Origin of the sequence: Caulobacter sp. Root487D2Y (assembly GCF_001427165.1) — a bacterium.
Classification (GTDB): Bacteria; Pseudomonadota; Alphaproteobacteria; order Caulobacterales; family Caulobacteraceae; genus Caulobacter.
This window is the reverse complement of the sequence record NZ_LMFD01000001.1, coordinates 393,367-596,664: the sequence shown is the minus strand read 5'-3', so window position 1 is coordinate 596,664 and position 203,298 is coordinate 393,367. Positions and strand designations below refer to the sequence as shown.

The window sequence follows — 203,298 nt, the reverse complement described above, 5'->3', positions numbered from 1 at the left end:
CCTGCCGCGTCCGTCGATCCCCCGCCGCCTGGGTTTCGTCCTGTGTTGCAAGGAACCTGCCCAGGACCGTCGCGAAGGCTGTCACTGAAGACCACCGACAAGCGCTTCCCGCTCGACCACCCCCGAAAGCCGCAGCGGTCGCCGTACGTGCGCCCTCCCCGTGCTTTCAGGTGGGAGCATTATGCGGGCGGTTTGGAAGGTGAGGACCAAATCGGGTCGAGAAAGTTCAGGGCGTTGAAATCGCTGGGGTTTGTCGGCTATGCGCAGAGCATCAACATCGCGGAACCCTCTCCCATGGGGAGAGGGGCGGGGCCCGCCGCGTAGCGGTGGGAGGGTGAGGGGGTTCTGAGCCAACCGGCGTGCCGGCAGGGCGCTAAAAACGCGGCGATGTGTGAAACCGGACAGGGCGTCACCCCTCTCCCTCCCACGCCTGCGGCGCGGGTCCCTCCCTCTCCCCTCCGGGAGAGAGTTCAAGAAAAGCCCGCAGCGGCGAGGCCGCGCCTTGAAACCTTGATGGCGAGCCTGCTCTGTCGTCTGGCCGTGTCAATGACCGCCTCTGGCGGCCGCGACGCGGCGACGCTCCGCTCCGATCCACCAAGGCTTTAAGGCGCGGCCCCATCCGGGGCGGATGCGGGCTTGCGCCAAGCGGACGTTCCAAACGTCCGAGAAGGGTGGTTAGCTGTCTTTAGGTGGCCCGGCGGCTGTCTGGCCATCGACGAAGGCGAAGTCCGATTCGAACTTCTCTCTCACTAAGTCTTTGTTCAGTCTCTCGCGACCAAAGCGGAGCGTATGCATCGGCCAATGTTTAGCCGTTTTATGGATAGCGGTAGCGATGGCCCAATGCATATGGCCTAAGGAATCTTCGTCAGGCGTCCCGTAGTGTTTTACCATGACCTCGTCCGAGAAATCTACGACGCCACGTACAATGTGTCGGTCACGGCTGAGACGCTGAATGCGGAATGCAAGGATGGCGGGCCACTCCGCGATGGCTCTTTGATATAAACTATCGAAACGGTCCATACTCGCACGTTATTGAAACGGCGAATGTCGCACTAGGGTCGAAAGCGGCCAAAGCTTTCCGCCGCGAACCGCTCCTGACCGCCCTCAGGCGACGCCGAGGGCTCGCACGATCAGCCAGAGGACGCCGCAGATCACCGCCCAGCCGGTGGCGATGCCGAGTTCCGGGTGGTTCTGCCACCATTGGCGCTGAGCGCCCAAGGTCTTGAGTCGCATGTGCCCCCTCCCCAGGGTTTTGTTACCGCTATTCATCACCGACGCCGCGAGTCGCGCAAGCAACCTGCGGTGTCACGATATCGTCGCGTGACGGCTTCCCAGCCCTTGCCGACCTCCCCGCGCGTGCTAGCCTCCGTTTCATAAGAAAACGGGAGGAAGCGCGTGGCGAGAGTGAACTACATGACGGTGGGGTCCAACAAACTGGAGGCGGCCAAGGTCTTCTACGACGCCCTGCTGGGATCGATCGGCATGACGGGGGTCTACGAGCATCCGTCGGGCGGGCGGCTGTATCGCGGCAAGGGCACGGGGCTGTTCGGGGTGCTGGGTCCCCATGACGGCCAGCCGGCCTGCGTCGGCAACGGCATGATGGGCGGCTTCGACTTCGAAAGCCGCGAAGAGGTCGACGCCTTCCACGCCAAGGCCATGGAACTGGGCGGGACCTGCGAGGGTCCTCCGGGCGAGCGGATGCCCGGCGCCTATTTCGCCTATTTCCGCGATCTGGATGGCAACAAACTCTGCGGCTACAAGTTCGGCTGAGGCGTCCCCATATCCTCGCCGGACGCGATCGGCGCCGGCGAGGAGATTTCCCATGAGCACGGACATGAACGGCCGCGTGGCCCTGGTCACCGGGGCGTCGTCGGGTTTCGGCGAGGCCGTGGCCCTGGGCCTGGCGCGCGCCGGCGCCAAGGTCGCCCTGGCCGCCCGGCGCGAGGATCGCCTGCGCGACCTGGCCCGGCGCATCACCGCCGAGGGCGGCGAGGCCCACGTCATCGTCGCCGACTTCACCGACGAGCACGCCGCCCAGCGGGCGGTCCGCGAGACCGAGGCGGCGTTCGGCCGGCTGGACATCCTGATCAACAACGCCGGCGTCATGTATCTGGAGCCGGTGGCCACCGCCGATCTGGGCCGCTGGCGGTCGATGCTGGAGCTGAACCTGCTGGGCCTGATCGCCGCCACCCAGGCCGCCCTGCCCGGCATGACCGCCCGCAAGGACGGCCACATCGTCAACATCGCCTCGACCGCCGGCCACGTCTCCAACCCGCTGGCGGCGGCCTATTCGGCCACCAAGTTCGGGGTGGTGGGCTTCTCGGAGTCGCTGCGCAAGGAGGTCCACAAGGACAATATCCGCGTCACGGTGATCTCGCCCGGCATGGCGGCCACCGAACTGCGCGACCACATCGCCGTCGAGGCCATCCAGACCACGCTCAACAAGAACGCCGCCGCCATGCGCCAGCTGACCGCCGAGGACGTCGCCGACGCCATCCTCTACGCCGTCTCGCGCCCGCCCCACGTGACGATCAACGAAATCCTGATGCGCTCGACCGACCAGGAGCGGTGAGGGGCAGCGACCTCGGCGCCCCACATGGTTGTCATCCCGGAAAGCGCGCAGCGCTTGTCCGGGACCCAGGTGAACCGCACCGTTTTCGCCCAGTCCCCTGGGTCCCGGACAGCCTCCGCGAGGCTTCCGGGATGACAACGGCTTGGGCTGAGGTGCAGATCGACGTCCGAACTTAGACCTGGCCCGCGAATAGGCTAGAACCCCCCGGTGAGCCGCGCCGCCCTGCTTTCCCTGACCCTGACCGACTTCCGCTCGTACGAGCGCGCGATCCTGCGTCCGGAGGGCGCCAGCGTCTATCTGTTCGGGGCCAACGGGGCGGGCAAGACCAACCTGCTGGAGGCCATCAGTCTGCTGTCGCCGGGCAAGGGCCTGCGCGGGGCCAGCCTGACCGAGGTGGGTCGTCGCCAGCCGGGCGAGACGACCGGCCGCGCCTGGGCCGTGGCCGCCGAGGCTCAATCCCCTTCAAGCATGGGCGCCGATGACGAGCCGATCCGGCTGGGCACGGGCGTCGAACTGGCCGGGGCGGCCCGCCGTATCGTCCGCATCGAGGGCGAGACCGTCCCGCCCGGACGCCTGGCCGACCACCTTCGCCCGATCTGGCTGACCCCGGCCCAGGACCGCCTGTTCCTCGAGGCGGCCGGCGAGCGCCGCAAGTTCTTCGACCGCCTGGTGTTCGCCGGCGAGCCCGACCACGCCCGCCACGCCAACGCCTACGACAAGGCCCAGCGCGAGCGCATGCGCCTGCTGACCGACGCCGCCGAGAGCGGCCAGCCGGCCGACACCGTGTGGCTGACCGCGCTGGAGGCCCAGCTGGGCCAGGCCGGCGCCCTGATGTCCGGGGCCCGGGCCCGCACCCTGACGGTTCTGCAGGCCGAGATCGACAGCCGCGGCGACCGCCCCTTCCCGCGCGCCCGCCTGGCCCTGACCGGCGAGTGGGAGAAGATGGCGCTGGAGGGGGTCGAGGCCGCCGAGATCGAGGCCCGGCTCGCCACCGCCCTGGCCGCCGCCCGGCTCCGTGACGGGGCCGCCGGACGGGCCCTGACCGGTCCGCACCGGGGCGATCTGGCCATCCATCACGTCGACAAGGACCGTCCCGCCGCGGAATGTTCGACCGGCGAGCAGAAAGCGCTGATTCTGAACCTGGTTTTGGCCCAGGCGGCGCGACTTTCGCGTGCGAAAGACGCGCCGAATCCTATATTGTTGCTCGACGAAGTCGCCGCGCATCTCGACCTGAAAAGGCGAGCCGCCTTGGCCGACGAAATCACGGCGCTCGGACTCCAGGCCTTTCTCACGGGCACGGACCAGTCGCTGTTCGACCACCTGAAAGGTCGGGCTCTCGGCGTTCGCGTCAGCGAACTCGGCCTGACCGCATTGGAAGACGTATGACCGAAGAGACCAAGGGCCCCGAGGCCGACAACACCGGCGATCGCCTGACCACCGCGGACGGCTCGGAAATGTCGGCGCCTGAAGTGATGCAGGGCGAGTACAGCGCCGACTCGATCAAGGTGCTCAAGGGCCTGGACGCGGTGCGCAAGCGCCCCGGCATGTACATCGGCGACACGGATGACGGCTCGGGCCTGCACCACATGGTCTACGAGGTGGTCGACAACGCCATCGACGAGGCCCTGGCCGGCCACGCCACCAAGGTCGAGGTGATCCTCAACGCCGACGGCTCGGTGACGGTCACCGACGACGGGCGCGGCATCCCGGTCGACATCCACGAGGGCGAGGGCGTCAGCGCGGCCGAGGTCATCATGACCCAGCTGCACGCGGGCGGTAAGTTCGACCAGAACAGCTACAAGGTCTCGGGCGGCCTGCACGGCGTGGGCGTCTCGGTGGTCAACGCGCTCAGCGACTGGCTGGAGCTGAAGATCCACCGCAACGGCCACAGCTACCAGATGCGCTTCGAGCGCGGCGACGCGGTGACTTCGCTGGCCCAGACCGGCGATTCGCCCGTCCGCGCCGACGGTCCCAAGGCCGGCGAGACCCTGACCGGCACGGAAGTGACCTTCTTCCCGTCGCTGGAAACCTTCGCCTTCATCGAATTCGACCGGAAAACGCTCGAGCACCGGCTGCGCGAGCTGGCCTTCCTGAACTCGGGCGTGACGATCTATTTCCGCGATCTGCGCGACGCCGAGCCGTGGGAGGAAAAGCTGCACTACGAGGGCGGCATCGAGGCCTTCGTGCGCCACCTCGACAAGGCCAAGACCCCGCTCCTGAAAACCCCGATCGTCATCCGCGGCAAGAAGGACAAGGTCGAGGTCGACCTGGCCCTGTGGTGGAACGACAGCTACCACGAGCACATGCTGTGCTTCACCAACAACATCCCGCAGCGGGATGGCGGCACGCACTTGTCGGCCTTCCGCGGCGCCCTGACCCGGATCATCACCAACTACGCCGAGAGCTCGGGCATCACGAAGAAGGAAAAGGTCAATGTCGGGGGCGAGGACGCCCGCGAAGGCCTGACCTGCGTGCTGTCGGTCAAGGTGCCGGATCCCAAGTTCAGCTCACAGACCAAGGACAAGCTGGTTTCGTCCGAAGTCCGCCCGGCCGTCGAGGGCCTGGTCCAGGAAGGCCTGGCCACCTGGTTCGAGGAGCACCCGAACGAGGCGAAAGCCATCGTCTCCAAGATCGCCGAGGCCGCCGCCGCCCGTGAGGCCGCCCGCAAAGCCCGCGAACTGACCCGCCGCAAGAGCGCGCTCGACATCACCTCGTTGCCGGGCAAGCTCGCCGACTGCTCCGAGCGTGACCCGGCCAAGTCCGAGATCTTCATCGTCGAGGGCGACTCGGCCGGCGGCTCGGCCAAGCAGGCCCGCAACCGCGACAACCAGGCCGTCCTGCCCCTGCGCGGCAAGATCCTCAACGTCGAGCGGGCGCGGTTCGACAAGATGCTGTCGTCCGACCAGATCGGCACGCTGATCACCGCCCTGGGGGCCGGCATCGGCCGCGACGACTTCAACCCGGACAAGGTGCGCTACCACAAGATCGTGCTGATGACCGACGCCGACGTCGACGGCGCCCACATCCGCACCCTGCTGCTGACCTTCTTCTATCGTCAGATGCCGGAGCTGATCGAGCGCGGCTACATCTACATCGCCCAGCCGCCGCTCTACAAAGCCGCCAAGGGCAAGTCGTCGCGCTACCTGAAGGACGACTTCGAGATGGACGCCTTCCTGGTCGACGAGGGCGTCGAGGGCGCCGAACTCGACCTGCCGTCGGGCGAGCGCCGCACCGGCCAGGACCTGCTGGCCCTGGTCCAGCTGTGCCGCCAGGCCAAGGGCAACATCGACCGCCTGGCCCAGCGCGCGCCGGCCTTCGCCATCGAACAGGGGGCCCTGGCCGGCCTGTTCGGCGAAAACCCCGACATCGCCGCCGCCGCCAAGCGTCTTGATCTGTATGCGGAAGAAGGCGACGGCCCGTGGTCGGGCGAGCGCGGCGACACCGCCTATGTGTTCAAGCGCATCCGCCGCGGCGTCACCGAGAGCGTGGTGCTGGACGACGGCCTGCTGCACGCCGCCGACGCCCGCCGCCTGGCCGAACGGGCCGGCGCCCTGGCCGACGTGTTCTCCGGCGCGGCGATCTTCCGCCGCAAGGACAAGTCGACCACCGTGCGCGGTCCGCTCGACCTGCTGGGCGCGGTGCTCGACGCCGGCCGCAAGGGCCTGTCGATCCAGCGCTACAAGGGCCTGGGCGAGATGAACCCCGACCAGCTGTGGGAGACCACCCTGGACGTGGAAGCCCGCACCCTGCTGCAGGTGCGCGTCAACCACGCCGACGACGCCGACGACATGTTCAGCCGCCTGATGGGCGACCTGGTCGAACCCCGCCGCGAGTTCATCCAGGAAAACGCCCTGGACGCCGAGGTGGACGTTTAACGTTCCTTTTTGATCCGCTCATCCCGGCGAAGGCCGGGACCCAGATGGAATGGCTTTGAGGCTGACGCCAAGAACTCAGAGTCCTTCCAGCCGACCACACCGCTATGGGATCTGGGTCCCGGCCTTCGCCGGGATGAGCGGATTTTATGATCAGTCATCCGTGAAATAGTCGGCGATCGCCGCGTCCACGGACTCCAGCTCGAAGTTCGGCGAGCCGGCGCGTTCCAGGGCGTGGCGGATCTGCCAGGCGCTGCGGCCGACATGGATGCCCATGCCGCGCAGCTCCTCGACGATCGCCGCGCGGGTGGCGTCGTCGACCGACTTGTTGTTCTCCAGCCGCGCCTGGTCCAGCCGCCAGCCGAAATAGCTGTCGGGCGTCAGCTCGATCACCGCGCCCGGGGCCGGCAGCCATTCGTAGATCGCGCAGCGGCGGTCCACGGCCGCGTCGACATAGTTGGCCAGGCAGTTGCGGTAGCGCCGCGCGGCGTCGCGGATCGCCGCCACGCTCTCCAGCGGCCGCAGACGCTCCGTCCCCGGATGGGGCGGCTTGGGCAGTTCGCGGCGGAAGTCGTCGGCCACCAGGTTGAACAGCGTCTTGGCGTTCGGGGCGCGGGTCCAGACGGCGATCCGCTGGGCCAGGACCGCCTCCGGCAGGCGGCGGGCGAGCAGGGCGTGCGCCTCGGCCAGCAGCTTGGCCTGGGCGGCGCTGACCCGCACGGCGACCCCGCCGGCGTCGCGCAGCGGACGCGGCAGGGCGCCCAGGGTCCGCACCTGCAGCGGGTCGATCTGGGCCGCGTGACGCAGGGTCTTGGCCGGCTTGGGATCGGCCAGCAGGGCGACCAGGACGCGATAGTCCTCGGGCGTCCAGGCGATCTCGCCCAGCCGCTCCAACGCCCGGGCCAGACCTTCCGGGGCCGGATCCAGCACCAGCCGCACGGCCTTGCGCAGCGGCGCCTCCAGCAGCAGATCGACGTCGACCGCGGCGTGACGATCGGTTTCCATCGCCAGCATCAGGCAGATCAGGTGCCGCCGCGCGGTCGGGGCGGTGACGAACGGGGTGTGCGGCGCGGGCCACAGGGCGGCCAGCACGTCCGCATAGGCGGGCGCGATCAGGCGCAGCAGGGGCGAGGCGGACTCGGTCGCCTTGGCCAGAACGAGGGTGGTCATCGATAGCTCCCGGCGACAGCCGGGGCGGGCCGTCGCTAGCGGTTGTGTTGGAGACGAAGCGGGCGCGGCTCGCACGACGCGCGCCATCGCACCGGGATCGGTGGCTTGTATGGCTGGGCGGCGTTCAAGGTCATGCGGCGGCGGCTTCTTCCGGAGCGTGGATCGGGAGACGCTGATCTCATGATCCCCCGCCGTCGACAAGGTCGTCGCGACCCGGGAGACGACTTGGCGGCGACCTTGTTGCCGTCACGACACGGTTCGGCGAACGCCGTACGCGCTCAGGCCATGGCCACGAACATCGCCGCCGCGGCGATCGCCATCACCGCCGTGGCCAGCCAGCCGAACAGCTTCAGGGCCGGGCCGGCGACGAAGCGGCCCATCTGGTCGCGGCGCGAGGCGACCAGCATCATCACCACCATCATCGGCACGGCGATCACGCCGTTGATCACCGCGCTCCAGAACAGGGCCTGGATCGGATCGATCTTCATCAGGTCCAGACCGACGCCCAGCAGGGTGGCCGCGCCGATCACCGCGTAGAAGCCGACCGCCTCCCAGGGCTTGTTGTCGAGACCGCAGGTCCAGCCCCGGCTCTCGCCCACCGCATAGGCGGCGGATCCGGCCAGGACCGGGATCGACAGCAGGCCGGTGCCGACAATGCCCAGGGTGAACAGCAGGAAGGCGAACCGGCCCGCCGCCGGCTCCAGGGCCTTGGCCGCGTCGGCGGCCGTGGCGATCTCGGTCTTGCCGGCGGCGTGCAGGGTGGCGGCGGTGGCGATCATGATGGCCAGGGCGATCAGGTTCGAGACCGCCATGCCGACGAAGGTGTCCATCCGTATGCGGCGCATCTCGCGCTTGGCCTGCTCGGGCGCCTCGGTCAGGGGGCGGGCCTGGTCGTCGTGATCGACCTCCTCGACCTCCTGGGCGGTCTGCCAGAAGAACAGGTAGGGGCTGATCGTCGTGCCGAAAACGGCGACGATGGTGGTGATCGCCTCCTTGGAGCCCAGCAGCTTCGGGTCCGGCAGGAACAGGCCCCGCGCGACCTGCCCCCAGTCGAGCTTCACGACCAGGACCACGGCGACATAGGCGAACAGCACCAGGGTCAGCCATTTGAGGAAGCGGACATAGCGCTTGTACGGAACGAACATCTGCAGCAGCAGCGACACGACCGCGAAGCCGATCGTGAACAGATGCGCGCCGCCGCCCGCCAGCAGCCGAGCGGCCGCCCCCATGGCGGCCAGGTCGGCGCCGATATTGACGGTGTTGGCCGCGAACAGAAGGACGACCAGACCCGTCACGGCGCCGCTGGGGATCACCTCGCCCATGTTGCGAGCCAAGCCCTTGCCGGTAACCCGGCCGATCTCGCCGCTGACCAGCTGGATGGCGCTCATCAACGGATAGGTCAGCAGCAGAGTCCACAGCAGGCCGTAGCCGAACCGCGCCCCGGTCTGGGAATAGGTGGCGATGCCGGACGGATCGTCGTCGGCCGCGCCGGTGACCAGGCCGGGCCCCAACTGCTCGAACAGGGCGATTGACCGGACGCGACGGAGCAACGAGGTCATGGTGCGTCTCTTGCCCATTCACCGGCCTTGGGAGTGGGCTGAAACACCGGCCGAGGCGCTTGGTTCCTGTGTCGCCTGTGGGACGAAGCCCAAAATTCCAGCTTGCCAAACCAGATACATAGCTATGTATATATCTCGACATGTTTGTGATCCCCGAGAGCTCGATCATGACCCCCGACACCCTCGCCGACCTGGGCGTGACCTTCCTGGGCAGCCGAATGAAGCGCTTGGCCGACCGGCTGCAGACCGACGCCGCCGCCACGCTCCAGGCCATGAACCTGCCGATCCAGCCGGCCCAGCAACAGTTCCTGGCCGTGCTGCGGCAACAGGGCCCGCAGACCGTGGGCGGCGTCGCCCAGCATCTGCGGATCAGCCAGCCGACCGCCACCCGCGCCGTCCAGGCCTTGATGGAGCAGGGTCTGATCGACGCCAGCCGCGAGGGTCGCGACCAGCGCCAGAAGCTTTTGTCGCTGAGCGCGGCCGGCGAAGCCTTGATGGACCGACTGGAGCGCGACCTGTGGCCCAAGGTCGAGGCCGCCGCCGTGTCGCTGTGCGGCGGCCGCCACGCCGCCCTGCTGGAAGAGATCACGATGATCGAGACCGAACTTGACCGCCGCTCGCTGGTGGACCGGATCATGGCCCCCGCCGCGGCGCCGGCGATGACCATCCGCGACTTCTCCGACGACCTGGCGCGGGCGTTCCACGACATCAACGCCGCCTGGATCGCGCAGATGTTCGCCCTCGAGGAGAACGACATCACGCTGCTGGAGAACCCGCGCGAACTGATCGTCGACAAGGGCGGGGCGGTGCTGTTCGCGCAGACGCCGGACCTGGGGGTGGTGGGGACCTGCGCCATCATGCGGATGAAGGACGGCTGGTTCGAGCTGACCAAGATGGGCGTCCTGGAGGCCGCGCGCGGCCGCAAGGTCGGCGAGTTCCTGCTGGCGGCGGCGCTGGAGCGGGCCAAGGCCATGGGCGTCGCCGACCGGCTCTACCTGCTGACCAACAGGAAGTGCGGGCCGGCCATCCATCTCTACGAGAAGCTGGGCTTCCAGCACGACGCCGAGATCATGGCGCTGTTCGGGGCTCGGTATGAGCGCTGCGACGTGGCGATGCGGTATCGGGGTTAGGCCGAAACCTGAGCCGCGACCGCCTTCAGCACCTCGCGCGCCGCGTTCGGGTCCAACCGCACCTGCAAGCCCCGCTGGCCGCCGTTGATGTAGACGTGGACGTGCGCCAGGGCGTCGGCCTCGATCACCGCCGGCAGCGGCTTGCGCTGGCCGAACGGGCTGATGCCGCCGACCTTGTAGCCGCTGATCCGCTCGGCGTCGGCGGGCTTCATCATCTGGGCCGACTTGCCGCCGACCGCCGCCGCCAGCTTCTTCATCGCCACCTCGCGGTCGGAGGGCGCGATGACCAGAACCGGCTTGCCGTCGACCAGCGCCATCAGGGTCTTGAGCACCCGGCCGGGATCCTCGCCCAGGGCCGCGGCGGCGGCCAGGCCGATGCTGTCGGCGTCCGGATCGTAGTCGTAGGCGTGGACCGTGAAATCGACCCCGGCCTTGGTCAGGGCGAGGGTGGCGGGCGTGGTGCGGGACATGGCGTCACTATAGCCAAGCCCGCCCGAAAACCTCGCCCTTCGACAGGCTCAGGATGAGGTTTTCTTCTCTTCGGCCTGCGGAATGGTCCTCATCCTGAGCTTGTCGAAGGACGAGGACCACGCACTGGGCTGATCGACCTATTTCGGGCAGATCGCGTCGCCCTCGTTCGAGGCCAGCCGCACCTCGGTCAGCGACAGCGAGAACGGCCCGCTGGTGCTGACCACGAACGGCGCGGTGACATGGTCCATCTTCGCCCCGGCCGTCTGGAAGCAGGATAGCTTGATCTTGGTGCTGCTCCACTCGCCGGGCTTGGCGTCCTTCAGCAGGCCCGAGACATCCACCGCGCCGCCGCACGAGGCGTCGTCGCTGCAGCCGATGCTCATCGTCACCGGGGCGGTCGGGGCGGCGTCGATCCGATAGCGGACCATCACCGCCATGTCGCCGGTGGTCTGGCGCGACAGGTCGACCGGCGGCCCGTGGATGGCCAGCATGCCCTGGCCGGTCCAGGCCGCCTGGCGGGCGTTCTCCTGGGCCCCGGCGTCGATCGACTTGACCGAGCCCGCCCCCAGGAAGTCCATCCGCCACGGCGCGGGCAGGCGGCCTTCCACGAAATAGCGGTCGACGCTGCCGGCGGCGGCGGCCTGGCCGGGGTCTTCCGGCAGGCTCCCGACCGTGGCCGGCTTGGCGTAGGACAGGCCGTAGCCATAGGCGAATTGCGGATCATAGCCCGGCTGGCCGCGGTTCAGCGGGCCCTGGTCGGCGCGCTTGGGCCAGGAGAAGCCCAGCTTGCCCTGGAAGTCGCGCTTGGACTTGCCGTCCTTGCCCGCCACCAGCACGTCGGCGACGCCGCCGCCCTCGCTGCCCGGCAGCCAGGCCGCCACGAAGGCGTCCGAGGCGTTGATCTCCGGGTTCACCCACAGGGGGCGGCCCGACAGGAACACCGACACCACCGGGATGCCTTGGGCCTTCAGTTTCTTGAGCAGGGCCAGGTCGGTCTTGTCGCCCAGCTGGTAGCCGAGGTTGGCGACGTCGCCCTGGAACTCGGCATAGGGGTCCTCGCCGAACACCACGATGGCCACGTCGGGCTTGGTCTTGAACTGGCCGCCGGGCGCCAGTTCGGCTTGGCCGCCGGCCGCCTTCACCGCCTGCTCGATCCCGCCCCAGATCGACTGGCCGTGCGGGAAGTCGCTGTTCTTGTTGCCGGTGCCCTGCCAGGTCAGGGTCCAGCCGCCCGAGGCCTTGCCGATGTCGTCGGCCGCGCCGGCCACCAGCACCCTGGCGCCCGGCTTGACCGGCAGCACGCCGTCGTTCTTCAGCAGCACCAGCGACTTGGCCACCGCCTCGCGGGCGATCGCGCGGTGCTCCTCCGCGCCCAGCCGCTCGAGCTGTCCCTGGACGGACGGGGCGACGCGCTCGAACAGTCCGGCCTTGACCTTGACCCGCAGGATGCGCCGCACGGCGTCGTCCAGCCGCGCCATCGGGATCTCGCCCGCCTTCACCTGGGCCAGGGTGTTGTTGTAGAGCGGCTTCCAGCTGTCGGGCGCCATGTACATGTCGAGCCCGGCGTTCATCGCCTGCGGGCAGCTGGCGTTGGTGCAGCCGGCGACCTGCCCGTGAGCGTTCCAATCGCTGACCACGAAGCCCTGGAAGCCCATCCGGCCCTTCAGCACGTCGGTCAGCAGGGTCTTGTTGCCGGTCATCTTCTGGCCGTTCCAGCTGGAGAACGAGACCATCACCGTCAGGATGCCGGCGTCGATGCTGGGCGGGTAGCCCTGGGCGTGGATCGCGACCAGTTCGGCCTCGGAGATCCTGGCGTCGCCCTGGTCCTTGCCGTCCTCGGTGCCGCCGTCGGCCAGGAAGTGCTTGGCCGAGCCGGCGATATGGCCGACGCCAAGGCTCGCGCCGGGCTTGAGCTCGCCCTGCAGGCCTAGGGTCATGGGTCCCGAATAGGATTTCACGACCTCGGGATCCTCGGCATAGCCCTCGTAGCTGCGGCCCCAGCGGTCGTCGCGGGGCACGGCCACGGTGGGACCGAAGGTCCAGTCGCCGCCGACCGCCGCCACCTCTTCGGCGGTGGCCTGGCCGATGCGGCGGATCAGGGCCGGGTCGCGCATGGCGCCCAGACCGACATTGTGCGGGAAGATCGTCGCCCCGACGATGTTGTTGTGGCCGTGCACGGCGTCGATGCCGAACATGATCGGGATCGGCGTGTGGCCCGGCCGCGCGGCCAGGGCCTGCTTGCGGTAGGCGTCGACCAGGTCGATCCAGGCCTTGGGCGGAGCGCGGTCATCGCCGCCCGGCGCCGAGTTGCCGCCGGCCAGGATCGAGCCCAGCGGATATTTCTCCAGATCGGCCGGGGTCATCGAGGCGATGTCGCCCTGGATGGTCTGACCGACCTTCTCTTCCACGCTCATCTTGGCCATCAGCTGGGTGATGAAGGCTTCGGTCTTGACGTCGGTGATCGCCGCCGGGCTGGCCGCCGCGGGCCATTGGGCCGGATGGGCGATGGCCGATTGCGCCGACGCGGCCGGGTCTGATTGGGCGAAGGCCGGCGCGCCCGGCAGACCCGTCGAGGCGATGCCGGTCGAGGCGACGAGGGCCGAAATCAGAAGGCGACGGGAGCGGACGGTCATTCAACACCTTCAAGAAGCGGCCCAGGCGACAGAGGCGCGGGCGGTCATTGCGCGGCAAAAAACCGGCGCGACGGGGAGAACATCGTCGCGCCGGAGTTTGGAGAGCCCCCGATGAAGGGGATCCAGTCACGCCGCCGTCGGAGGGGTCTGACGAAGGCGCGTCGTCCCCGCCGACGAATCGGCGCTGGAACGGGACGGATAGGAATTTCGTGGACGCCGCTCGCCTCTATCGGGCGCGCGGGCGCGGTGTGGGTGTTCCCTTCCCTGAAGCGGGGGCTGGCGCCCCTCTTGACGGTCCTGACTGCACCATGAATTGACAGCGCTGTCCAGAGACTTGATAGCGGTACCTTGCTGAACCTCCATGGATGTCGGGGAGAGGCCGGGCGCCGCGGGGCGTCAGGCCACCATGGCCTCCGCGGCCCACATGCCGTGGCGTTTCATGTAGTCGGCGTGGCCGGGCATGGCGTCGACCCGACGGGCGATCAACGCCTTCATGTTCCGGAAGCCGTCGGCGATCGCCCGGCTGTCCTGGTCCGCCACCAGCGGCGAGTAGCCCTGGGGCTGCACGCCCTGTCCCAGCAGCACGGCCAGCCAGGAGGTGGGGGTGAACATCTCGTCGGGATGGATGACCAGCTGGCCGCGCTCGTGGAACAGCTCGATCCGGTCGGCCAGCGAGTCCGGGATCGGCATCTGGCGCACATAGGACCACAGGGCCGCGTCGTCGCGGGTGGTGGATTTGTAGTGCAGGATCAGGAAGTCGCGGATCGTCTCCATGTCGACCGCGATGCGCCGATTATAGGCCTCGCGGTTGGCGGGCGAGAACCGGCGGTCGGGGAAGTGTTGCAGCAGCTTGTTGATGCTGGCCTGGATCAGATGGATGCTGGTGGACTCCAGGGGCTCCATGAACCCGCTGGACAGGCCGATGGCGACGACGTTCTTGTCCCACATCTTCCGGCGGCGGCCGGTGGCGAACCGCAGCAGGCGCGCGTCGGCCAGAGGCTCGGTCTCGAGATTGCCCATCAGCGTCGAAACGGCGTCTTCGTCCGAGATGAAGCGGCTGGAATAGACATAGCCGTTGCCGACCCGGTGCTGCAGCGGGATGCGCCATTGCCAGCCGGCCTCGCGGGCCGTCGAGGTGGTGTACGGCGACAGGGGGCCGCGCAGGGCGCAGGGCACGGCGGCCGCCCGGTCCATCGGCAGGTAGGCCGACCAGTCCTCGTAGCCGGCCTTGAGCGTCTGCTCGATCAGCAGGCCCTTGAAGCCCGAACAGTCGATGAACAGGTCGCCCTCGACGCTGGCGCCGGATTTCAGCCGCAGGGCGGTGACGAAGCCGGTTTCGGAATCCTGGTCGACCTGGACGACCTCGCCCTCGATCCGCGCGACGCCCAGGCCCTGGGCGAAGCGGCGCAGGTACTGGCCGTAGAGAATGGTGTCGAAATGATAGGCGAAGCCGAAGGTCGACATCGGATCGCGCGGGTCGTCGCTCTGGCGGTCGAACCGGCCGGCCTTGGCCGCCTGGGCGCACAGCGAATAGTCGGCCAGGGCGAGGCTTCCCCCCTCGTGGTTCAGCTTCAGCCAGTACTGGAAGAAATGTCCCATCTCGGCGTTGAGGCCGTAGACGCCGAACGGGTGGAAATAGGATTGGCCCAGGCCGCCCCAGTCGCGGAACTCGATGCCTAGCTTGTAGGTCGCCCGGGTCTCGCGCATGAACTCGGCCTCGTCCAGGCCCAGCATGGCGTTGAACAGCCGGATCGGCGGGATCGTCGCCTCGCCGACGCCGACCACCCCGATGTCCTGGGATTCGACCACCTGGATCCGGTAGCGGCGATCAAGACCGCGCGCCAGGGCCGCGGCGGTCATCCATCCGGCGCTTCCGCCGCCGACGATGACGATGTTCTGGATCCAAGTTCCGTCCGACATGTCGCCGTTCCTTCCCGGCCTGGTGACGCCTCGCCGCCCAGGGATCGTGCGTCCGATCCTCCGCCTGACGACGGCGACGCTCAAGAAAAATGGCCATGGCTCGCCAGGAGCCATGGCCATCCCGTGCCTAGGCCCTAGCGGCCGAAGCGGTAGCGCAGACCGAACGAGACGCGCCGGTCGCCCGACACGAAACGCAGGGGCAGTTCGGAGAACTGCAGGTAGGCCTTGTTGTCTTCCTTGGTCAGGTTGGAAGCCTCCAGCGTCACCTTCAGATCCTGGGTGATGTCGTAGGCCACCTGGCCGTCCAGCTGGCCGTAGGCTTCGTTGTAGATGCCCAGGTTGTGGACGTCGGCGCCGGAGCCGAAGCCGTAGTTGCCCTGGTAGGCCTTGTCACGCCAGGCATAGGACAGGCGGGTCGAGAACGGACCGCTCTCGAAATAGCCCTGGACGTTGAAGGCGTGCTTGGACACGCCCGGGATCGGCAGGTTGTCGGAGAAGTCGTTGGCGTAGGGCGACTTGGAGTCCGAGTAGGTGTAGTTGGCCGTGAAGCCCAGGCCGTTCTCGAACGCGTACTGCGCCTGAGCCTCCAGACCCTTGATCTCGCCGCCCTCGCCGTTGACCACCGAGGTGAACGTCCCGGTCGAAGCGCCGGCCACCGACTGGTCCTTCACCGTCACCGGGAAGGTGTTCTGGACGATGAACGAGTCGACGGTCTTGTAGAACACGCCGGCCGAGATCAGGCCCTGGCTGCCGAAATAGTGCTCCCAGGCCAGGTCGAACTGCGACGCGCGGAACGGGTCGAGGTTGGGGTTGCCGCCGCTGCCGTTGGTGTAGAGGAACTTGTCGAAGTTCGGCCCCGGGGTCGACGAGCGGGTGAAGTTGTACGACGCGCCCTGACCCAGGTCGAACAGGTTCTGGGCGGCGACGACGCGGGCGCCGGTCGCCCGGACCTTGTCCTGTTCGGTGACGTTGAACACCGCGTTGATGCTGGGCAGGACGTCGGTGTATTCGCGCACCGTGCGGGCCGAATCCGGGTTCTTCAGGATCCCGTTCCAGCTGTCGGTGCCCCACCACAGCGGGGTCACCGGCGTGTTGGACGAGTCGATGGTCAGCTTGGTGTGCACCACGCGGACGCCGGCGTTGATGTGGTAACCCTCGTCTCCCAGGTCGGCCATCACGTAGCCCGAGGTCGTGGCGTCCTTGATTTTGAAGGACTCGATCGGGTCGCGGTAGAAGGCGAACTTGGTCGACGGATACAGGGCCTGGATCCAGTTCACCGGGTTCTTCATCTGCCCGTAGTCCTGGAAGATCGCGTTCACGCCGTGAACGTTGTCGGTGACCGCGCGGCTGGGGGCCGAGGCGGCGGTCTGGTAGGGCGTGACCACCGCGGGCGAATTGCCGAAGCGGCCGCAGCCGTAGAAGGCGATGTCGCACTTCTTCAGGCCGATCGCGCCGTCCTGGAAGTAGCCCAGCGGGGTCCAGTCGACGAACACGCCGTGGTCGGTCGTGCCCTGGGCGCTGGCCGGCAGTTCGCCCTTGGCCGAGTAGTCGGCCAGGTAGCGGCCATAGTCCGAGGTGACCTTGTTTTCCGAGTAACGCAGGCCGCCCGTGAGCACCATGTTGGCGCCCTCGCCGAACTCGGGGCGATAGCTGAGATCCCCGGTGATGGCCTTGTCGTCCAGCTTGGACTTGTCGCCGAACGCCCAGTGCGACTTGAAGAACACCGAGCTGGGCGTGGTCATGGCGGTGGCCAGGTTGGCCGCCGGCGTGAACATCGGGTAGTCGCCGTTGGTGAAGCCGTAGGTCGCCGTCAGCGGGGCGGTGGCGTTCGGGGCGAAGCCCGCGCCGCCGTCACGCACCGTGTACTGGGTGTAGCGCGTGTCGACCTGGCCCGAGGTCGAGGCGTAGTCGGTCTTGGACCAGGCGGCGCGGACCTTGCCGCTCAGGCGCTCCGTGCCGTTCCAGTCGAGGGCGAACTGCACGTTGTCGGTCTTGGCCTTGGCGTTCTTGGCGAAGGTGTCGCCTTCCGACGAGTTGGCGGTGACCATGCCCGACTGCAGGACGTCGTTGCTGCTCTTGGCCAGGCCCTGCGAATTGTACATCGCGTTTTCGTTGGCGTAGGCCCACTTCAGCGAGTGCTCGCCGGTGAAGATCTTCAGGTCGGAGTGGAACCAGTCCGCCCGCAGGGTCACCGTGTCCGAGACGTCCCAGTCGGCGTTCAGCGAGAAGGCGGTGCGCTTGCGCTCCTGGTGGCGGTTGTTGCTGTAGCGATATTCCGGCGACCAGAGGTTGGTCGTGCCCGTCTGGACCTGGTTGTTGCCGGTCGCGGTGGGCCGGTTCAGGTAGGCCCAGCCGCCGCGGTTCTCGCCGCTGAGCACCTCGGTGTCGATCCAGTTTTCGTCGTAGGTGAAACTGCCCAGCAGGCCGAAGTTGTCGGTGAACTTGTAGCCGACCACCGCCGAGAGATTCGGCTTCAGCTTGCCGTCGGTCGAGCCCTGGTTGCCGGCGACGTCGAGCGCCAGGGTCAGGTCGTTGGTCATGTCCAGCGCGTTGCGGGTCTTCAGGTTGACGGTGCCGCCCAGGGCGCCTTCGATCTGGTCGGCCTGCGGCGACTTGATGACGTCCACGCCCGCCAGCAGGTTGGAGGGGATGCCCTCCAGCGAGTTGGTCTGCTTGGCGTTGCCTTCGCCCAGGCGGAAGGCTTCCAGGCCCGACAAGAAGGTGTCGCTGTTGAGCAGGGTGACGTTCTGGTCGAGGCCGCGGATGCGGACCTTGGTGCCCTGGCCGTTCTCCCGGTCGATCTGCACGCCCGGCAGGCGCTGCAGCGACTCGGCGATGTTCTGGTCGGGGAACTTGCCCATGTCCTCGGCGGTGATCGACTCGATGATCTGGTCCGAGTTCTTCTTCAGGCTGAGGGCGTTGGCGAGCGAAGCGCGGAAGCCGGTGACGACGACTTCATCAACCTGGGATGGTTGGTCGTTTTGAGCCGGCGCGGCCTGGGCGATGGCCTGGCTGGCGCTCAGCAGCACCATGGCCGAGGCGGCGCCGAGCAGAGCCGTGCGTGATCGATAAGACGTTGTGGTCATTATGCATTCCCCTGATGTGCGGCAGCAGTTCTCAGTCTCGATCAGCGGAGCCGAACGAGCCAAGACGCGGAAGTTTGAGGGATGCGTGCGCATCCTCCCGTGGAGTTCCGGCTTTTTTTGGAGTGCCGGTAGGTTCAACCTATGGAGAACCGACAGCGCTGTCAACTTTGGACAGGATATTTCGAAAACGATTTTGGTTATGCGACTTTCAAGTCACGTCCGGGCCAGGGCCAGGCCGATCGCCGCCAGGGCCACGGGCTCCATGACGGCATAGCCTTCGCGGGTCGGATGGACGCCGTCGTAGGCCAGACCCGGCCTCATGCCGCCCGCCCCGTCGTCCAGCACCCCGGTGTAGTCGGCCAGCGCCGCGCCGCGCTCGGCCGCCCAGGTCCGCAGCCAGGCGTTCAGCGCCGCCACCTTGGCGGTGGGACCCAGGCCCGGCCTCCAGGGAAACTCGGCGACCGGGGTGATCGTGGCCAGGATCACGGCGATCCCGCTGGCCTGGGCCAGCACGGTCATGGCCTGGAGGTCGGCCCGGGTGGCGGCCGGGTCGTAGGGGCCGGCGTTCTGGGCGATGTCATTGACCCCGGCCAGGATGTGCACGGCCGCCGGCTTCAGCGCGACCACGTCGGGCCAGAACCGCACCAGCATCTGGGCCGTCACCTGGCCGCCGATCCCCCGTCCCAGCAGGCCGTTGTCGGCGAAGAACGCCGGATGGAAGTCGCGCCAGCCCTGGGTGATCGAGTCGCCTATGAACACCACCCGGCGACGTTCGGGCGGGAGCTCGCGGTCGACCGCGTTCTCGGCGGCGTAGCGCTGCAGGAACGGCCAGTCGGCGCGCAGCCGCTCCTCCTCCGAGGGCCATTGCGGCGAGGCGGCGGTCTGGGCCAGGGCGAGGCCCGGGACGGCCCATCCCGACGAGGCAAGCCCGGCCGTCAGCAGGGCGCGACGATCCAGCATCAGCGCACCTCCGTCTTGGCCGGAACCACGTTCCAGCCCCGCAGCTCGACCTTGGCGCCGGCCCTCGCCTCGCCCGGATAGCGGATCTCGACGGTCCGTCGCTCGCCGGGCAGCAGCGAGACATAGTTGTCGGCGTAGTAGGCCGGCAGGATCCGCGCGCCCTTGGCGTCGACCAGGGTCAGCTTGCCGTTCAGGGCGGGGGCCGAGCCGGTGTTGGCTAGGGTCACCGTGACCACCGTTTCAGCGCCGGCGGCGGTCGAAGCGGCCGCGATCGACACCGGCTGGGCCGCCATGGCCGACAGCTTGCGCTCGCCCTCGGCGTCGCGCGCCACCCAGTAGAGGTTGCTCGACAAAGGCGCGCCGTCGGCGGCGGCCAGGTCCAGGCGGACCACCACCGCGCCCTGCGTCAGCGGACCGGACAGGTCCAGCGTCTCGCCCAGCGCCGTGCTGTCGGCGGCCGCGTCGATCCGCGAGGTCCGGTCGGCCAGCACCGCGCCGTCCAGTCCCACGACACGAGCCCGCAGGCTCGCGCCGGTGATCGGCGTCAGGCCGTTGTTGACCAGGGCCAGCCGGTGGTCGGGCTGGCTCATCTGCACGTGGACGATCTCCGAGCCCTTCTGGGTCCCGTAGTACGAGGCGTGGGTGTCGTAGTCGTGGCTGAGGATCTGCCACATGGTCGAGGGCCAGGCGGGCTGGGTCATCCACAGCAGGCGGCCCGACGACCTGGTCCACAGCTCCTGGTTCATGCCCTCGAAGATCGCCCGGTGCGTCTCGTAGTTCATCAGCTGGGCCTTGCGCTCGAAGTCCTCAAGGCTGGTCGGCGCGCCCAGCTTGGCGGTCATGGCGTCGATGAAGGTCTTGGTCGCGCCGTTCCCGGTCGGATGCCAGTCGTGATAGGCCCAGACGTCGCTGATCGGCCAGCGGTCGGGGGCCGGCACGGCCGCCTCGAACGCCTCCAGGGTCGGGAACGACGGCGTGCCCACCTCGACCGAGAAGCCCTTGGCGTGCTCGGTGAAATAGGTCTCGGGCTCGCGATAGTTATAGGGCCCGCTGTTCTGCAGGTTCACCCGGTTGGAGCTGCCGGTGTACCAGCGCGTGCCGTCCAGGTCGTGGACCAGCGCCTCCAGCCCCTCGTTGAGGATCGGCTGCGGGACGCCCTCGTTGCGGCCGAACCACAGGGCGATCGAGGGGTGGTTGCGATAGCGGCCGATCACGTCGGCGGCGTTCTTCAGGAACAGCGGCACGTCCTGCGGCTCCAGCTGGTAGTCCTGGGTCGACGCCCAGAAGTCGTTCAGCACCAGCAGGCCGTACTCGTCGGCCAGGTCGTAGAAGACGTCCTCGGTGTTCTGCCCCACCCAGTTGCGGATGGTGTTGAGGTGGGCGTCCCTGTGCAGGCGGAAATAGGGCTCCAGCCGCTCGCGCGACACGCGCTTGCGCCAGTCGTCCGTGCCCCAGTTGCCGCCGCGCGCGGCGATCTTCACGCCGTTGACCTTGATGACCAGATAGGGCGTCAGGCCGGTGTCGGGCACGTCTTTCACCGCCGGCGAAGTCTCGCCCGCCTTGGTCAGCGAGGTGGCCCAGCCGTCGGCGACCTTGCGGACGCCCTCGTGGCTGCCGTCGGTGACGTCCTGGCCCAACTGGCGGGCCTTGGAATAGTCGACCTCGACCCGCCGCAGCTCGCCCTTGGAATCCATCAGCGACAGCTCGTAGGTCATCTGGCGCAGGCCGATGCGGCTGTCCTTCTGGTCGGACGGCTTGCCGTCGACCGAGGCCAACAGGCGCAGGCCATACAGGGTCTGGGCGCCGTAGCCGTTGGGCCACCACAGCTTGGGATTCTTGACCGACAGCTGCGGGAAGTCGGCCGGGCTGAACACCACCCTGCCCTTGCCGGGGGCGAGGATGACGGTCGTCTCGACGGCGACGTCATCGAAGGCGGCGCGCACGGTCGTCTTGACCGCCGCGCCCGTCAGGTTCTCGACCGGAACGGTGATCTCGACGTCGGCGACGCTGTTGTCCGGCTGGCCAGCCACTTGGGGAAGCGTGGTGACCACATGGCTGTCGCCGATCCGCACCGGCCCGGTCGAGCGCAGCACCACGTCCTGCCAAAGGCCGGTGTTGCGGTCGCGGACGCTGGGGATCCAGTCCCAGCCCTCGCTGGCGATGAAGGTCGGGCCGTCCAGGGCCTGCATCCCGCCGTTCTCGCCGACCCCGGCGGTCAGGGACTCCTCATGGGCCAGGCCCGGATGCGGCGGCGGCGAGACCTTGACCGCGACGGCGTTGGCGACGCCGGGCTTCAGCCTGCCGGTCACGTCGAACTGGCCGCGGATGAAGGCGCCCTTCAGATCGCCAAGCTTCTCGCCGTTCAGCCAGATCTCGGCGGCGTAGTTGATCCCCTTGAAGACCAATTGCTGATGGCGGCCGTCCTGGCCGGTCGGCGCGACGAACTCGGCGCGATACCAGTAGTCCTGCTTGTTCAGGCTCTCGGGGATGGCGGTGTTGTTGAGCCCGAAGTCCGGATCGGGATAGACGCCGCGATCGACCAGGGTGGTCAGAACCGTGCCGGGCACGGTGGCCGCATACCAGGCCTTGGCGTCGTAGCCGGGCCTCGACAGCGCTGTCCCGCCATCACTGATTTTCGGCGCCTCGACCAGCGACCAGCGCTTCAGGGTCCAGGCGTCGGCGCCTTCGGTGAGGGGGGCGGCGACCAGGGCCGGGCCGGCATAGGGCGCGACGGCGATCGCCTTGGAGAACGACGCCTTGCTCCTGGGCCGCGTCCAGGCGTCCTGCGGCGTGACCTGGCCGTACATCTGGCGCACCTGCACCGGCCAGGTCGGGCTGCCGGGTTCGTACACCGTCAGGGCGGGGTCGGGCTTGGTCGAGGCCAGGGCCTTGAGTTCGGCGGGCGTCAGCGCCGCCGCCTGGGCCGTGAAGCCGGCGATCCTGCCGCCGAACGGCGCGGTTCCGGCCGGTTTGCGCGGACCCAGCTGCAGGGTCGAGGCCGAGGCGACCGGCGACGCCGCCCCCTCCCCGACCTTGGCCCCGTCGACATACAGCGTGACCTTCGCCCCGTCCGACACCGCCGCCACATGGGTCCAGGCGCCGGGCTTCAGCGCGCCCGGGCCCTTCACGGTCGTCGAGCCGATCGAGACCGCCGGCGCGCCGTCCTCGAGCACGATGAAGCGGCCGCCGCCGACGGGGTCGCCCACCCCGGCCACGACCACGCGCCCGGCCGACACGGTCGTCGGCGAAATCCAACCCTGCAGCGACCAGGGCCCCTGGGCCGGCAGGGGATTTCCCGCCAGCGGCTTGGCCAGGCCGTCGCCGCCGCGCGGCAGGTCGGCGTTGTAGGGCCCTTGGACGGACGATGTCTGGGCGCCGGCCGAGGCCGCGACCAACAGGGCGCAGGAGGCCAGCAGCGACAGGCGCGAAATCCGGCGGATCTGGTGGCTCATCATGTTTCCTCCTCGGTGGGACGGCCTCTGCGGGCCGCTTCATCAGTGTCAGGTCGACGTCAGGGTCGCGGCAGCAGGCGGCAGAGCGCCTCGTGGCCGCCTCGGGCCGGGACAGGGCCCGACGGGGTGAAATCCAGCGCGCGCCCCGTCGCGTCGGCGGTCGGCCATGGCGTCAGTCCCGCGCCGTTCGGATCGCCGGTGCGCGCGAAATTGGCCCAATAGGCTTGAAGGCGCGGCCAGGCCGCCTGGCTGGATCCCGCGGGCGACGTGTCGAAGACGAAGGGCAGTTCCGAACCGTGGCGCACGGGTCCCGATCCCGGCGCGGCCACGCCGAGCTCGTAGCGCCAGACGCCCGCGCCGGTCTCGACCTGGCGCGCGGCGACCCAGATCGCCGGGCAGCGGAAGCCGGTGTCGGCGGCGATCTGGCCGGCGGTCCGATCGGAGACCGGGGCCTCGCCCTCGATCTCGTAGAACGCCAGGGCGCGGCCGGCGCCGCCGCCGTAGTTGGTGGTGATCCAATTGCGGGCGTTGGCCGCCCCGCCGTACAGGGACAATTCGCTGGCGCTGTTACCGACGATCAGAAGAACCCGAGCCTGACGGCCGGCGGCCAGGGTCTTGGCCGGGGCCTCGCGGACCACCGCCCCGTCGACCACCGCCTGCAGCCAGATGAAGCCGTCGTCGGGGATCGGCGGCTTCAGGCGATCGGCGGCGTCGAGCAAAGCCGGGCCGGAGGCGGCGCGCAGTCCCGCCAGGTCCGGAGCGCCGACCGCGCGGGCCAGGTCCTCGCCGAGCTTCTCGTTCTGGGCCAGCGACCGCGGCGGCAGGCCGAAGCCCGCCGTGCCGCTCTGCTCGATCGCCTTGCGGAACAGGCCGCGGGCCTCCGGGGCCAGCATCAGCAGGCCCACGTCCTGGCCGCCGGCCGAGTGGCCGAAGATCGTCACATTGCCCGGGTCGCCGCCGAACCGGGCGATGTTGCCCTTCACCCAGCGCAGGGCGGCGATCTGGTCCATCAGGGCGTAATTGCCCGATGCTCCGCCGCCCTCGACGGTCAGGCCGGGATGCGACAGGAAGCCGAAGGCGCCCAGCCGATACTGGATCGACACTAGCACCACGCCCTGCTCGACCAGGCTCGACTCGACCGTGCCTCGGGCCGAGCCGGCGCGGTTGGCCCCGCCGTGGATCCAGACCATCACCGGCAGGGGCGCGGCGGGCTTCAGGGCCGGGGTGCGGATGTCGAGATAGAGGCAGTCCTCGCGGCTGTCGGCGGCGTCCTTGGCGTTCCAGCCGTAGGACCGCTGCAGGCAGGGCGCGCCCGAGACGCTGGCGTCGCGGGTTCCGTTCCAGGGCTGGATCGGCCCCGGCGGCGTCCAGCGCCGCTCGCCGACCGGCGGCGCGGCGAAGGGCACGCCGCGAAACACCGCCCCGGCGCCGCGCGCCTCGCCCCGGATCGCGCCGCCGCTGACCGCGACGGTGACGGGCGGACCGTCATCGGCGAAGGCGGCTCCCGCGGCCCCGAAGGCCAGCGAGGCGGCCCAGAGGACCATGGGGACGAGGGCGCGGCGGTCAGGCCGCGGCATGGCCGGCGGCCTCGGCCGGGGTCCACAGGCGCGCAGCGCCGCGCACCCCCGAGGAGTCGCCCCACTGGGCCGGGGCCAGCCGCGCCCGCCAGCCGTCGGAGAACACGTGCGGCTCGATGAAGGCCGGCAGGCGCTCGTAGAGCTCGGCGACGTTCGACAGCCCGCCGCCGAACACGAAGGCGTCCGGGTCGACGATGTCGCAGATCACCGCCAGGCCTCGGCCCAGGCGGTCGAGATAGCGGTCGAAGCTGGCTTGAGCCTCGGCGTCGCCGGCCCGGGCGGCGGCGATGATCGCCTCGCCGGCCAGGGCCTGGCCGGTGCGTTCGGCGTGGTCGCGGCGAAAGCCCGTGCCGGAAATCCAGGTCTCCAGGCAGCCATGCCGGCCGCACCAGCAGGCCGGGCCCGGCGATTCTTCCGGCCTGGGCCAGGGCAGGGGCGTGTGGCCCCATTCGCCGGCCACGCCGTTGGCGCCCTCGACCAGCTTGCCGTCGATCGCCAGGCCGCCGCCGCAGCCGGTGCCGATGATCACCGCGAAGACCCCGGCCAGCCCCGCCGCCGCGCCGTCGACGGCCTCGGACAGGGCCAGGCAGTTGGCGTCGTTGGCAAGCCGCACGGGCCGGCCCAGGCCCGCTTCCAGGTCCTCGCGGAACCGGCGGCCGTTCAGCCAGGTGGAGTTGGCGTTGCGCATCACGCCCGTGCGCGGCGACACCGAACCGGGCGCGCCGACGCCGATCGAGCCGCGACCGCCGGCCTGCTGTTCGGCCTGGGCGATCAGGTCGCGGACCGTGGCGATGGCGGCGTCGTAGGATCCCGGATTGGGCGCGCGTACACGGGCCAGGAACCGTCCGTCCGGCGCCAGGGCGGCGGCCTCGATCTTCGTGCCGCCAAAATCCACGCCCACTTGCATCAAGCCCGCTTTCCTCCAGCCGCCCGTTCGCTGCTTGTCGGCGCGCGCTTCGGCGCGCCTCCAGCTGCCTCAATAGTCAGCAAGCCAGAATAAAGAAAGCAATTTAAGTAATTCGCGGACGACGGCGGCGCTCTCGCCACCACCCGCGCCACGGTGCTACTAGGGCGTCTGGTCGAAGGTTATCGAATGCCGTCCTTGGAAGTCCCGCGCAAATCGAACCGGAAGCGCACCGCCGGCGCCAGCCTGTCGGGCGCCAATCTCGAGCGGGTCGGCGACCACAATCAGCGGGTCATCCTGCAGGCCATCCGGGTGGGCGGCCCGATCACCCGCGTGATTCTGGCCCAGATCACCGGCCTGACGCCGCCGGCCGTGGCCAACATCACCAAGCGCCTGCTGGACGACGGCCTGATCCTGGAGGCTGGCCGCGTGCAGGGCGCGCGCGGCCAGCCGGCCATGAACCTGACCATCAATCCCGACGGCTGCCTGTCGATCGGCGTCAATATCGACCGCGACCACATCACGATCGTCATGCTCGACCTGCTGGGCGCGGTGCGGGCCCGGGCCAGCCAGGAGATCGACTTCCCGCTGCCCGCCGACGTCGCCAAATTCTGCAAGGTCCAGATCCGCAAAATGCTGGGCGCGTGGAAGGGCGAGCCGCCGCGCCTGTCGGGCATCGGCGTCGCCCTGCCCGACGACCTGGGCCGGGTGGACTTGCCGCATCGGCCCGAGAACTACGACGTCTGGAGCACGGCCGACATCGGCAAGCTGATGGCCGACATCCTGCCCCTGCCGGTGTTCCTGGAAAATGACGCCGCCGCCGCCGCCCTGGGCGAGCTGCAGTTCGGCCATGGCCTGCGCCGGCCCAGCTTCTTCTATGTCCTGGTGTCGTCGGGCCTGGGCGGCGGCCTGGTGATCGAGGGCGACTATTTCCGCGGGGCCCAGGGGCGCAGCGGCGAGATCGGCTTCCTGCCGGTCAACTCGTCCAGGACCCAGGCCCGCTCGCTGCAGGAGATCGTCTCGCTGTCGGCGCTCTACGCCCATCTCGAGGCGGGCGGGATCGTGGTGACCCGCCCCGACCAGCTGAGCGACCTGTCGCCCGAGGGCCAGGCCCTGGTCGAGGACTGGATCGCCCTGGCGGCCAAGCTGCTGGTCCAGCCGTTCGTGTCGATCAGCTGCCTGGTCAATCCGGAAGCCATCTATGTGGGCGGACGGCTGCCCACCGCGCTGCTGGATCGCCTGGTCGCGGCGGTCAACGCCCACCTGGCGCGGATCGAGGACGTGCCGGCCCTGGCCCGGGTCGAGCGGGCCGCCACCTCGGCCGACGGACCGGCGGTCGGCGCGGCTTTGCTGCCCTTCATGGCCCAGGTGCTGCCGTCCCGCGCCGCCCTGATGAAGACGGGCGCGAGATAGCCGTCAGTCCACGGATCAGATGATCCGCTGAGCCGTCACCGCCTGACCCTTGCGGTGCTGGGCGTCGAGCATGACGATGGCGCGGTGGGCGGCGCGGATCGCCCCCTCCTGCCAGGCGCCGACATGGCTGAGATATTCGCCGGCGAAGTGGATCGGTCCGTCAGGCTGGCCCAGCAGGTGATAGTCCGGCTCGTCGTCGCTGGCCCAGCCCACCCCGATGCCGAGATTGTAGGGCACGGCGGCCCACTGCACCTGCAGGGGCTTTTCCAGCAGCTTGCCGCAGCCGGGATGCATGGCCTCGATGACCTTGCGGGTGTGCTCGATCTGGTCGGCGCGGGACATCCTGGCCAGCTGGTCCGCCGCCCGGCCGCCGGCATAGGCCCCCAGGATCACCCCGGTCTTCGAATGCAGGCCGTAGCTGGGGTACCAGACCATGTTGCTGGGTCCCTTCACGAACGAGAGGCCGCCATAGATCTGGTACTTTGGCCCCTCCCAGAAACGCGGGGCCTGCCAGGCGATCTTGATGCTGTCGCGATAGGGCGTGCGGGTGATCGCCGCCTTGTAGGCCGGGCTGAAATCGGCGTCGATCCTGGCCAGCACCGGCAGCGGGATGGTCGAGATGCAGTAGTCGGCCTCGATCGCCAGGTCCTTGTTCGCGACCTTGTCGTGGTAGGCGATCCTCACGCCCTTGCCCGTCTTGCGGATCTGGCGGACCTCGCACTGGCGCTTGATGATCCTGGGGCCCAGGGCCTTGGCGAACGCGTGCGGGATGGCGTCCATGCCGCCCTTGGGCTGGAACATGGTGGCCTGCATGTCGATGGTCTCCTCGAACAGCACGCCGTTCCAGAGATCTTCGTCGAGCAGGGCTTTCAGGCTGATCGGGTCGTAGGGCGTGGCCCGTTCGTCGCCCGCGCCCGGCTCGATCTTGAGGCCGGCCCGCTGCGAGCCCTTGTAGAAGAGGTCCGGCGACAGGTCGCCATAGGTCTTCAGGAAGGCGACCATCCGCGCCTTGTCCTCGGCCGTCAGGTCCGCGTCGAGCGCGCCCTTGTTGATCGCCTTGGCCAGCAGCTCGGAGACATGGCCGCGGGTGTCGTTGATCGCCGTGCGCATCTGGATCGGCTTGCCGCCGTTGGCCTCGGGATTGAGCAGCAGGGCGCTGCGGCTGGTGTTGACCTCGACCTCCAGCTCCACGCCCAGCTCGCGGCAATAGCCCAGCACGATCTGGTGGTGGCTGGGCAGGCGCGCGGCGCCGGCGTTCATGTACTGGCCTTCGTCGAAGTCGCAGACCTGGCGCGAGCCGTCGGTCATCTCGATCCTGTCGCCCCGGCGCACCGTCCAGACCCGGCCGCCGGTGCGGGCCCGGGCCTCCAGGATCGTGCAGTCGTAGCCGGCCTTGCCCAGCTCCCACGCCGCCGCCATGCCCGCCACGCCGGCGCCGAGGATCACCACCTTGGCGCCCTTGCCGCCCCCGCCCTGGGCCAGGTCCGGCGGGGCGCCGGCGAACGCCGTGGACGGGGCCAGCAGGCCCAGGGCCTGCATGGCGGTGAAGGCGGCGCCGTAGCCGCCGGCCGCGCCGATGGCGAGAATGAAATGACGACGACTGACCGGCATGCCTGCCCCCCTTGCACAATGACCCCTGGGACCCCTGGCTCAGGGGTTCGAGGGCTATGCGAGACGGCCGCTTCCGACGGGTCAATCAAACACGACGGCGCCGCGCGTTTGCCCGCGCGGCGCCGCTGGAGCTTGCGGACGGCGCCGCATTTCGCGGCGCTGGACGCGCGTCCATCCATGCTCGCGCCCGCATTGGAACGCGTACGGACAAACGACTCGAATCTCAGACCGGCGGCGGATTGACCATCTTGAAGCCGCCTTCGCGCCAGTAGGGATAGTGCGGATAGGCCGGGGTCACGGCGCTGGCGGCGTCCAGGCGGGCCACCTGCTCGGGCGTCAGGCTCCAGCCGACCGCGCCGAGGTTCTGGCGCAGCTGCGCCTCGTCGCGGGCCCCGACGATCACGCTGGACACCGTCGGCCGGCGCAGCAGCCAGTTGATGGCGATCTGCGGCAGGGTCTTGCCGGTTTCGGCGGCGACCTCGTCCAGGGCGTCGACCACCGCATAGAGCCGTTCGTCGTCGACCGGCGGGCCGGAGTCGGCGGTCTCGTGCAGACGGCTGACCGCCGGCAGCGGCTGGCCGCGACGGATCTTGCCGGTCAGCCGGCCCCAGCCCAGCGGACTCCAGACCATGGCCCCGACGCCCTGATCGATCCCGAGCGGCATCAGCTCGTGCTCGTAGTCACGGCCGATCAGCGAGTAGTAGGTCTGGTTGGCGACGTAGCGCGGCCAGCCGTGCCGGTCGGCGATCGCCAGCGACTTCATCAGCTGCCAGCCGGAGAAGTTGGAGGCGCCGACATGCAGCACCTTGCCGGCCCGCACCAGGTCGTCCAGGGCCGACAGCACCTCCTCGATCGGCGTGAAGGCGTCGAACGCGTGCAGCTGCAGCAGGTCGATGCGGTCGGTGCGCAGGCGCTTGAGCGCCGCCTCGACGCCCCGAACCAGCCGCGGGCGCGAGGTCCCGCGGTCAAGCGGGCCGTCGCCCGTCGGCAGGCCGATCTTGGTCGAGATCAGCGCCCGGTCACGCAACCCCTCGAGGGCCGCGCCGAGGATCTCTTCCGAGGCGCCGTTCGAATAGACGTCGGCGGTGTCGAACAGGGTCACCCCCGCTTCCAGGCAGATCTCGATGATGCGGCGGGCCTGGGCGGCGTCGGTGTCGCCCCAGGCGCTGAACAGCGGCCCCTGGCCGCCGAAGGTGCCGGCGCCGAAGCTGAGGGCCGGAACCTTCAGGGTCGATTTTCCGAGTTGGCGGTATTCCATGATCCGACGTCCTTGCGGTCAGAGGGCGGCGACGCGCAGGGCGCGACGCTCAAGAGAGAGACTGAAGGCGGCCAGGGCAAGGGCCGACAAAGGCACGGCGGCGGCGATCAGGGGAACCGAAGCCAGACCCGGGCCGTGGGCGATCACCGCCCCGCCCAGCCAGGCGCCGAACGCGTTGCCCAGGTTGAAGGCGGCGATGTTCAGGCTGGAGGCCAGGCCCTGGCCCGCGCCGCCGGCCTGCGACAGCACCCGCATCTGCAGCGGCGCGACGGTGGCGAAGGCGGCGGCGCCCAGGCCGAAGGCGGCGACCACCGCCCCGATCCGGTCATGGAAGCCGAACGCCGAGGCGACCAGCACCAGGGTCAGGACAGCCAGGCTGCCCAGCAGGGCCGGGGCCAGGGCCTTGTCGGCCCAGCGGCCGCCGACCAGGTTGCCGCCGACCAGGCCCGCGCCGAACACCAGCAGGATCGGCGAGACGGCCGCCTTCGAATAGCCGGCCAGTTCGGTCAGGATCGGCTGGATGTAGGTGAACACCGCGAACACCCCGCCGAAGCCCAGCACGGTCATGGCCAAGCCCATCTGCACCTGCGGCCGGGCCAGGACGGCGAACTCCTCGCGCAGCGGGGCCAGGTCGGCGGCCTGCTTTTCGCGGGGGACCAGGGCGGCCAGCACCGCGAAGGCGACCAGGCCGATCGCACCGACGGCCCAGAACGTCGAGCGCCAGCCGAAGGCCAGGCCCAGCCACGCGCCGAACGGCACGCCCAGCAGGGTGGCCAGGGTCAGGCCTGTGAACATGATGGCGATGGCCGAGGCCTTGCGTTGCGGCGGAACCAGGCTGACGGCGACCAATGAGCCGACGCCGAAGAAGGTTCCGTGGGCCAGGGCGGTGACGATCCGCGCGGCCATCAGCAGGCCGTAGGTCGGGGCCAGGGCGGCGGCGGCATTGCCGATCGTGAAGATGGCCATCAGCACCAGCAGGGTGGTCTTGCGCGGCAGGCGGCGGGTGGCGATCGTCAGGATCGGCGCGCCGACGAACACGCCCAGGGCGTAGCCGGTCATCAGCAGGCCGGCCCGCGGGATGGTGACCCCCAGATCGGCCGAGACCTGCATCAGCAGGCCCATGATGACGAATTCGGTGACGCCGATCCCGAAGGCGCCGACGGTCAGGGCATAGAGGGCGAGAGGCACGGTCAGGGGCTCCGAAACGATTTCGAGCCGCTGAGGTAGTCCCTCTCCGTCCTATGAATTAGACTGCCGGAAAGACAGACATCTGTGAGTTCAAGTCAAAGATGGCCAGACTGGAGATCAACCGCTCGGGCGAGATGGAGGTGTTCGCCCGGGCCGTGGAGCTGGGCGGCTTCTCGCCGGCGGCGCGCGCGCTGAGGATGACGCCCTCGGCGGTCAGCAAGCTGATCAGCCGGATGGAGGCGCGGCTGGGCGCGCGGCTGATCAACCGCTCGACCCGCAAGCTGACCCTGACCGCCGAGGGCCAGCTGTTCCACGAACGCACCCTGCGGGTGCTGGCCGATCTGGACGAGGCCGAGAGCGCCGTGGCCGCCAGCATCAGCCCGCGCGGCCGGGTGCGGATCAATTCCAACGTGCCGTTCGGCCTGCATCATCTGTTGCCCCTGGTTCCGCGGTTCTCGGCGCTTTATCCGAAGGTGATCCTCGACATCGTGCTGAACGACACCGTCGTCGACCTGATGGACGCCCGCACCGACGTCGCCATCCGCACCGGGCCCATGCGGGCCTCGCAGCTGATGGCCCGCAAGCTGGGCGAGAGCCCGATGGCCGTGGTGGCCTCGCCCGCCTATCTGGCCCGCCACGGCGTCCCCAAGACGCCGGGCGACCTGGCCGCCCACAACTGCATCGGCTTCAACTTCACCCGCCATTGCGACAAGTGGCCGTTCGTCGACGGCGGCGAGCGGGTGTGGCTGCCGATCCACGGCGACGCCACGTCCGGCGACGGCGAGACCTCGCGCCAGCTGGCCCTGGTCGGCCAGGGCCTGGCCCGGCTGGCCCATTTCCACATCGGCGCCGACCTGGCCGCCGGGCGGCTGGTTCCGGTGCTGGAAGCCTACAATCCCGGCGACCTTGAGGAGCTGCACGCCGTCTATGTCGGCCACGGCGGCCAATTGCCTAGCCGGGTGCGGGCGCTGATCGATTTCCTGGTCGCGGAGGTCGATCTGCGCTCCGCCCCCGAGCCTAGGGCTTGGGTTTAGGCGCGTCCGCCGGATCGACATAGACCGTGTCGGTCGGGCCCTGGCCGAAGATGTAGACCACCACCGGCTCGTCCCGCGTCAGGGCGAAGTGATGATCGCCCGCCGGCTCGGTGTAGACGCTGCCCGGCGGCAGGGCCTTGACCCCGGCCTCGTCGGTCTTGTCGCCATAGCCGAAGAACCAGGTCCCCGAGATCACCACCGCCGTGCGTTCGTCGCGGTGGCCGTGGGCGGCGATGCGGGTGTTGGCCGGGGCCTGCAGCCGGATCGTGTAGGGCCCGGCCTTGGTCGGATCGCCGGCCAGGACCGAGGTCTGGATTCCGGCGACGCCGGACGATCCCGGACCGGCCCCGCCCTGGGCCAGGGCCGCGATCTCTGCAGGGGTCAGGCGCAGTTCGGCGCTGGGCGCGGCGGCGACGCCCGACGCCGCCAGCAGGACCGCGACGAGGCCGAGGACGGCGCCTTTCACAGGGGCCCTCACAGGGGCTTGTCCAGGAACGGACGCACCAGGGCGATCGTGCCCTTGGGGTTCTCTTCCATGATCCAGTGGCCCGAGGCGGGGACCACGCCCTCGGTGACGTTGTCGGCGGCGGCGCGCATGACGGTGGCCATCATCGGGCCAAACGACTTTTCGCCGCCCAGGGCCAGCACAGACAGGGTCAACTTGCCGTACTGGGCCAGGAAGGCCTTGTTGTCGACGGCGTCCTGGTCGAAGGCGTGGAACTGCTCGAACCCGGCGTGCATGGCCCCCGGCTGGGCGTAGAGCTTGGCGTAGTGCTCGCGCGACGCCTCGTCGAACTTCTTCGGATCGGCCGAGAACTCGTTCCAGAAGCGGTCCAGATAGATGCGCTCGCGGCCGGCGACCAGGCGCTCCATGTCGGGCCCGCCGAACCGGAAGTGCCACAGCAGCGGGTTCTTCAGGATCTCGTCCCAAGGGCCGATCCCGGGCACGGGGGCGTCGATCAGCACCAGGCGGGTCACGCGCTTCTGGTTCTGCACCGCGAAGGCGTAGGCGACCATGTTGCCGATGTCGTGGGCGACCACGTCGGTCTTGTCGATCTTCAAGGCGTCGAGAACCCCGGCCACGTCCTTGGCCTGGTTCTTCTTGTCGTAGCCGCCGGCCGCCGGCTTGCTCGACAGGCCCATGCCGCGCAGGTCGGGGACCACCACGGTGTGGTCGCGGGCCAGGTCGGCGGCCATCGGCGCCCACATGTCGCCGGTCTCGCCGTAGCCGTGCAGCAGCACGACGGCCGGGCCCTGGCCGCCGACCCGGACGTGGATCGTCGTGCCGTTGACGGCGATCTCCTGGGTCTTGAACGCGGCGGGGAAGGCGGGGATTTCGGCATGGGCGGCGCCGGCCAGCGAAAGCAGCGCGACGGCCCAAAGGAAAAGACGGTGCATGACGAACCTCCTGATCGGAGCGTCAGCCTGACCTCGAGACGCCGCCTCGGCTTGGAGAATCCCGCCGCGACTAGCCGATTTCCGTCATTTGACCGGAGCGCCGCGGGTGATCGCGTCTAGGCGCCGCCGACCGCGCCGATATAGCCCAGCGTCGCCGCCCGGTGGACGGTCTGGGAGCGGCCGGCCACGCCCAGCTTGTCGGCGGCGTTGATCATGTGGAAGCGGACGGTCGGGGTGGCGATCTGGACGATGGCCGCGATCTCGCCGTCGGTCTTGCCCGCCGCGGCCCATTTCAGGCACTGGATCTCGCGCCGGGTCAGGCGCGCCATATCCCTGCGCTGGCCCAGCGCCGCCTCCTGGTAGGCGCCGGTCAGACGCAGGGCCAGCAGGTGGAACTCGCCGGCCCGGGTCGCGAAGATCTCGGCCACGTCGACGTCCGCGTCCGGCGAGGCCCAGACGACCGCCCCGATCACGCCGCGCGGCTGATAGGCCGGAGCCACGATCGCGGTGGCCACGCCGAACATGTCGCCCGGGTCGATCGCCCCCATCGCCTGGGTCCAGCCGGTGCGCCGCCAGGTCTGCAGCCGGCCGTCCTGGAAGAAGAACGGCTCGGACGTCAGGCGGGTGGCGAAGACGAACGGCGCGCGCAGGGCGAAGGCCCGGTCGCGCCAGTATTCCAGCGTCGGGTCGATCCAGCGGAACAGAGTCTCGGCCAGGGGTTGGCCGTCCATGCCGACCATGGGCCTGGGACTTGAGATATCGGCGCTGACGGCGATGAACGGCAGGCCGACCTCGCGGCCCAGCGCGTCGATCTCGCGCGCCAGCCGCTCGACCAGCTCCAGATCCGCGGCCGCGGGCGCGCGCTCGGCGCTCATCGTCCCACCCCTGCTCATCGCAACCCGCGGACGATGATCCGGCTTGGCGGGGGGCGCAACGATCCCCCTAGGGAAGGTCCCTATCAGTTCCGATAGCTTGCGTCCGCGAGCGCCCTTGGCGAGCTTGCGGGCGGGCGATAGTGGCGCCCCGCGTGGCGAGGTGATGTGGGTGGAGCTTGAACTGTCGGCCGAGGACCTGGCCTTTCGCGACGAGGTCCGCGCCTTCCTCGCCGCCCGCCTGACGCCGGAGCTGGCCCAGGCCGGGCGGCGGATGACCAGCGTCTTCTGCGACAAGATCCACAGCCTGGCCTGGCAGAGAATCCTTCACGCCCAGGGCTGGGCCGCGCCGTCCTGGCCGGTGGAATACGGCGGCCCGGGCTGGACCGAGATGCAGCGCCACGTCTTCGCCGCCGAATGCGCCCGGGCCGGCGCGCCCGGCCTGGCGCCGATGGGCCTGAGGATGGTGGCGCCGGCGATCATGGCGTTCGGCGCGCCGGCCCAGAAGGCCCATTACCTGCCCCGCATCCTGTCGGGCGAGGACTACTGGTGCCAGGGCTATTCCGAGCCCGGCGCGGGGTCCGACCTGGCCGCCCTGTCGCTGCGCGCGGAGCGGGACGGCGACGACTACGTGCTGACCGGCTCGAAGATCTGGACCACCCACGCCCACTGGGCCAACCGGATGTTCTGCCTGGTCCGCACCGCGACGCAGGGCCGTCCCCAGGCCGGGATCACCTTCCTGCTGATCGACATGGACAATCCCCGCATCAGCATCAAGCCGATCGTCACCCTGGCCGGCGAGCACGAGGTCAACCAGGTGTTCTTCGACGAAGCCCGCACCCCGGTCGTCGACCGGCTGGGCGAGGAGAACCAGGGCTGGGCCGTGGCCAAGCACCTGCTGACCTTCGAGCGCGGCGGCGGCTACGCGCCTGGACTCGAGGCGGCGCTGGAGCGCCTGCGGACCTCGGCCGGGCTGGAAGCCGGCGACGAGACCGAGCGCCTGCTCGACGATCCGCATCATCGCCGCCGCCTGGCCGAAGCGCAGATCGCGACCCTGGCCATCGACATCTCCGAGCGGCGGGTGCTCAGCGCCCTGGCCGCCGGCGGCGGTCCCGGCCCGGCCTCGTCCCTGCTCAAGCTGCAGGGCTCTGAAGCCCTGCAGCGCCTCGACGAGCTGGCGACCGATACGCTGGGCCCCTATGTCGCCCCGCATCAGCCCCAGGCGCGGGCGGCGGGCTCGAACCTGTCGCCGATCGGTCCCGAACACGGCCTGACCACCATGGCTCGCTACCTGAACAATCGCGCGGCCTCGATCTATGGCGGCTCCAGCGAGATCCAGCGCGACATCATCGCCCGCCAGATCCTGGGGCTTTAGGGCGCTGCCCCTTGGCTGCTTGGCCAAAAATAGTTCTGTCATCCCGGACGTAGCGCGCAGCGCGAAGATCCGGGACCGACGCGTGAACTCAGCGCTTCTGGCGGTCCCGGATCTGCGGCCCTACGGGGCCTTGTCCGGGATGACAGACGCGGAGGGGGCGCCGCCCCCGACCGCCCCCTATCATTTCCGATAGCTTGTTCGCCCAACGCCGGACCCGCACGCTCCTCCCAAAGCCAGCGTCCCATGAAGGCGCGGCGATCAGGGAGGAAGAAGGATGTCCGGACCATCGCGTTTGGCGCTGACGCTCGGTGCGTCGGCGCTGGCCCTGCTGGCGGCCGCGCCCGCCTGGGCGCAGAGCAAAGCCCAAGGTCAAACCCAGGGCCAGAAGACCGACCCCTTCACGATCGAGACCCTGGTGGTCACCGCGCAGCGGCGCGAGGAGTCCGCCAACAGCGTCGGCATGCCGATCCAGGCCTTCAGCGGCGAAACCCTGCAGCAGCTGCGGGTCACCGACCCCAAGGACCTGTCGGCCATCGCCCCCAGCTTCACGGTCTCGCAGAGCTACCAGGGCGTGCCGACCTATACGCTGCGCGGCATCGGCTTCAACACGATCAACCTGTCGGCCACCTCGACGGTCGGCACCTATGTCGACGAGGTCGCCTACGCCTATCCGTTCATGAACACCGGCCCGATGTTCGACCTGGAGCGCGTCGAGGTGCTGAAGGGGCCGCAGGGCACGCTCTACGGCCGCAACACCACCGCCGGCCTGATCGACTTCGTGACCAACAAGCCCAGCGAGACCTTCGAGGGCTCGGCCACCGCCGAGGTCGGCAACTACCAGACCCACAATTTCGAGGGCTATGTCGGCGGTCCGATCGGCAAGGGCTTGCAGGGCCGCGTGGCCTTCCGCTCCGAGGACAGCGACGAGGGCTGGCAGATCAGCAACACGCGCGGCGAGCGGCAGGGCGAGAACCACCGCCTGGGCTGGCGCGGCGCCCTGGCCTTCCAGCCCAGCGACACGGTCGAGATCGACCTGTCCTATTCCGGCTGGACCAACACGTCCGACACCGTGGCCGGCCAGGGGATCGGCTTCACGCCGGCCACGGCGGCCAGTCCGTTCAACGCCCCGGGCCTGGTCGCCTACGTCAACGCCCACGCGCCGACCAAGGCCAGCCAGGCCGACTGGGCCTCGCCGACCGCTCGTGGCGCGGACATCGGCACGGGCCTGGGCATCGGCGGCCCGGCTCGCGAGGACGACCGGATGGACGCCGGCAAGCTGAAGGTGGTCTGGGACCTGACCGACTCGGTGCGGCTGGTCTCGCTGACCAGCTACAACAAGCTGACCCGCGACGCGGTGTTCGACTGGAGCGGCGCGCCCTACGAGGTCCTGGTCCAGAAAGCCCATGGCGAGATCGAGTCCTCGGCCGAGGAGCTGCATTTCGAGGGCAAGACCAGCAAGGGCGCCTGGCTCGTCGGCGGCTACATCGCCCACGACGAGATCCTGGACAGCAACCGCACCCTGCTGGGCCAGAACGCCAATGTCGGCCTGGTGCGCTTCTATGGCTCGACCCTGCTGGCCACGCCGTTCAACAGCGGCGGCTACACCGCTCTGCAGATGAGCCAGGCGTTCCGCACCTATCAGGACATCGGCGACATCGAGACCGACACCTGGAGCCTGTTCGCCAATGTCGACCACCAGCTGACCAGCGACCTGAAGCTGACCCTGGGCGTGCGCTACAGCCAGGACAAGCAGGACTACGCCGGCTGCTCGCGCGACTTCAACGGCAACATGCTGCCCAACGTCAATGTCGTGAACCGCGCCCTGTTCTTCGCCGCCTACGGCTTGGTCGCGCCGATCAGCCAGGGCCAGTGCAACACCTTCGACCCGGTCAAGAAGAGCTTCGGCCTGGTCACCTCGACGCTCGACGAGGACAACCTGGCCTGGCGGGTGGCCCTGGACTGGGCGGCGTCGGAAGACGTCCTGCTGTTTGGTTCGATCTCACGCGGGGCCAAGGCCGGCGTCACGCCGATCAACGCGGCCAACATCTCGACCCAGAACGCGCCGGCCAACCAGGAGCTGCTGACCGCCTACGAGGTCGGCATGAAGGCGGGCCTGCTGGACCACAGGCTCCAGGCCAATATCAGCGCCTTCTACTACGACTACACGGACAAGCAGCTGAGCGTCTATTTCGCCGACCCGATCTACACGGCCCTGGCGCGCCTGGCCAACGTGCCGGACTCCATGGCCTACGGCCTGGACGGCGACATCACCTGGCGGCCGCTGCGCGACCTGACCCTGATCGCCTCGGCCACCTGGCTGCACACCGAGGTGCAGGGCTATACGGGCATCAACGCCGCCGGCCAGTCGCAGAGCTTCGACGGTCGCCCGTTCCTCTACAGCCCCAAGTTCCAGGGCGGACTGACCGCGCTGTTCGATCACGACCTGGAGAGCGGGCTGAAGCTGCAGGCGGCGTTGAACGGCCGCTGGCAGGGCAAGTCCTCGGCCGACCTGGAGGGCAATCCGCTGTTCGCGATCGACGGCTACGGCCTGCTGAACGCCAGCGTCGGCGTCTCGGACCCGGCCAAGGGCTGGGAGCTGTCGCTGTGGGGCCGCAACCTGACCGACGAATATTACTGGAGCGCGGTCAGCAGCAACGCCAACGTCGTGGTCCGCTTCCCCGGCAAGCCCACCACCTACGGCGCCTCGCTCACCGTCAAGTTCTGACCGAAATGATCGCTTCGGCGTGATGGCCGCCGAGCCGACCTCCCGCTCGCCATCGACCTCGGATCCTGGAGCGTGGCGCCTTTCCTGGCGCCACGCTCCTCTTTTTGGATCGTCAGGCCAGGGCCTTCTTGTAGAGCGCCAGCAGTTCGGTCCAGGCCTTCTCGGCGGCGGGCTCGTTGTAGACCTGGCTGCCCTTGACGGTCCAACCGTGGGCCGCGCCTTCATAGACCTCGACCTTGGCCGGGCGCTTGGCCTCGGCGAAGGCGGCCTTCAGCTTGTCCTTCACGGTCGGGTCCTGCTTGTCGTCGTTGTCGGCGACGCAGACCAGATACTCGGCGTGGGTCTTGGGGATCAGCAGGTGCGGGCTGGTCGGCTGCCCGGTGACCAGGCCGCCGCCATGGAAGGTGGCCACCGCCCCGATCCGGCCCGGCGCCGCCGCGGCGGCGCGGAACGACAGGGGGCCGCCCATGCAATAGCCCTGGACGCCGACCTTCCTGGCCTTGTCGGTCTGGGCCTGGGCGTCGAGGAAGGCGACATAGGCGACGGCGTCGCGGTCGGTGCCCTCCGGCGTCACCGTGGCCCGCATCGGATCCAGCTTGGCGCGGTCGTCGGGCTTGGAGAAGTCGAAGGTCTGCTCGATCACCGGCGCCTTCTTGGCCCGGTAGTAGAGGTTGGGGACCAGCACCACATAGCCGGCCGCGGCCAGTCGCTTGCCCATGTCGCGGAACACCGGCCGCAGGCTCAGCACGTCCGGCCAGACCAGCACCGCCGGCCATTTCCCCTTGCCTTCCGGGTAGAACAGGGCGGCGTCGGCCACGCCGTCGGCCGTCTTGATCTCGACGTCCTTCTCGACCACCGGGCTCTGGGCCCGGACGGCGGTCGCGGCGACGCCGCCCAGCGCGGCGGCGGCCAGACCGAAGGTCCGGCGCGACAGGCGGGGATCGTGAACCAGACCGGGGTGGATATCGTCGTCACACATGCGAGCATTCTCCGTCGGAGCGCCAAAGACGCCGAGAGTGGGGCGGCCAGCGCGCGCCGCCCTTGTGGTGAACGCATTACCGCATGACCCAAGCCCGGGAATGTTTCAACGGAGAAACACCGCGGACGCTCGTCGACGCCTGGCGGTCGTTGGCAGAACACAACGGCGGCGAGCGGCGGCGACGGCGATTTCACCAGCGCAGTTTCAGACCCGCCTGGAGCCCATAGCTGTGCTGCCGGCCCTCGAAGTCGGTTTCGTAGCGGACGTTGGCGTGCAGCGAGAGCCTGCTGTTGACCTCGGCCGTGACCCCGCCGTCGAACTCGACCCACTCGCCGCCGAGGTCGGCATGCAGCGGGACGAAGCCTTTCGCCGACGAGAACGCCGCCTTGGTGTCGCCCTGGAACTCGTACCAGAGGCTCGTCCGGCCCCACAGCGAGACGGCGTCTTCGCCGCCCCGATCCCAGGTCTTGGCGACGCGCGCGCCGAGCCTGCCGGTCAGGGCGTTCATGTCCTGGAAGTGAACGCGAGCGGCCATGTCGGTCACGTCGTCCAGCGAAACCGACTGGAACATCAGCTGGGCCTGCGGTTCGACCGTGACGGCGCCCGTCCGCAGCGCGCGGCCGCCCTCGATCGAAGCGGCGAAACCGGACCCGTTCGTCTTCACCGTCCCCAGGCGCGCCGACTGCGCCTTCATGTCGTACTGAGTGGCCTGGACGACCCCGTCGACGTACCAGCCCGTCGGATCAAAACGGGTCCAATAGGCGCCCAGCGTGTAGGCGTTGAACTTGTCCTTGCCGGCCCGCGCCTGGGTGAAGTGCTGAACCTCGCCGTCGCCGGAGCCGTAGGCCGCGTAGAGACCGGCGAACTGGCCGCTGTTCTCGCCGCTCTCGTGCACGAGGTCGACGCCCATCTGGGCCGCGTAGTAGTCGTAGTCATAGCGGGGCCCCTGCCCCAGGATCCCGTTCTTGCCTTCGCGCTCGCCGTCGCGAAGGAGGACGCGGCTCCACACGGCCCGATCATCGTCGCGATGGGGCCCCAGGCGGTCCATGTCGCCCATCCGCTCGTGCAGCGTGCCGACCAGCGACCGGCCATAGGTGAGGGCCAGCGCCGGCAGCGCGGCGTAGAGCGAGGTTTCCGGCCGGTAGGACGGGGTCTCCCCGCCCGCCTCGGTCGTCGAGCGCAGGAACCAGTCGTCGGAGGCGGTGGAGGCGCCGCCGCCGCGCACCAGCAGGTATTCGTATGGGCCGGCCAGGACGGGCGCTGACAGCTTGAACGCATCGGCGGTCGTGGTTCCGCCGTTCGCCGCGTCGACGACCAGGATGCCGTCGCCCGTGGTCAGGGCGCCCGCCCCGCCCAGATTGAGCACATGCACCGTCGTCGAGCCGGTCGCGGCCCCGCCCGCGATGACCAGCCGATCGCTGGGCGAGTCGTCGCCGCCGAGCAGGGTCTCGATCTCGAGCGCGCCGCCGTCGCCCGCATAGTCGCCGCTTACCGTGAGCGTGCCGATCGAATTGCCGGGCGCGACGCGGCCGCGGTTGACGACCTTGGCGAAGATCACGCCCACGCCGCTCAAGGTTCCGTCCGGCCCCACCGTCGTGGCCGAGCGGATCGAGCCGTTGATCGAAAGCTCGCCCATCACGATCGATGTCTGGCCGGCGTAGTCGCTGTGGCCGGCCAGGGTGAGGCGACCGGCGCCGAGCTTGGCCAGTCCCCCCGGACCGCCGACGCCCTGGCTGATCGTGCTGTCGAAGCCGTTGGTGTCGAAGCGCCCGCCGCCCGCGCCCAGCGTGATCGGTCGCGTCGCGGCCAGATCGAAGCCCGCCGCCCAGCGCAGGGTCCCGGAATCGAGCGTCAGCGCGCTGGTCGCGCCGCCGATATTGGCGTCTCGCGCGATCTGCAGCACGCCGGCGCGCACGGCCGTGCCGCCGGAATAGCTGTTGGCGCCCGTCAGGGCCAGGAGGCCGGAGCCGCCCTGCTCCACCGCTCCGAGACCGCTGATCACCCCGGCGAAAGTCACGCTGTCCGATCGATCGAAGACCAGGCGGCCGTCGTTGGCGACATCGCCGCCGATCCCGCCGCTGGCTCCGCCGGCCCCGATCTGGAGCGTTCCCTCGCGGATCGTCGTGCCCTCCGAATAACTGTTGTTCCCCGTCAGGATCAGGGTTCCCGCATCCGACTTGGTGAGCCCCGCCGTCCCGGCGATCACGGCGGCGATCTCCGCCGTGGCCGCCGGATCGACACGCACCAGACCGCCGACGCCCGAGGCGTGGGACAGGAAGGTCAGGACATGTCCCGCGCCCTGAACGCGGTAGCCGTCGCCGACGAACTGGAGCGCGACGGCCTCAATGTCCCCGCCCAGCGTGACGTCGCCGCCGGGCCCGGCGAAGACGGCCATGCCCGAGATCCATTGCTGGTTGATGGCGCCGTTCGGCGTCGTCCAATTGGTTCCGGCGAGGCTCCATGCGCCGCCGCCGCCGTCGATCCGTCCGTCGCCGAGGCTGTCGCCGCCGTCCCAGAACTGGATGGCCAGCCCGTCACGAACCGCGACCAGGTTGACCTGGCCGGGAATGGCCGTCTGCACCTGGCTGGCCGCGAAACGATCGGGCAGCGCCCCCAAGGCAAGCCCCTGGTCGGTGAGCGCGCCGCCGTAGTCGATCAGCCGATAACTGCCAGGCAGCGTCGCGAAGTCCGAGGTCGGGGCGATGTCGAGCCTGCCGTCCAGCGTCAGATCGCCGGCGACCTCCACCAGGTCATTCAGGCGCCCGCCGACGACATTGGGACGCCCCAGCCGCCAGGTCAGCCGCGCGCCCGGCGCCAGGGCGAGCGCTCCGACCGAAAGGCTGCCCGGCGCGGCGAGCGGGCCAGGAGCGAGGCGCGCGCCGGCGCTTATGCTTACAGATCCCGCGATGGAGCCGCCGCCCGACAAGGTCGCGCCGGACACGACGGTGACGGCCGTGGCGCCGAGCGACCCCGCCGCCTCCAGCCGCCCCCGGACAATGGTCGTCGGGCCGGTATAGCGCATGGCGCCGCTCAAGGTCAGCGTGCCGCCGCCTTCCTGGCGCAACGCGCCGGCCCCGCTGATCGCGCCGGTGAACGTCACATCGTCCGAGCGATTGAAGGCCAGCGTTCCATCGTCGACGACTTCGCCGGTGATCGCGCCGCCGGTTCCGCCATTGCCGATCTGCAGGGTTCCCGCGCTGATCAGCGTGCCGCCGGCGTAGTTGTTGGCGCCCGTCAGGACGGTCTTGCCGGTTCCGGCCTGGGTCAGCGATCCGGCGCCGCTGATCGCGCCGGCGAAGGCGGTCTGGTCCGCTCGATCGAAGACCAGGACGCCGTTGTCGACGACGTCGCCAGCAAGGCTGCCGGTCGTTCCGCCGTTGCCGATCCGCAGCGCGCCCGCGCTGATCGTCGTGCCGCCGCTGTAACTGTTGTCGCCGACGAGGATCAGGGCGCCGCCGCCCTGCTTGGTCAGCGCGCCCGTGCCGGCGATGCCCTGCGCGAAGGTCGAGGTGTAGCCGCCGGTGTCTATCGCGCCGCCAAGGCCGAGCAGGTCGACGGGCCGCGTCGCGGCGGGATCGAAGCTGGCGCCCAGGCGCAGCGTGCCGCCGTCGAGAACGAGGGGGGCGGCCGCCGCGCCCAGATTGCCGTCGCTGGACACGACAAGAGTCCCCGCCTCGACGATCGTGCCGCCGGCATGGCTGTTGAGTCCGGTCAGGACGAGCGTTCCCTCGCCGGTCTTGCCGAGCTGGCCGGCGCCGGTGATCACGCCGTCGAGCGTCAGCTGCGCGCCGGCGCCGATCGAGAAGGCGCCGCCGTTCTCGCCAAGCGCCACGCCGCGCGCGGAAGCGAAGCTCGCCGTGGTCTCCAGCGTGCCGAAATCGAGCGCGAGCCCGCCGGAGGCCGCGCCGAGATTGGCGTCGGCGCCGATCCGGATCGCGCCGCCGTTGATCGCCGTGCCGCCGGCATAGCTGTTGGCCCCGCCCAGGACGAGCACCCCGCCGCCGCTCTTGGTGAGCGTCGCCGCCCCGGTGATCGACGCGTTGATCGTCGCCGTCGTCGACGGATCGACCCGGATGATCGTGACGCCCCCGGCGGTCAGACCAAAACCGCCGCCCTCGATGCGGTAACCGCCGGTGCGAAACTGCATGCCCTCGAAGGCGATCGGTTCGCCCAGGGTCACCACGCCGGCCGCGCCCTGGAAGATCGCGAAGCCGCCCTTCCAGGCGGTGTTGACGCCGCCGTTGGCGACCGTCCAGTTGGTCGCCGTCGCGCTCCAGATCGCCGCGCCGCCGTCGACGACGCCGTTGCCGGCGGTGTTGGGACCATCCCAGAACTGCAGGCCCGCGCCGCCGCTGCTGACGATCAGGTTGACCTCGCCCGGCGTCGCCGTCGAAATCACCAGGTTCGGGGCGGAGAAGCCGCTCGGCGCCGCGCCCAGCACAAGGCCGTTGTCGGTCAGCGCGCCGCCATAGCCGATGAGCCGATAGACGCCCAGACCCAGCCCGCCCGCGTTGGCGACGTTCAGGGTCCCGTCCAGGGTGAGGGCGCCGCCCACGATGGTCAGGTCGTTGACGCCTTGGTGGACGATGTCGGGCAGGCCGAGCTCGTAGTCGAGCTGCGAGCCGGCGCCGAGCACCAGAGACCCCACCGTCAGCACGCCGGGACCGTCGCCCGGCGCCAGACGTCCGCCGTCCGCGATGGTCACGGCGCCGCCGATGCCGCCCACCCCGCCCAGCCGCGCGCCGCTGGCCACGGCGACGGCGCCGCCGATCGTCCCGTCGACGAGGAGGCGGCCGTTGTTGACGCTGGTCGGCCCGGCATAGCTGCTGGCGGCGGTCAGCGTGGTCGTGCCGGACCCCTGCTGGACCACCGCGCCGGTTCCGCTGATCACCCCGTCGAACACCAGGGCGTTGGAGCGATCGAACACCAGCGTTCCTTCATTGGCGACATCGCCGACGATGACGCCGGTGGTCGCGCCGTCGCCGAGCCGCAGCGCGCCAGCCATGATCGTCGTGCCGCCCGCATGATTGTTGTCGGTGGTCAGCGTCACCGTGCCGACGCCCGTCACGCTCAAGGCGCCGGGACCGGTGATCGGTCCGGAGAACAGGTCGGCGAAGCCGCCGTTGTCAATCGTTCCGCCGCCGACGCTCAGCAGGATGGACCGCTGGCTCGCGAGCCCGGCCGTGGTCAGCAGGCGCCCGCCGTCCAGGGTCAGCGTCGCGCCCGCCCCGCCAAGATTGAGATCGCTGGCGACCGCGAGGGTTCCGGCGCTGACGGTTGTTCCCCCGGTATGGGAATTGGCCCCCGAAAGCGTCAGCGTGCCCGCGCCGATCTGGTTGAGCGCGCCCGCGCCGCTGACCACGCCGGCGAACGTCACCGCGTCGGCCCGGTTGAACGCCAGCGCGCCATTGTCGGCGACGTCGCCGGTGAGGCTTCCAGCCGTCCCGCCGTCGCCGATCTCGAGGACGCCGGCGCTGATCGTGGTCCCGCCCGTGAAGGTGTTGGCGCCGGTGAGGATCGTCGTCCCGGCGCCGGCCTGCAGAACCGCGCCGGCGCCGCTGATCGCGCCGCCGAGGACCAGCGTGTCGGAACGGTCGAAGACCAGCAGGCCGTTGTCGACGACATCGCCGGCGATGTCGCCGCTGGTCCCGCCGTCGCCGATCCGCAGCGCGCCGGCGCTGATCGTGGTGCCTCCTGTATAGCTGTTCGACGCCGTGAGGACCGTCGCGCCCGTCCCGGCCTGCACCACGGATCCGCCGCCGCTGACCATGCCGTCGAAGAACACCAGGTTCGAGCGCGCGAAGGTCAGGACGCCGTTGTTGACGACATCGCCGGCGATGTCGCCGGTGGTCCCGCCGTCGCCGAGGCGGAGCGTGCCGGCGCCGATCGTGGTTCCGCCCGCATAGGCGTTCTCGGCCGTCAGCGTGACCGTCCCGACGCCGGTCAAGGTCAAGGCGCCGGGACCGGCGATCTGGCCGGCGAACAGGTCGGAGACGCCGCCGTTGTCGATCGTCCCGCCCCCCGTGGCCAAGCCGATGGGACGCGTGCTGCTGATCGCGGCCGTGGTCAGCAGGGCCGCGCCGTCGAGCGTCAGACCCGCGAGGGACGCGCCGAGATTGAGGTCGCTGGACACCGCGATCGTTCCCGAACGGGCGATCGTGCCGCCCGAATAGGTGTTGGCGCCGCCGAGCGTCAGCGTGCCGGCGCCGGTCTGGCTGACCGTTCCAGAGCCGCTGATCGCGCCGGCGAACGTCACGGCGTCGCCGCGATTGAACACCAGGGCGGCGTTGTCGACGATGTCGCCGGCGAGGCCGCCGCGGGCGGCGCCGTCGCCGACCCGCAAGGTCCCCGCGCTGATCGTGGTCCCGCCGGCATAGGTGTTGGCGCCGATCAGCGTCAGCGTTCCCGCGCCGAGCTTGGTCAGCGCGCCGCCGCCGCTGATCAGCCCGCCGAAGGTCACCGCGTCCGACCGATTGAAGATCAGGCCGGCGTTGTTGGCGACGTCGCCAAGGACGCCGCCCGTCGCCCCGCCGTTTCCGATCTGCAGCGCACCGGCCTGGATCGTCGTGCCGCCGGAATAGCCATTGTCGCCGGCGAGGGTCAGCGTGCCCGCCCCGATCTTGACCAGCGCGCCGGCCCCGACGACGCCCTGCGCCAAGGCGACGTCATGGCCATTGGTGTCGATCGCGCCCCCCGACGGGGCAAGGGTCATGGAGCGGCTGGCGGCGGGATTGAAGCCGGCGTCGAAGCGCAGCGTCCCGCCGTCCAGGTCCAGCGCGCCGGTGGCGGCGCCGAGATTGGCGTCGGCCGTCACGGCCAGCACGCCCGCGCCGATGACCGTGCCGCCGGCATAGGTGTTGGCCCCCGAAAGGACGAGCGTGCCGGCTCCCGACTTGCGGAGCGCTCCCACCCCGCCGATCACGCCGCTCAGCGTCAGCTGGGTCGCGCCGTCCGGCGAGACCACGCCGCCATCCTCGCCCAGGGTGACGGCGCGACCGGAGCCGAAGCTGGCCGTCGTCGCCAGGCTGGCCCCGTTCAGGCTCAGCGCGCCGCTCGCGGCCCCGAGATTGGCGTCGGCGCTGATCCGCAACGCGCCGGCGTCGACGACCGTGCCGCCGCTGTAGGTGTTCGAGCCGCCAAGACTCAGGGAACCGGGTCCGATCACGGTGAGCCGCGCCGGGCCGCCGGCCCCGTCGGCGATCGGCGCATCGACCGCCGCCGTCACCGAGGCGTCGACCCGGATGATCGTGTCGGGCCCCGCGGCGAGGCCGAAGCCGCCGCCCGCGATCGCATAGCCGTCGGTGCGGAACTGCAGGCCCTCGAAGGCGATCGGCTCGCCCAGGGTCACAACGCCTGACGCGCCTTGGAAAACCGCGAATCCGCCCTGCCACGGCGCGTTGACCACGCCGTCGTTGGCGGTCCAATTGGTCGTGGCGTTGTTCCAGGTCGCCGTGCCGCCGTCGACAACGGCGTCGCCGGCGGTGTCGGGGCCATCCCAGAACTGGAGGCCGAAGCCGCCGGCGTTGACGATCAGGTCGACCTGGCCGGCGGTCGCGGTCGAGACCAGCATGTCGCCGGGGACGAACCGGGTCGGCAGGCCCGCGACCGCCAGACCATTGTCGGTCAGCACGCCGCCATAGTTGATCAGTCGGTAGACACCCCGGCCGAACCCGCCCGCGTCGGCGATGTTGAGCGTACCGTCCAGCGTGAGATCGCCGGTGACGATGGTCAGGTCGTTGGTCCCGCCGCCGACGATGTCCGGCAGGCCAAGCTGGTAGTTCAGCACCGATCCGGAGCGGAGCAGCAGCCCGCCGACCGTCAACGTGCCGACGCTCTCGCCCGGCTCGAGGAACGCCCCGTCGGCCAGGGTCACCGCGCCGGCGAAGCTGCCCGAACCCGCCAGCCGCGCTCCGCCGGCGATCTCGGCCGGTCCGGTCACGGAGCCGTCGATCAGCAACCGCCCGCTCAGAACGATCGTTCCGCCCGTATAGGTGTGGGCCCCGACCGCGATCAGCGTGCCGGGTCCCGTCTGGACGACGGCGCCGGCCCCGCTGATCGTGCCGCCGAACGCCGTCCGACTGCCGGGGCCGGCGACGTTTCCGAAGAACACTGGACCCGCGCGATCGAAGACGAGCCTGGCGCCCGCCGCGATCACGACGTCGCCGTTGAGCGTTCCCGCGTCCAGGCCGGCTCCGAGCTGAAGCGCCCCCGCGTTGATGATCGCGCCGCCGGTCTGGCTGTTGGTATTGGTGAGGACCAGGGTTCCCAAGCCGTCCTTGACCATCGGAACCGCTCCGAAAACCACGCCCTCGGCGGTGATCGTGCCTGGCCCCGAGTCGATCGTCACCGGTGCGGCGCCGGTGAATTCAATCCTGCGCGTGATGCTGAACGTTTTGGTGAGAGCAAGCTTGCCGCCATCCTCCAGGTAGATGGTCCCGGTCGAATTGCCCAGATTGGCGCTCGCCTCCGCGACGAGCGTCGTGGCCAGCGGCGTCGGGCTCGAAACGCCGATAATCCGCAAGTCACCCACGAAGGGGTTGTTTCCGGTCACCGTCGCGACGCCGCCGTTCCGGAACGTCACATCGCCAACGCCGGAGATATTGTTGGTGACCGAATAGGTGTCGCTGCGGCCGAAGGCGAGACCGCCCTGGTTGATGATGGCGCCAAAGACGCCGCCCGTCGTCCCGCCGAGGTCGCCGATCTGCAGCACGCCGCTCTTGATCTCGACGCCCCCGGTAAAGGTGTTGTTGCCGGTCAGCAGGATCGTGGCGCCGGGGCCGCCCATGCTGGTGAACCGGCCAGGCCCCGATATGACGCCCGTGAAGGCCGCGTTCGAGCCGTTGAGATTGAGCGTCCCGCCGCCAATCCCGAGCGTCACCCCCCGCGCCGAGCTGAACCCGTCGCCGACGTTGAGCGTGCTGTCGTCGAGCGTCAGTCCGCCGCCAGCCTCGCCCAGAAGATTGTCGGCGGCGACCGTCAGGGCGCCCGCCTTGACGAATACGCCGCCGGCGAAGCTGTTGCCCGCGCCCTGCAGCACCAGCTCGCCAAGGCCGGCCTTGGTGAGCGCGCCTGGGCCGGAAATGACGCCGGAGAAGGTGGCCAGCGCCCCGAGGGTCGTGATCGTCCCGCCGCCCGCGTCGAGCGTCACGGCCCGCGCGGTGGCGAAGCCCTCTCCCACGTGCAGGGCGCCGCCGTCGAGGGCCAGCCCGCCCGTCGCCGCGCCCAGGTTGGCGTCGACGTCGACGCTGAGCACGCCTTCGTCGATCCTGGTCCCGCCGGTGTAGCTGTTGGCGCCGTTAAGAAGGACCAGCGCGCCGGCGCCGGCCTTGCGAAGCCGCCCGGCGCCGTCGATCAGTCCGGACATCGTCGTGATGGTCGTCTCGCCGATCGTGTCGAAGGTCTGGGTGGTGTCCTGGATCGTGAACGGTATGACGAAGCTGAACGAGCTGGTCAGCGCCAGCGTGCTGTCCAGGGCCATGAAGACGGCGCCCGTTCCCGGCATCCCCATGGTCTCGCGGAAGTCGGCGATGAGCGTGCTGCCGACGGTCTGGCCGGCGACGCCCGTGATCCGGGTGTCGCCCTTGTAGGCGTTCCTCGACAGCAGGTGCGCGACGCCGCCGCCGGTGATCTCGATCCCGCCGGTTCCGTCGATCTGGTTGGCGACCTGATAGGCGCCGCCGCGGTTGAAGATCAGCATGCCGTTGTCGAGCACGTCGCCGACGATGCTCCCCGTCGCGCCGCCGGCGCCGAGCTGCAGAACGCCGCCGCTGATCGTGGCGCCGCCGGTGAAAGTGTTGTCCCCGGTCAGGACGATGGTGTTCGCCGAGGCGCCCTTGGTGAGCCGGCCCGCCCCCGAGATGACGCCGCTGAAGGTCGCGCTGGCGCCGCTGGTGTCCAGCGTGCCGCCGCCGTCCTCCAGGGTCAGGGCGCGCGCCGAGCTGAACCCGCCGCCGACGGTCAGCGCGCCGCCGTCGAACGTGACGTCCTGGGTGGGGTCGCCGAGCAGGCTGTCGGTCGCGGCGGTCAGCACGCCGGCCATGATGACGGTCCCGCCCTCATAGCTGTTGGCCGTTCCTCCGAGCACCAGATTGCCCACGCCGGTCTTGAACAGCGCGCCCTCGCCATGGATCAGGCCGGTGAAGGTGGCGGTCCCGCCGGTCGTATCGATGATCCCGCTCTCGAATTCGAGATGCACGGTTCGCGCCGTGGTGAAGCCATCGCCCACGCGCAGGGTGGCGCCGTCGAACGTCAGGCCGCCCGTCGCCGCGCCCAGATTGGCGTCGGTCGCGACGCTCAGCGTGCCCTGGTCGAGATTGACGCCGCCGGCGAAGGTGTTGATCCCGCCGAGGATCAGCGTCCCGTTGCCTTCCTTCTTCAGTTCCGTCAGGGCGCCCAGTCCGTTGGTGATCGGCGCCTCGATCCTGGCCGTCATCCCCGGATCGACGGTGATGATGGTCTCCGGCTCATGGGCCAGCGAGAAGCCGCCGCCCTGGACGACATAGCCGTCGGTGCGGAACTGCATCCCCGCGAAACCCATGTTCCCGCCGAGCGTGACCGTGCCGGCGGCGCCCTGGAACACCGCGAAGCCCCCTTGCCACGGAGCGTTGACGCTGCCGTCGTCCGCCGTCCAGTTGGAGCCCGACGGGCTCCAGATTCCCGATCCGCCATCGACGATGCTGTTCCCGGCGGTTCCGGCGCCGTCCCAGAATTGCAGGCCGAAGCCGCCGGCGCTGACGATTAGATTGACCTCGTTGGGGGTCGCGGTGGAAACGAGGATGTTTCCTGTCTCGCGAAAGCGTTCCGGCAGCGCGCCAAGATCCAGTCCGTTGTTGGTGAGCGCTCCGTCATAGTGGATCAGCTGGTAGACGCCCTGGCTGAAGCCGCCCTCGTCCGAGATGTTGAGCAGGCCGTCGAGCGTGAGCCCGCCGGTGACGATGATATGGTCGTTGGACGCGCCGCCGACGATGTTGGGAAGGCCCAGCTCATAGTCGAGCAGCGAACCGGGGTTCAGCACCAGCGATCCCATCGTCAGCGTGCCGAAGCTCGCGCCCGGCGCCACCTGTCCGCCCGCGAGAACCGTAACCGCGCCCCCAATGCTGCCCCCGCTGCCGCCCAGCGTGCCGCCGGCCGCCACCTGCACGGCCCCGGCGACCGAACCGGAGATGTCCAGCCGCCCCGCGTTGACGCTGGTCAGGCCGGAATAGGTGTTGATCCCGGCCAGGGTGGTCGTGCCAGCGCCCTGCTGGATCAGCGCGCCCGAGCCGCTGATGGCGGCGATCTGCGTCAGGTTGTCGGAACGATCCAGGATCAGGGTGGCGTTGTTGACGATGCGGCCGGCGATCGTGCCCCGATCGCCGCCGTCGCCTTGCCGCAGCGCGCCGCCGCTGATGGAGACCTCGCCGGTGAGGGCCAGTTCGCCCAGCAGCGTAAGCGTTCCGCCGCCTTGCTTGTCGAACGTGCCGGACCCGACGATCCCCCCGCCATAGGTCAGATCGGTCGCTCGGTTGAACGCGACCGCGCCCTCGTTGTCGACGTTGCCGACGAGGATGCCCGTCGATCCGCCGTCGCCGATCGTCAGCGTCGCCCCGGGAGCGACGGTGGTGAGACCCTCGCCGCTGGTTTGGAGCGTGCCTGTCACCGCCAGCACGCCGGAGCGAACCTCGACGGCGGAACCGCGCACCCCGGTCGAAGCGACGGTCCCGCTCAAGGTCAGCCTGTTGCCGCCCTCCTTGATGATCGCCCCGCCGCCCGAGATCGATCCCGCGAACACCAGGTCCGTGGCGCGGTTGAAGGTCAGGACGCCGGCGTTGCTCACGTCGCCGGCGATCGTGCCCGTGGTTCCGCCGGCGCCGAGCCGCACGTTGCCGGCGTCGATCGTCAGGGTCCCCGTGTAGTTGGGGCTGTCGGCCGCCAGGACCAGAAGGCCCGTGCCCTTCTTGTGAAGCGGGTAGGCGCCCAGCAGATTGCCCGTGAAGGTGGCGCTCGGGCTCGCCACATCGATGGTCCCGCCAGCCACCGAGACCGTCGTCGCCCGCCCGGTGGTGAACGGATCGCCGACCCGAAGCGTCCCCCCGTCGAAGGTCAGGCTTCCGGTCGCGCTGCCCAGGTTGACGTTGCTCGACACGTTGAGCACGCCGTCCTCGATCCGCGTGCCGCCGGAATAGCTGTTCGCCGCGATCACCGTCATCCGGCCTGCGCCGCGCTTCACCACCGAGCCGGAGCCGACGATGGTGCTGGTGAAGATCACGTCGTCCGACCGACTGAGCGTCAGGACGCCGTGGTCGACGATGTCGCCCTCGAGGCTGCCGGTGACGCCACCTGCCCCGATCGACAGTCCGGCGCCGCTCGCGATCATCGCACCGCCGCCAAGTCCCGGGCGAAGCGTGCCGGTCACGGTCAGGGTTCCGCGCTGCACGTTGATCGTGTTGGGAGCATCATCCGTCAGGCTGACCGTACCGCCCAGCGTCCAGGCCTCGCCGTCCATGGTCAGGTTGGTGAACCCGCTCATCGGGCTGCTTTCGGAGCCCGAGCCGTGGAGTCGCAGGAAGTTGTTGGCTCCGAAGCTGGTCGCGGCGCCGTGGAGTATCGAGCCCGTGTCGAGCGTGAGGAGGTTGTCGTTGCTTCCGAAGTTGATCGCGGTGCCCGTTTCGGAGGAGATCGTGCCGCGGTTAGTGACCTGCGCCCCGCCGTCCGTGATCTCGACACCCATGCGGTGCCCGTCGATCAGCCCTTCATTGATGATGACATGATCGCCCGACCGGATGACGATGGCGCTGGGCGACACGCCGATCCCGGACCGGATCGAGGCGCCCGCATGGTTGTTGATCGAGACCGTTCCCAACGTGTCGATAAAGATGGCGATGCCGCTGTTGCCGTCGCTGCCGCCATCGCCGCCGTGGTGCAACGGATCGGCGAACAGGCCGATGTCGCCGCTGTTGATCGTTCCGAAATTGTCGACCGCGCCGCTGGTGTTGTGGGCGAAGGCGATCGCGGGGCCTTCCCCGGCGCTGATGTCGCCAAGGTTGGTGATCGCGAGATTGACGTGCGTGAAGCTTCCATCGACGGCCACGCTGCGGTCGTCGCCGAGGATCAGGCCGGTCGGCTGGTTTATCAGGCTGCCGTCGTCGCGGAAGCGAATGGCCGAGGCGGAGTCGAAGTTCCGTTCGCCGGTGAAACGCCTGTCGTTCGTTATGACGCCGGCGTTGGTGAACGTGGCGGGCGGGATGCCGTCGACGATGATCGCGTCCTTGTTCCGCGCGGAAGCCGTCGTGCCTTGATTGAGAATGTAGGCCGTGTCGCTGTTCAGCCGCTGGGTGTTGAAGCTGGACCGGACCTCGGTCTGGGCGTGGCCGACGCCATGGGCGACGCCGATCGCCAGCGCCGCCGCCAGCGCGATCGATGACGCGGAGGAGCAGTGCGCCGCACGCGACGAACGCCGGGCGCCCCCGCGTTGCGACATAGCAAACTCCTGCGACTGGCGGACCGTCCCTTTTCGGCGACGATCGTACACAGGAGGTCGACGGCGTCAGTCGGGGTAAACCCCGAGATTGGCGGGGTTTTTACGACTGTCGGCGTGCGGGGATCGTCGGTGATCAGCCATACCGGCCGGGGACGAGATCAAGCCGCGAACCGATAGCCGACGCCGGGTTCGGTCAGGATGATCTTCGGCGACGCGGGATCGTCTTCCAGCTTCTGGCGCAGCTGGCCGACGAAGACGCGCAGATACTGGGTATCGTGGGCGTGGGCCGCGCCCCAGACGGCGACCAGGAGCTCCTTGTGGGTCAGCACCTTGCCGGCCCCGATCGCCAGGCGGGCCAGGAGGTCGTATTCCTTGGGCGACAATTTCACGGCCGCGCCGTCGCGGGTGACCAGCCGCATTTCCAGGTCGATCTCGACATCGCCCGCGCGGATCGGTCCCGAGGGCGTCGGGGCGCGAGCGGAATGGCGGATGGCGGCGCGGAGCCGAGCCAGCAGTTCGCCGACCCCGAAGGGCTTTTCGACATAGTCGTTGGCGCCCCGGTCCAGGGCCTCGATCTTCTCGATCTCGCGGTCGCGAGCCGAGAGGATCAGGATCGGGCCGTCATAAAAGGCGCGAGCCTTGGTCAGCACCTCCTTGCCGTCCATGTCGGGCAGGCCCAGGTCCAGCACCACGGCGTCGGGCGACCACAGGGCGATGCCGCGCAGGCCCTCCTGGCCGCTGTCGGCGCGCAGGGGCTCATAGCCGGCCGCGTCGAGGGCGGGGCCCAGGAACCGGTGGATCTGGGGCTCGTCGTCGATGACGAGGATGCGATGGCGAAGCGCGGTCACGAGACCGTCATAGCAGATGATGGGGCGTGGCGACCGACTTTGGCAGGCTGATCAGCACCCGGGTGCCCTTGCCGTCGTGGATCGGGCTGGCGGCGGCGATCCGTCCGCCCATGGCGTCGATGAAGCCCTTGGCGATCGACAGGCCCAGGCCCACGCCCTGACTGCGGTCGCTCGGCTCGTCCATGCGACGGAACTTCTCGAAGATGTGCTCCAGTTCGGCGGGCGGAATCCCGCGCCCCTCGTCCTCGATGCTGATCACCAGGTTGGAGCGGTCCTCATAGGCCGCCATCTCGATCCGCGCCTCGGGCGGGCTGTAGGCTATGGCGTTCTCCAGGACATTGACCACGACCTGTTCCAGCAGGCCGGCGTCGGCCTGGACCAGGGTGAGCTCGACCGGGAAGTCCCGGGTCAGATCCCGGCCGCCCAGGCGACGCGAGACGCGGTCGGCGGCGGCGTTGAGGACCTCCCGTACGTCGATCCATTCGGTCCGCAAGCGTAGGGCCCCGCCTTCGATGCGGGTCATGTCCAGCAGGTTGGCGACATAGCGGTTCAGGCGCTCGGCCTCCTCGCGGATGCTGACCACCAGGTCGTCGCGCACCGGCTTGGTCAGCTTGTCGCCAAAGTCGATCAAGGTGGTCGAGGCGCCGAGCACCGTCGACAGCGGCGTGCGCAGGTCGTGGCTGACCGAGTTCATCAGGGCCGATCGGAAGCGGTCGGCGCGGCGCAGGGTCTCGGCCTCCAGGGCCTCGGCGGCCAGCTGCGAGCGCTCCAGCGCCACGGCGCCCTGTTCCAGCAGGGCCAGGACGAGGCGCTCGTCGTCCGAGCCGGGCGGCACGGCGCCGGCCTCGATCCCGGCGACCCCGGTCCGCCCGCGCACGCCCTCCAGCGGCCAGAAGGTCCAGCGGGCTTGCGGCAAGGTGCCGGTGCCGGCCCCGGCCGGCTCGCCGCGCTGCCAGGCCCAGCGGGCGGCGGCCATCGGCGCGGTGTCGAGCGACTCGATGTCCGGCGAGCCGGCGACCGGGGCGATCTCGCCTTCGATCGGCAGCAGGACCAGGGTCCGCGCGCCGGCCGCGGCGGCGACCTGCTCCGCCAGCGCCCGGGCGACCGCCTCGCGGCCGGCCCCGGCCGAAAGCGTGCGGCTCGCGGCCAGCAAGGTGGCCACGGCGGCGGTGCGGCGCTGCGAGCCCAGGGCCTGGTCGCGGACCCGTCCGGCCAAGCCGCCCGAAGCCAGCGCCACCAACCAGAACACCAGCAGGGTGAGGAAGTCGGTCGGGGCGCCGACGGCCAGGCTGTAGCGCGGTTCCAGGAACAGGTAATTGTAGACGAGGAACGCCACGGTCGCCGCCGCCAGGGCCGGCCGCAGCCCGTGCAGCACGCCGGCCGCCAGAACGGCGGCCAGGAAGATCATCCCCAGGTCCACCCGGTCGAAGGCGACGTCCAGGCCCCAGGCCGCCAGGGTCGCGGCCCCCACGAACAGGGCGCCGACGACATAGCCGCGCCAGGACCCCAGGCTCGGGCGTCGGACCGGCGGCGGCTCGCGCTCGTGTCCGGCCTCGGTGACCACGTGGATCGCCGCGCCCCTGGCCTCGCGCAGCAGGGCCGCCGCCAGGGATCGGCCGAGAAGCTCCCGCCAACGACTGTCGGTCGACTTGCCGATGACGATCTGGGTGACATTGTTGCGCCGGGCGTAGGCCATCACGGCGGTCACGATGTCGCCGCCGGTCAGGGCGAGCGTCGCGCCGCCCAGTTGTTCGGCCAGGCGGAAGGCTTCGCGCAGGCGCACGGAGCCCTCGGCCCCGACCGCCGGCCGATCCGTCCGCTCGACATGGGCCACGGTCCAGGGCGCGTTCATCATCATGTCCGACAGCCGCCGGCCGGCGCGGACCAGACCGCCGGCCATGGCGTCGCCGCCGACCAGCACCAGGATGCGTTCGCCCGCCGCCCACGGTCCGTCGACGCCCTTCTCCCGCATGGTCGCGACGAGCTGGTCGTCGACCGTCTGGGCCGCGCGACGCAGGGCCAGTTCGCGCAGGGCCGTGAGGTTCTCGACCTTGAAGAAGTTCTCCGACGCCAGACGCGCGGTCTCCGGCACATAGACCTTGCCGGCCGTCATCCGTTCGCGAAGCTCGTCGGGCGTGATGTCGACGACCTCGATGTCGTCGGCCCGCGACAGGGCGCTGTCGGGCACGGTCTCGCGCTGGCGCACGCCGGTGATGCGCTGGACGACGTCCACCAGGCTTTCCAGATGCTGGACGTTCAGCGTCGTCCAGACGTCGATGCCGGCGGCCAGCAGTTCCTCGACATCCTGCCAGCGCTTGGGGTGGCGCGAACCCGGCGCGTTCGAATGGGCGTATTCGTCGACCAGGAGCACCTTGGGCCGGCGGGCCAGGGCCGCGTCCAGGTCGAACTCCATCAGCACCCGGCCGCGATGGTCGATCGGCTGGCGGGGGAGAACCTCCATGCCGCGCAGCAGGCTCTCGGTCTCGCGGCGGCCGTGGGTCTCGACGACCCCGACCAGGACGTCCTGGCCCTCGGCCTTGCGGCGACGGGCGGCGCGCAGCATCTCGTAGGTCTTGCCGACCCCCGGGGCCATGCCCAGAAACACCTTCAGGCGCCCCCGGCCAGCCTTGTTGGCGGCGGCCAGGAGCGCCTCGGGATCAGGACGGCCCTTTTCAGTTTGTCTGGGATCGTGGGCCGGCAACTATCCGCCTTTCGCGAAACGGGCGTCGAGCGCGCGGTTGGCGGCCAGCACGTTGACGCGCGGCTGGCCGATGAAGCCGAGCAGCGGCGGCTTCACCTGGCTCTCGACCACGGCCAGGACGGCGGCCTTCGACACCCCCCGCGCCTTGGCCACGCGCGCGGCCTGCAGCCGGGCGTAGGCCGGCGAGATGTCGGGATCGAGCCCCGAGGCGGAGGTCGTCACCGCGTCGGCCGGGATCGCGGCGCCGGGGGTTTCGGCGCGCAGGACGTCGGCCTGCGCCTTCTCGCGTTCGATCAGCTTGGCGTTCAGCGGGCCCATGTTGGAGCCGCTGGAGGCCGAGGCGTCGTAGCCGTTTCCGGCCGCCGACGGACGCGGATGCAGATACTCGGCCCGGGCGAAAGGCTGGCCGATCAGGGCCGAGCCGACGACCGCGCCCTTGACGTCGCGCAGCAGCGAGCCGTTGGCCTGGGCCGGAAAGACCGCCTGTCCGACGCCGGTGACGGCCAGCGGATAGGCCAGGCCGAGCAGCAGCGTGAACAGGCCCATCGAGACGAAGGCGGGGCGAAGGTGGGAAAGCATGACGGATGAATCTCCGATGAGCCGAGCTTAGGCGAGACCGAGGGCCGAGACCACGAGGTCGATCAGCTTGATGCCGACAAAGGGGGCCACGAGGCCGCCCAGACCGTAGAGGGCGAGGTTGCGCGACAGCAGCTTGCCGGCCCCGACGGCGCGATACTTCACGCCCCTGAGCGCCAGGGGGATCAGGGCGACGATGACCAGGGCGTTGAAGATCACCGCCGACAGGATCGCGCTTTGCGGGCTATGCAGCTTCATGACGTTCATGGCGCCGAGGGCGGGCAGGGCGACCACGAACATGGCGGGGATGATCGCGAAGTACTTGGCCACGTCGTTGGCGATCGAGAAGGTCGTCAGGGCGCCGCGGGTGATCAGCATCTGTTTGCCGACCTCGACGATCTCGATGACCTTGGTCGGGTCGCTGTCGAGATCGACCATGTTGCCGGCCTCGCGCGCGGCCTGGGCGCCGGTCTGCATGGCGACGCCGACGTCGGCCTGGGCCAGGGCGGGAGCATCGTTGGCCCCGTCGCCGCACATGGCGACCAGGCGGCCCTTGCCCTGTTCCTCGCGGATCAGCCGCAGCTTGTCCTCGGGCGTGGCTTCGGCCAGGAAATCGTCGACCCCGGCCTCAGAGGCGATGGCGGCGGCGGTCACCGGGTTGTCGCCGGTGATCATCACCGTGCGCAGGCCCATGCGGCGCAGGTCGGCGAAGCGTTCCTTGACCCCCGGCTTGACCACGTCCTTGAGGTGGATGACGCCGACCAGGACGCCGTCCTCGCTGACGGCCAGCGGCGTGCCGCCCGAGCGGGCGATGCGGTCGACGGCGGCGGCGACCTCGGCCGGCACGCGCTTCGGATCGATGGCCAGCGAGCGGTAGACCGCGTCCACCGCGCCCTTGCGCCAGGAGCGCCCACCGGCGTCGAGGCCGGACTGTCGGGTCTGGGCGGTGAACGGGATCGACAGGGCGCCGACCGGCGGTTCGACGGCCAGGCCCTGGCCACGAGCCAGTTCGATGATCGATCGGCCCTCGGGCGTTTCGTCGGCCAGCGAGGCCATCAGGGCCGCGCGCAGGGCCTGGTCGGCCCGCACGCCGGGAGCGGGGATCACCTCGACCGCCATGCGGTTGCCGAAGGTGATGGTGCCGGTCTTGTCCAGCAGCAAGGTGTCGACGTCGCCGGCGGCCTCGACCGCTCTGCCGGAGGTCGCCAGAACGTTGACCTTCAGCAGGCGGTCCATGCCGGCGATGCCGACCGCGCTGAGCAGCCCGCCGATCGTCGTGGGAATGAGGGTGATGAACAGGGCGCCCAGCACCAGCGGATCGAGCGCCACGCCCGAGAACTTGCCCAGGCCCAGCAGGGTGACCACCGCGATCAGGAAGATCAGGGTCAGGCCGGCCAGCAGGACGGCCAGGGCGATCTCGTTGGGTGTCTTGCGACGATCAGCGCCCTCGACCATGGCGATCATGCGGTCCAGGAAGGTCGAGCCGGCCTCGGCCGTGACCCGCACCTTGATCCAGTCCGAGACCACGGTGGTGCCGCCGGTGACGGCCGAGCGGTCGCCGCCGCTTTCGCGGATCACCGGCGCGCTCTCGCCGGTGATCGCAGCCTCGTTGACGCTGGCCATGCCCTCGACGATTTCGCCGTCGGTCGGCACCACGTCGCCGGCCTCGACAAGGATCACCTCGCCGACGGCCAGCTTGTGGGCCGGGGTGGGGATCCAGGCGTCGTTCTCGGGGTTAATGATCAGCTTGGCCTGGGTGGTCACCCGCGTGGCCCGCAGGCTGTCGGCGGCCGCCTTGCCCCGCCCTTCGGCGACGCTCTCGGCGAGGTTGGCGAACAGCACCGTGGCCCACAGCCACAGCGAGACCTGGATCGCGAAGCCGGCGGCCTGGTGGGCGGCCACCGCCGCGACGGCGGAGACCGTCGACAGCAGGGCCACGATCCAGGTCGCGAAGATCACCGGGTTGCCGGTCAGCCGGCGCGGATCGAGCTTGACGAAGGCGTCGCGGGCGGCGCGGGCCAGGACCGGGCCGGTGAGGCTGCTCGCCAGGGCGGCGGCCTTGCGGCGGCCTTCGCCGGCGTGGGTGTCTAAGGAGGTCATGGGGTCACCCATCAGTGGAGGGCGGCGACCGCGGCGAGCGCCTGGAAGTGCTCGACGATCGGTCCCAGCGCCATCGCGGGGAAGAATTGCAAGCCGCCCAGGATCAGGATCACCCCGATCAGGAGGCCGATGAACAGGCCGCCGTCGGTCGGCAGCGTGCCGGCGGTCGGGGCCAGCTTGGGCTTGGCGGCCAGGGCGCCGGCGATGGCCAGGACGGCGATCATGGGAACAAAGCGGCCCAGCATCATCGCCACGCCCAGGGTGGTGTTCCACCAGGGCGCGTTGGCGCTCAGCCCGCCGAAGGCCGAGCCGTTGTTGGCCGTGCCCGAGACGTAGGCGTAGAGGATCTCCGACAGGCCATGCGGCCCGGAATGCATCAGGCCCTTCAGCGCCTCGGGCAGGACGGCGGCCACGCCCGAGAAGCCCAGCATCGACAGCGGGACGATCAGCACGGCCAGCATGGACAGCTGGATCTCGCGCGCCTCGACCTTCTTGCCCAGATATTCCGGCGTGCGCCCGACCATCAGCCCGGCCACGAACACCGCCAGCAGGGCCATGACGACCATGATGGCGATCCCCGAGCCGATGCCGCCGGGCAGGATCTCGCCCAGCTGCATCAGGAACATCGCCACCGCGCCGCCCAGGGGCATCAGGCTGGAATGCATGCCGTTGACCGAGCCGTTGGAGGCCCCGGTGGTCATGGCCGCCCAGGCGGCGGTCGAGGGGGCGCCGAAGCGGACCTCCTTGCCCTCCATGTTGACCGAGGCGTCGACGTGGGCGGCCACCTGGGCCGGCGCCGGACGCGTCTCGGCGGCGTAGACTCCCGCCGCGCCGGCGGCCAGCAGCAGGACGCCGGCGACGACCAGGGCCCGGATGTCCTTTCGCGCCATGGCCGAGCGGCCGAAGGCGAAGAAGGCGGCCCAGCCGAGCACATTGATCGACACCGCCGTGATCAGGTTGGTCAGCGGGCTCGGGTTCTCGAACGGGTGGGCGGAATTGACGTTGAAGATCCCGCCGCCGTTGATGCCCAACTGCTTGATCGCCAACTGGCTGGCGGTGGCGAACAGCGAGATCTTCTGCTCGCCGCCCTCCAGGGTGTGGGCCGTGACGCCGGCCGCCAGGGTCTGGGGCACGCCCAGGGCGACGAGAACGATCGCCATGACCAGGCACAGCGGCAGCAGCACATAGAGGGTGGTGCGGACCAGATCGGACCAGAAATTGCCGACGCCCTCGCCGCGATTGGCGACGAACGCCCGGGCCAGGGCCGCGGCGATGGTCGCGCCGGTCGCGGCCGAGACGAAGTTCTGCACCGTCAGCGCCAGCATCTGGCTGAGCGTCGACATGGTCGTCTCGCCGCCATAGCTCTGCCAGTTGGTGTTGGTCACGAAGCTGGCGGCGGTGTTGAAGGCCAGGTGCGGCGAGACGCCGGCGAAGCCTTGCGGGTTCAACGGCAGCACGCCTTGCAGCCGCAGCACCGCATAGACGAACAGGAAGCCGACGGCGTTGAAGGCCAGCAGGGCGCCGGCATAGCCGAACCAGGTCTGGCTCTTGTTCGGATCGACGCCGCAGGCCCCGTGGAAGGCCTTCTCGACCGGTCGAAGCACCGGGTCGAGCCAGGTGCGCTCGCCGTTCCAGACGCGCGACATGTACACGCCCAACGGCCAGCCGACGCCGACCGCCAGGCCGAGGGTCAGGGCGATCTCCGCCCATCCTTGCCAGGTCATGGAAATAGGTCCGTCAAAACTTGTCGGGCCGCAGCATCGCCGCGACCATGTAGCCGGCGACGACGATCGCCCCGGCCGCCCAGAGCACGCTGACCAACATGGTCAGACGCGCCTCAGCCCCGCCGCGAACGCGGCGAAGACGGCGAAGAGCCCAAGGCCCAGCGCCAGATAGATCAGGTCAGCCATGCGCCGCCTCCATTCCTATGGACGGCTTGAAGACCACGAGCGCGCGTAAGGCCTCCATGCGGAAAGAGGCGACGGGCATAAGGGGAGCATAAGGATTGGGGGCGCCGATCTAGTCCGCGTCCAACAGCGCCTGGGCGACAGCCTTGCCGCAGCCGACGGTGTCGAGCGGTCCGCCCAGGTCACGGGTGCGCAGCTGGGGTTGCGCCAGCACGGTTTCGATGGCCGCGACGACGGCCGCCGCGGCCCGCGGCTCGCTCAGGTGGTCCAGCATCAGGGCCGCCGACCAGATCTGTCCCACCGGGTTGGCGATCCCCTGGCCGGCGATGTCCGGCGCGGAGCCATGCACGGGTTCGAACAGGGACGGGAAGGCGCGCTCGGGATTGATGTTGCCGGCCGGGGCGATGCCGATGGTGCCGGTGCAGGCCGGGCCCAGGTCCGACAGGATGTCGCCGAACAGGTTGGAGGCCACCACGACGTCGAACCAGTCGGGATGCTGCACGAAGTGCGCGGTCAGGATGTCGATATGGTACTTGTCCCAGCGCACGTCGGGATAGGTCGGGGCCATCGCTTCGACCCGCTCGTCCCAGTAGGGCATGGTGATGGCGATGCCGTTGGACTTGGTCGCCGAGGTCAGGTGCTTCTTCTCGCGGCGCCGGGCCAGCTCGAAGGCGAACTTGAGGATGCGGTCGACGCCGATCCGCGTCATCACCGTTTCCTGCATCACCACCTCGCGTTCGGTGCCCGGAAAGATCCGCCCGCCGATCGAGGAGTATTCGCCCTCGGTGTTCTCGCGCACGACATAGAAGTCGATCTCGCCGGGCGACCGGTTGGCCAGGGGGCTGGGCACGCCGGGCATCAGCCGGACCGGGCGCAGGTTGACGTACTGGTCGAACTCGCGCCGGAACTGGATCAGCGAACCCCAGAGCGAGACGTGATCTGGCACCGTCTCCGGCCAGCCGACGGCGCCGAAGAAGATCGCGTCATGGCCGCCGATCCGGACCTTCCAGTCGTCCGGCATCATCTGGCCGTGCTTCAGGTAATAGTCGCAGGAGGCGAAGTCGAAATGGTCGAACGCGAAGGTGCAGCCGAAGCGCGCCGAGACGGCCTCCAGCACCCTCAGCCCCTCGGGGACGACTTCCTTGCCGATCCCGTCGCCCGGAATGACGGCGATCCGGTAGTGGCGCGCTTGGCTCATTGAAACACCCTCGGACGACACGCCCCATGCCCCGTCGGCATCACCGGCCGGGTTAGGCCAGGGGCCGAGAACAGGGCAAATGCGAAATTCGTATGAAACGATGCCGCGACGGTCGTCCGTTCGGAAAGCGGGGTCGGAGCACCGATAGCCGCCGTCGACACGCGCTCATTCTGGCGTGTCTAAAAATGGATGCAATTGCTAACGTTCTTGGATGTCGTTATGGCTGGACCCAGAGACTGATGATCGATCAGCGGCGGGTGGCGATCGCGTGAAGACGGCGTTTCGTAGCGAGAACATGATCGGTCATGACGCGGCCCGCCTCGGCGCTGTCCTGGCGTCGGATGGCGTCCAGCAGCCGTTCATGGTCGCCCTGCGACGACAGCAGGTGCTCCGGCGTGGTCGCGGCCACCTGTCTGAGACGCAACGGGACGGCCGCCGCCACGCTGGGGCACAGCCGGGCCGGGTCGCCGAACACCGGATAGATCAGGGTCATCCGGATAGCGTTGCGCAGGACCTTGTTCTGCGACGCATGATGGATCGAGCGGTGGAAGGCGTGGTTGAGCTCGTACCACTCGATCTCGGCCTTCTCCGACCATTCGCCCCGATCCAGTATGGCTCGGCCCTGGCGGACCAGGTCGGCCAGCCGATCCAGCGCCGGGGCCTCCCAGCCCAGATCCACCGACATCCGCGCGGCCTGGCCCTCGAGGCCGGCCCGGACCTCGATCGAGTCGAACACGTCGCCGATGGTCACGGCCCGGACGGTGTAGCCGCGGTTGATCCCGTAATCGACCAGGCCCTCGGCCGACAGCACCGCCAGGGCGCTGCGGATGGGGGTGCGCGACACGGCCAGCTCGGTCGCCAGGCCTTCGGCCCGCAGCCGGGTTTCGGGCGGGATCTGTCCGGTGACGATCATCTCGCGCAGGCGCATCAGGACCGTGTGGGTCGCCGGTTCCGTCCGCGGCGGGTCGGCCAGGGGCGTGCTCGGGTCTGCGCTTTGGCCTGCCGGTTTCGTCGCCATACGTTCGGTGTCTCCCGAAGCCGGTTCGAGTCCGGCCCGCTATCCCTTCCTTACACCGCTACCTCGTTGGACGCGCAAGACTTCGGCCGAGCCTTGACCTCAACTCACCTGCAAAGGCGGCCGCCGGCCGGCCCGGAGATCGTCGCGTGACCGACCTGCTGCTTCAACCCGCCGCGCTTGGTCTGGCGATGGTGGTCACCTTCATGATCCTGATCATGACCAAGCGGATGTCGGCGATCGCCGCGCTTCTGGTCGTGCCGATCGGGTTCGGACTGCTGGCCGGCGCCGGGGCCGGTCTCGGCGAGATGATCCTCCAGGGGGTGGGTCAGGTGGCGCCGACCGCGCTGATGCTGTCTTTCGCGGTGCTCTACTTCGCCATCATGATGGACGCGGGGCTGTTCGATCCGCTGGTCAACAAGGTGCTGGCGATCGTCGGGGAGGATCCGCTGCGGATCAGCCTGGGCACGGCCATCCTGGCCATGCTGGTCTCGATCGACGGCGACGGCACGACCACGGCGCTAATCGTGATCACCGCCTTCCTGCCGGTGTACCGCCGGGTGGGGATGAACCCGCTGATCCTGGCGACCCTGCTGGGCCTGGCCAACGCGCTGATGAACTACGTCCCCTGGGGCGGCCCCTCGGCCCGGGCCGCCGCCGCGGTCCATGTTGACCTGGCCGACGTCGTGGGGCCGCTGCTGCCGGCCATGGGCGTGGGTCTGCTGGGCATACTGGGCCTGGCCTTGCTCTTCGGGAAATCGGAGCGCGAGCGCCTGGCTTTCGCCCCGGCGGCCAGGAGCGACCCGGGCGGGGCGATCACGCCCTTGCCTCCGGTCGCCGACGCCGAGCGCGCCGCCATCCGCCGGCCGAAGCTCTTCTGGTTCAACCTGGTGCTCACCGTCGGCCTGATCCTGGGCATGATCCTGGGCCTGGCGCCGCTGCCGGTGCTGATGATGGGGGCCTTCGCGGTGGCCGCGACGGTCAACTATCCCAAAGTCTCCGACCAGAAGGCCCGGCTGGCCGCCCACGCCGACAATGTCGTCAATGTCGTCGTGCTGCTGTTCGCGGCCGGCGCCTTCACCGGCATCCTCAACGGCACGGGCATGTCCGGCGCCATGGCCAACGCCGCCCTGGCGGTCATCCCGCCCCAGATCGGTCCCTTCCTGGCGCCGATCACCGCCTTGATCAGCATGCCCCTGACCTTCGTGATGTCCAACGACGCCTATTATTTCGGCGTGGTTCCGGTGATCGCCAACGCCGCCGCCGGCTTCGGGATCGAGCCGGCCGCCATCGCCCGCGCCTCGCTGATCGGCCAGCCCGTCCACTCGATGAGCCCGCTGCTGGCCCCGATCTATCTGGCCTGCGGCCTGCTGGGCGTCGACGTGGCCGACGCTCAGAGGTTCGCGCTGAAATGGGCCGTGCTGATCAGCCTGCTGGTGCTGGGCGCCGCCATGCTGACGGGCGCGATCCCGGTGGTCGGCTGATCGAAGACGCGTATCGAACCCCGCGCCTCAGGCCGTCGCCCGGCCTCGGCTTCCCGCGGGCGCGCCGTCACCCGGTGCGCCCGGCGCCTTTCGGGAGGGCTCGGCCCGTTCGCCGGGATCGGCTTCGGCGCGAGCCTTGAGCAGGGCCCAGAAGGCCTCGGCCGCCATGGTCTGGCGGGCGCGGGGGCGATAGAGGCGGATGTCGATGGGGATATCCCAGCGCTCGTCGCCGGCCCGAGCCAGCACGCCCAGGTCAAGGTCGCGCGCGATCAGGCTCATCGGCATCCAGGCCACGCCGCGCCCGGCCCGCGCCATCTCGGCCAGCACGGTGGCCACATGGGCCGTGAAGACCGGCTTCAACCACACCGAGGGTCCCTCCAGCGCATGGGTCGAGGCCAGGATGCGGCCCATCCCGGAGACGTCGCTGAAGGCCAGATAGGGAGCCGGCGCGCCCAGGTCCCCCGGCAGCACGAAGCGGGGGCGACGCGGGTCGTCCAAGGCCGGGGCGCTGACCGGAACCAGGGTGTCGGTCCCCAGGTCGACCGAGACGAAATAGTTCGGCTTGAACGACACCGGCGTCGAGGGGTGGTGGTGGCACAGCAGGAACTGGGCCTGGCCCTGCAGCATCATCCGCTCGCAGCCGGCCATGTTGTCGGTCACCAGGCTGACCGTGGAGCCCAGGGGGCGCTCGGCCTCGATCTCCTCCAGCCATCGGGGAAAGAAGGTGATCGACAGGGCGTGGGTCGAGGCGAAGCGCAGGGTGGTGGTCGACCCCTCGGCGATCGCCCGGGTCTGCTCGCGTCCCAGATAGAGCCGGCGCAGCAGATCCTCGGCCGAGGGGCGCCATTGCTCGCCGGCGAGGGTCAAGGCGACGCGGTGGGTGTCGCGGTTGAACAGGGGCGCGCCCAGCCAGGCTTCCAGGAGACGGATGCGGCGGCTGAACGCCGGCTGCGAGACGTTGCGCGCCTCGGCCGCGCGCCCGAAATGCTGGTGCTTGACCAGGGTGAGAAAGTCTTCGAGCCAGTCGAGCTCCATGAGCGTGCTCCGCCTAGCGGCCTTCGCGACCGTCGGCGACGACACATTCGGGGGCGCCGTCGTCTCCGTCGAGGACCGCGACGACGGCGCGCGCCGCCACCATGTTGGTCCGGTCCAGGCCCTCGCGCGACGAGGCCGCGGCGTGCGGCGTGCCGATCACGTTGGGCAGGTCCAGAAGCGCCTGGGACACCGGCGCGTAGGCGGGGTCGCTCTCGCTGACATAGACGTCCAGGCCCGCGCCGGCCAGGCGGCCCGCCCGCAGCGCGTCCAGCAGGTGGGCGTCCTCGACCAGGCCGCCGCGCGCGGTGTTGATCAGGATCGCCGTGGGCTTCATGGCGTCGATCGCCGCCTCGTCGATCAGGAAGCGGGTCTCCGGGGTCAGGGGCGCGTGCAGGCTGACATAGTCGCCGCGGGCCAGCAGTTGCGGCAGGTCGACGAATTGGACCCCGGACGCCCGGGCGTAGTCGGCGTCCGGGCGCGGGGTGTGGACCAGGACCTTGCAGTCGAAGCCAGACAGGCGCTTGACGACGCTCTTGCCGATCCGACCCAGACCTATGAGACCGACCGTCTTTTCACACAGGTCCGAGCCCTTCAGGATCGACCAGTCGCCGTCGATCATCCGCTGCTGGGACTCGCGCAGCCGCCGGCCGACGGCCAGCATCAGGCCGATCGTGTGGTCCGCCACCGAGGCGTCGTTGCCGCCAGCCGCGATGGTCACGACCCGGCCCAGCTCGCGGGCCGCGGCCAGGTCGACGCGCTCGTGGCCGACTCCCCGGCGCGAGACGATCCGTAGGTCAGGCAAGGCGGCGAGCAGCTCGCGGGTCACCCGCGCGTGGCCGACGATCCAGCCCGCCGCGCCGGCCAGGATCTCGACGAGGGCGTCGTGCGACAGGTCGCCGTCGGCCTTTCCCGCCGGCAGGGACGCGATCGTCACCTCGCAGCCGTGAGACCGCAGGTAGGCGTGGGCGCGGTCGTCGAAGAAGCGCTGGGTGACAACGACCTTGCGGGCGCCAAGCATGCCTTGTCTCCAAACTCGAAAAGGTCGCCGCAGGGGAAGCGCCCGGGTGTTTCCGCGCCAGATCGCGGCGCGCATCATTCGATCCAAGTTTCGCAACACGGGCCCTGGGGGGCGCGGATCGCCTGGGCGGCCGCCTTTCCCGAAGTGGGCCTTTTCACATCGCTAGCGAAGTGTTGGATAATTTGCATCCAAAAACTTGACACATTGCATCCCATAACGCTAGTGGCTTTCGACGGCCGGTCAGGGCCGGCCTTTGTCGGGTGGGAAGCGCATGTTCGAAGGCCCTATCAAGATCATCGTCCCCGTGGGCTCGCTCGGCGCCGGCGTGGTCGAGGCGGAGGTCCGCCGCGGCGTCGCCCTGGGCGCTCACGCCATCGCCACCGACGCGGGCTCGACCGACAGCGGAGCGGCCTACCTGGCTCTGGGCATGTCCAAGAACAATCGCGGCTCGGTGAAGCGCGATCTGACCATCCTGATGAAGGCCGGCGCGGAGGCGGGGATTCCCGTCATCGTCGGCACCAGCGGCCAGGCCGGCGGCGACAAGAACGTCGACTGGACCCGCGACATCGCCGTCGAGATCGCCCGCGAGCTGGGCCTGTCGCCCCGGATCGCGCTGCTCTATTCCGAGCAGGACAAGGACGTCCTCAAGGCCCGGAACGCCGCCGGCAAGATCACGCCCCTGGCCCCGCTGGGCCCGCTCGACGACGCCGCCATCGACGCTTGCGACCACATCGTCGCCGCCATGGGGCCCGAGCCCTACATGGCCGCGCTGCGGGCGGGCGCCGACCTGATCCTTGGCGGCCGCACCACCGACACGGCGGTCATCGCCTGTTTCGCCCTCCTGCACGGCGCGCCGGCGGGCGCGGCCTGGCACGCGGGCAAGGTCTCGGAATGCGGTTCGCAATGCGCCGTCTACCGGGATCGCGGCTCCGGCGTCCTGCTGTCGATCGGCCAGGACGGCTTCGAGGTCGAACCGCTGGCGCCGGACAATCGCTGCGACCCCCACAGCGTCTCGGCCCACATGCTGTACGAGAACAGCGACCCCTTCCGCCTGACCGAGCCCGGCGGCGTCCTCGACGTGACCGACGCGGTCTATGCCGAGGTCGACGACCGCACCGTCAAGGTCACCGGATCGGTCTGGGAGCCCCAGCCCTACACCATGAAGCTGGAGGGCGCGGCCGGCGGCCGCTACCAGACCCTGATGCTGGTCGGCATCCAGGACCCCGACGTCCTGGGCCGCGTCGACGAGTTCCACGACAAGATGCTGGCCGCCCTCTACGACCGCGCGCGCAAGTCAACCGGCCTGGACGACGCGGCCTTTCACATCTCGCTGCGGATGTATGGCTGGAACGCGGTGTCCGGCGACAGGCCGCCGCCCGGAACGCCGGCGCCGCGCGAGATCGGCGTGCTGTTCGTCGCCACCGCCGACACCCAGGAGCTGGCCACCCAGATCGCCAAGGCCTGCAACGCGTACTTCTTCCACTACCCGATCTCGATGGACAAGGAGCTGCCCAGCTACGGCTTCGCCTTCACCCCGGCCGACGTCGAACGCGGCCAGGTCTACGAGTTCAAGCTCAACCACGTGGTCCAGGTCGACGATCCCCTGGAACTGGTCCGCACCGCCTGGATCGACCTGCGCAAAGAGGAGGCCGCGTAATGGCGACCGTCGGCGATGTCTGCCGCCATGTGCGCTCCAAGAACGCCGGGCCCTACTGGGTGACCTTCGACCTGTTCTTCGACGGGGCGGAGAACTTCGCCAAATACAGCCAGAGCCCGGCCCTGGGACCCGACCTGCTGCACCGGCTGTTCGGCGCCGATCCGGCGCAGGTGAAGCGCTTTTCGGTGCCCAGCCTGAACGTGGTCAAGATCTCCTACGCCCGGACCACGCCGCAGGGCGGCGAGGTCGAACGCGACATGCACCGCGGTCAGCAATTCGTGCGGCTGCTCGAGGTTCAACTCGACTGAGGACGGACGGCCATGAACGCCCACGCCGTGGACACGCCGCCCGCCCAGGCCGACGATCCGGAAACCGCGATCCAGATCGGCCTGGCCGTCGCCTATCGGCTGGCGGCGCTGTTCGGCTGAGACGACCTGGTCTTCACCCCGCATCTCGGCCCGCGCGCCGGGGCCGGAGCACCACTTCCTGATCAATCCATACGGCTGGATGTTCGAGGAGATCACGGCCTCGTCGCTGGTCAAGGTCGACCTGCACGGCAAGGTGGTCGGTCCGACCAAGGCGATGGTCCATCCCGCCGGCTTCACCATCCATTCAGCGATGCACGCCGCGCGAACTGGTCTGGCCGGGCCTGCTGCGGCGCCCGGATCGCCAGAACCCCGGCTGCGCCGCCTGATCCGGCCGACGGAGTCGACTCCGTCCTGATCATCGCCGCCTCGACGCCGGGGGGTCCACCGTTCATCCTGTCGGCCAGGTCGGCCGCGCCCTCTCGACGCGTCGGACTTGAAAATCCGTTCGGCGACCCGCGCCGGCAGTCTTGGAGGGAAGTCCGTGGCCTACGGCGACTATCAGAACGAGATCTATTTCAAGGGTCTGCACGGCGTGAAGCCGACCTGGCCCGTGGATTTCGCCACGCTGGAGCAGAGAGCCGTCGCGGCCTTGCCGCCGTCGGTGCTGTCCTATGTGCAGGGCGGCTGCGGCGACGAGTTCACCCAGAACCACAACGCCCACGCGTTCCGGCGCTGGGGCCTGATCCCCCGCATGATGGTCGACTGCACGCGCCGGGATCTGTCGGTGAACCTGTTCGGACTGACGCTGCCGACGCCGCTGTTCATGGCGCCGATCGGCGTGATCGGCCTGTGCGCCCAGGACGGCCATGGCGACATCGCCACCGCCCAGGCGGCGGCCGCCACCGGCGTGCCGATGGTCGCCTCGACCCTGACCAACGATCCGATGGAAGCGGTCGCCGCCGCGATGGGCGACACGCCCGGCTTCTTCCAGCTCTACACGCCCAAGGACAAGGGCGTGGCCGAAAGCCTGGTGCGCCGGGCCGAGGCGGCGGGTTTCAAGGGCGTCGTCGTGACGCTGGACACCTGGATCACGGGCTGGCGGCCGCGCGACCTCAACGACGCCAACTTCCCGCAGCTGCGCGGCCACGCCCTGGCCAACTACTTCTCGGATCCGGCCTTCCGCGCCCTGTTGGCCAAGCCGCCGGAAGAAGATCTGCCCAGCGCCGTGATGACCTGGGCCCAGACCTTCGGCAAGCCGCTGACCTGGGCCGACCTGCCGTGGTTGCGCTCGCTGACCAAGCTGCCGCTGATCCTCAAGGGCGTCTGCCACCCGGACGACGCCCGCCGAGCCATCGACGGCGGCGTCGACGGGATCTACTGCTCCAACCACGGCGGACGCCAGGCCAATGGCGGCGTGGCGGCGATCGACCTGCTGCCGGCGGTGGTCGAGGCCAGCGGCGACGTGCCGGTGCTGTTCGACTCCGGGGTCCGTTCGGGCAGCGACGTGGTCAAGGCGCTGGCCCTGGGCGCGACGGCTGTCGGGGTCGGGCGGCCCTATGCCTACGGCGCGGCGCTCGGCGGCGCGGCGGGCGTCGCCCATGTCCTGCGCAGCCTGTTGGCCGAGGCCGACCTGCTGATGGCGGTCGACGGCTATCCGACCATCGCCGACCTCAAGGCCGCCGGGCTGGTCCGCGCGGACTGAGGTCGTCGTCGCCTTATATCATCCAACGCATCAATTAATTGCATCCAATTAATTGACCGTCGTGATCCAATTCTCCTATGGTTTGATGCCCGGGTCCGCCCGAGGACAAAACAAAAACGGGGAGGATGCGTGATGACGACCAGTCGAAGGATTCTGGCGTGCGGCGCCGCGGCGGCCGCTCTGGCCGGCGCCGGCCAGGCGATGGCCCAGACCGCGCAAGTCGCGCGGGCGGGGGCGCCGGAAGCCGTTTCGCTCGACGAAATCGTCGTCACCGCGCAACGGCGCAGCGAGCGCCTGCAGGACGTGCCGGTGACGGTGACGGCCTTCGGCGCGGAGGAGGTGCGTCAGGCGCGGATCCGGGAGATCGACGATGTCGCCACCCGGACGCCCGGTCTGAACTTCGACGCCTTTCCGGCCTCGCAGCCGCGCATCGCCATTCGCGGCATCGGCTCGTCCGATCGCGGCGCGGCGGGCGATCCCAGCTCGGCGGTGTTCCTGGACGAGATCTATCTGGGCCGTCCGGCCGCCGTGGCTTTCGACGCCTTCGACGTCTCGCGCATCGAGGTGTTGAAGGGGCCGCAGGGCACGCTCTATGGCCGCAACGTCGTGGGCGGCGCGATCAACGTCGTCACCAACCGTCCCGATTTCGACCGGGTCGAGGCCGCGGGCGAAGTGACGGCCGGCAACTACGAGCGTCAGGAAGGCGCCGGTTACGTCAACGCGCCGTTCGCCGACGGCAAGGCCGCGTTCCGGGCCAGCGGCAGCTGGCGAACCCATGACGGCTACGTCAAGAACACCTTCACCGGCGGCCGGGTCGAGGACCAGGACACCCGCAGCGGCCGTCTGCAGCTGGCCGTCCAGCCGAAGGAAGCCCTCCGCCTGCTGGTGACCGTCGACGGCACGCGCGACCGCGGCGCCGGACCCGGCCAGCACGTGCTTGATCTCGACGAGACCGATCCGCTGTCGGCGTTCTGGACCGTCGACCGTGACCGCAAGCACACCGCCGGCTCGACGGACGGCTATCAGAACCGCGACACCTGGGGCGTGCGCGGCCAGATGGACTGGGACCTGTCGTTCGCCACCCTGACCTATCTGGGGGCCTACCGGGATCTCGACTATCACGTCGCCTATGACTTCGACGGCGGCAATCCGAGCACCAACTTCATCGACATCTCGGGCGGCAATGACGAGGACAGCCGCTTCTCCAGCCACGAAGTGCGGCTGAGCGCCTTGCCCGACAGCCGCGTCCAGTGGGTCGCCGGCGTCTACAAGTACGACAGCAAGACCCTGCGCGACGACATCTTGCGGTTGGACATCGGCGGCCAGGGCACGGAGATCTACGCCCAGGACGCCAGGCTCGACAGCTACGCGGTGTTCGGCGACATCACCGTTCCGGTCGCCGACACGGTCTCGCTGATCGGCGGCCTGCGCTATTCGAAGGACAAGAAGGACTATCGGGTCTCCAACACCGAGGGCGACTCGGTGTTCCGCGCCGGGGAGGTCTTCGACGTCAGCGTTTCGGGAACCTATGACGCGGTGACCTATCGCGCCGGGGCCAACTATCAGCCGGCCGAGGATCGGCTCTACTACGTGATGGTCTCGAAGGGCTTCAAGAGCGGCGGGTTCCAGGACACGCCCAGCTCGGCCGAGGACGCCGCCGACGGCTTCGAGCCGGAATACGCCACCCAGTACGAGGTGGGGCAGAAGAGCACGTTCCTGAACGGCGCCCTGACCTGGAACAACACGATCTACGTGCTGAAATACAGCGACCTGCAGACGCGGCGCACCGTGGGCTTCGCCACGATCACCGACAACGCCGGCAAGGCCACGATCAAGGGCTACGAGACCTATCTGCTGGCGGCCGTTCGCCCACGCCCGCCTCGTGGCCAGCTACGGCTACACCGACGCGCGCTTCGACGCGTTCATGCCCGAGCCCGGGGTGGACTATGCCGGCAACCGCATCTCTCGCACGCCCAAGCACAAGGTGGTGCTGTCGCCGTCCTACGATCTGCCCCTGGGCGATCGCGGCGAGCTGCGGTTCGCCGTCGACTACCGCTACGAGAGCCACATCTACGACGACAATTCCAACACCGGTCCCGAGCAGCGCCCGGCGACCAACTTCCTCGACGGCCGCATCGTCTACAGCGCGCCTTCGGACAAGCTGGCCCTGTCGCTGTGGGGCAAGAACCTGACCGACGAACTGACCCGCACCTATCAGGGCACGTTCCTGGGGGCCAATTTCGGCGCCTACAATCCTCCTCGAACCTTCGGCCTCACCCTGAGTCTGAAGATGTAGGCGCTTGGGCGGCCGGCGCCGGGCCCGTCGGCCGCTCGCTTTTCAACATGATCATGAGCCGCCGAGCTTGGGGAGCCGATGTCGCCAGGCGCTGAGCACGCGCCGCCGTCGGCCCGGATCGCGGCGTTGCGGTTGTTCTCCGCCGACCGGTCGCGTGAAGGGCGGCCAGCGCATTCGGCGATAAGTATTCGCCGGCATTTGCGCCGCAGCAATTCCTTGCAGGGGACGTTGCGCGCCATCCCGATCCGATGATCGCGGCGCGAAGCGCTTTCCGTCAGTCAACGCCAGATCGACGCGCGACAGCGCGGCCGATTACCATGAAAGGTCAAATTTGACCGATCTAGTCCAATAATCGCGCCGTCGGATGTACTTTGGTGTGATTATGGGTCACGTAAATAAAGCAAAAATTGGGCGAATATAGGTATACTGTCCTATTTTTATGCCACATTATGCACGAATATGCCGATATTTGCTGAAGATATTGTAATATATAAGGAATTTCCGATACTAGCAGTCAAGCTAATTCTATAGCCCAGCTTGTCGCTGCTCTGCAAAATCGCGAGCCATGCTTCAGGTGCGCGGATCGACGAATTGCCGCGCTTATAGGTATGCAAAATCAACTACTTGCTGATCTAGCGTTGCTTGCGAGAGGATTTCAATTTTCGTCCGAGAAATGATTTCGTGTCGGCTAGGGCACATTTTTTCGTTCTGCCAAGCTTGTTTCCCGCGACGACATGGCGCCTTGTATTCGCACAACAGGCTGAAATTCGAAGGCTCTTGCATGGCGACGCTTGCTGAAGCTGTATGGGTATGTGCTTCATATGAACTATGGATTACTTGACTATACGGCGTCTCAGAACGTCATGTGCATAACGTAAGGTTGCGACATCTTACCGGATTCGATCCGACGATCAAAAACAACGGTCAGTAAGAGTCGATTGCGACCACGCGCGGGGAGACGCAGGGAGAGCGCAGGGTGACGTGGCGAAAATGCTGCGTTGCGATAGTCCAAGACTATAGCATCTCTCAATTCTCATAAAATACTTAGGGTGGGCTCAGATTATTTAGAAATCATCAAAGCGATTTGATGATTTCTTGCGTATCGGAGGTCGCGCGGTGAATATTGGCATGACTCAAGTCGTATCAGTGAACACGAGTTTGCCTCGGATCAGCGAGGTGGTTTCTCGATGTCTCGACATTGCCGTGGCGTTGCTGGCGCTGATTTTCATCGTTCCGCTGCTGGCGACGATCGCGGTCGCCATCAAGCTCGCCGACGGGGGCCCCGTGCTGTTCAGCCATCGGCGGATCGGGCGCGACGGCCAGCCGTTCGGTTGCCTGAAGTTCCGCAGCATGGTCGTGGACGCCGAGGAACGCCTGGCCAGGCTGCTGGCGGTCGATGAGTTGGCGCGCCAGGAATGGCTCAAGGACCACAAGCTGCGGGATGATCCGCGCGTCACGCCCCTGGGATCCTTCCTACGCCGATCCAGCCTCGACGAGCTGCCGCAGCTGTTCAACGTGCTGCGCGGCGAGATGAGCATCGTCGGACCGCGCCCGATCGTCCAGGCCGAGGTCGCGCGCTACGGCCGCCGCTTCGCCTCGTACTGCGCGGTGCGTCCGGGGATCACCGGCTTGTGGCAGGTCAGCGGCCGCAACGACGTCTCCTACCGCCGCCGGGTCGCGTGCGACGTCGTCTATGCGCGGCGCAAGTCGCTGGGCCGGGATGTCTTCATCATCGTCTGGACCGTGCCCGCCGTCCTCAAGGGCCAGGGCTCCTATTGAGGCCCGGTTCGCGGCGGCTTCGACCGGCCGCGCCCCACCCCCTGCTTCACTCCGCTTGGAAGGATCATGACCATGCGAGTTGCGATGATCGGCGCCGGCTATGTCGGCTTGGTGTCCGGGGCCTGTTTCGCCGATTTCGGCCATGAGGTCGTTTGCGTGGATCGCGACGCGGACAGGATCCGGCGGTTGACGGCGGGCGACATGCCCATCTTCGAGCCGGGTCTCGACGAACTGGCGATGCGCAATGTCCGCGAAGGACGGCTCGGCTTCGCCAGCGATCCGGCCGAGGCCGTCGGCCAGGCCGACGCGGTGTTCATCGCGGTCGGCACTCCGTCGCGGCGCGGCGACGGCCATGCCGACCTGTCCTATGTCTACGCCGCCGCCGAGGAGATCGCCGGCCTGATCGACGGCTTCACCGTCGTGGTCATGAAGTCGACCGTGCCGGTCGGCACCGGCGACGAGGTCGAGGCCATCATCCGGCGGGCGCGGCCCGAGGCGGACTTCGCGGTGGTGTCCAACCCGGAGTTCCTGCGCGAAGGCGCGGCCATCGAGGACTTCAAGCGTCCCGACCGGGTGGTGGTCGGCTGCGACGACCGTCGCGCCGAGGATCTGATGCGCGAGCTCTATCGCCCGCTGTTCCTCAACGAGACGCCGGTGGTCTTCACGGGCCGCCGGACCAGCGAGTTGATCAAGTACGCGGCCAACGCCTTCCTGGCCATGAAGATCACCTTCATCAACGAGATGGCCGACCTGTGCGAAAAGGTCGGGGCCGACGTCCAGCAGAAGCGGATCGGCGGCAAGTTCCTCAACGCCGGTCCCGGCTACGGCGGCTCGTGCTTCCCAAAAGACACCGTCGCCCTGGCCCGCACCGCCAGCGATCATGGCGCGCCGATCCGGCTGATCGAGACCACGGTGGCGGTCAACGACGCGCGCAAGAAGGCCATGGTCGACAAGGTCGTCCGCGCGCTCGGCGGCGAGATGCGCGGCCGGACGATCGCCCTGCTGGGACTGACCTTCAAGCCCAACACCGACGACATGCGCGACGCGCCGGCCCTGGAGATCATCACCGGTCTCCAGGCCCTGGGCGCGCGGGTCCAGGGCTATGATCCGGAAGGCATGCGCGAGGCCGGCCGGCTGGTCGCCGGCGTCGATTTCCGTCCGGGGCCCTACGAGGCCGTCGAAGGGGCCGACGCGGTGGTGATCGTCACCGAATGGGATCAGTTCCGGGCGCTCGACCTGGAACGGGTCAAGGGATTGCTGCGGCGGCCCGTGGTGGTCGACCTGCGCAACATCTACCGCCCCGAGGACATGGCCGAACAGGGCTTCGCCTATGTCGGGGTGGGACGACCCCAGGGCCGGGGCCCGGAGGAGGTCGCGACCATCGCGGCGGTGGCCTAGATGACGCGCCTCACGCCCCTGCCCGAGGCTGGCGTCTGCGTGATCGTCGCCGCCTACAACGCCCAGGCGACGATCGGCCGGGCGGTTCGGTCGGCCTTGCGGCAACAGGGGGTTTCCGAGGTCTACGTCATCGACGACGCCTCGGACGACGAGACGATCGCGACAGCGGCCGCCTGCGACGACGGCGGCGGCCGCCTTGTGATCCTGCGTCAGCCCTCCAACCAGGGTCCGGCCGCCGCGCGCAATCTGGCACTGAGCCTGACCACGGCCGACTGGGTCTGCGTGCTGGACGCCGACGACTATTTCCTCCCCGGGCGCATCGCCCGGCTGCTGGCCGACGCCGGCGAGGCGGACCTGGTGGCGGACGAACTGATCCGGACCCGGGAAACCTCGCCGGCCACGATCACCCATCTCTCCACGCCCGCCGGCGACCCGCGGCGGATCGACTTCGAGGCCTTCGTGTCGGGCAATGTCAGCCGCGAGGGCCGACCGCGCCAGGAGCTAGGCTTCATCAAGCCGCTGACGCGCACGGCGTTCCTGCGCCGGCACGGTCTTGTCTATGACGAGCGGTTGAGGCTGGGCGAGGACTACGAGTTCTACGCCCGCGCCCTGGCCCGGGGCGCGCGGATGGTTCTGTCGCCGCCGCGCGGCTATGTCGCCGTGGAGCGCGCCGGCTCGCTGAGCGGGCGCCATTCCGAGGAAGATCTGCGCCGTCTGCGCGATTGCGACCAAGGGCTGGCGGCCCTCAGGCCCCTGAGCGCGGGCGAGCGCCAGGCGCTTCGTCGGCACGCCGCCAGCGTCGACAGCCGGCTTCAGTGGCGGCTGATGATCAACGCGGTGAAGGCGCGCGACGTGGTCGCCGCCTTGCGCACCTTCACCTCGTGGAAGGTTGGCTCCTACCTTGTCGCGCGCCTCGCCGAACAGGCCTGGCTCCGCTCCGTCGGGCGCCTGGGGGCGAAATCCGGCACGGCGCGGCCGACATCGCCTCGGCCAGCCGCCCCCCGTCTGAATCAAACCATCGCGAAGTGAACGCCATGACGATCGCCACTCACAGCCCGTCCTTCACCGCTCTACCCCCCCCGCGCAGCGGCGCGGCCCATGAGGCGCCCAAGACGGTTTCCGAGGTCATGGATCCGCGCAAGGCGTGGCGGATGTTTCAGCGCCGGCTGCGAACGTTCATCGCCGTGGCCGCGATCGTGCTGCTGGCCGCCCTCATCCTGACCCTGACCGCGCCGCGCCTGTTCACCGCCAAGTCGCGGATCATGTTCAATCCGAGTCCCGAGCAGGTCGTCGCCTCCCAGTCCGTGGTGCCCGATCCGCCGGCGGTGTCGACGGTGATCGACACCGAGGTCGAGGTCCTGCAGTCGCGCGAACTGGCCCAGCGGGTCACCGACCAGCTGCAACTGCAGAAGGATCCGGAGTTCAACCCCTTCCTGCGCGAGCCCTCCGCGCTGGACCGCTGGCTCGCCGGCCTCGGGCCGCGCAAGCCGCCCGAGCCGCCCGCCAGCCGCGAACAGCTGGAGGCTCGGGGCCGAGGCGCGGCCACCGGCGCCGTGCAGCGCGGACTGAACATCCGGCGGTCGGGCCTGACCTACATCGTCGATGTGGGCTTCACCTCGCGCGATCCCCAGAAGGCCGCCCTGATCGCCAACGCCCTCGCCGAGGAATATCTGAACTCGCGATCCGAGGCGAAGATGTCGACCACCACCAAAGCCAACCAGTGGCTGCAGCGGCGGTTGGCCAAGCTCGAACCGGAACTGGCCGCCAAGGAGGCCGCCGTCGCCGCCTATCGCGCGCGCAACAACCTGCTCAGCGCCTCGGGCGCGACCTTGGCCGAGCAGGAGATCTCCAGCTACAACCAGCAACTGGCCGCGGCGCGGGCCGAGGAGGCCACCGAACAGGCGCGCCTCGACACCGCGCGCAGCCAGCTGGCCCGCGGTTCGCGGGGCGACGACGTGGGCGAGGCCCTGGATTCCCAGGTCATCCAGAAGCTGCGCGAGCAGCGGGCGGCGGTCAGCGCGGCCGTCGCCGATCTTCAGGGCCGTTATGGTCCCCGCCACCCCGACCTGCTCAAGGCGCAGCGGGAGCTGGGCGACATCGACCGGCAGATCGAGGAAGAAATCCACCGGGTGATGTCGAACCTCGAGGCCAAGACCCAGGTGGCGCGGCAGCGGACGAGCTCGCTCGCGGGCAGCCTGGGCGCGGCGCGCGGCGGCCTGGCCGGCGTCAACGCCGCCAGCGTGTCGCTCAACCGGCTCGAACGCGACGCCCAGGTGGCGCGCACGGACTATGAGTCGTTGCTGGCCCGCTATCGCGAAACCTCGTCTCAGGCGGCGCTGCAGGATTCCGACGCCGAACTGGTCTCGCGGGCGCGGACGTCGAACGCGCCCAGCTCGCCCAACGTGCCGATCAATATCTCGCTGGGCGTGGTGCTGGCCCTGGTCCTGGGAATCGGCGCGGTCCTGCTGGCCGAGGCGATGGACGACAGCCTGGCCACGGCGGCCGATGTCGAACGCAAGCTGAACCTGACGGCGCTCGGCTCGGTGCCGCTGCTGCGGTCGGTGTCGAGTCGCCGCGACCGCGACATGGCGCCGGCCGGGCATGTGCTGGCCAGACCCCTGTCGGTGTTCGCCGAATCCTTCCGCACGCTGCGCGCGGTCCTGCTGCACGGCGAGTTCGGCGGCGTGCGGATCGTCGCCGTGACCTCTTCCCTGCCGGGGGAGGGCAAGACCACGGTCAGCGTCTGCATGGCGCGCAGCGCGGCCCAGGCCGGACTGAAAGTCGTGCTCGTCGATTGCGACCTTCGCCGCCGCAGCCTCAATCAGCTGCTGGGCCGTGAACCCGATGTCGGGCTGCTCGAGGTGCTGTCGGGCGCCTGCGGACTCGACCAGGCCCTGCTGCCGGACGTCTCGGGCGCCATGCTGCTGCCCACCGCCCACCGTCAGACGGTCCACCAGGACGTGTTTTCACAGCCGGCCATGGACCGGTTGCTGTCGGCGCTGTCGGCCCGCTTCGATCTGGTCCTGCTCGATACGGCGCCTGTCCTGGCCGTGGCGGACACGCGCGTGCTGGCGGCGAAGGCGGAGGTCGTCCTGCACGTGGCGCGGTGGCGCAAGACATCCGCCAACGCCGTGGACGAGGGGTTGCGCCATCTGGAGCAGTCGGGCGCGACGATCGCCGGCCTGGCCTTGACCCAGGTGGATTTCCGCAAGCAGCAGCGGTTCGGCTACGGCGACCCGGCCTTCTACTACGGCCAGTTCAAGGGGTATTACGCCAATGGCTAGGCTTTGGACCCGCCGCGCCGACCGTGGCTCAATGGGGCCTGAACACCACCCACGCCGCAGTCCAGCCCACGACGTTGAAGGCGATGATGAACGCCAGGGTCTGGCGCTTCGACCAGCGCGGCTTGGGCTTCTCCCTGGCGGCGGGAGCGGCGTCGGAGCGCTGCGCCACGACCGGACCCGGGCCCGTGTAGTTCGGTATCTTCCGCCTCAAGCCCATGATCCCGGCTTCCCATTTCGGTCCGCCCTTGGACGCCTGGCTCAACCCACGGCTCCACAGATCGGATGCCTGAATGTCTAATCCACAAAGTCGTTACGCGGAAGGACCCGGCGCCGTTCCCCTGAAGCGGCAAAGGCGCGCAGGTCGCGCCGGGAGCCTGAAGCGGTGATCGACCTCGTCGAAGAGGCCCGGCTCGGCGCCGCGGGGGCGGCCCCGCCGCGCGCGCCGCGCGTCAGCGTCCTGATGGCCAACCACAACGGCTCGGCGTTCATCGCCGACGCCCTGGCCTCGATCCAGCGCCAGACCCTGAGGGACCTGGAGGTCATCGTCGTCGATGACGGCTCACGCGACGACAGCGTGGCCATCGTTCGGCGCTTGGCCGCCCTGGATCCCCGGATCCGCCTTCTGGAGCGCGACCGCAGCGCCGGGCCGGGCGCGGCGCGCAACGCGGCCCTGGCTGTCGCCCGGGGGGACTGGGTGGCGGTGGTCGACAGCGACGACCTGATCCATCCCGAACGCTTGAAGACCCTGCTGACCAAGGCCCAGGCCGACGGCGCGGACATCGCGGTCGATGACCTGCTGATCTTTTCCGAGGACGAAACGGCGCCGCCGCGCGCCCTGCTGTCTCGGATGCTGGGCGGCGCGCCGCGCTGGATCGACCTGCCCGCCTTCGTCCGATCCAACCGATTGTTCGGACGCGAGCCGGTCCTGGGCTTCACCAAGCCGCTGATCCGGCGCGAGGCGCTGCGGCTCGCGGCGGTCGCCTACGACGAGGCGCTGCCCGTCGGCGAGGACTACGACCTGCTGGCGCGGGCGATGGCCAGGGGGCTGCGCCTGAGGGCCTATCCGGACCTGACCTATTTCTACCGCAAGCACCGCGTGTCGATCTCGCACCGGCTGGACGAGGCGCGGCTGGAGGCGATGGCCGCCAACGCCGCGCGCTATCGCGCCGAGGTCGAGGTCTCGCCGACGCTGGACGCCGCCCTGTCCGTCCGTGAACGGAGCATCACGGCCGCGCGGGGCTTTGTCCGGATCGTGGCCGATCTGAAGCGCGGCGCGATCCTGAAGGCCCTGCGGACCGGCCTGCGCTCGCCAACCAGCGCGGCGTTGCTGACCATCGTGGTCGGCGACCGTTTGACGGCGCTGGCGCGAGGTCCCGCGACGCCGCGCCGGACCTCGGCGGCCGGGCGGGTGGTGGTGTTGTCGCGCCAGAGGGTGATCGGGTCCACCAATGGCAGCTCGACCTACCTGCTGAGCTTATGCCGGGCGCTGAAGGCGCGCGGACTGTCCCTGGAGTTCCTGGGGCCCAGCCCCGGGACGTTCGGGCGCTGGCCCTGGATGCGGCTGACGCCGGAAATGGCCGTGTTCGATCGGGTGCGGGTGCGCGGCGGATGGCGGGTCGGCGACCTGCTGATCGCCCAGGACCCGGCCGTCCTGGGCTCGGCGTTGCTGACGGGGCTGGAGCGCCTGCTGGCCAAGCTGAAGCTGAAGTCCAGCGGGTGGGTCAAGCCCGCGCCCTACGCCGTCAGCGCGGCGGCCGCCGATGTCGACCGGCTCTACGTCGCCGAACGGGCGCGCGGCGCGGGGGCCATCGTGGCCGACTACGCCTTCCTGACGCCGCTGGCCCCCTACGCCCTGACGCCGGGCGCGCCCTGCTTCGTGGTCATGCACGATCTGTTCTCCAGCCGGACGGCGTCGTTCGCCGCCGTGGGGGCCACGGACTCGGTCGCCACGCTGGACCCGGAACGCGAATTCGAACTGTTGTCCCAGGCCGACGCCGTGGTCGCCATCCAGGAGACCGAAGCGGCGGCGGTCAGCGCCGCCAATCCCAACCAGAAGGTGATCGTCGCGCCGCTGGCCGCCACGCCCGTCGCCGCCGCCAGCCCCGGCGAGGGGCCGCTCCTGCTGTTCGTCGGCAGCAACACCGCGCCCAATGTCGTCGGCTTGAGATGGTTCTTCGACCAGGTCTGGCCGACCGTGAGGGCGGCGCAACCCGAAGCGGTCCTGACGGTCGCGGGCAATGTCAGCCGGGCCTTCGCCACCGTTCCGCCCGGCGTGCGGATGCTGGGACCGGTGCCGGACCTCGATCCGCTCTACGCCCGCGCCGCGGTCGTGGTCTCGCCGCTGACGACGGGTTCGGGACTGAAGATCAAGGTGATCGAGGCGCTGGGGCGCGGCAAGGCCATGGTCGCGACCTCGGTCAGCCTGCAGGGGGTGGAGGAGCTGCTGCGGTCCTGCGTCCTCCGGGCCGACGATCCCGACCTGTTCGCCGCCCATGTGGTCGGGCTGCTCGCCAGCGCCGACCGGCGCGTCGCCCAGGGCGAAGCCGCGCTCGATCGCGTTCGCCGCAGCTTCTCGCCCGACGCCTGCTACGGCGAATTCGTCGAAGCCATCGCCGGCGATGCGTCATGAGCGAGGTCATGCTGGATCAGGCACCGCCCGCCACGCGCGCGGTCGCGACCGTCGAGCGCGACCGCATCCAGGTCATGCGCGGCCTGGCCTGCCTGCTGCTGGTCCTGTTCCACGTCATCGGCGGCAACGCCCATGACGGCCTGCGGGTCTCCGACGACGGATGGATCCGCAAGGGGCTGGACCTGCTGCTCTACATCCGCATGCCGATCTTCGGCTTCCTGTCGGGCTATGTCTACGCGCTGCGGCCGACGGAGCGCGGCCGGCTGCTCCCGTTCCTGAGGGGCAAGGCGCGGCGATTGCTGCTGCCCCTGGCGACGACCTCCACCCTGTTCTTCCTGACCTGGAACGCCCTGGACGGCGCGCTCGTCCAGCGGCTGCCGGAGATCTGGCGGATCTATGTCTTCTCCTACGAGATCTTCTGGTTCCTGCAGGCGATGGCCTTGATCTTCGTCGGCATCGCCGCGCTCGAGGGGCTGGAACTGCTGCGTCGTCCGGCGGGCGTCGTCGCGGCGGCGGTGACCGCCTATCTGCTGGCCACCCAGTTCGAGATTGTCTCTTTTCTGTCGATCGGCGGGGCCCTTTATCTGGCGCCCTATTTCCTGCTCGGCCTCGCCGCCTGCCGCTTCAAGCCGATGGAGGCGCGCGGCGTTCCGTGGGTGGTCGCCGCGATCCTGATCTGCGCCTTCGCGCTCCACGCCTGGAAAGTGCTGACCCTGCCGCACCTCCAAAGCGTCGGCCGCGTTCACCTGCTCTCCCCGCTGGTGGGCGGCGGCGCGTCCTTGCTGCTGCTGCGATACATTCCCACCGACTGGCCCGGCAGCGGCTGGCTGGCCCGCGTCGGCGATTCCTCGTTCGCGATCTTCCTCTTTCACATCTTCTTCGCGACCGCTTCGCGCCTGGCGCTGACGAAGCTGGGCGTGACGGATCTGGCGACGCTGGTCGGGGTCGGCATGGCGCTGGCGGTCGCCGGCCCGATGGCGCTGGAAGCGCTGCTGAAGCGCCACGCCGTCACGCGTCGTGTGTTTCTCGGGCTGAATTGATCCGAGGCGCGGGGGGCCTGGCGACGATCACGATCGCGGCGCCGGCCGCGCGGCCGGCCGCCTCCCTGGCCGCCCCGTCCCGCGATCGAGGATCGCCGGCGTTCGCCGAACCGGACGCGGTCGTGAGCCAGGGGCGGGCTCAAGGTCGGCTTCCGGTTCGATCGCGGCGCTCTCGCGCCAGCCCAGCCATGCGGAGAACGTCAGAAGGAACAGTTGCACCGTCATCGGGGCGAAGGGCAGGAAGACGTTCTCGACCTTGGCCCGGATGGTCAGGATCAGGAACATGGTCGCCAGGAAGGCTGCGGGGGCCGACGGCGCGACGACGGCCCGCGCGACGGACTTGACCCCGGCCAGGGCGAACAAGGCGCAGAACAGCGCCGCGCCGATCAGGCCGAAGTCCACCGCCCATTCGCGATAGGTGTCGTGGAAGTGGAAACCCTTGCCGTCGGCGACGCCCGCCCATCGCAGCAGGCCGATATTGTCCGCGCCGCCGCCCAGCCAGGCCGAGCGGAAACCATGGCCGAGCCACGGGCGTTCGGCGATCATGCGGTCGGCATGGGCCCAGAGATAGTCGCGGCCCGTGAGCCCCGGGTCCTTGTGCAGCACCGTCGTCGAAAAGTGCTGGGCCCCCTCCAAAAGGAGCGAGGAGCCGATCGCCAGCGGGATCATGGCGGCGACCAGCGCGAAAATGGCCAGGGCGCGCCAGCGAACGTTCAGCACGGCGAACGCGGACAGGCTGGCGAAGAGCAGCACGCCGAGCGCCGCGGTGATCAGGCCGCCGGCCGACTCGCCTCTCAACAGCACGAAGCTGGCGACGGACGCGCCCAGCAGACCCAGCAGGCGCACCGGCGCGGGCTGCTCGCGGTCGACCACGGCGGCGATGGCCCCGGCCAGGAGCAGCTGGGCCAGGACGGCCATGGCGTTCTTGGAGCCCAGTATGCCGATCAGCACGGGCCCGGTCGCCGAAACGCCGCGCCGTCCGTCGGCGATGCAGACCAGGCAGATGAACAGCGCGCTGAGAAAGATGATCCGCACCAGGGCCCGGGTCGACAGCGCGCCGACCACCGACATGGCGATCAGCGCCGTCAGCAGCATCTGGACGCCGTAGCGCAGGCTGACCTCGGGGGCCGTCGACCAGATGACGGAAAGGCAGGTGACCAGCGGAATGACCAGCAGCGGCCAGGCGCGCGCCAGGGTCGTCGCCAGGGTCAGCGGCCGGATGCAGATCAGCAGGGCCAGGACGCCCAGCTGCAGGATGATGTTGATCGGGCCGAGGATCGCCGTCCAGGTCAGGACCAGGGCGAGCAGGCTCAAGGCTTCGGCGGCCCAGGGCGCGTCGAGCGGGTTGCGAGCCGAGAGTTCGGAACGGATGCGGCTGATCAGGGCCATGTCGCCTCGGTCCAGGAGAGCGGTTTCACACGCGCGAAGGAGCACGCGGCCGATCGCCAGCATCACTCCGCTCATCGTTGGCGATCAAGAGCTGATTCGCCGCCGGAAAGCTTAGCTATATGTATATGTCATGATCGTAAGTACATCATGTGATAATGTGAGCAGTAAGAGATGATATAATCATCACTTCATCGCTTTGTCGGGCGCAAACGTGGCGATATTGTGAAACGCGCGGAGGCCTTTGGATATTTCGCGTGATTTTCCATTGTCGTTGATGGAGGATCTTTTTGGGCGGGGCGCCCTATCTTAAGCATTGGAGCGCCAATGAGCTCAGCCCCCAGACGAATGCGCGCCGTCGGCATGGCCGTGGTGGTCCTGGCCGGCGCGGCCTCGGCGCTCGCCGCCTGGCCTCAGGAGTCGGTCGGCGGACCGCCCGCGGGTTTCTCCCTGACGCCCAGCTTCAACGAGGAATTCGATGGCGCGGCTCTCGACACGACCCGCTGGCGCACGGCCTATCGGACCGACGGCGTGACGCCGCCCACGGTGGCCAATCGATCGCTCTACGGCAATCGCGAGCGTGAGCTCTATTTCGATCCGGCGTTCCTGGGATTGGGCGTGCAGCCCTTCTCCGTCGCCGACGGCGCCTTGACCATCACCGCGGCGCCCATGTCGCCGTCGGCGCGCGAGGCGGTGGCCGCGGCGGTGGCTCAGCAGCCTGAGTCGATCCGCAACAGCCCGCTCAAGGACGTCAGCTACAGCTCGGGGCTGATCACCACCAAGGGAAGCTTCTCCCAGCTCTACGGATATTTCGAGATCCGGGCGCGCTGGACCGGCGGAAAGGGACTTTGGCCGGCCTTCTGGGCGTTGCCGGCCGACGGCGGCTGGCCGCCCGAGCTCGACGTCATGGAGGCGCTGGGCCATGAGCCGACCACCGTCTATCAGAGCGTCCACTCCAAGCAGACCGGCGCGGCGGTGGGCGACACCACCCGCGTGGCCGTGGACGCGGGCACCTCGGCGTTCCACACCTACGGCATGTTGTGGACCAAGGACGAAATCCGCTTCTATCTCGACGGGCGGCAGACGGCGGCCAGGCCGACCCCGACCGACGCCCACAAGCCGATGTATCTGATGGCCAATCTCGCGGTCGGCGGCTACTGGCCCGGCGATCCGACCGCGACGACGCCCTTCCCGGCGACCATGACCATCGACTACGTGCGGGCCTGGAAGCTGGCCGAATAGAGCGCGTCGGGCCTTCGCCCGGCTCAGGCGAGCTTCCGGCGGCCCAGACGCTGGCCGGCCATCGCCACCAGGCCCAGGCTTTCCTTCAGGATGGCGCGCCCGGTCGACGAGACGAACAACGCGCTCGCCACGCCGAGGTACGAGACGGCGGCGGCGATCGCCAGATCCAGCAGCGGCCACCCTGTCGAGGTCAGGCGCAGGGCGGCCAGCGGGATCGCGGCGACCGCGCCGGCCGCCGCGAACGGCGCGGCCAGGGCCCAGATCTGCCGCGTGCGGACCGGCCCCTCGCGGCCGGCGTACCACCACAGGGCCGGCAATCTCAGAAAGACGTCGCTGAGCGCATAGGCGGCCGCCACGCCGATCGCGCCCCAGGGCAGGCCCGCGACGAAGGCCGCGATGCTGGTCACGGCGTTGAACAGGCCCCAGCGGGCGAACTGGCCCGTGCGCTGCTGGCTGACGAACAGCCAGCCCAGGGTGTTGCTCAGCGGCTGGGGCAGCGCCGCCAGGCCCAGCCAGGCGAAGATCGGCGCGGCCCCGGCCCATTCATGGCCCATGAGCACCGGAATCAGCGTGTCGGCGGTGAAGATCAGGAACAGCACGCCGGGCACGGTGATCAGCAGGATCTGCTGGGCGGTGCGGCCATAGGCGTGGCGATAGCGCTCCGGCTCATCGACCAACCGGGACAGGATGGGGACCATGACCCGGCCGATCGGGTTGTTGATCTGTTGCAGCGGCAGCAGGAGCAGCTTGTAGGCCCGGTCGTAGAGGCCCAGCTCGGCGGCCCCCGCCACGCGGCCGATCAGCACGTTGTCGAGATTGCGGGCGAAGAAGTTGGAGATGTTGAAGGTGGTGACTCCCCCGCCCAGCCTCAGCATGGCGCGCACCTCGGCGAACGGCGCGGGTCGGCCCGGACGCCAACCGGTGAACAGCCAGGCGCCGACCATGCCCGCCGACATCGAGGCCGTCGTCGCCGCGAACAGAGCCCAGACGCTGGGCCGCCACCAGGCGATCAGCACGCCCGTGGCCAGACCGATGACGGCCGAGGCGCTGTCGATCATCGCCAGGGGCTTGAAGCGCATGTCCCGGGCCAGCAGGGCGAAGTGCTGCGAGCCCAGTCCGGCGATCACCACGGTCGCCGCCAAGGCCACGGTGAGGCCGACGACCTTGGACTCGCCGTAGAACAGGCCCAGCAGGGGGGCGCTCGCGGCCAGCAGCAGGCCCAGCAGCGCCGCGACTCCCAGATTGATCCAGAACAGGCCGCTCATCTGTTCGCGCGTGATCTCGCGCGAGGTGATCACCGCCTGGGACAGACCCAGGTCCTGGAACACCATGACGAAGGCGGTCAGGGGCATGACCATCGCGAACACCCCGAAATCCCCGGGGCTCAACAGCCTCGCCAGCACCACGACGGAGACGAACTGGACGACGACCTTCACGGCTTGAGCGGCCCCGGTGACCGCCGCGCCGCCGACCGCGCGCGATTTCAAGGCGCCGACCGGGGGGGCTGCGCGCTCGGCTTCATCATCGCGCCTTGAAGGGGCCATCTTCGCTCGCTTTTCCTTGCGGGCGCTACCCACGCCACCTCGAACCGGCTATGTTCGCAGTTGCAGCATAGGCCGCTATGGCCGTGACGCGTCAAGTGAGGCGCCAATGCATTATCGATCCATCGCGGACTTGAACGCCACGATCACCCGTAACCTAAGGAAGATACCCCCCGATATCGACCTTATTGTAGGCATACCGCGTAGCGGCCTTATTCCGGCCAACATGCTAAGCTTGGCCTTGAACTTGCCATTGGCCGATTTGGACGGATTCCTGCAGGGACGAATACTGGCCAAGGGTCGGACTCGCCCGTTACAAAGCTTGACCGGCGATGGAGGCGAATATCGCCGGATCCTGGTCGTCGACGACAGCATCAACTCCGGCGGATCGATGCTGGAGGCGCGGCGAAGGCTGGCCGAGGCGGGCCTTTCGGACAGGGTTCTATTCTGCGCGGCCTACGGCCTGGGGGCCGAACATCCCGAGGCGGACATCGTCCTGGAGACGGCGCCCCGGCCCCGGATGTTCCAGTGGAACGTCATGCATCACAAGTTCCTCGCCGACGCCTGTCTCGACATCGACGGGGTGCTCTGCTGCGATCCGAGCGAGGTGGAAAACGACGACGGCCCCCGTTACGAGGCCTTCCTGCGCGACGCCCGGCCGTTCCTGCGACCGACCCAGAAGGTCGGCCATCTGGTGACCAGCCGGCTGGAGAAGCACCGGGCCGCGACCGAGGCCTGGCTGGCCGAGGCGGGGATCGCGTACGGCAAGCTGTGGATGCTGGACCTGCCCAGCGCCGAGGAGCGCCGCCGGCTCGGCGCCCACGGCGGCTTCAAGGCCAAGGTCTATGCCGGGCTCGACGCCACCCTGTTCATCGAGAGCGAGGAACGCCAGGCCGTCGAGATCGCGCGCCTGTCGCGCAAGCCGGTGCTGAGCATCGAAACCCAGACCATCCTCTATCCGGACCGGCTGGAGGACCAGATGCGCATGCGCGAACGGCTGGCCGCCCGCGACCGCCTGCGCGGCGCGGTCGAGACTCCGCCCCCGCGCACGGCGCTCAAGCGCGTGGCCCGGCGACTGCTGGGCCCGTCGCTGTACGGCGCCCTGGGGCGGGCGGCGCGCCCGGTCGACCGCGCGGCCGCGGCCAACCGACGGGAGGTCTGAAGCCACGCCACGAACGTGGAAGTCGTCACCGGGGGGGCGCTCGGTTTCGCACCAACGCCTTGGGAGCTCGACTTGGTTTCGCCAACCCACAGCTCGACCGCGCCGCTGCCGGTCAGCATCATCGTACCCACCTTCAACCGCGCCCGCCTGCTGGGCGAGGCGTTGAACAGCCTGGTGGCCCAGAGCCGCCCCGCCGCCGAGATCCTGGTGGTGGACGACGGCTCCGACGACGACACCGCCACGGTCGTCGAACGCTTCGGTCCCGCCGTCACCTATCTGCGGCAGGACAACAGCGGCAAGGCCGCGGCCCTCAATCTGGGCCTGTCGCTGGCCAGCCAGGACGCCGTCTGGATCTTCGACGACGACGACATCGCCGCGCCCGAAGCGCTGGAGCGGCTTTATGCGCCCCTGGCCGCCGACCCCGGCCTCGATTTCACCTACGGCCTTTGCGACAAGTTCGAGGGCGAATGGCCGTCGCCGCTGAGCGAGCCGAACACCTCCTACGAATCCGGCGATCGCGCTGCCCTCTATGTGCGGCTGATGGAGGACTTCTTCATCTGGCAAGGCTCGATGCTGGTGCGCCGGCGGTGCTACGCGGCCGTCGGCCCCTTCGACATCCGGCTGACGCGCTCGCAGGACTATGAAATGAACCTGCGGCTGGCCCGGCGCTTTCAGGGGCGAGGCCAGCCGTTCGTGGTCTTCCACCAGCGGCATCATGCCGGCGTGCGAGGCCCGCGCGCGGCCAGCGTCGGGGCCGACAAGGTGGAGGCCGCCTGGCGAAGGTTCAACCAGATCATCTTCCGCGACCTGCACGCCAGCCATGATCTGATGGAGTTCTATGTCGAGGCCGATCCCGCCGTCGATCCCCGACGCAAGCGCCTCACCGCCCTGTTGCAGCGCGCCTGCATCATGGCGCGCAAGGGTCTGTGGGATCTGGCGGCGGTCGACATGGTCGAGGCGGCGGAGCTAAGCGCCCGACTGCGGGTCGCGACGCTGAACGAACAGGAGACCGCGGCCCTGCGGCGGGTGTTCCAGAGCGGCGCCCGCTCGACCTTTTCCAACGCGGACGAGGCGTCGACCTTCTTCGGCACGATCAAGCTGTTCGCCAGTCGCCGGCAGGCCTCGCAGATCGCGGGCAACCTGCTGCTGCCGGTTTCGCACCGGCTTCGCAAGCTGCTGACCCAGAAGGCGAGCCGGGACGAGGCCGGACAGGTTCTGCTGCTGCTTTCGCACCTGCTGCGACCCGGCTATCTGGCCGAATACTGGAAGGCGCGGGGCCGGCGATTGTTCATGTACCGGGTCACGCCGCTGGGCTGCGAGGCGCCCGCGTGAAGGTCGCTTATTTCGTCCACGATCTCGAGGACGCGGCGGTGCGTCGTCGGGTGCGCATGCTGCGCGCCGGCGGCTGCGAGGTGGCTGTGCTCGGGTTTCGCCGCGCCGCCGCGCCCGTCGACCAGGTCGAGGGCGTCCCCGCCACGGACCTTGGCCGGACCCACAACGCTCGGCTCGCCCAGCGCGCGGCGGCGGTGGCGGTCAATCTCCTCAAGGCCGGCCGCCTGAAGGCCCAGGTGGCGGGCGCGGACGTCGTTCTGGCGCGTAATCTGGAATGCCTGGCCCTCGCCGCCTGGGCTCGCGAGCTCCACGCGCCGGGCGCGAGCCTGGTCTATGAATGCCTCGACATCCATCGGACCCTGTTGGGCGCCGGGCTCGCGTCGAGAGCCTTGCGCGCCGTCGAACGGGGCCTGCTGGCTCGCTGCGCCCAGGTGATCGTCAGTTCTCCGGCCTTCGTCGAGCGCTATTTCGCGCCTCGGCAGGATTGTCGCGCCCCCGTCCTGCTGATCGAGAACAAGGTGCTGGCGGACGTGGCCGCCCCCGCGCGACCGGACCCGGACGCCGCGTCGTCCGGGCCGCCTTGGCGCATCGGATGGTTTGGCATGATCCGCTGCCGCAAGAGCCTGGACCTGCTGACCCGGCTGGTTGAACGCGGCGACGGGCTGATCGAGGTGGTGATCCGCGGGCGGCCGTCCTACGACGTCCTGAGCGACTTCGACGCGGTGATCGCCCGAACGCCGGGCCTGCGGTTTGGCGGACCCTATCGGCCCGAGGCGCTTCCGGACCTCTATCGCGGGGTGCATTTCACCTGGGCGGTCGACTATTTCGAGGAGGGGCTCAACTCCTCGTGGCTGCTGCCCAATCGCCTCTATGAGGGCGGCCTGAACGGCGTGCCGGCCATCGCGCTGGACGAGGTCGAGACCGGCCGCTGGCTGGCGCGGCGCGGCGCCGGGGTGCTGATTTCCGATCCGGAGCGGGAGCTGCCGGCCTTCTTCGAGGGGCTGACCGAGCCCGACTATGTCCGTCGACGACGCGCGACCTGCGCCATTCCGCTCTCCGACCTGGTGGCCGATCGGGCCGATTGCCGCCGCCTGGCGACCAGCCTGGGAGGCGCGCGCTGATGGCCGTCGACGGACGCGACGTGCTGGTCGTGGTCCCCTGCCTCAACGAGGCGGCGAACCTGGCGGGTCTCCTGGACCACCTGCTGGCGGACACGGCCGTCCGCGAGGCGCTGATCGTCGTGGCCGACGGCGGCAGCACGGACGCCAGCGTGTCGATCGTCGAGGCGATCGCCGCCCGGGAGCCGCGCGTGCGCCTGCTGGCCAATCCGGACCGCATCCAGAGCGCGGCGATCAACCTGGCCGTCGCGCGGTTCGGCGGGGACCGCCGCTGGCTGGCCCGCATCGACGCCCATGCCGGCTATCCGCCGGCCTATGTGTCACGCCTGGTCGTCGCGGCCGAGGCGACGGGCGCGGTCTCGGTGGTGACGCCCATGCGCACGGTGGGTCGCGGCTGCTTCCAGAAGGCCGCCGCCGCCGCCCAGAACTCCAGGCTCGGAACCGGCGGCGCCGCCCACCGCGGCGGCGCGGGCGGCGGCTGGGTGGATCACGGCCACCACGCCCTGATGGCGATCGAGGCTTTCCAAGGCGCCGGGGGCTATGACGAGGGCTTCAGCCATAACGAGGACGCCGAACTGGACTTGCGGCTGGCCCAAGGCGGCGGGCGGATCTGGATGGCGGCCGACCTGGCCATCGACTACCACCCCCGCTCGGACCCGGGGTCGCTGTTTCGGCAGTACCTCAACTACGGCCAGGGCCGGGCGAAGACCGTGGCGCGTCATCGGACCCCGCTGAAGATCCGCCAATTGGCTCCGCTGGCGGTCGCGCCCGCCGTATTGGGCGCGGTTCTGGCCGCGCCCCTGGCGGCGCTGACGCCGTGGGCGCTGGCGGCGGCGCTGCCGGCCCTGGCCTGGGCCGCCCCATGCCTGGCGGGCGGCGCGCTGGTCGGCTGGCGGACCAGGGAGCCCTGCGCTTTCGGCTCGGGCCTGGCGGCGATGATCATGCACCTGGGCTGGTCCGTCGGCTATTGGCGATGGCGGATCACGGGTCGGACCCCGCCGCGTCGGCTGCCTTTCGCGCAAGTCGATGTCGCTGGCTGAACCGATTTGCCGCCGGCGCAAGAGCCGCGCGTTTTGCAGCATTCCAGTGGACCATGGCTTCATGCTGCATCGCGTCCCGGCGTCCGTGGGGCGGACGATGGCGCATGAGATCCGGCGCGTCCTCAAGCCGGAGGGGCGCGCCTTGCTGGTGGACTTCGGTCCGCCCAAGGCCTCCGAGCGCGACGTGTTCCTCCCCGGCTCTCCATCGGGCGTCGTGACCAACGAGGGCAACTCGTGGAACTACGCCGCCTCGGCCCCCTCCAACGGCAACCTGCCGATCGGGACCAAGGTATGGAACACTGCGGTTGTAGCCGGCGGCGCTCCGGGCTGGGTGAGGGTGTCCGGAGCTTGGAAGGCTATGGCGAACGTCGCCGCTTAGTGCTTCGTCGCCCTGTAGGTGAAGTCCTGGCGGAAAGCCTTGGCTTCACCACACAGGGCATAGTCAGACGTCACGGCGCATAGGGCCTCGGCCATGATCACCGCTCGCTCCTGGCCGTAGTCGGCCATCGCGGGAAAGTCGCGGGAGTAGCCGAAGTAGCCCTCGGGCCGACGCTGCAGCGGGAGCCAATGCGCCATTGTGGTGATCCCGGCCTCAATCGGGACGTCGTACCGGTTCGACTTGGTGATTCGACGATACTCCAGCATGGCGAACAGCGCCCCCATGTGGCCGTTGTAGACCCCCAGGGCCTTGGTGCCAGCGATGATCTCCTCGAACCACAGGTAGCCCCCTGAATCGACCGTGAAAAGCCTCTGGCTCCCGCTGGTGTCGGTGATCCCGTCCAGCATCTTCTGCGCCTTCAGCAGATAGGCGGGCTTCTGCGTCATCTCGTAGAAGTGCATGTAGCCAATCGCCGTCATGGCGTTGGCGAACGCACCTCGGAACCCCGGCGGCATGGAGATCTCATCTCCGACGTCATAGCCGAACTTGTGGACGATCTGAGTGGCTCCCGATGGCAGGGTCTCGGTCCGCTCCGCGGCGACGGCGTCGAGGTTGAGCGCCATCCGCTCATAGACCGGTAGGACGCCCTTGCGGTGGCTCTCGCCCAGAATAACCCCTGCGTTCAGGGCGAAGGTGTACGGATTGAAGGACTGCCCCCTCTTCACCCAATCAGCCGGCCAGGGCACCGGGTAGTCGGTCGGACTCTGAGGGGTCCAGCCGTCGTTGGTCGAGGGGGCTAGGCTGATGGGCCCCGCTGCGTCAAAGCCAAGCTGCAAGGTGTAGTCGTAGCAATTGACCTTCACGCCGCCGACGAGGGTCACAGGACCGGCCGCAGCTGGGACGGCCACTACCAAGGCCAGAATAAACACAAACGCGCGCAAACGATCGTTTCCAAAATTACCAGGTTGACGAGACGCCGATCGGGGCGGTGTAAAACTGGACTGTGATTTGACCCAGCCTCGCTTCGGCGGGGCTGGGCTTTTCGCGTTTCACCCGCTCGTTCTGGATGGGGTGCGCCGCCGTATGCCGGACCTGTTCGTGTTAGGACTATCCACCCAACCCCTCCCGCGTCTCCATCTGCGAGGGCACCCGGGCGAGTATGAGGTCGACAGCTACCGAACGCGGGGTAGACGGCTGCGATCCCAACACTGCTGGCGTTCGAGCAAGATGGTAGACCGCCGCTCTCCGAAAAGTCGAGCTCCAATCAGGTGATCGATCACTGGCTGAATATGTCTCTTGGCTCGGGAAGTCGCGCACGAGCGCCCCTGGGTCGTCGACGGCGCCATCAGCCCCCGACCGGTGGTGACCATTACAATCGCCGCCGATCATCGCGTGAGCGACGGTCATCGGGGTGGGCTGTTCCTCGCTGAGATCGGCCGGATATCCCCGATACCGACGCCGCCGAGTTGGCGACGATCAATGGCGCGGTTGCCTACTTGACGCGCAAGCGCGGCGCTACGCTCTCAGGCTGAGGCGGCGGCAAGGCGCCGACCAGCCTCTGTTCGATTGATGAAGGACACGGGGACACCTCCTGAAGGCGGTGCGCAGTCCTGGTCCAGGCACGCCTTGAAGGCGATCAAAATCTCGCGGGACCGGCTGAGCCGAGCTCAGAGCGGCTTTGGCCGAAACCGCCGCCAAAGCTCGAGGCTTCCCAGCAGGTCCTGCAGGGCTACGACGCCGACCACCGATCCAAGATGCACCACCGGCATGCGCTGGACGCAAGGGACCAGGCGGTGAACAGCGCCATGATCACCCAGCTCATGTGGATCCGGGCCTGCATGCCGAGCAGGGAGAACGGCGCGGGCGGCTTGGCGCGGGCCTTGGGCATGGGGTCAGGTTCCGACGGCTTTGGCGATCGAAGGACCTGGTGATGCGACGATCGAAACGGAATTTTCCGCATCGAACGCCACCGCGAGCGTTCGCGGCAGGCTCTGCGGATTGACGCTGATGGAATCGATGCCCAGGCCGATCAGGAAGGCCGCAACCTCTGGATAGGTGGCCGGCGCCTCCCCGCAGATGCCGACGTGGCGGCCGTTTCTGTGCGCGCCCACCACCGCCTGCCGAAGCATCTCCATGACACCGGGATCGCGTTCGTCGAAGTCGAAGGCGACGGTCTCGGAATCCCGGTCCACGCCGAGCACCAGCTGGGTCAGGTCGTTCGAACCAATGGAGAAGCCGTCGAACAGTTCAGCGAAGGCGTCGATCTCGATGACATTGTTGGGGATCTCGCACATGACGTAGACTTCCAACCCGTCCTCGCCGCGTTTCAGACCGTTCACGGCCATCGCGCCGAGCACCCCGCGGGCCTCGTCCGTGCGCCGGCAGAAAGGAACCATGACCTTCAGGTTGGTCAGCCCCATCTCCGCGCGGACCCGCCGCAGCGCCTCGCACTCCAGCGCGAACCCCTCCGCGTACAGCGGATGGGCGTACCGCGCGGCGCCCCGAAAGCCCAGCATCGGGTTCTCCTCCACGGGCTCGAAGGCCTTGCCGCCCAACAGCCGGGCGTACTCGTTCGTCTTGAAGTCCGAGAGTCGAACGATCACCGGCCGCGGGTGGAAAGCGGCGGCGATGACGCCAACGCCTTCCGCAAGCCTTTCCACGAAGTAATGCCTTGGCGAGGCGTAGCCCTTGCTCAGTCGACTGACAGCCGCGCGCTCGCGCGCCGAGACGACGCGATCCGGATGCGCCGCCGCCATCGGGTGCAGCCGGATCTGCTCGCCGATGATGAACTCCAGGCGCGCGAGACCGACGCCGGCGCTCGGCAATTGGGCGAACCGAAACGCCAGGTCCGGCTGCGCCAAGTTCAGCATGACAGGGGTCTTGGGCTGCTTGAAGTCCGAGGCCTTCAGACGCTGCACCTCGAAGGGCACGTCGCCCTGATAGACCCGGCCGGTGTCGCCCTCGGCGCAGGAAACGGTCACGCGAGCGCCGTCGACCAGACGTCCGGTGGCGTCGCCTGTTCCAACCACCGCCGGAACGCCCCGCTCACGCGCAACGATGGCGGCATGGCAGGTCCGCCCGCCGCGATCGGTCACCACGGCGCTCGCGCGCTTCATCACCGGCTCCCAGTCCGGGCTGGTGGCGGCCGCCACCAACACCTCGCCCGGCTGAAAGGCGACCAGATCGGCCGGACCTCGAATGACCCGGATCACGCCGCTGGCGATCCGCTCTCCGACCGCCTTGCCGGAGGCCAGCACGACGCCGGAGCCCGTGAGCCGAAAGGTCTCCAGGCCCGCGCCGCGCTGCGAGGCCACCGTCTCCGGTCGCGCCTGCACGATGTAGAGCCGGCCATCGCCCTCGTCCTTGGCCCATTCGATGTCCATGGGCGTTGGTCGCCCGGCGCGCTGCGAGTAATGGTCCTCGATACGGATCGCGACGTCAGTGAGCGCCAGGACCTCCGCGTCGCTCAGGCAATAACGATCGCGCAGACGCCGCGCGACCGGGAGCGTCAACAGGCCCGCGCCGTCACCCTTCGGATCACAGACCATGCGGCTCTGCTTGGCCCCGAGGCTGCGGCGCAGAACGGCACGGAATCCCTGCCGAAAGGTGGGCTTGTGGACATAGAACTCGTCGGGATCGACGCGCCCCTGGACGACGCTCTCCCCCAGGCCATAGGCGCCGGTGACGAACACCACGTCGCGGAAGCCGCTCTCGGTATCGAGGGTGAAGATCACGCCGCTCGCCGCATGATCGGACCGGACCATCCGCATCACCGCCACCGAGAGGAAGACCTTGAAATGGTCGAAGCCGTTGTTCACGCGATAGACAATCGCGCGGTCGGTGAAAATCGAGGCGAAGCAGCGGCGGCAGGCCTCCACAAGCGCGTCCTCGTCACGGATGTGCAGGAAACTCTCATGCTGGCCCGCGAAGCTGGCGGTCGGCAGGTCCTCGGCGGTGGCCGAGCTGCGCACGGCGACGCTGAGGTGGGGACCGGCGGCCTGCCGCAAGAGACGGTAGGCGGCGATGATCTGAGCTCGCAGGGCCTGTCCGCCCGTGGCCTGGTAGACGATTTCGCGGGCCTGCGCCGCACGCCGGCCGAGCTCGGCCACGTCCTCGATGTCAAAGGCCAGCAGCGCCTGGAGTTTCGGCCAGGCGTGCGCCTCCGACAGCGCATCGCGATAGGCGGCGGCGGTGATCGCAAAGCCGTCCGGAACCCGAACTTCCCCGTCCCGGAGCAACTGGCAGAGTTCGCCCAACGAAGCCGTCTTGCCGCCTACGCGAGAGACGTCGCTCAGCGTGAGAGCGTCGAACGGCGCGATGTAGTCGGCACGAGGCATGTCCGTCTCCAGACTTGATCTGACGCCGCAGGATGGGCTTGGGAAATGCTCTCGCCTTGAGCAGGATCAACGCCGAACGGACCATCGCGCCATGACCTCGAGATCAACGGCGGGCCGGCGCCCGCGCGCGGTCGGGGCGCGGGATCACCTTTGGGGCCTATGGGGCGCCGCGGACCCAAAGCATCCGCCGGAGAGTATCGTCGCGGTTCAGCAGCAGGTGCTTGAGCGCACCGGCCACATGCAGGACGATAAGCGGCCAGAAGAGCTTGGTCACCGCGCCGTGGATTTCCTCGGCGGCTTCGTGCAACCCGTCTAGACGGGTTGCGAACGGGCTCGGGATCGCGAAGAGGTCGAACACCTCGATCGGCCGGCCGGCGGACCAGATCACCAGCGGGCCGGTGATTAGCAGCGCCGCGATCATCAGCAGGAACAGCCCCTGGACCACCTTGGCGGCGAGCCGCAGCGCCCGTTGGCGCTCCAGAGGGCGGGGCGCAGGTTGCGAGGCGCTCCACAAGAGCCGCGCCAGAAGGAAGGTGAACAACAGGACCGCCACCGAGACATGCAGGTGCTGCGCCTGGAGCTTCTCCGCCCGTCCCGCCGCGGCCTCCATCCGTTCGCCCAGGAGGTAGAGGCCGACGACGCCGACGGCGCTGATCCAGTGCAGGGCGATGGCGATCCAGCCGTAGGCGACGCGGGTGTTACGAATCTGCATGGGCGGCCTCCTGGCTCCGCGCCGAAGCGGATCACGGCTTCGCCACCGGAGCCTTGATCTGGCGCAAGCTGGAGCTTCAGGGTGTCCGCTGGCGCACGCGGACGCCGTCCGCGACCTTATCGGAGGGGAAGACCACCAGCCGTTCGTCGCCGCGGAGCCCCTTGCGGATCTCCGCCTCGCGGTCCGTCATCGCGCCGACCTCCACAGGCGTCAGGCGCGCCCGGCCATCGGCGACGCGGAATACGGCCCAGCCGCCGTCCGACCGTACGAGCGCGCCGAGCGGCGCCTTCACGGCGCTGGCTTCCCGGCGCAGGATCACACGTCCCCACAGGCGGTAGCCCGGCCCCAGCCGTGACCATCCGGCGGGCGGGCCTTCGAACCGCAACAGCACCAGCACCCGCTGCTCCTCTACGCCCAGGGCGGATACCTTGGTGAACCCTTGGGGCTCCACACGTCGAACGATCGCCGGAAGACTCCCCTCGCCGCCCCAGTCGAACACCTCCGCCCGCATTCCCTCGCGGATGCGCACCGCATCCTGGCTCAGGAACTCGACCGCGGCCTCCAACCCACTTTGATCGCCGATCTCGACGAGCGGCGTGCCCACCGCCATCGTGCGCTCACTTTCCTGCAGCACGCGGGTGACATAACCGGAAGCCGGGGCGAGCACGGGAACGGCCCGAGCGCGCTCGGCTTCTGGTCCCATCAAGGCCGACCGGGCGGCGGCCAGCTCTGATTGGCGCACGCTCAGTTGCGCGGTCGCCGCGCGCACCGCGGCCCGGGCGGCGCGCGCGCGGGCTTCCGCGGCGTCGAGAGCCTGTTGGGCGGCGAAGCCCTGGGCGGCCAGGGCCTGCGCGCGGGCAAGCTCGCCGTCGGCGCGGTGGCCTTCGGCCGCATAACGATCCAGATCGGCCCGCGCCGCGCCGACGGCCGCCTGAGCGGCCGAGACGCCCGCCTGCGCCTGGGCGCGTGATTTGGGATCCAGGAGGTCCGGGCTCGCCGGCTGGATGCGCGCCACCACCGTCGCGCCCGCCGTCACGCGGTCGCCGACGTGCAGGTCGACCCGCTCCAGCCGTCCCGAGACCGGCGCGGCGACCACATAGGCTTCGAGCACCCGCGCCGCGCCCTGATCCGCGATGCTGTCGGCGATCGGACCTAGGCGGACGGTCTCGATGTCGACGGCGACAGGCCGGGGGGCAAGCAGGAGCCCGAGCATCGCCGCGACGACGACCGCGACCGCCGCGCCCAGGCCCCACCGCACCCACTTGATCCTGGACATCGTCAGTCCCTCGTCTTCAGCACGGATACGAGGTCGAAACTCCAGATTCGACGCGCCACCAGGACGCCGGCCCCTGTGACGGCGGTCAGATAGGCCAGGAGCGAGATGCCGTAGCTGCGGGCGCCGATGATCGGCGGCAACCGCACCTCGTCGCGCGAATAGGCCGCCACCAACCCGTGGGCGAGCGCCTGGCCGCCCAGCAGGCCGAGCGGGATCGCGACAAGCGCCAGCACCGCCAGTTCGCCAACCAGGATGTAGGCGCACTCACCCTGGCCGAAGCCTAGCACCCGAAGGGTGGCCAGGTCGCGCGCGCGCTCGGAGAGCGCGATGCGGCCGGTGTTGTAGGCAACCCCGAAGGCGATAGCGCCGGCGAAGCCCACATAGAAGCTGACGGTGACGCGGAACGCCTCGGCCATGGCCCGCCGCCAGTTCGCCACCGTCTCGTCTCGGGAGGACGAACCCACGATCTGCGGCGTCCGCGCGATGGCGCGGTAGAAGTCGGCGCGACGATCCTCCGCCACCTGCAGGTGCGCGCCGCTGGCCAGATCACCCTCACCCATCAGGTCGTTCAATCGCCGGCGGTCCATATAGGCGGAGAAGCCGCTGTAGTCTCGCGCCAGGCCGGTGATCGGCAGCACCGCCGCCGGGCCGCGTCCGTCGATCACCTCCACGCGGACAGAATCGCCGGGGCGCAGGCCGAGCCGGTCGGCGAGCGCCTCGCTCACGACCAGCCCACGGCCCTTGAACGGCGCCCGTCGGTCGTGGTCGTCCAGGGGCCGGTCAAGAACTCCGTCGGGTTCGAGACCGACGACGCGGGTGAGTTCCGCTCGGCCGTTAGCCTTCAATCGGGCGGCCACGACACGGACGGGTTCAGCCGCGAAAGCCCCCGGCAGGCGGGAGATCTCGCCGAGCGCCACGATGCTCCGCGCCTCCGCGAAGCTGATTGATTCACTCCAGCGCTGGGTGCGGTAGTAAGCTTGGTCGACCACCTTATCGAGGCTATCGAAGAGGAACTGGGTGCCCACCAGCAGGTTCAGACTCGCCGCCAAGCCGAGGGTCGCCAGCAGGCCGCGCACCGGGAAACGCTCAAGATTGCGGATAATCACTCGCGTCGCCTGGTCGACTGCTGGACCTCGGATCAGCCGGTCCAGGGGCCCCGCCCGGTAGGTCGCCGGCCGCAGGGGTTGCATGGCCACGGCGGGGGAGAGCGCGGCCGCGCGCCGCACGGCCGCGAGCGACCCGGCGAGCGTCGCCATCACGCCCACGGCCGACGCGCCGGCGAAAGCCAGCCCGTGAAAGCGCACAGCCAGGACCGGGAAGCGGAAGTACTCGCGATACTGGTCGACGATGGCCGCCCCCAGCGCCCCCCCGACCAGGCCGCCGGCGAGAGCGCCTAGCAGGCCGATCGCCACCGCCATCCGCAAATAGGGCGCCGCGGCCTCTCCATCGCGATAGCCGAACGCCTTGAGCAGACCGATCTGCTCGCGTTCGGCGTCGACCAGCCGCGACACCGTCAGGTGAACGAGACCCGCGGCGATGATCAGAAAGATCGGCGGCAGGATGGAGGCGGAGGTCGAGAGCTCCTTGAGCTCGGCGGCCAGAAAGGCATGGGAAGCCTGGTCCTCGCGTGCGTAGGCCGCCCGACCGCCGTAGGGCGCCAGGATCCGGTCCACGTCCGCCAGCACAGCCGGGACCGAGGCGCCGGGCGCAAGCTTCAGCGCCACGGTGTTGAATGCGCCGTCCATGCCCGCCGCCCGTTCGACCGCCGGCCGGGGCGCCCACAGGACCGCTTGGTGAGCGTCGTCCGGCATGAACGACTCCGGTGCGGGGACGTAGACGTATTCTGGCGACAAGACCGCGCCGACGACGGTGAAGGTGAAGGCGCGGCCCTGCACTACGGCGGTGAGCCGGTCGCCCAGCTTCACTCCGGCGGCGTCCATGAAGGCCTTGAGGGCGACCGCCTCGTCGATTCGCCGCGGCTCCGGCATCCGGCCGCGGGTCAGGCGGACGCGGTTGAGGGCATGGTCCTCGTTCTCCGGGAGGGAGATGAGGCGCGCCACCACCGGCCGCGAAAGCCCTGGGACATTCATGAGCCCGGCTTCAAGGATGCGGACGTCCGCCGCCGTGACACCGTCGATCCCGGTCAAGTCCCGGAGGCGGGAGATCGGCGCGCGCTTGGTCTGAGCGAAGGCGTCGGCAAATCGGGTGTCCGAATAGAAGGCCGCCTGTGCGTCCATGAGCGCTCGTTGGGCGGAGAACGACATCACCGCCACCGAGACGCCGCAGGCGATCAGCAGCGCGATGGCCATCATCTGCCACTTGAGGCGCCACAGATCGCGCAAGAGCTTGCGGTCGAGCGGCTTCACCAGGTCATCTCCCGCGGAGCGCGCTTGTTTCTGTTGCGCTCGACCTCGGTGATCCGCCCGTCGCGGAAGCGGATCACGCGATCGGCCATGCCGGCGATGTCGGCGTTGTGGGAGACGATCATGGTCGTTGCGCCCACGTCCCGGGTCACCTCGGCGATCGCCTCCAGCACCCGCACCCCGCTCTCGCTGTCGAGCGACCCGGTGGGCTCGTCGCACAGCAGGAGCCGCGGCCGCTTGGCGATGGCGCGCGCCACCGCCACGCGCTGCTGTTGGCCGCCCGAGAGCTGTGCCGGGAAATGGTCGAGCCGGTCCGACAGCCCGACGCGCGCCAGGGCGTCCTCGGGGGTCATGGGATCGCGGGCGATCTCGGTGATCAGCGCCACGTTCTCCCGCGCGGTCAGGCTCGGCACGAGGTTGAAGAATTGGAAGATGAAGCCGACCGACGCGCGCCGGTAGCGGGTCAGCTCGCGATCACTGGCCTGGGTCAGCTCCAGGTCCTGAAAGCGTGCCGAGCCCGAGCTCGCGCGATCTAGGCCGCCCAGGATGTTCAGAAGCGTCGACTTGCCCGATCCCGACGGCCCCAGCAGGACGAGCGTCTCGCCGTGGACGATTTTGAGGTCGACACCCCGCAAGGCGTGTACATCGCCGGCCGAGGTCGAATAGACCTTCGCCAGATCGCGCACGTCGAGAGCAGCTTCGGTCATGCGGACACGGTCTCCGGAGCAGGGCGGCTGCCCCTGATCGCTACAGACCCGCCCTGGACCTGCCTTGACCTGACGCAAGTTCGACATCGGGGCCGTCGCGCAGCTCGCCCTTCATCAAGGAGCACCCCGCGCCCGCCGAGATTTGTCGGCATTGCGCCCCGCCATGCGGGACGGGCTCGTCGGCCAGGGCGCCGAAGGTCTCAAGGACCGCATCAGGGAGTTAGAGGCGATCAAGGTGGAGGCCAAGGCCGACGCCGATCGCGCCGAGGCCGCGATCGAGAAGCTCGGACCCATGATCACGCCCAAGAGCATCGAGCGCATGGCGACAGCGGCCCGCGAGGGCCTACGAGACGCGGACGGCAAGTATCGCCGCGCCCACGTGCGCTCGGCGCGTAGAGGCGACCACGCCAGCGACCACGCGGGCGAGGATTGGGCCTGCTAGCCGCGCCTTGACGCCCACTCATCGACCAAGTCTCGCAGCGCTTGGGCGGCGACGTCCGCCGGCTGTCTGCGCCCTTTCGGCGCACGCTTCGAGCCGAACGCGCTGGTGACGCACACGTCCTTGCCCTCCACTTCCCAGGTCCCACGCCACTTCTGACCACGGGCGTCAACGCTAAAGGTGTATCCGTGAGGTGTGAGCATGCCGGGGCAACGTGCCGCCGAGCGAGAACGCTCCGACTCAGGTACCTTAACCAAAAAATGGGGGATTCATGGCCGCGAATGAATTCATTGAACTAACATTTACAAATCACGATCCAAACGATCATGGAGTGATATTTGCGAGGCTTGTTTCAGTAACGAACATCGTCTCGCGTTCAATCCAAGAAATTGCTGCAGAAATTGGAAATATACCAGCTGTAGATCAGCCGCCGGAAACCACCCTCATCCTTGACGCCAGCCCTAGTGTCGGCAGTCTGAAGCTGCGATTTCGCGTCGACATCGCGGGTGAGATCTTCGTCCGGGATCCCAAGTCGCCTACAACGAGGGCTGGCCAGTTTTTGACGGTGGATCGTGGTTTAAACTTTGCTGCGGTCGTTATTGCACTGTTCCTCAGCGATTGGGGAACCCTCTCAAAGAATTTCGAAATGCTCGGGAAGCCTGCGGTATCTGAGCAAGAAAAGGCGATCGATACGCTGGCCAGCTCGCTTCAGGGACACACTCTTCCTCGTGCGCAGGAGCTTGCGGTTGCGGCGCAACAGACTGGTTGCGCCTCCGTCACCATACAATTCGCCGACTACCCGCCGATTGAATTGGCCCAGGGGGCACGGACGAGCGCGGCTCTGATTTCGAAGAGAGCTGGAGGGGCCAGACTGGAATTTCCTCACGAAATTTCCGGCGCATTGATCGCGCCGTTCCCGGTCAAATTCCAGGGCCGAGAAGCCTTGGCCTATGTAGGTCAAGTCAAGGGGCCTCACGGCATGGTCAGAGCAACAATCATCTGGCTTTCGAGTAACCCACCGCCACGCGACAGCGAGCGGATGAACGTCCAAGGCGAGGTCGTCAACGACTGGAAGACCTCGGTCGTACCGATGGACGGGGTACCCTTCGAACACGAAGAGACAGCAGGGGTGATTGTTGTGCGACAGTCCGCCCATCCATACCGTTAGTCCCTCGCAATTTCGTGCTAGTTGGAGTCAAACTTTCAATTCTGCGCAACGGTCAGGGCTATCCGACGGATATGTCCGATCATTGTCGAAAGCAGAACGCGGGCAGGCACCAACAGGCGACCTACATTCGAGCATCGGTGTCGATCCAGCCTTCGCATCCTCGCGCCCCACAATGACTGCACCGCAGTTTGTTCCGTATCGTGTGGGGCTGGGTGTGGCCGCCGAGATTGATGATCGCCTTCTCGCGCGGCCATACCTTGTGGTTGCCGCAGCGTCGGCAAGTGATCGTCAGCGGCGATTTGATCCGCTGGAGGGTGGGCCAGATGACTGCCACGCGTCACGACTTCGGCGGGTCGGGCGCGGCGCCGCCCGTCGTCATGAAGCTGTGTCGCGAAGGGCTGTGCTGGCGCATCCGCTCGGCGGACTCCTTGCCGTACAGGATGACGTTCGTCTGGTGCTTGTGGCGCTCCATAGCGTCGTAATAATCGTTGGTGCAGCCCCGCACGTCGATCTGCCTATCCCGACCCCGCGCGCCGCACGCCTCGCACCGCAGGCGGCGGCGGAGAGCGGCGAAGGTGGTGTCAGCGCCATAACGCGCGACGGCGTCTTCCGGGCTGAGGTACAGCGGCGCGCGCGAACATTTGTAGCAGCTGATCACCAGGCGCTGAGGGACCTCTAGAAGCGACGACAGGGTGAGGAGGCGAACGGCGTTCGTCATGACGGCCTCATGAACAAGGCCAGAACATTATCCGGGACTATTCCGCGACTTCGAGTCCCGGAGAATGATTCTGTTCGCTCGCCGTTCCCATTCCATAGGCGGGCCGCAGTCGATAAAATCGACCTTAAGTCATTGATTTTCTATGGAGATTTTGGCGCACCCGACACGATTCGAACGTGTGACCTTTGCCTTCGGAGGGCAACGCTCTATCCAGCTGAGCTACGGGTGCTTCCGCCTTGCGGAAGCGCGGTCTTAGCCGAAAGGCCGCGCCTGCGCAAACGGGTCTTTATCAGCCTTTCGCCAGATAGACGAAGCGGACGACGAACAGCACCGCCAGGATCAGCAGCAGCCAATCGCCCTTGCCGATCTTGCCGGTCAGCAGGCGCAGGACCGCGTAGCTGGTGATGCCGAACGCCAGGCCGTTGGCGATCGAGAAGGTCAGCGGAATGGTGATCAGGGTCAGGAAGGCCGGGATCGCCACGGTCGGGTCGGCCCAGTCGACGTCGACCAGGGCCCCGACCATCATCGCCCCGACCAGGATCAGGGCCGGCGCCGTGGCGGCGGCCGGAATGGCCTGGACCAGGGGCGCGAAGAACAGGGTGACCAGGAACAGAACCCCGACCACCACCGCCGTCAGGCCGGTGCGGCCGCCCGCCGTGACGCCCGCGGCGCTCTCGATATAGCTGGTCACCGTTGAGGTGCCCGCCGCCGCGCCGATCATGGTCGCCGCCGAGTCCGCGATCAGGATGCGGTTCAGGCGCGGGATCGAGCCGTCGGGGGCCTGCAGGCCGGCCTTCTTGGTCACCGCCACCAGGGTGCCGACATTGTCGAACAGGTCGACGAACAGGAAGACGAAGATGATCTCCAGCAGGGCCAGGCCGACCCCGCCCCGCAGATTGAAGGCGCCGACCACGTCCATCTTGAAGGCCGTGGCGGTCAGGTCGGCCAGGCTGGAGGTGGCCGGGGCGATCTTGGCCAGGCCGAGGGCCCAGCCGGCGGCGGTGGTCAAAAGTATCCCGATCAGGATCGCCCCCTTGACCCGCCAGGCCTGCAGCACGGCGATCAGCACCAGGCCCATGATGGCCACGGCGGCGGTCGGGGTGGTCAGGTCGCCCAGGGCCACGGTGGTGGCCGGGTTGGCGACGATGATCCCCGCCTCCTTCAGGCCGATGAAGGCGATGAACAGCCCCACCCCGGCGGCGACGGCCGAGAACAGCGGCTTGGGGATGGCCGCGACGATCATCTGGCGCACGCCGACCAGGGTCAGGATCAGGAAGGCCACGCCCGACAGGAAGACGCAGCCCAGGGCCGTCTCCCACGGCACGCCCATGCCCTTGACCACGGTGTAGGTGAAATAGGCGTTCAGCCCCATGCCCGGCGCCAGGGCCAGCGGGTAGTTGGCGATCAGCCCCATCAGGATCGAGCCGAAGCCGGCGGCCAGGCAGGTGGCGGCGGCCACGGCGGCCACCGGCAGGCCGGCCTCGCCCAGGATCGCCGGATTGACCACGACGATATAGGCCATGGTCATGAAGGTGGTGACGCCGGCCAGCAGCTCGGTGCGGACGTCGGTTCCCTGGGCCTTGAGGCCGAAGAGGCGTTCGAGCATGGCTTAGCGGCTCCGGCCGGACTGGGGAGAAGAGGCGGCGGTGGGGATTTCAGACGCGTAGCGGTCCCAGTGAGCGGTCAGTTCGCGGACCACGACGCCGCCCACCCGGAACGCGGAGTCGAAGCTCGCCTTCAGACCGTCCTCATGGAACACGTGAGGCAGGCTGGTCTGGCCCAGCGGCGCGCGCGAATAGTTGCTGCCGGTGCGCAGCACCAGGACCCGCCGGCGGTCGATCTTTCCGGACGCGGCGTGGGCGTCGAGCACGTCGAGAATTCCCTGGTCTTCGCAGTCGGTCATGGTGAAGGTTCCGGCCCCGTCGGTCCAGAGCTTGACCCAGTCCTCCGCCCACTGGGTGCGCCGCGCGCCGTGCCAGAAACGCACCGTGCCCAGGGCGTCGCCCCGCAGCACGAACGGCGGCCTTTGGCCCTCGGGGTCGCCCGCATAGGGCGCGCGCATCGCCCGCAGGCCCGGCGAGTCGGGCAGCTTGACGTCGCGGGTCAGGCCGTAGGCCCAGTCGACCAGGCCCCGGTCCAGCGTCCAGACCATGGCGCTGGAGCCCTCGGCCTTGCCCTTCACGTTGGGGCGCTCGGCGTCGTTCGAATAGAGGCCGTAGGGCCAGTCGGCCGGCATGTCGCGCTCGTCGACCTCGTAGATCGGGTCGGCGTCGACCACGTAGCGGGCCCAGGCGGCGCTGCCGACCGAGGCCGCCTTGGGATCGACCCCGGCGATGCCGCTGACGATCCAGTAGGCCTTGGAGAGGTCGAACTGGTCCGACAGGATCAGGGCCGCGACGCTCTCGCGGGTCCGGCCGCGCATGTCGCTGACGATGGCCAGCACGCCGTCGTCGGAATAGCGGGCCACGTGGCGGACGCCGGGGATGGCGATCTCGTGCGTCAGCGGCCAGCCCTCGACCCAGGGCTGGAACTCGCCGGCGAAGTCGCCGGTGTCGGCCCCGATCTCGAAGGTGGTGACGACGACGACCTTGATCGGCAGGCGATCCGCCGCCTGGGCGGAGGCCAGGCCCATGCCGAGCGCGATGGCCAGAGCCAGGACGATTCGAAACCACAAAGCACGCATGCGACGCCCCACCAGAAATCCGGCGGTGAACCTCCACCGATGCGGCCGGCGATGCAATCGGGGATCGGCGGGAGGGCTGGACCCGACTTCCGCTGCGCCTGAGCGAGGCGGCGGCGCCACGGCGGCGAACACTTCCCCCCTACGGACCGCTTCGCGGTCGTCTTCCCCCACAGGGGGAAGAGGGGCGTTGCGGCGCGTCCTCCGCCCCCTCGCCGCGACAGGCGGCGAAGCCGCCAGGTCGGGGCAAGTTCAGGTCCGCCCCTCAGGCCTTCAACGGATCCTTGGCGCTCGGATCGCCATAGGTCAGCGACACGAACACGTCCTCCAGGTCCGGGTCCTCGGTGGCGATGTCCTTGATCTTCAGGCCCTCGGCGCGGACCGCCGCCAGCACCTGCTCCACGCTGGACTGGCCGGTGCGGTAGGAGACCGAGAAGGCCCCGGCCCCGCGCAGCTTGGTCTCGAAGCCCGGCAGCAGCGGGGCGACGGTCACCGGCTCCTCCGGCGTGACCACGACGTTGCGGATGTCCATCCGGCGCAGCAGGGTCGCCGTGGGCTCGCAGACCACCACCTCGCCGCGGTTGACGATGGCGATCTGGTCGCACAGCTCCTGGGCCTCTTCCAGATAGTGGGTGGTCAGCACGATGGTCACGCCCAGCTGGTTCAGCCCGGTCACATAGCTCCACAGCTGCCGGCGCAGCTCGACGTCGACGCCGGCGGTCGGCTCGTCGAGGATCAACACCGGGGGCTGGTGGACCATGGCCTTGGCCACCATCAGCCGGCGCTTCATGCCGCCCGACAGCTGGCGGACATAGGCATTGGCCTTGTCGCCCAGGCCCAGGGCGTTGAGCAGTTCGTCGGTGCGGCGCTCGTTCTTGGGCACGCCGTAGAAGCCGGCCTGCACCTCCAGCGACTCGCGCGGGGTGAAGAACACGTCGGCGGCCAGCTCCTGCGGCACCACGCCGATGGCGGCGCGGGCGTCGCGCGGGCGCTCGTCGATGTCGCGGCCCCAGATCCGCACCGTGCCGCTGGTCTTGCGGGTCAGGCCGGCCAGGATGTTGATGAAGGTCGACTTGCCCGCGCCGTTCGGGCCCAGCAGGCCGAAGATCGAGCCGCGCGGCACCTTCAGGTCGATGCCGTTGAGCGCCCGCTTTTCCGGCGAGGTCTTGGAGGCGGGATAGGTCTTGAACAGGCCTTCGGCTTCGATCGCGTACGCGGGCAGGTCCATGGAACGTCCAGATGGGCAAAAGGAACACGCCGCGCGAATTGACGGCGCCGCGACAGGTCGCATAGGTATGCCTGCATCGCCGCCACGCCAAGGCCGCGTCTGGATTTCAAGGGTTTTACGAACATGGCGCGCAAGGCCAAGACCACCGCTCCCACCGCCATGGAGCCGACTGTCGTCGCGGTCGGCGCCGGTCCCGCGCCCGAAACCATCATGGTCCGCTCGCACCGCATCGCCTGCGACGGCGTCGGCGGCGCCCTGGGCCACCCGCGCGTCTGGCTGGAGATGGGCGCGGCCGGCTTCGTCGACTGCCCCTATTGCGACCGCCGCTTCGTGGCCTCGACCGCCGCCGGCCACGACGAGGACGAGCGTCTGGCCCCGGGGGTCTACGAAGGCTCCGGCGGCCACTAGGCTCCGCGCAGCGTGAGCGATCCCACGACCCAGCGCGCCGAATCCCTGGCCAAGGCCTGGGAGGCCGCCGAGTGGCCGCACGAGGCCCCGGTGCTGCGGGCCATCGCCATGCCGTCCGACACCAATCCCGAAGGCGACATCTTCGGCGGCTGGCTGCTGTCGCAGATGGACCTGGCGGCGGCCTCGATCGCCTTCCACCGCGCGGCCGGCCGCTGCGCCACCATCGCCATCGACGGCATGACCTTCATCAGCCCGGTGTTCGTCGGCGACGAGGTCAGCCTGTTCGCCAAGGTCGTCCACGTGGGCCGCACCTCGCTGAAGGTGCAGGTCGAAGCCTGGCGCCGCCGCCGCGACGGCGAGCAGGCCCACAAGGTGACCCAGGGCGTGTTCACCTTCGTGGCCATCGGCGAGGACCGGAAGCCGCGGCCGCTGCCTTAGGCGGCCCTCCGCCCCCTGTGGGGGCGGACAGACCGCGAAGCGGTCAGGTGGGGGCAAGTGTTCACCGGCACGGCGTTGCAAGCTCACGCGATCTCTCGCTGAGGAGTTGGAAAGGGTCGCGGAGCGCCGGACACCGTCCGGAGTGTTTGCAGTTGTTACCGTTTCGACGAAGCCCGATCGCTCCGCGCCATCGTTATCCGGAAGCCCGCGACGCTGAGCCTTTGTTAGGGCCTCGCCGCCTTGAAGCCTCCGACGGGCGGGCCTGGTCAACGAAACCCGGTCCCGGACCGCGAGCGCATCACCGCCCGCCTGCTGCAAAGCCGGCCCTCACGCCACGCCGTTTCTGTGTTCCATGCCCGGCCGGCCCTGGAGACGTGAGGTTTGATGCTGTCCCTACGCACGCGGACAACACCGCCGACAGAGCTTCCCGCTCGATCGCCCCCGACGAGGTGAGACAAGGATACGGGCGGTTTGGAGGGTGAGGACCAAATCGGGTCGAGAAAGTTCGGGGCGTTGAAATCGCGGGGGTTTGGTGGCTATGCGCCGAGCGTAAGTGCCTTCCCTCCCCCTCGCGGGGAGGGTGGCCCTGGCAGCGCCAGGGTCGGGTGGGGGGCAGCTGAGTCAGCAGAACAACCCCCGTCCGACACCCTGCACCGATCCCCCACCCGTCGGCTTCGCCGCCACCCTCCCCGCAAGGGGGAGGGACTGGGTCCTTTCCGGCAAACGCCCCTGACGTCATCCGCCAGCGGCGAGGCCGCGCCTTGAAACCTTGATGGCGAGCCTGCTCTGGCGTCTGGCCGTGTCAAGGACCGGCCTCCGGCCGGCCGCGCCGCGGTCGCCCCTGCGGGGCGATCCTTGACACGGCCAGACGCCAGAGCTCCGATCCACCAAGGCTTTAAGGCGTGGCCCCATCCGGAGCGGATGGGGGCCTGCGCCAAGCCGCCGTTTCAGAGGTCCGAGATGGGTGGGTGGCGGACGCTAGCGTTCGTAGCAGAATGACGGGCCAAGCCGCTTAGCGGAGATCGGTCTCTGCACAGTCACCTTTGAACGCCATAGTCCCATGTGTCCCGCACCGCCAAAGCGTTTCGCGCTGTAAAGCGGATAGTGCGTTCTGCGGCCGGAAAAAGTGACCAAGAATGGCTGCACAGTGTAGCAGCTCCCGTTGCCCCGGCTCGCTTCCATGAGGGCTTCTAGGCGGGGCCAATCGCGCCACTCCAGATAGTCTGTCTTCGCGGGGTCTGGACGTTCCGCCGGGACCTCGGTCGCGCCATCGACAAAGGTCGATCCTTCGAACTCATGGAGCCAGACGCCGGAAAACTGCCGGGTGCGCCCGTTGAAGCCGCCGTCCGAACAAGACGAAAGCGCCAGGCCAAGTGCGACGAGGCTGATCCATCTGAAGCTCATGGCTAAGCTGACCATGTCTGCGAATGTCTGGCTAGGGTCGCAAGCCGACATCAGCGTCTGACCCCCAAACCGGACACCACTCCGCAAACCGCCGCCCCTAGACACCACCGCCCCCCGCGCGCCATATCCGCCCATGCGCGACCACGACGCCGACGTCATCATCGCCGGAGCCGGCATGGCCGGAACCACCCTGGCGCTCGCCCTGGCCTCGGCCGGGGTCAAGGCCCTGCTGGTCGATCCCCAGCCGTTCGACGCCCAGCTGGCCGAGAGCTTCGACGGGCGCTCGTCGGCCATCGCCTATTCGTCGTTCCGCCAGTGGCGGGCGATCGGGGCCGGCGAGGCCCTGGCGCCCAACGCCCAGCGGATCGAGCAGATCCTGGTCACCGACGGCAAGACGCCGGGCCCGGCCTCGGGCGGACCCTCGCCGTTCTTCCTGCGCTTTGACAGCAGCGAGATCGCCGACCGGTCCGAGGGCGAGCCCCTGGGCTATCTGATCGAGAACCGCCAGATCCGCGCGGCCCTGGCCCGGACCGTGATCGACAAGGGGATCACCGTGCTGGCCCCGGTCGGCGCCCAGGCCCTGGACGTCACCCCGGCCGGCGCGACCCTGACGCTCACGGACGGCCGCACGCTGTCGGCCCCGCTGGTGGTCAGCGCCGAGGGCCGGGGCAGCGTGCTGCGCAAGGCCGCCGGCATCGGCGACATCGGCTGGAGCTACGGCCAGAGCGGGGTGGTGGCCACCGTCCGGATGGAGCATCCGCACCAGGGCGTGGCCCACGAATACTTCCTGCCCAGCGGGCCGTTCGCCATTCTTCCGCTGACGGATAATCGCGCCAGCCTGGTCTGGACCGAGAGCACCGACCGGGCCGAGGCCCTGCGCCACGCCTCGCCGGAAGCCTTCCACAGCCATTTGATGCGGCGGTTCGGCGAGTTCCTGGGCACGGTCGAGATGGCTGGCCCGACCTTCGTCTATCCGCTGTCGCTGTCGCTGGCCGAGCGGCTGGTCGCCCCGCGCCTGGCCCTGATCGGCGACGCCGCCCACGGGGTGCACCCGATCGCCGGCCAGGGGCTGAACCTGGGCCTGAAGGACGCCGCGGCCCTGGCCGAGGTGGTGGTCGAGGCCTTGCGCAACGGCGAGGACATCGGGGCCGAGGCGACCCTGGAGCGCTACGCCCGCTGGCGGCGGTTCGACAACGTCTCCAACGCCCTGGCCTTCGACGGCTTCGTGCGGCTGTTCTCCAACGACAATCCGCTGCTGCGCCTGGCGCGCGGGGTGGGCATGGCGGCGGTCAACCGCATCGCCCCGGCCCGGCGGTTCTTCATGCACGAGGCCGGCGGCGGGGTGGGCGACCTGCCGAAGTTGTTGCGGGGCGAGGGGATTTAGGAGCCGAAACCTTCCCTCCCCTTCATGGGGAGGGTGGCCCTGGCAGCGCCAGGGTCGGGTGGGGCTTGCTGAGCCAGCCGCCCTGCACCGATCCCCCACCCGTCGGCTTCGCCGACACCCTCCCCACAAGGGGGAGGGAAGAGATTTCACCTAGACCTTCACCACCCACCCGCGCTTGCGCATGTAGGCCACGACCATCCAGATCAGGCCGACGAAGATCGCCACCGGGATCAGGGCCGCCGCCCTGTCGCCGACGAAAGGCGTGGCCCAGACGTAGGGGATCTTCAGCAGGTGGGCGGTCAGCATGATCGAGGCCAGCATGTGCAGGCTGTAGGCGAAGATCGCGTTGATCCCGAAGTCGGTCAGGAAGCCTGATCCCGGAAGCCGCCGGCCCTCGACGTCCAGCGCCTGGTGCAGGCCGGCCAGCAGGACCAGGGCGACGCCGGTCGACAGCAGCACGAAGCTTGAGGTCCACAGTTCCTTGGAGATCGGGAACGCCAGGCCCCAGACCAGGCCGCCGGCGATGCAAGCCGTGCCCGCGATCAACAGGCCCAACGCGCCACGCCCATTTCTCGATTGGGGGGCCATGAGCCATTCGCCGGCCGCCACCCCGAGCAGGGCCTGGGCGACGGCCGGCAGGGTCGAGAGCAGGCCCTCGGGGTCATAGCCCAGCGGGCCGGGCACGTAGACGTGGGCGCCCAGCACCAGGCGGTCGAACCAGCCGACGAAGTTGGCGCCGGGCCCCCGCAGGTCGGTCGCGCCGTCCGGGAACGGCATGAGGGTCAGGGGCCAGTAGAGCGCCAGGATCGCCACGGCCAGGATCAGCCGGGCGCGGGGCCCGAGGGTCTTGTAAAGGACGGCGGCGGCCAGGAAGCACAGGGCCAGGCGCTGCAGCACGCCCATCGGCCGGAACGGCACGCTCTCGGGCGTCGCCATCCAGTAGAGGTTGGACAGGATCAGGCCCAGCAGGAACAGGCGTCCGGACCTGACCAGCAGCCGGCGCAGGGTCGGTCCGTCGAGACCGCCGATTCCCTGTTCAGGCGCGCCGCGCGCGGCCAGGGCCAGGGGGATCGACGCCCCGGTCATGAACACGAAGGCCGGGAACACCGCGTCGGCGAGCGTGAAGCCACGCCAGGCGGCATGCTCCAGGCCGGCGAACTGGGCGTAGCCGCTGACATAATGCAGGTAGGAGGCGCTGTTGACGACGATCATGCCGACGATCGTCAGTCCACGGAGCACGTCCAGTGAAGCCAGACGGGGCGGCCGCTGATCCACCGCCTAGTCGTCCAGGCCGCGGGCTTCCTCGGGCAGCATGATCGGCACGCCGTCGCGGATCGGATAGGCCAGCTTGGCGGCGTTGCTGACCAGCTCGCCCCGGGCGCGGTCGTAGAACAGCGGCGCGCGCGTGACGGGACAGACCAGCACCTCCAGCAGGCGCGGGTCGAGATCGGCGGGCGGGGGAGGCGGTTGGGCGGTCATGGGCGGAGTTGTAGGGGGTTTTCCAACTGATGAGAACTCCCTCCCCTTCATGGGGAGGGTGGCGGCGAAGCCGACGGGTGGGGCTCGCTGAGTCATCAAACCCCACCCGACCCGCCACGCGGGCCACCCTCCCCGCAAGGGGGAGGGAAAGACTGTCACTGAATCATCGTGGGGTCTTCGTCGTCCCCCGCCGCGTCGATCTCCAGCAGGGCCACCAGGGTCTCGCGGCGTTCGACCAGGGTCGGGGCCTCGAGCAGGGCCTGCTTCTCGACCGGCTCGAACGGCAGGGCCATGGCCAGGCTGTTGATCAGGGCGTCGGACGGGGCGGCCTCGGCGCTGCTCCAGTCGATGGCCAGGCCGCGATGGTCGAGATAGCGGCGCAGGGCGTCCAGCAACGGCGAGGCGTCGCTCCCCGTGGCCGTGTGCGGCGAGGCTTCCCGCAGGTCGTCCTCGAAGGTGGTGAAATCGGCGCGCACCTGGCGGTAGGGCGAGCGGGTGGGAAGCTCGTCGCCGACCCGGAACCGGCAGACCCCGGTCAGGGTGACGAGGTAGCGGCCGTCGCTGGTCTCGGCGAAGCTGGTCACCCGGCCCGCGCACCCCACCGGCGCCAGGTTGGGCCGCTCGTGATCGCCGCCCGGCCGGGTCTGGACCATGCCGATGATCCGCTCGCCCGACATGGCGTCGTCGAACATGTTCAGATAGCGCGGCTCGAAGATGTTCAGCGGCAGCTGGCCGCCGGGCAGCAGCAGGGCGCCGTCCAGCGGGAACACCGGGATCACCAGCGGCAGGTCGTCCGCCCTTCGATAGGATCCCGGCATGCGACGCTCCTCTTGAAGCCTAACTGAACAGGATGGCGGACAGCCGCTTGCGGCCGGCCTTGGCCACCTCGGACGCATAGCCGGCGGCCTCGAACACGGTCAGCAACTGCTTGCGGGCGGCCTCGTCGTTCCAGGCACGGTCGCGTTCGATGATGGTCAGAAGATGGTCCGACGCGGCCTGGAGATGACCGGCGCCGGCCAGGGCCTTGGCCAGCTCGAGGCGGGCCTCGTGGTCGTCGGCGTCGGCGGCCAGGCGCCTTTCGAACGGCGCGGTCTCGGACGGGGCGTCTTCGGCGAGCGCGAGCGCGGCGCGGACGCTGTCCAGGTCCGGGTCCTTGGCGCCGGCCGGGGCCGTGGCCGCGACTTCCGCCGCGCCTTCCAGGTCGCCGCCGGCCAGGTAGCATTTGGCCAGGCCGCCGATGGCCTTCACGTTGACCGGATCCATCTGCAGCGCCTGGGCGAAGGCCTGGGCCGCGCCGCCGATGTCGCCCAGCTCGACCGACTCCTTGGCCAGGGCCAGCAGGGCGTCGATGTCGCTCTCGGGCGGCGGTCCGGCCAGGCGGTCGATGAACTGCTTGATCTGACTCTCGGGCACCGCGCCCTGGAAGCCGTCGACCGGCTGGCCGTTGACGAAGGCGTAGACGGTCGGAATCGACTGCACGCGCAGCTGGCCCGAATAGCCGGGGTTCTTGTCGACGTCGATCTTGACCAGCTTGACCGCGCCGCCGGCGGCGTTGACCGCCTTTTCCAGGGCCGGGGTCAGCTGGCGGCACGGGCCGCACCAGGTGGCCCAGAAGTCGACGATCACCGGCTGGACCTTGGAGGCCTCGATCACGTCGGCCATGAAGCTGGCGTCCGTGCCGTCCTTGATGTGCTCGCTCTTGGCGCCCCCTTGGCTATTGGGGCCGCCGGCTCGAATGGGAGGGGGAGTGTCGCCAATCAGGGCCATGGGGTCTCTCTAAATACGCGGGTCTTGAACGCTCGAAGCGCCGAAGGGATCGGCGGGGGAGGACTGGAGCGTCCGTCTTGGCGGCCAAGATGGTCTCTCGGCGCGCGGTTCGCAATCGGGCGAAGCGCTTATTGAACAACCCGCATGGCGGCGAAATCGACGATCATCGGCGTGATTTCCAGCGCCGCCAGGAACCGCCGAAGACCCTCCTGCGACACCGCCGTGGTGGCGTCGTTGGCCAGCGGGTGGAAATTGACCGGATCGGCTTTCGCCAGGTCCGCGTCGAGCACGAAGCGCACGCGATGCGTCGTGTCGTTGATCAGGCCGAAGGCGGTGACCGAGCCCGGGGTCACGCCCAGGGTCTGGGCCATCAGCTCGGCGCTGCCGAACGACAGCCGGGCCGAGCCTATCACCGTGTGCAGGCGCTTGAGGTCGATCGCCGTCTCGCCCAGGGCCGAGATCAGCCACAGCTGGCCCTTGGCGTCCTTGAGGAACAGGTTCTTGGTGTGGCCGCCGGGCAGGGCGGCCTTGATCTCCAGCCCCTCCTCCACCCGGAACACCGGCGGGTGGTCGAGCGTGGAATGGGCGACGCCGTGGGCGTCGAGGAAGGAAAGCAGGTCGGCGCGGCTCTTCATGGGGGACTTCCTAGCCGAGCCGTGGCCCGCTAGACCAGACTCAAGACCAGCTAGGGAAGAAGAGAGCCGGCATGGAACTGGAGTGCTACCCCACCGAGAACCGGCCGCCCGAGATCGTGCCAGGACGGCCGCAGCGGGCGTGGATGGACCACTTCGCCGACCGCCACCCCTATCGCTGCCTGCCCCTGACCATGGCCAACACCACCGGCTGGGAGATCCTGTGCCCGGTCGGCTTCACGGCCACCTGGGACGGCGGGGCGCACCAGAACTGCATCACCTTCAAGGCCGACCATCCGCATCCGGGCTTCGACGACTTCGTCAAGTCGCACTTTTCGCGCGGCACGGTGACCTTCCACACCGGCTACCTGTTCCGCACGCCGCCGGGCTGGTCGATCTGGACCATGGGTCCGCCCAACCACATCAAGGACGGCATCCAGCCGCTGGCCGGCCTGGTCGAGACCGACTGGCTGCCCTTCCCGTTCACGATGAACTGGCTGTTCACCCGCCCCGGCACGGTCCGCTTCGAGAAGGGCGAGCCGTTCTGCTTCTTCATGATGATCCAGGACAAGCCGCTGGAGCAGGTGCAGCCGGTGATCCGGTCGTTGAATTCCAATCCCGACCTGCGCAAGCAGTACGACGCCTGGGCCGCCCAGCGCGGCGAGTTCAACGCCCGGATCTTCAAGCGCGAGCCCGAGGCGATGAAGGAGGCGTGGCAGCGCTTCTACTTCAAGGGCGAGTATCCCGAGGAGGTCGAGGCCCCCGCCCCGGCGGCGCATGTGAACAAACGGCGGCTGAAGGCGCCGAAGGTCGGGTAGCCGGGGCCTATGAAGCTGCAACGCCATGGCCTGTTGGCGCTCGGGGTTCTCGCCTTCGCCGCCATGGCGCTGCTGGCTTTTACGCCGATCGCGTGGATGCGAGCTGGACGGCCGGACGAAAGCTATCCGGAGATTCTGTATGTGAGCCTGGGTCTCCCCGCGGCGCTGATTGCCATCCTCGCCGGATACATGTTTGCGAAATTCTTCGCGCTCAGACCCCGGCCGGCATTGATCCCGCTACAGGCGACCACGTTATTGGCCACCTTGGTGTGCGGCTGGCTGGTCGTAGTCGGGCTGGGTCCCAACAGCAGGGCGTTCGACGCCTTCGCCGGCCCCAGCCTGACCGCGCTTTTCGCGTTTGGCTTGCCCGCCCTGGTCGTCGCCTTGATCCTGTCGGTGCTTATCGCGACCCGGTCGCCAGCGGCCGCCCCAAACGCACCACGTTCCTAACAGTTGTCATCCCGGAAGCCTCGCAGAGGCTGTCCGGGACCCAGGCGACTGGGCTGATGCTTTGCGGTTCACCTGGGTCCCGGACAAGCGCTACGCGCTTTCCGGGATGACAACTGATTTGAGCCGCCCGTCCTACTTCAACGCGTACGCGATCACCTGGTCCCCGATCGGGGTCTCCATGAAGTGGTGGCCGCCGGTCATGATGACCACGTACTGCTTGCCGCCGACCGCGTAGGTCATCGGCGTGGCCTGGCCGCCGGCCGGGAGCACGTCCTGCCAGACGGTCTTGCCGGTCTTCAGGTCGATGGCGCGGATCAGGTTGTCGGTGGCGGCCGCCACGAACACCAGCCCGCCGGCCGTGACCACCGCTCCGCCGTTGTTGGGCGTGCCGATGTTCAGCGGCAGGTGCGAGGGAACGCCGAACGGGCCGTTGGTGCGGGCCGTGCCCAGCGGGCGGTCCCACAGCGTCTTGCCGGTGCGCAGGTCGATGGCCCGGATGCCGCCGTAGGGGGGCTGCTTGCACAGCAGGCCCGTCAGCGGCAGGCGCCAGCCGGCGTTGACGTCGATGGCGTAGGGCGTGCCGACCTGCGGGTCGCCCGCCCCTTCCGCGCCCTTCTTCATCGAGCCGCCGCGGGCGTCGCCGCGCGGGGTCCAGCCCTTGGCGTCGGCCACCGCGCGGGGCACCAGGCGGTTGTAGTTGGGCATGTCGTTGTAGTTGGCGACGATCACGCCGCGGCTGGAGTCAACGGCCACGCCGCCCCAGTCGGAGCCGCCGTTGTAGCCGGGATATTCGACATAGCGGCGATCGGCGACCGGCGGGGTGAAGAAGCCGTCGTACTTGGCCCGCTTGAACTGGATTCTGCAGATCATCTGGTCGATCGGCGACATGCCCCACATCTGCTTCTCGGTCAGGTCGGGCTTGCGCAGGGAGTGGTACAGCGAGAACGGCTGGGTGGGCGCGCGCTGCTGCGGCTCCAGGCCGCCTTGCGGCACGGCCCGCTCCTGCACGCCGGTCAGCGGCCGGCCCGTGCGCCGGTCCAGAATGAAGATGTCGCCGCGCTTGCTGGGCAGGACCACGGCCGGGACGGGACCGCCGGCGGTGGGGAAGTCGACCAGGGTCGCTTGCGAGCCCAGGTCGTAGTCCCAGACGTCGTTGCGCACGGTCTGGAAGCTCCAGCGGGGCTTGCCGGTGGTCACGTCCAGGGCGACCAGCGAGGTCGAATACTGCTTCTCCAGCGGCGAGCGGCTGGAGCTCCAGTAGTCGGCGGCGGAAACGCCCAGGGGCAGATAGACCAGGCCCAGGGCCTCGTCGCCGGTGGCCGTGGTCCACATGTTGGGCGTGCCCTTGGTGTAGGTCTGGCCCTGCGGCGGCAGGGTGGTGATGTCCGGACGGGCCATGTCCCAGGCCCAGCGCAGGGCGCCGGTGACGGCGTCAAAGCCCTGGATCGTCCCCGACGGCGCGTCGCGCCGCTGGCCGTCCAGCACCTGGTGGCCGGTGACGATCACCCCGCGCACGATGGTCGGGGCCGAGGTGATCGACAGCATGCCGGCGGCCGATGGGCCCATGCCGACGGCGGTCGAGACCTGGCCGTTGGTCCCGAAGTCGGCGCAGGGGACGCCGGTCGTGGCGTCCACGGCGATCAGACGGGCGTCCAGCGTGCCCTCGATGATCCGGGCCGCGCAGGCCTTGGCCGGATCGGCGCCGGGCGCGGCGTAGTAGGACACGCCCCGGCAGGCGGCGGTGTAGGGAATGGCCTCGTCCGGCACCTTGGGGTCGTAGCGCCAGCGGGTCTGGCCGGTGGCCGGGTCGATGGCGATCATGATGTTCTTGGGCGTGCAGACGTAGAGGGTGTTTCCCACCTTCAGCGGCGTGTTCTCGGCCCCGTACTTGCCCTCGGCGGCCGCGCTGGGCATGTCGCCGGTGCGGATCATCCAGACCCGGGCCAGGTTCCTGACATTGCCGGCGTTCAGCTGGGTCAGGGGCGAATAGCGCTGGCCGGCATAGGTGCCGCCATAGGCCGGCCAGTCGGCGCCGACCCGCATCAGCGAGGGGTCGTTGTCGGTCATGGCGGCGACGGCGGGCAGAGGCCCGTCGACCCTGGCCTTGTTGGCCCCGGCCACCACCACGCCGCCGACCAGCAGGAACACCGCCAGGGCCGCGAAGCCGATCAGCGACTTGCGCCGGCCCGGCGGACCGGGATCGACCACCGGCAGGGCGGCCAGCACCAAGACCAGAAGCACCGTCGGCGCGATCACGCGAGGGACCAGCGCCCAGCCGTTCAGCCCGACCTCCCACAGCGCCCACAGGACGGTCAGCATGAAGACGGCGATATAGATCCAGGCGCCCAGCGGCCGTCGCTGGACCAGCAGGACACCAGAGACCAGCAGGCCCAGACCGGCGAGCACGTAATAGGCTGAGCCCCCCAATGCGGCCAGCCAGGCGCCGCCAATGGTCAAGGTCAGGCCGATCAGGGCCAGGACGAGGCCGAGCAGCATGACGGCCCAGCCGCCCACGCCCTTTCGGGAAGATGCCAGGGACGCCATCGCCGAGCTCCGAACTGAACTGTCGTACGCGGACTGAACCTGTTCGGCGATCGAACGGTTCCTCGCCGCCGAGCGCAAACCGGAGGAACCGCGTACGGTCGCAAGATACTCTGCTTGACAGAGTGAATGAATGTATTACTCTGAATGACAGAGCGCTCTGGGCGCTTAATTCATGGAGGGTGCGATGGGCATTTCCAAGAGCGAGGCGGCGTCCGCGCTGACCGATATCGAGAGCACGGCCGGCCGCAGCCGGCTGCTGAAGGGCTATCACGTGGCCGGGCCGATCCTGATGGTCTGGGGCGTGATCTGGGCCCTGGGCTATTCGGGCATGGGCCTGCTGCCCTCCGAGCAATGGGGCCTGATCTGGCTGGTGCTGGACGTGGCCGGCGTCGTGGCGACGATCCTGCTCAGCCGGGGCGGCAAGGGCGCGGCCAAGGCCGGACAGGGCTGGAAGATCGTCGCCGGCGTCCTGGCCATCCTGGCCTTCTACGCCGCCACCCTGACGCTCTTTCAACCGATCTCCATCGACGCCACGATCGCCTATCCGGGCGTGGTGACCGGCCTGGTCTATGCCGGGATCGGCATCGCCTTCGCCCCGCGCTACCTGTGGATCGGCGGGGCGGTGTTCGCCGCCAGCCTGGTCGGCTATTTCTTCTTCCAGCCCTGGCTGACCTTCTGGATGGCCGCGGTCGGCGGCGGCGGGCTGTTCGTGGCCGGCCTCTGGCTGCGGAGGGCGTGAGCGTGGCCGAGCTGGACGAGCTGATCCACCAGCCCCTGCGGCTGAAGATCATGGCCGCGCTGCACGCCGAGCGCGACGCCGACCCGCTGGAGTTCTCGCGCCTCAAGGCCGTGACCCAGGCGACCGACGGCAATCTGGGCAGCCACCTGACCACCCTGGAAAAGGCCGGCTACGTCGAGATCGCCAAGGACTTCGTCGGCAAGAAGCCCCGCACCCGCGTGGCCCTGACCCCGACCGGCCGCAAGGCCTTCCGCCGCCACGTCGACTATCTGCGCGCGGTGGTCGAGGGGGTGGACGGGGACTGACGGTAAGGGGGTACGCAAACCCCCTTAGCGCGGAACCCCTTAGGGGCGGGCCCCGAATATTCGCCCGCCCCGGGCGGGGCTATTGAAACGGTCAGTCGAACCCGTTCCCGCGCCAGGCGGGCCTCGGGACTTCAGGACCAAGACGATGACCCAACAGCCCATCGACCTCACCGTTCACCACCAGCCCAAGGGCGTGTCCGACGCCGTCGCCTACGGTTTCGTCAAGGCCTTGCGGTTCTGCGCCGACACCTTCTTCGCCAAACGCTACGGCCACCGCGCGGTGGTGTTGGAAACCGTCGCCGCCGTGCCGGGCATGGTCGGCGCCACCCTGACCCACCTGAAGTGCCTGCGCCGGATGGAAAGCGACAAGGGTTGGATCAAGACCCTGATGGACGAGGCCGAGAACGAGCGCATGCACCTGATGACCTTCATCGAGGTCGCCAAGCCCACGCTGTTCGAACGCTTCGTGGTCGTCGCCGCCCAGTGGGTGTTCTACCTGTTCTTCTTCGGCCTCTATCTCGTCTCGTCCAAGACCGCCCACCGCGTGGTCGGCTATTTCGAGGAAGAGGCGGTGATCAGCTACACCCACTATCTGGCCGAGATCGACGAGGGCCGTTCCGAGAACGTGCCGGCGCCGCGGATCGCGCTGGACTACTGGAGCCTGCCCGCCGGCGCGACGCTGCGTGACGTGGTCGAGGTGGTCCGCGCCGACGAGGCCCACCACCGCGACGTCAACCACGGCTTCGCCAACGAACTGCGCGGCCTGCCGCAAGGCGCGATCGCCCCTTGCCCGCCGCACGTGGTGCTGGAGCCGAACTGGAAAGCGGCGGCCTGACGCCGCCACCCCGCTCAGGCCCGCACGCGCCCCGAGGTCCCCTCCTCGGGGCGTTGTGCTGTCAGACGAGGTCGACGGGGGCGGCCAGCATTCTGGATGCGTCCTCGTCCTTCGACAGGCTCAGGATGAGGACGAATTTCGCGGCCGTTCAGTAGAGATCCTCATCCTGAGCTTGTCGAAGGACGGGGATCTCTTCCCGCCGCCGTTTCGACCACCAGAATTCGAATGCCCCTAACGGGCAGCAAAAGCCGCCGCCCTCAGACCGCCTTCACCGCCGAGACGATCGACTTGACCACCTTCCTGACCAGGGCCGGGTCGTCGCCCTCGGCCATGATGCGGATCAGGGGCTCGGTGCCGGACGGGCGGACCACGATGCGGCCCGAGCCGTTCAGCTGGCTCTCGCCGTCGGCGATGGCCTCCATGACGGTCTTGTGCTCCAGCGGCTTGCCGCCGGCGAAGCGGACGTTTTCCAGCAGTTGCGGCACCGGCTCGAACTGCCGACCCAGGGCGCTCATCGGCTTGCCGGTCTGGATCATCACCGCCAGCACCTGCAGGGCCGCGATCAGGCCGTCGCCGGTGGTCGAGAAGTCCGACAGAATCACGTGGCCCGACTGCTCGCCGCCGATGTTGAAGCCGCCCTCGCGCATGCGGGCCATCACGTAGCGGTCGCCGACGCTGGTGCGCTCCAGGGTCAGACCGTTGTCGGTCATCAGCCGTTCCAGGCCGAGGTTGGACATCACGGTGGCGACCACGCCGCCGGATTTCAGGGTTCCGGCCTTGGCGAAGGCCAGGGCGACGATGGCCATGATCTGGTCGCCGTCGACCACCACGCCCTTCTCGTCGCAGATCACCAGCCGGTCGGCGTCGCCGTCGAGGGCGATGCCGATGTCGGCGCGGTATTCGCGCACCAGCTTGGCCATGGTCTCGGGATGGGTCGAACCGCACTCGGCGTTGATGTTGGTGCCGTTGGGCTCGACGCCGATCGGGAAAACCTCGGCGCCCAGCTCGTAGAGGGCCTCGGGCGCGACCCTGTAGGCCGCGCCGTGGGCGCAATCGATGACGATGCGCAGGCCGGCAAGGCTCAGGTGACGCGGGAAGGTCGCCTTGACGATCTCGACATAGCGAGCCTGAGCGTCGTCGATGCGCTTGACCCGGCCCAACTCGCGCGGCTCGGCCAGGCGTTGCTGCAGGCCCTCGTCCATGAGGGCCTCGATCTTCAACTCCTGCTCGTCCGACAGCTTGTAGCCGTCCGGACCGAACAGCTTGATGCCGTTATCGGCGAAGTCGTTGTGGCTGGCGCTGATCATCACGCCCAGGTCGGCGCGCATCGAGCGGGTCATCATCGCCACGGCGGGGGTCGGCAGCGGGCCGAACAGGCGCACGTCCATGCCGACGCTGGTGAAGCCGGCGACCAGGGCGGGCTCGATCATGTAGCCAGACAGACGGGTGTCCTTGCCGATCACCACCAGGTGGCGGCGGTCGTCTTGGGAGCGGAACAGCTTGCCGGCCGCCAGGCCGACGCGCAGGGCGACCTCGGCGGTCATCGGGTGCTTGTTGGCCTGGCCGCGGATGCCGTCAGTGCCGAAATAGGCGCGCTTGCTCATGGTCGTCTTCTGGTCTCGTCTGTGAGCCTTTCGAATCACGCAACGATCCGAAATGCAGATTTACACAAAGAGGCTGATGCGAGTGCTAAAGCCCCGCCTCTACACACCTTGCGCCGGTAGCAATAGCCGCCGCCGCGATGTTCTTCAAAGGATCTCGGCCCATGTGCGGCATCATTGGCATCGTTGGAACCCAGTCGGTCTCGGAACGGCTGGTCGACAGCCTCAAGCGGCTTGAATACCGGGGCTATGATTCCGCGGGCGTCGCCGCCGTGGTCGGAGGCAAGGTCGAGCGTCGCCGCGCTCAGGGCAAGATCAAGAACCTGGAAGCCGTCCTGGCCGACGAACCCCTGGACGCCCAGAACGGCATCGGCCACGTACGCTGGGCCACGCACGGCGCCCCAAACGTCAAGAATGCTCACCCCCACACCGCCGGTCGCGTCACCCTGGTGCACAACGGCATCATCGAGAACTTCGCCGAACTGAAGGTCGAGCTGGCCGCCACGGGCCGCGTCTTCGAGAGCGACACCGACACCGAGGTCATCGCCCAGTTGATCGACGCCGAACTGGCCACCGGCCTTCCGCCGCTGGAGGCGTTCAAGGCCACGCTGGACCGCCTGACCGGGGCCTTCGCCCTGGCGGTGCTGATCGAGGGCGCCGACAACCTGATCCTGGGCGCCCGGCGCGGCAGCCCGTTGGTGGTCGGCGAGGGCCAGGGCGAGATGTTTCTGGGCTCCGACGCCCTGGCCGTCGGCCCGTTCACCAACCGGGTGATCTATCTGGAGGAGGGCGACTATGTCGCCATCGACCACGACAGCGCCCGGATCTTCGACGTCGCGGGCGCGCCGGTCGTCCGCCCCGTCAAGGTGGTCCCCGCCTCGGTGGTGATGATGGAGAAGGGCAACTACCGGCACTTCATGGAGAAGGAGATCCACGACCAGCCGGAAGGCTGCCAGCGCACGATCTCGGCCTATGTCGACGCCCTGACCGCCCGCGCGGCCATGCCGGGCGACCTGGACTTCAAGGCGCTGGAGCGCATCCAGATCGTCGCCTGCGGCACCTCTTACATCGCCGGGGTGATCGGCAAGTACCTGATCGAGCAGCTGGCCGACCTGCCGGTCGACGTCGAGATCGCTTCGGAGTTCCGCTACCGCCAGCCGGCCCTGCGCCCCGGCTCGCTGGTCATCGCCATGTCGCAGTCGGGCGAGACCGCTGACACCCTGGCCGCCCTGCGCTACTGCAAGGCCAAGGGCATGAAGAGCGCCGTGGTGGTCAACGCCCAGGAATCGACGATGGCCCGCGAGGTCGACGTGGTCTGGCCGATCCATTGCGGGCCCGAGATCGGCGTGGCCTCGACCAAGGCCTTCACCGCCCAGGTCAGCGTGATGATCGCCCTGGCCGTCGCCGCCGCCAAGGCGCGCGGAATGATCGACGCCGCCGAGGAGCAGCGGATGGTCAAGGTCATGCTGGAGGCGCCGCGCCTGATCGCCGAGGCCATCGGCCTGGAGGATGCCCTCAAGGACATCGCCGTCGACATCGCCAAGGCCCGCGACGTGCTGTTCCTGGGTCGCGGCCCGATGTCGGCCCTGGCCCTGGAAGGCGCGCTGAAGCTGAAGGAGATCAGCTACATCCACGCCGAGGGCTACGCCGCCGGCGAGCTGAAGCACGGACCGATCGCCCTGGTCGACGACCAGACCCCGATCATCATCCTGGCCCCGTATGACAGCTATTTCGAGAAGTCGGCCTCGAACATGAGCGAGGTGATGGCGCGCGGCGGCCAGGTGGTGTTCATCACCGACCCGCAGGGCGCCAAGCACGCCCCGGCCGGCGCCCGGGTGGTGGTCACCGCCCCGGCCAGCGACCCGCTGGTCTCGACCCTGGTGATGGCGGCCCCGATCCAGCTGTTGGCCTACCACGTCGCCGTGGTGAAGGGGGCGGACGTGGATCAGCCGCGGAATTTGGCCAAGTCGGTGACGGTGGAGTAGGGGGCCCGGACGCCCCCTCCGTCGGGCTTCGCCCGCCACCTCCCCCGCTTCGCAGGGGAGGAGAAGACCCGCGCTTACTCCTCACCCGCATCGCGGGGGAGGTGGCGCGATGCGAATACGCATCGTGACGGAGCGGGCGTTTCGCTGCTTACGTCGCCAGCTTCGAATTGCGCGCCGAATAGCCGAAGTACAGCACGCACGCCGCCGCCGCCCAGACCGCGAACAGGATCCAAGTGTCCAGCGGCAGGCCGACGATCAGGTAGCCGCAGAAGGCCACGCTGAGCAGCGGCACCACCGGATACAGCGGCACGCGGTAGCCGCGCGGCAGGTCCGGCTGGGTCCGCCGCAGGATGATCACGCCCAGCGAGACGATGGCGAAGGCGATCAGCGTGCCCATGCTGGTCAGGTTGACCAGGGTGTCCAGCGGCACGAAGGCGGCCAGCAGGGCGATGAAGGCCGCGACGATCCAGGTGTTGAGGTCCGGGCTCTGGGTCCTGGGGTTCACCCGTTGGAACAGCTTGGGCAGCAGGCCGTCGCGGCTCATGGCGTAGAGGATGCGGGTCTGGCCGTACATGACCACCAGGGTGATCGAGAAGATCGAGACGATGGCCCCGACGCAGAGGATCAGCGAGGTCCAGGCCTGGCCGGTCAGGTTGCGCAGGATCACCGCCAGCCCCGCCTCCTGGCCCGCGAAGGCCGTCCAGGGCTGGGCGCCGACGGCGGCCAGGGCCACCAGGATATAGACGCCGGTGACGATCAGCAGGGACAGGATGATGCCCAGAGGCAGGGTGCGGCGCGGGTCCTTGACCTCGTCGCCGGCCGTCGAGACCGCGTCGATGCCGATATAGGAGAAGAAGATCGACGAGGCCGCCGCCCCGATGCCGGCCATGCCCATCGGCGCGAACGGCGTCAGGTTGCCGGTGTGGAAGCCGCTGAAGGCGACGACCACGAAGAACAGCAGCACCAGGAGCTTCAGCACCACCAGCACGGCGTTGACCGTCACCGACTCCTTCACGCCGCGCAGCAGCAGGATCAGGCAGGCGCCGACCAGCACCACCGCCGGCAGGTTGAACACCCCGCCCGCCCCCGGGGCCTTGGCGATGGCGTCGGGCATGCGCCAGCCGATCAGGTCGGAGAACATCTCGTTCAGGTACTGCCCCCAGCCCACGGCGATGGCCGAGGCCGAGACGGCGTATTCCAGCAGCAGGCACGCCCCGACGATGAAGGCCACGAACTCGCCTAGGGTGGCGTAGGCGTAGGAATAGGACGAGCCCGACACCGGAATGGTCGAGGCGAGCTCGGCGTAGCACAGGGCCGTCAGGGCCGCGGTGATCCCGGCGATCACGAACGAGACCACGACGGCCGGCCCGGCGGCCGGCACGGCCGTGGTCAGGGCCACGAAGATGCCGGTGCCGATCGTGGCCCCGACCCCCAGCATGGTCAGCTGGAACAGGCCGATGGTGCGGTGCAGGCCCCCAATGGCGTGATCTTCCGGCAGGTGCTCGCCGCCCTCGGCGATGACCCGGCCCACGGGCTTGCGCCGAAACAGATCGGCGGCGCGAAACTGACCCATGGACATCCTCGAGGTCTGGCGGCCCTCCCCCCATGGGGGAGGTGTCGGCGAAGCCGACGGAGGGGGGAGTGCTCGGGCGCTGGTCGCACAGGCCCGACGGCCTGACAACTCCCTCCACCGATCGCCGCGCGATCGCCTCCCCCACGGGGGGGAGGGCCGCTAGCCCGACCTAGGCGCCTCGCTCGCCGTCGAACATGTAGTCCCGGGTGATCGGCAGGGCGCCGACCTTCTTGGCCACCTGGATCTGGAAGACCATGTGGCCGCCGTAGCGGAAGCCCAGCTCGGCCCCGCACAGGTAGAACTCCCACATCCGCCGGAACCGTTCGTCGAACATCGCCGGGATGTCCGGATCGGCCAGGAAGCGCAGGCGCCAGTGCTTGCAGGTCTCGGCGTAGTGCAGGCGCAGGATCTCGATGTCGGTGATCCACAGGCCCGCCGCCTCGACGGCCCTGACGATCTCCGACAGGCCCGGAATATAGCCCCCCGGGAAGATGTATTTGGCCGTGAAGGCGTTGGTCGCGCCGGGGCCGCTCATCCGGCCGATCGCGTGGATCACCGCGCTGCCGTCGTCGGCCAGCAGGCGTTTGACGGTGTCGAAATAGGTCTGGAAGTTCGGGGCGCCGACGTGCTCGAGCATGCCGACCGAAACGATGCGGTCGAAGGTCTCGTCCAGGTCGCGATAGTCGGTCAGGCGGAACTCGACCCGGTCGGACAGGCCCGCCTTGTCGGCGCGTTCCCTGGCCAGGGCCAGCTGCTCGGTCGACAGGGTGACCCCGGTCATCCTGGCCCCGTGGTCGGCCGCCAGGGTCAGGGCCATGCCGCCCCAGCCCGAGCCGATGTCCAGCACCTTCATGCCCGGCGTGATGTTCAGCTTGGCGCCGATATGGGCCTTCTTGGCGGCCTGGGCCTCCTCCAGCGTCATGTCGGGCCGCGCGAAATAGGCGCAGCTGTACTGCATGTCCTTGTCGAGGAAGCGCTCATAGAGCGCGTTCGACACGTCGTAGTGGTGGGCCACGTTGCGGCGCGCGGCGATGCGGTCGTTGACCGACTGCACCGTGCGCTTGATCGCCTTCTGGGCCCGCTTCAGCGGCGTGCCGCGCTTGGGCGTGCGCCCGCCGCTCTTGCCGACGATCTCCAGCAGATCCCACAGGGTCCCCTGCTCGATCTTCAGGTCGCCTTCCATATAGGCCTCGCCGAGGCCGAGGCTGGGATTGGCGACCAGGCGGCGCAGGCCGCGGCCGTTGACGCGCATCGTCACCGGCGGACCCGAGCCGTCGCCGGCCTTGGTGGTCGAGCCGTTGGGCAGGTGGATGGTCAGGTCGCCGACCTTGACCATCTTTTTCAGCAGAGCTTCGATCATGACCGCGAAGCTAAACCCAGCTTCGCGGCCTTTGACAGACCGAAATTTTCATCCGCCCACCCTTGAAAACCGGGCCGGAAAACCGGGGTGGGCCGAACCGGTCAGCGCTCGCTGTCGAGATGGGCCATCTGGGCTTCGGCGTAGCGCGCGCCGGCCGCCGCGCCCTTGGGCGCCGCCCGCTCGATCGCGGCCAGGTCGTCGGCCGACAGGGTGACGTCCAGGGATCCCAGCGATTCCGCGAGGCGGGCGCGGGTGCGGGCCCCGACCAGCGGCACGATGTCCGGCCCTTGCGCCGCCACCCAGGCGATGGCGATCTGGGCGACGCTGACGCCCTTGGCTTCGGCGACCTTCCGCAGCGCCTCGACCAGGGCCAGGTTCTTGTCGACATTGTCGCCCTGGAAGCGTGGGGAATAGGCGCGGAAGTCGCCCTTGGCCTTGCCCTGATCCTTGTCCCAGTGGCCGCTGATCAGGCCGCGCGACAGCACGCCATAGGCGGTCATGCCGATCCCCAGTTCGCGCAGGACCGGCAGGATCCTGTCCTCGACCCCGCGCGTGATCAGCGCGTATTCGATCTGCAGGTCGACGATCGGATGGACGGCGTGGGCCCTGCGGATCGTTTCGACGCCCACCTCCGACAGCCCGATGTGACGCACATAACCGGCCTGGACCAGCTCGGCGATGGCCCCGACCGTGTCCTCGATCGGCACGTTGGGGTCCAGGCGCGCGGGCCGGTAGATGTCGATGTGGTCGACGCCCAGGCGCTGCAGCGTATAGGCCAGGGCGGTCTTCACCGCCGCCGGGCGGCCGTCGAAGCCGATCCAGCCGCCGGCCGGGTCGCGCTGGGCGCCGAACTTGACGCTGATGACCGCCTTGTCCCGCTTGGGCCCCTTCAAGGCCTCGCCGATCAGCATCTCGTTGTGGCCCATGCCGTAAAAGTCGCCGGTGTCGATCAGGGTGATCCCGGCCTCCAGGGCGGCGTCGATCGTGGCCAGGCTCTCGGCCCGATCGGAGGGGCCGTACATGCCCGACATGCCCATGGCGCCCAGGCCCAGGGCCGAGACGACGGGACCGGTCTTGCCGAGTTGACGGGTTTGCATGGGGAGTCTCCGAAAGCGTGCGTGTTCGATGGGGCGGACTATGCGCCGCCGCTTCGCGTGCGATAATCCGCTCATCACCGCACGAGCTGTTTGGATATCCGCACAATGGCCCAGCCCGATCTCGCCGATCTCGACGCCTTCACCGCCGTGGCCCGGACCCGCAGCTTCCGCGGCGCGGCGGCCTTGCGCGGGGTCTCGGCCTCGTCGCTGTCGGAAGCCCTGCGCCGGCTGGAGGCGGACCTGGGCGTGCGGCTGCTCAACCGCACCACCCGCAGCGTCACCCCCACCGAGGCCGGCGAGCGGCTGCTGGCCCGCCTGACCCCGGCCCTGGCCGACGTGACCCTGGCCCTGGACGAGATCAACGCCTTCCGCGACAGCCCGACCGGCGTCCTGAAGCTGAACGTGCCGGGCGCGGTGACGCAGATGGTCTTCCCCGACCTGATCCCGCGCTTCCTGGCCGCCCATCCCGGCGTGCGGGTCGAGGTCACGGCCGACGACTCCTTCGTCGACGTGCTGGCCGCCGGCTACGACGCGGGCGTGCGCTATGACGAGCGGCTGGAGAAGGACATGATCGCCGTGCCCCTGGCCGGGCCGCAGCGGTTCGTGGTGGTGGGATCACCAGCCTATTTCGCCCGGCACGGCCGACCGACCCACCCGCGCGAGGTGCTGAACCATCCCTGCATCCGCCACCGCTTCGCCAGCGGGACCAGCTACGCCTGGGAGTTCGAGAAGGACGGCGAGGTGATCCGCGTCCAACCCGAGGGCCCCCTGATCACCAACAGCGGCGAGCTGGAGATCGCCGCCGCCGAGGCGGGGTTGGGCCTGCTGGCCAAGTTCGAGGGGATGGTCGCCTCGGCCATCGCCGCCGGCCGGCTGGAGACCGTGCTCGACGACTGGCTGCCGCCGTTCAGCGGGCCGTACCTCTATTATCCCAGCCGCAGGCACATGCCGGCGCCGCTGCGGGCGTTCGTGGATTTCGTGAAGGCGGAGCGGAAGTAGACTCTGCCGTGACGCCCCTTCCGTCACGATGCGTATCCGCTCGCGCCACCTCCCCCGCGATGCGGGTGAGGAGGATGCGAATCCGACCTTCTCCTCCCCCGTGCAACGGGGGAGGTGGCGCGTCGCGTAGCGACGTGACGGAGGGGGCGTCACGCCGCTTCGTGCAGATCCCATCCAGTCCGGGTGAAATCTTCCCCCGACGCCTTGCGCTAAGCGTCGCATTAGAAAGCCTGTTCTTGCTTCCGGGCCTTACCGGGCGTAACGGGTCCGCTCCCGCCGTCGATGGGCGGGCTCAAGACATGAATTGGAGGCTGCGATGGGTTACCGGGTCGCCGTGGTCGGCGCCACGGGCAATGTGGGCCGTGAGATGTTCAATATCCTCGAGGAACTGAAGTTCCCCGTGGACAAGATGCATGCCATCGCCTCGCGTAAATCCATCGGCGTGGAAGTCTCGTTCGGCAGCCAGATTCTGCACTGCGAGGACCTGGAGCAGTTCGACTTCTCCAAGGTCGACATCGTGCTGATGAGCGCCGGCGGCGCCATCTCCAAGGCCTGGGGCGAGAAGATCGGCGCGGCCGGTCCGATCGTTATCGACAATTCCAGCCACTTCCGGATGGATCCGGACGTGCCGCTGGTGGTGCCGGAAGTGAACCCGGACGCCGTCAACAAGCTGCCCAAGAACATCATCGCCAACCCCAACTGCTCCACGGCGCAGCTGGTGGTGGTGCTGGCCCCCCTGCACGCCGAAGCCAAGATCAAGCGGGTGGTCGTCTCGACCTACCAGTCGGTCTCGGGCGCGGGCAAGGAAGGCATGGACGAGCTGTGGGAGCAGACCAAGGGCGTGTTCGTCCTGGGCGCCCCGGCCCCCAAGAAGTTCACCAAGCAGATCGCCTTCAACGTCATCCCCCACATCGACGTCTTCATGGAAGACGGCTTCACCAAGGAAGAGTGGAAGATGATGATGGAGACCAAGAAGATCCTGGATCCGTCGATCAAGCTGACCGCCACCTGCGTGCGCGTGCCGGTCATGGTCGGCCACGCCGAGTCGGTGAACATCGAGTTCGAGACCCCGCTGGACGAGGACGACGTCCGCGAGATCCTGCGCGACGCCGACGGCGTGCAAGTCGTCGATAAGCGCGAGGACGGCGGCTACATGACGCCCAAGGAATCGGCCGGCGAGTTCCCGGTCTATGTCTCGCGCATCCGCACCGACCCCACGGTCGAGAACGGCATCGCGCTCTGGTGCGTGGCCGACAACCTCCGCAAGGGGGCGGCCCTGAACGCCGTGCAGATCGCCCAGCTGCTGCATGAAAAGGGCCTGATCAAGCAAAAGGCCCTGGCTTAAGACGACCCCATCGTCCCCCGCCAGAGGCGGGGGACGATGAAATTTCCACCTTCGGGACCGGATTTCGCGCCCTCCGCAAGAAGCGGATCGACGACGCGATTCCCATCTGTCACGTGATCCCGAAAGGTGACGCTCCATGGTTTCCAGTTCCGAGACGGCCAGTTCCTCGGCGGACAGCAAGTCCGCCTATATCGCCGGCGTGGCCTGTTACGGCCTGTGGGGCTTCCTGCCGCTCTATTTCCACCTGTTGCACCAGATGGGCGTCGGGTCGTGGGAGATGATCGCCCACCGCACGATGTGGTCGGTGCTGTGGGCCGGCGGCCTGGTGCTGCTGAGCAAGCAGGGCGGACAGGTGGCGGCGGTGCTGCGCCAGCCCCGCACCCTGGGCGTGCTGCTGCTGTCGACCGTGGCGATCTTCAGCAACTGGGCGATCTACATCTTCGCGATCAACGCCGGCCACCTGATCGAGGCCAGCCTCGGCTACTACATCAACCCGCTGATGAACATGGCCGCCGGGACGCTGTTGTTCCGTGAACGGATGAGCATCGAGGGCAAGGTCGCCATCGGCCTGGCCGCGGTCGGAGTGGCGATCCAGACCCTGGCCCTGGGCCACCTGCCGATCGTCTCGCTGAGCCTGGCCCTGACCTTCTGCCTGTACGCCATTCTGCGGAAGCAGGTGAAGGCCGACGCCCAGACCGGCCTGTTCATCGAGTGCGCCTATCTGTCCGTTCCAGGCCTGCTGTATGTCTGGCATCTGCAGGCGTCCGGCGTGGGGCACTTCGGCGCCAACGCCCCGGTCAGCCTGCTGCTGATGCTGGCCGGACCGGCCACGGTCGTCCCCCTGGCTCTGTTCGCCTGGTCGGCCCGCCGCCTGCCGCTCAGCGCGGTCGGCTTCCTGCAGTTCATCGCCCCGACGATCCAGTTCCTGCTGGGCGTGGCGCTGGGCGAGGCCTTCACGCCGATGCGGGCCGCGTCGTTCGTGTTCATCTGGCTGGGCGTGGCCGCCTTCGCCTATGGGGCCTGGAAGCGGACGCGGGTGATCGCGGCGGTCTGATTTCCCTTCAAATCCGCTCATCCCGGCATTCGCCGGGATGAGCGGTTGAAATGGGATTGGCGACCCGGCTGCATTCACGCCATCCTCCCCGCCATGACCGGACCGGTGCATCCCCCCTGCGACGAAGGCGTGATCCGGGCCGGCCGCTCGGACACGCCCGCGCCCCGCAAGCGCCTGGCCCTGGCCGCCACGGTGCTCGGTTCGAGCATGGCCTTCATCGACGGCTCGGTGGTCAATGTCGCCCTGCCGGCCATGCGGACCGCCCTGAAGGCCGACGCCGCCCAGGTGCAGTGGATCGTCAACGCCTACCTGCTGCTGCTGGGCGCCCTGGTGCTGATCGGCGGCTCGGCCGGCGACCGCTACGGGCGGCGCAAGGTGTTCGTGATCGGCGTGTCGCTGTTCGCGGCGGCGTCCCTGGGCTGCGCCCTGGCCCCGGACGCCGATTGGCTGATCGCCGCCCGCGCCGTGCAGGGGATCGCCGCGGCCCTGCTGGTCCCGGCCAGCCTGGCCATCCTGGGCTCGACCTTCGACGACGACGAGCGCGGCGCGGCGATCGGGGCCTGGGCCGGGTTCGGGGCGGTGACCACGGCGATCGGCCCGGTGCTGGGCGGCTGGCTGGTCGACCATGTCTCGTGGCGCGCCATCTTCCTGATCAACCTGCCCTTGGCGCTGGCCACCGTCTGGCTGGCCCTGGCGGCGGTGCGCGAGAGCCGCGATCCCGAGGTCGAGCACCTGGACTGGCGCGGGGCGGTCCTGGCCGCCGCCGGCCTGGGCGCGGTGACCTGGGGCCTGACGGCGGCCGGCCAGCGCGGCTGGGCCAGCCCGGCGGTCTGGACGGCCCTGGGCGTCGGCGCGGCCCTGCTGGCCGGCTTCCTGGTCAGCCAGGCCCGCGAGAAGCATCCGATGATGCCGCTGACGCTCTATCGCTCCCGGACCTTCAGCGGCGCCAACCTGCTGACCCTGGCGCTCTATTTCGGCCTGACCGGCGCCCTGTTCTTCCTGCCTTACGAGCTGATCGCCCGCCACGGCTATTCGGCCGCCAAGGCCGGAGCGACCCTGCTGCCGTTCTCGCTGATCATGGGGACGCTGTCGGGCGTGACGGGCAAGCTGGCCGACCGGTTCGGAGCCCGGCCGATGCTGACCCTCGGGCCGATCCTGGCCGGGATCGGCTTCGGCCTGCTGGGCGCGCCCTGGATCGGTTCGGGCTTCTGGACCGGCGTGCTGCCCGGCGTTCTGGTGGTCGCCCTGGGCATGACGGTCGCGGTCGCGCCCCTGACCAACACGGTGATGAGCGCGGTGGCCGCCAGCCACGCCGGCGTCGCCTCGGGCGTCAACAACGCCGTCGCCCGGATCGCCGGCCTGCTGGCCGTGGCGGTGCTGGGCCTGATCTATTTCGCGCCCGGACCCCAGGGCTATCCCTGGGTCATGGGGATCAGCGCGGCGGCGGCGGTGGCGGCGGGGATCGTCGGGGCGGTGATGATCGAGGCAAAGCCGCGCGCCAAGGCCTAACCCCGGATTTTATTGGGACCTAGAACCGCTTGGCCACGCCCACCGCCAGTTCGAGGTCCGGCGTGTCGCGGTTCAGCCCGACATAGGCCGAGACGTCCAGCTGCAGGTCCTTGATCGAGGCCGGCGTCCAGGCGGCCGTCAGGTCGAGGCTGGCGGCGGTGACGGCGCCGGACGGATCCTCGTCGCGGTCGGCCCAGAGCTCCAGGCCCAGCGCCACCGGACCGACCGAGCGTCCCACGCCGACGGCGCCGCCGAAACCGAGGTGGCGGCCCGAGCCGTCGGCGTCCGGCCGCGCGCTCAGCTCGGGCGACAAGGCCAGCGACCAGTCGGCGTTCAGGGGCGCGGAGATCGGCGCGATCATCCCGCCCAGCCACATCCCGTCGCCGATCCCGCCGGACCCCGCGGGCGCGGACACGAAGGGCTGCAGGGCGACCGAGACCCCGTCGCCGCCGGGGCTTCGCAGCGACCAGCGCAGGCTGAAGGTCACGTCGCCCGACCCCTCCGTCGTGGAGACCACGCCCGCCGCCCGATCCTCGTCGCGCACCCGCTCCCGGGCAGTCCACGCCACCTGCCCCTCGACGGTCGAGGTCAGGCCCAGCCGCAGCTCCAGTTCGCCGAAGGCCATATCGTCGGTCGAGACCCCGCCGCCCCGGCTCCAGGCGCCGTCGGCCACGCCCAGCTCGGCCTGGAAGCGTCCGGCGTCGAGCACGCAGGGCGGCGAGCCCTTGCCGGGGCGGTCGGCGCAGAAATCGCGAGCGGCGTCCTGGGCGTGGGCGGCGGAGACCCAGGCCAGGGCGGCCAGGCCGGCGCTCGCGATCCCGGCCTTGCTCATCTCCGCCTCCGAAGGTCGCTAGAGCGCCGAATAGGCCGCCTGGATCAAGCGCACGGCGCGCGGGTCGCCGATCAGCTCGGTCCCCTGCTTGTTCATCACATAGGCCCCCGACACGCCGCGCGACGGGTCGGCGAAGGCGCACGAACCGCCCCAGCCGCTGTGGCCGAAGGCTTCGGGCGTGGGGCCGTAGAAGAAGTTGGGCGTGTTGCGCATGAAGCCCGCGCCCCAGCTGATCACGAAGGGCAGGACCAGGTCCTGGCCGACGATCCGCTCGGCGCTGGCCTCGGCGATCAGGGCGGGCGACAGCACCTGGACGCCGTCCAGCGCGCCGCCCGAGGCCAGGGCCCCCATCAGACGGGCCAGGGCGGGGGCGGTGGCGTGACCGTTGGCCGACGGGATCTCGACCCGTCGCCAGTCGGCCGTGCCGCGTCCGCCCGGCGCGGCCCACCGGGTCATGAAAGCGGCCTTCACCGCCGCGTTCATCGCGCCGAACTTGGGCACGGCGCTCGGCCGCATCAGCTCGGCGCAGCGGGCGTGTTCGCTGTCGGGCAGGCCGATCCAGAGGTCCAGGCCCAGCGGCCGCGCCAGGTCCTCGCGCAGGGCCGCGCCCATCGTCCGGCCGTCGACCCGGCGGAAGATCTCGCCGGCGGTGAAGCCGAAGGTGATCGGGTGGTAGCCGCTGGCCGAGCCGATCGGCCACAGCGGGGCCATGGCCGCCAGCTTGGCGGTCGTGGCCTCCCAGTCGAACCAGATGGCCGGATCGGTCTCGTCGGGAAAGCCCGACAGGCCGTCCTGGTGCGACATCACCTGGCCGACCGTGACGTCCTGCTTGCCGGCTTGCGCGAACTCGGGCCAGACCGAGGCCACGGTCTGGTCGTAGGTCAGCCTGCCCTGGTCGACGAGCCGGGCGATCAGCAGGGCGGCCACGACCTTGGTGGTCGAGAACAGCGGGGTCAGGGTGTCGGGCCCGAACGCGACCTCGTGCTTGCGGTCCGCGTAGCCGCCCATCAGGTCGACGACGACCTCGCCGTGGACGGCCAGGCTGAAGCGCGCGCCCAGCTCGCCGCCCCCCCCAGAAGAATCGGCCTCGAAATTGGCGGCGAAGGCCTCACGCACGGCGGAGAAGCGGTCGGGGCAGAAGCCGGTGATGTCGACGGTCATGCGATTTCGTCTAGCCCAGGCCGGCCGGGTTTGCCATCCGAAGGATATCGTCGCGCCGCCGACCGGAGTCCGCCCATGACCATCGACCTCCTGCAGCTGCAGTCGTTCTCGCAAGACCTCGAGGCGGCGCTGGACGCCCGTTACCGGGTCCACCGTCCGCACCGCGCCGTCGATCCCGAGGCCCTGGTGGCGGCGGTCGGCCCGAGGGTGCGCGGGATCGTGACCAGCGGTGGAACCGGCGTGCCCGCCGCCCTCTGGTCCCGCCTGCCGGCGCTGGAGATCGTGGCCGTGAACGGCGTGGGCCTGGACGCCGTGGATCTCGACATCGCCGCCGCGCGCGGGGTGTCCGTGACGACGACGCCCGGCGTGCTCACCGACGATGTCGCCGACCTGGCCGTCGGCCTCTGGCTGGCCCTGGCGCGGCGGATGCTGGTCGGCGACCGCTTCGTGCGCGCGGGCCGCTGGGAGCCGGGAACGGCCCCGCCCCTGGTCCCACGCGCCAGCGGCAAGCGCGTGGGCGTGCTGGGACTGGGCCAGATCGGCCGCGCCATCGCCGCGCGCGTCGCGCCCTTCGCCGCCCAGGTCGTCTATCACAGCCGCCGGCCCGTGGACGACGCGCCCTACGCCTACGCCGCCAGTCCCCTGGACCTGGCCCGGGAGGTGGAGGTGCTGTTCGTCGCCACGGCGGGCGGGGCGGGCACGCGGACCCTCGTCGACGCCGCCGTGCTCGAGGCGCTCGGCCCGCGCGGCCTGCTGATCAACGTCTCCCGGGGTTCGGTGGTCGACGAGACGGCCCTGATCGCGGCGCTGGAAGCCGGCGTCGTCGCCGGGGCGGGCCTGGACGTCTTCGCGGACGAACCCAACGTGCCCGCCGCCTTGCTCGATCGCGACGACGTGGTGCTGCAACCCCACTGCGGCAGCGCCACGGTCGAGGCCCGCGCGGCCATGGCCGACCTGGTTCTAGCAAGCCTGGCGGCGCACTTCGGCGGCTAGAGCACGCTCGTTTCCTACGGAATCGATCGAGCTCTAGATGTATCTATTTTACGCATTTTCTTCACGCGAACCGGTAGCCACTTCGCTCGAAAATGCTCTAGGCCAGCCGCTCGATCCGCACGGTCGGCGAGGTCTGCTTGATGCGCGCGGCCATGGCCACGATCGGCAGTTCCGGGGCGTTCCAGATGTTGGCGGCCGTCACCGTCTCGGCCACGCCGCCGACGGCGCGGGCCAGGCCGTACGAGATGGTCTGGCCTTCCAGGATCGAGGCGGCGTAGAGGGCGGTCAGCAGGTCGCCGGTGCCGCTGGGCGAGCGCTCGGCCTTGGCGTGGGCCGCCAGCCAGGCTTCCTTGCGGTCGACATAGACGACGCCGATCTCGCTTCCTCTTTGCACGGATGAAACCAGGGTCGGCTTGTTCAGCAGCCGGCCGGCGCGCACCGCCGCCTGGGGATCGCGGGAGTCCGTGCCGGTCAGGCGCTGCAGCTCCCAGGCGTTGCAGGCCACGACGTCGGCGCGCGGGATCAGCTCGCTGGCGATGGCTTCGGCGACTTCGGCGGGCACGTACAGCCCCTTGCCGGCGTCGCCCATGGTCGGGTCGATGATCACGGTCGGCTTGCGCGCCGGCGCGCCCGGGGTCGCGCCCTCGCGCGGCGCGGCGCGGACGGCGTCGATGGTGCGGGCGGCGGCGCGCACCTGGGCGGCGCTGGCGAAATAGCCGGTGATGACCACGTCGGTCTGGCCGAACAGGCCGTTGGCCTCGATGCCGTCGAGCATGCCCTCCATCACCTCGATGGGGGCCGGCGCCCCGCCGGGAATGCCCCAGCCGGGATGGCGGCCGTAGAGCACGGTCGGCACGATCATCGAGTCGATGCGGAACTGCACGAGAGCGGCGGCCTGGGCCGACGCGCCGACCCGGCTGCCGGCGACATGGCTGGAGATGATCAGAGCGAGCGGCATGACTAGCGGCTTAGCTGAGCATTGAGGACTTGAATAGGGCGCGGTGAGACAGTCATCGTTTCGCGCCCGATGAGCGCCACCGTAGGATGCAATATGGCGCGAGAAATCTCCGCCCGGCGACAACCGCGTCGCCGGGCGATGGGGTGGTTTCTAGCGCTTGCTGGGAGTCGAGACGCCGAGCGCCTGAACACGCGTGTTGAACTTCAGCTCCATGGTGCTGGGGCTGAAGGTCAGCGCCCCCTCGGCTTGGGGCGAGTTCTCGATGCGTTGGGAAATCGCTTGCGTGAAGCGAAGAACGCTGGCGGCGATGGTAACCATCAAGCCACACAGGATGATCGTCGGATAGCGGCTATAGATATTCTTCGTCATGGGATGGGCCCCTTCTGTTGTTGATGTCTACATGGCAGTTCCTCCGTGGTTTGAGCGTACTCATGCCACGCAAGTTTGATCGGGGCCAATTCCCCAATCTATACCCACATATTACCAACAAATTTTGGTATGTCAAGATAAAATACGTATTCGCAAGAACAGATGCGAATTCACGAATATTTACCTTAATGTATACTCTTGAAGAGGCGGCGAGCCCTGAACCTCCAGGCCGATGCCAAGCCGCTTCCGGCAAGCCCGCCCAAAGCCGATCCGCCAGGCGGCGACCAAGAAAAAGGCCCGCCGCGTTTCCGCGGCGGGCCTTTTCGGCTTGGCTGAAGGCGAAGCCTAGTAGCGGTAGTGGTCCGGCTTGAACGGACCCTTTTCCGGCACGCCGATGTACTCGGCCTGGTCGGGACGCAGCTTCGACAGCTTGGCGCCCAGCTTCTCCAGGTGCAGCAGGGCGACCTTTTCGTCCAGGTGCTTGGGCAGGGTGTAGACGTCGTTCTTGTAGGCCGTCTTGTTGGTCCACAGTTCGATCTGGGCCAGGGTCTGGTTGGTGAAGCTGGCCGACATCACGAACGAGGGGTGGCCCGTCGCGTTGCCCAGGTTCACCAGGCGGCCTTCCGACAGCAGGATGATCTTCTTGCCGTCCGGGAACTCGATGTGGTGGACCTGCGGCTTGATCTCGTCCCACTTGAAGTTCTTCAGGCCGGCGACCTGAATTTCCGAGTCGAAGTGGCCGATGTTGCAGACGATGGCGTTGTTGCGCATCTGCCGCATGTGATCGACGGTGATGACGTCCTTGTTGCCCGTGGCGGTGACGAAGATGTCGGCGCGACCGGCGCAGTCGTCCAGGGTCTGGACCTCATAGCCTTCCATCGCCGCCTGCAGGGCGCAGATCGGGTCGATCTCGGTGACGATCACCCGGGCGCCGCCCTGGCGCAGCGACGCGGCCGAGCCCTTGCCGACGTCGCCGTAGCCGCAGACCACGGCGACCTTGCCCGACAGCATCACGTCGGTGCCGCGACGGATGGCGTCGACCAGCGATTCCCGGCAGCCGTACAGGTTGTCGAACTTGGACTTGGTGACGCTGTCGTTGACGTTGATGGCCGGGAACGGCAGTTCGCCCTTCTGGGCCATCTGGTACAGGCGGTGCACGCCCGTGGTGGTCTCTTCCGACACGCCGCCGATGGCCGCGCGGATCGCCGAATAGAAGCCCGGCTTTTCGACCAGGTAGCGCTTCATCACGGTGTAGAGCGCTTCTTCTTCCTCGTTCTGCGGATTGTTGAGGATCGAGGGATCCTTCTCGGCCTTCGGACCCAGCACGCAAAGCAGGGTGGCGTCGCCGCCGTCGTCGAGGATCAGGTTCGGATAGCCGCCGTCGGCCCATTCGAAGATCTTGTGGGCGTATTCCCAGTACTCGACCAGGTTCTCGCCCTTGAAGGCGAACACCGGCACGCCCGAGGCGGCGATCGCGGCCGCGGCGTGGTCCTGGGTCGAGAAGATGTTGCACGAGGCCCAGCGGACGTCGGCGCCCAGGGCGGTCAGGGTCTCGATCAGCACGGCGGTCTGGATGGTCATGTGCAGGCTGCCGGCGATGCGGGCGCCCTTCAGGACCTGGGCCGGGCCGTATTCGGCGCGGGTGGCCATCAGACCGGGCATTTCGGTCTCGGCGATGGCGATTTCCTTGCGGCCGAAATCGGCGAGCGAGATGTCCTTGACGATGTAGTCGGCCACGGTCGGGCTCCTGCGGTCGGGGGATGGTCTTGCGCGGTCTATACCGCGCTCCGCCCTTTCTCGCAATTAAGGCATAAGGATTTCTTTATATGCCGCTCGACTACCGGACCTCGGCGTGGAACGTGGTCGGCCAGTCGCCGCCGTAGCCGCGGCAGACCGGCATGACCGTCGCCTCCGACAGCGCGAAGGCCTCGCCGGTCCACACCCACTGGCTGGAATCGCCGCAGTCGCCGATCCCGCGCCCCTTGTTGTAGGCCGACAGCAGGCGGGTCTTGGGGTCGTACTCGGCGTTGACGAGCACGCCGTCGCCCACGCCCTCCAGCGCCAGGCTCAGCCGGTCGGCCTTGTCGGCGATCACGAACAGCGAGCCGAAGTTGTAGGCCGCGCCCCAGCACGGAACCTGCCAGAGCACCTTGTCGGCCGACAGGCGAAAGGCTTCGGGCTTGTCGTCCCGGCCCGGTCCAAGGTCGCACTCGGCCTTGCTGAACAGGGCCTTGATCGCCGCCGGCGGCTTGGCGGGCAGCCCAGTCTGGGCGACCGCCGGGGCGGCGTGCAGGACCGGCGCCGGCGGCGGCGCGGGAACGCCGGCGGCCGGAACCGCGCCCTTGGCGACCATGGCCGTGACCGTGCCGGCCCGCTTCTGCTGGTCGTCGGCATAGCGCAGGGCCGCGACCATGCCGGCCAGGGACACCCGGCCCAGTTCCTTGCCGCCGTCCTGGATCGACAGCAGCGTCCCGTTGCGGGCCGCGCCCAGCAGCGGTCCCACCTGGGCGTCGTCGAGCACGACGGTGAAGTCCGCGCTGTCGCGCGAACTCACCACCTTGGCCGTCATCACGACCCGCCCGTCGACGGCCAGGGCCGGGGCCTTGCCGCCGAGGCTGATCTCGCCCAGCAGGTCGATCTCGACCTTGGCCGGCGCGCTCGCCGCCGCGGCGCGGCTCAACCGCAGCACCGCGGGCAGTTCGGTGTCGTCGGCCGCGAAGCCGGCGACCTGGCAGTTTCGCAGGTTGTCGCAGACGACCGTCCAGTCCTTGAAGCTTTCCACGCCGTCGGCCCCGGCCACCCCGGGCGCCAGCGCCAGAGCGGCCGCCAGGGCCAGGATCGAGATCTCGACTTTCATGCCCGCATCCCAAAGAGGCGACGGTCACCAGAACCGTTTGGCCTCGATGAATGTGACATAAGCGCCCTGAGCCTCAACCAGAAGTTCGGCCTCTCGCTCCGCGCGACCCGCCGTCAGGCGCCCGGCGGCGAAGGCCGCCTCCGGATTCTCGCAGGACAGCGCCACCTCGTGGGCCAGGGCCTCGCGAACGGCCAGGTCGTTGAGCCGTCCCAGGGCGTCCTGCAGGGTCTTGGCCGCCTCGGCGAAGCGGGCCAGGCGCTTGGGATGGTCGGGGAACAGCCCGCCCAGGTCGTCGACGGCGTAGCGCAGCTTCTTGCCGCGAATGCGCAGGTGGTGGCGGTCCTCGGGGCTGAGCGCGGCCAGGTCGCGGCCGTCCTCGCGGATGCGGCGGCGGCGCTTGTCCAGGGCCTTGGCGGCGAAGCCGGCGGCGGGCTTGTCGCGGCGCTTTTGGAGGCGCTTGTCGGTCGTCCACGCGCCGGCCTCCAGCCAGGCGGCGGCGTCGATGGCCAGGGTCCGGAAGCGGGCGCTGTCCACGGCCGCGTCGGCCCCGGCGTAGGCCTGCGTCTGGGCGGTCAGCAACGCCTTGCCGAACGCCGCCAGGGCCCTGGTCTGGTTTTCGGCGGCCTCGTTCTGGACGGGGTCGGGCTGGTCTTGCCCGGCCGGGTCCAGCCCGACCTGATCCGGCGCGCTCTGGCTCTCGGCCGCGGGCCGCCAGACGTCGGCGATGAACACGTCCAGGTTCCGCGCCGCGCCCAGTTCGTCGGCCAGCCACTTCAGCTCGGCCTTGACATGGCGGGCGGCGGGATCGTCGGCCAGGGCCTTGAAGGTCGACAGCAGGGCGCGGAACCGGCGGGCCGCCACCCGCAGCTTGTGCACCCGCTCGGGACCGGGACGGGTCCGCAGGCTCTCGGCGGCGGCGCACAGGCGGCACAGGGCCGCCCGGCCAAGCGCCTGCAGCGCCTCGCCGGTCGTCGATCCAGGATCCAAGGGGGTGTCGGGGCGCGGACCGTCCGCCTCGTTGAGCGCCAGGGCGTAGCCGCGTTCCGCCTTGCTCACCAGCGACAGCCGAAGCGGGGCGTGAGCGGCGACGTCGCGGGCCAGGTCGAACAGCGCCTGGGCCGGCCCGGTCTTCAGCTCCAACTCCAGTTCGCTGACCGCCACGCGGCGATCGTCGGCCAGCAGCTCGCCCTGGTCCAGGGCCGCCTCGATGACAGCCCCGTCCCGTTCGATCAGCCGGGTCACGCGCTTGACGTTGGTGGTGAACACCGCAACTAGAGTGTCGCCGTTGACTGCCTTGGCGGCCGGGGTCTGGGCCAGAAGATCGCGGTCGGGCTCGGGGCCGGCCACCGCGTTCTCCCATTCGCCGCGGGCGAACACCCCGCCGGACGAGGCCGACTTCAGGGTCTGCTTGCGGCCGTTCTCGCCGTCGCGGATGCGCAGGCCGAAGCCCGCCTTGCGCAGCGCGTGGTCGATGGTGTCGAAATAGGTGGCGTCGAGCTGTCGAACCGCCTCCCGCCCTTCCAGCCGGGCCAGGATCGCGTTCGAAGCCTCCGGGGCGATCAGGAACTTCAGTTCGATTTCGTGATCCATGCGACAATCATAACTTGGCCGACGGGTTTTGGCTGCATCGGGTCTTGAAAGCCACGCACGCGGGACGTGCTTGCCAATCGAGGTGCCCGAGTCCAAACCTGCGCGCCATGAGCCAGATCAACTTCGCCCAGCCCCGCCACGATTGGACCCTCGACCAGGTCGAGGCCCTGTTCGACCTGCCGTTCATGGAGCTGGTCTTCCAGGCCGCGACCGTCCACCGGGCCGGGTTCGATCCGTCGGAGGTGCAGCTGTCGCAGCTGCTGTCGGTCAAGACCGGCGGCTGCGCCGAGAACTGCGGCTATTGCAGCCAGAGCGCCCACTTCAAGACCGGTCTGAAGGCCGAGAAGCTGATGGACGCCGACGTGGTGATCGCCAAGGCCCGCGAGGCCCGCGACGGCGGCGCCCAGCGCTTCTGCATGGGCGCGGCCTGGCGCGAGCTGAAGGACCGCGACCTGCCCAAGCTGGCGGCGATGATCGGCGGGGTGAAGGCGCTGGGCCTGGAGACCTGCGCGACGCTGGGCATGCTGACGCCCGAGCAGGCCAAGTCGCTCAAGGACGCGGGCCTGGACTACTACAACCACAACCTCGACACCGGCCCGGAATATTACGGCGACGTGGTGTCGACCCGCACCTACCAGGAGCGCCTCGACACCCTGGCGTACGTCCGCGACGCCGGCATGAGCACCTGCTGCGGCGGCATCGTCGGCATGGGCGAGCAGCGGCGCGACCGCGCCAGCCTGCTGCACCAGTTGGCCACCCTGCCGGCCCATCCCGACAGCCTGCCGATCAACGGCCTAGTGCCGGTCAGCGGCACGCCGCTGGGCGACAAGGTGCTGAAGGAAGGCCAGATCGACTCGATCGAGTTCGTGCGCACGGTCGCCGTGGCCCGCATCGTCTGCCCCAAGTCGATGGTCCGCCTGTCGGCCGGCCGCGACGAGATGAGCCGGGAGCTGCAGGCGCTGTGCTTCCTGGCCGGCGCCAATTCGATCTTCGTCGGCGGCAAGCTCTTGACCACGCCCCTGCCCGGCCAGGACGAGGACAGCGCGTTGTTCCAGGACCTGGATTTGCGTCCGATGGGCGTGAAGGCGGCGGCGCCGGAAGCCGTGGCGGCGGAGTAGACGAGCCGTCTCCGAAGACCCTCTCCCCGTGGGGGAGGCGATCGCGCAGCGATCGGTGGGGGGAGTTTTGGGGTTGTCGATCCTGCGGGCGGCGGCTGCCGATCACTCCCCCCTCCGTCGGCTGCGCCGACACCTCCCCCACGGGGGGAGGACCTGGGACGAGCGCCTAGCGCTCCTCGTCGAACCTATTCGACACCAGCTCGGTCAACGCCTCGACCGCGGCGTCGGCCTCGGGGCCCTCGGCGGCGATGTCGATGGTCGAGCCGATGCCGGCGGCCAGCATCATCAGGCCCATGATCGAGCGGGCGTCGACGCTGGTCCCTTCGCGGGCGACGGTGACCTCGGCGTCGAAGCCCGAGGCCAGCTTGACGAACTTGGCCGAGGCGCGGGCGTGCAGGCCCCGTTCATTGACGATCTCGACCGTGCGCGCCGCCATGCGACTCACTTTTCCCCAGCGAGCACGTAGGAGGCCACGGAGATATATTTGCGTCCAGCCTCTTGGGCGTGGGCGACGCAGGCCTGCAGGTTCTCGCGCTGGCGCACGCTGGCCAACTTGATCAGCATCGGCAGGTTCAGACCGGCGATCACCTCGGCCTTGGTCTGCTCCATCACCGAGATGGCCAGGTTCGACGGCGTACCGCCGAACATGTCGGTCAGCAGAATCACGCCGTCGCCCTCCTGGTCGACGGCGGCGCACGCCTTCAGAATGTCGGACCGGCGACGTTCCATGTCGTCTTCCGGGCCGATGCAGATGGCCTTCACCGCGCTCTGCGGTCCGACCACGTGCTCCATGGCGGAGACGAACTCCTCCGCCAGCCGCCCGTGCGTGACTATCACGAGCCCGATCATGCCTGATCTCTCAAACGGGATCCCCATAACCCGTGGCGGCCAGGGAGGGCCGCGCGGGCCGCCTTGATACGCTTGTTAGTCGGCGACTCCAAGATGCTCAAACATCCACCTGATTTTCGTCGGCGCGGCGGGTTCCAGAGGCCACAGGTCGAGCACGCGCGTGGAAACGCCTTCGATGACCTCGAACATGGGATCGGGCAGCCGCTCCACCGCCTGCGGCCGATCCACGCAGCGCACCAGAAGGTCGATCCGGCAGAACGGTCGATAGGGCTTGGGCAGCACGCCCAGGCCCCGCGCCTCGACCTGTCCGGCCAGGGCGTCGGGCGCGCGGCCGTAGAGCTTGCCGCCGGACACGAACACCACGGTGCGGTCGTCGGCGACCAGGACGAAGCCCTGGTCGAGGGCCCGCAGCGCCAGGTCGCTCTTGCCCACGCCCGACGGGCCTTCGATCAGCGCGCCACGCCAATCGCCGGCGATCCGGCGGGCGATCAGTCCCGCATGGCGGATCATTCGCGCGCGCCCCCATCGCGTTGGGCGTCGCGTTGGCCGCCGTGATGGGGATGTTGCGGTCCGGCCTCGGGCAGGTCGACCCAGAACCGCGCGCCGATCACCCGGCCCTGTGCGTCCTTGCGGTTCTCGGCCCGCATGGTTCCGCCGTGCGCCTCGACGATCTGGCGGGCGATCGACAGCCCCAGGCCCGAATTGCCGCCGAACGCCTTGCCCTTCGGCCGCGAGGTGTAGAACCGCTCGAAGATGGTCTCCAGGTTTTCGGTGGGAACCCCAGGACCGTCGTCGTCGACCGTGACGACCAGCCGGTTGTGATGGTCGCGCAGGCCGGGATCGCGCTTGAGGGTGACCCGCACCTCGCCGCCGGCGGCGCTGAACGAGCGGGCATTGTCGATCAGGTTGCGGAACACCTGCCCCATCGGCGTCTCGCGGGCCATGACCCAAGCGTGCCGCGGGGCGGCCTTGGCGTCGAGGGTCACCCGCACGCTGCCGGGCGCCTCGCCCGGGCGCAGCTGGGCCTCGTAGAGATGGATCACCTCGGTCAGCAGCAGGTTCAGCTCGAAGGCCCGCGGCGCCTCGCGCGACAGCTCCGCGTCCAGCCTTGAGGCGTTGGAAATGTCGGTGACCAACCGGTCCAGGCGGGTGACGTCCTGCTGCAATATGCCCAGCAGCCGGGCCCGGGCCGCCGGGTCGGTCACCAGGTCCAGGGTCTCGATCGCCGAGCGGATCGAGGTCAGGGGGTTCTTGATCTCGTGGGCCACGTCGGCCGCGAAGCGTTCGATGGCGTCCATCCGCTCGGACATCGAGTCGGTCATCTCCTCCAGGGCCCGCGACAGGTCGCCCAGCTCGTCCTTGCGGTCGGAGATGTCGGGCAGGGAGATGGCCCGGGCGCCCTCCAGCCGCACGCGGTCGGCGGCGCTGGCCATGCGCAGCACCGGCTGGGCGATCAGGCGGTTGAGCAGGAACGACGAGATCAGGGTGGTGGCGATCGCGATCAGGGCGAAGGGCAGCAGGGCCTTGCGCTCGGCGGCGATGATCTGGTCGATGTCGCCGGCCTCCAGGGTCAGCACCCCCAGCACGGCGCGCACGTGCTGGATGGGGATCGACACCGACACCACCCGCTCGCCCATCTCGTCGATGCGGGTGCCGGCCACGGGCTCGCCCAGCTTGGCCTGGGCGATCTCGGCGGCCAGGGCGGCCCGCGCCGCGCGCGCCACCTCCGGCTTGGCGTCGGAATCCTGGGTCGGCAGACCGAAGGACGGCTTGCCGGGCTTGCGGGCGGGCGGCAGGACCTTGGACTCCACCCGGTCGGCGACGACGTAGGAATCGGCCAACTGATTGCCTTGGGCGTCGAACAGCCGCGCGCGCTGCGAGCGCGGGATGAACAGGCTCTGCAGGATGTCGCTGGCCAGCCCGGGCGACAGGCGCGGCTCGGGATTGCCCTCGGTGGCGGCCGCGTCGATCACGTTGGCGATCAGCTCGCCCTGGGTGGTCAGACTGTCGATGCGGGTGTTGATCAGGCCGCTGCGCAGCTCGTTCAGCACCAGCGCCCCGCCCAGCAGCACCGCCAGGGCCAGCAGGTTGAGGCCGATGATCAGCCGGCCCAGGCGCGAGCCCTTGGGCCAGCCGAGCTTGGGCCAGGCGAACCCGGACCAGGTCAGTCGCCGCTTCCGCCTGCCCTCGGGTCCGGGGTCCCCGGCCATCTTGCGATCAGGATTCGCGATATCGGTAGCCGACGCCATACAGGGTTTCGATGGAATCGAACTCCGGATCGACCTGGCGGAACTTCTTGCGCATGCGCTTGATGTGGCTGTCGATGGTGCGGTCGTCGACATAGACCTGATCGTCGTAGGCGGCGTCCATCAGGTTGTCGCGGCTCTTCACGAAGCCCGGGCGCTGGGCCAGCGATTGCAGCAGCAGGAACTCGGTGACCGTCAGGCGCACCGGCTTGCCGTCCCACAGGCTGTCGTGGCGCGCCGAATCGAGCGTCAGCTTGCCGCGCTTCATGATCTTGGAATTGGCCGAGCCCGGCGCGGCGCCGGCGGCGTCTTCCTCCTCCGGACGGGCCCGGCGCAGCACGGCCTTGACCCGCTCCAGCAGCAGGCGCTGGCTGAACGGCTTGTGGATGTAGTCGTCGGCCCCGAGGTTGAAGCCGAGGATCTCGTCGATCTCGTCGTCCTTGGAGGTCAGCATGATCACCGGGATCTCGGTGGTCTGACGCAGGCGGCGCAGCACTTCCATGCCGTCCATGCGCGGCATCTTGACGTCCAGGATCACCAGGTCGGGCGCCTGGCTCTCGACCGCGTCGAGTCCCGACGCGCCGTCGTAGTAAGCCTTCACCACGTGGCCATGGCTTTCCAGCGCCAGCGAAACCGAGGCGACGATGTTTTCGTCGTCGTCGATGAGAGTAATATCGGCCATCGAGCCCTAAGGGTCCTTTCGAAGAGTGCCTGTCGATACTACCGACCGGCGACGCCCGCTACAACGCACCCCCCAACAACGCTTAGGGGCGGCTAAGCTTTCCCGATCTTTTGCGGCTCCAGCGTGGCGCGATTGCGGCGCGTCCCGACGAGCGTGTCCGGCGGCAACCTCACCTTAAGGTCTTGTATCCCATAACCGAGCCTCGGGGAGCGTTTTGCCGATGAGCGATCAAGTCCATTACGAGCTGTTCGTGCGCCGCAAGCCCGGCGCGCAGTGGACGCTCGACATGGCGACGGAGGTCCGCACCCACGCCCTGCAGACCGCCGAGGAGGCGCTGGAGCAGGGCCGAGCGATCGCCGTGCGGGTCAGCAAGGAGACCCTCGACCCCGAGACCCGCGAATACAAGTCGATCTCGATCTTCACCAAGGGTCAGGTCGACGGCGGCAAGCCCAAGAAGGTGCAGGAGGATCTCGAGCCCCTCTGCGTCCAGCCGGCCGACCTCTATACCGCCCACGCGCGCGACCGCATCGGCCGGCTGCTGGAAGGCTTCCTGGAGCGTCACCACGCCACCCCGTTCGAGCTGCTGCACCGTCCCGACCTGGTCGAGAAGCTGGAAGCCTCCGGCACCGACCTGCAGCACGCCCTGCAGAAGATCGCCATCCCCGAGGCCGAGGCCCGGGGCATGTCGGTCCACGAGCTGATCCGCACCTTCCAGGGCCTGGTCGAGCGCACCGTCGCCAACCTGATGAAGGCGTTCAAGAAGGGCGACCTGCCCGACCTGGACAAGGAAGGCTTCGCCCGCGCCGCCGAACGGCTGGCCATCGATCCCGACCGCGCCTTCCTACTGGGGGCCGGCGTCGCCGCCTCGATCGCGCCTGGCAAGAACTGGTCCGAGAAGCTGGCCCGCCTGCTCGACCTGGCCGACGCCGCCCCCACCGAACCCAAGGCCCGCGCCGCCGCCCTGGCCGCCATCGAGACGCCCCTGGCCGAGATCATCGGCTCCAAGGCCGGCATGGCCGACCTGCTGGGCGCTGACAGCGCCGGGGGCGACGCCGACCTGGGCACGACATTGGCGGCCATGACCCGCCTGGCGGGCGGCGCCCAGGTCGAAGGCCTGATCCGCGTCGAGGCCGGGGTGCGCAACTGCATGCCCGAGCTGAACGGCACCGCCAAGCGCCTGTGCGACTGGCTGAGCGGCGAGGAATTCCCCGCCGTGCGGATGTCGATCGCCCAGCGGGTGCTCAAGGAGCTGAACGGCGTGCGCCGCCTCAAGCCCGCCGACGCCGAGGCCGAGATCGAGTTCCTGCGCGCCCTGGCCATGAGCCTGACGGCCGCCGCGGGCCGCATCCTGCCGCCGGAAGACATCACCAGCGCCTTCACGACCCGGTCCAAGACCCTGCTGAACGGCGAGTTCATCGAAGCCCTGCTCGGCCGCGACCGCTCGTCGCGCGAGGAGGTGCAGATGCTGATCCGTCTGGCCGAGAACGTCATGGGCGCGGTCAACAAGCGCACGGCCGCCCGCTGGCTGTCGGCCAACGTCCTGGCGCTGCGCTTCGAGCGCGAGCTGCGCCAGGGACCGGACTCGGCGGCCGCCAAGCTGGCCGCCCTGGCCGCCCTGCAAAGGTCCCTGGTCCGTTCGGGCCTGGTGGTCGAGGACTACGAACCCCTGTGCGCCCGGCTGGGCGAGGTGGGCGGCATGATCGAGATCGACGCCCGCCTGGTCGCCATGCTGGTCCGCGCCCCCGCGCCCCTGCCCCAGAAGATCTCGGTGCTGATCAAGCTGGCCATGGGCGAGGCGGGCCCCACCGGCCCCGTCGCCGAAAAGGCCAGGATCGAGGCCATGAAACTGGCCCGCGCGCCGGAAGCCCGGGAAGAACTGGCCAACTCGCCCGAGACCATGGAGCTGCTCAAGGGCATGTTCCAGCAGAAGGCGGCGGCTTAGGCGGCTCGCCCTCTCTCAAAGAGAGAGGGATTTGGCCAGCGCCTCGACCACGCGATCCACATCCCCATCCGCCATCGTCGGATACAGCGGCAGGGTCAGGCAGCGAGCGTACCAGGCCTCGGCGCCGGGCAGGTCCAGGGCGCCGTAGCGGGTCTGGTAGTAGGGCTGGGTGTGCACCGGGATGTAGTGGACCTGGCTGCCCACGCCGCGCGCCTTCAGCGCCTCGACCACCGCGCGGCGGCTCGTGCCGGCGGCCTCGAAGTCGATCAACACGGTCAGCAGGTGCAGGGCCGGGTCGGACCAGGCCGGGCTGGTCGCCAGGCGCGCGGTCGGGGCCAGGGCGGCCAGCTTCTCGGCGTAGAGCGCCGTCAGGGCCCGACGACGGGCCACGAAGCGGTCGAGCTTCGAAAGCTGCGAGATTCCAAGGGCGCAGAGCACGTCGGGGATGCGGTAGTTGAAGCCCAGCTCCGGCATCTCGTAGACCCAGGGCTCGGCGCCGGCCGGGCGGACCATGCCGTGGCCGCGCAAGGATCGAGCCCGGGCCGCCAAGGCCGCGTCGTTGGTGGTCAGCATGCCGCCCTCGCCGGTGGCCAGGGTCTTGACCGGATGGAACGAGAAGCTGGCGAAGCTGGAGAAGGCGCCGTCGCCGACCGGGTGGGCGACGCCGTTGAAGGTCCCGACCGAACCCAGGGCGTGGGGCGCGTCCTCGACCAGCACCGCCCCGGCCCCGGCCGCCAGCTCGCGCAGGGCCGGCAGGTCGCAGACGTCACCGCGCAGGTGGACGGGCAGCACGGCCTTGATCCGACGGCCGCCGAACGGGCCTGAACCGGCGCGCTTCAGCGCCTCGGCCAGGGTCTCGGGCGTCATCAGGCCGCTGCCCGGATCGACATCGGCGAACACCACCTCGGCCCCGACATAGCGGGCGCAGTTGGCGGTGGCCAGGAAGGTGACCGAGGGCGCGATGCAGAGATCGCCCTCGCCGATCCCCAGGGCCAGCATGGCCAGGTGCAGGGTGGCGGTGCCGTTGGCCACGGCGATCGCGTGCTCGGCCCCGACCTTCCGCTTGAACGCCGCCTCGAAGGCCTCGACGGTGGGCCCCGTGGTCAGGAAGTCGGCGCGCAGGGCCGCCGCCACCGCCGCCACGTCGTCGTCCTCGATGGTCTGACGGCCGTAGGGCAGGAAGGGGAGCGGCGCCGCGCTGTCTCCCGCGGAGGGCGGCATCAGGCCTTCTCGGCCAGCATGGCGTTGAGGCCGTCCTCGCTGAGCCAGTCGTCGTTGTTGTCGCTGCTGTAGCTGAAGCCCTCGGCCACGTCCTTGGCCTCCGCTTCGCCCCGGAAGGCCTTGCGCGGATATTCCACGAAGGTCGGCTCGATCACATAGCGGTCGGAAAGCTCGACGGTGGCGCGGGCGTCGTCGGCGCTGATCATCATCTCGTGCAGCTTCTCGCCTGGGCGGATGCCGACGATCTTCATGCCGACGTCCGGCGACATGGCCTTGACCAGGTCGGGCATGGTCATGGACGGGATCTTGGGCACGAAGATCTCGCCGCCGCGCATGATCTCCAGCGACGACAGCACGAACTCCACGCCCTCGTTCAGGGTGATCCAGAACCGGGTCATCCGCGCGTCGGTGACCGGCAGCTCGGTCACGCCCTGGCCCAGCAGGCGCTTGTACAGCGGCACGACGCTGCCGCGCGAGCCGACCACGTTGCCGTATCGGACCACGGAGAAGCGGGTGCCGATGTCGCCCGACAGGTTGTTGGCCGCCACGAAGGTCTTGTCGGAGGCCAGCTTGGTCGCGCCGTACAGGTTGATCGGGTTGCAGGCCTTGTCGGTCGACAGGGCCACCACCTGCTTGACGTGGTTGTTGAGGCTGGCCCAGACCACGTTCTCGGCGCCCAGCACGTTGGTGTGGATGCATTCGGAAGGGTTGTATTCGGCGGCCGGCACCTGCTTCAGCGCCGCGGCGTGGATGACGATGTCGACGCCGCGCAGGGCCAGGGTCAGGCGCTCACGATCGCGCACGTCGCCCAGGAAGAAGCGCATCTTGCCATAGGTCGCTTCGTCGAACTGCTCGCGCAGCTCCAGCTGCATGTCGCTCTGCTTCAATTCGTCGCGGGAATAGACGATCACTTTGCGCGGGTCGGCGCGTCGCAGGACGGTCTCGATGAAACGACGGCCAAACGAACCGGTGCCGCCGGTCACCAGGATGACCTTGCCGTCCAGATCGAGGGTTTTCGGTGAAAAGCGCCCCAATTTCAGTCTCCTGCGCCCCCGCCGCGAGCTGTACGCGGTCTGCCGCGCGCGGGACGATTCATGGTTAACGCCCCTTTGTGCCCGTCAGACGTAAAGAGGACGTCAATCCCATCGTGCCATAAGGGCGCATGCGCCGCGCAATCGCCCTGTCCGTCTTGTCGCTGCTGGCCGCCGCCAGCCTGGCCGCCCCGCCCGCCTTCGCCGGTCACGGCAAGGCCGAGAAGGCCGCGCCCGTGACCTATTTCGCCCTGCAGCCCCTGACGGCGACCACGATCCGCCGCGACGGCCGCCGGGGCGTCATGACCCTCGAGACCGGGGTGCAGTCGCCGGATCCGGCCCTGATGGAGCGCGCCCAGCAGTCCGAGCCCCGCCTGCGCGCCGCCTTCGCCCAGGTGCTGATGACCTACACCGCCAACCTGCCGCGCGGCGCGGCGCCGGACCTGAACTATCTGGGCGGCCAGATGCAGGACGCCGCCGACAAGGTCCTGGGCCGCAAGGGCGCCAAGGTGCTGCTCGGCTCGGCGATGGTGAACTAACTCACCGTCATCCTCGGGCTTGTCCGACGATGACGGGCCTGGGGGCGTCACTTCTTCCGCCGTTCCCTGAAGAACCCCCGCAGCAGGTCCGCGCTCTCCTGGGCCATCACCCCGCCGACGACCTCGGGCCGCCAGTGGCAGGTGGGCTGGGCGAAGAACTTCGGGCCGTGGACCACCGCCCCGCCCTTGGGATCCTCGGCCCCGAACACCACCCGGCCGATCCGCGCGTGGCTGACCGCCCCGGCGCACATGGCGCAGGGCTCCAGGGTCACCACCAGGGTCAGGTCGGTCAGGCGGTAGTTGCCGAGCTTGGCGGCGGCGATCCGCATGGCCGCGATCTCGGCGTGAGCCGTAGGGTCGTGGGCGCCGATCGGACCGTTGCCGGCCTTGGCGATCACCTCGCCCGTCGCGGGGTTCAGGATCACCGCCCCCACCGGCGTCTCGCCGCGCGCCGCGGCGGCACGCGCCTCGTCCAGGGCCAGAACCATGGCGGCTTCGTCGGTGAGCGAGGGGGCGGTGATGGTCATGACTCCGGGGTCAAAAGGCGGACATGGCCGGCCAGGCCGACGTCGACCGCCCTTCTGGCAAGCCTCGCGTCGGCCGTGACGAGGGGAACATCGCGCAGCAGGGCGAGGGTCAGGTAGATGGCGTCGTAGGTGGAAAAGCTGTAACGGGCCGCAAGATCATAGGCCGACACAGCCAAATCGCTCAGAGGCGCGACCTCGTCCAGCAGATACGGCAGCTTCTCGATTGTCTCGCGAGCCGCCACCTTCGAAACCAAGCCGCGTCGAACCAGCCGGCTCGCGACAAACACAAACTCGGCGAAGATCAGGTCCGGCGCGCTGCGTCGCACCTCCGCACGGAAGAACGGCAGTGTCCCGCCCGGACGCGATCCCGAAAGCAGCCAGTTCACGGCGACCGAAGCGTCCAGCACCACTTCATCGCTCATAGCGCTCGTCGCGCTCATCACGGCCTTCTTGGATCAGGGCGACGATATCGACATCGTCCGTCAAGGGAGGCGACCGCTTCTGGAACCAGTCGACCATCGCCGCGAGCCGGTCATTGGCCAGTTGATCTAGCAGGGCGACACAGGCGCCGGACCGGTCGCCGCCATGCTCCTTCACATGCTCGTCGATCATACGCAGGGCACGCGTGTGGAGCGCCGCGATCGGCAGGACGATGGCTTCCGTATCCTGGTGTTGAAAGCTCGCCCCGTCCTCGGCCACGCCGAGCGCGGAGGCCTTTACGAAGCTCACCTGACGCGCCGCGAGGTCCAACGTGGCGGTCTTCCACCCGGCGTCCAGCCAGGCGGCCGCCTGTGAGTGGCCCGCGCGGGTGTTCGACCACCAGGGCTGAGCATCGTAGGCCGAGGGCGGCAATGAAAAGCCCAGGATCCTTTCGATCTCCGCGAAGGAGAGACGCACCTCGCCGTGCTGGAACATCCCCTCGAGGTGACGCTTCAGCGGTTCGTACTTCGTCGGCTTCATAGTATGTCTCCGCGATACACGAAGTATATACTATTCCTGATATGCGTCCACCTTGATCCCCGCCCGGTTCGGTGCGCATTAGAAAACCGCCCATCGTGAGATGCGCCCAGCCCTTGAAGGACCGACGCCGTGACCGAGAAATACCAGCCCCACCTGCATGACAACGCCATTCCGGGTCAGGACGACGACGGAGAGGGCGCGCGGGTCGCCAAGATGCTGGCCCGGGCCGGCGTGGCCTCGCGGCGCGCGGTCGAGCGGCTGATCGAGGACGGCCGGGTGGCGCTGAACGGCGAGGTCCTGACCACCCCCGCCGTCAAGGTCCGCCCCGGCGACATCCTCACCGTCGACGGCAAGATGATCGACGAGCCCGAGGCGACGCGGGTGTTCCGCTATCACAAGCCCAGCGGCTTGATGACCACCCACAACGATCCCAAGCAGCGCCCGACGGTGTTCCAGGCCCTGCCGCGCGACCTGCCGCGCCTGATCTCGGTCGGACGCCTGGACCTCAACTCCGAGGGCCTGCTGCTGCTGACCAATGACGGCGCCCTGTCGCGGGCGCTGGAGATGCCGCAGAACGCCTGGGTGCGCCGCTATCGGGCCCGCGCCTTCGGCGACACCACCCAGGCCAAGCTGGACAAGCTGAAGGACGGGTGCACGGTCGAGGGCGTGCGCTACGGCCCGATCGAGGCCCGCCTCGACAAGGCCCAGGAAAAGGCCGGCGGCGGCAAGAACATCTGGATCACCCTGTCGCTCAGCGAGGGCAAGAACCGCGAAGTGCGGCGGGTGCTGGAGTCCATCGGCCTGAAGGTCAACCGGCTGATCCGCCTGTCCTATGGCCCGTTCGCGCTGGGAACCCTGCTGCCGGGCCAGGTCGAGGAGGTCGGCCCCCGGGTGATCCGCGAACTGCTGGAAGGCATCGTCGCCGAAGAGAACATGCCCAAGGGCGACAAGCCGCAGTTCATCGGCGTGGCCGATCCGCTGAAGGCCGTCGGCACGGCGGGCGGCGGCGACATGCAGCGGCGCGGCGTGCCCCGCACCAACAAGGCGGTTCAGACCTCGATCCTGATCCCCGACGAAAAGGTCGAGGAGGAGAAGTTCGTCCGCAAGCCGGGCTGGGCCAAGCCCAAGAAGAAGCCGTCGATCGTCGGCCGCGAGCCCGTGCGCCCGGCCAAGAAGTCGATCGAGAGCAAGATGATCGGCCCCAAGCCGCTGTCCTACCGCGACGCGGCCGCCAAGCGGATCCGCGACAAGGAGATGGCCGACAAGAACGCGGCCGACAAGCGCGCCGCCCAAGGCAAGGACGCCCGACCCTCGAAAGGGTCCGACAAGCCGAAGCTCGGCGCGCTGCGGGCCAATGGCTACAAGCCGCTGGGCGACGGTCCGGCCCAGAAGGACGGCAGGACGGGCGGCAAGCCCAGCACGGTCAAGGCGGCGGGCCCCAAGACCGCCGGCTCCAAGCCCGGCGAGGCGGGCAAGGTGTGGTCCAAGCCGGGCATGGCCAAGTCGGCCGGCGCTCGCCCCGACGGCCCCAAGGGCGCCCCGCGCGCAGACGCCCATAGGGGCGCTCCGCGCGCAGATGCCCACGGGGGCGCTCCGCGCCCGGGCGGCAAGCCCAGCGGTCCGCGTCCGGGCGGCTCGGGGGCTCCGCCGCGCGGCAAGCGGTGACGCTCTAGCTCAGGTGGCCGCCAGCCGGGTCCAGCGACGCAGCGGCGCCCACCGCGCGGCGATCTCGGCCAGGGCCACGTAGCCGGCCAGCATCAGGGGCGCGATGACCAGGGTCTCGGGCGGGAAGGCGTGCGGCGGCTCGGGCTTCAGCGCCATCGGCTGGATGAACAGCAGGATGACGATGTTGTTGGCCGCGTGAGCTCCGATGGCGAATTCGACGCCGCCCAGGCGCAGGGTCATCCAGGCCAGTCCCACGCCCATGGCCAGCCGCGTCAGGAAGGCGTCGAGATTGGGATCGAAATGGATCGCCGAGAACAGCAGGCCGCTCAGCACCAGCACGACGCGCGGATCGGGGAACCAGGCGCCGACCACCTTGATCAGCCAGCCCCGGAAGACCAGCTCCTCGGCGGCGGCGGCGATCAGCAGCAGGGACACGACCATCAGCGCATAGATCAGGCGTCCAGCCAGGTCCGGGCTGACCGCCAGGATCGGCGCGCCCGGCGCCTTGGGGTCCAGCGCCGCCGAGGCCAGCAGCAGCGGCCCGATCGTCACCGCGAACAGGCCCAGGCCCAGCAGCAGCAGCCGCCAGCGGAACCGGGGCGCGATCGTGAAATACGACGCCAGCCGGCGGCGGTGCAGCAGCGCGGCGACCCCCACGAAGGCGAGGGCCATGCCGCCGTTGGCGAAGGCCAGCAGGCTGAGCATGAAGGCGACCTGGGTGAAGCCGGTCGGCGTCTCGCCGCGGCCGATCGCGGCCATCATCCGCTCGGGCGCATCCACCCCGCCGCCACCGATCGCGAAGGCCACGAACACCGCGGCGCCGCAGATCACGGCCGCCAGCACGGCCGCGATCATGCCGATGGGCAGGGTCAGCAGAAGCGGAACGACGCGCCGGTCGGCCGGCGTCAGATCGTCCAGGAACGGCGACCGTCGAAGCTCTGCTAGCACCACTGTTTTCGATCCTGACCCAGGATCATCGCTAGGCGTTCGCCGCGCGCGGCGCAAGCCATGCGATACGCGACTTGCCGCGATGGCCGGCGCGCGGCACACATCCGGGCAGAAACGCGGCGGGACAGGAAGCGGGGCGCGCATGACCGATATCACCGACAAGGAAGCACAGCACCTGCACCGGCTGATCCTGTTCTCGGACGCGGTGTTCGCGATCGCCATCACCCTGCTGGCCATCGAGATCCATCCGCCCGAGGGCTGGCATGGCGACGTGGGATCGTTCTTTCACCTGATGGCCGCCAAGCTGCTGGCCTACGCGGTCAGCTTCGCCGCGATCGGCGTGCTGTGGATCAGCCATCGCCGCACCTATTCCCGCCTGGTGAAGGCCGACGGCGTGCTCGACGTGCTCAACTTCCTGATGCTGGGCCTGGTGGCGCTGCTGCCCCTGGGCACCCAGCTGCTGTGGGAAGCCAACAGCGCCGGCGCGCTGATCCTCTATGTCGGCCTGGTCGCCGGCGTCGGGATCGCCCAGGGCCTGGCCTGGGGCTACGCGGCCTTCATCGGCAAGCTGGTCGAGCCGATCGACCTGTCGACGCGGCTGTTCATCCTGGCGCGGGTCTCGCTGCTGCCCGGCCTGTTCTGCGGCCTGACCTTCGTCAGCGTGCTGACCGGCACGGTCTGGGGCTTCATCGCCATCGCGGTCGTCTCGGCGGTCCTCACCCTCGTCGGTCGTCGCCTGCAGCCCAAGCCCGACGCGGCCGAGGCCGAGGTCTGAGCATGCGCGTCGTCTCGGGCCGATATCGCGGCAAGGCCATCGTCACCCCGCCGGGCGACACGACCCGCCCGACCTCCGACCGGGCCCGGCAGGCGGTGTTCAACATCCTCGAGCACGCCGCCTGGGCGCCGGAGCTGCACGGCGCGCGGGTGATCGACCTGTTCGCCGGCTCCGGGGCCCTGGGCCTGGAGGCGATGTCGCGCGGCGCGGCCTTCTGCCTGTTCGTCGAGACCGACGACGCCGCGCGCGGCGCGATCCGCGAGAACATGGAAGCCTTCGGCCTGTTCGGCCAGGCCCGGGTGCACCGGCGCGACGCCACCGATCCGGGCCCCCGCCCCGGCAGCGTCGGCGCGCCGTTCGACATCGCCTTCCTCGACCCGCCCTACGCCAAGGGCCTGGGCGAAAAGGCCCTGGCCGCGCTGGCGGCCGGCGACTGGCTGGCGCCCGGAGCGATCGTGATGTTCGAGCGCGGCCGCGACGAGCCCGATCCGGCGCCGGCGGGGTTCGAACGGCTCGACGCGCGCGACTATGGGGCCGCGCGCGTCTTCTTCTTCCGTCTCGCCTAGCATTCGAGCGAAGTGGATGCCGGTTCGCGTGAAGAAAATGCGCGAAAGCAAAGACCTAGCTACCAGCCCCGCGCCGTGACGCGGTTGTCCAGCTGACTGCGCAGGTTGGCCGCGCCTTGGCGGGTGATCCGGTAGGGCCCGCCGTCGGTGCTGGCGATGAAACGTCGCCGCTTGAGGGTCTTGAAGACCCCCAGCGTGCAGTCGCTCAGGCGCCAGCCCTCGCCGGTGATGCAGTCGGCGCCGACGATGCGACCTTTGTCGTCACGCAGGAGTTCGATGCGGGCGCCCTGCGCCAGCGCGTGCAGCGTGCGTTGCTGCGGCTTTGAAATGTTCAAGGAAGTGGTCCGAGGATCGAGGCGTGAGAACGCGTCCCTCGCGAGAGACGCGACGGATCGGGGCCTGATCAGCTTGCGAACGGGAGGTTCGGAGCCTTAGGCCCGGGCCTCGAACACAATCTCGGACATGAACCACACTGGATTTCGGACGGGCGGAGCCTAGCGCACGCCGCGCCGGACCGTCATCCCCCTAGGGGTCGAGAGACCAAGGCCGAGCCGGCCTGTGTCCGCGCGGCAACGCCGCCGGGTCTCGCATGACGGGCCTAGGCCTACTTCTTCTTCGCCTTGGCCGGCGTGGTCTGGGCCACCTTGACCGGCGCGCCGTCGCTGCGGGCCTCGGCGACCAGGCCGGCGCAGTCGGCGTCCTTGGCCTCGCCGCCGGTGACGAAGGGCAGGACGGCGGCCAGGGGCGTGACGAACAGACCCAGCGCCGCGGCCACGCCGCCTTGCGCCACCGCCCCGCCGGTCTCCAGACCGACCTTCGGCGCCATGAACGGCCCCTTGACGGTGATCGGGATGAACAGCCGCACCAGGCGCGGCTTCTTGCTGTCGCCGTTGATCCTCAGGTCCATGCGCTCGGTCCGCAGATCGATCGTTCCCTTGCCGCGCGCCAGCACCACGCCGGTGTCGGCGACGATGTGGTTGGAGGTCATGATCCCGTCCTTGACGCTGAAGTCGGCCACCGCGCAGCGGACGCTGGTCTCGCGGTTGTCCTTGCTCAGCAGCAGCAGCAGGCCCTTGGAGGCGTTGACGCCCAGCAGTTCGGCGAAGGCCTGGCGGATCTGGCCCTTGGGCGACACCAGCGTCACCTGGCCGCTGGCGCTCGAGGCGGCGCGGTGCACCGAATTGCCGTAGCCGGTGAGCTTGGCGCGCGCCATCACCCCGCCCTCGATGGCCGGCTTGCCGCCGCTCTGGATCGGGATGAAGTCCTCCAGCTTGGCGTTGGTCAGGCGCAGGTCGAGATCGGTGCGCGGCGTCTTGGGATTGGCGTCCAGCCGTATCTTGCCGGTCAGGTCGCCGCGCGAGAAGGTGAAGGCGATCGGATCCAGGGTCAGGACGCCCTTTTCCAGCGTCAGGTCGGCGCGGACCTTTTTCAGCGGCAGGCCTGGGGCGTTCACCGCCAGGGCGCGATACTTGACCTTGGCGTCCATGGCCTTGACGCGCTCGACCTGCAGGGTGGCGTCGGGCAGCAGCCGCTGGGTGGCGTCGCGCTGGGCGGCCTCGACCTTCTGACCGGCCGAGGCGGTCTCGCCCCTGCCGGTGGCGGGCGCGGCGCCCACCAGGCTGCCCATGTCGTCGAAGTCCAGGCGCTTGGACTGCAGGTCGGCTTCCAGATAGGGCCGCTCGCGCCCCATCAGCACGAACAGGTCGCCGGAAACGTCGCTGTCGCCCACTCGGCCGCTGAGCTTGTTGAAGTCGAACCGCTGGCCGTTGCGGGTCAGGTGGCCGCTGATCCTGTAGGGCGGGGTGTTGGGCAGGGCCAGGCCGGTCAGGGCGTAGAGGCGGTTCAGATCGGCGCCCGACACCGTCAGCTGGGTTTCGAACAGGCCCAGATTGAACGGCTTGGTCACCTGGCCCTTGGCCAGCACGTGGGTCGAGCCGGCGTCGACCTTGGCGTCGAACGGATAGGGGCGGTTGGGCGAGATGTTCAGCAGCGGCCCGCCGGTGACCAGCGCGGTGAACGGCGAGCGGTTCAGCTGGCCCTTGCCCTCCAGCACGAACTTGCCGCGACCGTCGCCGGTGACCTCCTCGTTCGAGCTGACCGTGCCCAGGAAGAAGACGTCGCGCTGCTGGTCCTCGTAGCGCAGCTGGCCGTCCTTGATGATGAAGTGCTGGATGGCCGGAAGCTTCAGCGGCTTCTTCGGCGCCTTGGGATCGCCGAACGTCCAGTTGGCGCGGCCCGAGCCCTCGCGCAGCAGGCGCACGTCGGGACGGTCCACGGCCAGCAGCGGCAGGATCACATCGCCCTTCAGCAGGGGCAGAAGCTTGATCTGCACGGCGATGCGATCGACCTTGGCCATCGGAGTCCCGGCGGGCGAGCCCTTCGGATCGGCCTTGGCGGCCCAGTCGGGCTGGGCGACGCGGACGCCCAGCGCCTCGACCTTGGGCGAGAACGACCAGGGGTGGACGCGCAGGTCGCCGGTGATCACCACCTCGCGGTTCAGCTGGGCCGAGGCGAAGCGGCCCACCGGCCCCCGAAACCAGTTCCAGTCGAACAGCACCAGGAAGACGACGATCGCGACCGTCAGCAGGATGGCCCCGATCATCCCCCAGCGGGCGCGCGGCGGCAGGCCGCGCAGGCGCGCGGCCAGGCTGGGCCCTTGAGCAGATTGAGGATTGGGGGCGAGCGTTGTCAGGTCGGAACCTCCGGATACCCGTCCACAACGCGCGGACGGGGTCCTTATGTTCCGAAGTCGGCCAAACCCGGCGCTAAAGCGCTGGCGAGGCCTAGTAGACTAGTCTCAGGCTGCCGACCCCGATCGCGGCCAGCACGAAGGCGACGATCGCCACGATCTCATAGGTCTTGAAGAGCGGCTTGCTCGGTTGGCGCATGATGGAAGTTCCCCCGTCCCGATTTGATGCGTGCGGCTCTGCCTCACGCAAGCCCCGGGCCAAAAACCTGAGTCGTCACGGCGACTTGCCTGGCCAGACCAGGAAGCCGTCCGCGTCGCGGCCCGCGACGCGATAAGTTAGATGGCGCGCGCCCAAACGATCGTCCTCGAGGCGATCGTCCTGGGACGGTCGTTCCTCGTGACCCCGATAGCCATGGTCCGGAGCGACCTGGCTCCAGCCGCCGTAGCGATCGCCGCGCAGCGGCGCGTCCACCACATCGAGCGGTCGCTGATAACCCCAGCGGTCGAAATCGCTCCAGCCCGCCTGGACCTCGCACTCGACGCGATCGTAGCGATAGGCGCCGCCCGGACCGGTGACCCGCCGCGTGACGCACTCGCCAGGCCGTTCCTCGGCCGATGCGCCGCCCCACGCCGCGCAGGCGGCGGCGAGAACGAGCAGCGGAAGCAGGCGGCGGACCATGGCGAAAACTCCAGAAGGTTAACAAACCAGAGCCCCCACCCGGTTTCGCCCGCTTTCACCCTCAACGCGAGCTTGGCCATGAAGATTCATCAGGCGATTGCCACGGCCGTGTCGGCCGCATAGCGTGAGTCAAACAGTTGTTTGAGGCGAGCATGGCGATCGAGGCGGTGATCTGGGATTTCGGCGGCGTGTTCACCACCTCGCCGTTCGAGGCCTTCCGGCGGTTCGAGGCCCAGCGCGGCCTGCCCCGGGACTTCATCCGCCGGGTCAACGCCGCCGACCCCGACGCCAACGCCTGGGCGCTGTTCGAGCGTTCGGAAATCGACGCGGCGGCTTTCGATGCGATGTTCCTGGAGGAGGCCGTGCGGCTGGGTCACGCGGTGCGCGGCGCCGAGGTGCTGCCCCTGCTGTCGGGCGACGTGCGGCCGCGGGTCGTGGCGGCGCTGAAGACCTGCAAGGCGCGGTTCAAGGTCGGCTGCATCACCAACAACGTCGCCACCGGCCACGGCACGGGCATGGCGGGCTCGGCCGAGAAGGCGCAGGCCGTCGCCGACATCTTCGACCAGTTCGACGCGGTGATCGAAAGCTCCAAGGCGGGGGTCCGCAAGCCCGATCCGCGCATCTACGCGATGATGTGCGAGCAGTTGGCGGTCGAGCCCGCCGCTTGCGTCTATCTCGACGACCTGGGGGTCAACTGCAAGCCGGCGGCGGCCCTGGGCATGACCGCCATCAAGGTCGCCACCGAGGACCAGGCGCTGGAGGACCTTGCGGCGGCGACCGGTTTGGCGTTCTGAGGGTTCGACAAAGTCGAACGTCAGGAGCCGCCATGTCCCGCCCCGCCAAGATCGGCGCCGCCGCCGCCCTCTCCCAACTGGAAGGCTGGGCCGCCGTGTCCGAGAAGGACGCGATCGGCAAGACCTTCAAGTTCGCCGACTTCAACGCCGCCTTCGGCTTCATGACCCGCGTGGCCCTGAAGGCCGACCAGCTGGACCATCATCCGGAGTGGTTCAACGTCTACAACCGGGTCGAGGTGGTGCTGACCACCCACGACGCGGACGGCGTCAGCGACCTGGACGTGACGATGGCGCGCTTCATGGACGAGATCGCGGGCTGAAGCCGTGCGTCCTTCGAGGCTCGGCTGCGCCTCGCACCTCAGGATGAGGAAACCAGCACATAGCTCCTTATCCTGAGGCGCCCGCGCAGCGGAGCTCGAAGGACGCACGGCGTTTCCCCCTTCCGTCACCGCCGCTTCCAGTTCAAACTAATGTTTGAATTATAATCGGGAGGACGTCGAAAATGGCGCAGAGCACGGGCCGGGTCGCCGGCAAGAAGGCCTTCATCACGGGCGGGGCTCAGGGCCTGGGCGCGGCGGCCGCGCGGCGGCTGGCGCAAGAGGGCGCCAAGGTCAGCCTCGCCGACATCAACTTCGCCGGGGCCCAGGCGGTGGCGGCCGAGATCAACGCCGCCCACGGCGCGGGCACGGCCTTCGCCTTCGCGCTGGACGTCACCCAGGAAGACCAGTGGATCGAGGCGCTGGAGAAGGCCGACGCGGCCATGGGCGGGATCTCGGTCCTGCTCAACAACGCCGGGGTCGCGGGCGACAGGCCGCTGGAGCAGATGGAGTTCGACCTCTGGAAGAAGATCATGTCGATCAATGTCGACAGCGTCTTCCTGGGCGCCAAGCACGCGCTGAAATACATGCGCGCCCATCAGCCGGGTTCGATCATCAACATCAGCTCGATCGCCGGCCTGATCGCCAACCACAATTCGCCGGCCTACAACGCCTCCAAGGCCGGCGTCTGGCTGCTGAGCAAGAACATCGCCCTCTACTGCGCCAAGATGGGGCTGGATATCCGCTCCAACTCGATCCATCCGACCTTCATCGACACCCCGATCCTGGATCCGCTGAGCCAGCGCCTGGGCAAGGAGGAGGCCCACGCCAAGCTGGGCCGGCAGATCCCGCTGGGCCACATCGGCGAGCCGAACGACATCGCCAACGCGGTGCTCTACCTGGCCAGCGACGAGAGCAAGTTCATGACCGGCGCCGAACTGAAGCTGGACGGCGGCATTTCGGCGATGTGAAACGAGCCGACCTCCCCCTGTGGGGGAGGTGTCGGCCGAAGGCCGACGGAGGGGGGAGCGATCGGCAGTCGGCCAGGTCTCGGATCGACGATCCCAAAACTCCCCCACCGATCGCTGCGCGATCGCCTCCCCCACGGGGGGAGGCCCTAGGCGCTACCGCGGCGCGCGCTTGGCCAGGATCCGCTGCAACGTCCGTCGGTGCATGTTCAGCCGCCGGGCGGTCTCCGAGACGTTGTGGCCGCACATCTCGTAGACCCGCTGGATGTGCTCCCAGCGGACCCGGTCGGCGCTCATCGGATTTTCGGGCGGGACCGGGGCGGCGTCCTTGGCGGCCAGCAGGGCGCGGGCCACGTCGTCGGCGTCGGCCGGCTTGGAGAGGTAGTCGATCACCCCGGCCTTCACCGCCGCGACGGCGGTGGCGATATTGCCGTAGCCGGTCAGCATGATGACCTTGGCGTCCGGGCGGACGTCGCGCACGGCCTCGACGACCTTCAGGCCCGTGCCGTCCTCCAGCCGCATGTCCAGCACCGCGTGGGCGGGCGCGGAGGTTCGCAGGGCGCTCATCGCCTCGGCGACCGACGCGCAGAGCGTCACCGCAAATCCGCGCTGTTCGAGCGCTCGACCCAGGCGCGTACGCAAGGGCGCGTCGTCGTCGAGAAGCAGCAGGGACTTGTCGGGCAAAGCCGCGACCATCTCACTGATATCCGCCATAAAATTCAGCGCCTCCCAACGCCGACACTCAACCAGGCCACGAACAAGATATCTTGCTGCCCAATTCCCGAGTGTCGCAAGTGTTTCATTAAAGCTCGCTCGCCCCGATGATCGCCGGCGCCTCCAGCGCCGACCGCGGCCAACGCGCCGCGACCACCGCGCCGCCGCGCCGTCCGTTCTTGAAATCCACCGTGGCCCCGGTCCGTTCCAACAGGGTCTTGGCGATGAAGAAGCCCAGGCCCATGCCGATATGACCGGTCCTGGAGCCCTCGGCCCCGGGACGCGAGGTGACGTAGGGCTCGCCCAGCTTGGCCAGGATCTCCGGCGAGAACCCCGGCCCGTCGTCGCGCACCTCGATCACCACGGCGCGGGCGTCGAAGCGGGCCACGACGATGACCTCGGCCCGGGCGAAGTCGACGGCGTTCTCGACGATCGTCGTCAGGGCGTGAAGAATCTCGGCGCGCCGCCAGATGTCGGGCGCGGAATCGCCGGGCGGTCCGTTGACCACCGCCTCGACCCGGACGCCGTGGATCATGTGCGGCTCGATCACCTCGTGGACCAGCTGCACCAGGCTGATGCGCTCGTGGACCGCGTCCTTGGCCTCGGGCATCTCGGTCAGCCGGGCCAGGATCTCGCGGCAGCGCGCGGCCTGGCCGATCATCAGCTCGGCGTCCTCGCGCGTCTGCTCGTCGGGAGCGTTGCGGACCATCTCGCGCGCCACCACCGAGATGGTGGCCAGGGGCGTGCCCAGCTCGTGGGCGGCGGCGGCGGCCAGGGCGCCCAGCGCCGACAATCGCTGCTCGCGGGCCAGCACCGTCTCGGTGACGTTCAGCGCCAGCTCCATCCGCGCCGATTCCGTCGCCGCCTGCCAGGCATAGGCCCCGGTCACGGCGATGCCCAGGACCCGCGACAGGACGATGGTCATCAGGGTCAGCCCGCCAGGCACGGGTCCCGGCCCCGCCGCCGGCCGGTAGGGCAGGGGCAGATAGAAAAAGGCCAGGACCACGCAGGCCGCCACCGCCAGGGTGCCGATCCCCGCGGCGAACCGGGCCGGCAGGGTGGCGGCGGCCAGGGTGACCGGGGCGATCAGCAGCAGGGAGAACGGATTGATGATCCCGCCGGTCAGGTAAAGCATCCCCGCCAGCTGCAGGGTGTCGAAGGTGATCTGCAGCGTGGCCTCGCCCTCGCGCGCCATCCGCTGGCCGCCGAACGCCAGGCCGATCAGCACGTTCAGCCAGGCCGACATCGCGATCAGGGAAAAGCACAGGGCGTAGGGGATCTTCAGGTCCAGGAGCAGGCCGGCCACCAGCACGGCGGCCGTCTGGCCGATCACCATCACCCAGCGCTGGGCGATCAGGGTGCGGACCCTCAGGCGTCCCCGACGCAGCCCCGGCCCCGCCCAGGACCAGTCCTCGTCTTGCGCCGCCTCGACGTCAGGCTTATCGAGCCCCGATCGAGGCGAACTATGCGGCGCATTCTTGAGAGACGCGTCTGCCATGTCGCACCTTAAGGCCAGAAATTCTCGTCTGGCGAGAGCGAAAGGTTCAACGTCCATGCCGCGTCATCGGTTGTTCGCGATTCTGGCCGGTCTGCTGGCCGTGCTTGTGGCCGGCGGACTGATCTTCAGGGCGGGCGTCTTCGACAAGGCTCCACCGCCCTCCCTGGTCGGCGGACCCTTCCAGCTGGTCGACCAGAACGGCCGACCGACCACCGAGGCGACGCTGAAAGGCCAGTGGAACGCGCTGTTCTTCGGCTTCACCTACTGTCCGGACGTCTGCCCCGGCACCCTGCAGGCCCTGGCCGCCGCCAGCGACCGGCTGGGCCCCAAGGCCAAGGACCTGAAGATCGTCTTCATCTCGGTCGATCCCGGCCGCGACAATCCCGAGCAGCTGAAGACCTTCCTGTCGGGACCCACCCTGCCGAAAAACATCGTCGGCCTGACCGGCACGCCGGCCCAGGTGGCCGCCGCGGCCAAGGCCTATCGCGCCTATTACAAGCAGGTCGGCGACGGACCGGACTACAGCGTCGACCATTCGACCGCGATCTATCTGATGGATCCCAAGGGCCGGTTCGACAAGGTGATCGCCTACAACCTGCCGCCCGAGGAGATCGCCCGGCAGATCAAGGACGCCATGGAGGGCCGGTAGAACCGCGACGCTGTACCGCTATCGGAAGTCTGTACTTTCTTAGGCTTCGGCGTGTTATGCTGCATCGCAACATACTGGATGCGCCATGCTGTACGCCCTGCATGAGGCAAGCTTCTATGCCTCGACCCCCCTGCGCCTCGCGGCCCGCGCGGCCCGCGACTTCTGGGGCTCGCCCCTGAATCCGGCGGCCGAGAGCGATCTTGGCCGGCGCATTCACGCGGGCGCCAACCTTTTCTCCAACGTCACCCGCCGCTACGGCAAACCGGACTGGCGCATCGACACGGTCAAGGTGGGGCAGATCGACGTGCGCGTGCGCCCGACCGTGGTCTGGGAAAGCCCCTGGGCGCGGGTGATCCAGTTCGACCGCGACATGGCCGACATGCGCCGGGCCGGCAAGTTCCAGCTGGACCCCGCCGTGCTGATCGTCGCGCCCCTTTCAGGTCACTACGCGACCTTGTTGCGGGGCACGGTCGAGGCCTTCCTGCCCGACCACGCCGTGTTCATCGTCGACTGGGTCAACGCCCGCGACGTCTCGGTCCTGCAGGGCCGCTTCGACTTCCACGACTATATCGACCACATCCGCGACATGCTGCGGGTGCTGGGTCCGCGCCCCAACGTCGTGGCCGTCTGCCAGCCCGGCCCGCCGGTCCTGGCCGCCGCCGCCCTGATGGCCGAGGACGGCGATCCGTCGCGGCCCGCCAGCATGACCTTCATGGGCTCGCCGATCGACGCGCGCCTGTCGCCGACCGTGACCAACAACCTGGCCGAGGAAAAGCCGTTCGCCTGGTTCCAGTCGAACATGATCTACACCGTGCCGCCGCCCTATCCGGGCATGGGCCGGCGCGTCTATCCGGGCTTCGTCCAGCTGGCCAGCTTCATGAGCATGAACGCCGAGAAGCACCAGCAGGCGCACCAGCGCTACTTCCAGGACCTGGTGAAGGGCGACGGCGACAGCGCCGACAAGCACCTGGAGTTCTACGACGAGTACCTGTCGGTGCTGGACCTGACCGAGGAATTCTATCTCCAGACCATCGACATCGTCTTCCAGCAACACCTGCTGCCCAAGGGCGAGCTTTCCCACCGCGGCCAGTTGGTCCGGCCGGACCTGATCACCGACATCGGCCTGATGACGGTGGAGGGCGAGAACGACGACATCTCCGGCATCGGCCAGACTCAGGCCGCCCACGCCCTGTGCTCGTCCCTGCCCGAGACGATGAAGGAAGACTACATCCAGCCGAACGTCGGCCACTACGGGGTGTTCAACGGCCGCCGGTTCCGTGAGGAGATCTATCCGCGGGTCCGCGACTTCATCCTCAAGAACGATCCGAACTTCGGGGGCTGAAGCCTGCGCGTCCAGGCCCCCCCTGTGGGGGAGGTGATCGCGCAGCGATCGGAGGGGGGCGTTATCGGGTCGTCGATTCTGCCTGTGATGGTCGCCGTCGCATCCCCCCGCCGGCCTTCGGCCGCCTCCCCCACAGGGGGAGGGCCTGGCTCGGCCTTGCGCGACTCCCGGCCAAGAGCGATCTAGAGGGCATGAACCTCTTCCGCCCGCAGCGCTACGCCGACGGTGACCGGCTGGACGTGCGCGGCTGCGCGGTGCGGCTGAAGGTCGACGGCCGGGCGCGGCGGATCTCGCTGCGGGTCGACCGGGCCAAGTCCGAGGTGGTGGCCCTGGCCCCCACCCCGCGCCGGCTGCCCGAGGCCGTGGCCTTCGCCCACGAGAAGGCAGAGTGGATCGCCGGCCAGCTGGCCGCCCTGCCCAACCGCCAGGTCATCGCCCCCGGCGGAATCCTGCGCCTGCTGGGCAAACCCTATCGGCTGGAGGTCGGCCCCGGCCGGCCGAAGATGACCGACGACGCCCTGATCGCGCCGGACGACAGCGCCTGGGGCCTGCGGATCCTGCGCCTGGCCAAGCGCGAGGCCCTGACCCGCCTGACCGAGCGCACCGCCCACCACGCCGCGGCCCTGGGCCGTCCCATGCCCTCGGTGGCCATCGCCGACCCCAAGGCCCGCTGGGGCTCGTGCCGTCCCGCCCGTGCCGGCCATCCGGCGGCGATCCGCTACAGCTGGCGGCTGGTCCTGGCTCCGTTCGACGTGGCCGACTATGTCGTGGCCCACGAATGCGCCCACCTGATCGAGGCCAATCACGGCCCCCGGTTCTGGGCGCTGTGCGAGACGCTGTCGGGCGACCCCGCGCCGCACCGGCGCTGGCTGCGGGCTCACGCCGCGGAGCTGCACGCGATCTCGGCGTGAGGGGGAGCGCCTACCCGCCCAATACCTCGTCGACCCAGGCCGGCACGACTTCCGTCGCCGGGCCGTAGCGACGCTCGTCGAAGGCGCGGGCGTTGTCCGAGGGCTCCAGGTTCAGCTCGCAGGCGCGGATCCCCAGCCGCCGCGCCCGGGCCACCAGGCCGGCGGCCGGATAGACCGCGCCCGAGGTGCCGATCGACACGAACAGGTCGCTGTCCTCCAGGGCGTCGTCGATCGCGTCCATGAACAGCGGGACCTCGCCGAACCACACCACGTGCGGCCGGGCCGTCCCGACGACGCCGCAGGCGGGGCAGGCGCTGTCGGCGCTCAGCGGCCCCGGGTCCGGCCAGGTCGCCTCGCAGCCGTGGCAGCGAGTGACCCGCAATTGCCCGTGCATGTGGACCACGTCGACGCAGCCGCCCTGCTCGTGCAGATCGTCGACGTTCTGGGTGCACAGGAACAATCGTCCGCCCCGCGCGGCCAGGCCGGCCTGCAGCCGGGCCAGGGCCAGATGCGCCGCATTGGGCGCCGCGCCCGCCAGATTGGCCCGGCGGGCGTTGTAGAAGGCCCGCACCTTGGCCGGATCACGGGCGAAGCCCTCGGGGGTGGCCACCTCCGACAGATCGTACCGGGTCCAGATCCCGCTGGCGTCTCGGAACGTGCCCAGGCCGCTCTCGGCCGAGATCCCGGCGCCGGTCAGGGCGAAGACGTTCAAGCCCATGGGCAGGCCCATTGTGGCGTTTCTCCCCGCCCCCTGGGCGCCTGCTGCGAACTTGACGCCATCGTCACTTTTAATTTGACCCCGTCGGCTCTTTGAGTTGACAGTGTTTAGATAGGAGAGAGACCCGCGTTAGACGGATCCTGTCCAGACCCATTGGCGAGGAGCCCCCCGTGACGGACAACAACATCACCAAGGACGCCATGTACGATGCGGTGGCGCCGGACGACTTCGAGTCGATGCTCGAACTGGACCGCTACAACAACCGCTCCACGGCTTTCGACAAGATCATTTCGGCGACCCACGACCACTTCTGGGATCCGCTGGACAAGGCCTATATCGATTTCGACGAGCCGTTCGACATGGAGAACCAGGCCCTGGTGCCCGAGGATCTCGTGATCGCCCTGTCGACCGATTACGTCTCCAATCACCTCAGCGACCCCAAGCAGCGCATCCGCTTCATCAACCAGTCGGTGCTGCGCAGCTTCTCGTCGATCCTGCACGGCGAGCAAGGCGCGCTGAACTTGTCGGCATCGCTCTGCCACGTGCTCAAGGACCAGGGCGCCCAGGAATACGCCGCCAACCAGACCCGCGAAGAGGCCCGCCACGTCACGGCCTTCGCCAAATACATCAAGGCCCGCTGGGGCAAGCCGGTCGAGTGCGGCCCGGCCCTGAAGACCCTGCTGGTCGAGATCATCGGCGCGCCCGAGGTCTACAAGAAGATCATCGGCATGCAGATGCTGGTCGAGGGCCTGGCCATGGGCGCCTTCGCCACCTTCTACACCCAGATCCACGACCCGCTGGGCAAGAAGATGCTGCAGCTGGTGATGACCGACGAGGCCTTCCACCACAAGTTCGGGAAGATCTGGGCCGACCGCACCGTGCCCAAGCTGAGCCCCGAGGAGCACGCGATCATCGAGGACTGGGCGGCGCACTGCTTCCAGACCCTGCTGTTCAACCTGGTCTCGCCCCACCAGCAGCTCGACCTGTACGCCGAGTTCGGCCTGGACCCCGACAAGGTGGTCGAGGAGTACGGGAAGATCATGACCGACGACCTGCGTCGGGAGAACATGAAGGAGCAGACCAACATCTTCCGGGTGCTGGTCAAGACGCTGCTCAACGCCGGCATCATCACCGACCGCACCAAGGCCTTCTACGCGATGTACGTCGACATCGAGGAGCTGAAGGGCGAGGGCGACCGGATGGTCGGCGACGACATCGCCGAGGAAGGCATCCGCCACCTGCAGGCCATCAACTTCAAGGACCGCGCCCACCCGGTGACCATCGCCGCCGAATAGGCCTGTCCGCCGCGCGAGATCAGCGCCCCGCCGGGAACTCCGGCGGGGCGCTTTGCGTTGTGCTCGACTTGTGGGGCAAGGTGGGCGTCATGCGCAGTCTTCTGATCTCGATCGCCGCGAGCCTGCTGGCCGCCACCGGCGCGGTCGCCGCCGCCAAGCCGCCGGCCAGGCCGATCCCGGCCAGCTTCTATACGGGCAAGTGGTACGAGATCGCCCGCACGCCCAACGCCGGCCAGCGCGACTGCCAGGCCCCGACCACCGAGTTCACCGGCAAGGGCGCCAACGGCTTTTCCGTGCATCAGGTCTGCCGCAAGGGCTCGGCCAGCGGCGCGGCCAAGGTGTTCGACACCACCGGCAAGATCATCGGGGCCTCCCAGAACACCCGCTTCACCATGAGCTTCCTGGGCGGGCTGAAGAAGCAGGAATACTGGGTGCTGGACTGCGCCGACGACCATTCCTGGGCGATCATGGCCACTCCGGGCGGCAACTATGTCTGGCTGCTGTCGCGCAAGCCCGTGATGGGCCCGGCCGCCAAGGCCCAGGCCTTGGCCCGCGTGAAGACGCTCGGCTACGCCAAGCTGGAATACCCTCAGCAGCCGCCGGCCTAATGATGATGAACCGCCTTCCCGGACTGTTCGCCGCCGGCCTGCTGACCGCGGCCGCCCTCACCGCCTGCGTGGCGGGGCCGAGCGGCAACCCGCATCCGCCCCAGCCGGCCAAGGCCGTCGACCTCGATCGCTATGCCGGCCTCTGGTACGAGGCCGCGCGCTACGACATGCGGTTCGAGAAGGGCTGCGACGGCGTCACGGCCGAGTATTCCAAACGCCCCGACGGCCTGATCCGGGTGGTCAACACCTGCCGCCAGGGCGGGCCGACCGGACCGGTCAAGGTCAGCGAGGGCAAGGCCAAGGTCGCGGACTCCGCCACCGGGGACAAGCCGGGGGCCAAGCTCAAGGTTTCGTTCTTCGGCCCGTTCTTCGTCGGCGACTATTGGGTGCTGGACCACGCCGACGACTATGGCTGGTCGATCGTCGGCGAGGGTTCGGGCCGCTATCTGTGGCTCCTGACCCGCAAGCCGCCAACCCCGGCCGAGCTGAAGGCCCTGACCGACCGGGCCAAGGCCATGGGCTACGATACGTCAATGCTGCGGGTGACTCGACACGCCCCTTGATCTGTACAAATTACTGTACATATTGAGATCGTCGATCGAGGAAGAACGTGATGGACGTGCTCAGCTATTCCGACACTCGGGCCAACCTGAAAGAGGTCATGGACCGCGTGGTAGACGACCGCACGCCGGTGGTGATCACGCGCCAGAAGGCGGAGTCGGTGGTCATGGTCTCACTGTCGGACTGGCATGCCATGGAAGAGACGCTGCATCTCCTTTCGTCGCCGGCCAACGCCGATCGCCTGCGCAGGTCGATCGCGCAACTGGACGCCGGGCAGGGGTCGGAACGGACGCTGATCGAGCCGTGAAGCTCGTCTTCTCCGAACAGGCTTGGGAAGATTATCTGCACTGGCAGGCCAGCGATCAAACCACGCTGGATCGAGTGAACGCGCTGATCAAGGAATGCCTGCGCACGCCGTTCAAAGGCACGGGAAAACCCGAGCCGCTCAAAGGCGACCTGAAAGGCTGGTGGTCGCGGCGGATCACGCTCGAAGACCGGCTCGTCTACCGCGTGGCCGGTTCGGGCGATGAGCAACGGCTGGAAGTGGCTCAATGCCGCTACCGTTACTGACCTCTTGATCCACGAACAAAGCTGGAACAAAGTTCCGGCATGGACGTCGTCATCGATCTTCAGCCTTCACGGCCCGAGACCACCGACCTGGTGACCCGCGGGGCCGGGCGGTTCCTGGTCTCGCTGGGCTACGCGCCCCTGGCCGAGGTCACCCTGCCCAACGGCCGCCGGGCCGACCTGATGGCCCTGGGCCCCAAGGGCGACGTGCTGATCGTCGAGGTCAAGTCGGGGCTGGAGGACTTCCGGATCGATCGCAAGTGGCCGGAGTACGCGCCCTACTGCGACGGCTTCTATTTCGCCGTTTCGCCGAACTTTCCCGAGGGAATCCTGCCCGACGAGCCCGGCCTGATCGTCGCCGACGGTTTTGGCGGGGCGGTGGTGCGCGAGGCGCCCGTCGCGCCGCTGGCCCCGGCGCGGCGCAAGGCCCTGACCCTGGCCTTCGCCCGGCTGGCCGCCCTGCGCGCCGCCGGCGTCAACGCCGAGCGGCTCTCGCTCTAAATCTGGCGCTCTGAATCTGGCGCTCCAGATCTAGCGGTCGAAGTTGCGGGCCAGCAGGAAGCCGAACACCAGTCCGGCCACGAAGGTCCCGACCGCCAGGGCGACGGGGCGCTCCTCGGCGACCACGTGGGCCGCCTTGGCCTTTTCGATGCTCCAGGTCTTGCCGACCTCGGCCTTTTCGGCGGCGTAGGCGCGGGCGACCTCGGTCTTCTCGGCCACGGTCTCGACCGCCTTCTCCACGGCGGCCTTGGCGCGCTTGACGCCTTCCTTGGCCGTGGTCTTGGCGGAAGCCTTGGGGGCCGGGGTCTTGATCGTGAAGTCGGTCATGCGAAATCCTGCGGATGGAGGCGCCAGGCATCGTAACACGCCGCGCCGCAAAACGTTTCCCTGATCAGGAGCGACTCAGTTGTCGCGCACCACCTTGAGCACCGCCTCGCCGTAGCGGTCGAGCTTGCCCTGGCCCACGCCCCCGGCCTTGGCCAGCGCGCCCAGGGCGGCCGGACGGGCGGCGGCGATCTCGGCCAGGGTGGCGTCGTGAAAGATCACGTAGGGCGGCACGTGCTGCAGCGCCGCCTCCTCGCGCCGCCAGCTCCGCAGGGCCTCGAATAGCGCCTGGTCCTCCAGCGGCACGGTCAGGGCCTGGCGCTTGCGGGCCGTCTTGCCGGCGCCCGAGCGACCGGGGCTGTCGGCGGTCGCCGGCTGCTGGCGCAGCGAGACCGGCCGTTCGCCGCGATAGACCTGGCGCACGCCCTCGCCGTCGCCCAGGCCGATCAACGGCCGGCCGTCATTGGGGTCCTCGCGCAGCAGGCCCTCGAACACCAGAGTGTCGATCAGGTCGCGCCAGCCCTGCGGGCTGAACTCCTTGCCGATGCCGAAGGTCGACATCTGGGCCTCGGCCTGGGTCACGTCCTTGGTCTTGCCCAGCAGGTGGTCGACCAAGCGGCCGCGCCCGAATCGCCCGCCCATCCGATGGGCGGCCGACAGGGCCTTTTGGGCGGCCTGGGTGGCGTCGACGCCAAGCGGCAGAGAGATGCAGATGTCGCAGACTCCGCAGCGCTCGACCCCCTCCTCGCCGAAATAGCGGCGGACGGCGGCGGCGCGGCACGTGACGCCTTCCAGCATGGCGTAGAACTGCCGCAGCTTGCGCAGCTGCACGGCCTTGACCTCGTCGGGCGCGCTCTGGGCCTCGATGCGGCGCACGGCCCAGGCCAGGTCGGCGGAGCTGTAGAGGGTGATGCCCTCGGCCGGCTGGCGGTCGCGGCCGGCGCGGCCGATCTCCTGCCAATAGGCCTCGATGGCGGCCGGCGGATCGGCGTGGATCACGAAGCGGACGTCGGGCTTGTCGACCCCCATGCCGAAGGCGATGGTCGCGACCATCACCGCCTCGTCGGCCTCGAGGAACTCTTCCAGCCGCCGGGCCCGCACGGCCTTGTCGAGGCCCGCGTGATAGGCCAGGGCCGGTATGCCCTCGGCGATCAGCTTCTCGGCCAGCTTCTCGGTGGAGTCGCGGCTGCCGGCATAGACCACGCCGGCCCGGTTCGGGCGCTCGGTGACCAGTTCGATGACCCGGTCGTGGCCCTTGCCCTTCTTGCGCTCGGCGTTCAGGGCCAGCTCGTGGCGGGCGAAGCTGTCGACGAATTCGGCCGCGCCCTGCAGACGCAGCTCCGAGCGGATGTCGTCGCGCGTCCGGGCGTCGGCGGTGGCGGTGACGGCCAGGCGCGGGGCGTGCGGGAACACCTCCGCCAAACGGCCCAGCATTCGGTATTCGGGGCGGAAGTCGTGGCCCCACTGGCTGACGCAGTGGGCCTCGTCGACGGCGACCAGCGACAGGGGCAGGCGCGACAGCCGCTCCAGCATCGACGGCTGCATCAGGCCTTCGGGCGACAGGTAGAGCAGGTCCAGCACCCCGGCGTCGATCCGCCGCCAGATCTCGGCCCGCTCGCCGGGCAGGGTGTTGCTGTCCAGCCGCTCGGCCGCGACGCCGGCCTGCTGCAGGCCCGCCACCTGGTCGGCCATCAGGGCGATCAGCGGCGAGACCACCAGGCCCAGGCCCGGGCGGACCAGGGCCGGGATCTGGTAGCACAGGCTCTTACCGCCGCCGGTGGGCAGCACGGCCAGGGCGCTGCGCCCGGCCAGCAGTTCGCCGATCACCCCGGCCTGCAGCCCCCGGAAGTCCGAGTGGCCGAAGGTGCGGCGCAGCACCTCGCGCGCCGCGTCGAGCGAAGCGGGCGGCCGGTCTTGGACGGAATCAGGAAGGTCGTACACGGGCGTGTTTTGACAGCGCCCGGACCTCAGGCCAAGCGCGGCGCCACGATCTGGCCCCGGAATTCGGCTTGAAAGCGGACATCGGCTTCACGGGCTCTGCATCGAAGGCCGCCAGCGTGTTCGCGGCGCGACCGGAAAGTGAAACGAACCATGAACACGCGGGGCGTGCAAGGCCGATGAGGCGTCGTTCATCCCTCGTCAATCTTGTCGCGCGTTTTGTGAGCTTCAGCTAAACGGAATTCGGCGCGCGCCGGGATATTCGCGCCTTTCGGGATAAGGACGACATGGCCAACGGCACCTTCGGCGGGAACAAGCCGGCGAAGCCCCAGCGTACGCCGCTGCAGGCGTTGCTCTACTGGGCGGTCGTGCTCGGCGTCTGGGGCCTGATCTTCGTCGTCGCCTTCTTCGCGGTGTTCGCCAGCGATCTGCCCGACACCTCCAAGCTGTACGACGTCAAGCGCCAGCCCTCGATCAACTATCTGGACCGCTCCGGGGCCCTGCTGGCCGTGCGCGGCAGCCAGTACGCGCCGCCCGTCGACCTGGACGCCCTGCCCGAATACGTGCCGGCCGCCTTCGTGGCGATCGAGGACCGTCAATTCTATCACCACATCGGCTTCAACCCCTGGGGCATCGCCCGCTCGCTGATCTGGAACCTGAGCCACGAGGGCGGACCCCAGCGCGGCGGCTCGACCATCACCCAGCAGCTGGCCAAGAACCTGTTCCTCAGCCCGGCCCAGAACTATCGCCGCAAGGCCCAGGAGCTGATCCTGGCCGTCTGGCTGGAGCTGAAGTTCAGCAAGAAGCAGATCCTGGCCCTGTACATGAACCGGGTCTATTTCGGGGCCGGCGCCTACGGCATCGAGGCCGCCTCGCAGCGCTATTTCAACAAGCCCGCCTCGCAGCTGACCGTCGGCGAGGCCGCCCTGCTGGCCGGACTGATGAAGGCCCCGGCCCGCTATTCGCCGGTCTCGGCCAGCGACCGCGCCGCCCGCCGCGCCACCATCGTGCTCGACGAGATGGTGCGGATGAAGGCCATCACCGCCGAGCAGCGCGACGAGGCCTTCCGCGAGCCGGTCCGCGTCTCGGCCACCCTGGCCAACCAGCGCGCCCAGTACTTCACCGACTATGTCGACGCCCAGGTGCGCTCGCTGGTCGGCGAACCGACCGAGGACCTCGTCGTCGAGACCACCCTGGACCTGCCGATCCAGGTGGCCGCCGAGCGCTCGGTGCAGGTCGGGGTCGAGGGCCACAAGGCCCAGGGCGTCCAGCAGGCGGCCCTGGTGGCCATCGACGGCGAAGGCCGCATCCGCGCCTATGTCGGCGGCGCCGACTATGGCGAGACCCAGTTCGACCGCGCCACCAGCGCCCGCCGCCAGGCCGGCTCGGCCTTCAAGCCGTTCGTCTACCTGACCGCCATGGACCAGGGCCGCAATCCCAGCGTCGTGGTCGTCGACGAGCCGGTGAAGATCGGCAACTGGGAGCCCAAGAACTACACCAACAAGTATCTGGGCCAGATGACCCTGCAGACGGCGCTCTCCCAGTCGATCAACACGGTCGCCGCGCGCCTGGCCAGCGAGGTCGGCACCAGCAACGTCGCCGCCACCGCCCGCCGCCTGGGGATCACCAGCAAGATCCAGCTGGACCCGTCGATGGCCCTGGGCGCGGTCGAGGTCTCGCCGATGGAGATGGCCCAGGCCTACGCCCCGTTCTCGAACGGCGGCTTCCTGGCCAAGGGCTACGGCATCGAGCGCATCCGCACGACCAGCGGCAAGGTCCTGTACGACCACAGCGTCGACCGCACTCAGCGCCCGGCGGTGATCGGCTCGCCGTCTCTGCAGTACATGAACCAGATGATGCGCCAGGTGGTGGCCGCCGGCACGGGCACGCGGGCCAAGGTCGCGGGCTACGACATCGCCGGCAAGACCGGCACCACCAGCGACTACCGCGACGCCTGGTTCGTCGGCTACACGGGCGGCTTCGTCGCCGCGGTGTGGACCGGCAAGGACGACAACACCTCGATGCGCAAGGTCACCGGCGGCGGCGCCCCGGCCGAGATCTGGCGCAACTTCATGGCCGCGGCCCTGCCGCGCCTGAAGGCCACCCCGATCCCCGGCGGCGTGATCGAACCCCCGCCCCCGGCCACCGACGACCCGATCGGCGACATCCTGACCGGCCCGGCGGGGCCCGAGGGCCCGGCGGCCGAGACGCCCGCGCCAGGGACGCCGGCGCCGGAGCAGCTGCCTTACTGAACTAGGCCCGGGCGGCGAACACTTGCCCCCTACGGGCCTTCGGCCGTCTTCCCCCACAGGGGGAAGAGGACGCCGCGCGAAACCTCCGCCCCCTATGGGGGCGGACAGGCGGCGAAGCCGCCAGGTGGGGGCAAGGGGGTGTGATCCCACGCCAAGACCGGCGCCCTACCCCTCCAGCCCCGCCAGCACCTTGGGGTCCCGCTTCGCCAGCTCGACGATCCGCTCGATCAGCGCGTCCTTGCTCTCCAGCGCCAGGCCGTCGCGCAGCTTGGCCAACCGCTCGCGCACATAACCCCGCCCGGTCGCGTCCAGCAGGTTGGCCGCCACCACGACCGCCGCCTGGTGCTTGCAGGCGCCGAACTTGTCGAAGCCCGGGCAGGTGCAGGCGCCTTCGCCGTCCGGGGCGCGCAGGCTGACGACATAGAGATCGCCGACGCTGCCGGTCACATGGGCGGTGACGGCGTCGTCCTCGATGGCCACCAGGTCGACCTTGCCCTCTTCGGCCAGCTGGGCGCCGCTCTCGAACCAGCGCTCGTCCATGCGCCCGCGCCAGGCGTCAGCGTCGAACAGGCTCATGCGTCGTCCTCGATGCGGTGGATGTCGTCGTCCGACAGGCCGAAATGGTGGCCGATCTCGTGGACCAGCACGTGGGTGATCAGCTCGCCCAGGGTGACGTCGCCGCGCTCGCACCATTCGTCGAGGATCGGCCGGCGATACAGGAACACCATCGAGGTCTGCGGCGAGGGGTCGAGGACCGAGCGGCGGCCCAGGTCGACGCCCTGGTAGAGGCCGGTCAGCTCGAACGGATCCTCGATGCCCAGGTCGTCGAGCACCTCGTCGGCGGCGAAATCGTCGATGCGGAACACCACGTCGCCGGTCTGGCGGCGGAAATCGGCGGGCAGGTCGTCGAAGGCCTTTCGCGCCAGGGCGGCGAAATCGTCCAGCGACGGGGCGAAACGGTCGGTCCAGGTCATGGTCGCTACATAGGCCGCGCCAGCTGTTGGGGAAAGGCCGCGCCGAAAAGGCGTTCGAGCCTCCGCGACAGCGGCGCTCATCGCGCTCTGGTCACGCGCGGCCTAATCTGTGAATCTGATTCGCTAACCACGTCCGCAGCCCGGGGGCCGACGACAAGCCTGATGACCTCGTCCGACCTGATCTTGGCCGCGACGGCCGGCGCGGTCTGCCTCGCCCTTTGCGCCACGCTGTGGGCGATGTCCCAGCGACGGCGGTTCGAGGACCATCTGGCCCGCCTGAAGGCCCGCGCCACGAGCCTGGAAACCCGGCTGATGGACAGCCAGGGGGCGGCCGAGGCCTTCGAGAGCGCCTTGGTCGTCATCCACGACGGCGGCGTCGACCTGGTCTCCGGCGAGGACGCCCTGGCCGAATGCGCGCGGATTCTCGACGTCGACGCCGACGCCCAGGCCGTGGTGGCGGCCCTCACCGAGGCCGATCCAGCCCACGCCCACAAGCTGAAGGCCCTGTTCGAACAGGGCGAGGTCTGCGCCTTCGAGGCGCGGAGCCCGCGCGGCGGGGTGGTGGTCGAGGGCCGCGCGGCCGGGACCCGCGCCTGGTTGCGCCTGGCCGCGGCCGTCGACGACGAGAGCGGCCTGCCCGACGCCGGCCGCTTCGCCGCCTTCATGGACGGCCTGGTCGAGCCGGCCTGGATTTCCGGCGCCGACGGCGCGCCGGTCTGGGGCAACGCGGCCTATCTGCGCGTGGTCGGGGTCGAGACGGCCGCCGACGCGACGCGCGACAACAAGTCGATCGATCGGGCCGCCGACGCCCTGGCCGTCGAGGCCGCCAAGGCCGGCGAGCTGCGCGAGCTGGTCCGCTGGGTGCCGCTGGACGGCCGCCGCCGCGCCCTGCGCTTCTCGGCCCAGCCGCTGGACGGCGGCGGGGTCGGGGTGTTCAGCAGCGACGTCACCGAGGTCGAGGACATGCGCGACGCGCTGAAGAAGCACGTCGCCGCCCACGACGAGACCCTGAACCACATCGCCGACGCGGTGGCGATCTTCAGCGCCGGCCGCCGCCTGGCCTTCCACAACACCGCCTTCGCCGAGCTTTGGGGGCTGGAGCCGGCCTGGCTGGCCGAACGCCCGACCCACGGCGAGGTGCTGGACCGCCTGCGCCAGCGCCGCAGGCTTCCCGAAACGGTCGACTACGCCAAATGGAAGGCCGCCGAGCTGGCGCGCTACGAGGACCTGGGACCCCAGGCCGACGAGCTGTGGGACCTGCCCGACGGCCGCACCCTGCGCGTCGTGCGCCAGCCCCACCCGCTGGGCGGCATGCTGCTGCTCTATTCCGACATCACCGGCGAGCTGCGCCTGAAGGCTCAGTACAACGCCCTGATCCAGGTGCAGCAGGCCACGCTGGACAAGCTGAACGACGCGGTGGCGGTGTTCGGCTCGGACGGCCGCCTGCGGCTGCACAACGAGGCCTTCGAGACCTTCTGGAACGTCTCGGCCCAGGCCCTGGAGGCGGCGGTCGACTTCGAGGGCGTGGTCGAGCTGTGCGTGCCGCGCCTGCACGACCTGTCGTTCTGGCGCGAGCTGAAGGGCCGGGTGGCCGATCCCGATCCCCAGATGCGCGCCCCGACCTCGGGCGAGACCCGCACCTCGGACAATCGCATCATTGTTTACCAGAGCCGTCCGTTGCCCGACGGCGCGACCCTGATCGCCTTCGCCGACGTCACCGACACCCGGCAGCTGGAAAGCGCCCTGGCCGACCGCTCCCAGGCCCTGACCGAGGCTGAGCGGCTCAAGCGCGACTTCGTCGGCAACGTCTCCTACGAGCTGCGCACGCCGCTGACGACGATCATCGGCTATTCGGAGCTGCTGGAGCGGGCCGACGGCCTGTCGGACCGCAGCCGGGGCCACGTGGCCTCGGTGCGCGCCGCCGCCACCCAGCTGGCCCGCTCGATCGACGACGTGCTGGACATGGCCCAGATCGACGCCGGCGAGATGGCGCTGGAGATCGAGGACATCCGCGTGGCCGGCCTGCTCAGCGACGCCCAGGAGCGTTCGCTGAAACTGGCCCAGATCGGCGGGGTCACCCTGTCGGTCGAGTGCGACAAGGACGTCGGCCTGATCCGCGGCGACCACAAGCGGCTGTCGCAGATCCTGGACCACCTGATCGAGAACGCCCTGCGCCAGACTCCGCCGGACGGGGTGGTCACCCTGTCGGCGCGACGGGCCCTGGGCGAGGTGCGGCTGGACGTCACCGACACCGGCCGGGGCGTGCCCTTCCACGTCCAGGCCCACATCTTCGACCGCTTCGTCGGCCGCGACCGCGGCGGCCCGGGCCTGGGCCTGGCCCTGGTCAAGGCGCTGGTCGAGCTGCACGGCGGCTGGGTGGCGCTGGAGAGCGAACCCGGCGCGGGCTCGATGTTCACCTGCCACCTGCCCGAGACGCAGCAGCCCGGGGCGGCGCAGCCGGAGTTCGGGTTCTAGGTCCTAGGTTTGTACGGCGACCGCTTGCCCCCTACGGATCGCTTCGCGATCGTCTTCCCCCAAAGGGGGAAGAGGGCTGTCCGCGCACCCTCCGCCCCCTATGGGGGCGGACAGACCGCGAAGCGGTCAGGTGGGGGCAAGTGGGTGAGCCACCGCCCCTGACACGAACCCTAGTGCTGGCTTTCCGGCAGCCGCACGACCAGCCCGTCCAGCGCGTCGCTGACCTTGATCTGGCACGACAGGCGCGAGTTCGGCTCGACGTTCTCGGCGAAGTCCAGCATCGATTCTTCCATGGCCGACTTCTCGCCGGTCTTCGAGATCCAGGCGTCGTCGACATAGACGTGGCAGGTGGCGCAGGCGCAGGCGCCGCCGCAGTCGGCGTCGATGCCCGGCACGTTGTTCTTCACCGCGCCTTCCATGACCGTCAGGCCCGGCTTGACGTCGATGACGTGGTCGGTGCCGTCGTGCTCGATGTAGGTGATCTTGGCCATGGGTCCCCTGAACTGGTTTTGCCTAATATACTTTCGAACGATCGTTTTACGCCGCTACTTCTTTCATGGAAATCGTCGGATCCGCCAGCTTCTCGATGCTGACGGGCGTGCGCTTGGCGATCAGCTGCTTGCCGGCCATGAACTCGGGCGGCGCGTTGACCGCCTCGACGGCCTGGACCAGGTCGCCCTTCAGGTGGAAGACGGCGAACTTGGCGGCGGCCACGTCGCCGCGCACCACCTGGCGGTCGGCGTCGAACGGCAGGCCGGCGATCTGCAGTTTCAGGTCGTACTGGTCGGACCAGAACCACGGAATCTCGTGCGGCGGCATGGCCTTGCCGGCGATGGCGGACGCGGCCTGCTTGGCCTGCTCCAGGGCGTTGGGCACGCTCTCCAGCCGGAACTGGCGGCCATAGATCGGCAGCGGCCGGTGGGTCAGGTCGCCGATGGCGAACACGAACGGATCGGCCGTGCGGGCCTCGATGTCGACCACCACGCCGTTGGCGCACTCCAGGCCGGCGTCGCGCGCCAGCTCCTCGTTGGGGATCGCCCCGACCCCGACCAGGGCGACGTCGCAGGCCACCACCCGGCCGTCGGTGAAGCGCACGCCGGTCACGTGGCCGTTCTCGCCCTCGAAGCCCGCCACCCCGGCGTTCAACTCGAAGGCCACGCCCCGGGCGCCGTGATAGTCCTGGAAGAAGCTGGACAGGGTCTCGCAGGCCACGCGGGCCAGCACGCGCGGCTCGCGCTCGATGATCATCACGTGGCCGCCCAGGGCGCGGGCCGAGGCCGCCGCTTCCAGGCCCACATAGCCGCCGCCGATCACCGCCAGCCGCTTGCCGGGGCCGAGCGCGGCCTTCAGGGCCTCGGCGTCGGCCGCGGTGCGCAGCGACAACACGCCGGAGAGATCGGCGCCGGGGATCGGCAGGGCCCGGGCCCGGGCGCCGGTGGCCAGGATCAGGTAGTCGTAGGGCAGGGTCTCGCCCGAGGCGAGGCTGACGGTCTTGGCGCCGCGATTGATCGACACCACGACGCCGCCCAGGCGCAGGGAGACCCCGGCCTCCTCGTACCAGCTGCTGGGCTTGAGCTGCAGGCTGTCGGCGTCGGCCTCGCCCTTCAGCCAGGCCTTGCTGAGCGGCGGGCGCTGATAGGGCAGCAGGGGCTCTTCGCCGATCAGCACGATCGGGCCGACGTGGCCGTACTGGCGCAGGAAGGCCGCGGCAGAACCGCCGGCATGGCCGGCGCCCACGATCACGACGCGGGCGTTCAGGTCACCTGTTCCAGCTTCACTCAACGCCATCGTCCTCCCGTTCGAACAAAGATGACGAGGGCGTCACCTTTTTGCAAGCCGATCGGCCTGGGGTCCGAAGACCGCGATTGGAAGGGCGCTCGTCGCTAGACGACCCGCTCCACCAGCATCTTCTTGATCTCGGCGATCGCCTTGGCCGGGTTCAGGCCCTTGGGGCAGACCTGGGCGCAGTTCATGATCGTGTGGCAGCGATAGAGCTTGAACGGGTCCTCGAGGTTGTCGAGGCGGTCGCCCGTGGCTTCGTCGCGGCTGTCGATCAGCCAGCGGTAGGCGTGCAGCAGGGTGGCCGGGCCCAGGTACTTGTCGCCGTTCCACCAGTAGCTGGGGCACGAGGTCGAGCAGCAGGCGCACAGGATGCACTCGTAGAGGCCGTCCAGCTTGGAGCGGTCTTCCGGCGACTGCTTCCACTCGGTCTGCGGCTCGGGCGTGACGGTGTGCAGCCAGGGCTCGATCGAGGCGTACTGGGCGTAGAACAGCGTCAGGTCCGGGATCAGGTCCTTGACCACCGGCTGCGACGGCAGCGGGCTGATCTGCACGGCCTTGCCGGGGGTGTCGGCGTGGCCGTGGGTGCAGGCCAGGGTGTTGCGGCCGCCGATGTTCATCGCGCACGAGCCGCAGACGCCTTCGCGGCACGAACGGCGGAAGGCCAGCGTCGGGTCGATGGTGTTCTTGATGTAGAGCAGGGCGTCCAGGACCATCGGGCCGCAGGCGTCCAGGTCCACCTCGTAGGTGTCCCAGCGCGGGTTGCGGCCGTCTTCCGGATCGTAGCGATAGATCTTGAACGACCGCGTGTTCTTGGCGCCGGCCGGAGCGGGCCAGGTCTTGCCGTGCTGGACGGTGGAGTTCTTGGGGAGGGTGAGCTGAACCATCGATCGTACCCTCAGTACACGCGCTGCTTGGGCGGGATGTAGTCGATGTCTTTCGACATGGTGTAGCTGTGCACCGGCCGGAAATCGATCTTCACCTTGCCGGTCGAGGGGTCGAGCCAGGCCAGGGTGTGCTTCATCCAGTTGGCGTCGTCGCGCGTGGAGAAGTCCTCGCGGGCGTGGGCGCCGCGGCTTTCGGTGCGGTTGACCGCCCCGGCCACGGTGACGACGGCCTGGCCGATCAGGTTGTCGAACTCCAGGGTCTCCATCAGGTCGGTGTTCCAAACCAGCCCCCGGTCGCTGACCTTGATGTCCTTGGCCTTGTCCCAGACCGCCTGCAGGCGCACGACGCCGCTTTCCAGGCTCTCGCCGGTGCGGAACACCGCGGCGTCCTCCTGCATGGCCTTCTGCATCTCCAGACGCAGGGCCGCCGTCGGCTGATTGCCGTTGGCGTGGCGGAAGCGGTCGAAGCGGGCCAGGTGGCCGTCGGTCATGCTGTCCTTCAGCTCCGGCTGGGTGGCCAGGGGCTTGAGGATCTCGGCGCAGCGCAGGGCGGCGGCGCGGCCGAACACCACCAGGTCGATCAGGCTGTTGGAGCCCAGGCGGTTGGCGCCGTGCACCGACACGCAGGCCGCCTCGCCCACGGCCATCAGGCCGGGGATCACCTGGTCGGGGTTGTCGCCCGCCTTGGTGACGACCTCGCCGTGATAGTTCGTCGGGATGCCGCCCATGTTGTAGTGGACGGTCGGCAGGACCGGGATCGGGGCCTTGGTCACGTCGACGCCGGCGAAGACCTTGGCGGTCTCGGAGATGCCGGGCAGGCGCTCGTGCAGGATCTTCGGGTCCAGGTGGTCCAGGTGCAGGAAGATGTGGTCCTTGTTGGGGCCCACGCCGCGACCTTCGCGGATCTCGATGGTCATGGCCCGGCTGACCATGTCGCGCGGGGCCAGGTCCTTCACGGACGGGGCGTAGCGCTCCATGAAGCGCTCGCCTTCCGAGTTGGTCAGGTAGCCGCCCTCGCCGCGGGCGCCCTCGGTGATCAGGCAGCCGGCGCCGTAGATGCCGGTGGGGTGGAACTGCACGAACTCCATGTCCTGCAGCGGCAGGCCCGCGCGCAGCGCCATGGCGTTGCCGTCGCCCGTGCAGGTGTGGGCCGAGGTGGCCGAGAAGTAGGCGCGGCCGTAGCCGCCGGTGGCCAGGATGACCATCTGGGCCTGGAACCGGTGCAGGGTGCCGTCGTCCAGCTTCCAGGCGGTCAGGCCCCGGCAGACGCCGTCTTCCATGATCAGGTCGAGCGCGAAGTACTCGATGAAGAACTCGGTGTCGTGGGCCAGGGACTGGCCGTACATCGTGTGCAGCATGGCGTGACCGGTGCGGTCGGCCGCCGCGCAGGTGCGCTGGATCGGACCTTCGCCGAAGTTCTTGGTCATGCCGCCGAAGGCGCGCTGATAGATCTTGCCGTCCACGGTGCGCGAGAACGGCACGCCCCAGTGCTCCAGCTCGTAGACCGCCGCCGGGGCGTTGCGGGTCAGGTATTCGATGGCGTCCTGGTCGCCCAGCCAGTCCGAGCCCTTGACGGTGTCGAACATGTGCCAGCGCCAGTCGTCCTGGCCCATGTTGCCCAGCGAGGCCGAGATCCCGCCCTGGGCGGCGACCGTGTGGCTGCGGGTCGGGAACACCTTGGTGACGCAGGCGGTCTTCAGGCCGGCCTGGGCGCAGCCGAGCGCGGCCCGGAGGCCCGAACCGCCGGCGCCGACGACGACGACGTCGAACTTGTGGTCGATGAACTTGTAGGCCGACATCAGAGGGCTCCGGTGAAGGCGACCTTGAGGATCGCCACGACCCCAAGAGCGCCGCCGAGGACGCAAACGAAAAGATTGGCGAGGACCAGCACGGTCTTGGTCGTGAAGTCCGGGATGTAGTCCTCGATCACCACCTGCACCGCGCCCTTCAGATGGATCAGGGCGACGACGATCAGCAGGCAGAGCAGGACGGTGTTGTGCGGGATGGCCACCCATTCGGCGGCGCCGTCGAAGCCCAGGCCCGCCAGGCGCAGGCCGGCGAACAGGCCCCACAGGGCCAACGGGATCAGGGCGATGCCCGACACGCGCTCGGTGATGAAGTGACTGACGCCGTGCCGGGAGGCGCCCAGGCCGCGGGCCCGGGACATCGGCGTGCGGAAACGGTTGGCGGAGGAAGGACCGGCCATGTCAGAGCGCTCCGGTTTGGGCGGCGATGACCCAGACGACGATCGCGCCGACCACCGCGAAGGCGATGGCGCAGGCGCCGGACATGTCGGCGATCTTCGGCGTGAAGCCCTTGCCGGCGTCCCAGACGGTCTGACGCACGGTGTAGGCGATGTTGTAGAGCACCGCGACGGTCAGGCCGAACAGCACCAGCTTGCCGAACGGCGAGCCCAGGGCGCCGGTGTAGCAGGCGTAGGCTTCGGGACCCGAGGCCAGGGCCAGGGCCCAGCCGGCCAGCAGCAGGACGGCGACATAGAGCGCGAAGACGCAGGCTCGGTGCAGGATCGAGCAGGCCATGGTGATGTGCCAGCGCCAGACTTGCAGGTGCGGCGACAGAGGGCGCTCGGGGAGGCCCCCGCTGGTCTCGGTCATGGTTGTGTCCAACCCTTTGGCTTTGTGCGTTGCGGGATGCTTTTAAGCGCGACGTTGGGGGTGTCAACGCAGCCGCCCTTGTTGAGAAGCGTTCTCAGCATCGTGAGGGATAGGCGCGACGAAATCCCGAGGCCGAGGCTTCCGTCGCGGCGCCGCGAAGGCGATCGGCGTTCGCCGACCGCGTTCAACCTTTCGTTCAGCCCTGAAGGGTAAATGATCGGTTGACCGAGTTGGGGTGCGTTCAATGGCCGCAGGGATTTTGACGGATGCGCCGGCGGTCGCCAGTTGGCGACGCAGACTCGGCGCGGTGAGCGACGTGCTGCGGGTCTCGGGCGGCGACACCGGCGGGATGGGCGCGCGCCTGGTGTTCTCGGCCGTCGTCTTCTGCGCCACCCTGCCCTATTCCAACGATCCCGCGCCGTTCTTCTGGATGGCGGCGATGGCCGCCCTGGCCGTCGCCGAGGCGCGCACCTCGGAGGGCGCCGCCGACCTCTTCGCCTGGATGCAGAGCGCCGGCTACGCCCTGGCCGGCTTCTACCTGACCTTCTTCCAGATCGGCGCGGCCCAGACCTTCGGCGTGACCCTCTACGGCGTGGTCATGTTCGAGATCCTGGTGCGCGACTACGCCCGACCCAAGCGCCTGCTGACCAACCTGACGCCGATGCTGATCTCGATGGTCTTTGTCCAGCTGGGAGCCAGCGTGCGGCTGGTCCAGCGCGACCAGCCCTGGCGAATCGCCACGGTGCTGGCCACCACCTACCTGGTCTTCCGGGTCTTCCGGTCGCTTCAGATCGACCTGACGCGCGCCCGCCGCGAGGTGGCGGAGGCGCAGGACCGCGCCGAGGCCGACGCCCGCACCATCCGCGAGGCCCACCGCATCGCCCTGATGGCCGAGGACATGGCCGGGGTGGGTCACTGGCGCGTCCATCTGGCCAGCGGCGAGACCACCTGGTCCGAAGGGGTGTTCCGGATTTACGGGCGCGAGCCTTCGACCGGCGTCCCCGACCTGGAAACCCAGCTGGCCCATTTCGACGCCGCCGACCGCCCCCGCTGGCGGGCCGGGCTGAAGGCCGCCGCCGCGACGGGCGAGCCGTTCGAGTTCGAGGTTCGCCTGACCCGGACCGACGGCGCGGTGCGCCACGTCGTCTGCCACGCGGCGGTCGAGCCTGACGGCGAGGGCCAGGTCGCCACCCTGTTCGGCGCCCTGATGGACGTGACCGAGGCCCGCGCCCGCGAGGCCGCCCTGCTGGACGCCAAGCTGCGCGCCGAGGCCGCCGCCGAGGCCAAGGCTGAGTTCCTGGCCAATATGAGCCACGAGATCCGCACGCCGCTCACGGCGATCAACGGCTTTTCAAGCCTGCTCGCCGATCTCGACGACCTGCCGCCCGACGCGAGCCTCTACGTGCGGCGGGTCAGGACGGCGGGCATGACCCTGCTGACCGTGGTCAACGACATCCTGGAATTCTCCAAGCTGGAGTCCGGCCACGTGGCCCTGGCGCCCCAGCCGTTCGCCCTGGCGCCGTTCCTGGACGACGTGATGGCCCTGTTCGCCGACCAGGCCGCCGCCAAGCACCTGGCGCTGTCGCTGGATCTCGACCCCGACGTCCCCGCGGCCCTGGAGGCCGACGCCGACCGGCTGCGCCAGGTGATCGTCAACCTGGTCGGCAACGCCATCAAGTTCACCGAGACCGGCGAGGTGCGCCTGAGCGTGCGCCATGCCGGCGGCGTGCTGCGGGTCTCGGTGCGCGACACCGGCTGCGGCGTGCCCGAGGACAAGCGCGACGGCCTCTTCCAGCGCTTCTTCCAGGCCGACGGCTCGATCAGCCGCCGCTACGGCGGCACGGGTCTGGGCCTGTCGATCTGCAAGGGCCTGGTCGAGCTGATGGGCGGCTCGATCGCCATGGAGCCCGCGCCGGACGGCGGCTCGATCTTCGCCTTCGAGGTCCGCGCCGAGGAAGCCGCGCCGGTTCCGGCGGGCGGGCGCGCCGAGCGCGCCAGGCCGGTCGTCCGCGCCCAGGTCCTGGTCGTCGACGACGTGGCGGTGAACCGCGAACTGGTGCGCGCCATGCTGCAGGCCGTCGGCCACGAGGTCTCCGAAGCCGGCAGCGCGTCCGAGGCCCTGCGCCTGACCGCCTGCGAGCGGTTCGACCTGATCCTGATGGACCTGCAGATGCCCGAGGTCGACGGCTTCGCCGCCGCCCGCGCCGTCCGCGCCCAGGACAGCGCCAACCGCGACACCCCGATCATCGCGCTGAGCGCCGACGTCCTGCCCGAACATGTGGAGGCCAGCGTCCAGGCCGGCATGAACGGCCACATCGGCAAGCCGATCTCGCCGTCGGAGCTGATCGACGCCATCGACCGCTGGGCGCGCGCGCGGGCGCCGGCCGACGCGGCGGACGAGGAATCCCTCTCTCTTTGAGAGAGGGATTTTCAATCCCGAAACAGCGTCAGCGCCGCATGCTGCAGCAGCATGATGGTCTTGGCGTCGCGGATGCGGCCGTCGGCGACCATGGCCAGGGCCTCGTCGATCGCCAGCTCCAGCACCTCGATGTCCTCGCCCTCGTCCGGATGCCCGCCGCCGTCGCCGATCCGCATCGCGGCGTCGTATTCGGCGACGAAGAAGTGCAGCACCTCGGTCACCGAGCCCGGGCTCATGAAGGCCTCGAAGACCTTGGTCACTTCGCCCAGGCGATAGCCCAGCTCCTCCTCGACCTCGGCGCGGATGCGGACCTCCGGCTCGGCGTCGTCCAGCAGGCCGGCGGCGGCCTCGACCAGCAGGTCGTCATAGCCGTTGACGAAGGCCGGATAGCGGAACTGCCTGACCAGCAGCACCGTGCGCTCAGCCAGGTTGTAGGGCAGCAGCACCGCCCCGTTGCCGCGGTCGTAGTGCTCGCGGTGCTGGGTCTGCCAGGTTCCGTCGCGGCGCTTCCAGTCGAAGGTGGTCGTCTTCAGGACGTACCAGTTGTCGGAGAGCAGGCGGGTTTCGTGGACGCGGACGCGGTCTTTGACGCTCATCTGGCGCTCCTGGTGTCGGTGGAATTTCGACGGCGAATGACCGCGGGACCGCCCTCGTCCTTCGACAGGCTCAGGATGAGGGCTACTTTCGGCGTCGGTTCAGTAGGAAACCTCATCCTGAGCTTGTCGAAGGACGAGGTTTTCGGACCAGGACCGTTCACGCTCCCCTAATCCCTCACCCGGGCCACATAGTCGGCCGAGCGCATTTCCTGCAGGCGCGACACCGTGCGCTCGAACTCGAACGACCCGTGGCCGGCCGGGTACAGGGCCTCGGGCTCGCCGTGGGCCAGGGCCACCAGCTTGGCGTCGGCCTCGTAGAGGGCGTCCACCAGGGTGTTGAACCGCTTGGCCGCGTCGCGCCGCTCGGGCGTCAGCAGCGGCACGTCCTCCAGGAACAGGGTGTGGAACCGCTCGGCGATCGCCAGATAGTCCTGCGGCCCCAGGGCCTGCTGGCAGAGACTGGCGAACGAGGCGCGCAGCAGGCCGCCGGCGGCGCGCGGGAAGCGCATCTTGCGGCCTAGAACTTCCAGAGTGGCGCCGGTCTCCTCGGCCCCGTCCAGCATGTCGGCCCACAGGCGGTCGAATTCGGCGAGGCTGGTCTTGTCGTCCGGGGCCAGCCAGGTGCGGGCGGCGCGCAGGCGGTCGAGCCGGAAGTCGACCGGGCCGCGCACGGCCACGACCTCCAGCCTCTCCTTCAGCATCTCGATGAACGGGACGAAGAGCTGGCGGTTGAGGCCGTCCTTGTAGAGCTCGTCGGGCGGGCGGTTGGAGGTGGCCACCAGGGTCACGCCCTGGGCGAACAGCGCCTCGAACAGCCGGCCCAGGATCATGGCGTCGGCGATGTCGGTGACCTGCAGCTCGTCGAAGCACAGCAGGCGGGCGTCCTCGGCGATCAGGTCGGCGGTGGGCGCGATCGGGTCGTCGCCCTTGTGCTGCCCGAAACGCGCCTTGCGCTCGGCCGCGTCGCCCTTGCGCCAGGCGTTGATGTGCTCGTGGACCTCGGCCATGAAGGCGTGGAAGTGCGCCCGGCGCTTCTTGGCGACCGGGGCGCTGTCGAAGAACAGGTCCATCAGCATGGACTTGCCGCGCCCGACCGGTCCCCACAGATAGACGCCCCTCTGGGCCTTGGGCTTGCGGCCGAACAGCGAGAAGCCCGGCTCGCCGGCGTTGTCGAGATCGGCCTCCAGCCGCGACAGGGCGTCGACCGCGGCGGCCTGGGCGACGTCGGGCTTGATCTCGCCCTGGGCCAGGCGTTCTCGATAGGCGGTGCGGACGGAGGTGGGCATCGTCGACCCGGTTAGCGCGCCGTGGCCGGCGGGGAAAGGCCTAAGGCGCCTCTAGGCCCGGCCCGGGACGCGCAGGCGGCCGCGCATGAACTCCACGAAAGCCCGCAAGGGGGCCGAGGCGCCCAGGCGGCTGGGATAGTAGAGATGCCAGGCGGTCGGACCGGCCAGATAGGAGTCCAGCACCCGCTCCAGCCGTCCCGTCATCACGTGCGGCATGGCCAGGGGCTCGGGCTGGTAGGTCAAGCCCAGGCCGTCGATCGCGCTCTTCAACAGGAAGTCGAAGTCGTTGACGCTGATCGCGCTGTCGACCGCCACCTCGAATTCGCGGCCGTCCTCCTCGAACTCCCAGCGATAGTTGTTGCGGCGGGTCGTCTGCAGGACGTTCAGGCAGGGGATGGCCTTCAGGTCGCGCGGATGCTCGGGCCGGCCCCAGCGCTGCAGCAGGGCCGGCGCCCCGACCACGCAGAACCGGAAGGGCTGCGAGACCCGGACGGCCACCATGTCGGGCGCGATCATCTCGCCCATCCGCACGCCGACGTCGAAACCCTCCTCGATGATGCTGATCGAGGCGTCGTCGACGACGACCTCAAGCCGCACGTCCGGATAGGCGCGGGAAAAGTCGGTGATCACCGGGGCCAGCAGCATTCGCAAGGCCAGGCGCGAGGTGGTCAGGCGCACCGTGCCCGCCGGCCCCTCGCCCAGCGACCGCGCCGAGACCGTGGCGGCCTCCATCGCCTCGACCGCCGGCTGGGCGCCCTGCAGGTAGCGCCGCCCGGCCTCGGTCAGGCCGACCTCGCGGGTGGTGCGGGCGAACAGCACGACCCCCAGCCGGGCCTCCAACTGCTTGACCGCATGGCTGACCGCCGCCGGCGTGACGCCCAGGTCGGCCGCCGCCACGGTGAAGCTGCGTCGGCGGGCCACGGTGGTGAAGGCCACGACGCCGTCCAGCAGGTCGCGCTGCATTATCAAATCCTGTTTGAAACGACGTTCAAACTATCAAGGATTATCGCGAAGGGGTCGAGCCCTCATCTTCTGGCCACGGGCGAGGACGCCCACGAAACAAGGAGATCCGCCATGACCGCCATCGCTGACAACATTTCCGGTAAGGTCGTCGTCGTCACCGGGGCCAGCAGCGGCCTGGGCGAAGCGACCGCCCGCCACCTCGCCGCCAAGGGCGCCCGCCTGGTGCTGGCCGCCCGTCGCCTCGATCGTCTGCAAGCCCTGGTCGCCGAGATCACCGCCGCCGGCGGCCAGGCGATCGCCGTCCAGACGGACGTCACCGTCAAGGCCGACGCCGAGGCGATGATCGCCGCCGCCGTGAAGGCCTTCGGCCGCGTCGACGTGCTGGTCAACAACGCCGGCTACATGGCCATCGCCCCGATGTCGGCCCGCCTGACCGACGAGTGGGACAGGATGATCGACATCAACATCAAGGGTCTGCTGTACGGCGTCGCCGCCGCCCTGCCGGTGTTCGAGGCGCAAGGCTCGGGCCAGTTCGTCAACATCAGCTCGATCGCCGGCCGCAAGGTCTTCAGCCCGGGCGGCACGGTCTACAGCGGCACCAAGTTCGCCGTTCACGCCATCTCCGAAGGCCTGCGCCACGAGGTCGGTTCGAAGATCCGCGTGACGGTGATCTCGCCCGGCGGGGTCAACACCGAGCTCAAGCACGGCAGCTCCGACGCGGAGTCGCTGAAGGCCCTGGACGCCTTCTACGAGATCGCCATCGGCCCCGACGCCATCGCCCGCGCCGTCGCCTATGCGGTGGAGCAACCGGCCGACGTCGACGTCAGCGAGATCGCCGTCCGCCCGACGGCGCAGGACTTCTAGCGACCCACGATCCCCCGGCCATGAAACGTGGCCGGGGGCGACGTCGTTTGTTTCCCTGACACGTCAGAAGGAGACCGACATGGCCCGACCCGAAGACCGCGCGATTCCCTCCGACCTCGCCCCCGAAGGCGCCACCGCGGCGCTCTACGACGACGCCGACAACCTGAACCTCGACGCCGGCGCCGCGCCGCACGACGGCGACCTCGACCACCGCCCCGGGACCAAGACCCGCCAGGCGCGGAAGGCCGAGATCAGCAACCGGCCGGTCTAGACCCCCAGATCCTTCCGCACGAACCGATAGGTCTCGCGCCGCTCGCAGGCGCAGGCCTTCATCTTGCCGTCCGGGGTCCACCAGACCAGCAGCGGATAGGCGAAGTTCACGCCGTTGGCCTTGAGCAGGGGCCGCAGGTCCTCGACGGACTTGCGGCCGGCCTCGATCACCGCGGTGCGGGCGACGTCGCCGTCGGCGGGGGCGATGCCGGCGGCCGTCCAGGCCTCGACCGGGGTGGCGTCCCACCTCTCCGACAGCGCCCAGCCGCGGTTGACCCACAGCTCGGCCACGGTCGCCCGCTCGGCCGGCGTCGACTTCGGCACGCCGTTGCGGTCGGCGCGGGCGATCTCGATCAGCCGGGTGTCGACCCCGGCCTTGTGCAGGACCGGATACTCCTCGGCCTTGAACCGCACGCAGTCGGGGCAGGTGCGGAAGCTGACCATGTAGAGCTTGGGGCCCTTCAGCCCGGGCGACACCCAGCCCGCGCCCTCCAGGATCTTGGCGATCTCGGCCTGGTTCCGGGTGATCGTCTTGGGCCGCCAGCGCAGGTCGTAGTTCCAATAGGCCCACGCGCCCGCCCCGACGGCGGCGATCACGACGACGGCGACGAGCCAGCGACCAAAACGCTTCATGCAAGAACTCCCTCTTCCCCAGCCCCTAACGTCCGACGTCGCGAGCGGTCCGTCAAATTCCCCGAGGCCCCGCCTTGGAACGACGCGGCGCGTTCTCTAGAGTCCGCGGATGACCAGCCCGCAGGCCCAGGACGCGGCCCGCCCCCACATCATCGACATCCTGATCGCCGAGCGGGCGCCGAAGCTGTGCGGCTCGCCGGCCTGGCCGCTGGCGCGCGGGCCGCTGCACGCCCTGCTGAGCTACGGCAAGGCCCGGGCCATGGTCGACGCCATCGCCCCGATGGGCGGCCGCGAGGCGCTGGACTACGTCTCGCGCCTGCTCAGCGTCGAGGTCGCCGTCCAGGGCCTGGAGAACCTGCCCGCCAAGGGCCGGGTGGTGGTGGTCTGCAACCATCCCACCGGCATAGCCGACGGCATGGCGGTCCATGACGCCCTCAGGGCGCGGCGGCCGGACATGCAGTTCTACGCCAATTCCGACGCCCTGCGCGTCTGTCCTGGGCTGGACGAGGTGCTGATCCCGGTCGAATGGGTCGAGGCCAAGCGCACCCTGGGCGACACCCGCCGGGTGGTCGAGCGCACCCGGGCGGTGCTGAAGGCCGAGCAGGCCCTGATGATCTTCCCGGCCGGCCGTTTGGCGACCAAGGTTCAGGGCCGGCTCACGGACAAGCCCTGGCAGCCCTCGGCCGTCTCGATCGCCCGGTGGAGCGACGCGCCGATCACCCCCATGCACCTGTCGGGGCCATGGTCGACCCTGTTCCACCTGTTCGACGGCCGTTTCCAGGAGCTGCGCGACATCACCCTGTTCCACGAGATGCTCAACAAGCGCGGCCGGCGCTTCTCGCTGATCGTCGGCAAGCCGATCCCGGCCAAGGCGCTGGACCCCGACGCGGCCATGGCCGCCGGGGCGCTCAAGCACTTCGTCGAGCGGGTGCTGCCCTCGAACCCCGACGCGGTGCTGCGATGATCGAGATCTCCCTGCCCGACGAGGCGGCCACCCGGGCGCTGGGCGAAAAGCTGGCCTCGACCCTGCGTCCCGGCGACGCCCTCTGCCTGACCGGTCCGCTGGGGGCGGGCAAGTCGACCCTGGCCCGCGCCCTGGTCCGCGCCCTGACCTCGCCCGACGAGGAGGTCCCCAGCCCGACCTTCACCCTGGTGCAGTTCTATGACGGCCCCGACTTCCCGGTCGCCCATTTCGACCTCTACCGCCTGACCGATCCGGACGAGGCCTACGAGATCGGGCTGGAGGAGGCGCTGGAGGACGGCGCGGCCCTGATCGAATGGCCCCAGCGGCTGGAGGGGCGCCTGCCGGCCAACCGACTCGCTATAGACATCACCCCCATGGGCGAAGACGGATCGGCGCGCCGCGCCATCCTCGTCCCGCACGGAACCTTCGAAGGACGCAAGCTTGAGCTCTGATCGCGAAACCCTCAAGGCGGCCTTCCTGACGGCCCACGGCTTCGGCGACGCCCGCCGCGAACTGCTCAGCGGCGACGCCTCGACGCGCAGCTACGAGCGGCTGCACCGGGACGGCGACAGCTTCATCTTCATGGACCAGCCGCCGGCCCTGGAGAGCGTGGTCTGCCCGCCCGGCGCCAGCGACGCCGAGCGCGTGGCCCTGGGCTACAACGCCGCCGCCCGTCTGGCCGCCGGCTCGGTCGCCGCCTTCGTCGCCACCGCCGCCTACCTGCGCGAACGCGGCCTGTCGGCGCCCCGCATCCTGGCCCACGACGTCGAGGCCGGGCTGGCGGTGCTGGAGGACCTGGGCGACGGCCTCTACGCCACCCTGATCGCCGAGGGCCAGGACGAGGTCCCGCTCTACGAGACCGCCGTCGACGTCCAGGTGGCCCTGCACGCCGAGACGCCGCCGGACGTCCTCACGGCCGAAGGCGGCGTGGCCTGGCCGCTGCTGACCTACGACACCCTGGCCCTGAAGATCGCCACCGACACCTTCCTGGAATTCTGGCCGAAGTTCTCGGGCCTGCCGGCGTTCGGCCCCGAGGCCGTGGCCGCGTGGGACGCCCTGTGGGCCCCGGTCTGGGCGCGCGGCGAGGCCGGCGCCTCGGTCTTCACCCACCGCGACTACCACGCCCAGAACCTGCTGTGGCTGCCCGACCGCGACGGCGTCGCCCGCGTCGGCCTGCTGGACTTCCAGGACGCCCTGCGCGCCCACCCCGCCTGGGACCTGACCCACCTGCTGCAGGACGCCCGCCGCGACGTCTCGCCGGAGCTGGAGCAGGCCATGCTCGACCGCTACCTGGCGGCCCGGCCGAGCGTGGATCGGGCGGCGTTCATCGCCGACTATCGCGCCCTGGCCGCCTCCAACGCCGCGCGGATCCTGGGCCGAGTGTTCGCCCGCCAGGCCCTGCTGGGCCGCCCGCAGTACGAGGCCTACATGCCGCGCACCTGGCGCTATCTGGAGCGCAATCTGAACGACCCGGCGATGACGGGCCTGAAGGCCTGGTTCGACGCCCACGTGCCGTCGGAGTTCCGTCGATGAGCGCGCCCCCGCAAGCGCCCAAGATCGCCATGGTCCTGGCCGCGGGCCTGGGCACCCGCATGCGCCCCCTGACCGATAACCGGCCCAAGGCCCTGGTCGAGGTCGGCGGCAAGGCGTTGATCGACCACATGCTGGACCGCCTGGCCGTCGCCGGGGTCGAGACCGCGGTGGTCAATGTCCACTATTTCGCCGACCGGCTGGAAGCGCACCTGGCCGCCCGCGCGAAGACCCATCCCCTGCCCCGCATCGTCATCTCCGACGAGCGTCCCCAGGCCCTGGAGACCGGCGGCGGCGTCAAGCACGCCCTGCCCTTGCTGGGCGACGATCCGATCTGGGTGGCCAATATCGACTCCGTCTGGATTGAACAGACCTCGGCCATCGAGGCCGTGGCCCGGGCCTGGGATCCGGCGACCATGGACGTCTGCCTGATGCTGGCCTCGACGACGCGGTCGCTGGGCTTCCACGACACCGGCGACGTGTTCCTAAGCGACGAGGGCGTCGTGCGGTTCAAGAACCCGGGCGAGACCGCGCCGCTGGTCTATGTCGGCGTCCATATCTGCAAGCCTCAGGTGGTGGCCGACGGTCCCGAGGGCCCGTTCTCGCTGCTGCCGACCTGGAAGGCGCTGGCCGCCGACCACCGCGTGCACGGCGTCGCGCCGGACGGGGTCTGGATGCACGTCGGCGATCCTGGCGCGCGCGACATCGCCGAGGCGCGGCTGGCGGGACACCCCTGACCATGGCCGGCCCCTTCGACCATCCGGGGCCGCGCTGGTTCTCGATCCCCGCCCACCGGCCCTTCGTCGAGGACCTGGCGCGCGGGCTGCTGGACGCCCTGGCGCCGCTGGGGCCCGAGGCCCTGGCCGCCGCCACCGTCCTGACCCCGACCCGACGCGGGGCCCGCGCCCTGGCCGACGCCTTCGTGGCCGCTGGAGGGGGCCGGGCCCTGCTGCTGCCGCAGATCCGGCCGCTGGGCGACCTGGACGAGGGCGAGCCGCCGTTCGAACCCGGCGAGCTGTCGCTGAACGTCCCCCCCGCCGTCTCCTCGCGCCGCCGCCGGTTCGAGCTGGCCCGGCTGGTCGCCGACAACGCCCATCTGCTGTCGTTCCAGCCGCAAGCCGGCCAGGCGCTGGAGATGGCCAAGGCCTTGGCCGAGTTCCTCGACAGCTGCCAGATCGAGGAAGTGATCACCGACGACGGCCGCCTGGACGGCCTGGCCGAGGGGGATCTGGCCCAGCACTGGCAGGTCTCGGCCCGGTTCCTGAAGGCGGTGCTGACCGCCTGGCCCAAGCGCCTGGACGAGATGGGGCTGATCGACGTCAGCGACCGGCGGGTGCGGCTGCTGAACGCGCTTTCGGACCAGTGGGAGGCCAGCCCGCCGCAAGGCGTGCTGGTCGCCGCCGGCTCGACCGGCACGGCGCCCGCCACCGCCCGCCTGCTGCGGGTGATCGCCGGCCTGCCCCAGGGCGCGGTCGTGCTGCCGGGCCTGGACGACGGCCTGGCCGACGACGCCTGGGAGCAGATCGAGGGCGTCCAGGGCGAACAGCATCCGCAGGGGGCGATGAAGCGCCTGCTGGACGGGGCCAAGGTCACCCGCGCCGACGTCCGCCCCTGGTGGCCCGAGGCCGACAGCCGGGGCCGCTGGCGCCGCCGCCTGATCAACGAGGCCCTGCGCCCGGCCCAGGCCACCGCCGACTGGCTGGCCCAGATCGATCGTCTGCGCGCCGAGGCGCCGGGCCTGGACCCGATCGAAGAGGGGCTGAAGGGCCTGTCCCTGGTCAACGCCCGCACCGAGGAGGAGGCGGCCGTCGCCTGCGCGCTTCTCTTGCGCGAAGCGCTGGAGGATCCGGGGCGGACCGCCGCCATGGTCACCCCCGACCAGGAGCTGGCCCGGCGGGTCAACGCCCGCCTGGTGCGCTGGGGCGTGATCCCCGACAGCTCGGCCGGCGCGCCCCTGGCCGCCAGCCCCGCGGCGATCCTCGCTCAGCACGTGGCGGGCCTGGCCGTGGATCCGCTGGATCCCGTGCGCCTGCTGGCCGTGTCCAAGCATCCGCTGCTGCGCGCCGACGCGTCGGTGACCCGCGACCTGGAGCTGAAGGGCCTGCGCGGTCCGGCTCCGCGCGACGCCGCCCAGCTGTTGGAACGGCTGAAGGACCATGCCGAGGCCAAGACCCTGGTCGAGCGCGTGCTGGCCGCCGCCCATCGGGTCGCCTTGCCCTATGTCGCCGATCCCAAGGCCGGCCAGCCGGCCGCCGCCGCCCGGGCCCTGGTCGAGGCGCTGGAGGCCCTGGCCGATCCCACGGATCTCTGGGCCGGGTCAGCGGGCGAGAGCCTGGCGGGCCTGTTGTCGTCGCTGATCACCGACGGCGTCGCCCTGCCGCCGGCCTCGGCCCAGGGCTTCGCCGACCTGTTCGACCGCCTGGTCAACGAGGAGACCCTGCGCACCGGCGGGGCCACCCACCCGCGCCTGCGGATCTTCGGGGCCATCGAGGCGCGGATGGTGCGGGCCGACCGGCTGATCCTGGCCGGGCTGGAGGAGGGGATCTGGCCGCGCGGCGCGCCGATCGACCCGTTCCTGTCGCGGCCCATGCGCGCCAAGCTGAACCTGCCGCCGCCCGAGCGCCGCATCGGCCTGACCGCCCACGACTTCGCCCAGGCCGCCTGCGCGCCCGACGTGATCCTGGTCCACAGCGAGCGGCGCGGCGGGGCGCCGGCCGTCGAGAGCCGCTGGCTGTGGCGGCTGAAGACCCTGGCGCGCGGCGCGGGCCTTTCCCTGACCGAGCGCCCCGACGTGCTGGCCTGGGCCCGCGATCTGGACGCGCCAGGTCCCTACGAGCCGATCAAGCGCCCGGCCCCGACCCCGCCGGTCGCCGACCGTCCGCGCCGGATGGCCGTCACCCGGATCGAGGCCCTGACCCGCGACCCCTACGCCGTCTGGGCCCGCGACATCCTCAAGCTGTTCCCGCTGGACCGCCCTGACGAGCCGGTCGAGGCCCGGGCGCGCGGCACGGCGATCCACGCGGCGTTCGAAACCTTCTCGCTGGAGCATCCCGGCCCCGTGCCGGCCGACGCCGCCGGGATCTTCGCCGGCCTCTATCTGGGCGAACTGGAAAAGGCCGGCATGCCGCCCGCCGCCCTGGCCCGCGAACGGGCCCTGGCCCGCGAGGCCGCCCTGTGGGTCGCCGAGCTGGAGACCCGCCGCCGCGCGGGGGCCGAACGGATCGTGGTGGAGGCCGCCGGCGAGCTGACCTTCGACATCGGCGGCCGGCCGTTCACGGTCACCGCCAAGGCCGACCGCATCGAGCCGACGCCGGACGGCCTGGCCCACATCCTCGACTACAAGACCGGCGCCGCGCCGTCCAAGAAGCAGGTCGAGACCGGCTTCTCGCCCCAGCTGACCCTGACCGCCGCGATCCTGCGCGAAGGCGGCTTCAAGGACATCGGCCCGCGCGAGCCCGGCGACCTGACCTATCTGCGGGTCACGGGCCGCAAGCCGGCGGGCGTCGAGGAGGTGCGGGCCGCCGCCGGGGTCGACAGCCAGGAGGCGGCGATCAAGGCGCTGAACGGGCTGCGCGAACTGATCGAGCGCTACGACAATCCGAGGCAGCCGTACCTGTCGCGCGTGGCGCCGCAGTTCGTGCACGATCACGCGGGCGACTACGGGCATCTGGCCCGGGTGTTCGAGTGGTCGACCAGCGGCGACGACGGGGAGGGTTCGGAGTGAGCTTCGCCCTCCCCCAAAAGTCCCTCCCCCTGTGGGGGAGGCGATCGCGAAGCGATCGGTGGGGGGATACCGCGGAGGTGGGACGACTCCCCCCTCCGGCCCATCCGGGCCGCCTCCCCCACGGGGGGAGGGCCTAGTCATGTCCGACGCCCTGACCCTGCCCCCAGACCCCCAGCGCATCGCCGCCGACCCGGCCATCTCGGCCTTCGTCACGGCCAATGCCGGCTCGGGCAAGACCAAGACCCTGATCGACCGGGTCGCGCGCCTGCTGCTGGCCGGCTCGACGCCCGAGGCGATCCTGTGCGTGACCTACACCAAGGCCGCCGCCGCCGAGATGCAGCGGCGGCTGTTCGAGCGGCTGGGCGAGTGGTGCGTGACCCCCGACGTCAAGCTGCGCGAGCAGCTCGGGGCGCTGGAGGGCCGCGACCCGGCCGGCTTCAGCCACCGCGATCTATCCGAAGCGCGGGGCCTGTTCGCCAAGGCGCTGGAGACGCCGGGCGGGCTGAAGATCCAGACCATCCACGCCTTCTGCGAGAAGCTGCTGCGGCGTTTCCCGCTGGAGGCCGGGGTCTCGCCGGGCTTCCAGGTGATGGACGACAGCGCCTCGGCCGCCATCGCCCAGGGCGCGCTGCGCCAGGTGGCGACCTATGTCACCGACCACGACGACGCCTTCGCCCTGGCCTACGCCCGGTTCTCGGTGGCCCTGGACTTCGCCAGCTTCGAGGCGATGTTCGCCACCTTCGAGACCCAGCGCGGGGCGATCGGCGACTATCTGCAACGGGTCGGCGGCCTGCGGGGGGCGGTCGAGGACGTCTGGAAGGTCTGCGGCTTCCACTACGGGGCCAGCAGCGTCGAGGACGTCACGGCCGAGGCCATGGCCGAACTGGACCGCGACCTCTGGCGCTCGGTGGCCGACGTGCTGCTGAACGGGACCAAGACCGACATCAAGTGCGCCGGCCAACTTCGGGCCGTGGCCGCCGATCCCGACGCCGACCTCGACCAGGCCCTGGCGGCGCTGTTCACCGAGAAGGGGGCCGGCACGCCCGCGACCTGGCCGGCCAAGACCTCGGGCCTCAAGAGCCGCGAGGACCTGCGCACGCGCCTGCTGGCCGAGCAGGAGCGGCTGGCCGAGGCCCGCGAATGGCTGCGCGCCGCCCGGGTGGCCGAGGACAGCGCCGACGCCCTGCGCCTGGCGGCCCTCTATGTCACCTCGCACCAGATCGAGAAGGACGCCCGCGGCGCCTTGGACTTCGCCGACCTGATCGACCGCACCAAGGTGCTGCTGACCGAAAAGGTCGACGCGGCCTGGGTGCTGTACAAGCTGGACGGCGGCATCGACCACATCCTGCTGGACGAGGCCCAGGACACCGCCCCCGAGCAGTGGGCGATCCTGCGGGCCCTGACCTCGGACTTCTTCGCCGGGGCCGGCGCGGTCCGCTGGCGGGCCACCCATCAGGGGGAGGACGTCCGCACCCTGTTCGTGGTCGGCGACGAGAAACAGTCGATCTATTCGTTCCAGGGCGCGGATCCCCAGCGCCTGCTGGCGGAGACGCAAGGCTACATCGCCCAGATCACCGCCGCCGACCGGATCGGCAAGGCCGTGCCCCTGACCATGTCGTACCGTTCGACGGTCGAGGTGCTGAGCTTCGTCGACGCCCTGTTCTCGGCCCCCGAGACGCGGTCTGGCGTGCCCGCCCCGGCCGGCGAGGACCTGGTGCGCCACCAGCCATTCCGCGTCGACCACAAGGGGTGCGTCGACCTGTGGCCGCTGGAGCGCGAGCTGCCCGGCGAGGAGCGCGAGGCCTGGGACGCGCCGCTGGACGCCGAGAGCGAGCACGGCGCCAACCGCCGCCTGGCCGAGAAGATCGCCGTCGAGATCCAGGCCCTGATCGCCCGCGGCGACGCGGTGTTCGACAAGGAAACCCGTCAGTGGCGGCCGGCCCATCCGGGCGACATCCTGGTGCTGGTGCGCCGGCGCAAGGCGCTGTTCGAGGAGGTGCTGCGGGCCCTGAAGCGGCGCGGCGTGCCGGTGGCCGGCGCCGACCGCCTGAGCCTGTCGGCCCACATCGTGTTCGACGACCTGCTGGCCCTGGGGCGGTTCTGCCTGTTCCCCGACGACGACCTGACCCTGGCGGCCCTGCTGAAGAGCCCGTTCTGCGGCCTGTCGGACGACGACCTCTACGCCCTGGCCAAGGGCCGGCCCGGCACGCTGTGGAAGGCCGTCAACGACCGCGCCGCCGAGCAGCCCAAATGGTCCGCCGCCCGCGACCTGCTGCGCTGGGCCCTGGCCGAGAGCCGCCGCAAGCAGCCGTTCGAGTTCTACGCCCTGCTGCTGGGCCGGGTGGACGACACCGTCCGCTCCAACCGCGCCAAGGTGCTGACCCGCCTGGGCGAGGAGGCCGCCGAGGCCCTGGACGAGTTCCTGGCCCAGATCCTGGCCGCCGAGCAGCGGGGGGTGCGCGACCTGGAAGCCCTGGTCGCCGACTTCGCCAGCCTCGACATCGTGGTCAAGCGCGAGATGGAGGGCGCGCGCCAGGAGGTGCGGGTGATGACCGCCCACGGCGCCAAGGGCCTGGAGGCGCCGATCGTCTTCCTGCCCGAGACCACCATGAAGGGCGGGGCGCGCGGCTCGCCGCTGATGCGGACGGAGGCCGGCGGCTTCCTGTGGTGCGCGTCCAAGGCCAACGACTGCGAGGCCAGCGCGAACGCCCGCGAGCGCCGCGAGAAGAAGGACGCCGAGGAGGCCCTGCGCCTCTACTACGTGGCCCTGACGCGAGCCCGCGACCGCCTGATCCTATGCGGCCGGATCGACGCGCGGACCAAGGACGAGAACGTCGGCGGCTGGTACGCCGCCGCCCAGGCCGCCTTCGCCCATCCCGATATCGAGCCGGGCGTGCGGGAGATCAGCGACGACGGACGCCGCCGCTTCGGGCCCGACCCGATGCGCGCCGATGCCTCGGCGCCGCGCCCGGCGCCGGGCCCCGTCCCGACGCCCGCCTGGACCCTGGCCCCGGCCGCGCCCGAGACGCCCGCCGCCCGCTACGCCGCCCCCTCGACCCTGGAGGACGAGGCCCGGGGCAGCGCGCCCTCGCCCCTGGCGGCGGTGTCGGGCCTGGGCCGCTATCGGCGCGGCGAGATCATCCACCGGCTGCTGCAGCTTCTCCCCGACATCGAGCCGGTGGGTCGCAGGACCGCCGCCGGCCGCCTGCTGGCCGCCGAGCGCGACCTGACCGACGACCAGCGCGCGGAAATGGCGTCCGCCGCCTTCGGCGTGCTGGAAGACCCCCGGTTCGCGGCGGTGTTCGGCCCCGGCTCGCGGGCCGAGGTCTCGGTGGCCGGCGGGGCCTCGAAGCTGCCGCCCGAGCTGAAGATCTCGGGCCGGGTCGACCGGCTGGTGGTCATGCCCGGCCGCGTCCTGGTGGTCGACTACAAGACCAACCGCCCCTCGCCCGACCGCATCGAGAACGCCGATCCGGCCTATCTGTCCCAGATGGCGGTCTACGCCGCCGTGCTGGCCGAGGTGTTCCCGGACCGCCCGATCGAGGCCGCGATCGTGTGGACGGACGGCCCCAAACTCATGGCGGTTCCAGAAAAGGTGATGGCCGCCGCCCTGGCCCGGCTGTTCTAGATCATTGCCGAGGGGGGCGCGGGTCCCTAAATCTTGCTGCAAGACGGGGCGCGAATCCCCACCCAGGCAGTTTGGGCCACACAGTTTTCTAGCGCGCCCCGATCCTCCGGGCGCAGATGGAGCCAAAGAGATGAGCACCGTGACGGTGACCGACGCGTCCTTCGAAAAGGACGTCCTGCAGGCCGACAAGCCGGTCCTGGTCGACTTCTGGGCCGAGTGGTGCGGTCCGTGCAAGCAGATCGCCCCGGCCCTGGAGCAGATCTCCGAGGAGCTGGCCGATCAGGTCACCGTGGCCAAGGTCAATATCGAGGACAGCCCCACGACCCCGTCGCGCTACGGCGTGCGCGGCATCCCGACCATGATGCTGTTCCGCGGCGGCCAGATGGCCTCGATGAAGGTGGGCGCCATGCCCAAGGCCAAGATCCTGGAATGGCTGAACGAAGCCGGCGTGCACCAGCCCGCCTAGGCGTTCGCTGGTTCACAGCGCACAGCCGCCCGCCTCGCCGACGCGAGGCGGGCGGTTTGCGTTTGGGGGGCGATTTGCGGACAGAAGCCCGCCCTGGGATCGCTCCAGGAACCGGACCGTCTTCGGGCGACCGGACCCCGGACGTCGCGCCGGCCCGAGACGATGGTCGCGGTAGGCACGGGCGTTAAAATGTGAAGTCTGCGTCGCGAAGACAGGCCGCATGCGCGGTTCGGGAGGTTCGCAATGCTCGTCCGCGCCTTGGCCCTCGTGGCGTTTCTGTCCAGCGCGCCGCTCGCGGCGGCGGCCGAGACGCCGCGCGCGGTCGCCGGCGGTCCGGAGACGGTTTCGCTCTGGCCCCACGGGGCGCCGGGCGCCGAACGGCGGTCCGACGAGCCCGAGATCGTCGAGAACACCTATGTGCGCAACGTCCAGGATCCATCCCTGACGGTGTTCCCGGCCGATCCGCGCCACGCCAACGGCGCGGCCGTGATCGTCGTGCCCGGCGGCGGGCATCGCATGCTGGTCTTCGTCAACGAGGGCGCCGGGCCGGCCAAGGCGCTCAACCGCTACGGCGTCACCGCCTTCGTGCTGAAGTACCGTCTGGCGCGCGAGGCGGGATCGACCTACGCGATCGAACGCGACGCCGCCGCCGATCTGCGCCGGGCTGTCCGCTGGGTGCGGGCCAACGCCGCCCAATATGGCGTGGACCCGCGCCGGATCGGGGTGATGGGCTTTTCGGCGGGCGGCGAGCTGGTCTCGCTGGTCGCCGACAACCCCGCGCCGCCCCAGCCGCCCTCGGCCGATCCGCTCGACGCGGTCAGCGCCCGTCCCGACTTCCAGGTGCTGGTCTATCCCGGGCCCTTGGGCATCCCCGCCCAGGCCGCGGCCGGCGCCCCGCCGGCCTTCATCACCGCCGGCTCCCTG

Annotated in this window: 164 protein-coding genes, 1 tRNA gene and 2 pseudogenes (1 of these 167 only partly in view); 76 read left to right on the top strand and 91 right to left on the bottom strand. The window is 69.4% G+C overall.

Annotation, left to right across the window (positions count from 1 at the left end; genetic code table 11):
• Positions 1-1,104 precede the first annotated feature (1,104 nt).
• Positions 1,105-1,233 carry a hypothetical protein gene (locus tag ASD38_RS24845; RefSeq protein WP_268760907.1) on the bottom strand — a complete coding sequence of 43 codons (129 nt, stop codon included), beginning with the start codon at positions 1,231-1,233 and terminating at the stop codon, positions 1,105-1,107.
• Between the two features lie 162 nt (positions 1,234-1,395).
• On the opposite strand from ASD38_RS24845, the gene ASD38_RS02675 reads away from it, so the two are divergent.
• The 4 genes from ASD38_RS02675 (at position 1,396) to gyrB (ending at position 6,447) form a co-directional block, all read left to right on the top strand.
• Entirely contained in the window at positions 1,396-1,770 is a 375-nt protein-coding gene (locus ASD38_RS02675; protein WP_056457334.1) for a VOC family protein, read from the top strand.
• A 52-nt stretch (positions 1,771-1,822) separates the two neighbouring features.
• A complete protein-coding gene (locus ASD38_RS02670) occupies positions 1,823-2,572 on the top strand; it encodes an SDR family NAD(P)-dependent oxidoreductase (RefSeq protein ID WP_056444041.1) in 750 nt (249 codons plus the stop codon).
• A gap of 207 nt (positions 2,573-2,779) precedes the next feature.
• Entirely contained in the window at positions 2,780-3,958 is a 1,179-nt protein-coding gene (gene recF, locus ASD38_RS02665; protein ID WP_056457332.1) for a DNA replication/repair protein RecF, read from the top strand.
• Positions 3,959-4,026: 68 nt separating this feature from the next.
• A complete protein-coding gene (gene gyrB / locus ASD38_RS02660) occupies positions 4,027-6,447 on the top strand; it encodes a DNA topoisomerase (ATP-hydrolyzing) subunit B (protein WP_056444205.1) in 2,421 nt (806 codons plus the stop codon).
• A gap of 150 nt (positions 6,448-6,597) precedes the next feature.
• Here gyrB and ASD38_RS02655 read toward each other — a convergent pair whose 3' ends face one another.
• Positions 6,598-7,614 (bottom strand): hypothetical protein, encoded by a 1,017-nt coding sequence (locus tag ASD38_RS02655; protein WP_056444034.1) that lies wholly within the window; start codon positions 7,612-7,614, stop codon positions 6,598-6,600.
• A gap of 278 nt (positions 7,615-7,892) precedes the next feature.
• Positions 7,893-9,173 (bottom strand): Nramp family divalent metal transporter, encoded by a 1,281-nt coding sequence (locus ASD38_RS02650; protein WP_056457329.1) that lies wholly within the window; start codon positions 9,171-9,173, stop codon positions 7,893-7,895.
• A gap of 167 nt (positions 9,174-9,340) precedes the next feature.
• Between ASD38_RS02650 and ASD38_RS02645 the strand changes: the two genes are divergently transcribed.
• Positions 9,341-10,303, top strand: a complete 963-nt coding sequence (locus tag ASD38_RS02645) for a bifunctional helix-turn-helix transcriptional regulator/GNAT family N-acetyltransferase (protein WP_056458253.1) — start codon at positions 9,341-9,343, stop codon at positions 10,301-10,303.
• Here the strand turns inward: ASD38_RS02645 and ybaK are convergent.
• The 8 genes from ybaK to ASD38_RS02605 all read right to left on the bottom strand — a co-directional run bounded on the left by ybaK (position 10,300) and on the right by ASD38_RS02605 (position 25,312).
• Positions 10,300-10,773: a Cys-tRNA(Pro) deacylase gene (ybaK, locus tag ASD38_RS02640; protein WP_056457326.1), complete on the bottom strand. Its 474-nt coding sequence runs from the start codon at positions 10,771-10,773 to the stop codon at positions 10,300-10,302. The two genes, ASD38_RS02645 and ybaK, sit on opposite strands and share 4 nt — an antisense overlap.
• A 138-nt stretch (positions 10,774-10,911) precedes the next feature.
• Positions 10,912-13,407 (bottom strand): glycoside hydrolase family 3 protein, encoded by a 2,496-nt coding sequence (locus ASD38_RS02635; RefSeq protein ID WP_082560647.1) that lies wholly within the window; start codon positions 13,405-13,407, stop codon positions 10,912-10,914.
• A 396-nt stretch (positions 13,408-13,803) separates the two neighbouring features.
• A complete protein-coding gene (locus tag ASD38_RS02630; RefSeq protein WP_056444023.1) occupies positions 13,804-15,327 on the bottom strand; it encodes a tryptophan halogenase family protein in 1,524 nt (507 codons plus the stop codon).
• 134 nt (positions 15,328-15,461) lie between these two features.
• Positions 15,462-18,413: a TonB-dependent receptor gene (locus ASD38_RS02625; RefSeq protein ID WP_056457323.1), complete on the bottom strand. Its 2,952-nt coding sequence runs from the start codon at positions 18,411-18,413 to the stop codon at positions 15,462-15,464.
• 213 nt (positions 18,414-18,626) lie between these two features.
• Positions 18,627-19,373, bottom strand: coding sequence for an SGNH/GDSL hydrolase family protein (locus tag ASD38_RS02620; RefSeq protein WP_056457320.1), 747 nt, complete (start codon positions 19,371-19,373; stop codon positions 18,627-18,629).
• Positions 19,373-22,825 carry a glycosyl hydrolase 2 galactose-binding domain-containing protein gene (locus ASD38_RS02615; RefSeq protein WP_056457317.1) on the bottom strand — a complete coding sequence of 1,151 codons (3,453 nt, stop codon included), beginning with the start codon at positions 22,823-22,825 and terminating at the stop codon, positions 19,373-19,375. Before ASD38_RS02615 ends, ASD38_RS02620 begins: the two co-directional genes overlap by 1 nt.
• 59 nt (positions 22,826-22,884) lie before the next feature.
• Entirely contained in the window at positions 22,885-24,402 is a 1,518-nt protein-coding gene (locus ASD38_RS02610) for a carboxylesterase/lipase family protein (protein ID WP_056457314.1), read from the bottom strand.
• Positions 24,389-25,312, bottom strand: coding sequence for an ROK family protein (locus ASD38_RS02605; RefSeq protein WP_056457311.1), 924 nt, complete (start codon positions 25,310-25,312; stop codon positions 24,389-24,391). The genes ASD38_RS02610 and ASD38_RS02605 overlap by 14 nt, the downstream gene beginning before the upstream one ends.
• Before the next feature lie 183 nt (positions 25,313-25,495).
• Between ASD38_RS02605 and ASD38_RS02600 the strand changes: the two genes are divergently transcribed.
• Complete coding sequence (locus tag ASD38_RS02600) at positions 25,496-26,719, top strand: ROK family transcriptional regulator (protein WP_056457309.1); 1,224 nt, start codon at positions 25,496-25,498, stop codon at positions 26,717-26,719.
• Between the two features lie 15 nt (positions 26,720-26,734).
• Here ASD38_RS02600 and ASD38_RS02595 read toward each other — a convergent pair whose 3' ends face one another.
• The 3 genes from ASD38_RS02595 to ASD38_RS02585 all read right to left on the bottom strand — a co-directional run bounded on the left by ASD38_RS02595 (position 26,735) and on the right by ASD38_RS02585 (position 30,776).
• Entirely contained in the window at positions 26,735-28,330 is a 1,596-nt protein-coding gene (locus ASD38_RS02595) for a flavin monoamine oxidase family protein (protein ID WP_056457305.1), read from the bottom strand.
• 223 nt (positions 28,331-28,553) lie between these two features.
• Complete coding sequence (locus ASD38_RS02590; protein ID WP_056457302.1) at positions 28,554-29,588, bottom strand: aldo/keto reductase; 1,035 nt, start codon at positions 29,586-29,588, stop codon at positions 28,554-28,556.
• 18 nt (positions 29,589-29,606) lie between these two features.
• Positions 29,607-30,776: an MFS transporter gene (locus tag ASD38_RS02585; protein ID WP_056443998.1), complete on the bottom strand. Its 1,170-nt coding sequence runs from the start codon at positions 30,774-30,776 to the stop codon at positions 29,607-29,609.
• A gap of 101 nt (positions 30,777-30,877) precedes the next feature.
• Here ASD38_RS02585 and ASD38_RS02580 point away from each other — a divergent pair, with 101 nt between their 5' ends.
• The gene (locus ASD38_RS02580) at positions 30,878-31,810 is read left to right on the top strand and encodes a LysR family transcriptional regulator (protein WP_056457300.1); all 933 of its coding nucleotides are present in this window, start codon (positions 30,878-30,880) and stop codon (positions 31,808-31,810) included.
• On the opposite strand, the gene ASD38_RS02575 is transcribed toward ASD38_RS02580, so the two are convergent.
• The 3 genes from ASD38_RS02575 to ASD38_RS02565 form a co-directional block, all read right to left on the bottom strand.
• On the bottom strand, positions 31,794-32,276 hold the full coding sequence (locus ASD38_RS02575; protein ID WP_056457297.1) for a cupin domain-containing protein: 483 nt from the start codon (positions 32,274-32,276) through the stop codon (positions 31,794-31,796). The two genes, ASD38_RS02580 and ASD38_RS02575, sit on opposite strands and share 17 nt — an antisense overlap.
• A gap of 8 nt (positions 32,277-32,284) precedes the next feature.
• Positions 32,285-33,208 carry an alpha/beta fold hydrolase gene (locus ASD38_RS02570; RefSeq protein ID WP_056457295.1) on the bottom strand — a complete coding sequence of 308 codons (924 nt, stop codon included), beginning with the start codon at positions 33,206-33,208 and terminating at the stop codon, positions 32,285-32,287.
• Positions 33,209-33,324: 116 nt separating this feature from the next.
• Positions 33,325-34,083, bottom strand: a complete 759-nt coding sequence (locus ASD38_RS02565; RefSeq protein ID WP_056457292.1) for a helix-turn-helix transcriptional regulator — start codon at positions 34,081-34,083, stop codon at positions 33,325-33,327.
• A gap of 169 nt (positions 34,084-34,252) precedes the next feature.
• On the opposite strand from ASD38_RS02565, the gene ASD38_RS02560 reads away from it, so the two are divergent.
• Both ASD38_RS02560 and ASD38_RS02555 read left to right on the top strand, forming a co-directional pair.
• Positions 34,253-35,455 carry an acyl-CoA dehydrogenase family protein gene (locus ASD38_RS02560; protein ID WP_056458247.1) on the top strand — a complete coding sequence of 401 codons (1,203 nt, stop codon included), beginning with the start codon at positions 34,253-34,255 and terminating at the stop codon, positions 35,453-35,455.
• A gap of 274 nt (positions 35,456-35,729) precedes the next feature.
• Positions 35,730-38,180, top strand: a complete 2,451-nt coding sequence (locus ASD38_RS02555; RefSeq protein WP_056457289.1) for a TonB-dependent receptor — start codon at positions 35,730-35,732, stop codon at positions 38,178-38,180.
• Between the two features lie 112 nt (positions 38,181-38,292).
• On the opposite strand, the gene ASD38_RS02550 is transcribed toward ASD38_RS02555, so the two are convergent.
• The 9 genes from ASD38_RS02550 to ASD38_RS02510 all read right to left on the bottom strand — a co-directional run bounded on the left by ASD38_RS02550 (position 38,293) and on the right by ASD38_RS02510 (position 62,966).
• Complete coding sequence (locus ASD38_RS02550) at positions 38,293-39,159, bottom strand: dienelactone hydrolase family protein (protein ID WP_056443976.1); 867 nt, start codon at positions 39,157-39,159, stop codon at positions 38,293-38,295.
• A 190-nt stretch (positions 39,160-39,349) separates the two neighbouring features.
• Positions 39,350-52,618 carry an autotransporter-associated beta strand repeat-containing protein gene (locus tag ASD38_RS23675; RefSeq protein WP_056457286.1) on the bottom strand — a complete coding sequence of 4,423 codons (13,269 nt, stop codon included), beginning with the start codon at positions 52,616-52,618 and terminating at the stop codon, positions 39,350-39,352.
• A gap of 158 nt (positions 52,619-52,776) precedes the next feature.
• The gene (locus ASD38_RS02540; RefSeq protein WP_056443969.1) at positions 52,777-53,466 is read right to left on the bottom strand and encodes a winged helix-turn-helix domain-containing protein; all 690 of its coding nucleotides are present in this window, start codon (positions 53,464-53,466) and stop codon (positions 52,777-52,779) included.
• A 7-nt stretch (positions 53,467-53,473) separates the two neighbouring features.
• Complete coding sequence (locus ASD38_RS02535; protein ID WP_442857015.1) at positions 53,474-56,059, bottom strand: ATP-binding protein; 2,586 nt, start codon at positions 56,057-56,059, stop codon at positions 53,474-53,476.
• A 108-nt stretch (positions 56,060-56,167) separates the two neighbouring features.
• Positions 56,168-56,746, bottom strand: coding sequence for a potassium-transporting ATPase subunit KdpC (gene kdpC / locus ASD38_RS02530; protein ID WP_056457281.1), 579 nt, complete (start codon positions 56,744-56,746; stop codon positions 56,168-56,170).
• Positions 56,747-56,773: 27 nt separating this feature from the next.
• Positions 56,774-58,843, bottom strand: a complete 2,070-nt coding sequence (kdpB, locus tag ASD38_RS02525; protein WP_056457279.1) for a potassium-transporting ATPase subunit KdpB — start codon at positions 58,841-58,843, stop codon at positions 56,774-56,776.
• 11 nt (positions 58,844-58,854) lie between these two features.
• Positions 58,855-60,567, bottom strand: coding sequence for a potassium-transporting ATPase subunit KdpA (gene kdpA / locus ASD38_RS02520; RefSeq protein WP_056457276.1), 1,713 nt, complete (start codon positions 60,565-60,567; stop codon positions 58,855-58,857).
• Positions 60,568-60,862: 295 nt separating this feature from the next.
• Positions 60,863-61,948: a tartrate dehydrogenase gene (locus tag ASD38_RS02515; protein WP_056457273.1), complete on the bottom strand. Its 1,086-nt coding sequence runs from the start codon at positions 61,946-61,948 to the stop codon at positions 60,863-60,865.
• Between the two features lie 247 nt (positions 61,949-62,195).
• On the bottom strand, positions 62,196-62,966 hold the full coding sequence (locus tag ASD38_RS02510) for a GntR family transcriptional regulator (RefSeq protein ID WP_056443952.1): 771 nt from the start codon (positions 62,964-62,966) through the stop codon (positions 62,196-62,198).
• A 146-nt stretch (positions 62,967-63,112) separates the two neighbouring features.
• Here ASD38_RS02510 and ASD38_RS02505 point away from each other — a divergent pair, with 146 nt between their 5' ends.
• A complete protein-coding gene (locus tag ASD38_RS02505) occupies positions 63,113-64,447 on the top strand; it encodes a CitMHS family transporter (RefSeq protein ID WP_082560645.1) in 1,335 nt (444 codons plus the stop codon).
• Between the two features lie 27 nt (positions 64,448-64,474).
• Here ASD38_RS02505 and ASD38_RS02500 read toward each other — a convergent pair whose 3' ends face one another.
• Positions 64,475-65,482: a LysR family transcriptional regulator gene (locus tag ASD38_RS02500; protein WP_082560644.1), complete on the bottom strand. Its 1,008-nt coding sequence runs from the start codon at positions 65,480-65,482 to the stop codon at positions 64,475-64,477.
• 13 nt (positions 65,483-65,495) lie between these two features.
• Positions 65,496-66,500, bottom strand: coding sequence for a phosphoglycerate dehydrogenase (locus ASD38_RS02495; RefSeq protein ID WP_056457272.1), 1,005 nt, complete (start codon positions 66,498-66,500; stop codon positions 65,496-65,498).
• A gap of 271 nt (positions 66,501-66,771) precedes the next feature.
• Between ASD38_RS02495 and ASD38_RS02490 the strand changes: the two genes are divergently transcribed.
• The 10 genes and pseudogenes from ASD38_RS02490 (at position 66,772) to ASD38_RS02450 (ending at position 78,924) form a co-directional block, all read left to right on the top strand.
• Positions 66,772-68,157, top strand: a complete 1,386-nt coding sequence (locus ASD38_RS02490; protein ID WP_056457268.1) for an acyclic terpene utilization AtuA family protein — start codon at positions 66,772-66,774, stop codon at positions 68,155-68,157.
• Complete coding sequence (locus ASD38_RS02485) at positions 68,157-68,465, top strand: DUF4387 domain-containing protein (RefSeq protein ID WP_056457264.1); 309 nt, start codon at positions 68,157-68,159, stop codon at positions 68,463-68,465. Before ASD38_RS02490 ends, ASD38_RS02485 begins: the two co-directional genes overlap by 1 nt.
• Before the next feature lie 12 nt (positions 68,466-68,477).
• Positions 68,478-68,790, top strand: a pseudogene (locus ASD38_RS02480) (class II aldolase/adducin family protein); the annotation flags it as partial.
• A 216-nt stretch (positions 68,791-69,006) separates the two neighbouring features.
• Positions 69,007-70,167 (top strand): alpha-hydroxy-acid oxidizing protein, encoded by a 1,161-nt coding sequence (locus ASD38_RS02475; protein WP_056457261.1) that lies wholly within the window; start codon positions 69,007-69,009, stop codon positions 70,165-70,167.
• A 132-nt stretch (positions 70,168-70,299) separates the two neighbouring features.
• Positions 70,300-71,955, top strand: a pseudogene (locus ASD38_RS02470) (TonB-dependent receptor); the annotation flags it as partial.
• Positions 71,956-72,049: 94 nt separating this feature from the next.
• Positions 72,050-72,463, top strand: coding sequence for a TonB-dependent receptor (locus ASD38_RS24840; RefSeq protein WP_327020092.1), 414 nt, complete (start codon positions 72,050-72,052; stop codon positions 72,461-72,463).
• A 1,128-nt stretch (positions 72,464-73,591) separates the two neighbouring features.
• On the top strand, positions 73,592-74,242 hold the full coding sequence (locus ASD38_RS02465; RefSeq protein ID WP_082560643.1) for a sugar transferase: 651 nt from the start codon (positions 73,592-73,594) through the stop codon (positions 74,240-74,242).
• A gap of 72 nt (positions 74,243-74,314) precedes the next feature.
• A complete protein-coding gene (locus ASD38_RS02460) occupies positions 74,315-75,640 on the top strand; it encodes a UDP-glucose dehydrogenase family protein (RefSeq protein WP_056458239.1) in 1,326 nt (441 codons plus the stop codon).
• Positions 75,641-76,669, top strand: a complete 1,029-nt coding sequence (locus ASD38_RS02455; protein WP_056457256.1) for a glycosyltransferase family 2 protein — start codon at positions 75,641-75,643, stop codon at positions 76,667-76,669.
• A gap of 5 nt (positions 76,670-76,674) precedes the next feature.
• Entirely contained in the window at positions 76,675-78,924 is a 2,250-nt protein-coding gene (locus tag ASD38_RS02450) for a GumC family protein (RefSeq protein ID WP_156390534.1), read from the top strand.
• A gap of 28 nt (positions 78,925-78,952) precedes the next feature.
• Here ASD38_RS02450 and ASD38_RS02445 read toward each other — a convergent pair whose 3' ends face one another.
• A complete protein-coding gene (locus ASD38_RS02445) occupies positions 78,953-79,186 on the bottom strand; it encodes a hypothetical protein (protein ID WP_056443927.1) in 234 nt (77 codons plus the stop codon).
• Between the two features lie 120 nt (positions 79,187-79,306).
• On the opposite strand from ASD38_RS02445, the gene ASD38_RS02440 reads away from it, so the two are divergent.
• Positions 79,307-81,553, top strand: coding sequence for a glycosyltransferase (locus ASD38_RS02440; RefSeq protein WP_056457250.1), 2,247 nt, complete (start codon positions 79,307-79,309; stop codon positions 81,551-81,553).
• Between the two features lie 8 nt (positions 81,554-81,561).
• On the top strand, positions 81,562-82,593 hold the full coding sequence (locus tag ASD38_RS02435; protein ID WP_162252118.1) for an acyltransferase family protein: 1,032 nt from the start codon (positions 81,562-81,564) through the stop codon (positions 82,591-82,593).
• A 27-nt stretch (positions 82,594-82,620) separates the two neighbouring features.
• On the opposite strand, the gene ASD38_RS02430 is transcribed toward ASD38_RS02435, so the two are convergent.
• Entirely contained in the window at positions 82,621-83,982 is a 1,362-nt protein-coding gene (locus ASD38_RS02430) for an O-antigen ligase family protein (RefSeq protein WP_162252117.1), read from the bottom strand.
• A gap of 324 nt (positions 83,983-84,306) precedes the next feature.
• Here ASD38_RS02430 and ASD38_RS02425 point away from each other — a divergent pair, with 324 nt between their 5' ends.
• A complete protein-coding gene (locus tag ASD38_RS02425) occupies positions 84,307-85,221 on the top strand; it encodes a glycoside hydrolase family 16 protein (RefSeq protein WP_082560642.1) in 915 nt (304 codons plus the stop codon).
• A gap of 23 nt (positions 85,222-85,244) precedes the next feature.
• Here the strand turns inward: ASD38_RS02425 and ASD38_RS02420 are convergent, their stop codons facing one another.
• Entirely contained in the window at positions 85,245-86,708 is a 1,464-nt protein-coding gene (locus tag ASD38_RS02420) for a lipopolysaccharide biosynthesis protein (protein WP_056443915.1), read from the bottom strand.
• A gap of 163 nt (positions 86,709-86,871) precedes the next feature.
• Between ASD38_RS02420 and ASD38_RS02415 the strand changes: the two genes are divergently transcribed.
• The 5 genes from ASD38_RS02415 (at position 86,872) to ASD38_RS02395 (ending at position 91,793) form a co-directional block, all read left to right on the top strand.
• Entirely contained in the window at positions 86,872-87,924 is a 1,053-nt protein-coding gene (locus tag ASD38_RS02415) for a phosphoribosyltransferase (RefSeq protein WP_056457239.1), read from the top strand.
• A 72-nt stretch (positions 87,925-87,996) separates the two neighbouring features.
• A complete protein-coding gene (locus tag ASD38_RS02410; RefSeq protein WP_056457236.1) occupies positions 87,997-89,256 on the top strand; it encodes a glycosyltransferase family 2 protein in 1,260 nt (419 codons plus the stop codon).
• Entirely contained in the window at positions 89,253-90,377 is a 1,125-nt protein-coding gene (locus ASD38_RS23670; protein ID WP_056457233.1) for a glycosyltransferase, read from the top strand. The genes ASD38_RS02410 and ASD38_RS23670 overlap by 4 nt, the downstream gene beginning before the upstream one ends.
• The gene (locus tag ASD38_RS23665) at positions 90,377-91,414 is read left to right on the top strand and encodes a glycosyltransferase family 2 protein (protein WP_056457230.1); all 1,038 of its coding nucleotides are present in this window, start codon (positions 90,377-90,379) and stop codon (positions 91,412-91,414) included. The genes ASD38_RS23670 and ASD38_RS23665 overlap by 1 nt, the downstream gene beginning before the upstream one ends.
• Before the next feature lie 97 nt (positions 91,415-91,511).
• On the top strand, positions 91,512-91,793 hold the full coding sequence (locus ASD38_RS02395) for a hypothetical protein (RefSeq protein WP_156390531.1): 282 nt from the start codon (positions 91,512-91,514) through the stop codon (positions 91,791-91,793).
• On the opposite strand, the gene ASD38_RS02390 is transcribed toward ASD38_RS02395, so the two are convergent.
• Complete coding sequence (locus ASD38_RS02390) at positions 91,790-92,734, bottom strand: D-glucuronyl C5-epimerase family protein (protein WP_056457225.1); 945 nt, start codon at positions 92,732-92,734, stop codon at positions 91,790-91,792. The genes ASD38_RS02395 and ASD38_RS02390 overlap by 4 nt on opposite strands.
• Positions 92,735-93,089: 355 nt before the next feature.
• Here ASD38_RS02390 and ASD38_RS25030 point away from each other — a divergent pair, with 355 nt between their 5' ends.
• Positions 93,090-93,293 carry a 2-oxo acid dehydrogenase subunit E2 gene (locus tag ASD38_RS25030; RefSeq protein ID WP_200941451.1) on the top strand — a complete coding sequence of 68 codons (204 nt, stop codon included), beginning with the start codon at positions 93,090-93,092 and terminating at the stop codon, positions 93,291-93,293.
• A gap of 229 nt (positions 93,294-93,522) precedes the next feature.
• Here ASD38_RS25030 and ASD38_RS23660 read toward each other — a convergent pair whose 3' ends face one another.
• The 6 genes from ASD38_RS23660 to ASD38_RS02365 form a co-directional block, all read right to left on the bottom strand.
• On the bottom strand, positions 93,523-93,681 hold the full coding sequence (locus tag ASD38_RS23660) for a hypothetical protein (RefSeq protein WP_156390530.1): 159 nt from the start codon (positions 93,679-93,681) through the stop codon (positions 93,523-93,525).
• A 4-nt stretch (positions 93,682-93,685) separates the two neighbouring features.
• A complete protein-coding gene (ppsA, locus tag ASD38_RS02385) occupies positions 93,686-96,130 on the bottom strand; it encodes a phosphoenolpyruvate synthase (RefSeq protein WP_056457220.1) in 2,445 nt (814 codons plus the stop codon).
• 157 nt (positions 96,131-96,287) lie between these two features.
• Positions 96,288-96,842 (bottom strand): cytochrome b, encoded by a 555-nt coding sequence (locus ASD38_RS02380; protein ID WP_056443895.1) that lies wholly within the window; start codon positions 96,840-96,842, stop codon positions 96,288-96,290.
• Positions 96,843-96,918: 76 nt separating this feature from the next.
• Entirely contained in the window at positions 96,919-98,118 is a 1,200-nt protein-coding gene (locus ASD38_RS02375; RefSeq protein WP_056457217.1) for an efflux RND transporter periplasmic adaptor subunit, read from the bottom strand.
• Between the two features lie 2 nt (positions 98,119-98,120).
• Positions 98,121-100,484, bottom strand: a complete 2,364-nt coding sequence (locus ASD38_RS02370; RefSeq protein WP_235523741.1) for an ABC transporter permease — start codon at positions 100,482-100,484, stop codon at positions 98,121-98,123.
• Positions 100,481-101,188, bottom strand: coding sequence for an ABC transporter ATP-binding protein (locus tag ASD38_RS02365; protein ID WP_056457215.1), 708 nt, complete (start codon positions 101,186-101,188; stop codon positions 100,481-100,483). The genes ASD38_RS02370 and ASD38_RS02365 overlap by 4 nt, the downstream gene beginning before the upstream one ends.
• 163 nt (positions 101,189-101,351) lie before the next feature.
• Between ASD38_RS02365 and ASD38_RS02360 the strand changes: the two genes are divergently transcribed.
• Positions 101,352-101,630, top strand: coding sequence for a hypothetical protein (locus ASD38_RS02360; protein WP_056457212.1), 279 nt, complete (start codon positions 101,352-101,354; stop codon positions 101,628-101,630).
• A 268-nt stretch (positions 101,631-101,898) separates the two neighbouring features.
• A complete protein-coding gene (locus ASD38_RS23655; protein WP_156390529.1) occupies positions 101,899-102,795 on the top strand; it encodes a hypothetical protein in 897 nt (298 codons plus the stop codon).
• A 337-nt stretch (positions 102,796-103,132) separates the two neighbouring features.
• Here the strand turns inward: ASD38_RS23655 and ASD38_RS02355 are convergent, their stop codons facing one another.
• From ASD38_RS02355 to ASD38_RS02335, 5 genes are all read right to left on the bottom strand, one after another.
• A complete protein-coding gene (locus ASD38_RS02355) occupies positions 103,133-103,513 on the bottom strand; it encodes a hypothetical protein (protein WP_056457209.1) in 381 nt (126 codons plus the stop codon).
• A gap of 152 nt (positions 103,514-103,665) precedes the next feature.
• Positions 103,666-103,742, bottom strand: a tRNA-Arg gene (locus ASD38_RS02350).
• A gap of 60 nt (positions 103,743-103,802) precedes the next feature.
• A complete protein-coding gene (locus ASD38_RS02345; protein ID WP_056457207.1) occupies positions 103,803-105,119 on the bottom strand; it encodes an NCS2 family permease in 1,317 nt (438 codons plus the stop codon).
• Between the two features lie 3 nt (positions 105,120-105,122).
• Positions 105,123-106,196: a purine nucleoside permease gene (locus ASD38_RS02340; protein ID WP_056457205.1), complete on the bottom strand. Its 1,074-nt coding sequence runs from the start codon at positions 106,194-106,196 to the stop codon at positions 105,123-105,125.
• 262 nt (positions 106,197-106,458) lie between these two features.
• A complete protein-coding gene (locus ASD38_RS02335) occupies positions 106,459-107,421 on the bottom strand; it encodes an ABC transporter ATP-binding protein (protein ID WP_056457202.1) in 963 nt (320 codons plus the stop codon).
• Positions 107,422-107,544: 123 nt separating this feature from the next.
• Between ASD38_RS02335 and ASD38_RS02330 the strand changes: the two genes are divergently transcribed.
• The 3 genes from ASD38_RS02330 (at position 107,545) to ASD38_RS02320 (ending at position 111,055) form a co-directional block, all read left to right on the top strand.
• The gene (locus tag ASD38_RS02330; protein ID WP_082554818.1) at positions 107,545-107,829 is read left to right on the top strand and encodes a zinc-finger domain-containing protein; all 285 of its coding nucleotides are present in this window, start codon (positions 107,545-107,547) and stop codon (positions 107,827-107,829) included.
• A 12-nt stretch (positions 107,830-107,841) separates the two neighbouring features.
• A complete protein-coding gene (locus ASD38_RS02325) occupies positions 107,842-108,267 on the top strand; it encodes an acyl-CoA thioesterase (RefSeq protein WP_056457198.1) in 426 nt (141 codons plus the stop codon).
• Positions 108,268-109,804: 1,537 nt separating this feature from the next.
• Positions 109,805-111,055 carry a UbiH/UbiF/VisC/COQ6 family ubiquinone biosynthesis hydroxylase gene (locus ASD38_RS02320; protein ID WP_056443865.1) on the top strand — a complete coding sequence of 417 codons (1,251 nt, stop codon included), beginning with the start codon at positions 109,805-109,807 and terminating at the stop codon, positions 111,053-111,055.
• 150 nt (positions 111,056-111,205) lie between these two features.
• On the opposite strand, the gene ASD38_RS02315 is transcribed toward ASD38_RS02320, so the two are convergent.
• The 5 genes from ASD38_RS02315 to ASD38_RS02295 all read right to left on the bottom strand — a co-directional run bounded on the left by ASD38_RS02315 (position 111,206) and on the right by ASD38_RS02295 (position 114,936).
• On the bottom strand, positions 111,206-112,330 hold the full coding sequence (locus ASD38_RS02315; protein WP_268760906.1) for an acyltransferase family protein: 1,125 nt from the start codon (positions 112,328-112,330) through the stop codon (positions 111,206-111,208).
• Between the two features lie 3 nt (positions 112,331-112,333).
• On the bottom strand, positions 112,334-112,534 hold the full coding sequence (locus ASD38_RS02310) for a Trm112 family protein (RefSeq protein ID WP_056457193.1): 201 nt from the start codon (positions 112,532-112,534) through the stop codon (positions 112,334-112,336).
• 155 nt (positions 112,535-112,689) lie between these two features.
• Positions 112,690-113,352: an LON peptidase substrate-binding domain-containing protein gene (locus ASD38_RS02305; protein ID WP_056457191.1), complete on the bottom strand. Its 663-nt coding sequence runs from the start codon at positions 113,350-113,352 to the stop codon at positions 112,690-112,692.
• Positions 113,353-113,371: 19 nt separating this feature from the next.
• Positions 113,372-114,301 (bottom strand): thioredoxin family protein, encoded by a 930-nt coding sequence (locus tag ASD38_RS02300; RefSeq protein ID WP_056457188.1) that lies wholly within the window; start codon positions 114,299-114,301, stop codon positions 113,372-113,374.
• A 128-nt stretch (positions 114,302-114,429) separates the two neighbouring features.
• Positions 114,430-114,936, bottom strand: a complete 507-nt coding sequence (locus tag ASD38_RS02295) for a prolyl-tRNA synthetase associated domain-containing protein (RefSeq protein ID WP_056457185.1) — start codon at positions 114,934-114,936, stop codon at positions 114,430-114,432.
• A gap of 71 nt (positions 114,937-115,007) precedes the next feature.
• Here ASD38_RS02295 and ASD38_RS02290 point away from each other — a divergent pair, with 71 nt between their 5' ends.
• Both ASD38_RS02290 and ASD38_RS02285 read left to right on the top strand, forming a co-directional pair.
• Positions 115,008-115,751, top strand: coding sequence for a DUF6065 family protein (locus ASD38_RS02290; protein WP_056443845.1), 744 nt, complete (start codon positions 115,008-115,010; stop codon positions 115,749-115,751).
• A gap of 9 nt (positions 115,752-115,760) precedes the next feature.
• Complete coding sequence (locus ASD38_RS02285) at positions 115,761-116,201, top strand: hypothetical protein (RefSeq protein WP_056457182.1); 441 nt, start codon at positions 115,761-115,763, stop codon at positions 116,199-116,201.
• A gap of 132 nt (positions 116,202-116,333) precedes the next feature.
• Here the strand turns inward: ASD38_RS02285 and ASD38_RS02280 are convergent, their stop codons facing one another.
• On the bottom strand, positions 116,334-118,745 hold the full coding sequence (locus tag ASD38_RS02280) for a membrane-bound PQQ-dependent dehydrogenase, glucose/quinate/shikimate family (protein ID WP_056457179.1): 2,412 nt from the start codon (positions 118,743-118,745) through the stop codon (positions 116,334-116,336).
• A gap of 184 nt (positions 118,746-118,929) precedes the next feature.
• Here ASD38_RS02280 and ASD38_RS02275 point away from each other — a divergent pair, with 184 nt between their 5' ends.
• The 3 genes from ASD38_RS02275 to ASD38_RS02265 all read left to right on the top strand — a co-directional run bounded on the left by ASD38_RS02275 (position 118,930) and on the right by ASD38_RS02265 (position 120,624).
• The gene (locus ASD38_RS02275; protein ID WP_056443837.1) at positions 118,930-119,484 is read left to right on the top strand and encodes a hypothetical protein; all 555 of its coding nucleotides are present in this window, start codon (positions 118,930-118,932) and stop codon (positions 119,482-119,484) included.
• A gap of 2 nt (positions 119,485-119,486) precedes the next feature.
• On the top strand, positions 119,487-119,789 hold the full coding sequence (locus tag ASD38_RS02270) for a winged helix-turn-helix domain-containing protein (protein ID WP_056443834.1): 303 nt from the start codon (positions 119,487-119,489) through the stop codon (positions 119,787-119,789).
• A 145-nt stretch (positions 119,790-119,934) separates the two neighbouring features.
• A complete protein-coding gene (locus ASD38_RS02265) occupies positions 119,935-120,624 on the top strand; it encodes an alternative oxidase (protein ID WP_056443831.1) in 690 nt (229 codons plus the stop codon).
• 257 nt (positions 120,625-120,881) lie between these two features.
• On the opposite strand, the gene glmM is transcribed toward ASD38_RS02265, so the two are convergent.
• The gene (glmM, locus tag ASD38_RS02260; protein WP_056443828.1) at positions 120,882-122,228 is read right to left on the bottom strand and encodes a phosphoglucosamine mutase; all 1,347 of its coding nucleotides are present in this window, start codon (positions 122,226-122,228) and stop codon (positions 120,882-120,884) included.
• A 161-nt stretch (positions 122,229-122,389) separates the two neighbouring features.
• On the opposite strand from glmM, the gene glmS reads away from it, so the two are divergent.
• A complete protein-coding gene (glmS, locus tag ASD38_RS02255) occupies positions 122,390-124,210 on the top strand; it encodes a glutamine--fructose-6-phosphate transaminase (isomerizing) (RefSeq protein WP_056443825.1) in 1,821 nt (606 codons plus the stop codon).
• 148 nt (positions 124,211-124,358) lie between these two features.
• Here the strand turns inward: glmS and ASD38_RS02250 are convergent, their stop codons facing one another.
• The 3 genes from ASD38_RS02250 to ASD38_RS02240 all read right to left on the bottom strand — a co-directional run bounded on the left by ASD38_RS02250 (position 124,359) and on the right by ASD38_RS02240 (position 128,240).
• On the bottom strand, positions 124,359-125,783 hold the full coding sequence (locus ASD38_RS02250; RefSeq protein ID WP_156390527.1) for an APC family permease: 1,425 nt from the start codon (positions 125,781-125,783) through the stop codon (positions 124,359-124,361).
• Positions 125,784-125,952: 169 nt separating this feature from the next.
• Positions 125,953-127,143 carry an SAM-dependent methyltransferase gene (locus ASD38_RS02245; protein WP_056457176.1) on the bottom strand — a complete coding sequence of 397 codons (1,191 nt, stop codon included), beginning with the start codon at positions 127,141-127,143 and terminating at the stop codon, positions 125,953-125,955.
• A 101-nt stretch (positions 127,144-127,244) separates the two neighbouring features.
• Complete coding sequence (locus ASD38_RS02240) at positions 127,245-128,240, bottom strand: aldo/keto reductase (protein ID WP_056457175.1); 996 nt, start codon at positions 128,238-128,240, stop codon at positions 127,245-127,247.
• Between the two features lie 105 nt (positions 128,241-128,345).
• Between ASD38_RS02240 and ASD38_RS02235 the strand changes: the two genes are divergently transcribed.
• From ASD38_RS02235 to ASD38_RS02220, 4 genes are all read left to right on the top strand, one after another.
• Entirely contained in the window at positions 128,346-129,239 is an 894-nt protein-coding gene (locus ASD38_RS02235) for a LysR family transcriptional regulator (protein WP_056457172.1), read from the top strand.
• A 316-nt stretch (positions 129,240-129,555) separates the two neighbouring features.
• Positions 129,556-130,584: an aspartate-semialdehyde dehydrogenase gene (locus tag ASD38_RS02230; RefSeq protein ID WP_056457169.1), complete on the top strand. Its 1,029-nt coding sequence runs from the start codon at positions 129,556-129,558 to the stop codon at positions 130,582-130,584.
• 136 nt (positions 130,585-130,720) lie between these two features.
• A complete protein-coding gene (gene rarD / locus ASD38_RS02225) occupies positions 130,721-131,638 on the top strand; it encodes an EamA family transporter RarD (protein WP_056457167.1) in 918 nt (305 codons plus the stop codon).
• A gap of 45 nt (positions 131,639-131,683) precedes the next feature.
• Positions 131,684-133,147, top strand: a complete 1,464-nt coding sequence (locus ASD38_RS02220; protein ID WP_235523740.1) for an MFS transporter — start codon at positions 131,684-131,686, stop codon at positions 133,145-133,147.
• 19 nt (positions 133,148-133,166) lie between these two features.
• Here the strand turns inward: ASD38_RS02220 and ASD38_RS02215 are convergent, their stop codons facing one another.
• Positions 133,167-133,979, bottom strand: coding sequence for a transporter (locus ASD38_RS02215; RefSeq protein ID WP_056457161.1), 813 nt, complete (start codon positions 133,977-133,979; stop codon positions 133,167-133,169).
• An 18-nt stretch (positions 133,980-133,997) separates the two neighbouring features.
• Positions 133,998-135,140, bottom strand: coding sequence for a serine hydrolase domain-containing protein (locus ASD38_RS02210; protein WP_056457158.1), 1,143 nt, complete (start codon positions 135,138-135,140; stop codon positions 133,998-134,000).
• A 75-nt stretch (positions 135,141-135,215) separates the two neighbouring features.
• On the opposite strand from ASD38_RS02210, the gene ASD38_RS02205 reads away from it, so the two are divergent.
• Positions 135,216-136,133, top strand: a complete 918-nt coding sequence (locus ASD38_RS02205) for a 2-hydroxyacid dehydrogenase (protein WP_056457155.1) — start codon at positions 135,216-135,218, stop codon at positions 136,131-136,133.
• Positions 136,134-136,230: 97 nt separating this feature from the next.
• Here ASD38_RS02205 and ASD38_RS02200 read toward each other — a convergent pair whose 3' ends face one another.
• The 5 genes from ASD38_RS02200 to ASD38_RS02180 all read right to left on the bottom strand — a co-directional run bounded on the left by ASD38_RS02200 (position 136,231) and on the right by ASD38_RS02180 (position 141,907).
• Positions 136,231-137,091: a bifunctional hydroxymethylpyrimidine kinase/phosphomethylpyrimidine kinase gene (locus tag ASD38_RS02200; protein WP_056443796.1), complete on the bottom strand. Its 861-nt coding sequence runs from the start codon at positions 137,089-137,091 to the stop codon at positions 136,231-136,233.
• Positions 137,092-137,241: 150 nt separating this feature from the next.
• Positions 137,242-137,460, bottom strand: coding sequence for a hypothetical protein (locus tag ASD38_RS02195; RefSeq protein ID WP_056457152.1), 219 nt, complete (start codon positions 137,458-137,460; stop codon positions 137,242-137,244).
• Positions 137,461-137,805: 345 nt separating this feature from the next.
• Positions 137,806-139,197, bottom strand: a complete 1,392-nt coding sequence (ahcY, locus tag ASD38_RS02190) for an adenosylhomocysteinase (protein ID WP_056443788.1) — start codon at positions 139,195-139,197, stop codon at positions 137,806-137,808.
• A 100-nt stretch (positions 139,198-139,297) separates the two neighbouring features.
• Entirely contained in the window at positions 139,298-140,317 is a 1,020-nt protein-coding gene (locus ASD38_RS02185; protein WP_056457149.1) for a DUF1176 domain-containing protein, read from the bottom strand.
• A 24-nt stretch (positions 140,318-140,341) separates the two neighbouring features.
• A complete protein-coding gene (locus tag ASD38_RS02180; protein ID WP_056457146.1) occupies positions 140,342-141,907 on the bottom strand; it encodes a CYTH and CHAD domain-containing protein in 1,566 nt (521 codons plus the stop codon).
• Between the two features lie 107 nt (positions 141,908-142,014).
• Between ASD38_RS02180 and bioB the strand changes: the two genes are divergently transcribed.
• Positions 142,015-143,025, top strand: a complete 1,011-nt coding sequence (bioB, locus tag ASD38_RS02175; RefSeq protein WP_056457143.1) for a biotin synthase BioB — start codon at positions 142,015-142,017, stop codon at positions 143,023-143,025.
• Between the two features lie 166 nt (positions 143,026-143,191).
• On the opposite strand, the gene ASD38_RS02170 is transcribed toward bioB, so the two are convergent.
• The 5 genes from ASD38_RS02170 to ASD38_RS02150 all read right to left on the bottom strand — a co-directional run bounded on the left by ASD38_RS02170 (position 143,192) and on the right by ASD38_RS02150 (position 146,802).
• Positions 143,192-143,470 (bottom strand): HPr family phosphocarrier protein, encoded by a 279-nt coding sequence (locus ASD38_RS02170; RefSeq protein WP_035080715.1) that lies wholly within the window; start codon positions 143,468-143,470, stop codon positions 143,192-143,194.
• Positions 143,467-143,874: a PTS sugar transporter subunit IIA gene (locus tag ASD38_RS02165; protein WP_056443774.1), complete on the bottom strand. Its 408-nt coding sequence runs from the start codon at positions 143,872-143,874 to the stop codon at positions 143,467-143,469. Before ASD38_RS02165 ends, ASD38_RS02170 begins: the two co-directional genes overlap by 4 nt.
• A 75-nt stretch (positions 143,875-143,949) precedes the next feature.
• Entirely contained in the window at positions 143,950-144,384 is a 435-nt protein-coding gene (locus ASD38_RS02160) for an HPr kinase/phosphorylase (RefSeq protein WP_056457139.1), read from the bottom strand.
• Positions 144,381-146,084 carry a sensor histidine kinase gene (locus tag ASD38_RS02155; protein ID WP_082554830.1) on the bottom strand — a complete coding sequence of 568 codons (1,704 nt, stop codon included), beginning with the start codon at positions 146,082-146,084 and terminating at the stop codon, positions 144,381-144,383. The genes ASD38_RS02160 and ASD38_RS02155 overlap by 4 nt, the downstream gene beginning before the upstream one ends.
• 7 nt (positions 146,085-146,091) lie before the next feature.
• Entirely contained in the window at positions 146,092-146,802 is a 711-nt protein-coding gene (locus tag ASD38_RS02150; protein WP_056443770.1) for a response regulator transcription factor, read from the bottom strand.
• Between the two features lie 220 nt (positions 146,803-147,022).
• On the opposite strand from ASD38_RS02150, the gene ASD38_RS02145 reads away from it, so the two are divergent.
• Positions 147,023-148,744: a hypothetical protein gene (locus ASD38_RS02145; protein WP_056457138.1), complete on the top strand. Its 1,722-nt coding sequence runs from the start codon at positions 147,023-147,025 to the stop codon at positions 148,742-148,744.
• Positions 148,745-148,759: 15 nt separating this feature from the next.
• Here the strand turns inward: ASD38_RS02145 and pseC are convergent, their stop codons facing one another.
• Together pseC and pseB are read right to left on the bottom strand one after the other, a co-directional pair.
• Positions 148,760-149,965 (bottom strand): UDP-4-amino-4,6-dideoxy-N-acetyl-beta-L-altrosamine transaminase, encoded by a 1,206-nt coding sequence (gene pseC / locus ASD38_RS02140; protein ID WP_056457135.1) that lies wholly within the window; start codon positions 149,963-149,965, stop codon positions 148,760-148,762.
• On the bottom strand, positions 149,965-150,999 hold the full coding sequence (gene pseB / locus ASD38_RS02135; protein ID WP_056443766.1) for a UDP-N-acetylglucosamine 4,6-dehydratase (inverting): 1,035 nt from the start codon (positions 150,997-150,999) through the stop codon (positions 149,965-149,967). Before pseB ends, pseC begins: the two co-directional genes overlap by 1 nt.
• A gap of 128 nt (positions 151,000-151,127) precedes the next feature.
• On the opposite strand from pseB, the gene ASD38_RS02130 reads away from it, so the two are divergent.
• Entirely contained in the window at positions 151,128-151,535 is a 408-nt protein-coding gene (locus ASD38_RS02130; RefSeq protein ID WP_056443763.1) for a hypothetical protein, read from the top strand.
• Between the two features lie 47 nt (positions 151,536-151,582).
• On the opposite strand, the gene ASD38_RS02125 is transcribed toward ASD38_RS02130, so the two are convergent.
• Genes ASD38_RS02125 through ASD38_RS02115 form a run of 3 tightly spaced genes read right to left on the bottom strand, consistent with a single transcriptional unit; the run spans position 151,583 to position 153,022 of the window.
• Positions 151,583-152,062, bottom strand: coding sequence for a nucleoside deaminase (locus ASD38_RS02125; RefSeq protein ID WP_156390526.1), 480 nt, complete (start codon positions 152,060-152,062; stop codon positions 151,583-151,585).
• Positions 152,059-152,502, bottom strand: coding sequence for a type II toxin-antitoxin system VapC family toxin (locus ASD38_RS02120; protein WP_082554815.1), 444 nt, complete (start codon positions 152,500-152,502; stop codon positions 152,059-152,061). Before ASD38_RS02120 ends, ASD38_RS02125 begins: the two co-directional genes overlap by 4 nt.
• Complete coding sequence (locus ASD38_RS02115) at positions 152,474-153,022, bottom strand: DUF7662 domain-containing protein (protein ID WP_056457133.1); 549 nt, start codon at positions 153,020-153,022, stop codon at positions 152,474-152,476. Before ASD38_RS02115 ends, ASD38_RS02120 begins: the two co-directional genes overlap by 29 nt.
• A gap of 129 nt (positions 153,023-153,151) precedes the next feature.
• On the opposite strand from ASD38_RS02115, the gene ASD38_RS02110 reads away from it, so the two are divergent.
• Positions 153,152-154,687, top strand: coding sequence for a pseudouridine synthase (locus ASD38_RS02110; RefSeq protein ID WP_056457130.1), 1,536 nt, complete (start codon positions 153,152-153,154; stop codon positions 154,685-154,687).
• A 9-nt stretch (positions 154,688-154,696) separates the two neighbouring features.
• Here the strand turns inward: ASD38_RS02110 and ASD38_RS02105 are convergent, their stop codons facing one another.
• Positions 154,697-155,635, bottom strand: a complete 939-nt coding sequence (locus tag ASD38_RS02105) for a CPBP family intramembrane glutamic endopeptidase (RefSeq protein ID WP_056443753.1) — start codon at positions 155,633-155,635, stop codon at positions 154,697-154,699.
• Between the two features lie 142 nt (positions 155,636-155,777).
• Between ASD38_RS02105 and ASD38_RS02100 the strand changes: the two genes are divergently transcribed.
• The gene (locus ASD38_RS02100; RefSeq protein WP_056457127.1) at positions 155,778-156,410 is read left to right on the top strand and encodes a TMEM175 family protein; all 633 of its coding nucleotides are present in this window, start codon (positions 155,778-155,780) and stop codon (positions 156,408-156,410) included.
• Between the two features lie 2 nt (positions 156,411-156,412).
• Complete coding sequence (gene rsmD / locus ASD38_RS02095; RefSeq protein WP_056457123.1) at positions 156,413-156,976, top strand: 16S rRNA (guanine(966)-N(2))-methyltransferase RsmD; 564 nt, start codon at positions 156,413-156,415, stop codon at positions 156,974-156,976.
• A 59-nt stretch (positions 156,977-157,035) separates the two neighbouring features.
• Here the strand turns inward: rsmD and ASD38_RS02090 are convergent, their stop codons facing one another.
• The 3 genes from ASD38_RS02090 to ASD38_RS02080 all read right to left on the bottom strand — a co-directional run bounded on the left by ASD38_RS02090 (position 157,036) and on the right by ASD38_RS02080 (position 160,344).
• Entirely contained in the window at positions 157,036-157,311 is a 276-nt protein-coding gene (locus ASD38_RS02090) for a YjhX family toxin (RefSeq protein ID WP_056443743.1), read from the bottom strand.
• Positions 157,312-157,580: 269 nt separating this feature from the next.
• Positions 157,581-159,578 carry an AsmA family protein gene (locus ASD38_RS02085; protein WP_056457120.1) on the bottom strand — a complete coding sequence of 666 codons (1,998 nt, stop codon included), beginning with the start codon at positions 159,576-159,578 and terminating at the stop codon, positions 157,581-157,583.
• A gap of 361 nt (positions 159,579-159,939) precedes the next feature.
• The gene (locus ASD38_RS02080; RefSeq protein ID WP_056443738.1) at positions 159,940-160,344 is read right to left on the bottom strand and encodes a hypothetical protein; all 405 of its coding nucleotides are present in this window, start codon (positions 160,342-160,344) and stop codon (positions 159,940-159,942) included.
• A 152-nt stretch (positions 160,345-160,496) separates the two neighbouring features.
• Between ASD38_RS02080 and ASD38_RS02075 the strand changes: the two genes are divergently transcribed.
• The 3 genes from ASD38_RS02075 to ASD38_RS02065 all read left to right on the top strand — a co-directional run bounded on the left by ASD38_RS02075 (position 160,497) and on the right by ASD38_RS02065 (position 162,426).
• Positions 160,497-161,138, top strand: coding sequence for an HAD-IA family hydrolase (locus ASD38_RS02075; protein ID WP_056443736.1), 642 nt, complete (start codon positions 160,497-160,499; stop codon positions 161,136-161,138).
• A 32-nt stretch (positions 161,139-161,170) separates the two neighbouring features.
• Positions 161,171-161,458: a 4a-hydroxytetrahydrobiopterin dehydratase gene (locus ASD38_RS02070; protein WP_056457115.1), complete on the top strand. Its 288-nt coding sequence runs from the start codon at positions 161,171-161,173 to the stop codon at positions 161,456-161,458.
• 182 nt (positions 161,459-161,640) lie between these two features.
• Complete coding sequence (locus ASD38_RS02065; RefSeq protein WP_056443728.1) at positions 161,641-162,426, top strand: SDR family oxidoreductase; 786 nt, start codon at positions 161,641-161,643, stop codon at positions 162,424-162,426.
• Between the two features lie 153 nt (positions 162,427-162,579).
• Here ASD38_RS02065 and ASD38_RS02060 read toward each other — a convergent pair whose 3' ends face one another.
• Both ASD38_RS02060 and ASD38_RS02055 read right to left on the bottom strand, forming a co-directional pair.
• Positions 162,580-163,137, bottom strand: a complete 558-nt coding sequence (locus tag ASD38_RS02060; protein WP_056443726.1) for an ActR/PrrA/RegA family redox response regulator transcription factor — start codon at positions 163,135-163,137, stop codon at positions 162,580-162,582.
• Between the two features lie 88 nt (positions 163,138-163,225).
• Positions 163,226-164,635 carry an ActS/PrrB/RegB family redox-sensitive histidine kinase gene (locus ASD38_RS02055; RefSeq protein WP_056443724.1) on the bottom strand — a complete coding sequence of 470 codons (1,410 nt, stop codon included), beginning with the start codon at positions 164,633-164,635 and terminating at the stop codon, positions 163,226-163,228.
• A gap of 55 nt (positions 164,636-164,690) precedes the next feature.
• Here ASD38_RS02055 and ASD38_RS02050 point away from each other — a divergent pair, with 55 nt between their 5' ends.
• The 3 genes from ASD38_RS02050 (at position 164,691) to ASD38_RS02040 (ending at position 167,537) form a co-directional block, all read left to right on the top strand.
• Positions 164,691-165,284, top strand: coding sequence for an SCO family protein (locus ASD38_RS02050; RefSeq protein WP_056457114.1), 594 nt, complete (start codon positions 164,691-164,693; stop codon positions 165,282-165,284).
• Between the two features lie 85 nt (positions 165,285-165,369).
• Entirely contained in the window at positions 165,370-166,626 is a 1,257-nt protein-coding gene (locus ASD38_RS02045; protein ID WP_056443716.1) for a polyhydroxyalkanoate depolymerase, read from the top strand.
• Between the two features lie 191 nt (positions 166,627-166,817).
• Positions 166,818-167,537 (top strand): M48 family metallopeptidase, encoded by a 720-nt coding sequence (locus ASD38_RS02040; RefSeq protein ID WP_056457113.1) that lies wholly within the window; start codon positions 166,818-166,820, stop codon positions 167,535-167,537.
• 10 nt (positions 167,538-167,547) lie between these two features.
• Here ASD38_RS02040 and ASD38_RS02035 read toward each other — a convergent pair whose 3' ends face one another.
• Positions 167,548-168,255, bottom strand: a complete 708-nt coding sequence (locus tag ASD38_RS02035) for an NAD-dependent deacylase (RefSeq protein ID WP_082554829.1) — start codon at positions 168,253-168,255, stop codon at positions 167,548-167,550.
• 170 nt (positions 168,256-168,425) lie between these two features.
• On the opposite strand from ASD38_RS02035, the gene ASD38_RS02030 reads away from it, so the two are divergent.
• The 6 genes from ASD38_RS02030 (at position 168,426) to mmcB (ending at position 171,787) form a co-directional block, all read left to right on the top strand.
• Positions 168,426-169,550 carry a ferritin-like domain-containing protein gene (locus ASD38_RS02030; protein WP_056457112.1) on the top strand — a complete coding sequence of 375 codons (1,125 nt, stop codon included), beginning with the start codon at positions 168,426-168,428 and terminating at the stop codon, positions 169,548-169,550.
• A gap of 89 nt (positions 169,551-169,639) precedes the next feature.
• The gene (locus ASD38_RS02025; protein WP_056458226.1) at positions 169,640-170,158 is read left to right on the top strand and encodes a lipocalin family protein; all 519 of its coding nucleotides are present in this window, start codon (positions 169,640-169,642) and stop codon (positions 170,156-170,158) included.
• Positions 170,159-170,163: 5 nt separating this feature from the next.
• Positions 170,164-170,721 (top strand): lipocalin family protein, encoded by a 558-nt coding sequence (locus ASD38_RS02020; RefSeq protein WP_156390525.1) that lies wholly within the window; start codon positions 170,164-170,166, stop codon positions 170,719-170,721.
• A 50-nt stretch (positions 170,722-170,771) separates the two neighbouring features.
• Positions 170,772-171,026 (top strand): type II toxin-antitoxin system Phd/YefM family antitoxin, encoded by a 255-nt coding sequence (locus ASD38_RS02015; RefSeq protein WP_056443697.1) that lies wholly within the window; start codon positions 170,772-170,774, stop codon positions 171,024-171,026.
• On the top strand, positions 171,023-171,289 hold the full coding sequence (locus ASD38_RS02010) for a Txe/YoeB family addiction module toxin (protein WP_056457110.1): 267 nt from the start codon (positions 171,023-171,025) through the stop codon (positions 171,287-171,289). The genes ASD38_RS02015 and ASD38_RS02010 overlap by 4 nt, the downstream gene beginning before the upstream one ends.
• A 39-nt stretch (positions 171,290-171,328) precedes the next feature.
• Positions 171,329-171,787, top strand: coding sequence for a DNA repair putative endonuclease MmcB (gene mmcB, locus ASD38_RS02005; RefSeq protein ID WP_056443695.1), 459 nt, complete (start codon positions 171,329-171,331; stop codon positions 171,785-171,787).
• Between the two features lie 30 nt (positions 171,788-171,817).
• On the opposite strand, the gene ASD38_RS02000 is transcribed toward mmcB, so the two are convergent.
• On the bottom strand, positions 171,818-172,114 hold the full coding sequence (locus ASD38_RS02000; protein ID WP_056443692.1) for a hypothetical protein: 297 nt from the start codon (positions 172,112-172,114) through the stop codon (positions 171,818-171,820).
• A 75-nt stretch (positions 172,115-172,189) separates the two neighbouring features.
• Positions 172,190-174,052 (bottom strand): DNA helicase RecQ, encoded by a 1,863-nt coding sequence (gene recQ, locus ASD38_RS01995; RefSeq protein ID WP_200945986.1) that lies wholly within the window; start codon positions 174,050-174,052, stop codon positions 172,190-172,192.
• A gap of 284 nt (positions 174,053-174,336) precedes the next feature.
• Between recQ and ASD38_RS01990 the strand changes: the two genes are divergently transcribed.
• Positions 174,337-176,301 (top strand): transglycosylase domain-containing protein, encoded by a 1,965-nt coding sequence (locus ASD38_RS01990; RefSeq protein WP_056443691.1) that lies wholly within the window; start codon positions 174,337-174,339, stop codon positions 176,299-176,301.
• A 165-nt stretch (positions 176,302-176,466) separates the two neighbouring features.
• Here ASD38_RS01990 and ASD38_RS01985 read toward each other — a convergent pair whose 3' ends face one another.
• Both ASD38_RS01985 and ASD38_RS01980 read right to left on the bottom strand, forming a co-directional pair.
• Positions 176,467-176,877 (bottom strand): SWIM zinc finger family protein, encoded by a 411-nt coding sequence (locus tag ASD38_RS01985; RefSeq protein ID WP_056457104.1) that lies wholly within the window; start codon positions 176,875-176,877, stop codon positions 176,467-176,469.
• On the bottom strand, positions 176,874-177,275 hold the full coding sequence (locus tag ASD38_RS01980) for a metallopeptidase family protein (RefSeq protein ID WP_056443689.1): 402 nt from the start codon (positions 177,273-177,275) through the stop codon (positions 176,874-176,876). The genes ASD38_RS01985 and ASD38_RS01980 overlap by 4 nt, the downstream gene beginning before the upstream one ends.
• A gap of 162 nt (positions 177,276-177,437) precedes the next feature.
• Between ASD38_RS01980 and divL the strand changes: the two genes are divergently transcribed.
• On the top strand, positions 177,438-179,750 hold the full coding sequence (divL, locus tag ASD38_RS01975) for a cell cycle protein kinase DivL (protein WP_056457103.1): 2,313 nt from the start codon (positions 177,438-177,440) through the stop codon (positions 179,748-179,750).
• A gap of 170 nt (positions 179,751-179,920) precedes the next feature.
• On the opposite strand, the gene ASD38_RS01970 is transcribed toward divL, so the two are convergent.
• The 6 genes from ASD38_RS01970 to sdhC form a co-directional block, all read right to left on the bottom strand.
• Positions 179,921-180,241, bottom strand: coding sequence for a 2Fe-2S iron-sulfur cluster-binding protein (locus ASD38_RS01970; protein WP_056443687.1), 321 nt, complete (start codon positions 180,239-180,241; stop codon positions 179,921-179,923).
• Between the two features lie 46 nt (positions 180,242-180,287).
• Entirely contained in the window at positions 180,288-181,538 is a 1,251-nt protein-coding gene (locus ASD38_RS01965; RefSeq protein WP_056457102.1) for an NAD(P)/FAD-dependent oxidoreductase, read from the bottom strand.
• A gap of 95 nt (positions 181,539-181,633) precedes the next feature.
• Positions 181,634-182,416 carry a succinate dehydrogenase iron-sulfur subunit gene (locus ASD38_RS01960; RefSeq protein ID WP_056443681.1) on the bottom strand — a complete coding sequence of 261 codons (783 nt, stop codon included), beginning with the start codon at positions 182,414-182,416 and terminating at the stop codon, positions 181,634-181,636.
• A gap of 11 nt (positions 182,417-182,427) precedes the next feature.
• Positions 182,428-184,215: a succinate dehydrogenase flavoprotein subunit gene (gene sdhA, locus ASD38_RS01955; protein ID WP_056457101.1), complete on the bottom strand. Its 1,788-nt coding sequence runs from the start codon at positions 184,213-184,215 to the stop codon at positions 182,428-182,430.
• Entirely contained in the window at positions 184,215-184,622 is a 408-nt protein-coding gene (sdhD, locus tag ASD38_RS01950) for a succinate dehydrogenase, hydrophobic membrane anchor protein (RefSeq protein ID WP_056443674.1), read from the bottom strand. The genes sdhA and sdhD overlap by 1 nt, the downstream gene beginning before the upstream one ends.
• Before the next feature lies 1 nt (position 184,623).
• Positions 184,624-185,031, bottom strand: a complete 408-nt coding sequence (gene sdhC, locus ASD38_RS01945; RefSeq protein ID WP_056443671.1) for a succinate dehydrogenase, cytochrome b556 subunit — start codon at positions 185,029-185,031, stop codon at positions 184,624-184,626.
• 307 nt (positions 185,032-185,338) lie between these two features.
• On the opposite strand from sdhC, the gene ASD38_RS01940 reads away from it, so the two are divergent.
• Positions 185,339-187,450, top strand: coding sequence for a hybrid sensor histidine kinase/response regulator (locus ASD38_RS01940; protein ID WP_056457098.1), 2,112 nt, complete (start codon positions 185,339-185,341; stop codon positions 187,448-187,450).
• A gap of 11 nt (positions 187,451-187,461) precedes the next feature.
• Here ASD38_RS01940 and ASD38_RS01935 read toward each other — a convergent pair whose 3' ends face one another.
• The 3 genes from ASD38_RS01935 to ASD38_RS01925 form a co-directional block, all read right to left on the bottom strand.
• A complete protein-coding gene (locus tag ASD38_RS01935) occupies positions 187,462-188,046 on the bottom strand; it encodes an NUDIX domain-containing protein (RefSeq protein WP_056457096.1) in 585 nt (194 codons plus the stop codon).
• Between the two features lie 167 nt (positions 188,047-188,213).
• Complete coding sequence (gene zapE / locus ASD38_RS01930; RefSeq protein ID WP_056443660.1) at positions 188,214-189,332, bottom strand: cell division protein ZapE; 1,119 nt, start codon at positions 189,330-189,332, stop codon at positions 188,214-188,216.
• Positions 189,333-189,383: 51 nt separating this feature from the next.
• Positions 189,384-190,295 (bottom strand): LysR family transcriptional regulator, encoded by a 912-nt coding sequence (locus tag ASD38_RS01925; RefSeq protein WP_056457094.1) that lies wholly within the window; start codon positions 190,293-190,295, stop codon positions 189,384-189,386.
• A gap of 111 nt (positions 190,296-190,406) precedes the next feature.
• Here ASD38_RS01925 and ASD38_RS01920 point away from each other — a divergent pair, with 111 nt between their 5' ends.
• Both ASD38_RS01920 and ASD38_RS01915 read left to right on the top strand, forming a co-directional pair.
• Positions 190,407-191,159, top strand: a complete 753-nt coding sequence (locus tag ASD38_RS01920) for an SDR family oxidoreductase (RefSeq protein WP_200941449.1) — start codon at positions 190,407-190,409, stop codon at positions 191,157-191,159.
• 79 nt (positions 191,160-191,238) lie between these two features.
• Positions 191,239-191,430 carry a hypothetical protein gene (locus tag ASD38_RS01915; protein ID WP_056457091.1) on the top strand — a complete coding sequence of 64 codons (192 nt, stop codon included), beginning with the start codon at positions 191,239-191,241 and terminating at the stop codon, positions 191,428-191,430.
• Here the strand turns inward: ASD38_RS01915 and ASD38_RS01910 are convergent.
• Positions 191,427-192,062, bottom strand: coding sequence for a hypothetical protein (locus tag ASD38_RS01910; RefSeq protein WP_056443655.1), 636 nt, complete (start codon positions 192,060-192,062; stop codon positions 191,427-191,429). The two genes, ASD38_RS01915 and ASD38_RS01910, sit on opposite strands and share 4 nt — an antisense overlap.
• A gap of 109 nt (positions 192,063-192,171) precedes the next feature.
• Between ASD38_RS01910 and ASD38_RS01905 the strand changes: the two genes are divergently transcribed.
• The 8 genes from ASD38_RS01905 to ASD38_RS01870 form a co-directional block, all read left to right on the top strand.
• Complete coding sequence (locus ASD38_RS01905) at positions 192,172-193,026, top strand: 1-acyl-sn-glycerol-3-phosphate acyltransferase (protein ID WP_156390524.1); 855 nt, start codon at positions 192,172-192,174, stop codon at positions 193,024-193,026.
• Entirely contained in the window at positions 193,023-193,478 is a 456-nt protein-coding gene (gene tsaE, locus ASD38_RS01900; RefSeq protein WP_056457088.1) for a tRNA (adenosine(37)-N6)-threonylcarbamoyltransferase complex ATPase subunit type 1 TsaE, read from the top strand. The genes ASD38_RS01905 and tsaE overlap by 4 nt, the downstream gene beginning before the upstream one ends.
• Entirely contained in the window at positions 193,468-194,559 is a 1,092-nt protein-coding gene (amgK, locus tag ASD38_RS01895; protein WP_056457085.1) for an N-acetylmuramate/N-acetylglucosamine kinase AmgK, read from the top strand. Before tsaE ends, amgK begins: the two co-directional genes overlap by 11 nt.
• Complete coding sequence (murU, locus tag ASD38_RS01890; RefSeq protein WP_056457082.1) at positions 194,556-195,293, top strand: N-acetylmuramate alpha-1-phosphate uridylyltransferase MurU; 738 nt, start codon at positions 194,556-194,558, stop codon at positions 195,291-195,293. The genes amgK and murU overlap by 4 nt, the downstream gene beginning before the upstream one ends.
• A gap of 2 nt (positions 195,294-195,295) precedes the next feature.
• Positions 195,296-198,280, top strand: a complete 2,985-nt coding sequence (gene addB / locus ASD38_RS01885) for a double-strand break repair protein AddB (RefSeq protein WP_056457080.1) — start codon at positions 195,296-195,298, stop codon at positions 198,278-198,280.
• 139 nt (positions 198,281-198,419) lie between these two features.
• Positions 198,420-201,908 carry a double-strand break repair helicase AddA gene (gene addA, locus ASD38_RS01880; protein WP_056457078.1) on the top strand — a complete coding sequence of 1,163 codons (3,489 nt, stop codon included), beginning with the start codon at positions 198,420-198,422 and terminating at the stop codon, positions 201,906-201,908.
• Between the two features lie 130 nt (positions 201,909-202,038).
• Positions 202,039-202,374, top strand: coding sequence for a thioredoxin (gene trxA / locus ASD38_RS01875; protein ID WP_056443639.1), 336 nt, complete (start codon positions 202,039-202,041; stop codon positions 202,372-202,374).
• Positions 202,375-202,617: 243 nt separating this feature from the next.
• Positions 202,618-203,298 carry the 5' portion of an alpha/beta hydrolase gene (locus tag ASD38_RS01870; protein WP_056457075.1) on the top strand. 228 nt of this gene lie beyond the right edge of the window, so 681 of the gene's 909 nt are visible here — the first part of the coding sequence; the start codon lies at positions 202,618-202,620; its stop codon lies off the right edge, out of view.

Bases quoted from the DNA above. Each gene is read 5' to 3' on its own strand.
- ASD38_RS24845 (WP_268760907.1), bottom strand. From the start codon at position 1,233: ATGCGACTCAAGACCTTGGGCGCTCAGCGCCAATGGTGGCAGAACCAC.
- ASD38_RS02670 (WP_056444041.1), top strand. From the start codon at position 1,823: ATGAGCACGGACATGAACGGCCGCGTGGCCCTGGTCACCGGGGCGTCG.
- gyrB (WP_056444205.1), top strand. From the start codon at position 4,027: ATGTCGGCGCCTGAAGTGATGCAGGGCGAGTACAGCGCCGACTCGATC.
- ASD38_RS02655 (WP_056444034.1), bottom strand. From the start codon at position 7,614: ATGACCACCCTCGTTCTGGCCAAGGCGACCGAGTCCGCCTCGCCCCTG.
- ASD38_RS02650 (WP_056457329.1), bottom strand. From the start codon at position 9,173: ATGACCTCGTTGCTCCGTCGCGTCCGGTCAATCGCCCTGTTCGAGCAG.
- ASD38_RS02645 (WP_056458253.1), top strand. From the start codon at position 9,341: ATGACCCCCGACACCCTCGCCGACCTGGGCGTGACCTTCCTGGGCAGC.
- ybaK (WP_056457326.1), bottom strand. From the start codon at position 10,773: ATGTCCCGCACCACGCCCGCCACCCTCGCCCTGACCAAGGCCGGGGTC.
- ASD38_RS02635 (WP_082560647.1), bottom strand. From the start codon at position 13,407: ATGACCGTCCGCTCCCGTCGCCTTCTGATTTCGGCCCTCGTCGCCTCG.
- ASD38_RS02630 (WP_056444023.1), bottom strand. From the start codon at position 15,327: ATGTCGGACGGAACTTGGATCCAGAACATCGTCATCGTCGGCGGCGGA.
- ASD38_RS02625 (WP_056457323.1), bottom strand. From the start codon at position 18,413: ATGACCACAACGTCTTATCGATCACGCACGGCTCTGCTCGGCGCCGCC.
- ASD38_RS02620 (WP_056457320.1), bottom strand. From the start codon at position 19,373: ATGCTGGATCGTCGCGCCCTGCTGACGGCCGGGCTTGCCTCGTCGGGA.
- ASD38_RS02615 (WP_056457317.1), bottom strand. From the start codon at position 22,825: ATGAGCCACCAGATCCGCCGGATTTCGCGCCTGTCGCTGCTGGCCTCC.
- ASD38_RS02610 (WP_056457314.1), bottom strand. From the start codon at position 24,402: ATGCCGCGGCCTGACCGCCGCGCCCTCGTCCCCATGGTCCTCTGGGCC.
- ASD38_RS02600 (WP_056457309.1), top strand. From the start codon at position 25,496: ATGCCGTCCTTGGAAGTCCCGCGCAAATCGAACCGGAAGCGCACCGCC.
- ASD38_RS02595 (WP_056457305.1), bottom strand. From the start codon at position 28,330: ATGCCGGTCAGTCGTCGTCATTTCATTCTCGCCATCGGCGCGGCCGGC.
- ASD38_RS02590 (WP_056457302.1), bottom strand. From the start codon at position 29,588: ATGGAATACCGCCAACTCGGAAAATCGACCCTGAAGGTTCCGGCCCTC.
- ASD38_RS02580 (WP_056457300.1), top strand. From the start codon at position 30,878: ATGGCCAGACTGGAGATCAACCGCTCGGGCGAGATGGAGGTGTTCGCC.
- ASD38_RS02570 (WP_056457295.1), bottom strand. From the start codon at position 33,208: ATGCACCGTCTTTTCCTTTGGGCCGTCGCGCTGCTTTCGCTGGCCGGC.
- ASD38_RS02565 (WP_056457292.1), bottom strand. From the start codon at position 34,083: ATGAGCGCCGAGCGCGCGCCCGCGGCCGCGGATCTGGAGCTGGTCGAG.
- ASD38_RS02555 (WP_056457289.1), top strand. From the start codon at position 35,730: ATGTCCGGACCATCGCGTTTGGCGCTGACGCTCGGTGCGTCGGCGCTG.
- ASD38_RS02550 (WP_056443976.1), bottom strand. From the start codon at position 39,159: ATGTGTGACGACGATATCCACCCCGGTCTGGTTCACGATCCCCGCCTG.
- ASD38_RS23675 (WP_056457286.1), bottom strand. From the start codon at position 52,618: ATGTCGCAACGCGGGGGCGCCCGGCGTTCGTCGCGTGCGGCGCACTGC.
- ASD38_RS02535 (WP_442857015.1), bottom strand. From the start codon at position 56,059: ATGGCCCCGGGGGTCGGCAAGACCTACGAGATGCTGCGCGCCGCCCGT.
- kdpC (WP_056457281.1), bottom strand. From the start codon at position 56,746: ATGCTTTCCCACCTTCGCCCCGCCTTCGTCTCGATGGGCCTGTTCACG.
- kdpB (WP_056457279.1), bottom strand. From the start codon at position 58,843: ATGACCTCCTTAGACACCCACGCCGGCGAAGGCCGCCGCAAGGCCGCC.
- kdpA (WP_056457276.1), bottom strand. From the start codon at position 60,567: ATGACCTGGCAAGGATGGGCGGAGATCGCCCTGACCCTCGGCCTGGCG.
- ASD38_RS02515 (WP_056457273.1), bottom strand. From the start codon at position 61,948: ATGAGCCAAGCGCGCCACTACCGGATCGCCGTCATTCCGGGCGACGGG.
- ASD38_RS02510 (WP_056443952.1), bottom strand. From the start codon at position 62,966: ATGGCGACGAAACCGGCAGGCCAAAGCGCAGACCCGAGCACGCCCCTG.
- ASD38_RS02500 (WP_082560644.1), bottom strand. From the start codon at position 65,482: ATGGAGCTCGACTGGCTCGAAGACTTTCTCACCCTGGTCAAGCACCAG.
- ASD38_RS02495 (WP_056457272.1), bottom strand. From the start codon at position 66,500: ATGCTTGGCGCCCGCAAGGTCGTTGTCACCCAGCGCTTCTTCGACGAC.
- ASD38_RS02490 (WP_056457268.1), top strand. From the start codon at position 66,772: ATGTTCGAAGGCCCTATCAAGATCATCGTCCCCGTGGGCTCGCTCGGC.
- ASD38_RS02485 (WP_056457264.1), top strand. From the start codon at position 68,157: ATGGCGACCGTCGGCGATGTCTGCCGCCATGTGCGCTCCAAGAACGCC.
- ASD38_RS02465 (WP_082560643.1), top strand. From the start codon at position 73,592: ATGACTCAAGTCGTATCAGTGAACACGAGTTTGCCTCGGATCAGCGAG.
- ASD38_RS02460 (WP_056458239.1), top strand. From the start codon at position 74,315: ATGCGAGTTGCGATGATCGGCGCCGGCTATGTCGGCTTGGTGTCCGGG.
- ASD38_RS02455 (WP_056457256.1), top strand. From the start codon at position 75,641: ATGACGCGCCTCACGCCCCTGCCCGAGGCTGGCGTCTGCGTGATCGTC.
- ASD38_RS02450 (WP_156390534.1), top strand. From the start codon at position 76,675: ATGACGATCGCCACTCACAGCCCGTCCTTCACCGCTCTACCCCCCCCG.
- ASD38_RS02435 (WP_162252118.1), top strand. From the start codon at position 81,562: ATGCTGGATCAGGCACCGCCCGCCACGCGCGCGGTCGCGACCGTCGAG.
- ASD38_RS02430 (WP_162252117.1), bottom strand. From the start codon at position 83,982: ATGGCCCTGATCAGCCGCATCCGTTCCGAACTCTCGGCTCGCAACCCG.
- ASD38_RS02425 (WP_082560642.1), top strand. From the start codon at position 84,307: ATGAGCTCAGCCCCCAGACGAATGCGCGCCGTCGGCATGGCCGTGGTG.
- ASD38_RS02415 (WP_056457239.1), top strand. From the start codon at position 86,872: ATGCATTATCGATCCATCGCGGACTTGAACGCCACGATCACCCGTAAC.
- ASD38_RS23665 (WP_056457230.1), top strand. From the start codon at position 90,377: ATGGCCGTCGACGGACGCGACGTGCTGGTCGTGGTCCCCTGCCTCAAC.
- ASD38_RS02395 (WP_156390531.1), top strand. From the start codon at position 91,512: ATGGCGCATGAGATCCGGCGCGTCCTCAAGCCGGAGGGGCGCGCCTTG.
- ASD38_RS23660 (WP_156390530.1), bottom strand. From the start codon at position 93,681: ATGCCCAAGGCCCGCGCCAAGCCGCCCGCGCCGTTCTCCCTGCTCGGC.
- ppsA (WP_056457220.1), bottom strand. From the start codon at position 96,130: ATGCCTCGTGCCGACTACATCGCGCCGTTCGACGCTCTCACGCTGAGC.
- ASD38_RS02380 (WP_056443895.1), bottom strand. From the start codon at position 96,842: ATGCAGATTCGTAACACCCGCGTCGCCTACGGCTGGATCGCCATCGCC.
- ASD38_RS02375 (WP_056457217.1), bottom strand. From the start codon at position 98,118: ATGTCCAGGATCAAGTGGGTGCGGTGGGGCCTGGGCGCGGCGGTCGCG.
- ASD38_RS02365 (WP_056457215.1), bottom strand. From the start codon at position 101,188: ATGACCGAAGCTGCTCTCGACGTGCGCGATCTGGCGAAGGTCTATTCG.
- ASD38_RS02360 (WP_056457212.1), top strand. From the start codon at position 101,352: ATGCGGGACGGGCTCGTCGGCCAGGGCGCCGAAGGTCTCAAGGACCGC.
- ASD38_RS23655 (WP_156390529.1), top strand. From the start codon at position 101,899: ATGGCCGCGAATGAATTCATTGAACTAACATTTACAAATCACGATCCA.
- ASD38_RS02355 (WP_056457209.1), bottom strand. From the start codon at position 103,513: ATGACGAACGCCGTTCGCCTCCTCACCCTGTCGTCGCTTCTAGAGGTC.
- ASD38_RS02345 (WP_056457207.1), bottom strand. From the start codon at position 105,119: ATGCTCGAACGCCTCTTCGGCCTCAAGGCCCAGGGAACCGACGTCCGC.
- ASD38_RS02340 (WP_056457205.1), bottom strand. From the start codon at position 106,196: ATGCGTGCTTTGTGGTTTCGAATCGTCCTGGCTCTGGCCATCGCGCTC.
- ASD38_RS02335 (WP_056457202.1), bottom strand. From the start codon at position 107,421: ATGGACCTGCCCGCGTACGCGATCGAAGCCGAAGGCCTGTTCAAGACC.
- ASD38_RS02330 (WP_082554818.1), top strand. From the start codon at position 107,545: ATGGCGCGCAAGGCCAAGACCACCGCTCCCACCGCCATGGAGCCGACT.
- ASD38_RS02320 (WP_056443865.1), top strand. From the start codon at position 109,805: ATGCGCGACCACGACGCCGACGTCATCATCGCCGGAGCCGGCATGGCC.
- ASD38_RS02310 (WP_056457193.1), bottom strand. From the start codon at position 112,534: ATGACCGCCCAACCGCCTCCCCCGCCCGCCGATCTCGACCCGCGCCTG.
- ASD38_RS02305 (WP_056457191.1), bottom strand. From the start codon at position 113,352: ATGCCGGGATCCTATCGAAGGGCGGACGACCTGCCGCTGGTGATCCCG.
- ASD38_RS02300 (WP_056457188.1), bottom strand. From the start codon at position 114,301: ATGGCCCTGATTGGCGACACTCCCCCTCCCATTCGAGCCGGCGGCCCC.
- ASD38_RS02295 (WP_056457185.1), bottom strand. From the start codon at position 114,936: ATGAAGAGCCGCGCCGACCTGCTTTCCTTCCTCGACGCCCACGGCGTC.
- ASD38_RS02290 (WP_056443845.1), top strand. From the start codon at position 115,008: ATGGAACTGGAGTGCTACCCCACCGAGAACCGGCCGCCCGAGATCGTG.
- ASD38_RS02285 (WP_056457182.1), top strand. From the start codon at position 115,761: ATGAAGCTGCAACGCCATGGCCTGTTGGCGCTCGGGGTTCTCGCCTTC.
- ASD38_RS02280 (WP_056457179.1), bottom strand. From the start codon at position 118,745: ATGGCGTCCCTGGCATCTTCCCGAAAGGGCGTGGGCGGCTGGGCCGTC.
- ASD38_RS02275 (WP_056443837.1), top strand. From the start codon at position 118,930: ATGGGCATTTCCAAGAGCGAGGCGGCGTCCGCGCTGACCGATATCGAG.
- ASD38_RS02265 (WP_056443831.1), top strand. From the start codon at position 119,935: ATGACCCAACAGCCCATCGACCTCACCGTTCACCACCAGCCCAAGGGC.
- glmM (WP_056443828.1), bottom strand. From the start codon at position 122,228: ATGAGCAAGCGCGCCTATTTCGGCACTGACGGCATCCGCGGCCAGGCC.
- glmS (WP_056443825.1), top strand. From the start codon at position 122,390: ATGTGCGGCATCATTGGCATCGTTGGAACCCAGTCGGTCTCGGAACGG.
- ASD38_RS02250 (WP_156390527.1), bottom strand. From the start codon at position 125,783: ATGGGTCAGTTTCGCGCCGCCGATCTGTTTCGGCGCAAGCCCGTGGGC.
- ASD38_RS02245 (WP_056457176.1), bottom strand. From the start codon at position 127,143: ATGATCGAAGCTCTGCTGAAAAAGATGGTCAAGGTCGGCGACCTGACC.
- ASD38_RS02240 (WP_056457175.1), bottom strand. From the start codon at position 128,240: ATGCAAACCCGTCAACTCGGCAAGACCGGTCCCGTCGTCTCGGCCCTG.
- ASD38_RS02235 (WP_056457172.1), top strand. From the start codon at position 128,346: ATGGCCCAGCCCGATCTCGCCGATCTCGACGCCTTCACCGCCGTGGCC.
- ASD38_RS02230 (WP_056457169.1), top strand. From the start codon at position 129,556: ATGGGTTACCGGGTCGCCGTGGTCGGCGCCACGGGCAATGTGGGCCGT.
- rarD (WP_056457167.1), top strand. From the start codon at position 130,721: ATGGTTTCCAGTTCCGAGACGGCCAGTTCCTCGGCGGACAGCAAGTCC.
- ASD38_RS02215 (WP_056457161.1), bottom strand. From the start codon at position 133,979: ATGAGCAAGGCCGGGATCGCGAGCGCCGGCCTGGCCGCCCTGGCCTGG.
- ASD38_RS02210 (WP_056457158.1), bottom strand. From the start codon at position 135,140: ATGACCGTCGACATCACCGGCTTCTGCCCCGACCGCTTCTCCGCCGTG.
- ASD38_RS02205 (WP_056457155.1), top strand. From the start codon at position 135,216: ATGACCATCGACCTCCTGCAGCTGCAGTCGTTCTCGCAAGACCTCGAG.
- ASD38_RS02200 (WP_056443796.1), bottom strand. From the start codon at position 137,091: ATGCCGCTCGCTCTGATCATCTCCAGCCATGTCGCCGGCAGCCGGGTC.
- ASD38_RS02195 (WP_056457152.1), bottom strand. From the start codon at position 137,460: ATGACGAAGAATATCTATAGCCGCTATCCGACGATCATCCTGTGTGGC.
- ASD38_RS02185 (WP_056457149.1), bottom strand. From the start codon at position 140,317: ATGAAAGTCGAGATCTCGATCCTGGCCCTGGCGGCCGCTCTGGCGCTG.
- ASD38_RS02180 (WP_056457146.1), bottom strand. From the start codon at position 141,907: ATGGATCACGAAATCGAACTGAAGTTCCTGATCGCCCCGGAGGCTTCG.
- bioB (WP_056457143.1), top strand. From the start codon at position 142,015: ATGAGCCAGATCAACTTCGCCCAGCCCCGCCACGATTGGACCCTCGAC.
- ASD38_RS02165 (WP_056443774.1), bottom strand. From the start codon at position 143,874: ATGATCGGGCTCGTGATAGTCACGCACGGGCGGCTGGCGGAGGAGTTC.
- ASD38_RS02160 (WP_056457139.1), bottom strand. From the start codon at position 144,384: ATGATCCGCCATGCGGGACTGATCGCCCGCCGGATCGCCGGCGATTGG.
- ASD38_RS02155 (WP_082554830.1), bottom strand. From the start codon at position 146,084: ATGGCCGGGGACCCCGGACCCGAGGGCAGGCGGAAGCGGCGACTGACC.
- ASD38_RS02150 (WP_056443770.1), bottom strand. From the start codon at position 146,802: ATGGCCGATATTACTCTCATCGACGACGACGAAAACATCGTCGCCTCG.
- ASD38_RS02145 (WP_056457138.1), top strand. From the start codon at position 147,023: ATGAGCGATCAAGTCCATTACGAGCTGTTCGTGCGCCGCAAGCCCGGC.
- pseC (WP_056457135.1), bottom strand. From the start codon at position 149,965: ATGCCGCCCTCCGCGGGAGACAGCGCGGCGCCGCTCCCCTTCCTGCCC.
- ASD38_RS02130 (WP_056443763.1), top strand. From the start codon at position 151,128: ATGCGCCGCGCAATCGCCCTGTCCGTCTTGTCGCTGCTGGCCGCCGCC.
- ASD38_RS02125 (WP_156390526.1), bottom strand. From the start codon at position 152,062: ATGACCATCACCGCCCCCTCGCTCACCGACGAAGCCGCCATGGTTCTG.
- ASD38_RS02120 (WP_082554815.1), bottom strand. From the start codon at position 152,502: ATGAGCGCGACGAGCGCTATGAGCGATGAAGTGGTGCTGGACGCTTCG.
- ASD38_RS02115 (WP_056457133.1), bottom strand. From the start codon at position 153,022: ATGAAGCCGACGAAGTACGAACCGCTGAAGCGTCACCTCGAGGGGATG.
- ASD38_RS02100 (WP_056457127.1), top strand. From the start codon at position 155,778: ATGACCGATATCACCGACAAGGAAGCACAGCACCTGCACCGGCTGATC.
- rsmD (WP_056457123.1), top strand. From the start codon at position 156,413: ATGCGCGTCGTCTCGGGCCGATATCGCGGCAAGGCCATCGTCACCCCG.
- ASD38_RS02085 (WP_056457120.1), bottom strand. From the start codon at position 159,578: ATGATCGGGGCCATCCTGCTGACGGTCGCGATCGTCGTCTTCCTGGTG.
- ASD38_RS02080 (WP_056443738.1), bottom strand. From the start codon at position 160,344: ATGGTCCGCCGCCTGCTTCCGCTGCTCGTTCTCGCCGCCGCCTGCGCG.
- ASD38_RS02075 (WP_056443736.1), top strand. From the start codon at position 160,497: ATGGCGATCGAGGCGGTGATCTGGGATTTCGGCGGCGTGTTCACCACC.
- ASD38_RS02070 (WP_056457115.1), top strand. From the start codon at position 161,171: ATGTCCCGCCCCGCCAAGATCGGCGCCGCCGCCGCCCTCTCCCAACTG.
- ASD38_RS02065 (WP_056443728.1), top strand. From the start codon at position 161,641: ATGGCGCAGAGCACGGGCCGGGTCGCCGGCAAGAAGGCCTTCATCACG.
- ASD38_RS02060 (WP_056443726.1), bottom strand. From the start codon at position 163,137: ATGGCGGATATCAGTGAGATGGTCGCGGCTTTGCCCGACAAGTCCCTG.
- ASD38_RS02055 (WP_056443724.1), bottom strand. From the start codon at position 164,635: ATGGCAGACGCGTCTCTCAAGAATGCGCCGCATAGTTCGCCTCGATCG.
- ASD38_RS02050 (WP_056457114.1), top strand. From the start codon at position 164,691: ATGCCGCGTCATCGGTTGTTCGCGATTCTGGCCGGTCTGCTGGCCGTG.
- ASD38_RS02045 (WP_056443716.1), top strand. From the start codon at position 165,370: ATGCTGTACGCCCTGCATGAGGCAAGCTTCTATGCCTCGACCCCCCTG.
- ASD38_RS02040 (WP_056457113.1), top strand. From the start codon at position 166,818: ATGAACCTCTTCCGCCCGCAGCGCTACGCCGACGGTGACCGGCTGGAC.
- ASD38_RS02035 (WP_082554829.1), bottom strand. From the start codon at position 168,255: ATGGGCTTGAACGTCTTCGCCCTGACCGGCGCCGGGATCTCGGCCGAG.
- ASD38_RS02025 (WP_056458226.1), top strand. From the start codon at position 169,640: ATGCGCAGTCTTCTGATCTCGATCGCCGCGAGCCTGCTGGCCGCCACC.
- ASD38_RS02020 (WP_156390525.1), top strand. From the start codon at position 170,164: ATGAACCGCCTTCCCGGACTGTTCGCCGCCGGCCTGCTGACCGCGGCC.
- ASD38_RS02015 (WP_056443697.1), top strand. From the start codon at position 170,772: ATGGACGTGCTCAGCTATTCCGACACTCGGGCCAACCTGAAAGAGGTC.
- mmcB (WP_056443695.1), top strand. From the start codon at position 171,329: ATGGACGTCGTCATCGATCTTCAGCCTTCACGGCCCGAGACCACCGAC.
- ASD38_RS02000 (WP_056443692.1), bottom strand. From the start codon at position 172,114: ATGACCGACTTCACGATCAAGACCCCGGCCCCCAAGGCTTCCGCCAAG.
- ASD38_RS01990 (WP_056443691.1), top strand. From the start codon at position 174,337: ATGGCCAACGGCACCTTCGGCGGGAACAAGCCGGCGAAGCCCCAGCGT.
- ASD38_RS01985 (WP_056457104.1), bottom strand. From the start codon at position 176,877: ATGAGCCTGTTCGACGCTGACGCCTGGCGCGGGCGCATGGACGAGCGC.
- ASD38_RS01980 (WP_056443689.1), bottom strand. From the start codon at position 177,275: ATGACCTGGACCGACCGTTTCGCCCCGTCGCTGGACGATTTCGCCGCC.
- divL (WP_056457103.1), top strand. From the start codon at position 177,438: ATGACCTCGTCCGACCTGATCTTGGCCGCGACGGCCGGCGCGGTCTGC.
- ASD38_RS01970 (WP_056443687.1), bottom strand. From the start codon at position 180,241: ATGGCCAAGATCACCTACATCGAGCACGACGGCACCGACCACGTCATC.
- ASD38_RS01965 (WP_056457102.1), bottom strand. From the start codon at position 181,538: ATGGCGTTGAGTGAAGCTGGAACAGGTGACCTGAACGCCCGCGTCGTG.
- ASD38_RS01960 (WP_056443681.1), bottom strand. From the start codon at position 182,416: ATGGTTCAGCTCACCCTCCCCAAGAACTCCACCGTCCAGCACGGCAAG.
- sdhA (WP_056457101.1), bottom strand. From the start codon at position 184,215: ATGTCGGCCTACAAGTTCATCGACCACAAGTTCGACGTCGTCGTCGTC.
- sdhD (WP_056443674.1), bottom strand. From the start codon at position 184,622: ATGGCCGGTCCTTCCTCCGCCAACCGTTTCCGCACGCCGATGTCCCGG.
- sdhC (WP_056443671.1), bottom strand. From the start codon at position 185,031: ATGACCGAGACCAGCGGGGGCCTCCCCGAGCGCCCTCTGTCGCCGCAC.
- ASD38_RS01935 (WP_056457096.1), bottom strand. From the start codon at position 188,046: ATGAGCGTCAAAGACCGCGTCCGCGTCCACGAAACCCGCCTGCTCTCC.
- zapE (WP_056443660.1), bottom strand. From the start codon at position 189,332: ATGCCCACCTCCGTCCGCACCGCCTATCGAGAACGCCTGGCCCAGGGC.
- ASD38_RS01925 (WP_056457094.1), bottom strand. From the start codon at position 190,295: ATGCAGCGCGACCTGCTGGACGGCGTCGTGGCCTTCACCACCGTGGCC.
- ASD38_RS01920 (WP_200941449.1), top strand. From the start codon at position 190,407: ATGACCGCCATCGCTGACAACATTTCCGGTAAGGTCGTCGTCGTCACC.
- ASD38_RS01915 (WP_056457091.1), top strand. From the start codon at position 191,239: ATGGCCCGACCCGAAGACCGCGCGATTCCCTCCGACCTCGCCCCCGAA.
- ASD38_RS01910 (WP_056443655.1), bottom strand. From the start codon at position 192,062: ATGAAGCGTTTTGGTCGCTGGCTCGTCGCCGTCGTCGTGATCGCCGCC.
- ASD38_RS01905 (WP_156390524.1), top strand. From the start codon at position 192,172: ATGACCAGCCCGCAGGCCCAGGACGCGGCCCGCCCCCACATCATCGAC.
- tsaE (WP_056457088.1), top strand. From the start codon at position 193,023: ATGATCGAGATCTCCCTGCCCGACGAGGCGGCCACCCGGGCGCTGGGC.
- murU (WP_056457082.1), top strand. From the start codon at position 194,556: ATGAGCGCGCCCCCGCAAGCGCCCAAGATCGCCATGGTCCTGGCCGCG.
- addB (WP_056457080.1), top strand. From the start codon at position 195,296: ATGGCCGGCCCCTTCGACCATCCGGGGCCGCGCTGGTTCTCGATCCCC.
- addA (WP_056457078.1), top strand. From the start codon at position 198,420: ATGTCCGACGCCCTGACCCTGCCCCCAGACCCCCAGCGCATCGCCGCC.
- trxA (WP_056443639.1), top strand. From the start codon at position 202,039: ATGAGCACCGTGACGGTGACCGACGCGTCCTTCGAAAAGGACGTCCTG.